General features: G+C 44.9%; 214 protein-coding genes, 1 tRNA gene, 1 other RNA gene, 1 pseudogene and 1 riboswitch (2 of these 218 cut by a window edge). Of the genes and pseudogenes, 122 read left to right on the top strand and 95 right to left on the bottom strand.

All coding sequences use genetic code 11. From position 1 onward, the window contains the following. Both WH96_RS01615 and WH96_RS01610 read left to right on the top strand, forming a co-directional pair. Positions 1 to 545, top strand: partial view of a VOC family protein gene (locus WH96_RS01615; protein WP_047762374.1) — the 3' portion only. The gene continues 328 nt to the left of window position 1, outside the view; only the last 545 of its 873 coding nucleotides appear in the window; the start codon falls outside the window, past its left edge; the stop codon is at positions 543 to 545. Positions 546 to 683: 138 nt separating this feature from the next. Next, complete coding sequence (locus WH96_RS01610) at positions 684 to 1,193, top strand: HPP family protein (protein ID WP_047762373.1); 510 nt, start codon at positions 684 to 686, stop codon at positions 1,191 to 1,193. Positions 1,194 to 1,283: 90 nt separating this feature from the next. On the opposite strand, the gene ychF is transcribed toward WH96_RS01610, so the two are convergent. The 9 genes from ychF to rfaD form a co-directional block, all read right to left on the bottom strand. After that, on the bottom strand, positions 1,284 to 2,381 hold the full coding sequence (gene ychF, locus WH96_RS01605; RefSeq protein ID WP_047762372.1) for a redox-regulated ATPase YchF: 1,098 nt from the start codon (positions 2,379 to 2,381) through the stop codon (positions 1,284 to 1,286). Between the two features lie 93 nt (positions 2,382 to 2,474). Beyond that, on the bottom strand, positions 2,475 to 3,224 hold the full coding sequence (gene pth, locus WH96_RS01600) for an aminoacyl-tRNA hydrolase (protein WP_047762371.1): 750 nt from the start codon (positions 3,222 to 3,224) through the stop codon (positions 2,475 to 2,477). Positions 3,225 to 3,264: 40 nt separating this feature from the next. Next, entirely contained in the window at positions 3,265 to 3,912 is a 648-nt protein-coding gene (locus WH96_RS01595) for a 50S ribosomal protein L25/general stress protein Ctc (protein ID WP_047762370.1), read from the bottom strand. 153 nt (positions 3,913 to 4,065) lie between these two features. Further along, positions 4,066 to 4,998 (bottom strand): ribose-phosphate pyrophosphokinase, encoded by a 933-nt coding sequence (locus WH96_RS01590; RefSeq protein ID WP_047762369.1) that lies wholly within the window; start codon positions 4,996 to 4,998, stop codon positions 4,066 to 4,068. Between the two features lie 125 nt (positions 4,999 to 5,123). Beyond that, on the bottom strand, positions 5,124 to 6,035 hold the full coding sequence (locus WH96_RS01585) for a hypothetical protein (protein ID WP_047762368.1): 912 nt from the start codon (positions 6,033 to 6,035) through the stop codon (positions 5,124 to 5,126). Positions 6,036 to 6,152: 117 nt separating this feature from the next. After that, positions 6,153 to 6,929, bottom strand: a complete 777-nt coding sequence (pgeF, locus tag WH96_RS01580) for a peptidoglycan editing factor PgeF (RefSeq protein ID WP_047762367.1) — start codon at positions 6,927 to 6,929, stop codon at positions 6,153 to 6,155. Then, the gene (locus WH96_RS01575) at positions 6,926 to 8,044 is read right to left on the bottom strand and encodes a class I SAM-dependent methyltransferase (RefSeq protein ID WP_047762366.1); all 1,119 of its coding nucleotides are present in this window, start codon (positions 8,042 to 8,044) and stop codon (positions 6,926 to 6,928) included. Before WH96_RS01575 ends, pgeF begins: the two co-directional genes overlap by 4 nt. Next, entirely contained in the window at positions 8,041 to 8,940 is a 900-nt protein-coding gene (gene lgt, locus WH96_RS01570; protein WP_047762365.1) for a prolipoprotein diacylglyceryl transferase, read from the bottom strand. Before lgt ends, WH96_RS01575 begins: the two co-directional genes overlap by 4 nt. Next, positions 8,937 to 9,920, bottom strand: a complete 984-nt coding sequence (rfaD, locus tag WH96_RS01565; protein ID WP_047762364.1) for an ADP-glyceromanno-heptose 6-epimerase — start codon at positions 9,918 to 9,920, stop codon at positions 8,937 to 8,939. The genes lgt and rfaD overlap by 4 nt, the downstream gene beginning before the upstream one ends. A 231-nt stretch (positions 9,921 to 10,151) precedes the next feature. On the opposite strand from rfaD, the gene WH96_RS01560 reads away from it, so the two are divergent. The 5 genes from WH96_RS01560 to WH96_RS01540 all read left to right on the top strand — a co-directional run bounded on the left by WH96_RS01560 (position 10,152) and on the right by WH96_RS01540 (position 13,189). Then, the gene (locus tag WH96_RS01560; protein WP_047762363.1) at positions 10,152 to 10,469 is read left to right on the top strand and encodes an accessory factor UbiK family protein; all 318 of its coding nucleotides are present in this window, start codon (positions 10,152 to 10,154) and stop codon (positions 10,467 to 10,469) included. Between the two features lie 242 nt (positions 10,470 to 10,711). Next, complete coding sequence (locus WH96_RS01555; protein ID WP_047762362.1) at positions 10,712 to 11,212, top strand: type III secretion system chaperone family protein; 501 nt, start codon at positions 10,712 to 10,714, stop codon at positions 11,210 to 11,212. A gap of 37 nt (positions 11,213 to 11,249) precedes the next feature. Then, on the top strand, positions 11,250 to 12,071 hold the full coding sequence (gene proC, locus WH96_RS01550) for a pyrroline-5-carboxylate reductase (protein ID WP_047762361.1): 822 nt from the start codon (positions 11,250 to 11,252) through the stop codon (positions 12,069 to 12,071). Between the two features lie 109 nt (positions 12,072 to 12,180). Further along, positions 12,181 to 12,783, top strand: a complete 603-nt coding sequence (locus WH96_RS01545; RefSeq protein WP_053005547.1) for a TetR family transcriptional regulator — start codon at positions 12,181 to 12,183, stop codon at positions 12,781 to 12,783. Positions 12,784 to 12,847: 64 nt separating this feature from the next. Then, complete coding sequence (locus tag WH96_RS01540; protein ID WP_047762360.1) at positions 12,848 to 13,189, top strand: tRNA-binding protein; 342 nt, start codon at positions 12,848 to 12,850, stop codon at positions 13,187 to 13,189. A gap of 20 nt (positions 13,190 to 13,209) precedes the next feature. Here the strand turns inward: WH96_RS01540 and WH96_RS01535 are convergent, their stop codons facing one another. The 3 genes from WH96_RS01535 to WH96_RS01525 form a co-directional block, all read right to left on the bottom strand. Next, positions 13,210 to 14,622, bottom strand: coding sequence for an ATP-binding protein (locus WH96_RS01535; RefSeq protein ID WP_047762359.1), 1,413 nt, complete (start codon positions 14,620 to 14,622; stop codon positions 13,210 to 13,212). Continuing rightward, a complete protein-coding gene (locus tag WH96_RS01530) occupies positions 14,622 to 15,317 on the bottom strand; it encodes a response regulator (RefSeq protein ID WP_047762358.1) in 696 nt (231 codons plus the stop codon). The genes WH96_RS01535 and WH96_RS01530 overlap by 1 nt, the downstream gene beginning before the upstream one ends. 84 nt (positions 15,318 to 15,401) lie before the next feature. Beyond that, the gene (locus WH96_RS01525; RefSeq protein ID WP_047762357.1) at positions 15,402 to 15,908 is read right to left on the bottom strand and encodes a MarR family winged helix-turn-helix transcriptional regulator; all 507 of its coding nucleotides are present in this window, start codon (positions 15,906 to 15,908) and stop codon (positions 15,402 to 15,404) included. 181 nt (positions 15,909 to 16,089) lie between these two features. Here WH96_RS01525 and WH96_RS01520 point away from each other — a divergent pair, with 181 nt between their 5' ends. Then, positions 16,090 to 16,971, top strand: a complete 882-nt coding sequence (locus tag WH96_RS01520; protein ID WP_047762356.1) for a branched-chain amino acid aminotransferase — start codon at positions 16,090 to 16,092, stop codon at positions 16,969 to 16,971. 107 nt (positions 16,972 to 17,078) lie between these two features. Here WH96_RS01520 and WH96_RS01515 read toward each other — a convergent pair whose 3' ends face one another. From WH96_RS01515 to WH96_RS01465, 11 genes are all read right to left on the bottom strand, one after another. After that, entirely contained in the window at positions 17,079 to 17,531 is a 453-nt protein-coding gene (locus WH96_RS01515; RefSeq protein WP_047762355.1) for a molybdenum cofactor biosynthesis protein MoaE, read from the bottom strand. Positions 17,532 to 17,533: 2 nt separating this feature from the next. Next, a complete protein-coding gene (moaD, locus tag WH96_RS01510; RefSeq protein ID WP_047762354.1) occupies positions 17,534 to 17,785 on the bottom strand; it encodes a molybdopterin converting factor subunit 1 in 252 nt (83 codons plus the stop codon). Then, entirely contained in the window at positions 17,782 to 19,041 is a 1,260-nt protein-coding gene (gene moeA / locus WH96_RS01505) for a molybdopterin molybdotransferase MoeA (protein WP_047762353.1), read from the bottom strand. Before moeA ends, moaD begins: the two co-directional genes overlap by 4 nt. Further along, positions 19,041 to 19,562 (bottom strand): molybdopterin-guanine dinucleotide biosynthesis protein B, encoded by a 522-nt coding sequence (mobB, locus tag WH96_RS01500; protein ID WP_047762352.1) that lies wholly within the window; start codon positions 19,560 to 19,562, stop codon positions 19,041 to 19,043. The genes moeA and mobB overlap by 1 nt, the downstream gene beginning before the upstream one ends. A 140-nt stretch (positions 19,563 to 19,702) precedes the next feature. Then, positions 19,703 to 21,661 carry an excinuclease ABC subunit UvrC gene (gene uvrC, locus WH96_RS01495; RefSeq protein ID WP_407060091.1) on the bottom strand — a complete coding sequence of 653 codons (1,959 nt, stop codon included), beginning with the start codon at positions 21,659 to 21,661 and terminating at the stop codon, positions 19,703 to 19,705. A 737-nt stretch (positions 21,662 to 22,398) separates the two neighbouring features. Continuing rightward, entirely contained in the window at positions 22,399 to 22,791 is a 393-nt protein-coding gene (locus WH96_RS01490) for a dihydroneopterin aldolase (RefSeq protein ID WP_047762351.1), read from the bottom strand. A gap of 147 nt (positions 22,792 to 22,938) precedes the next feature. Next, entirely contained in the window at positions 22,939 to 23,910 is a 972-nt protein-coding gene (locus tag WH96_RS01485) for a calcium/sodium antiporter (protein ID WP_047762350.1), read from the bottom strand. A gap of 129 nt (positions 23,911 to 24,039) precedes the next feature. Next, on the bottom strand, positions 24,040 to 24,453 hold the full coding sequence (gene msrB / locus WH96_RS01480) for a peptide-methionine (R)-S-oxide reductase MsrB (RefSeq protein WP_047762349.1): 414 nt from the start codon (positions 24,451 to 24,453) through the stop codon (positions 24,040 to 24,042). 147 nt (positions 24,454 to 24,600) lie between these two features. Then, positions 24,601 to 26,121: a PAS domain-containing sensor histidine kinase gene (locus WH96_RS21010; RefSeq protein ID WP_162200098.1), complete on the bottom strand. Its 1,521-nt coding sequence runs from the start codon at positions 26,119 to 26,121 to the stop codon at positions 24,601 to 24,603. Between the two features lie 113 nt (positions 26,122 to 26,234). Beyond that, entirely contained in the window at positions 26,235 to 28,364 is a 2,130-nt protein-coding gene (gene uvrB / locus WH96_RS01470; protein ID WP_047762348.1) for an excinuclease ABC subunit UvrB, read from the bottom strand. 40 nt (positions 28,365 to 28,404) lie between these two features. After that, entirely contained in the window at positions 28,405 to 29,658 is a 1,254-nt protein-coding gene (locus WH96_RS01465; protein ID WP_047762347.1) for a diaminopropionate ammonia-lyase, read from the bottom strand. A gap of 263 nt (positions 29,659 to 29,921) precedes the next feature. Here WH96_RS01465 and WH96_RS01460 point away from each other — a divergent pair, with 263 nt between their 5' ends. After that, a complete protein-coding gene (locus tag WH96_RS01460) occupies positions 29,922 to 30,461 on the top strand; it encodes a peroxiredoxin (RefSeq protein ID WP_047762346.1) in 540 nt (179 codons plus the stop codon). Positions 30,462 to 30,619: 158 nt separating this feature from the next. Continuing rightward, positions 30,620 to 31,150 (top strand): carboxymuconolactone decarboxylase family protein, encoded by a 531-nt coding sequence (locus tag WH96_RS01455; RefSeq protein WP_047762345.1) that lies wholly within the window; start codon positions 30,620 to 30,622, stop codon positions 31,148 to 31,150. 45 nt (positions 31,151 to 31,195) lie between these two features. Here WH96_RS01455 and WH96_RS01450 read toward each other — a convergent pair whose 3' ends face one another. Continuing rightward, entirely contained in the window at positions 31,196 to 31,399 is a 204-nt protein-coding gene (locus tag WH96_RS01450; protein ID WP_047762344.1) for a hypothetical protein, read from the bottom strand. 361 nt (positions 31,400 to 31,760) lie between these two features. Between WH96_RS01450 and WH96_RS01445 the strand changes: the two genes are divergently transcribed. The 5 genes from WH96_RS01445 to WH96_RS01425 all read left to right on the top strand — a co-directional run bounded on the left by WH96_RS01445 (position 31,761) and on the right by WH96_RS01425 (position 40,845). After that, the gene (locus WH96_RS01445; RefSeq protein ID WP_047762343.1) at positions 31,761 to 32,963 is read left to right on the top strand and encodes a pyridoxal phosphate-dependent aminotransferase; all 1,203 of its coding nucleotides are present in this window, start codon (positions 31,761 to 31,763) and stop codon (positions 32,961 to 32,963) included. 213 nt (positions 32,964 to 33,176) lie between these two features. Continuing rightward, entirely contained in the window at positions 33,177 to 34,184 is a 1,008-nt protein-coding gene (gene msrP / locus WH96_RS01440; protein WP_047762342.1) for a protein-methionine-sulfoxide reductase catalytic subunit MsrP, read from the top strand. A 404-nt stretch (positions 34,185 to 34,588) separates the two neighbouring features. After that, the gene (locus WH96_RS01435) at positions 34,589 to 36,439 is read left to right on the top strand and encodes a BCCT family transporter (protein ID WP_047762341.1); all 1,851 of its coding nucleotides are present in this window, start codon (positions 34,589 to 34,591) and stop codon (positions 36,437 to 36,439) included. 264 nt (positions 36,440 to 36,703) lie between these two features. Continuing rightward, positions 36,704 to 38,515, top strand: coding sequence for a hypothetical protein (locus WH96_RS01430; RefSeq protein ID WP_047762340.1), 1,812 nt, complete (start codon positions 36,704 to 36,706; stop codon positions 38,513 to 38,515). Further along, the gene (locus WH96_RS01425; RefSeq protein ID WP_156176660.1) at positions 38,512 to 40,845 is read left to right on the top strand and encodes a hypothetical protein; all 2,334 of its coding nucleotides are present in this window, start codon (positions 38,512 to 38,514) and stop codon (positions 40,843 to 40,845) included. The genes WH96_RS01430 and WH96_RS01425 overlap by 4 nt, the downstream gene beginning before the upstream one ends. A gap of 165 nt (positions 40,846 to 41,010) precedes the next feature. Here WH96_RS01425 and WH96_RS01420 read toward each other — a convergent pair whose 3' ends face one another. Continuing rightward, the gene (locus WH96_RS01420) at positions 41,011 to 41,928 is read right to left on the bottom strand and encodes an AraC family transcriptional regulator (RefSeq protein ID WP_204248090.1); all 918 of its coding nucleotides are present in this window, start codon (positions 41,926 to 41,928) and stop codon (positions 41,011 to 41,013) included. Between WH96_RS01420 and WH96_RS01415 the strand changes: the two genes are divergently transcribed. Then, complete coding sequence (locus tag WH96_RS01415) at positions 41,929 to 43,149, top strand: MFS transporter (protein ID WP_047762338.1); 1,221 nt, start codon at positions 41,929 to 41,931, stop codon at positions 43,147 to 43,149. Positions 43,150 to 43,180: 31 nt separating this feature from the next. On the opposite strand, the gene WH96_RS01410 is transcribed toward WH96_RS01415, so the two are convergent. From WH96_RS01410 to WH96_RS01380, 6 genes are all read right to left on the bottom strand, one after another. Then, the gene (locus WH96_RS01410; RefSeq protein ID WP_047762337.1) at positions 43,181 to 44,551 is read right to left on the bottom strand and encodes a hypothetical protein; all 1,371 of its coding nucleotides are present in this window, start codon (positions 44,549 to 44,551) and stop codon (positions 43,181 to 43,183) included. Between the two features lie 289 nt (positions 44,552 to 44,840). Then, a protein-coding gene (locus WH96_RS01405; protein WP_156176659.1) for an IS3 family transposase occupies positions 44,841 to 45,940 on the bottom strand; the annotation gives its coding sequence in 2 pieces (ribosomal slippage) (positions 44,841 to 45,688 and positions 45,688 to 45,940; 1,101 coding nt in all). A gap of 69 nt (positions 45,941 to 46,009) precedes the next feature. Further along, entirely contained in the window at positions 46,010 to 46,789 is a 780-nt protein-coding gene (locus WH96_RS01395) for an eCIS core domain-containing protein (RefSeq protein ID WP_156176658.1), read from the bottom strand. Positions 46,790 to 47,271: 482 nt separating this feature from the next. Then, positions 47,272 to 48,162, bottom strand: a complete 891-nt coding sequence (locus tag WH96_RS01390; RefSeq protein WP_047762775.1) for a LysR family transcriptional regulator — start codon at positions 48,160 to 48,162, stop codon at positions 47,272 to 47,274. 259 nt (positions 48,163 to 48,421) lie between these two features. Further along, complete coding sequence (trxB, locus tag WH96_RS01385; RefSeq protein WP_047762333.1) at positions 48,422 to 49,366, bottom strand: thioredoxin-disulfide reductase; 945 nt, start codon at positions 49,364 to 49,366, stop codon at positions 48,422 to 48,424. Positions 49,367 to 49,610: 244 nt separating this feature from the next. Then, positions 49,611 to 50,600, bottom strand: a complete 990-nt coding sequence (locus tag WH96_RS01380) for a mitochondrial fission ELM1 family protein (protein ID WP_047762332.1) — start codon at positions 50,598 to 50,600, stop codon at positions 49,611 to 49,613. A gap of 211 nt (positions 50,601 to 50,811) precedes the next feature. Here WH96_RS01380 and WH96_RS01375 point away from each other — a divergent pair, with 211 nt between their 5' ends. Next, on the top strand, positions 50,812 to 51,312 hold the full coding sequence (locus tag WH96_RS01375) for an Lrp/AsnC family transcriptional regulator (protein WP_047762331.1): 501 nt from the start codon (positions 50,812 to 50,814) through the stop codon (positions 51,310 to 51,312). A gap of 100 nt (positions 51,313 to 51,412) precedes the next feature. Here WH96_RS01375 and WH96_RS01370 read toward each other — a convergent pair whose 3' ends face one another. Further along, positions 51,413 to 52,633, bottom strand: coding sequence for a GGDEF domain-containing protein (locus WH96_RS01370; protein WP_156176657.1), 1,221 nt, complete (start codon positions 52,631 to 52,633; stop codon positions 51,413 to 51,415). Between the two features lie 104 nt (positions 52,634 to 52,737). Next, positions 52,738 to 53,892 (bottom strand): hypothetical protein, encoded by a 1,155-nt coding sequence (locus WH96_RS01365; protein ID WP_047762329.1) that lies wholly within the window; start codon positions 53,890 to 53,892, stop codon positions 52,738 to 52,740. Between the two features lie 121 nt (positions 53,893 to 54,013). Between WH96_RS01365 and WH96_RS01360 the strand changes: the two genes are divergently transcribed. After that, a complete protein-coding gene (locus WH96_RS01360; protein ID WP_047762328.1) occupies positions 54,014 to 54,436 on the top strand; it encodes a rhodanese-like domain-containing protein in 423 nt (140 codons plus the stop codon). A gap of 71 nt (positions 54,437 to 54,507) precedes the next feature. Further along, positions 54,508 to 55,710: an O-succinylhomoserine sulfhydrylase gene (gene metZ, locus WH96_RS01355; RefSeq protein ID WP_047762774.1), complete on the top strand. Its 1,203-nt coding sequence runs from the start codon at positions 54,508 to 54,510 to the stop codon at positions 55,708 to 55,710. A 56-nt stretch (positions 55,711 to 55,766) separates the two neighbouring features. On the opposite strand, the gene WH96_RS01350 is transcribed toward metZ, so the two are convergent. After that, complete coding sequence (locus WH96_RS01350) at positions 55,767 to 56,198, bottom strand: Lrp/AsnC family transcriptional regulator (RefSeq protein ID WP_047762327.1); 432 nt, start codon at positions 56,196 to 56,198, stop codon at positions 55,767 to 55,769. A gap of 118 nt (positions 56,199 to 56,316) precedes the next feature. Between WH96_RS01350 and WH96_RS01345 the strand changes: the two genes are divergently transcribed. Beyond that, positions 56,317 to 56,628: a cupin domain-containing protein gene (locus tag WH96_RS01345; protein ID WP_047762326.1), complete on the top strand. Its 312-nt coding sequence runs from the start codon at positions 56,317 to 56,319 to the stop codon at positions 56,626 to 56,628. Here the strand turns inward: WH96_RS01345 and WH96_RS01340 are convergent. Continuing rightward, positions 56,620 to 57,081, bottom strand: a complete 462-nt coding sequence (locus WH96_RS01340) for a GNAT family N-acetyltransferase (RefSeq protein ID WP_047762325.1) — start codon at positions 57,079 to 57,081, stop codon at positions 56,620 to 56,622. The two genes, WH96_RS01345 and WH96_RS01340, sit on opposite strands and share 9 nt — an antisense overlap. 62 nt (positions 57,082 to 57,143) lie before the next feature. Beyond that, complete coding sequence (pbfA, locus tag WH96_RS01335) at positions 57,144 to 58,538, bottom strand: (R)-1-hydroxy-2-aminoethylphosphonate ammonia-lyase (protein WP_047762324.1); 1,395 nt, start codon at positions 58,536 to 58,538, stop codon at positions 57,144 to 57,146. A gap of 114 nt (positions 58,539 to 58,652) precedes the next feature. Here pbfA and WH96_RS01330 point away from each other — a divergent pair, with 114 nt between their 5' ends. Next, on the top strand, positions 58,653 to 59,525 hold the full coding sequence (locus WH96_RS01330) for a LysR substrate-binding domain-containing protein (protein WP_047762773.1): 873 nt from the start codon (positions 58,653 to 58,655) through the stop codon (positions 59,523 to 59,525). A 7-nt stretch (positions 59,526 to 59,532) separates the two neighbouring features. On the opposite strand, the gene WH96_RS01325 is transcribed toward WH96_RS01330, so the two are convergent. Beyond that, positions 59,533 to 60,297 carry a PIG-L deacetylase family protein gene (locus WH96_RS01325; protein WP_047762323.1) on the bottom strand — a complete coding sequence of 255 codons (765 nt, stop codon included), beginning with the start codon at positions 60,295 to 60,297 and terminating at the stop codon, positions 59,533 to 59,535. Positions 60,298 to 60,313: 16 nt separating this feature from the next. Continuing rightward, the gene (locus tag WH96_RS01320) at positions 60,314 to 61,183 is read right to left on the bottom strand and encodes a GNAT family N-acetyltransferase (RefSeq protein WP_053005541.1); all 870 of its coding nucleotides are present in this window, start codon (positions 61,181 to 61,183) and stop codon (positions 60,314 to 60,316) included. Between the two features lie 226 nt (positions 61,184 to 61,409). On the opposite strand from WH96_RS01320, the gene WH96_RS01315 reads away from it, so the two are divergent. From WH96_RS01315 to WH96_RS01305, 3 genes are all read left to right on the top strand, one after another. Beyond that, positions 61,410 to 61,751: an EamA family transporter gene (locus WH96_RS01315; RefSeq protein ID WP_047762322.1), complete on the top strand. Its 342-nt coding sequence runs from the start codon at positions 61,410 to 61,412 to the stop codon at positions 61,749 to 61,751. Positions 61,752 to 61,774: 23 nt separating this feature from the next. After that, the gene (locus WH96_RS01310; protein WP_245629393.1) at positions 61,775 to 62,767 is read left to right on the top strand and encodes a glycosyltransferase family 2 protein; all 993 of its coding nucleotides are present in this window, start codon (positions 61,775 to 61,777) and stop codon (positions 62,765 to 62,767) included. Positions 62,768 to 62,876: 109 nt separating this feature from the next. Further along, complete coding sequence (locus tag WH96_RS01305) at positions 62,877 to 64,145, top strand: hypothetical protein (protein WP_156176656.1); 1,269 nt, start codon at positions 62,877 to 62,879, stop codon at positions 64,143 to 64,145. 1 nt (position 64,146) lies between these two features. Here WH96_RS01305 and WH96_RS01300 read toward each other — a convergent pair whose 3' ends face one another. The 3 genes from WH96_RS01300 to WH96_RS21005 all read right to left on the bottom strand — a co-directional run bounded on the left by WH96_RS01300 (position 64,147) and on the right by WH96_RS21005 (position 66,463). After that, entirely contained in the window at positions 64,147 to 64,749 is a 603-nt protein-coding gene (locus WH96_RS01300; RefSeq protein ID WP_047762319.1) for an HD domain-containing protein, read from the bottom strand. A gap of 61 nt (positions 64,750 to 64,810) precedes the next feature. Further along, entirely contained in the window at positions 64,811 to 65,674 is an 864-nt protein-coding gene (locus tag WH96_RS01295; RefSeq protein WP_047762318.1) for a type 1 glutamine amidotransferase, read from the bottom strand. Positions 65,675 to 65,704: 30 nt separating this feature from the next. Beyond that, the gene (locus WH96_RS21005; protein WP_053005539.1) at positions 65,705 to 66,463 is read right to left on the bottom strand and encodes an HAD family hydrolase; all 759 of its coding nucleotides are present in this window, start codon (positions 66,461 to 66,463) and stop codon (positions 65,705 to 65,707) included. Positions 66,464 to 66,936: 473 nt separating this feature from the next. Here WH96_RS21005 and dusA point away from each other — a divergent pair, with 473 nt between their 5' ends. The 3 genes from dusA (at position 66,937) to WH96_RS01275 (ending at position 69,439) form a co-directional block, all read left to right on the top strand. After that, a complete protein-coding gene (gene dusA, locus WH96_RS01285; protein ID WP_047762317.1) occupies positions 66,937 to 67,935 on the top strand; it encodes a tRNA dihydrouridine(20/20a) synthase DusA in 999 nt (332 codons plus the stop codon). 66 nt (positions 67,936 to 68,001) lie between these two features. Continuing rightward, positions 68,002 to 68,454: an OmpA family protein gene (locus WH96_RS01280; RefSeq protein ID WP_047762316.1), complete on the top strand. Its 453-nt coding sequence runs from the start codon at positions 68,002 to 68,004 to the stop codon at positions 68,452 to 68,454. 73 nt (positions 68,455 to 68,527) lie between these two features. Then, positions 68,528 to 69,439: a polysaccharide deacetylase family protein gene (locus tag WH96_RS01275; protein WP_047762315.1), complete on the top strand. Its 912-nt coding sequence runs from the start codon at positions 68,528 to 68,530 to the stop codon at positions 69,437 to 69,439. Positions 69,440 to 69,448: 9 nt separating this feature from the next. On the opposite strand, the gene WH96_RS01270 is transcribed toward WH96_RS01275, so the two are convergent. Both WH96_RS01270 and WH96_RS01265 read right to left on the bottom strand, forming a co-directional pair. Then, positions 69,449 to 70,747 (bottom strand): 3-deoxy-D-manno-octulosonic acid transferase, encoded by a 1,299-nt coding sequence (locus WH96_RS01270; RefSeq protein WP_047762314.1) that lies wholly within the window; start codon positions 70,745 to 70,747, stop codon positions 69,449 to 69,451. A gap of 10 nt (positions 70,748 to 70,757) precedes the next feature. Then, positions 70,758 to 71,885 carry a glycosyltransferase family 4 protein gene (locus tag WH96_RS01265; RefSeq protein WP_047762313.1) on the bottom strand — a complete coding sequence of 376 codons (1,128 nt, stop codon included), beginning with the start codon at positions 71,883 to 71,885 and terminating at the stop codon, positions 70,758 to 70,760. Between the two features lie 475 nt (positions 71,886 to 72,360). Here WH96_RS01265 and WH96_RS01260 point away from each other — a divergent pair, with 475 nt between their 5' ends. The 3 genes from WH96_RS01260 (at position 72,361) to WH96_RS01250 (ending at position 75,601) form a co-directional block, all read left to right on the top strand. Beyond that, a complete protein-coding gene (locus WH96_RS01260; RefSeq protein ID WP_156176655.1) occupies positions 72,361 to 73,128 on the top strand; it encodes a hypothetical protein in 768 nt (255 codons plus the stop codon). Positions 73,129 to 73,218: 90 nt separating this feature from the next. After that, the gene (locus tag WH96_RS01255) at positions 73,219 to 74,001 is read left to right on the top strand and encodes a response regulator transcription factor (RefSeq protein ID WP_245629391.1); all 783 of its coding nucleotides are present in this window, start codon (positions 73,219 to 73,221) and stop codon (positions 73,999 to 74,001) included. A gap of 121 nt (positions 74,002 to 74,122) precedes the next feature. Next, the gene (locus WH96_RS01250; protein ID WP_156176654.1) at positions 74,123 to 75,601 is read left to right on the top strand and encodes a sensor histidine kinase; all 1,479 of its coding nucleotides are present in this window, start codon (positions 74,123 to 74,125) and stop codon (positions 75,599 to 75,601) included. Between the two features lie 40 nt (positions 75,602 to 75,641). Here the strand turns inward: WH96_RS01250 and WH96_RS01245 are convergent, their stop codons facing one another. From WH96_RS01245 to WH96_RS01225, 5 genes are all read right to left on the bottom strand, one after another. After that, a complete protein-coding gene (locus WH96_RS01245) occupies positions 75,642 to 76,988 on the bottom strand; it encodes an MATE family efflux transporter (RefSeq protein ID WP_245629389.1) in 1,347 nt (448 codons plus the stop codon). A gap of 216 nt (positions 76,989 to 77,204) precedes the next feature. After that, positions 77,205 to 77,549: a hypothetical protein gene (locus WH96_RS01240; RefSeq protein WP_047762310.1), complete on the bottom strand. Its 345-nt coding sequence runs from the start codon at positions 77,547 to 77,549 to the stop codon at positions 77,205 to 77,207. Between the two features lie 36 nt (positions 77,550 to 77,585). Then, a riboswitch (cobalamin riboswitch) is annotated at positions 77,586 to 77,800 on the bottom strand. Between the two features lie 74 nt (positions 77,801 to 77,874). Then, complete coding sequence (locus WH96_RS01235; protein WP_053005536.1) at positions 77,875 to 78,774, bottom strand: transglycosylase SLT domain-containing protein; 900 nt, start codon at positions 78,772 to 78,774, stop codon at positions 77,875 to 77,877. A gap of 64 nt (positions 78,775 to 78,838) precedes the next feature. Next, complete coding sequence (locus WH96_RS21840) at positions 78,839 to 79,012, bottom strand: hypothetical protein (RefSeq protein ID WP_156176653.1); 174 nt, start codon at positions 79,010 to 79,012, stop codon at positions 78,839 to 78,841. Positions 79,013 to 79,482: 470 nt separating this feature from the next. Then, positions 79,483 to 80,430 carry an N-formylglutamate amidohydrolase gene (locus WH96_RS01225; protein ID WP_053005532.1) on the bottom strand — a complete coding sequence of 316 codons (948 nt, stop codon included), beginning with the start codon at positions 80,428 to 80,430 and terminating at the stop codon, positions 79,483 to 79,485. A gap of 184 nt (positions 80,431 to 80,614) precedes the next feature. On the opposite strand from WH96_RS01225, the gene WH96_RS01220 reads away from it, so the two are divergent. The 7 genes from WH96_RS01220 to WH96_RS01190 all read left to right on the top strand — a co-directional run bounded on the left by WH96_RS01220 (position 80,615) and on the right by WH96_RS01190 (position 90,091). Beyond that, a complete protein-coding gene (locus WH96_RS01220; RefSeq protein WP_047762308.1) occupies positions 80,615 to 80,971 on the top strand; it encodes a response regulator in 357 nt (118 codons plus the stop codon). Positions 80,972 to 81,070: 99 nt separating this feature from the next. Next, positions 81,071 to 81,145 (top strand) — tRNA-Val (locus tag WH96_RS01215). 426 nt (positions 81,146 to 81,571) lie between these two features. Next, entirely contained in the window at positions 81,572 to 83,161 is a 1,590-nt protein-coding gene (locus tag WH96_RS01210; RefSeq protein ID WP_047762307.1) for a type I restriction-modification system subunit M, read from the top strand. A 2-nt stretch (positions 83,162 to 83,163) separates the two neighbouring features. After that, entirely contained in the window at positions 83,164 to 84,315 is a 1,152-nt protein-coding gene (locus tag WH96_RS01205; RefSeq protein WP_053005531.1) for a restriction endonuclease subunit S, read from the top strand. Positions 84,316 to 84,317: 2 nt separating this feature from the next. After that, positions 84,318 to 87,149, top strand: coding sequence for a type I restriction endonuclease subunit R (locus WH96_RS01200; protein WP_047762305.1), 2,832 nt, complete (start codon positions 84,318 to 84,320; stop codon positions 87,147 to 87,149). 252 nt (positions 87,150 to 87,401) lie between these two features. Continuing rightward, entirely contained in the window at positions 87,402 to 88,946 is a 1,545-nt protein-coding gene (locus tag WH96_RS01195; protein ID WP_047762304.1) for a hypothetical protein, read from the top strand. A 299-nt stretch (positions 88,947 to 89,245) separates the two neighbouring features. Beyond that, complete coding sequence (locus WH96_RS01190) at positions 89,246 to 90,091, top strand: hypothetical protein (RefSeq protein WP_047762303.1); 846 nt, start codon at positions 89,246 to 89,248, stop codon at positions 90,089 to 90,091. An 843-nt stretch (positions 90,092 to 90,934) separates the two neighbouring features. On the opposite strand, the gene WH96_RS01185 is transcribed toward WH96_RS01190, so the two are convergent. The 4 genes from WH96_RS01185 to WH96_RS21835 all read right to left on the bottom strand — a co-directional run bounded on the left by WH96_RS01185 (position 90,935) and on the right by WH96_RS21835 (position 94,025). Continuing rightward, a complete protein-coding gene (locus tag WH96_RS01185) occupies positions 90,935 to 91,864 on the bottom strand; it encodes a DUF6602 domain-containing protein (RefSeq protein ID WP_047762302.1) in 930 nt (309 codons plus the stop codon). A gap of 73 nt (positions 91,865 to 91,937) precedes the next feature. Continuing rightward, entirely contained in the window at positions 91,938 to 92,750 is an 813-nt protein-coding gene (locus WH96_RS01180; protein ID WP_047762301.1) for a GIY-YIG nuclease family protein, read from the bottom strand. Positions 92,751 to 92,802: 52 nt separating this feature from the next. Next, positions 92,803 to 93,270: a hypothetical protein gene (locus tag WH96_RS21000; RefSeq protein ID WP_156176652.1), complete on the bottom strand. Its 468-nt coding sequence runs from the start codon at positions 93,268 to 93,270 to the stop codon at positions 92,803 to 92,805. 374 nt (positions 93,271 to 93,644) lie between these two features. Further along, positions 93,645 to 94,025 (bottom strand): hypothetical protein, encoded by a 381-nt coding sequence (locus WH96_RS21835; RefSeq protein ID WP_156176651.1) that lies wholly within the window; start codon positions 94,023 to 94,025, stop codon positions 93,645 to 93,647. 96 nt (positions 94,026 to 94,121) lie between these two features. On the opposite strand from WH96_RS21835, the gene WH96_RS01165 reads away from it, so the two are divergent. The 4 genes from WH96_RS01165 to WH96_RS01150 all read left to right on the top strand — a co-directional run bounded on the left by WH96_RS01165 (position 94,122) and on the right by WH96_RS01150 (position 97,928). Then, positions 94,122 to 94,361, top strand: coding sequence for a helix-turn-helix domain-containing protein (locus WH96_RS01165; protein ID WP_047762299.1), 240 nt, complete (start codon positions 94,122 to 94,124; stop codon positions 94,359 to 94,361). A gap of 153 nt (positions 94,362 to 94,514) precedes the next feature. Next, positions 94,515 to 95,282, top strand: coding sequence for a hypothetical protein (locus WH96_RS01160; RefSeq protein ID WP_047762298.1), 768 nt, complete (start codon positions 94,515 to 94,517; stop codon positions 95,280 to 95,282). Next, the gene (locus WH96_RS01155; RefSeq protein ID WP_047762297.1) at positions 95,282 to 96,256 is read left to right on the top strand and encodes a beta-ribofuranosylaminobenzene 5'-phosphate synthase family protein; all 975 of its coding nucleotides are present in this window, start codon (positions 95,282 to 95,284) and stop codon (positions 96,254 to 96,256) included. Before WH96_RS01160 ends, WH96_RS01155 begins: the two co-directional genes overlap by 1 nt. Further along, complete coding sequence (locus WH96_RS01150) at positions 96,237 to 97,928, top strand: non-canonical purine NTP pyrophosphatase (protein ID WP_053005528.1); 1,692 nt, start codon at positions 96,237 to 96,239, stop codon at positions 97,926 to 97,928. Before WH96_RS01155 ends, WH96_RS01150 begins: the two co-directional genes overlap by 20 nt. Positions 97,929 to 97,981: 53 nt before the next feature. Here WH96_RS01150 and WH96_RS01145 read toward each other — a convergent pair whose 3' ends face one another. Together WH96_RS01145 and WH96_RS01140 are read right to left on the bottom strand one after the other, a co-directional pair. Then, positions 97,982 to 98,956: a tyrosine-type recombinase/integrase gene (locus tag WH96_RS01145; protein ID WP_047762296.1), complete on the bottom strand. Its 975-nt coding sequence runs from the start codon at positions 98,954 to 98,956 to the stop codon at positions 97,982 to 97,984. A 156-nt stretch (positions 98,957 to 99,112) separates the two neighbouring features. Then, positions 99,113 to 99,904: a sulfite exporter TauE/SafE family protein gene (locus WH96_RS01140; RefSeq protein ID WP_156176650.1), complete on the bottom strand. Its 792-nt coding sequence runs from the start codon at positions 99,902 to 99,904 to the stop codon at positions 99,113 to 99,115. A gap of 281 nt (positions 99,905 to 100,185) precedes the next feature. Here WH96_RS01140 and WH96_RS01135 point away from each other — a divergent pair, with 281 nt between their 5' ends. From WH96_RS01135 to glcF, 8 genes are all read left to right on the top strand, one after another. Further along, positions 100,186 to 101,571, top strand: a complete 1,386-nt coding sequence (locus WH96_RS01135) for a pilus assembly protein TadG-related protein (RefSeq protein ID WP_047762294.1) — start codon at positions 100,186 to 100,188, stop codon at positions 101,569 to 101,571. A 47-nt stretch (positions 101,572 to 101,618) separates the two neighbouring features. Continuing rightward, positions 101,619 to 102,173: a TadE/TadG family type IV pilus assembly protein gene (locus WH96_RS01130; protein ID WP_047762293.1), complete on the top strand. Its 555-nt coding sequence runs from the start codon at positions 101,619 to 101,621 to the stop codon at positions 102,171 to 102,173. Between the two features lie 53 nt (positions 102,174 to 102,226). Continuing rightward, complete coding sequence (locus WH96_RS01125) at positions 102,227 to 102,802, top strand: TadE/TadG family type IV pilus assembly protein (protein ID WP_162200097.1); 576 nt, start codon at positions 102,227 to 102,229, stop codon at positions 102,800 to 102,802. A 207-nt stretch (positions 102,803 to 103,009) separates the two neighbouring features. Continuing rightward, the gene (locus tag WH96_RS01120; RefSeq protein ID WP_053005526.1) at positions 103,010 to 103,948 is read left to right on the top strand and encodes a class I SAM-dependent methyltransferase; all 939 of its coding nucleotides are present in this window, start codon (positions 103,010 to 103,012) and stop codon (positions 103,946 to 103,948) included. A gap of 173 nt (positions 103,949 to 104,121) precedes the next feature. Continuing rightward, complete coding sequence (gene ykgO / locus WH96_RS01115) at positions 104,122 to 104,247, top strand: type B 50S ribosomal protein L36 (protein ID WP_046503444.1); 126 nt, start codon at positions 104,122 to 104,124, stop codon at positions 104,245 to 104,247. 211 nt (positions 104,248 to 104,458) lie between these two features. Further along, positions 104,459 to 105,946, top strand: a complete 1,488-nt coding sequence (locus WH96_RS01110; RefSeq protein WP_047762291.1) for an FAD-linked oxidase C-terminal domain-containing protein — start codon at positions 104,459 to 104,461, stop codon at positions 105,944 to 105,946. Between the two features lie 80 nt (positions 105,947 to 106,026). After that, a complete protein-coding gene (gene glcE / locus WH96_RS01105) occupies positions 106,027 to 107,232 on the top strand; it encodes a glycolate oxidase subunit GlcE (protein WP_047762290.1) in 1,206 nt (401 codons plus the stop codon). Between the two features lie 9 nt (positions 107,233 to 107,241). Next, positions 107,242 to 108,546, top strand: coding sequence for a glycolate oxidase subunit GlcF (gene glcF / locus WH96_RS01100; RefSeq protein ID WP_047762289.1), 1,305 nt, complete (start codon positions 107,242 to 107,244; stop codon positions 108,544 to 108,546). A 23-nt stretch (positions 108,547 to 108,569) separates the two neighbouring features. Here the strand turns inward: glcF and WH96_RS01095 are convergent, their stop codons facing one another. Beyond that, positions 108,570 to 109,289 carry a helix-turn-helix transcriptional regulator gene (locus WH96_RS01095; RefSeq protein WP_047762288.1) on the bottom strand — a complete coding sequence of 240 codons (720 nt, stop codon included), beginning with the start codon at positions 109,287 to 109,289 and terminating at the stop codon, positions 108,570 to 108,572. Positions 109,290 to 109,427: 138 nt separating this feature from the next. Here WH96_RS01095 and WH96_RS01090 point away from each other — a divergent pair, with 138 nt between their 5' ends. Next, positions 109,428 to 110,372: an alpha/beta fold hydrolase gene (locus WH96_RS01090; RefSeq protein ID WP_047762287.1), complete on the top strand. Its 945-nt coding sequence runs from the start codon at positions 109,428 to 109,430 to the stop codon at positions 110,370 to 110,372. Positions 110,373 to 110,416: 44 nt separating this feature from the next. Here WH96_RS01090 and WH96_RS01085 read toward each other — a convergent pair whose 3' ends face one another. The 4 genes from WH96_RS01085 to WH96_RS01070 form a co-directional block, all read right to left on the bottom strand. Next, positions 110,417 to 110,845: a hypothetical protein gene (locus tag WH96_RS01085; RefSeq protein ID WP_047762286.1), complete on the bottom strand. Its 429-nt coding sequence runs from the start codon at positions 110,843 to 110,845 to the stop codon at positions 110,417 to 110,419. 84 nt (positions 110,846 to 110,929) lie between these two features. Next, positions 110,930 to 111,316: a VOC family protein gene (locus WH96_RS01080; RefSeq protein WP_053005525.1), complete on the bottom strand. Its 387-nt coding sequence runs from the start codon at positions 111,314 to 111,316 to the stop codon at positions 110,930 to 110,932. A gap of 85 nt (positions 111,317 to 111,401) precedes the next feature. Continuing rightward, positions 111,402 to 112,631, bottom strand: a complete 1,230-nt coding sequence (locus tag WH96_RS01075) for an RNA polymerase sigma factor (protein ID WP_047762285.1) — start codon at positions 112,629 to 112,631, stop codon at positions 111,402 to 111,404. 31 nt (positions 112,632 to 112,662) lie between these two features. Further along, a complete protein-coding gene (locus tag WH96_RS01070) occupies positions 112,663 to 113,043 on the bottom strand; it encodes a YciI family protein (RefSeq protein WP_047762284.1) in 381 nt (126 codons plus the stop codon). Between the two features lie 268 nt (positions 113,044 to 113,311). On the opposite strand from WH96_RS01070, the gene rarD reads away from it, so the two are divergent. Continuing rightward, a complete protein-coding gene (gene rarD / locus WH96_RS01065) occupies positions 113,312 to 114,211 on the top strand; it encodes an EamA family transporter RarD (RefSeq protein WP_047762283.1) in 900 nt (299 codons plus the stop codon). A gap of 48 nt (positions 114,212 to 114,259) precedes the next feature. Here the strand turns inward: rarD and WH96_RS01060 are convergent, their stop codons facing one another. Next, positions 114,260 to 115,546, bottom strand: a complete 1,287-nt coding sequence (locus WH96_RS01060) for a glycerate kinase type-2 family protein (RefSeq protein ID WP_047762282.1) — start codon at positions 115,544 to 115,546, stop codon at positions 114,260 to 114,262. A gap of 359 nt (positions 115,547 to 115,905) precedes the next feature. Here WH96_RS01060 and WH96_RS01055 point away from each other — a divergent pair, with 359 nt between their 5' ends. The 4 genes from WH96_RS01055 (at position 115,906) to WH96_RS01040 (ending at position 118,686) form a co-directional block, all read left to right on the top strand. Further along, a complete protein-coding gene (locus WH96_RS01055; protein WP_047762281.1) occupies positions 115,906 to 116,694 on the top strand; it encodes an N-formylglutamate amidohydrolase in 789 nt (262 codons plus the stop codon). A 44-nt stretch (positions 116,695 to 116,738) separates the two neighbouring features. Beyond that, positions 116,739 to 117,038, top strand: coding sequence for a DUF1244 domain-containing protein (locus WH96_RS01050; protein ID WP_047762280.1), 300 nt, complete (start codon positions 116,739 to 116,741; stop codon positions 117,036 to 117,038). Positions 117,039 to 117,232: 194 nt separating this feature from the next. Beyond that, positions 117,233 to 117,580 (top strand): GapR family DNA-binding domain-containing protein, encoded by a 348-nt coding sequence (locus tag WH96_RS01045; protein WP_204248089.1) that lies wholly within the window; start codon positions 117,233 to 117,235, stop codon positions 117,578 to 117,580. A 212-nt stretch (positions 117,581 to 117,792) separates the two neighbouring features. Next, a complete protein-coding gene (locus WH96_RS01040; RefSeq protein ID WP_047762279.1) occupies positions 117,793 to 118,686 on the top strand; it encodes a hypothetical protein in 894 nt (297 codons plus the stop codon). Between the two features lie 71 nt (positions 118,687 to 118,757). Here the strand turns inward: WH96_RS01040 and WH96_RS01035 are convergent, their stop codons facing one another. Further along, positions 118,758 to 122,243: an acyl-[ACP]--phospholipid O-acyltransferase gene (locus tag WH96_RS01035; RefSeq protein WP_204248088.1), complete on the bottom strand. Its 3,486-nt coding sequence runs from the start codon at positions 122,241 to 122,243 to the stop codon at positions 118,758 to 118,760. 471 nt (positions 122,244 to 122,714) lie between these two features. Between WH96_RS01035 and WH96_RS01025 the strand changes: the two genes are divergently transcribed. Then, positions 122,715 to 124,331, top strand: coding sequence for a BCCT family transporter (locus tag WH96_RS01025; RefSeq protein WP_047762277.1), 1,617 nt, complete (start codon positions 122,715 to 122,717; stop codon positions 124,329 to 124,331). Positions 124,332 to 124,394: 63 nt separating this feature from the next. Here the strand turns inward: WH96_RS01025 and WH96_RS01020 are convergent, their stop codons facing one another. Continuing rightward, positions 124,395 to 126,233: an AMP-dependent synthetase/ligase gene (locus tag WH96_RS01020; RefSeq protein WP_047762276.1), complete on the bottom strand. Its 1,839-nt coding sequence runs from the start codon at positions 126,231 to 126,233 to the stop codon at positions 124,395 to 124,397. Between the two features lie 154 nt (positions 126,234 to 126,387). On the opposite strand from WH96_RS01020, the gene WH96_RS01015 reads away from it, so the two are divergent. Together WH96_RS01015 and WH96_RS01010 are read left to right on the top strand one after the other, a co-directional pair. Continuing rightward, positions 126,388 to 128,190, top strand: a complete 1,803-nt coding sequence (locus WH96_RS01015) for a M3 family oligoendopeptidase (protein WP_047762275.1) — start codon at positions 126,388 to 126,390, stop codon at positions 128,188 to 128,190. 192 nt (positions 128,191 to 128,382) lie between these two features. Then, positions 128,383 to 129,015: an OmpW/AlkL family protein gene (locus tag WH96_RS01010; protein ID WP_047762274.1), complete on the top strand. Its 633-nt coding sequence runs from the start codon at positions 128,383 to 128,385 to the stop codon at positions 129,013 to 129,015. On the opposite strand, the gene WH96_RS01005 is transcribed toward WH96_RS01010, so the two are convergent. Then, on the bottom strand, positions 129,012 to 130,091 hold the full coding sequence (locus tag WH96_RS01005; protein WP_047762760.1) for a PLP-dependent cysteine synthase family protein: 1,080 nt from the start codon (positions 130,089 to 130,091) through the stop codon (positions 129,012 to 129,014). The genes WH96_RS01010 and WH96_RS01005 overlap by 4 nt on opposite strands. A 272-nt stretch (positions 130,092 to 130,363) precedes the next feature. Here WH96_RS01005 and WH96_RS01000 point away from each other — a divergent pair, with 272 nt between their 5' ends. From WH96_RS01000 to WH96_RS00980, 5 genes are all read left to right on the top strand, one after another. Further along, positions 130,364 to 131,752, top strand: coding sequence for an ABC1 kinase family protein (locus WH96_RS01000; protein WP_047762273.1), 1,389 nt, complete (start codon positions 130,364 to 130,366; stop codon positions 131,750 to 131,752). A 252-nt stretch (positions 131,753 to 132,004) separates the two neighbouring features. Beyond that, positions 132,005 to 133,342, top strand: coding sequence for a Re/Si-specific NAD(P)(+) transhydrogenase subunit alpha (locus WH96_RS00995; RefSeq protein WP_047762272.1), 1,338 nt, complete (start codon positions 132,005 to 132,007; stop codon positions 133,340 to 133,342). Next, the gene (locus WH96_RS00990; protein WP_047762271.1) at positions 133,342 to 133,752 is read left to right on the top strand and encodes an NAD(P) transhydrogenase subunit alpha; all 411 of its coding nucleotides are present in this window, start codon (positions 133,342 to 133,344) and stop codon (positions 133,750 to 133,752) included. The genes WH96_RS00995 and WH96_RS00990 overlap by 1 nt, the downstream gene beginning before the upstream one ends. Before the next feature lie 12 nt (positions 133,753 to 133,764). After that, positions 133,765 to 135,168, top strand: coding sequence for an NAD(P)(+) transhydrogenase (Re/Si-specific) subunit beta (locus tag WH96_RS00985; protein ID WP_047762270.1), 1,404 nt, complete (start codon positions 133,765 to 133,767; stop codon positions 135,166 to 135,168). 199 nt (positions 135,169 to 135,367) lie between these two features. After that, positions 135,368 to 136,666, top strand: coding sequence for an Hsp70 family protein (locus WH96_RS00980; RefSeq protein WP_047762269.1), 1,299 nt, complete (start codon positions 135,368 to 135,370; stop codon positions 136,664 to 136,666). A gap of 180 nt (positions 136,667 to 136,846) precedes the next feature. Here the strand turns inward: WH96_RS00980 and rpsU are convergent, their stop codons facing one another. Then, the gene (gene rpsU / locus WH96_RS00975) at positions 136,847 to 137,050 is read right to left on the bottom strand and encodes a 30S ribosomal protein S21 (RefSeq protein ID WP_046508209.1); all 204 of its coding nucleotides are present in this window, start codon (positions 137,048 to 137,050) and stop codon (positions 136,847 to 136,849) included. A gap of 289 nt (positions 137,051 to 137,339) precedes the next feature. On the opposite strand from rpsU, the gene def reads away from it, so the two are divergent. Both def and WH96_RS00965 read left to right on the top strand, forming a co-directional pair. Continuing rightward, positions 137,340 to 137,900: a peptide deformylase gene (def, locus tag WH96_RS00970; RefSeq protein ID WP_047762268.1), complete on the top strand. Its 561-nt coding sequence runs from the start codon at positions 137,340 to 137,342 to the stop codon at positions 137,898 to 137,900. Positions 137,901 to 138,008: 108 nt separating this feature from the next. Next, on the top strand, positions 138,009 to 138,647 hold the full coding sequence (locus WH96_RS00965) for a COQ9 family protein (RefSeq protein ID WP_047762267.1): 639 nt from the start codon (positions 138,009 to 138,011) through the stop codon (positions 138,645 to 138,647). Between the two features lie 28 nt (positions 138,648 to 138,675). Here WH96_RS00965 and WH96_RS00960 read toward each other — a convergent pair whose 3' ends face one another. The 3 genes from WH96_RS00960 to purE are packed head-to-tail and all read right to left on the bottom strand — an operon-like array spanning position 138,676 to position 141,197. After that, complete coding sequence (locus tag WH96_RS00960) at positions 138,676 to 139,527, bottom strand: Nmad3 family putative nucleotide modification protein (RefSeq protein WP_047762266.1); 852 nt, start codon at positions 139,525 to 139,527, stop codon at positions 138,676 to 138,678. Positions 139,528 to 139,543: 16 nt separating this feature from the next. Further along, complete coding sequence (locus WH96_RS00955; RefSeq protein WP_047762265.1) at positions 139,544 to 140,644, bottom strand: 5-(carboxyamino)imidazole ribonucleotide synthase; 1,101 nt, start codon at positions 140,642 to 140,644, stop codon at positions 139,544 to 139,546. A gap of 55 nt (positions 140,645 to 140,699) precedes the next feature. Next, the gene (gene purE / locus WH96_RS00950) at positions 140,700 to 141,197 is read right to left on the bottom strand and encodes a 5-(carboxyamino)imidazole ribonucleotide mutase (protein ID WP_047762264.1); all 498 of its coding nucleotides are present in this window, start codon (positions 141,195 to 141,197) and stop codon (positions 140,700 to 140,702) included. Positions 141,198 to 141,446: 249 nt separating this feature from the next. Here purE and WH96_RS00945 point away from each other — a divergent pair, with 249 nt between their 5' ends. Next, positions 141,447 to 142,205 carry a GGDEF domain-containing protein gene (locus WH96_RS00945; protein WP_047762263.1) on the top strand — a complete coding sequence of 253 codons (759 nt, stop codon included), beginning with the start codon at positions 141,447 to 141,449 and terminating at the stop codon, positions 142,203 to 142,205. Positions 142,206 to 142,281: 76 nt separating this feature from the next. Here WH96_RS00945 and WH96_RS00940 read toward each other — a convergent pair whose 3' ends face one another. Further along, entirely contained in the window at positions 142,282 to 142,497 is a 216-nt protein-coding gene (locus WH96_RS00940; protein WP_047762262.1) for a YdcH family protein, read from the bottom strand. A 236-nt stretch (positions 142,498 to 142,733) separates the two neighbouring features. Between WH96_RS00940 and WH96_RS00935 the strand changes: the two genes are divergently transcribed. After that, positions 142,734 to 143,279, top strand: coding sequence for a TIGR02444 family protein (locus WH96_RS00935; RefSeq protein WP_053005521.1), 546 nt, complete (start codon positions 142,734 to 142,736; stop codon positions 143,277 to 143,279). 108 nt (positions 143,280 to 143,387) lie between these two features. Here WH96_RS00935 and WH96_RS00930 read toward each other — a convergent pair whose 3' ends face one another. Then, entirely contained in the window at positions 143,388 to 143,975 is a 588-nt protein-coding gene (locus WH96_RS00930) for a UbiX family flavin prenyltransferase (RefSeq protein ID WP_047762261.1), read from the bottom strand. 390 nt (positions 143,976 to 144,365) lie between these two features. Between WH96_RS00930 and WH96_RS21680 the strand changes: the two genes are divergently transcribed. Beyond that, positions 144,366 to 144,536 (top strand): YdcH family protein, encoded by a 171-nt coding sequence (locus WH96_RS21680; protein ID WP_082130264.1) that lies wholly within the window; start codon positions 144,366 to 144,368, stop codon positions 144,534 to 144,536. Positions 144,537 to 144,776: 240 nt separating this feature from the next. Next, complete coding sequence (locus WH96_RS00925; RefSeq protein ID WP_047762758.1) at positions 144,777 to 146,678, top strand: propionyl-CoA synthetase; 1,902 nt, start codon at positions 144,777 to 144,779, stop codon at positions 146,676 to 146,678. A gap of 88 nt (positions 146,679 to 146,766) precedes the next feature. On the opposite strand, the gene WH96_RS00920 is transcribed toward WH96_RS00925, so the two are convergent. Together WH96_RS00920 and WH96_RS00915 are read right to left on the bottom strand one after the other, a co-directional pair. Then, positions 146,767 to 147,420 carry a DUF1013 domain-containing protein gene (locus WH96_RS00920; RefSeq protein WP_047762260.1) on the bottom strand — a complete coding sequence of 218 codons (654 nt, stop codon included), beginning with the start codon at positions 147,418 to 147,420 and terminating at the stop codon, positions 146,767 to 146,769. Between the two features lie 145 nt (positions 147,421 to 147,565). Beyond that, positions 147,566 to 148,549: an NAD(P)H-quinone oxidoreductase gene (locus WH96_RS00915; RefSeq protein WP_047762757.1), complete on the bottom strand. Its 984-nt coding sequence runs from the start codon at positions 148,547 to 148,549 to the stop codon at positions 147,566 to 147,568. A gap of 186 nt (positions 148,550 to 148,735) precedes the next feature. On the opposite strand from WH96_RS00915, the gene WH96_RS00910 reads away from it, so the two are divergent. The 3 genes from WH96_RS00910 to WH96_RS00900 are packed head-to-tail and all read left to right on the top strand — an operon-like array spanning position 148,736 to position 150,740. Further along, positions 148,736 to 148,918, top strand: a complete 183-nt coding sequence (locus WH96_RS00910) for a DUF1192 domain-containing protein (protein WP_047762259.1) — start codon at positions 148,736 to 148,738, stop codon at positions 148,916 to 148,918. Positions 148,919 to 148,958: 40 nt separating this feature from the next. Next, entirely contained in the window at positions 148,959 to 149,918 is a 960-nt protein-coding gene (locus WH96_RS00905) for an AEC family transporter (protein ID WP_047762258.1), read from the top strand. 33 nt (positions 149,919 to 149,951) lie between these two features. Next, complete coding sequence (locus tag WH96_RS00900) at positions 149,952 to 150,740, top strand: 3-hydroxybutyrate dehydrogenase (RefSeq protein WP_047762257.1); 789 nt, start codon at positions 149,952 to 149,954, stop codon at positions 150,738 to 150,740. Between the two features lie 561 nt (positions 150,741 to 151,301). On the opposite strand, the gene WH96_RS00890 is transcribed toward WH96_RS00900, so the two are convergent. Continuing rightward, positions 151,302 to 151,763, bottom strand: a complete 462-nt coding sequence (locus WH96_RS00890) for an Hsp20 family protein (protein WP_047762255.1) — start codon at positions 151,761 to 151,763, stop codon at positions 151,302 to 151,304. A gap of 342 nt (positions 151,764 to 152,105) precedes the next feature. On the opposite strand from WH96_RS00890, the gene WH96_RS00885 reads away from it, so the two are divergent. Further along, positions 152,106 to 152,513, top strand: a complete 408-nt coding sequence (locus WH96_RS00885) for a DUF1465 family protein (RefSeq protein WP_047762254.1) — start codon at positions 152,106 to 152,108, stop codon at positions 152,511 to 152,513. A 34-nt stretch (positions 152,514 to 152,547) separates the two neighbouring features. On the opposite strand, the gene rpmE is transcribed toward WH96_RS00885, so the two are convergent. Beyond that, positions 152,548 to 152,772, bottom strand: a complete 225-nt coding sequence (gene rpmE / locus WH96_RS00880) for a 50S ribosomal protein L31 (protein WP_046508232.1) — start codon at positions 152,770 to 152,772, stop codon at positions 152,548 to 152,550. Between the two features lie 239 nt (positions 152,773 to 153,011). Between rpmE and WH96_RS00875 the strand changes: the two genes are divergently transcribed. Next, entirely contained in the window at positions 153,012 to 154,844 is a 1,833-nt protein-coding gene (locus WH96_RS00875; RefSeq protein ID WP_047762253.1) for an ABC transporter transmembrane domain-containing protein, read from the top strand. 131 nt (positions 154,845 to 154,975) lie between these two features. Here the strand turns inward: WH96_RS00875 and WH96_RS00870 are convergent, their stop codons facing one another. The 9 genes from WH96_RS00870 to tkt all read right to left on the bottom strand — a co-directional run bounded on the left by WH96_RS00870 (position 154,976) and on the right by tkt (position 165,782). Further along, the gene (locus tag WH96_RS00870) at positions 154,976 to 156,298 is read right to left on the bottom strand and encodes a peptidoglycan -binding protein (protein WP_047762252.1); all 1,323 of its coding nucleotides are present in this window, start codon (positions 156,296 to 156,298) and stop codon (positions 154,976 to 154,978) included. A gap of 6 nt (positions 156,299 to 156,304) precedes the next feature. Next, a complete protein-coding gene (locus WH96_RS00865; protein WP_047762251.1) occupies positions 156,305 to 157,465 on the bottom strand; it encodes a hypothetical protein in 1,161 nt (386 codons plus the stop codon). A gap of 100 nt (positions 157,466 to 157,565) precedes the next feature. Continuing rightward, positions 157,566 to 159,104, bottom strand: a complete 1,539-nt coding sequence (locus tag WH96_RS20995) for an OmpA family protein (protein WP_156176647.1) — start codon at positions 159,102 to 159,104, stop codon at positions 157,566 to 157,568. A 157-nt stretch (positions 159,105 to 159,261) separates the two neighbouring features. Further along, on the bottom strand, positions 159,262 to 160,062 hold the full coding sequence (locus WH96_RS00855; RefSeq protein WP_047762250.1) for an inositol monophosphatase family protein: 801 nt from the start codon (positions 160,060 to 160,062) through the stop codon (positions 159,262 to 159,264). A 58-nt stretch (positions 160,063 to 160,120) separates the two neighbouring features. Continuing rightward, positions 160,121 to 160,687 carry an elongation factor P gene (gene efp, locus WH96_RS00850; protein WP_047762249.1) on the bottom strand — a complete coding sequence of 189 codons (567 nt, stop codon included), beginning with the start codon at positions 160,685 to 160,687 and terminating at the stop codon, positions 160,121 to 160,123. A gap of 86 nt (positions 160,688 to 160,773) precedes the next feature. Next, entirely contained in the window at positions 160,774 to 161,427 is a 654-nt protein-coding gene (locus tag WH96_RS00845) for a thiamine phosphate synthase (protein ID WP_053005517.1), read from the bottom strand. 198 nt (positions 161,428 to 161,625) lie between these two features. Further along, positions 161,626 to 162,636, bottom strand: a complete 1,011-nt coding sequence (gene gap / locus WH96_RS00840) for a type I glyceraldehyde-3-phosphate dehydrogenase (RefSeq protein WP_047762248.1) — start codon at positions 162,634 to 162,636, stop codon at positions 161,626 to 161,628. A 102-nt stretch (positions 162,637 to 162,738) separates the two neighbouring features. Next, a complete protein-coding gene (locus tag WH96_RS00835; protein WP_047762247.1) occupies positions 162,739 to 163,737 on the bottom strand; it encodes a class I fructose-bisphosphate aldolase in 999 nt (332 codons plus the stop codon). Positions 163,738 to 163,766: 29 nt separating this feature from the next. After that, positions 163,767 to 165,782, bottom strand: coding sequence for a transketolase (gene tkt, locus WH96_RS00830; protein WP_082130263.1), 2,016 nt, complete (start codon positions 165,780 to 165,782; stop codon positions 163,767 to 163,769). A gap of 290 nt (positions 165,783 to 166,072) precedes the next feature. Between tkt and WH96_RS00825 the strand changes: the two genes are divergently transcribed. The 5 genes from WH96_RS00825 to WH96_RS00810 all read left to right on the top strand — a co-directional run bounded on the left by WH96_RS00825 (position 166,073) and on the right by WH96_RS00810 (position 168,456). Further along, on the top strand, positions 166,073 to 166,297 hold the full coding sequence (locus tag WH96_RS00825) for a hypothetical protein (protein WP_047762246.1): 225 nt from the start codon (positions 166,073 to 166,075) through the stop codon (positions 166,295 to 166,297). A gap of 4 nt (positions 166,298 to 166,301) precedes the next feature. After that, positions 166,302 to 166,643, top strand: a complete 342-nt coding sequence (locus WH96_RS00820; protein WP_047762245.1) for a cell division protein ZapA — start codon at positions 166,302 to 166,304, stop codon at positions 166,641 to 166,643. A 9-nt stretch (positions 166,644 to 166,652) separates the two neighbouring features. After that, a non-coding RNA gene (ssrS, locus tag WH96_RS21675) (6S RNA) lies at positions 166,653 to 166,809 on the top strand. 61 nt (positions 166,810 to 166,870) lie between these two features. After that, positions 166,871 to 167,461, top strand: a complete 591-nt coding sequence (locus WH96_RS00815; protein WP_047762244.1) for a 5-formyltetrahydrofolate cyclo-ligase — start codon at positions 166,871 to 166,873, stop codon at positions 167,459 to 167,461. Between the two features lie 173 nt (positions 167,462 to 167,634). Next, positions 167,635 to 168,456: a TIGR00282 family metallophosphoesterase gene (locus tag WH96_RS00810; protein WP_047762243.1), complete on the top strand. Its 822-nt coding sequence runs from the start codon at positions 167,635 to 167,637 to the stop codon at positions 168,454 to 168,456. An 11-nt stretch (positions 168,457 to 168,467) separates the two neighbouring features. On the opposite strand, the gene WH96_RS00805 is transcribed toward WH96_RS00810, so the two are convergent. Continuing rightward, the gene (locus WH96_RS00805) at positions 168,468 to 168,761 is read right to left on the bottom strand and encodes a hypothetical protein (RefSeq protein ID WP_047762242.1); all 294 of its coding nucleotides are present in this window, start codon (positions 168,759 to 168,761) and stop codon (positions 168,468 to 168,470) included. A 250-nt stretch (positions 168,762 to 169,011) separates the two neighbouring features. Between WH96_RS00805 and WH96_RS00800 the strand changes: the two genes are divergently transcribed. The 16 genes from WH96_RS00800 (at position 169,012) to glmM (ending at position 184,425) form a co-directional block, all read left to right on the top strand. Then, the gene (locus WH96_RS00800; protein WP_047762241.1) at positions 169,012 to 169,764 is read left to right on the top strand and encodes a YebC/PmpR family DNA-binding transcriptional regulator; all 753 of its coding nucleotides are present in this window, start codon (positions 169,012 to 169,014) and stop codon (positions 169,762 to 169,764) included. Between the two features lie 28 nt (positions 169,765 to 169,792). Continuing rightward, positions 169,793 to 170,380: a crossover junction endodeoxyribonuclease RuvC gene (gene ruvC, locus WH96_RS00795; RefSeq protein WP_053005515.1), complete on the top strand. Its 588-nt coding sequence runs from the start codon at positions 169,793 to 169,795 to the stop codon at positions 170,378 to 170,380. Beyond that, complete coding sequence (ruvA, locus tag WH96_RS00790) at positions 170,377 to 171,003, top strand: Holliday junction branch migration protein RuvA (protein ID WP_047762239.1); 627 nt, start codon at positions 170,377 to 170,379, stop codon at positions 171,001 to 171,003. The genes ruvC and ruvA overlap by 4 nt, the downstream gene beginning before the upstream one ends. Further along, positions 171,000 to 172,076 (top strand): Holliday junction branch migration DNA helicase RuvB, encoded by a 1,077-nt coding sequence (gene ruvB, locus WH96_RS00785; RefSeq protein ID WP_047762238.1) that lies wholly within the window; start codon positions 171,000 to 171,002, stop codon positions 172,074 to 172,076. Before ruvA ends, ruvB begins: the two co-directional genes overlap by 4 nt. A gap of 12 nt (positions 172,077 to 172,088) precedes the next feature. Then, positions 172,089 to 172,535, top strand: a complete 447-nt coding sequence (gene ybgC / locus WH96_RS00780) for a tol-pal system-associated acyl-CoA thioesterase (protein WP_047762237.1) — start codon at positions 172,089 to 172,091, stop codon at positions 172,533 to 172,535. 58 nt (positions 172,536 to 172,593) lie between these two features. Further along, the gene (gene tolQ / locus WH96_RS00775; protein WP_047762236.1) at positions 172,594 to 173,364 is read left to right on the top strand and encodes a protein TolQ; all 771 of its coding nucleotides are present in this window, start codon (positions 172,594 to 172,596) and stop codon (positions 173,362 to 173,364) included. Between the two features lies 1 nt (position 173,365). Beyond that, the gene (gene tolR / locus WH96_RS00770) at positions 173,366 to 173,821 is read left to right on the top strand and encodes a protein TolR (RefSeq protein WP_047762235.1); all 456 of its coding nucleotides are present in this window, start codon (positions 173,366 to 173,368) and stop codon (positions 173,819 to 173,821) included. Positions 173,822 to 173,832: 11 nt separating this feature from the next. Next, positions 173,833 to 174,801 (top strand): hypothetical protein, encoded by a 969-nt coding sequence (locus tag WH96_RS22275; RefSeq protein ID WP_053005513.1) that lies wholly within the window; start codon positions 173,833 to 173,835, stop codon positions 174,799 to 174,801. A 169-nt stretch (positions 174,802 to 174,970) separates the two neighbouring features. After that, positions 174,971 to 175,147 (top strand): hypothetical protein, encoded by a 177-nt coding sequence (locus WH96_RS21820; protein WP_156176645.1) that lies wholly within the window; start codon positions 174,971 to 174,973, stop codon positions 175,145 to 175,147. 47 nt (positions 175,148 to 175,194) lie between these two features. Further along, positions 175,195 to 176,532, top strand: coding sequence for a Tol-Pal system beta propeller repeat protein TolB (tolB, locus tag WH96_RS00755; protein WP_218044995.1), 1,338 nt, complete (start codon positions 175,195 to 175,197; stop codon positions 176,530 to 176,532). A gap of 164 nt (positions 176,533 to 176,696) precedes the next feature. After that, positions 176,697 to 177,218, top strand: a complete 522-nt coding sequence (gene pal, locus WH96_RS00750) for a peptidoglycan-associated lipoprotein Pal (protein WP_047762232.1) — start codon at positions 176,697 to 176,699, stop codon at positions 177,216 to 177,218. A gap of 166 nt (positions 177,219 to 177,384) precedes the next feature. Continuing rightward, positions 177,385 to 178,434: a tol-pal system protein YbgF gene (ybgF, locus tag WH96_RS00745; protein WP_053005511.1), complete on the top strand. Its 1,050-nt coding sequence runs from the start codon at positions 177,385 to 177,387 to the stop codon at positions 178,432 to 178,434. A 25-nt stretch (positions 178,435 to 178,459) separates the two neighbouring features. After that, positions 178,460 to 179,833, top strand: a complete 1,374-nt coding sequence (gene tilS, locus WH96_RS00740) for a tRNA lysidine(34) synthetase TilS (RefSeq protein ID WP_047762231.1) — start codon at positions 178,460 to 178,462, stop codon at positions 179,831 to 179,833. Positions 179,834 to 179,922: 89 nt separating this feature from the next. Then, complete coding sequence (gene ftsH / locus WH96_RS00735) at positions 179,923 to 181,863, top strand: ATP-dependent zinc metalloprotease FtsH (RefSeq protein ID WP_047762230.1); 1,941 nt, start codon at positions 179,923 to 179,925, stop codon at positions 181,861 to 181,863. A gap of 89 nt (positions 181,864 to 181,952) precedes the next feature. Then, entirely contained in the window at positions 181,953 to 183,026 is a 1,074-nt protein-coding gene (gene folP / locus WH96_RS00730) for a dihydropteroate synthase (protein ID WP_047762229.1), read from the top strand. A gap of 43 nt (positions 183,027 to 183,069) precedes the next feature. Further along, the gene (glmM, locus tag WH96_RS00725) at positions 183,070 to 184,425 is read left to right on the top strand and encodes a phosphoglucosamine mutase (protein ID WP_047762228.1); all 1,356 of its coding nucleotides are present in this window, start codon (positions 183,070 to 183,072) and stop codon (positions 184,423 to 184,425) included. Positions 184,426 to 184,481: 56 nt separating this feature from the next. Here the strand turns inward: glmM and ehuR are convergent, their stop codons facing one another. Next, entirely contained in the window at positions 184,482 to 185,876 is a 1,395-nt protein-coding gene (ehuR, locus tag WH96_RS00720) for a MocR-like ectoine utilization transcription factor EhuR (protein ID WP_047762227.1), read from the bottom strand. Between the two features lie 157 nt (positions 185,877 to 186,033). Here ehuR and WH96_RS00715 point away from each other — a divergent pair, with 157 nt between their 5' ends. Genes WH96_RS00715 through WH96_RS00705 form a run of 3 tightly spaced genes read left to right on the top strand, consistent with a single transcriptional unit; the run spans position 186,034 to position 188,683 of the window. Next, a complete protein-coding gene (locus WH96_RS00715; protein WP_047762226.1) occupies positions 186,034 to 187,392 on the top strand; it encodes a pyridoxal phosphate-dependent decarboxylase family protein in 1,359 nt (452 codons plus the stop codon). Positions 187,393 to 187,408: 16 nt separating this feature from the next. Next, positions 187,409 to 188,191 (top strand): PhzF family phenazine biosynthesis protein, encoded by a 783-nt coding sequence (locus tag WH96_RS00710; RefSeq protein WP_204248086.1) that lies wholly within the window; start codon positions 187,409 to 187,411, stop codon positions 188,189 to 188,191. A gap of 33 nt (positions 188,192 to 188,224) precedes the next feature. Beyond that, complete coding sequence (locus WH96_RS00705) at positions 188,225 to 188,683, top strand: GNAT family N-acetyltransferase (protein WP_047762225.1); 459 nt, start codon at positions 188,225 to 188,227, stop codon at positions 188,681 to 188,683. 3 nt (positions 188,684 to 188,686) lie between these two features. Here WH96_RS00705 and WH96_RS00700 read toward each other — a convergent pair whose 3' ends face one another. Further along, positions 188,687 to 190,465: an SLC13 family permease gene (locus tag WH96_RS00700; protein ID WP_047762224.1), complete on the bottom strand. Its 1,779-nt coding sequence runs from the start codon at positions 190,463 to 190,465 to the stop codon at positions 188,687 to 188,689. A gap of 262 nt (positions 190,466 to 190,727) precedes the next feature. Between WH96_RS00700 and WH96_RS00695 the strand changes: the two genes are divergently transcribed. The 11 genes and pseudogenes from WH96_RS00695 to WH96_RS00645 all read left to right on the top strand — a co-directional run bounded on the left by WH96_RS00695 (position 190,728) and on the right by WH96_RS00645 (position 203,100). Continuing rightward, a complete protein-coding gene (locus WH96_RS00695) occupies positions 190,728 to 191,888 on the top strand; it encodes a phosphoserine transaminase (RefSeq protein WP_047762223.1) in 1,161 nt (386 codons plus the stop codon). A gap of 12 nt (positions 191,889 to 191,900) precedes the next feature. Further along, the gene (gene serA, locus WH96_RS00690; RefSeq protein WP_047762222.1) at positions 191,901 to 193,478 is read left to right on the top strand and encodes a phosphoglycerate dehydrogenase; all 1,578 of its coding nucleotides are present in this window, start codon (positions 191,901 to 191,903) and stop codon (positions 193,476 to 193,478) included. A gap of 275 nt (positions 193,479 to 193,753) precedes the next feature. Then, positions 193,754 to 194,911, top strand: coding sequence for an ATP phosphoribosyltransferase regulatory subunit (locus WH96_RS00685; RefSeq protein ID WP_047762221.1), 1,158 nt, complete (start codon positions 193,754 to 193,756; stop codon positions 194,909 to 194,911). 1 nt (position 194,912) lies between these two features. Beyond that, entirely contained in the window at positions 194,913 to 196,214 is a 1,302-nt protein-coding gene (locus WH96_RS00680) for an adenylosuccinate synthase (protein ID WP_047762220.1), read from the top strand. A gap of 768 nt (positions 196,215 to 196,982) precedes the next feature. Beyond that, a complete protein-coding gene (gene ilvD / locus WH96_RS00675; RefSeq protein ID WP_047762219.1) occupies positions 196,983 to 198,638 on the top strand; it encodes a dihydroxy-acid dehydratase in 1,656 nt (551 codons plus the stop codon). Between the two features lie 157 nt (positions 198,639 to 198,795). Continuing rightward, the gene (locus WH96_RS00670) at positions 198,796 to 199,803 is read left to right on the top strand and encodes a TRAP transporter substrate-binding protein (RefSeq protein ID WP_047762218.1); all 1,008 of its coding nucleotides are present in this window, start codon (positions 198,796 to 198,798) and stop codon (positions 199,801 to 199,803) included. 53 nt (positions 199,804 to 199,856) lie between these two features. Beyond that, a complete protein-coding gene (locus WH96_RS00665) occupies positions 199,857 to 200,405 on the top strand; it encodes a TRAP transporter small permease (protein WP_047762217.1) in 549 nt (182 codons plus the stop codon). A 2-nt stretch (positions 200,406 to 200,407) separates the two neighbouring features. Then, positions 200,408 to 201,748, top strand: a complete 1,341-nt coding sequence (locus WH96_RS00660; RefSeq protein ID WP_047762216.1) for a TRAP transporter large permease — start codon at positions 200,408 to 200,410, stop codon at positions 201,746 to 201,748. 14 nt (positions 201,749 to 201,762) lie between these two features. Next, positions 201,763 to 201,957: a universal stress protein gene (locus WH96_RS00655; RefSeq protein ID WP_047762215.1), complete on the top strand. Its 195-nt coding sequence runs from the start codon at positions 201,763 to 201,765 to the stop codon at positions 201,955 to 201,957. Positions 201,958 to 202,035: 78 nt separating this feature from the next. Next, positions 202,036 to 202,212, top strand: a pseudogene (locus tag WH96_RS22730) (NAD-binding protein); the annotation flags it as partial. 234 nt (positions 202,213 to 202,446) lie between these two features. Then, positions 202,447 to 203,100 carry a GntR family transcriptional regulator gene (locus WH96_RS00645; RefSeq protein ID WP_162200096.1) on the top strand — a complete coding sequence of 218 codons (654 nt, stop codon included), beginning with the start codon at positions 202,447 to 202,449 and terminating at the stop codon, positions 203,098 to 203,100. A gap of 288 nt (positions 203,101 to 203,388) precedes the next feature. Here WH96_RS00645 and WH96_RS00640 read toward each other — a convergent pair whose 3' ends face one another. Then, on the bottom strand, positions 203,389 to 203,706 hold the full coding sequence (locus WH96_RS00640) for a hypothetical protein (protein WP_047762213.1): 318 nt from the start codon (positions 203,704 to 203,706) through the stop codon (positions 203,389 to 203,391). Here WH96_RS00640 and tnpA point away from each other — a divergent pair. From tnpA to WH96_RS00625, 3 genes are all read left to right on the top strand, one after another. Beyond that, positions 203,679 to 203,942, top strand: a complete 264-nt coding sequence (gene tnpA / locus WH96_RS22725; RefSeq protein WP_455428436.1) for an IS200/IS605 family transposase — start codon at positions 203,679 to 203,681, stop codon at positions 203,940 to 203,942. The genes WH96_RS00640 and tnpA overlap by 28 nt on opposite strands. A gap of 877 nt (positions 203,943 to 204,819) precedes the next feature. After that, a complete protein-coding gene (locus WH96_RS00630; RefSeq protein ID WP_047762212.1) occupies positions 204,820 to 206,847 on the top strand; it encodes a serine/threonine protein kinase in 2,028 nt (675 codons plus the stop codon). An 8-nt stretch (positions 206,848 to 206,855) separates the two neighbouring features. Beyond that, complete coding sequence (locus WH96_RS00625; RefSeq protein ID WP_047762211.1) at positions 206,856 to 207,323, top strand: hypothetical protein; 468 nt, start codon at positions 206,856 to 206,858, stop codon at positions 207,321 to 207,323. On the opposite strand, the gene WH96_RS20990 is transcribed toward WH96_RS00625, so the two are convergent. The 3 genes from WH96_RS20990 to WH96_RS00610 form a co-directional block, all read right to left on the bottom strand. Then, positions 207,316 to 208,020, bottom strand: coding sequence for a hypothetical protein (locus WH96_RS20990; RefSeq protein ID WP_053005510.1), 705 nt, complete (start codon positions 208,018 to 208,020; stop codon positions 207,316 to 207,318). The genes WH96_RS00625 and WH96_RS20990 overlap by 8 nt on opposite strands. A 161-nt stretch (positions 208,021 to 208,181) precedes the next feature. Continuing rightward, positions 208,182 to 209,066, bottom strand: coding sequence for an RNA polymerase sigma factor RpoH (gene rpoH, locus WH96_RS00615; RefSeq protein ID WP_047762210.1), 885 nt, complete (start codon positions 209,064 to 209,066; stop codon positions 208,182 to 208,184). A 132-nt stretch (positions 209,067 to 209,198) separates the two neighbouring features. Beyond that, a complete protein-coding gene (locus WH96_RS00610; RefSeq protein WP_047762209.1) occupies positions 209,199 to 210,185 on the bottom strand; it encodes an RluA family pseudouridine synthase in 987 nt (328 codons plus the stop codon). Positions 210,186 to 210,283: 98 nt separating this feature from the next. Here WH96_RS00610 and WH96_RS00605 point away from each other — a divergent pair, with 98 nt between their 5' ends. The 7 genes from WH96_RS00605 to WH96_RS00575 all read left to right on the top strand — a co-directional run bounded on the left by WH96_RS00605 (position 210,284) and on the right by WH96_RS00575 (position 219,210). Then, entirely contained in the window at positions 210,284 to 210,664 is a 381-nt protein-coding gene (locus WH96_RS00605) for a hypothetical protein (RefSeq protein WP_156176644.1), read from the top strand. A 59-nt stretch (positions 210,665 to 210,723) separates the two neighbouring features. After that, positions 210,724 to 211,761 (top strand): threonine aldolase family protein, encoded by a 1,038-nt coding sequence (locus WH96_RS00600; protein WP_047762207.1) that lies wholly within the window; start codon positions 210,724 to 210,726, stop codon positions 211,759 to 211,761. A gap of 333 nt (positions 211,762 to 212,094) precedes the next feature. Next, entirely contained in the window at positions 212,095 to 214,038 is a 1,944-nt protein-coding gene (locus WH96_RS00595; protein ID WP_047762206.1) for a PrkA family serine protein kinase, read from the top strand. 42 nt (positions 214,039 to 214,080) lie between these two features. After that, positions 214,081 to 215,385, top strand: coding sequence for a YeaH/YhbH family protein (locus WH96_RS00590; RefSeq protein ID WP_047762205.1), 1,305 nt, complete (start codon positions 214,081 to 214,083; stop codon positions 215,383 to 215,385). A gap of 80 nt (positions 215,386 to 215,465) precedes the next feature. Further along, a complete protein-coding gene (locus WH96_RS00585) occupies positions 215,466 to 217,013 on the top strand; it encodes a SpoVR family protein (RefSeq protein ID WP_047762204.1) in 1,548 nt (515 codons plus the stop codon). A gap of 312 nt (positions 217,014 to 217,325) precedes the next feature. Beyond that, the gene (locus tag WH96_RS00580; protein WP_047762203.1) at positions 217,326 to 217,625 is read left to right on the top strand and encodes an Hpt domain-containing protein; all 300 of its coding nucleotides are present in this window, start codon (positions 217,326 to 217,328) and stop codon (positions 217,623 to 217,625) included. Positions 217,626 to 217,752: 127 nt separating this feature from the next. After that, entirely contained in the window at positions 217,753 to 219,210 is a 1,458-nt protein-coding gene (locus WH96_RS00575) for a sigma-54-dependent transcriptional regulator (protein WP_047762202.1), read from the top strand. 6 nt (positions 219,211 to 219,216) lie between these two features. Here the strand turns inward: WH96_RS00575 and WH96_RS00570 are convergent, their stop codons facing one another. Next, a complete protein-coding gene (locus WH96_RS00570) occupies positions 219,217 to 220,410 on the bottom strand; it encodes an MFS transporter (RefSeq protein ID WP_047762201.1) in 1,194 nt (397 codons plus the stop codon). After that, positions 220,403 to 220,780 carry a Rap1a/Tai family immunity protein gene (locus WH96_RS22720; RefSeq protein WP_407060088.1) on the bottom strand — a complete coding sequence of 126 codons (378 nt, stop codon included), beginning with the start codon at positions 220,778 to 220,780 and terminating at the stop codon, positions 220,403 to 220,405. The genes WH96_RS00570 and WH96_RS22720 overlap by 8 nt, the downstream gene beginning before the upstream one ends. 185 nt (positions 220,781 to 220,965) lie before the next feature. On the opposite strand from WH96_RS22720, the gene WH96_RS00560 reads away from it, so the two are divergent. Continuing rightward, the gene (locus WH96_RS00560; protein WP_047762199.1) at positions 220,966 to 224,442 is read left to right on the top strand and encodes an AsmA family protein; all 3,477 of its coding nucleotides are present in this window, start codon (positions 220,966 to 220,968) and stop codon (positions 224,440 to 224,442) included. A gap of 83 nt (positions 224,443 to 224,525) precedes the next feature. Here WH96_RS00560 and WH96_RS00555 read toward each other — a convergent pair whose 3' ends face one another. From WH96_RS00555 to WH96_RS00540, 4 genes are all read right to left on the bottom strand, one after another. After that, the gene (locus tag WH96_RS00555) at positions 224,526 to 224,801 is read right to left on the bottom strand and encodes a ribbon-helix-helix domain-containing protein (protein WP_047762198.1); all 276 of its coding nucleotides are present in this window, start codon (positions 224,799 to 224,801) and stop codon (positions 224,526 to 224,528) included. 67 nt (positions 224,802 to 224,868) lie between these two features. Continuing rightward, the gene (gene fumC / locus WH96_RS00550; protein WP_047762197.1) at positions 224,869 to 226,266 is read right to left on the bottom strand and encodes a class II fumarate hydratase; all 1,398 of its coding nucleotides are present in this window, start codon (positions 226,264 to 226,266) and stop codon (positions 224,869 to 224,871) included. A gap of 205 nt (positions 226,267 to 226,471) precedes the next feature. Beyond that, positions 226,472 to 226,834, bottom strand: a complete 363-nt coding sequence (locus tag WH96_RS00545) for a TfoX/Sxy family protein (RefSeq protein ID WP_047762196.1) — start codon at positions 226,832 to 226,834, stop codon at positions 226,472 to 226,474. Continuing rightward, positions 226,831 to 227,469 (bottom strand): alpha/beta family hydrolase, encoded by a 639-nt coding sequence (locus WH96_RS00540; RefSeq protein ID WP_047762195.1) that lies wholly within the window; start codon positions 227,467 to 227,469, stop codon positions 226,831 to 226,833. Before WH96_RS00540 ends, WH96_RS00545 begins: the two co-directional genes overlap by 4 nt. A 63-nt stretch (positions 227,470 to 227,532) precedes the next feature. On the opposite strand from WH96_RS00540, the gene WH96_RS00535 reads away from it, so the two are divergent. Together WH96_RS00535 and WH96_RS00530 are read left to right on the top strand one after the other, a co-directional pair. Continuing rightward, entirely contained in the window at positions 227,533 to 227,736 is a 204-nt protein-coding gene (locus tag WH96_RS00535) for a hypothetical protein (protein WP_047762194.1), read from the top strand. A 186-nt stretch (positions 227,737 to 227,922) separates the two neighbouring features. After that, on the top strand, positions 227,923 to 230,686 hold the 5' portion of the coding sequence (locus WH96_RS00530; RefSeq protein WP_047762193.1) for a bifunctional aconitate hydratase 2/2-methylisocitrate dehydratase. Its footprint extends 29 nt past the window's final position; 2,764 of the gene's 2,793 nt are visible here — the first part of the coding sequence; its start codon is at positions 227,923 to 227,925; its stop codon lies off the right edge, out of view.

Genomic DNA, 230,686 nt, shown 5'->3' with positions numbered 1-230,686 from the left:
AAGATTTGAAGCGAATCTTGGAACTCGAACATGGTGATGTTATGCCTGCCTTCGAGCTTCTGCGATACGACAGTCAGGTTAGCCCCAAGGTCTCTTCTTTTGTGTGCGACCACAAAACGCCTGATGTTGTATGGCAAAAGCAATGGCTTGAGCATGCCAATGGTGCTTGTGGGATCAGGCGGGTTGTCTATGCTACCGTAAATCCAAGTGATGTCATTACAAAGTACTCGGAATTTTTTGGTGAAGATGCTGTTATCGTCGCCGATGGGTGTATTGATGTTCTGGTGAGTGAGCGAAAACAGGTTCTACGCTTCATTGCCCCTGAAGATATCAGTCGTTTCTATCCGGGAATTGAACCAAAAGATTTGAGTCTTGATAGCTACATGATTGCTTTCCACTTGTGGGTAGAAGATTTAAACGCCACACAGGCTTATTTTGATCAGTACAGGGTTGGTTATCAAAAAGAAGGTGATTCACGCATCAGCGTACAGGGAAACGATGCTTGTGGTGTGATTGTGGCCTTTGATGTTCCGAACGAAAGTTAAAATGAAGCTTGAACAGTGTTCGAGCGGTTCAATCCATAAAGCTGATGATAAGATAATAATATAAAAATAGAACGATCAGTATGTTTAACTTATATCGTCTTATGGACGCAAACTGGGTTTATGCTTTGGGACTATAGGATGAAAAATTATCTCGTGAAATATTTGGGTAAAGGAACGGCTGTTCCTGTTGTCCCCAGCGTAAGCCATATCTGGTGGAGTTGGTTAGGTGCTCTGGTGGCGATTGGCGCTATTGCCTGGTTGTCAGATCAAGCGGGTGCGCCTTTCTTTATGGCACCTTTTGGAGCAAGCTGTGTACTGGTCTTTGGTGTTCCCAATAGTCCTTTGGCGCAACCACGCAGTCTGGTTCTTGGTCATTTGCTTGCTGCTTTGGTTGGGCTGGTTGTCCTGGAGTTATTTGGTGCCGACTGGTTTGCCATGGGGGTTGCTGTTGCAACGGCAATTGCTTTGATGCAGCTAACACGGACGCTTCATGCTCCGGCAGGTGCGACACCGCTTGTGGTAATGTTGGAAGGGGCGGATTGGACTTTTATCTTTACGCCTGTATTGAGCGGGGCGCTTGTTATTTTGTGCGTAGGACTGATAACCAATAACCTGTCCAGAAATCGCTCCTATCCAGAGTATTGGTAGATACGATAATATTTATTCTATAAGTCGGACATAAAAAAGGCAGTACTAAATACCGCCTTTTTTGAATCTACGCTCGGGGTAAGGTGACTTCTACACGTTGAAACGGAAGTGGAATATATCGCCATCTTTCGCGGTATACTCTTTTCCTTCAGCGCGCATTTTCCCGGCATCTTTAGCGCCTTGTTCACCATTGCATTCAATGTAATCGTCATAGGCGATTGTTTCCGCACGGATGAAGCCACGTTCAAAGTCCGTGTGAATAGCGCCCGCGGCATTGGGAGCTGTAGATCCTTCCACAACTGTCCATGCCCGTGCTTCTTTGGGGCCGACGGTGAAGAATGTTAGCAGGCCAAGGAGGCCGTAACCTGCCGCGATAATTCTTTTCAAGCCAGTTTCTTCCAAACCCAGATCCGCAAGAAATTCTGCTTTTTCTTCTGCATCGGAGAGAGAAGCAACTTCCGCTTCGATTGCTGCAGAAATAATGACGCTAACACCGCCAGATGCAGCGGCCATTTCATCAACCTTCTTGGAATAATCATTCCCGCCTGCAGCATTCTCTTCTTCAACGTTTGCAACATAAAGAACGGGCTTGGCAGTTAGCAGTTGAAGCTGATTGTACATGGAGAGCTGATCAGAAGAGATGTCGGCTGTTCTCGCTGGTTTGCCTTCCTGGAGGACTTCCACAACGATGTTTAGAACTTCAAGCTTGGCTTTGGCTTCTTTATCGCCGCCTTTTGCCCGTTTTGCATTCGAGGCGATCTGCTTTTCAACGGATTCAAGATCAGCAATCAGAAGTTCTGTCTCTACTGTCTCGGCGTCCCGCACAGGATCAACAGAGCCGTCAACATGTGTTACTTCGCCGTCAAAGCAACGTAGAACATGAACGATTGCATCAACAGAACGAATGTTGCCAAGAAACTCGTTTCCCATGCCTTCGCCTTTGGAGGCGCCACGAACAAGACCGGCGATATCGACGAACTCAAGCTGCGTTGGAATAATTTTTTGTGAGCTAGCAATGGCTGCAATCTTATCCAGACGTGGATCGGGCACAGAAACCCGGCCAACGTTTGGTTCGATGGTGCAGAAAGGATAGTTAGCCGCTTCTGCTGCTGCTGTTTCCGTCAGCGCATTGAAAAGCGTGGATTTGCCTACGTTCGGCAAGCCGACGATGCCGCAGTTGAAACCCATGGGTATTCCCTTTCACTATGGTTCTCGTAAAAGCGTGATGCGTAACGCCGAGAACAGTTGTTCATTTAATCAGCCTGTGGCTGGAAGTAATCACTAATCTTGGGGGGTTTTACTATTACTGAACCAGTTAGCCAAGGTCGATTGCCATCCGTCTTTGGAATTTTTGGCAGGATCTTTTGCTTTGGTTGTTTCTGGCTTTACTACTTTAGAAGTATTTTTGTCACTTTTGGACACTTCTGGGGATGCCTTTTGTGCCGGAGCTTTCTTTTGCTTCGGTGGCGCAACGTCCTGAGCAACCTTAGACATAAAGCCTGGAGTGTCATCCTTCACAAGAAGATCTATGTGCCGGGAAATAGCATCGATTTCTTTTCCGAGCCAATCATGATCAGTTTTTGAAAAATCACCAAGAACATGGCCTGTGACGCGTTCTTTGCTGCCTGGATGACCAATACCCATCCGCAAGCGCCAATATTCTTTCCCTATATGTGCATCAATTGACTTGATGCCATTGTGACCACCAGACCCACCCGATTTCTTGATACGAAGTTTACCAGGGGCAAGATCAAGTTCGTCATAGAAGACAAAAACATCTTCTGGATCAATTTTAAAAAAGCGGATTGCTTCACCAACGGCCCGGCCTGATTCGTTCATATAGGTTTCAGGTTTGAGGATCAGGATTTTCTCCGAACCGATTCTGCCTTCTGAGGTCTTTCCCTGAAAGCGGGAACGCCAAGGCGAAAAATTATGGCGGTGGACAATATCGTCCACCGCCATAAAACCGATGTTGTGTCGGTTATTCTCGTACTTCTGACCTGGATTACCGAGACCTACAAACAATAGCATGTCAGTTTAACCTCTCGGTTCAGATCAAAAGAGAGATATCTTATTCTTCAGCTGGTGCTGCTGCTTCTTCACCAGCGGCTTCTTCTGCGTCGCCTTCTTCATCAGCTTTCGCAGATTTAACAGAGCTTGGTACAGCAATTGTTGCGATTGTGAAGTCACGATCGGAAATTACTGGCTCTGTGCCGTCTGGAAGCTTAACGGAAGAAATGTGAACGCTGTCACCCAATTCAATACCAGCCATATCAACTTCGATATTTTCTGGAATATGGTCTGCGCGGCAAGAAAGTTCGATATCGTAACGTACAACGTTAAGAACACCACCCTGCTTAAGGCCTGGACAGTCGTCTTCGTTGATGAAGTTTACAGGAATCATAACGTTAACAGATGTCTTCGCAGAAACGCGAAGGAAGTCAACGTGTTCAACCATGTCTGTTACAGGGTGCAATTGAATGTCACGTGGAAGTGTACGCTCTTTTTTGCCATTAACTTCGATTTCCCAAAGACGGGTGCCAAAGTGGCCAGAGTTGTACTCTTTCGTGATTGGACGTGGGTCCAGGTTAATCATGACAGGGTCTTTTTTAGCACCGTAGATGACGGCAGGAACAAGGCCTGCACGACGAGCGGCACGAGCGGGCCCCTTGCCGGCTCTATCGCGAGCTTCAGCGCTCACTTTTGTGATATCACTCATTTTAGTCTCCAAAAGTAAAATGACAGCGGCAGAGCATTTGCTCCGCCGATGCAGTAACTGGCCAGCCTCCAGGGGTGCTGTGCCAGAGAATTCGCCCGTCTTGTATACGGGCGAGAACTATTCGTCAAATCAATCCGCAGTAATTAGCCGTAATCAGTCAAACAGACAGGATACGGATTGTTCGTCACTAATGCGGCGCATTGCTTCACCCATTAGCGGGGCGACCGAAATTTGACGCATGTTGTGTGCAACACGAACAGCTTCTGTCGCTTGGATTGAGTCTGTTGTTACAAGTTCTTCAAGCGGAGAAGCAGTAACACGTGCAACGGCGCCACCTGATAAAACTCCGTGGGAAATGTAAGCTGAAACAGCTGTTGCGCCAGCATCCTTCAAAGCACCAGCCGCATTGCAGAGCGTACCAGCCGAATCCACGATGTCATCGATAAGAATACACCGTTGACCTTTGACGTCGCCGATGATGTTCATAACTTCTGAAACACCTGCTTTTTCACGACGTTTGTCGATGATCGCAAGATCAGCGTCAAGACGCTTTGCAATAGCACGGGCACGCACAACACCACCAACATCAGGTGATACGATTGTCAGAGGTCCTTTGGACATGCGTTCCTGAATGTCTTTTATAAACACGGGTGCTGCAAAAAGATTATCTGTAGGAATGTCAAAGAAACCTTGAATCTGTCCTGCATGGAGATCCATGGTCAGAACGCGATCCGCCCCGGCAGTTTGGATTAGGTTTGCAACCAGTTTGGCCGAAATCGGTGTACGGGGGCTGGATTTACGATCCTGCCGCGCGTAGCCATAATACGGCATAACGGCTGTTATGCGGCTTGCAGAGCTGCGTTTTAGTGCATCTATCGTTACCAAAAGTTCCATAAGATTGTCATTGGTAGGATAGGATGTCGGTTGAATAATAAATACATCTTCACCGCGCACGTTTTCGTGGATTTCCACAAAAACTTCTTCATCAGAGAACCGTCGTACTGATGCTTTTGTCAGTGGAAGGTTCAAATATGCAGAAATGGCCTCGGCCAATGGTCGGTTGCTGTTACCCGTTAAGATCTTCACGCCAAAATCCCCGGCTAGGCTGGACAAGCCGTAACACACGACTTGTCGGCAGTTTTCATATTGGACGGGCGGAACTTAGCAATCTCAGTCTTTTCTGTAAACGCCCATAAAGATTCATTTCTTTGTTATTTCAGAACAGTTTGATTTTGAAGACTCTTTTGTTGCAGTAGATCCTTGATTCCCATGGCGGTTCCCTCTGCGATTGCCTCGGAGGCCGGAATCAGTATACGCGAAAGAGGAAGGTTGGGAATTGGATTTGTTTGGCTGATTTGGCCGATTTCTTCGCCGTTTGCACTATCCTCAAGACTCCAAAGCAGGGACAAAAAGCCTTGTTCGTTTTGTTTTGACAGGTCAATTTTTAGCTTGAGCTTGTAAACAAAGGCTTCCGTTGTCTGGCGGGTCAAATAAAGCTTTCTGATTTGAAATGATGCTCTTAACTCGTTTTCCAGAACTTTTTTGGTTCTTGTATCCAGATCGTCAGGCAGGGACGCGAGTTGGATAGAGACATAATCTGCTGTTTGGGGCTGTGGACCTGTTTCTTGATCCAGTTGTGCAATCTTATGGCTAACGTTCTGTGATGCTCTTTTTATTAACTCGGTCAGGACAGACTTCGGATTTTTTTTCAAGTGTATCCTGGGTATCTTTGTTTTTTCCTCTAATTCTATCAGAAAACGATCAGGCGCTGTTGTTTCCGTAATCCTGACTTTGAGGCTTAGTAAAATTTGATTACCTGCAACACGTTCTGTTTCAAAGCTGCTGTAAAGATGCAAACTATTTGAGGCAAAGGCATCGTTTGCTGCAGGTAGATCTTGATCTCTTAAAGCCTGGCTTAGGTTGTCCTGTGCCCAAAGCGTAAGATCTGTTGTTTCTAAATTTGTTTCTTTTAGCTGAAAGATCGGTGGCTCAACCGCAAGAGGACGCGTGTTCTCTAACTGAAGTAGTGGATTACTATCTGGTTCCTGTGCCATGAAAGGACGCGGCAGAGGACCACAGGCCGCTATCACCAAGATGAAGAGGAGAGGGAGAAACTTTATCATATGATTGAGCGATGAAGTGGAGGCATAGATATCTGGACCAAATCAGTAATCACATGAAACTGCAGGTCGCGAGAATTCCGAGAATACACATTAGAAAGAAGAGAATTAGGTGAGGCATTAGCTTGTTCTTTCAAGTGATATAATGGATATGCCTCTGCCGTAATCAGCTTCTTTTCTGTGGCATGAGCGGCGGTAGCTGAAAAAGTGGTTCTCTTCGGCATATGTGTCGTTTTTGGAAATGGACACCTGTTTTACACCTGATTTCTTCAATCGGTCTCCCACATACTGGCGAAGATCAAAAAGAAATTTTCCTTCTCTGGGGGAGGGGATGAAGTAAGCCATGTTATCATCAGTTTCCTCAAAGAAACGATGTGCAAATTCGGCACCTACTTCATAAGAGGCTTGCGCAATACAAGGGCCTATTGCGGTGTAGATATTTGATCTGGTTGCGCCAAGGCTTTCCATCGCGTCAATCGTGCTGTCGGTCACACCTTTGAAAGCACCTTGCCAGCCTGCGTGTGCTGCACCAATTATCCGTGCATCAGGGTCAGCAAAAAGCACAGGTGCACAATCTGCGGTCATAATGCCCAATGCGATCTCTGTTTGGTTGGTGACCAAGGCATCGACCTGGGGCGCATCCTCGGGACAATTCCAGGGCGTTTTGACAATCTCTACATTTGCGGAATGAATTTGATAGCCCGTCACAAGCTTTGCTTGTGAACACCCGATGCGCTCAAGCGCAATCGTTCTGTTTCTGGTTACGTTTTCATTTGCTTCATCTGCACCGTACCCGCAGTTGAGTGATGAATACAGGCCCTGGCTTACTCCATCTTGCCGGGTGAGAAAACCATGTTTGATGCCGTTGTGTTGGTCCAGCGCAGGGCTTTTAATCATGGTGTTTCCTTTTGTTCTGGGAATGCAGCTGGTGTTGGCTGATCTGGTCTCGTAAGCGCCATCACTTTAAAGAGATCCCCCATCTGGCTGGGATCAGTTAAACGATGTTCCGCTGCGGTGATATCAATGGCCTGCTTTTCATCTGCATTTAGACGTAACATCTCGGCGCGTTGTTCAATCCCAAGACTTCGTAAAAAATCCCCTTGGTTGAGGGGGCCATGAACAGAGACACCATTTGCTTTGGCTGATTTTTGCAGCGTGGGGAAATCAACAAAGGCGGAAAGGTCGGCTGTACCCGGTTCCAGCAAGACATTGTGCTTTTTGTGATTGCGGATAGCTTGTAAACTTGGCTTTGCCGTTGGCGTTCCCCAGCCATAATCTACGAAAAGGGCGACCCCGCCATATTGGGTAATATGGTTTGAAATCTGGGCTGAAACATTGGCGGCTATGGATGAAAGCTCGACGACCGCTCCCTCATGACTATCAACTAACTCTTTGGGGATAATCGTTTCAATTGCTTTTGCGGGGGGCGAAAGCGTAAAGACGAGACCTGTTTCACCTTCGTTCAAAGTAATTAACCGCTCGCACCAACCTTTGGGAGAACGTTCAAATTGCCGAATGGGCAAGGCATCAAAGAATTCATTGGCAATAAAGATGCAGGGTCCAGTAGGGAGGTCTGTTAAATCATCATACCAACTGACGTTGTATCCGTTTAGGGCTTCTTTTTGTTTTTTTCTCAGCTTTGGGCTTACTTCTATCAGGTGTATTTTCACAGCCTGGTGAAAACCGGGGACCATCGCAGCGGCCCGCATGAGGTCGCTCATGAGTGTGCCGCGGCCCGGACCCATCTCAATCAAATGGATTTCAGTCGGGCCACCCATGTTGTACCATGTATCTGCGCACCAAAAGCCAATCAGTTCGCCGAACATCTGGCTTATTTCCGGGGAGGTAATGAAATCTCCGGATACACCAAAAGGCTCATTCGACATATAATAACCATGCGTGGGGGCGATCAGAACATCAGCCATATAGTCGGCGACAGATATTGCACCTTCGAGCTTTATGCGTCGACGAAAGCTTTCAAAAAGTGATCTCTTTTTTGGCGTTGTATTCATTTCTTATTCGATGAAGCTTTCTTTTTTGCCGCTTTATCCGCTTCTTTGGGTGATATGTCTTCCGGCTTGAATTCAGGTCCGGTTGTTTGGAGTGGTTGCCGGAAAGCCAGCACAATAAGACCTATACCAACCAGTATCATGGGTGATGACAAAAGCTGCCCAATTGTTATTTCAGCAAAGAGGAAGCCGATGTGGGCGTCTGGTTCTCTGAAAAATTCAACAATTGTTCTGGACAGGCCGTACCCAACAAGAAACAAGCCAGCTGTTAGACCTCTGCGACGAAGACCCCCTGTGCGAGCAACGAGATAGAGGATTAGAAGCAAGGTCAGTCCTTCGAGACCTGCTTCGTAGAGTTGACTTGGATGGCGAGGCAGAGGTCCCCCATTCGGAAAGACCATACCAATTTCAGCTGTTGTTACGCGTCCAAATAACTCGCCGTTGATAAAGTTTGCGAGACGACCAAAGAACAGACCAATTGGTGTTGCACAGGCGATGATGTCGGCCAGGGCAAGAAAGTGTACTTTCTCTTTGCGGGCAAAGAGTACCATGGCTGTGATAACGCCCAGTAACCCTCCATGGAAGCTCATCCCACCTTGCCAGACGGCAAAAATTTCCAATGGATTATAAAGGAAATAGGTGAAGTTATAAAACAGTACGTAGCCCAGTCTGCCCCCGAGAATAATTCCGAGTGTTGCCCAGACGATAAAATCATCCATCGCTATCGGACGCAACTGCCTCGGGGCCTGAAAGCAAAGCCAGCGGCAATAGCGCCAACCCAGCATAATTCCGAAGATATAGGCTAGGGAATACCAGCGTATTGCCAAGGGGCCCAAGCTAATCGCTATGGGGTCAATTTCCGGATAGGTGAGTGCCGCGAAGACCAGTTCCTGTGTCATTTGTATGAGTCTTCCTGTGCAAGAAATTCTGTCACGTAACGCTGAACACCTTCTTCCAAAGATGTGAAGGAATGATCGTACCCAGCCTCTTTGAGCTTAGTCATACGGGCTTCGGTAAAATATTGGTATTTATCACGGATATTCTCTGGCGTTGGGACGTATTTGATATTCTCATTACGATTTATTGCCGAGAATACAGCCCGAGCCAAATCGACGAAAGATCTTGCCTGACCTGTTCCGACGTTAAACAGGCCACTAACGGTTGGATTGTCCTTTAGCCACATCATAACGCGCACGCAATCTTCAACTGCGATAAAGTCACGCAACTGTCCGCCATCAGAATAATCAGGATGGTGGGACTGAAATAATTTTGCAGCGTCACCCGACATAACCTGGTTGAAAAGGTGAAAAGCAACACTTGCCTGGCCACCTTTATGATACTCATTTGGGCCATAGACATTAAAAAATTTGAGGCCGGCCCACTGTGGCGGTTGAGGGGCGTTGTTTTCTATTCGGCGTGCTATCCAGCGATCAAAGAGTTGCTTGCTCCAGCCATAGCCATTTAGAGGCTGGAGTCTGGCGAGATGAGCAATATCTTCTTCGTCATCAAAGCCGTGCTCTCCATCACCATAGGTCGCTGCGGATGACGCATAGATATAAGGCACTTTGTGTTTGGCACAGGTATGCCAAAGGTCTTTGCTGAGTTTAAAATTGTTTTCCATAAGAGCGTCACCGTCGGTTTCGGTCGTCGACGAAATGGCCCCCATGTGGAAAACACCTTCAAGTTTATCAGCATTTTCAGCCAAAAACTCGGGAAGTGTTTCGGGCTTTATAATGTCTTCAAGTTCATGTTTTGCCAGATTACGCCATTTGTCACCATGGCCAAGCCAATCGCTGACGACAACGGATTTACCCTGTTCAACAAGGGATGCAACGAGGTTTGACCCAATAAAACCAGCGCCGCCAGTAACGAGAAACATGCTTGAAGCCTTTCGTGATATATCTTCTGATTCCCTATATATGCTTTTGAGAAGCTATAGAGAAGCTTTTGCATCGATATTTTAAGGATATTTTTTGAGAACTTTGCTTAAACGATAAGGAACAAGGTTGAAGCCGAGTGATCAAAGCGCCATATTAGGCTCAAATAAAGTCAAAAATGTGAGTCGAAATCGGATGACCCTGCGAAGACTTACAATGTGAAAGGCAAAGACATGCAAACTCAAAATCGTATCCTCGATGATCTGGCTAAAGTTGCCAGCAGTGCCATGGGTGCTGCCGCAGGCATGAGAGGAGAGGTCGAAGCTCGGATTCGTGAGCAGTTTGAACGCATTATCACACAGATGGATGTTGTTCCTCGAGAAGAGTTCGATGTTATGAAAGCAGTTGCCGTCAAAGCCCGTGAAGAAAGCGAAGACCTTGCCGAAAAAGTCACTGCGCTTGAAGCAAGACTGGCTAAGCTGGAAGGAGCAACAAAATCGCCACCTCGGGCTGCTTCAACTAAAAAAACAGGGCCCAAGAAAGCTGACTAGATTATCGTAAATATGACGCTGACAGGCTTGGCTTGAATTCTATTTCTGAGTAGATGACAGCTTTATGTATTAAGTAAAAGCCCGGGCAGTGTTCGGGCTTTTATTTTACGTTTTTTCTTGATCCCAAGATTCGTTCTGTGTCACACTACATTTGGTAGTATTCTGTCACATTGATTCAATATATGGATTGTGGCGGTAACTATTGTATCTTGCTCAACTATATTTAGTGAGGGGTTAGTGCAATGAACTCAGAAACTACGAATGAGCGACTACCTTTCAATCCTATTGATGCTATCGAAGAATGGATCCTGGACTATAACTGGGATTTCGAGCGCGAAAGTGATTTCGAGCTTCTGGCAGTGATTGAAGGACATTGGGGACCACTTCATCTTCATTTTCAATGGCAAAGCGAATTACAGGCGATGTTTTTTGCCTGCCATGGTGAGGTTGTTATTCCTCAGTTGGCCAAAAGCCGTATTTGCGAACTGTTGATTTCTGTCAACAACCAGCTCTGGCTTGGGCATTTTGATTTGGTTCCCGAAACCGGGGGGCCTGCTTATCGGCATACTGTGCCATTAAGAGGGCAAGATGGTTTCTCTCAAGATCAAACCGAAGATCTGGTCGCAACCGCAGTTGCAGAGTGGGATCGTCTTATCCCTGCGATCCAATTGGTATCCTCTGGGGGGGATTCCGAATTAAATGCTGTTGATCTTGCCTTGATGGATACGGCAGGAGAAGCGTAGAGTTCTGTTTCTTAAGGCTTAGAACAGGACGCTGAATATGCTTAACAATGGTACCTTGCTGCTTGTTGGTTGTGGCAAGATGGGCGGCGCAATGCTACAAGGATGGCTGGATCGTGGTTTGAAGGGATCACAGGTTTCTATTATTGATCCCTCTGCTCAAGCTGATTACATGCGGCCCTTTGCCGAACAGGGTGTTCGCGCAGTAGAGACCCTGACTGACCTGGGAAACTCATTTCATCCTGATTATGTTCTTTTTGCTGTTAAGCCACAGATGATTGAGGGAGCTATTGCCGATTATCAAAGCTATGCAAAACACGGGGCCGTGTTTCTTTCTGTTATTGCGGGGAAAACAATTTCATTTTTTGAAGAACATCTAGGGGCAGAGACTGCAATTGTGCGGACGATGCCAAATACTCCTGCTGCAGTGTCTCGTGGTATGACTGTTCTTTATGGAAATCAAAATGTCAGTAAAGAACAGGCTAGCGTGTGCGAGGAACTCATGGCAGCTGTTGGTGAAATTGCCTGGCTTGACAGCGAAGATCAGATTGATGCGGTTACGGGTGTTTCAGGCAGTGGACCGGCCTATATTTTTTATCTGTCCGAATGCTTGGCTCAAGCTGGCGTTGATGCGGGGTTATCGAAAGAGTTGGCTCGTAAATTGGCCGATACAACGGTATCTGGTGCTGGTGAGCTTCTCAGGCTTTCTGATGACAGCCCCAGTCAACTGCGTATAAACGTCACGAGTCCCAATGGAACGACACAAGCTGCACTGGAGGTTCTTATGGCCGATGATGGTTTACAGCCTGTTATGAGCAAGGCTGTGGCTGCTGCGGCAAGACGTAGTGAAGAGTTGTCTTAGGCTGGAAATATTTCTTTTGAGTTGGAACTCAATGAGTAAGTAAGCTGCCTTTTAATCTCTGCGTTTCACCCTATATAATAAAGATATCTTCATTGTGGGGAGAGTAGTGATGAAAAAATCAGAAATACCCCAACATATTGTTTCAACAGCCATGTCTTTGGCTGTTGAAAGGGGGTGGACAAGTTTGTCTCTTGCCGAAATTTCTGTTGCATCAAAAGTATCTTTGTCTGATTTGCATCAGATTTTTCCTTCCAAAAACTCTATTTTGTGCTTTGTATCTGGGCAAGCGGACCAAGGTGTTCTCGAAGAACATGATAATGATTACCTTGAACAGCCAGCGAAAGACAGGCTGTTTGAGCTTTGTATGAACAGGTTTGATGCACTTGCACCATATAAAGAAGGTTTGAAAGCAATCGCCAAAGATGGTCGCCGAGACCCTGTTTCGGCATTGCTGTTTCTTTGTAATTTGAAGCGATCAATGCCTTTAATGCTGGAAGCTGCAGGTCTCTCGACATCGGGACTTCGGGGTGTTTTGAGAGTAAAAGCTTTTTCATTTGCTTACCTCTCTGTACTCTATATCTGGTTGAATGATGACAGCGATGATTTGGGTAAGACCATGGCTAAGCTTGATAAGGTTTTAGGACGACTAGACACAATAGCAAGGCGTTGCTCGGGGAGTGCTAGGACACCCTGTAAATCAAAAGCAGCTTAGCTATTCTTGCCTTTTAATGTGTTACGTATAATTATTTCGCTCTGTCTATAGAGGGATAAATTTTATGAGTAACGAATTGACGTTTGATGATTTTCTTAAAGTTGATATCAGAGCTGGAACTGTTGTTGATGCGCAACCCTATCCCGAAGCTCGCCGCCCCGCGATTAAATTGTGGGTGGATTTTGGCGACGAAATAGGTGTTCGTAAATCATCTGCTCAAATTACAGAGCATTATACGCCTGAAACTCTTGTCGGAAGACAAGTCATGGCCGTTGTGAACTTTCCGCCACGCCAGATTGGTAAGTTTATGTCGGAAATTCTGATTCTTGGTGCTTCAGATGAAGAAGAGGCAATTGTTTTGTTATCCCCTGATCATAAAGTGCCAAATGGAAGTCGGATGCATTAGGCTCTGATATATACTGAGATCTAAAACGGAAGAGTAATTCTTGCGCGTAATCCACCACCAGGAGCATCTTCCAATGAGAGATCGCCGCCATGGTTACTGATAATGTCGTTGGCGATTGAAAGCCCTAATCCGACACCGCCAGTTGCTTGATTACGGGACTGCTCTAATCGAAAGAATGGCTTGAGGACATCTCTTCTGTGTTCTTCGGGGATACCTGGACCATCGTCATCGATGGTTATTTCAAGAAATTCGTCATTATCGTTTGATTTTTTTCTGACGCACATCATCACATGGCTGCCATAGCGTTGTGCGTTTGTGACCAGATTACTAATTGCGCGCTTGAAGTTTTCTTGCCGAAGCTGAATGTTAATTTCCTGCTCAATATGTAAATCAATCGGATTGTTGTTGAAGCTTAGTTGCTGCATCAATCCTTTTAACAATGTGGAAACGTTGCAAGACGCGGTTTGTTCCCGACCTTCTCCGCGGGCAAAGGCGAGATAGCCATCGATCATCTTCTCCATCTCAGAAACGTCAGTTTGCAGATTTTTAGTATCTTCTGACTGTCCTGACATGGCCAACTGAAGTTTCATCCTGGTGAGCGGTGTTCTTAGGTCGTGGCTTACACCAGCCAGCATTGCCATGCGGTGCTCCACCTGTCGTTTTATCCGTGATCTCATGCGGATAAATGCGCCGGACGCCTGCCTGACTTCTGTTGCGCCTTCGGGTTTGAACCCCTTCACATCACGGCCTTTACCAAAACTTTCTGCTGCCCGGGCAAGACGCTGGATAGGACGGACCTGATTGCGCATGAAAATAACGGCAACACCAAAGGTGATAACAGATGACCCAACCATCCAGAGAATAACGAGATAAGTTGTTGAGGTGAAAAGTCGTTTGCTGGGAACCAGGACCAGTAATACGGCATTGTCCAATTCAATTTGTATCTTTACCTGATCGGCCAAACTGGTGGTATCAATTTCGTATTGATAGTCTGCGTTAAGATTTTTGATAAGTTGATCGTTAATGGCCTGATCAAGTCGACGCTCCAGAACGGACCATCCCGGTTGCCAGTGAACGGGTGGCAACTCAATTCCGTGATGGAGTGTCAGGGACAGGTCAGCCGTTTTTTGCATGAGTTGGAAAACATTGGCTTTTTCATAAGGCGTTTGCGCATCTTCAAGAAGTAAAATTGCTGTTGCAATGTCACCAGCTATACCCTGAGCCAAACGTTTGGTGACCGTTTCATAATGTCGATCATAAAACACCCATACTGAAATAGCCTGTACCAGTAACAGAGGGGTGATAATAATAATAAGGGAACGCCCAAGAAGGGACTTGGGAAGAAATCGTTTTAGAAAGAAAGGGCGTTTTCTTTTTTGAGGAACTGCCTCTTCTTCATCAAGAAAGGTTTCTTCTGTGGGGGTGCTGTTCATTAATCAGTTTTCAGAATGTATCCGACGCCGCGGATTGTTTGAAGAAACCGTGGATATTTCGGGTCCTGTTCAATCTTACGGCGAAGACGAGTTACCTGTACATCGACACTTCGTGTATTGGAAAGTTCTGATCCATCCTCAATCAAGTCATCGCGTCCGACTGCTGTACCTGCCTGCTGAGCCAGAGTTTTCAGAAGAGCGGCCTCTACATCGGTCAGATGAATGAACTCATCATTGTTCCAGAGTTGGGATTTGCGAACGTCAAACCTGAAAGACCCAAAAACAACATTTTCTGTTGAAAATTCAGTGATGGGGGCAGTCGTTTGCATGCGTTTTAAAATAGCATTTATACGCAAGACAAGCTCTCTTGGTTCAAAGGGTTTTGATAGATAATCATCAGCCCCGACTTCCAATCCACTAATACGATCACTTGTTTCGCCCATAGCCGTTAGAAGTAGTATGGGGACATCATCCTTTTCCCGTAGAGATTTGGTGAGATCTAGTCCACTTTCTCCGGGCATCATTATGTCGAGAATCAAAAGATCGAACGATAAAGATGCCAATTTGGATCTTGCTTCTTCTGCGCTGGAAGCGGCAGTGACCATAAAGCCCTGATCAGTCAGAAATTTCTGAAGAAGCTCTCGAAGCCGGGTGTCATCATCGACGACCAGTAAGTGGGTGCAAATGTCATTCATGCTTTATAGTATAACGCGACGCTTTCGTATTCACAGATCTTAATTCTGTAACCTAACATATTGGAATTCAAGTTTTAACGATCTCTAGCGCCGGCTAGATGGGGAATGTAGCTTTTTCGTAAAGCGCGGGCGATCACTTTCTTCCATCATATTCATTAATACGGATCTAAAGCCCGCAACGGCTTCTGCACCAGACTCTTTGTAAGCCTTCACGATTCTTTGGCGCTGGACATTAAATAGCTTTTCATCCAACTCTAACCCTTTTTCTGTTAATTCCAGCAGCCGTTGGCGACGATCAATTTCGCCGGGTGTTTGCTTGATAAAGCCCTCTGTGACGAGCTGCGAAAGAACTCGGGATAATGATTGCTTTGTTATCTGCAGAATCGACAATAACTCGCTAACTGTTATGCCGGGATGACGGCCCACAAAGTGTATAACTCTGTGGTGAGCACGTCCAAAGCCGTATTCTGCCAATAACTCATCGGGTTCTCCTGTGAAATCTCTGTATGCAAAAAACAACAATTCAATTGCCTGCATGATTTCATCTGTGCGGAGGAAAAGAGGGTTCGGGCCGGATTTTATGTCAGTCATGTTGACTTATCTATCGAATTAGTATTATCTGATTTTAAATATAGTTAACTTTAAATTTTGTTTATCTATATTTATTTGCAATAAAATTGCGATGAGCCCGTTTTTTTACACAAAAGAGTTTTGAGTGAAAAAATAGAAACAACGCAAAAACGAACTTTATACCACCTTTAACACGAAAGCTATGGCTATGCTTCCATTTGATGATCGCGACGGTTTTATTTGGTACAACGGTGAAATTATCCCATGGAGAGATGCCAAGGTTCATATTCTTAGTCATGGTCTTCACTATGGAAGTAGTGTCTTTGAAGGAGAGCGTTCCTATAATGGTCGTATTTTCAAAAGACAGGAGCATCATGAACGTCTGATTAGTTCTGGAAAAATTCTAGGATTTGATGTTCCCTATTCTGTAGAGGAGTTACATCAGGCTTCACAAAAAGTCATGGATGCCAATAACATAGTTGATGGATACTTTCGACCTGTTGCATGGCGGGGGAGTGAGATGATGGCTGTGTCGGCGCAAAAATCCCGAATTCATGTCGCTATTGCCGCTTGGGACTGGCCGTCGTACTTTTCTCCTGAAGATCGCTTGAAAGGGATAAGGTTGGATTTTGCTGAATGGCGTCGTCCTGATCCGGCCACAGCACCTGTTCATTCCAAAGCTGCGGGATTGTATATGATTGCGACACTGTCCAAGCATGCTGCGGAAGCCAAAGGCTATAATGATGCTTTGATGCTCGATTATCGTGGGCAGATCGCTGAAGCGACAGGGGCGAATGTTTTCCTGGTACAAGACGGAAAAATTCATACACCAATTGCAGATTGTTTTCTCGATGGTATTACGCGACGTACAGTGATCGAGCTGGCAAAGCAAAAAGGCTATGATGTTGTTGAGCGGGCTATTATGCCAGAAGAGTTCGCAAAAACGCAGGAAGTCTTTTTGACGGGTACAGCGGTTGAAGTGACCCCTGTTTCTGAAATTGGTGAGTATAAATTTACCCCGGGAGACATTACAAAGGATCTCTTGCTTGCCTATGACCAATTGGTTCGTGAACCAGTACTATAAGGCGTCCGATGAGTAGGTCCCGTAAAATAGTTATAGCTATGTAAATCTAAGAATAGCACCGTGCTCTATGCAGACACTGTGCTATTCTTATGGATGAGGAAACAAGGCTACTTTTCTATCCAGCGAGAAGCGGCTGTGTCATCACTATCGCGAGCATCAACCCATTTGCCTCCTTCAGGTGTTTCTTCCAGCTTCCAAAAGGGGGCTTTTGTCTTTAGAAAATCCATCAGGAACTCGCAACTTTCAAAAGCTGACTTGCGGTGCTTGCTACAGGTGATGACCAACACAATTTGTTCGCCAGGCTCCATGCGTCCATAGCGATGAATAATAAGGCTGGCATCCAGTTCCCAGCGACGATTTGCTTCTGCCTCTATCTCCGTGAGCATCTTCTCAGTCATGCCAGGATAGTGCTCAAGGGTCATGGCTGATATTTCTGCGTCGCTGGCGATATCTCTGACAAGTCCTAGAAAAGAAGCAACGCCACCGATGGCGTGATTTCCATTGGTGAGATTTTTGATTTCTTGCCCGACATCAAAATCGTGTTCTTGCACCCTGATCATTTTTATCCCCCCGTTACCGGCGGGAAGAGAGCAATTTCGTCACCTTGCTTAATTTCCTGATCAAGATTGGCATATTCTTGATTAATGGCAATACGTAGCAGGTCGCTTTTTTCCTGAACTATAGAATAGTTCTCGCCAAGAGAAGGTAGCCAATCCAGAAGGTCTTTTACTGTTTTTACTGTCTCAGGAGGTGTGATTTCTTCGAGAGGTTTACCAATTGTTGTTCTTAACCAGGCAAAATAGAGAATTTTCATAGAGCAACCTCGTTAAACGGCAAATAGGAAATCATCTCTCCCGGCTTGATGGATAGTATATCTTCACTGAGGACAGCAAAGCCATCGGAATGGCAAACTGATGAGAGAATGCCCGCACCTTCTTTGGGATATTTATGTGCTTCCAAATGTCCTGCAAGGTTTTCTTTCAGGTGGACACGTACCCATTCCCGACGGTCCTTCTTTTTCTTATGAGAAAAGGCGGCAACAACAGGAAAGGTCTTGGGGGGCGTATTATCTGCACCAGAAAGCAAATTTATCAGGGGTCGGACAAAGTTCGAGAAGGTGACAATGACAGCCACCGGATTACCGGGGAGACCTACAAACGCTGTTGAACCTATTTGTCCCAGAGCAATTGGCCTACCGGGTTTGATTGCCAATCGCCAGGCATGAAGCGAGCCTAAAGATTCGACAACTTGCTTCACGTGATCTTCTTCGCCGACGGACACGCCGCCTGATGTCAATACAAGGTCGTACTGGTTGATCGTACCTTCCAGAGCTTTGTGGATCAGGTCTGGGTTGTCAGGAAGAATACCGAGATCTGTTACATTGCATCCTGAATTTTTTAATAGGCCATTAATTGTATAGCGATTTGAATCGTAAACTTGACCACTTTCAAGCTGACGGCCTGGGTTTTGGAGTTCATCGCCAGTCGAGAAAAAAGCAACGCGCAGAGATTTGCGTACCTTTATGGTTGCTATGCCGACTGCGGAAATCAGGCCCATGTCTTGTGGTCGTATTGTGCGCCCTGCTTCGAGAATGATAGAGTCTTTTTCTACATCTTCACCAGCAAACCGTCTGTTTGATCCTGATTTGATACCGACGGGGATAGAGACTTTGTCGATTTCTTCAAGCGCACAGTCTTCCTGCATTAATACGGTATCTGCACCGAGTGGCATGGGGGCGCCTGTAAAGATTCGTGCTGCGGTACCCTTGCGAAGTGTTTCCCTGACATGGCTTCCGGCGGTTATACGGTCGCTAATTGGCAGAGTGGTTGCAGATGCATCATTTAAATCTTCAAAATATACCGCATAGCCATCAACGGCGGAGTTATCATGCGGCGGTACGTTGCAAGGAGAGATAATATCGTCAGCTAATACTCTACCCAAAGCCTCAACAATGGATACCGTTTCTGTTGCCGTTATGCATTGAAGCTTTTCTTCCAACAGGGAAAGAGCTTCGGCTGTTGTCATTAACTTGCCGCCATGAGCAAAACAATCATCCGAAAGTTGAGCCATTAGTTCGCAGCCTTTCTGATTTTGTCATGAAGGTCACAAGACAGACAGATAAAATCAGCAATCGCTTCAATATCATTGAGATTAATGACAGGCAGTGAAGTATCTATTTCTTCGTCATCTGTAGCTACACCTATAACGTTAGGGTCATCTTTGTGAAGCATTCGCTTGCCAAGGGCAGGGCGAAAAACTTCCAGCTTTTTATGGCTTTCGCGTTTGAAGCCTTCGATTAAAAGAATGTCCACGGGCGTCATATGGGGAATTAACTCTTCCAGTGTGGGGTCTTTTTCATCTCGTAGTTCATGCATCAGAGCCCAGCGATTTCCCGATGAAATCATCACTTCACTGGCCCCGGCCTCGCGATGTTCGTAAGAATCTTTACCTGGCTTGTCGACGTCAAACTTGTGATGCGCATGTTTTAATGTTGAGACTTTCAAACCACGCTTGACCAAAGCCGGGATCAACTGTTTGAGAAGAGTTGTCTTGCCGCTACCACTCCAACCTGCAAGGCCAAAAACCTTCATAATAAATCCTCTGACGTATTGGTAAGTTATTACAAGCTATATAACGCCCAGATAAGGCTGTTGCTATGTTATAGATCAAATAAGGTGATGGCGACTATGGAATAGAAAGTTACGGAATAAAAAGTAGCGGAATAGGGAATTTATTCGGTGTTGAAGTGATCATAAATTGATTGTGCAACCACACGACTGATCCCCTCGACCGTTGCCAAGTCTTCCACACCTGCCCGGGCAACTGCGTCTGCTGAACCAAAGCGAAACAATAGTGCTTTTTTGCGTTTGGCCCCAATGCCGGGAATACCATCAAGAACAGACTTTAAACGCGCATTGGTTCGTCCCTTACGGTGGGTTTCAATAGCATATCGATGGGCTTCATCACGCAACCGCTGGATAAAATAGAGAACGGGATCTTTGGGATCGACAAGAAAGGAAGGGCGGTCAGGAAGGAAAATTCTTTCGCGGCCAGCGTTTCTGTCTTGTCCTTTTGCAATGGCAACGATTGGAATGTCGGTCAATCCCAACTCTTCCAGAACTTCTATGCCAACGGTTAACTGCCCTTGCCCTCCGTCGAGTATCAAGAGATCCGGCCATTGATCAGTTTGTCTGTCTGGGTCTTCCTTCAAACTTCTTGATAGTCTGCGAGTCAAAACCTCTCGCATCATTGCGTAGTCATCACCCGCTTGATAAGCCGCGGGTGCCTTGTCACCTTGATCGTCCTGTGGTTTGTCACCGCGAATTTTAAACTTCCGATAGGCTTTTTTCATAAAGCCTTCAGGGCCAGCAACGATCATACCACCATAAGCTTCGGATCCTTGTGTATGTGAGTTATCATAAACTTCAATCCGTTCTGGTGTTGCCTCTAGAGACAACATGTCCGATAAGCCTTCTAGTAGTCGGCGTTGGCTAGCACTTTCTGCCATGCGACGAGCAAGAGCTTCGCGGGCGTTGACGGTTGCATTTTCAACTAGTTTTCTTTTCGGCCCCCGGGATGGTTGTGTAACTTCCACGCGGCGTCCGGCTTTTGTGCCCAACGCTTCGGCAAGGACAGGTGCTTCGGGGAGCTTGTGGCTAACCATCACCAGCTTAGGAACAGGCTTGTTGGCATAGAACTGGGCAATAAATGATGTGAGAACCGTTTCTGCCTCAATGGTTTTATCGTGTTTGGGGAAATAGGAACGGTTTCCGTAGTTTCGGCCCGCGCGAAAGAAAAACACCTGAATACAAGATTGTCCGGCCTTCTCGAAAAGCGCGAAAACATCAGCATCATCTAGATCGGTTATATTTATTTCCTGCTTGGATTGAATAGCTGTAAGGGCGCGAATGCGATCACGATATACCGCTGCTTGTTCATAATCCTGCTCTTCAGCTGCGGTTTGCATCTTCATAGCCATCTTCTTTTGAAATTCGGATGATGAACCGCTCAGATAACTCTCGGCTTCACGCACATGGGATGCGTAATTGGATAAGGAAACACGGCCAACACAAGGAGCGGAACAACGTTTGATTTGATACATCAGACAAGGTCGTGTGCGGTTGGTGTAAACACCGTCACTGCATGAGCGAAGTAAAAATGCTTTTTCCAAAGCTGTTATGGTCTGGTTTACGGACCTTGCATCAGCAAAGGGGCCATAATATTGACCGTCTCTTTTCTGAGCACCACGGTGTTTGGTGATTTGTGGTGCCTCATGATCCCCGGTAATCAGGATATAGGGAAATGATTTATCATCCCTGAGTAGGACGTTGTAGCGCGGGGCAAGCCGTTTGATCAGGTTGCTTTCCAGCAGGAGGGCTTCGGCTTCGGTGTTGGTCTGTACGATTTCCATCGATCGGGTTTCAGAAACCATACGCTTTATTCGGTAAGGAAGTTGATCAACCCGAGTATAGGAAACAACACGTTTCTTGAGATTCTTTGCTTTGCCGACATAGAGAGGATTTCCCTCGCTATCCATCATTCTGTAAACACCGGGTGATCCGGGCAGGGTTTTAACAACATCAGCAATAATGCTGATTCCGGTTTCGATATTTTTGGTACCAGAAGGTTGTTCAGATTCTGACTGTGTGCCTGCTTCCCAACTAATGGTGTCTTCAGACAAACCTGGCATTGTATCAAGCGGGGTGCTGGAGGATGTCAGCTCCTGATCTTCACGCGCGGCCATTGCGGATCGTTTTCCGCCTTGTGAAGGGTCTTTTTTTCTTGCTTTGCGTGAAGGTATTTTTGTCATGGCCGATTTAATTGATGAACTGATCTGACTCTCTCAGGCTTAATGTAACAGTTTACCGATAACCTAAGAAGAGAATGAGTAAGAAACGATACTTTAGATGACCTTTAAAGCGGAACAGGTCAAGAACACTTTATTAACACTTGAGAGGGACTCTTTAGAACCTATAGGATTCGTATCACATACTGTTTTTTCGTAGTGAATCCGCGATAAATTATATCCACGGATCCTGTGGATAACTTTGTGGCTATCTTGTGGGCCTAAGCGTATACCCCTTGAAAACACTAGCATTGCAATAAGCTGCTTAAAAAATAGGCATATTTTGTAACTATTTGATTTTGTTGTTGAATTTAAAGTCAACGCTTCAAAGTATAAAAAAAATTCTTTTTTATGGCTTGACGGTTACAGAAAGATTTCTCCTGTGCACAAGTCAGGGATTCTCAGAATTAAATCTCTTTGATTCCTATAGGTTTTATTCAAAGTGGAAATAAATAAGAGCTGAATCAGAGGAGAAAACTATCGCATCGCGAGTCGTTGCCAAAGATTAAAGTTTCGAACAATTTCAGATATGAAAAAGGCCAGAATTTCTTCTGGCCTTGCGTGTTTTAAAGTATTTATGATCAGGATCGGCGCCGTGTAATTTCAATACCTACACCAGCGACATCAGGATAGCGATCAAGCTTTTCGATGCGCATATGAACTGCTTTAATACGGTCATCAAAGAAGCAGGTTTCAGAGATGTCGTTGGCAAGAGTTTCCAAGAGTTTCACTTTGGTTTGCAGGCATACATTTCTAACCTTCTTCACCAGAGTGCCATAGTTGATGGTCTCATCAATCTCGTCGTTCAGGACTGGCAAAGGATTTAATGTTAGCTCAAGATTAACTTTCAGCCTCTGAGGGCGAAGCCTCTCTTCTTCTGTTAGTCCAATGTTGCAGCTGAGAGTAAGGTCTCGCACAGCTAGTTTCTGCTCTGTTAACTGGCTTCCGGAAATCGCTGATTTTTCGGATGTCATCCCGACATTCCTTTTCGTTTAAAATGTCTTATTCAAGCCCGTATCAAGGGGCAATTTCTCGGACGCAATCTACGCTTTGTGCTTCTATTGGTCAAAAGCAATTCTTGCACAGATAGATAGAGTATTCATCGTTAAGTCAGAAAGACGTTAAGCAAAGAAGAGCTTGTCTTTGAATTGATAGAGAATGTAAGCCGCATAAAGGGCGATAAAGAAGATGCCTTTTGAGCGGCAGATCTTACCAGCATGGAACATGGTAGGAATAATCAACAGGCTAACACCGGCCATAACCCACATATCAAACTCTATAACCGCCTGGGATACCGTAAAAGGGGATACAATTGACAGAACACCCAGAATCAGTAGCAGGTTAAATATATTTGAACCTAGCGCATTACCCAAGGCAACATCGGTATGTCCGCGTAGGCCAGCAACAATGGCGGTTGCTAGTTCAGGAAGTGATGTTCCCAAGGCAACAAGGGTCACACCAATTACTGTTTCAGAGATACCAGCCGCCCGTGCGATGGTTTCAGCACCATCAACAAGTAAATCAGAGCCAATGATAAGGCCTGCTACACCCACGAGAAGAAGCAGGATTGAAACGGGCACTGAACCAGGGGCAGATTCCAGCTCCTCGGCAAGTTCGGGATCAGCTTCTTCCTTTGGGTTACATTTTTTTTCGCGATAGTAGCTTCGCCAGATGTAAAATGTAAGAGCGGCGAGCATAAAGACACCATGCCAAAGGGTGAAAGTGCCAAGAAAAGCAAACCCCATAAAAATCGCAGTCGCAATCAACATTGCGATTGTATCGCGCATGACATCACAGGGTTTTGTCGCCAGTGGTGATATCAGTGCACCAACCCCGAGGATCAAAAGGATATTTGCGATGTTTGATCCGATAACATTACCAACCCCGATATCGGTCGCACCATCAAGCCCAGCAACTAGCGTAACCATAAGCTCTGGCATTGAAGTTGCGCAGGCCACAATGGTCAAGCCAATAAGCATAGGTGAAATGCCAAGCTTCCGAGCAATTCCCAGAGCGCCACGGAGGAGGACTTCACCGCCTACTGCTAATAGGACGAGGCCACCGCCTGCTGCCAGAAATGCTGTTGCTGTCATATGTATTTCACTCTTTAATGTACGCGCCGGATCTCTCTCGGCCTATACAGCGAGAGAATACAGGCCATTAAATGCCCCTCATTGAGGTGTATTTCAATAGCCTATCTAAAGGATTGTCAAATTTCGGCCTTATTTATCGGGTTTTGGTTCAGCTTTCAGGTTTAGAGAGGCTGAATTGACACAGTACCTCAACCCGGTGGGTTCTGGTCCGTCAGGGAAAACGTGACCAAGGTGAGCATCGCACTTGGCACACAAAATTTCTACTCGGTGCATTCCATGCGAATGGTCTTCTTTGGCACTGACATAGCCGTCACCAATGGGCGTATAAAATGAGGGCCAGCCACTTCCAGAATCATATTTTGAACTTGAATGAAAAAGAGGTTCTGAACAGCAGATGCAGTGATAGGTTCCTGGTGTTTTGCAATCATGATATTTGTTGGCAAAAGCCTGTTCCGTTCCGCCTTGACGTGCAATCCGGTACGTTTCTTCGTCCAGTTTGCTTGCCCAAGCGTTATCTCCGTCTGATTTTGTTGTTCCACTCAAAATACGATCCTCCTTAGCTTCTCTTCTATGTGAGGTGGGCAAGGGAAAAATCAATTGCTTGTTTATTCACGAGGAAAAAAATTACTTTGTATTCGATGATCATGAATAAAGATAAAATTCTTGTGGCGACTAGGATGAGAACGCCAATTAAGTTTCTTTCAGGCGGGTATTGGGGATTAAGACTTTAACGGTTGTTCCTTGGTTTATTTGACTTGCAATGGTGAGCGTCCCGTCATGGGCATCTATTAAGCGTGATGCAATATACAAACCAAGCCCGACCCCCTTTCCTGCTGCCCAGGAAGAAGAGGCTACTTGGGTAAAAGCTTTGCAAATATCTGGAAGGCGGGCTTCTTCGATGCCAATACCAGTGTCTTTGATTTGGAAGAGAAGATTGTTGTCCGTATCATAATCTATATGTAACGAGACAGATCCACCTTCGGGAGTGTATTTAAAGGCATTGCCAAGTAGATTGATCAATATTTGGCGAAAGCGCCTGGAATCACCTTTGATCAATATGTCTTTTGCATTGTTTTCAACAATGAGAGTTTGATCTTTTTTCATTGCTTCAAGTTCAAAGGCGGCATGACAATAATCAACGATATCGTCGTGCTGAAAATATTCTTCAAATAGCTTTAGTTCTCCACTATCAATCGTAGAGGCATCAAGTAGTTCGTTTATCAATTCCAATAGATGCTGGGCACTGGAATGAATGTCTTTCAAGGCGGCTGTTTGTTTCGCGTTTACAGGGCCATAAATCTGATGCTCTAACATGTCAGAGAAGCCAATAATTGCATTCAAAGGGGTGCGGAGTTCATGGCTCATTGTCGCCAGAAAATTTCCCTTGGATTTGTTGGCATTCTCGGCTTCTTGTCTTGCGATAGTTAATTTATGTGTGCGTTCAGCAACACGTTGTTCCAGGTTCAAATTAAGTCTTCTTAGTTCTTCCTGTGCTTTAACGCGCTCTGTTATATCTTCTTCTGTCGCGACAATAACCTGTCGTCCAGAAACCGGATCAAGGCCCATTTCTGCCGTCAATGTATGCCAGCGTTCTCCGAAGGCAGTGTATACTTTTATATCTCTTTTGAAGCGCTTGGGGGTGTCGTGGCGATCCAGAATACGTTTGCGGATTTCAGGGTCGTTATAACGGTCTTCTATCGTCGTTGATTTTTCCTGAATATTATAAGTATTTGCCGCGGCAGGGTTTTGCGCCAATAAACTGCCGTCACCATCAAATGTTGTAATCATCAGAGGGGTATGTCTGACCGCTTCTAAGATTCTTTTTGTTCTGTGATCCGGTTCGTCTTTTATCTGTGGCGTGGCTTCGATAAGAAGAGCTTTTTTCCGGTTCTCGATCAAAATTGGTGTGAAGGTTAGAATAGCCATTTGTGGTTGGCCATTTGGATAGAGCGTCCAGTTTTCTTCTACTCGATCTCCTTGTGCAGACGTTTCAAACATTTCATGCAAACGTCTTCTTACCGAACTGGAGTCCGTTGAAAAATTTCTCTGAACCAGATCGTCAAGAGTATCGGCATCCCAGAATTTGAGCGCGGATTCATTCCCCCACCAGATATTATGGTCTTCTATGTCAAAGACCCAGATGGCCGTACTTAGCCTGTTAAAGGCTGATAAATCCTGCCAGAATTCGAACTCTGGAAGGCTGTCAGTCATAGACAAAGTCATATATTCTACCCAGTAGTTAATCGCAGGATATCATCGCGTGAAGAAGTTTGGAAGTTTAACCCGCACATCGGGCGGTCGATGTTTTTAGCATGGTTATGTCTTCAAGCTTTTTTACCTTTACGATACTTCTTGCTTTTGGATTTTGCTTCAGCCATTGCCATACGATCAGATAGATTGCCGCTAGAAGTGTGTGAGAGGCCAAGCTCATCATCCTGTAACTTCTTAATTTCATCGCGAATTCTGGCCGCTTCCTCAAATTCCAGATCTGCGGCAGCTTCGTGCATACGTTTCGTCAGATCGTCGATGTAGGATTTGAGATTATGCCCAACTCGATGACTATCACTTGTGTCTTTGAGATCAACAGTAACATGGTCGCTTTCGTACACAGAACCGAGTATATCGCCGATCTGTTTGCGGACAGACGCAGGTGTGATGCCGTGTTCTTCGTTATAGGCTTGCTGTTTCTCTCTGCGGCGATTTGTTTCGTCAAGGGCCTTGGTTAGCGAACGTGTCATCTTGTCAGCGTATAGGATAACTTTTCCGTCAACGTTGCGTGCGGCACGCCCGATAGTTTGCACCAAAGCTGTGGTTGAGCGCAAAAAGCCTTCCTTATCGGCATCAAGGATACAGACGAGACCACACTCTGGAATATCAAGGCCTTCACGGAGTAGGTTAATCCCAACAAGAACATCGAACACGCCTTTACGAAGGTCGCGAATGATCTCCATTCTTTCCAAGGTATCGATATCAGAGTGGATGTAGCGAACCTTAAGGTGTGCTTCGTGCAGATATTCTGTCAAATCTTCTGCCATGCGTTTTGTCAGTGTGGTGACAAGTACCCGCATGTTACGACTGACGACATCTTTACATTCCTTGATCAGATCATCGACCTGAGTTTCTGTCGGCCTGATTTCACAAACCGGATCAAGCAAGCCTGTTGGGCGAATAACCTGTTCGGCAAAAACACCACCCGTTTCATTAAGCTCCCAAGGACCCGGCGTCGCCGACACAAAAACGCTTTGCGGACGCATAGCTTCCCACTCTTGGAATTTCAGAGGTCGGTTATCTATACAGGATGGCAGACGGAAACCATATTCCGAAAGGTTAGATTTACGTGCAAAGTCACCATTATACATGCCATTGAGCTGACCTATGGTCACATGACTTTCATCGACAAATAGCAATGCATTGTCAGGGAGATACTCAAAGAGTGTGGGCGGCGGTTCGCCAGGTGCGCGCCCGGTGAGGTATCTCGAATAATTTTCAATACCTGCGCAGGCCCCTGTTGCCTCGATCATTTCAAGATCAAACATTGTACGTTGTTCCAGGCGCTGAGCCTCAAGCAGTTTATTTTCCTGATTAAACTTTTCCAACTGAACTTTGAGATCGGATTTAATCCCTTTTGCGGCCTGTAAGAGTGTGGGGCGAGGGGTCACATAGTGACTGTTGGCGTATATTCTGACGCCTTCCAAATCAGCTGTTTTTTCCCCAGTCAGCGGATCGAACTCCTGGACGGTTTCAATTTCATCACCAAAAAAGGATATCCGCCAGGCGCGATCTTCATAGTGCGCAGGGAAAACCTCTAGCGTGTCGCCACGGACTCGGAATGTACCGCGACCAAATGCAATATCGTTACGGGCGTATTGAAGCTCGACCAGAGACTTCAGGATATCGCGCATGTCGACCTCTTGCCCTGCCTTAAGGCTCAGGGTCATCTGTGCATAGGTTTCAGGGGACCCAATACCATAAATACAGGATACAGAGGCGACAATGATCACATCATCTCGTTCGAAAAGCGCGCGGGTCGCAGAGTGTCGCATGCGATCAATCTGTTCATTGATCGAACTGTCTTTTTCTATGTAAGTATCTGTGCGGGCGACATAGGCTTCGGGTTGGTAATAATCATAATAAGAGACAAAGTACTCGACGGCATTATCAGGAAAAAAACCTTTCATCTCTGTGTAAAGCTGCGCCGCGAGTGTTTTATTGTGGGCAAGAATAAGAGCAGGCCTTTGCAACTCTTGAATTGTCTGTGCCATGGTGAAGGTTTTACCAGAACCGGTCACGCCCAGTAGAACTTGACTCCGTTCGCCTTCATTTAGGCCGCTGCAGAGTTCTTTGATCGCTTGTGGTTGATCCCCTGATGGAGAGAATTCTGAATCAAGGCGAAAGGGCTTTGAGTCATCTTTAAAAAAGCTGTCCGAGATGCGTTCAATTAATGGAGACGTCATGCGTGTTCTCTGATCTGGAGATGGAGAAAGTTATGTGGGATCACTTAAGCTGATCTTCTACAACCAGTTCTTGGTACAAAGATTGATCCATAATACCCTCACTGTTAATAAGAAGAATACGTGAATCAGGCGATAAGCCAAGTACTTCACGCGTGTCTTCATGTGTTGCTGTCATAATTAATGCTGCAAGTCCGGCGATACTGGATTCACCAGCTTCTATTGCTTGATCATCAAAAGGAGAGGCCGCCGCTAGCTTCATGGTCGGACCTGTTATCGCATCGGGTATGGTCATGAAAAAATCTGCTCCATGGGATAAAATATCCCAAGCTATGGGCGATGCTTCTCCGCAATCCAGTCCAGCCATTACGGTGTGAATTTTACCTGTTTCTTTATCTCCGCTTGCTTTGGTTAATGTGCCTTCTGCAGCAGATGCGTACAAACAGGCTGCGGTTTCTGGTTCAACAATGATGATCTTTGGTCGCCTTTCGCCGAGATAAGTCCAGAAATAACCAGTTATCGCAGCGGCCAAACCGCCAACGCCAGCTTGAATGAATATATGCGATGGAGGAATCGCTTGTCGAAAACGGCGTGTGAAATATTCCTTTAGAGTTTCTTCTGCGATTATACTGTATCCCTGCATTATCTGGGCAGGAATGTCGCGATAATCATCCCAGGATGTATCTGAGATGACTTGAGCATTTTGCTTTTTAGCTTCCTTGGCACAGTGTTCGACTGTTTCATCATAATTCAGGGATGTTTGGATGACGGTTGCGCCAAATTCTTTTATGGCAGTTATCCGTGATGTGCTGCAGCTGGTAGGAACATAGATCGTGGCTTTACATCCAAAGATTTGAGCCCCCCAGGCAACCGAACGCCCATGATTGCCATCGGTCGCAGTAGTGACGGTCAATTGGGAGGTAATGTCTTCGTAAATACGATTTCTTAAATCGTCAGATCCTATTTCTATAGCAAGTTTTTGTTCAATCGTTGATTTCAAAAACCTGAAAACAGCATAGGCTCCGCCGAGTGCTTTAAAAGAGCCAAGATTAAATCTTTTACTTTCGTCCTTGAAACTGACATCGACGAGATTAAGTTCTTTAGCTAGGCCAGGTAATGAGGTTAGGGGGCTAACCTCGTATTCAGGCCAACGGGTTATTTCATCAAGTGCTAATTGGCAGTTTTCTCGGGAGAGAATTTGCTTGAGATCTTCTCCATAAATCAAAGAGCTGGACGCGTCAGGATTAGGAAGAAGGTTGAATTGAGATCTTTTCCAGATTGATAAATAACGATCCATTTGACTTAATCTAAAGTGTTTAAACGTATTTGTTGCACCTAGTTAAGCTTTTTTCCAAAGAGAGGGAAAGAGAGTAAAAATGTAAAGTTAGTTGTTAATTAGAATTATTCTAAAAACATCTTGACTTCGTGAATTTCTAGAGATTAAGTAGGCGCATGAAAATACCCTCTGCGCAGGGCCTTGCGCAATTAGATTTTGGCGAATTAAAATTTGCATTAATACCGGCGCTCACAAAGTGGGCATAATTATAAGGACGTGTAAGCATGCTTACGATTGGTGATAAGTTTCCAGAATACGCTTTGACAGCTGTTGTTTCTAATAACCCAGCGGATGGTTTTGTTGAAATCACAGACAAAAGCTACGAAGGAAAATGGAAAGTTGTTTTCTTCTGGCCAAAAGATTTCACATTTATCTGCCCAACTGAAATTGCTGCTTTTGGCGCAATGAACGAAGAATTCGAAGATCGTGATGCACAGATTCTTGGTGTTTCCACTGATAGTGATTTTGTGCACATGGCTTGGCGTAAAGATCACGAAGACCTTAACGATCTTCCTTTCCCTATGGTTTCTGACATCAAACGCGAGCTTTGTGAAGGCCTGGGTATCCTGGACGCAGAAGCTGGTGTCGCACTTCGCGCTACTTTTGTTGTAGATCCGGATGGTATTATCCAGCATGTTGGCGTAAATGGTTTGAACGTTGGTCGTAACCCACAGGAAACACTTCGTATTCTTGATGCGCTACAGACTGATGAGCTGTGCCCATGTAACTGGAACAAAGGCGACGACGTTCTTAAAGTTGCTTAAGAATCGTGTGCTTTAGAAAAGGGCGGGTCCGGGAAACCGAGCCCGCCCTTTTTAGTATGAAATTTTTGCTCACCTAATTTATTAACCTGTACTTGATGGTTGAAGATTTGGCTTGCACCAAGGAAATAACATTCCGCGATTAAAGGGAGATATGGATCGTGTCTATTAGTGATTTGAAGTCAGCAGTTCCTGATTATGCCAAGGACCTTAAACTGAATATTACCAACGTTCTGACATCGACATCTTTGAATGACCAACAGATTTGGGGAACCGCGCTTGCGTCCGCTCTTTCTAGTCGAAATGCTTTTGTCATCAAGGTAATTAATGCTGAAGCAAAAGAAAAGCTATCCGCTGAAGCTTATACAGCAGCAAAATCGGCGGCATCGATTATGGGGATGAATAATATCTATTACCGCTTTGCACACCTTAGTGGAAATGAAGATTATTTGAAACTTCCTGCCAGATTGCGCATGAACATCATTGGTCGCCCTGGCGTTGATAAAGTCGATTTTGAACTTTGGTCTTTGGCGGTATCAGCCATTAATGGCTGCGGTATGTGCATCGAATCCCACGAAAAGCAAGTTGCAGCAGGTGGAATCTCCAAAGAAGGTATTCAGGATGCTATTCGTATTGCGTCTGTAATGCATGCCCTTGCTGGCACGTTTGACGGTGAAGATGCTTTGGGCTAATAAATACAGTGCCTGCAGCGCTTAAGCAGTATCTAAGGAAAGAGGCTATTGGGCCTCTTTTTTTATTTCATTTCTTTTTTCTTCGGTCATTCGTTCCGCAAGGAAGCTTTCCGGCGACAGGATTGCAGCTAGGGAAACAGAAACGGTAGAAAGAGATATTAATAAGGCCAAAAGAGCCGACAGACTCACAAGGCCTGTTTTACGATTATTTCTTTTGTGTGTATCACGGACATAACCCATTCTATGCATCCCGCACATTCCTTATTTCGATAGAGAATTGATTTAAATAAGCTCTGCTAAGTTACCTAAATAGAGGTCAAGTGTGACAGTTGTTTAGATAAAATGAGGCAATTCGGTGTTTATACTGATCTAAGCTGACATGTCCCTGACAGATGCTGTGCTCGTAATATGTAGATCAGCTAAATTTTTTTAGCAGGGATGACTGTACTTTAATTAATGCGCGTGCAAAGTGACAATAATTCAAATTCACTGTTGCGATGTCTGTGTCGGTTATATTACGGTGCCGCTGTGCAACACCCCGTCTTGAAACTCGTAAGTCCGATCAGACCTATCTTGTCTAGATTCGGCGAAACAACAGGAGCATAAGGTCATGCCGCAACTTGCGGATCGCCTCTCGCGAATCAAACCCTCTCCGACTATTGCTGTAACTACAAAAGCCCGTGAGCTGAAAGCTGCTGGGCGTGACGTCATTGGCCTTGGCGCTGGTGAACCGGATTTTGACACGCCGGATAACATCAAAGCAGCCGCTATTACCGCCATCAATGGTGGAGACACACGCTACACAGCTGTTGACGGTACACCTGAACTCAAAGCTGCAATCTGTGAAAAATTCAAACGAGACAACGGTCTTGAGTACAAGCCAGAGCAGATTACGGTTGGTACTGGTGGTAAGCAGATTCTGTACAATGCTTTCATGGCAACACTGAACCCCGGTGACGAAGTGATCATCCCGGCACCTTTCTGGGTGTCCTACCCTGATATGGTTCTTCTAGCTGATGGTGAGCCAGTTGCTGTGCCTTGTATGCAAAGCAACGGCTTTAAACTACAAGCCGAAGATCTGGAAGAAGCAATTACTGATAAAACAAAGTGGGTATTGCTGAATAGTCCTTCAAACCCAACGGGTGCGGCTTATTCCTATGACGAAATGAAGGCTCTGACAGATGTGCTTAAACGTCATGAACACGTCATGATTCTGACGGATGATATGTATGAAAAGCTTGTTTACGACGATTTTGAGTTCGTAACACCGGCACAAGTCGAGCCATCCCTTTATGATCGTACGCTGACCATGAACGGTGTTTCCAAAGCCTATTGTATGACTGGTTGGCGTATTGGTTTTGCGGGTGGTCCCGTGCCGTTGATTAAAGCTATGGCCAAAATTCAATCTCAGAGTACATCAAATCCTTGCTCTGTGAGCCAGGCAGCGGCTGTCGAAGCTCTTCGTGGTGATCAGAGCTTTATTCCCAAGCACAACGAAGTCTTTAAAGCTCGTCGTGATATGGTTGTTGATTTACTCAACGACTGTCCGGGCATTAACTGTTCGAAGCCTGAAGGTGCTTTCTATGTGTATCCGTCTTGTGAGGGTACCATTGGCAAAACAACTCCGGATGGAAAACAGATTTCTTCCGATGGTGATTTTGTGACTTACCTTCTCGAAAGTTTTGATGTTGCTGCAGTTCAGGGTGAGGCTTTTGGTCTGTCCCCTTATTTCCGTATTTCTTATGCAACATCAACAGAAGCGTTGAAAGAAGCTTGTGAGCGTATCAAACGTGCGTGCGAAGCTCTGAGCTGAAGATGAGTTAAATATACGATCAATTCTCCGCGAAATATTTGGGCGAGAGGATCTGGTTTAAAATAAAGAAAGGGTGCATCATTCCATGCACCCTTTCTTTATGTGAGGTGATGGTTTTTTGTCACTGCAACACAGATCACTAACGCAGCAGTGATTTGTTTGTGAGAAGGACAAGTAGTATCTCTGTAACTGGAACATGACAGAGGATTTATAATGCTATTGAAATTTCGCAAATCCTGGGAGCTGAAAGAAAGTCAGTTGACCGAGGAAAGTGTATATTTGAATCGACGCAATTTTATGAAACAGGCTGCTTTAGGATCGGCTGTTTTATCTGCCGGCCTCGTCACAGGGTGTGATGAACCCTCGGCAGAGGCAACTGCGCCATCCAAAGAAACAACAGAGCAATCCAGTTTGGACCCAAGCGCCAAATACTATCCAGCAAAGAGAAACGATCGCTATAAGCTTGATCGAGATCTGAGCTTTGAAGAACTTGCAACGACCTATAACAATTTTTATGAGTTTGGGTCTTCAAAAAACATTCATGAAAAAGCTCAGGCCTTACCCTTGCGCCCATGGTCAATTGCCATTGATGGAATGGTCGAGAAAGAGATGCAGCTGGATGTGGATGACCTATTTGCCAAGATTGAGTTCGAAGAGCGCCTCTACCGACATCGCTGTGTCGAAGCTTGGTCGATGGCTGTTCCTTGGACCGGATTTCCATTAAGGAAGTTGGTTGAACTTGCACGTCCGCTATCCAGTGCGAAATATATTCGTATGGAGACTTTCAATCTACCGGATATTGCCAGCGGGCAAAAAGCGCATTGGTATCCATGGCCTTATATTGAGGGGCTGACGATTGAAGAAGCATCCCATGATCTGGCATTCATTGCGACCGGGATTTATGGTAAGCCAATGCCAAAACAGAACGGAGCACCGCTTCGTCTCGTGACACCTTGGAAGTACGGTTTTAAATCAACCAAATCGATTGTGAAATTTACTTTCACCGATAAAAGACCTGTTTCGTTCTGGGAAGAAATCCAGGGATCTGAATATGGGTTCTGGGCGAATGTGAACCCAGAAGTTGCCCACGCGCGCTGGAGCCAGGCAACGGAACAGCCACTTGGGCAGAGCGAGCGAGTGCCGACTTCGTTGTTCAATGGCTATGCTGATGAAGTTGCTGACCTTTATAAAGATATTAAGGGTGAACGCCTCTATACTTAAGTACGAAAACATCTGGTAAAGTTTGATAAGGCAGGGCGAAAATGAAAATCGCTCTGCCTTATTTTTGTTCTCATATATTCATGATTTGTAGGTCAATAATTTTTAAGTTTAATTCAATTTTACTGTAAAAAACTTAAATAATTTGAATTTGACTGAAGCTTTGTAGAGAAGTTAAAGTAATATTTATGTAACGTTATCAGAAAAAATGAAGTACTCTTGTGCCAGCTATCTGTTTGAACTCTGTGAAATCGTACTTGGGCTTTCTGCAAAGACATAAATAGATAATAAAAATACTTCGGTGTACTCGACTGCACCCGTTTTTGCCAAAAATTGTTTTGAGTAATCAGAGTTTATAATGCTGTTACAACGAAAAACGATAATAAAAAACTAAACGGGGAAACATAATGTCAATCAAACCACCATTCACTGATCTCGAGATCAAGAAGGCCGAGGGCGGCTTTTATGAGGGATACAGTGTCCCCATTGCCCTAATCAGTAAGATCAGTATGGCCTTGCTTGTTATATGGGCGTTGGTCTGGCCCGGCAATGCCAATAGCGTCCTATCTGCCCTGAACTCTAACGTCCTGAATAGCTTCAATACTTTTTACATTATCGCCGTAGGCGGTTTTGCTTTCTTCTTGTTTATTATTGCTTTGATACCAGCAACTGGCAGGAAAAGGCTGGGCGCTGAAGGTGTTAAGCCCGAATTTTCTAATTTTTCATGGTTCTCGATGATGTTTGGTGCTGGCCTTGGTGTTGGTTTGATGGTCTTCGCGACCGCGGAACCTCTTGGTCTCTGGGGTTCAAACCCGGTTATCATTGATGGTACTGTTGTTCCAAATACCGAAGAAGCAGTTCAATCCGGCTATCGCTATACCTTCCTGCACTATGGTTTCCATGCTTGGGCAATTTATGTGACCACAGGGCTTTCCTTGGCTTACTATGCCTATACGCGGGATATGCCTTTGACGATCCGTTCAGCACTTACACCGCTTTTTGGCAAGATGATCAATGGACCTTTTGGTCATATTGTTGATGTTCTAGGTGTTGTTGCGACCATTCTTGGTGTTTCTGTAACGATTGGATTTGGTGTTAGTCAGTTTGTTGATGGCGTTTACGCCGTTACTGATATGAGTTGGCTCATGAACGGTGATGCCGAAGCGCCAAAACCAAGTGTTGTTGGCTTGCTTGCGGCCCTGTTCATTATTATGGGCCTTTCAATTCTGTCTGCGGTTTCCGGTGTTGGTCGTGGTATCAAGTACCTCTCGAACCTCAATCTGGTGCTGTCAATAATCCTGCTTTTGACATTTGTTTTCTTTGGCTCCTTTGCCTTTGCCATGACAACCTTTGGATCAAGCCTGGTAGATTATATCATTCACTTCACCCAAATGTCTTTTGGTGCTTACGGTCCACTGTCTGCTGACGAGTTTGCCATGGCACTACCGGAAGTCGCCAAAGGTCTGCCAGCCGAAGATATTGCTTCTATCTTTAGTGGTGCGACCAACGCATGGGGATCTCTGGATGGTTTCAAAGAGACTTTACCTGCATCCGTAACGGCACTTGAAAATTCAGACGAACTTGCTGCGGCTCTTTATGCTGCGGGTACAGAAGGTCGTCAGTTCGGATGGCAAGCTGGTTGGACAACCTTTTATTGGGCTTGGTGGATTGCATTCTCTCCATTTGTTGGTCTCTTCCTTGCGCGTATTTCCAAAGGTCGTACCGTTCGCGAATTCATCCTCGGATGTGTAATTGCACCAGCCATTGTTTGTTTCCTTTGGATGACGATTCTTGGTGGAACAGCAATTGATCTGGAGCTAACAGGTGGTGCTGATGGCGCAATTCTTGGTGCATCCAATACTGCAAAGCTGTTTGTGACTCTTGGTCAGATGCTTTCAGGTGGCACACTATCCGGTTTAACCATTATGTGTGTTGTGCTCATTATGACCTTCCTGGTGACATCTGCTGACTCTGGTATTTTGGTGATGAATACCATTATGTCTGGTGGTGAGCAGGATACAGGCATCAAACACCGCATTATCTGGGGTGTTATTCTAACCAGTGTAATCGGTGCTTTGATTATTGCTGGTAATAGCGGTGCAGAAGCCAACCCGTTTGGGGCGCTACAGAATGCGATGATCATTGGGGCGTTGCCCTTTACCATGGTCATGGTTCTGATGGTGATCTCTCTTGCCAAAGCTCTCTATAGAGATAATCACAGAGAGAAGATCGCAGAGACGACGCAAGCAGCTGAATAAGCATTTAAGCCTAATGAAAGAAAAGTCACGCAGAAATGCGTGGCTTTTTTTATTGAACATGTGTGTTCATGCCTGGCCGTGTGAGCTTTGAATTTGTGCGTTTTGGGCCTGGAATTCAGAATACATTTCGTACTCCTCCTTTCTTTCACTATTGCGATTTATAATTTTGCTCCCAATAACCTTGGGTTGAATTTTATTGACATTAGAAGCGATTATGTATCAAGCTTTGTAGGGGCGGTGAACGTAAAAAAGGGGGGGGTGGTCATGAAAAAAAGACTATTATCCAGCTGTGCGGTTCTAATTGTTCTGAGCTTGAATGCATGCGGAACTCCAGATTTTATTCATGTGCGTAAGGGCGTTAATCCGGAAAATCAAGACACGAATGTCCGTTTCCGTACAACCTATTATTTCCGAGTATTTGATGTTTGCGGTGGCTTACAACCTGATGATTCGAAACTGATTTCAAACGGAGCCAAAACAAGCTCTCCTTTTGTTAATCCGATTGTCGGAGGAAGAATTCTTACAGATTCTCTTTATCGGTTTCGTATGACAGGTAAAGCAAACGCTTTGGCTTCAGAAGTTAAGTTTGAATCTGGTACTTTACGAAAACAAGAAATAGACCCTTTCGGTGCGACTATTCAAACACATAAAGAAACAGGTCAGCCTCAGTTTGTATCAAGGAAGCAAGCCGAGGCACGATCTTTCCGCAAAGATGCAGAGCATCGTTTGGATAAATTGCTGGCTTTATATAAAGAATTGAATGGAGAAGCTGCATATAAGAATATAGATGCAGAACCAGCTGAATCCGTAACTATAAGAAAGATAATTCAACAAGAAATAAAGAAAACAATCATAGAGATGGTTAAGCCCCCTATTGAATCAGAGACTCCTGATTTAGTAGATACTGAGAATTCGCTAGCGAGATTAGCGGATGAGAGTGTAGCTCTGGCAGCTAACGCCTCTAAAGTGCAGGGTAATCTAGGAGAAAAGGTAAAAGCGGCCAAGATGGTTGTTACCTCTGTTCCTGACGTTCCTACTGCAGAAGCGAAGAAAAAGGCAAAAACAGCGTACAGCGATGCTCTAACTCTTATTTCCCAATCTCATGGTAGTCTTGATTCTGCTAAACGATCTCTTAATAATCTTGCCTCGATCATTAATCGATCTGATAGATCTTGGTATTTGGCGGAAATGAAAAGTATCACGACACAGATAGCTAGTCTAAAGAGTAATGCAGAGGAAATCAAGAAAGAGTTAGAAAAGCTTTCTTTGAAGAAAGCAAAAATAAAATTCTCTGCTAATCCTATTCCTTCACAGGACCTTTTGTTACCAAAATTCAAAATTGATCAAATTGAATTCGAATTTATAGCTAAAGATAAAACACCGATTGGTAGGCAGGTGGTCACGGGTTCCAATCTTGATGAAACGCTTATGAAGCTGGTTGAGACAATGAATCACGATGCTGATTTCAAAAAACGTTTCGCTGCTTATACGGACCCTGACAATGAAAGTATCTGGATTATTCCATTTGAAATGCAACAGGGGGGAGCTTTCAATCTGGTGTATACTTTGCCGGAAGCATCAAGTCCTGCTCAGATGAGTCTTAATCAAGAAGGATGGCCAGACAAAGCTGTTTTGAAGGCGGTTGGTGTCCTTACGGATAAGGCTGTTACTAACATGGCTATTGGGGCAAGTTCTTCTCAGGGGCTCAGTAATCTACTTAAAAAAGAAATTACTTCTCAATTATCAAATGCCTCGGATAATGTTTGTTCGAAAGGCTTTCAACGGCGTCGGGGATTCCAGGTTTTAGGCCCTGAAGGTTGGCGTACTTTTGATCAGGATGAGCGCCTTATCATGGCAATGACGAGTAGTGCCAAGCCGCTTATTTCTTCTTTGAAAAAAGTGTCGGATCAAGTGCTGAAACAGGAAGCTACGAGCAGTGCTCAAATTTTGCCACTTGTTCAGGAGCAACTGAATATTTCAAAAGCGAAAAGAGTTGTGGACAGGACCTCAGTTGAAAAGCTCGATAGTAATACCGTGCAGATATTGATTGATCTGTTGAGGGGGGAGAAAGAATGAGGAAATTGTCAGAGAGTATAGAGCGCTTAAAGTGTTTGATTATGTCATTAATACTAGGTTTGTTTGCTATTACATTTCCCTTTATATCATTAGCGGATGGATTTTTGTCAGGTGGGGCCTCAATGCGGATTGAGGTTGAAGTTTATAAAGGCCCGCTTTCGAAAGAACCTGATGTGCAGTGGGGCGAGTTGATGGGGTTAACCAAACAGACGTCCGTTGTTTTGTCCTACCTTGACGATACTCTTTTGACGCTTGCGAATTCACAGGGATATTTACCCAGTTCAGATCCGGTCAAACCTAAATCTGTGAAGGTTAGACCGGATCTTGATCTTAATCACACTCAAGAAATAGAACGTGGCGTTATTTGGGGATCTTATGCTAGCCCAACTTCAGAAGATGAGGGGCATTGGTGTTCCTCACCCAATTTAATGAAACAAGGAGGAGGGGCGTTTAGTAAATTAGATGATATGTCTTGTCTCCATGCTGCTCAAATTCATCAAGATATTCAAAGGTTTTTGGTTTGGGTACATGCTGTTCAAAAAGCCATGAAAATTGCTGATGACGCGTTGTATGGAAATGGCGGCATTGCTCAAGTTTGTAATGATGATGCCAGTCAAAAGGCAGCCTGCGAACAGAAGATAAGAGACTTCCAAGGGAAGGCGAGAAAAACGATTGCTGCGGTTTCAGAGCTTGCGATTGCAATGAAAGCATCCTCTTTCTTTTGGGCACAAAGCCAGGTTGTGGTAATGACGAATTCAGAAGCCATAGCATCTATTTTACAGGGCTATGCAACGGGTGCTGCTGAATTGAGCAATCAGCTACAATCAAAAGCAGATGTGTTGGAAAAACAATTGTCTGTGAATCGTCGTTATCAGCCCCTGAGTGCATATTTACGCGCTTCCTCTTCAACGGACTTTATCAACTTGGCAGTCTGGAACAGGCCATTTATTGGACATCTGTATGATGCCTTCACCAATGGATCAGCAGAAAGCAGAGTCGTTGGTATCCAGCGGCTTTATGCAGATCACAATTGGTCAAAAATTAATACGGCCTATGCAAGTGGTCAGGGGGATGTTGCTATGGCCTTTATCAAAGATGATATTGGGAACTGGAATTTGAAAACTTTTTCTAATGACCCCGCTGAACTGGTTGATTCCTATGGCCAAGTAGGTAAAGCGTTTTTGAAAACGGCTGTAACTCTTGCATCTGGCGGAGGTGGAGCCGCTTTGAGTTTGTTAGAAAAAGGTGATGCTCTGGGAGCAAACGCAGTGGCAGTAGCATCAAATCGACAAGCTTTGGAAGCTGCTGAAGCAGGGCGCCGTATGGCATTTGGGAACGATGCCTTAGAGAACGATCCATCTGTGGGAAATAGGGGAGGATTGCAGAGCTTTCGTAATAATACAGTCAAGCAATTAGCGACACTTAAACAGCGGCTTACAGAAATTCATAAGGTTGCTGCAGAAACTGCGACCGGCAAAGCTTCGATGGGGCGTATTCAATTCAATGAAATGCCAACTGACGGTCAAAGCATACAAATTGGTAATGCTCGTATGGTGTTTGCTAAAAGTCTGGCGGAAAATGAAATCACCAAAGTATTGATTACAGATGGGGATAAAGCTGCAACGTTGAACAATCTTAAAGTGGCAGTTGAAAGTTTACCCTCGGATTATACATCGCACCAAGTATCTCTTAGTGTTTCTGATCAAAGAATTATGATGGTGGAACATAAAACACTGGGTGCTTCAGGAAATGATTTTCCTCTTTCCGCGTCTGTTTTTGGTAGCTGGGGAGGAAAACGTCATGTTGAATTACCATTGAAAGAGGGGAAACCTGATGAAAGTCAAAAAGCTTCAGCAACTTTTTCTCTCAATAAATTACCAGAGGATGGTGATCGTGTAATTGTTCGCGGAACTGTATACACTTTTAAGATCTCTCCATCGGTAGTAAACGAAATCCAAATAGATACTGTGGCTGGAAAGAGTAATAATGATAAAATGATTGCAACGATGAAGTCTTTTGCTGATGCACTTAAAAAAGATCATACTTTAACTTCTTTGGTCGATGTTGATGCACAAAATCAACATGATTCATCTGTTGAATTGATTGCGCACGCTTCTGGAAAGGGACCTGAAATCATAGAGGTTGGTGTTTCCGATTGGGTTCAAATTTCTAAAATGTCAGGTGGAGTTAATTCAAGCTCGACACAGCCTGATAAAGATGAACTTGTGAAAATACAGCAGGAGATCTCTCAAGTTTTGAATACTTATCAAATAAGAGTTGAGACTCTTCAATCTATGTTAGTTCCGCCACGTACAGAAGAAGTCCAATAGCTATAATAGAGGGCGATGATCGTAATCCGTTATGGCTAACATATACTAGTATTACAATCTTGGCTGATACGATCAATTTGTTGATCTAGGGTATATGTAGTTAATCGAAATGTTTTTTGAATTTGGATTGATGTTGTTTAAGTTCATCAAAGTTTTTCTGCAGATTTATTGAGCTGCAAAATAGGCGGCAGGCGGTTTTCCCAGAGTCCGTTTGAACATGGCGATGAAAGCACTGGGGCTGTCATAGCCGAGATCAATGGCGACAGAGGTCACGGGTTCACCAAGGGCCAGGCGTTCCATGGATGCCATCAGGCGGCATTGGCTGCGCCATTGGCGAAAGGTCATACCAAGCTCCTTGGAAAACAGTCTGGCAAGTGTACGGCTACTGGCCCCCACATCGCTGGCGAGATCTTCCAATCCCCGCGGATCAGAAGGACTGTGTATCAAACACTCGGTAACGCGGCGCAATCTGAGATCCTGAGGAAGGGGTAAGTGAAGGGGAACCGTTCTGGCTGCCCGGATCTGATCCATAAGGACCTGCATCATTCGTCCGTCTGCGCCTTGTTCATCATATTCGACGGGTAGAGTGGCGGCGTGAATCAACATTTCCCTTAACAGTTTAGAGACCGAAATAACGCAACAGTTATCAGGCATACCTTGGGAAAATTCTTTGTCCAAGTGCAGCGCTCGCCATTTCGAACCATGAGGTGAATAGACTTCGTGGTCTGTTTCATGTGGAATCCACACGGCCCGTTGTGGGGGCACAACCCAACTGCCTTGATCTGTGTAGATTGCAAGAACACCCTCGGCAGCATAGGCCAGCTGACACCAAGTATGACTGTGTGGCAAGACACGTCTGCCGGGGCGCATATTGGCAGCGCGAACCATAACAGGGCGTACCAGTTGCTCTGGCACATCATTTGGTTTGGATACGAGTGGTTGGTCGGTGGGCGGTTCAATTCTCATGGTATTTTGTAAATTATTGTCCGTTTGTCGATACCATATGGCATGATAGCGCAAGACAGTCTTATTCGCTATGTCTATTGTAGCGACAATAAAAAAGGTCTTGATGGAAAATAACATATGAAACCTCTCGGTCATTATCTCAAACCGGAAGTCTGGCGCACACCCGAAGGTTGCCTGATTATTCTCTCTGCTGCGATGCCTTTGGCCTTTGCAACATGGATGAGCCTTCTGAATAACTTTGTTGTGGAAAAGGCCGACTTTGGTCTGGCTGAAATCGGTATCTTGCAATCCGTGCGTGAAATCCCGGGACTCCTCGTGGTGAGTGCCCTTTTGTTCCTGCTCTTTATCAAAGAGCGCACCTTTGGTCTGATGGCTTTGATCCTGTTGGGTGTGGGTGTTGCCGTCACAGGCTTTTACCCCAGCGCCTTCGGCCTCTATGTGACCACGGTGATTATGTCGTTCGGGTTTCACTATTACGAAACGGTCCAGATGTCGCTAACCCTGCAGTGGGTTGATAAAGAAAGAGCGCCTCTTTCCATGGGACGGCAACTGTCTGCACGGTCCATCGCGTCGATCATTGCTTACGGTATGATCTGGGTGATCTTCACCTTCTTTGGTCTTGATTACAAATGGGTCTATTTGGCGGGCGGCACGATGACCATTCTGATGGTTCTGTTTGTTGTGCTTGCCTTCCCGTCCTATTCACCAAAGGAAGTGCAACACAAAAAGATGATCTTGCGTAAACGCTATTGGCTCTTTTATGCCCTGACCTTTATGGGCGGTGCGCGTCGCCAGATTTTCGTCGCCTTTGCCAGCTTTATGATGGTGGTGAAGTTTGATTTTTCCGTTGCTGAAATCACCATGCTCTACCTGGTGAACCAGGCCATTAACTTCTGGCTCGCACCCAAGATCGGGAAATTTATCTCTCGCTGGGGCGAACGCCGTGCCCTGATCTGTGAATACATCGGCCTTATTTTGGTGTTTTCCGGCTATGCCTTGGTCGCTGAAGCTTGGATAGGGGCCGTTCTCTACGTACTGGATCACTTGTTCTTTTCTTTTGCCATCGCACAGAAAAGCTATCTTCAGAAAATCGCCGATCCCAAAGATATTGCTTCAACCTCTGGCGTCAGTTTTTCCATCAACCACATCCCGGCTGTCTTTATTCCTGTCCTCTTTGGCCATGCCTTCCCCGACGAAGCCATGTGGATGGTCTTTGCTGCGGGTGCCGGCATGGCGGTGATATCCCTGATCCTCGCCTTCAATGTGCCGAGAGACCCAAGGCCGGGTAATGAGGTTGTCATAGGGGGAACAAAACCTTTGCCGCAGGCTGCGGAGTAGGGCCGCTTGGGAAGGTGATTAGAGTAAAAAATTAATAATGTTTATGCAATCGATACTCAGAAATAGCTTTTTGCATCTTATAATTACTTTCCTCAATGTTTTGTGTAATAATTTTTAATTGTGTGATGTATTTCAAATTTCTTTTTTTTATAGAAGATCTTTTTTCGATATCAGAATTGTTTTTATCATTTAAATTTTTGCTAATAAGGGCAATTTCTTTATTGTTATTATGTGTTGCTTTCAGGAAGTCATGATAGTTCTCCATTAAAGCTTTAAATGTCTTTACTGATTCTATAGTCGTTTCTGTTTTTTCGATACTGACTTCTAGACTTCTAATTAAGGTTAGCAAATCAATTTTATCGACTCTTGCGAGTGTACCGTTTTTAATTTTTATGTTGCTGGATTTAAGATGCTGCTCAAAAGTTTTCTGGTCAGGGGTATAAGGGGCCATTTTATCGTATAATGTTTTTATCTTTTTAGTGTAGAAATCTACTTCCTTGCTATTGTTGTCATTTGATGGGTTTGCTGATGAAATAATGTTTAAAGCTAGCTTAAAGCTAGAAAAGAAATTATATGTCTCATAGATCAAATCATTATCTGCAAGAGTTGTTCTTAATTGGTAATGGGTTTCAATATCATCCAAGAGAATGTTGATAAGATTTTCGATTGGTTGAGACGATATTTCTATAAATACTTGGCTTGTTACACCAATAGAGTCCAATTTAGAGGCCGAGATTACTGGTCTATTAAGTGGGTTGCGTAAAGTCAGTGCTATTGAAAGTTTGTCGAAGAAATCTATGACTAGTTGATACGTTTTTTTATCGTTACCTTGGGTGCTGAGCTTGTGTATCAAGTAATCATATTCGAGTAATATTTTGAAGGCACGTCTTTGAAATGAAATTGTTGGGTTTTCTTGCTTAGTTGTGTATTTAGGGAATGGGTCATGTTTCGTTACTTTATTCTGGTCAGTAAATTTTTCACCAACCTTATAATTGCTCTCTTGTATGAACAAGACCTCGTTTAATAACAATGTCCTTTGTGCTAGCAATCTCCTATATTCGAGTTGAGATTCTATTGAGGATTCGGTCAAAAAATAAGTTTGTTTTTGTGCGTCATTATATTCTTTAATTATTTTCTCTATATTTAATGAGTATTTGGTGGAAAGTATATCGTTAGCCTTAATTTCAAGGTATTTATCTAATCCTAACCAGCCTATTGCAGTAAAAGCTAAGGCAAATGGTATGCCTATATTCTTTACTTTGGACATTATTATTGATTGTATTTGATCAGCTAAAGCGTGGGCTCCTGATTCATTTAGCTTATTCAGGTTCACTCCACATGAGCTGCAAAAATTACTTTCAGCAGTAAGATCGGCGTGACAGATATAGCATTTATCCAGCATTATTTTCCCCTCAAATTCTAGTTCTCATTCTCTCAACGCACAATTCAAACAGTTAATTCATGCTCTTTAAAATCTCACGCTGGTATCAAGCGAACCCAATGAGATAAACAACTTTTATTAATTGAATGTATTATAATATACTACTTTTAGGGGCGTGATTGTGAGAATCTTATTAGTAATCTTTTTGTTGTTTTCGTTTTCCACAAGCGCCGAACCTGTTTGCGTTGTGACCTGCGCCCCAAGTTCCCTCCAGTTATAAATAGAGACCTTGGTTAAATAATTGTTGGCCTTATGCGGCCAGTTTGTCCACCTTGAATTTCTTTACATATTCCAATGGTGGGATGTTTCCAATTGCAGAATGAGGTCTGTGTTGATTGTAATCCTTTCTCCAATCTGCGAGCACCTCGCGGGCGTGTTTCAAAGAACTAAACAGCGTTTCATTCAGACATTCATCTCGCAATTTACCATTAAAGCTTTCAATGAATGCATTTTGTTGTGGTTTTCCAGGTGCGATATAATGCCAGTCAATCGTAGCTTCCTGTACCCATTTCAAAATGGCAGTACTCGTAAACTCCGTCCCATTATCTGAGACAATTGTCTTTGGTTTCCCTCGACTTACAATGACCTGTTTAAGTTCTCGCACGACCCGTGATCCTGATAGAGAGGTATCTGCAATCAGGGCTATATTCTCGCGTGAAAAATCATCAACAACGGTTAACATACGGAAACGTCGTCCGTCACTTAGAGCATCTGATACGAAATCCAGGCTCCAACGTTGATTAGGGGCCTTCGGTAGAACTATAGGCCTGCGTGTGCCAAGAGCGCGTTTCCTACGGCCACGACGCTTGACTTGCAGATTTTCTTCGCCGTAAATTCTGCGAAGTTTTTTGTGGTTCACTAAAACACCATCTCGTTCCAACATAATGTGAATACGACGATAGCCAAAGCGACGGCGTTCTGTGGCAGCCTTACGTATTGCTGCACGAAGATCACCATTATCGGAGCGCTTGGATTGATAGCGAACACTTGAACGATCAACTTCCAAAACATCGCACGCCCGACGCTGACTCACCCCGTGTTCGCAACAGGCATGTGTCACCGCTTTTCGCTTGGCTTCGGGCGTTACCATTTTTTTGAGTTGATGTCTTTTAGCACCGCATTATCAAGCAAGCTCTCAGCCAGAAGTTTTTTGAGCCGACTGTTCTCGTCTTCCAATACCCGTAACTTACGGGCATCGGAAACCTCCATACCACCGTACTTGGCTTTGTATTTGTAAAACGTTGCAGAACTAATCCCGTGATTGCGACAGACATCTGCTGTCCTCACTCCAGATTCCTGTTCCTTTAAAATTCCTATTATCTGTTCTTCGCTAAAACGCGATTTACGCATCGTCCGTCTCCATTGCTTGGAACGACTCTACATTAAAATGGAAGAACTTTCAGGGCTCAGGTCAACGAGCTATCTGGACCTTACAACAGGCGGAGGGGCTTGCATAATGGGGAATTCAGGAGGAGGAGGTAGATCAGTTCGAAAAACTTCACCGGGGGCCAGAGGTTGTCTGATGCCGCGACCTCCTGCAAGCATTATATCATGTGCTTCTGACAGCAAAAGCCGAGCTTTTCGAGTGGCAGCTACTTCTAGATCGATAAAGTCGTGAGGGTTAAATGTTATATGTTGAAACCCTTCTCCAATTGATTTGAATTGGTATTCACATAAAAGTGAGGCTTGAGATCCTCTCGTTGAGTATTGAACAACATGCTCCAGTTCATGGAGCATCCATTCAAGGTCTCTTTTGTTTCTCAAATCTATTCTTCTGGGAAAATATATCTCGTTAGTGAAAGTCTGTGCTGACCCATTACTTGTTCTTATTCCTTCGGCATATCGTACAGTGCGAAGGTTTTGCTCGGGAAAATGTTTTTGCATCGAATAAGCAAAGAAATCGGGTAGTTTTCTCCAGTGTCCATTTGCTCTTCTCCGTAACTGGGAAGCATAGGCACTAATTGGGGCCGCACATGCTTCATTAAATAATTTACCTGGCCTATTAATCAGATAATCGATGGGTTTTTGTCGAAATGCTTCCCCTGAATTAGCTAAGTTTTGCATGTGTTCATCTAATCGCTCACCTGTCAGATCTTTAATCGGGTCCCATGAGTAGGAGGTTGACGGATTAAGGTAAGTTAGAGTTATCAATATGATAATAAAAAGCGGATTCCTACAGATGAGCATTGCTTTATCCAATATGATTCCAATAAGAATTTATAACACTATTGCGAGAATAATGGAAGCGGCTCACACTTAATTTATCTAGGGGAGATTCAATATAACAACTCTTATTCGCTTTAATTCTATCCGTATGTACAATGCCTGCTATTGCAGATGCCCTTGACGATATAACTATCAAATCGGAGATCAATGAGAGTTTTTAAGAATCGATTAGGCGAAAAAAAACCTCCAAGCACGAAGCTTGGAGGCAAGTTGAACAGGGAGGCTTCACGTCTGGGAGACGTGGGGTCCGAAGACCCCCAGGCCGAAGCCTGGAAACAGACCGACCGGAGCAAGCTCAACAGTCAGTCAAAGTAGATATTGCAACGCAACATCTGATGACAATCAATGTAGCATTTTTTTTGAGGATGTCGATTTACATTATTACAGTGCCGATATGCATTGTGTGCATACCTATTAAGGTTCTGTAATAAAAGCGTAATATCGAATCTTTTGTCCTAGAATTTTGATTCTGCGACCTTGCGTAATAGGAAATCGCGGAAAATGGCAATTCGCTTGGAAGATCTCATTTCCTCGGCATAGGCAAAATAGGCGTCGAACTGAGGCCCTTCAACCTCTGGTAAGACCTGTACCAGATCACTGGATTCCTGTGTCATGAAGTCAGGAAGTGCGCCGAGACCTGCCCCGGAACGCACAGCCTTCATGATGGCATAGATGTTATTGATGGCCATGGATGCGCGACGCAAGCCGGTTCCTTCAGTCCCGACATGCAAGAGCCAGTTGATATCTGGAAGAGGCGGTTTCGTATCATCCCCATAGACAACGAGCCTGTGATCCGAGATCTCATTCACTGTGCGCGGCATACCATACTTTTTGATATAGCTCGCTGATGCATAGATATGCATCTGAGCGGTCAAGAGGTGCCGCTGGATCAGATCTGCTTGTCTTGGCGGGTGCAGGCGCACGGCGACATCGGCTTCGCGCATGGAAAGATCCAGCTCTTTGTCCGACAGGATAAGTTGAACTTCTACATCTGGATAGAGGTCGATAAATTCGTGTAGGCGTGGGGAAAGCCAAGTCGAACCAAAGGCAACGGTCGTTGTGATCTTAAGCGGGCCTTTGGGGCGATCTTTACTTTCAGTCAACTGTGCTTCTGTCATGGCGAGTTTGCCAAAGACATCATGAGCAGTTCTATAGAGGAGTTCGCCTTGTTCGGTCAGAATCAAACCGCGCGCGTGGCGGTGAAAAAGTGAAACCTTGAGACTGTCTTCCAAAGCAGAGATTTGACGACTGACTGCAGATTGGCTGAGGTTGAGTTGTTCCCCTGCGTGGGTAAAGCTTCCGGCTTCGGCAACGGCGTGAAAAATACGCAGTTTATCCCAGTCCATGATGGACGCTTTAAGGCCGCTCCGGCGTTTTGTGCCCTCTGACAAACCACTTCTCCCTTAGTCTGCGCGTTGAATTCGCGACAGCGATTCGTAAATTATCGTTATCTTACTGTAATTACAGCTTCTTAACAAATTGTGCCTAAGCGTATATTTTTTTGGAAGGCCAAAATCAAATAAAATTCTAACCTATATTATGTAGGCCAAATAAAAAGCGAAGCTCGTGTAAGCTCCGCTCTTTATTTTGGGGTCCGTGAACGTTCTAGTCGTTCATTTCTGTCAGATAGCGTTCGGCTTCGAGTGCGGCCATGCAGCCCATGCCCGCCGCTGTCACAGCCTGTCGGTAAATTTTATCAACACAGTCACCGGCTGCAAAAACACCGGGGACATTGGTTGTTGCGGTACCGGGTGTCGCCAGAATGTAATTTTCATTATCCAGATCAAGCTTACCCTTGAAGATAGCGGTCGCGGGATCGTGCCCGATTGCCACAAACATACCGTTGACATCAAGCTCAGAGAAAGACGCATCCTGTGTGTCTTTAAGCTTCAGACCCGTTACACCGTCTGTCGGTGTGCCTAAGACATCATCAACAACTTTATTCCACTGAATGTCGATTTTCTCGTTCTTCAATAGGCGATCTTCGAGGATCTTTTCACAGCGCAAGGCGTCTCTTCTATGAACCAATGTCACCTTGGAGCAAATATTTGCCAGATAAAGAGCTTCTTCGACCGCGGTGTTACCGCCCCCGATAACAGCAACCTCTTTGCCACGATAGAAGAAGCCATCACAGGTCGCACAGGCGGATACGCCACGACCGTTGTATGTTTCTTCACCCGGTAGGCCCAACCAGCGTGCCTGAGCACCTGTGGCGATAATCACGGTGTCTGCGACATAGCTGTTACCGCTGTCGCCTGTACAGACAAAGGGTCGTTCGTCAAAATTGACTTCGTTGATAATGTCGAAGTGCATTTTTGTGCCAACGTGCTCAGCCTGTTTTTGCATCTGTTCCATCAACCATGGGCCTTGAATGACGTCCGCAAACCCGGGATAGTTTTCGACCTCGGTGGTGATGGTCAACTGGCCGCCGGGCTGGAGGCCCTGAACCAATATCGGTTCAAGGTTTGCGCGCGCAGCATAGATGGCGGCGGTATAGCCCGCGGGGCCAGAGCCGATAATCAGTACTTTGGTACGGTGGGTTTCGGACATGCTCTTTGTATCTTTCTCGTTATATCTTTATCGTATTGGCTTCGCCCAGGACACTCCCAGAGACGTTCTCAGAGACACTCAAAGGACCCGCTACGAAAGTGGTCGTAAAAGTCTCGACAAAAGTTCGGGCGAAAATCACGATAGAATCGTCTTGTTCTTGAGTGAAAAATAGAGTGCCTTGGCGCTCTCTACAAGGGGCAGATCAATATCTTTTCAGCTTTATCCGCGGGCTTTTATTTTTCAGCTATAGACGCCCGGAATCATCCAGTTTTTTCAATATGATTTTGGCTATCCGCTGTGATTCGCAAAGCGGCGGATAATGCCATGTTTCCAGCGTGCCATCAAAGGGACGGATAATGCCATCATCCCTGAGCTTCTTGTGAAATCGGTCAAATTTTTTGGTGCCGCCTTCAAGATCAACAGTAAAGACGGGGCGACCGGTACTCGCAGCCTCTGTGACCATATTTACTGAATCGCTAGTGACAATGATAGCATCGGCTGATCCCAAAAAACCAAAGTAGGGGTTGGGGGACTGTCCATCCCATACAAAAGCGGGCAGATCTTTTAGATAGCCTAATAGTAAGGCTTCGTTTTGCTGGCCCGTACGACGTGACGTTGTTACGAGAAACCCGCACCCTGTTTCCTGATGCAGCTTTTGGAGTTTATTTCCGAGCTGATGAATGATGTCGGCTGTGAGATCATAAGCTTTGCTTTTCCCGCCGATCAAAACCGCAACCAATGGTTTGGGGAGATCTTTGATACGGGGGGCAAGGTCTTTTTTGCCTGCTTCAAGCAGATCTGGCGTGATTTTGTTAAGGGCACCACAGGTCGTGAGGACATTGGCGCCTCTTAACCTGTCGTGTTCAGGCGTTATAACGAAATTATAGAGATTGGATGATACCTTGGGATCTTGGATCTGGATGGCAAAGGTTTTGCCCTTGCTGAGCTTCCGAACCAAGGCTGTGAAAAGAGCCGCCTGACGTCCGCAACCGATAATAATATCCGGCCAGCTTTCTCTGGGCACATCTTTTGGGGGAAGGGCAGAGGTATCATAGATGCTAGAATGCAGAGGGATCAGGGCTGGTGGCAACCACTTCCAGGGGGATTTCATTTGGACATGGTGAATGACAGGGGGCAATCCCATAGCTGCTGCAAGGCCCAGACAATTGGCTTCTATACCGGCGCGTCCATCGCTAACAGCCCAGCAAACAAGGTTTTTCTTAATCTCTGTCATTGTTCTGGGAATATCGCGCGACAAGCGGATCTAGGCAAGGAAAAGACCACCATTGAGACAGTTACCTAATAGAATTTGTTTGTTGGATCTTGAAAAGATGGAGGTCACGAGTAATATTGTTACTCAAAATCACTCGATTCGCTCTAATTGTTTATCATGTGACAGCATGAAAGCTTAGGGTGTTACCGGAAACACTGTACAGGACGTTTGCATGCGCCGCGTAAAGTTAGATCGTATAGATCTTCGTATACTTCAGGATCTTCAAGAAGATGGACGTGTCACCAACGTCGAACTCGCCCGCCGAGCAGGTATTTCAGCTCCTCCTTGTCTAAGACGGGTACGGGCCTTGGAAGAAGCCGGTTTTATCAAAGGCTATCACGCAGAGCTAGAGGCAGAAGCCTTGGGCTATGAAGTGGCCTTTTATGCTTTGGTTGGTCTTACAGGTCAGTCCGAGCAGGTTTTGACTGAATTTGATAACTATATGAATGAATGGCCGGAAGTGCGCGAATGCAGCATGACCCGTGGCTCAAATGATTTTGTTTTAAAATTGGTTGCCCGGAATACCAGCCATGAAAATGAGCTAACGGAAAAGCTGACGGCTGCGCCGCATGTTGCAACCGTGCAAACCATTCAGGTCATCAGAACATCTAAAAATATTCCGGGGGTTCCAATTGATGACAATGATGCGCTTCTTTTGGGCGGGCAGGAATAAGCTCGTTAACTGACGAGTACGCGCAAGATAAATAATAAAGAGGCCCTGATTTCATTAAAAATTCAGAGCCTCTTTTGCGTTTAGGGTTGATCGCTGTCATTTACATTTCGATAACGCAGTTTCTGCCTTTGTCTTTTGCTTTGTAGAGGGCTCGATCGGCTTTTTTCATTACATCCATCGGGTCTTCATGTTTTTCTGTTCGTTCTGAAACACCAATAGATACGGTTACTTTGACCTTTTTATTTCCTGTGTTCTTTCGTGTACTTTTCTTTGATTTTGTGGGCTTTTTTGTGGGGCGATCTGATCCTCTGATAACAAAGACCGTTCCTTGAATTCGTTCGCGAACTTCTTCAAGATAATCGAAGGTTTCATCAATGGATTTCCCCGGAAAAAGTAATGTGAATTCTTCGCCGCCATACCGATAGGCGCGGCATCCCCCCCCGGTCTGGTTAAGACGGGAAGAGACCATTCTCAGGACTTGATCGCCAACATCATGTCCGTAGGTATCATTGAATTTTTTAAAGAAATCTATATCCACCATCGCCAGTGTATAGCGGCGACCGAGCTTCTTCATATCAGCAAGCAAAGCCCGTCGAGCCGGTATGCGGGTCAACTCGTCCAGAAAGGCCATACGGTGGGATTCCTGGAAAAGACTAAGAATGAGCAGAAGCGATGCGAGTGTTATAAATATGGGGGTTGCGGGTAAATCGCCGTACCGCAGGGCTGCGCCAAAAAGGGCAATGAGGCCGCCAAGATACCCTGCATCCATTGGCCTGTGCTTGATGATCAGGCGAACGGTCAATACCAGCGCGGCAAGGCTGAACGTGCCAAAGGATAGGGCAGGTAAAGGCATCCAGCTTCCCCATGCAGGACGCCATTGCATTGCGTAGTTCAAATCAATCCAAAGGTTGGAAAATATGCCCAGATCATTGGCGGGATAACCAAGTGTCGCGATCATGCCGCCCACAACGATTAGCAATAATCCCTTTGTAAAACCGGAAGGTGTTAGAAGACCCCGCTCTTCACTAAGCGCGAATCCCATCCAAGCCAATGGTATAAAAATAAAGGCCGCAGCTGACTGGGTTTCAGACATGCTGGTGCCGAAGTAAGCAAGGGCAACAGCGATGGCGAAGCAAAAAACAGGATTGGATTTTCTGAACCAAAGGCAAAGTCCTGCGCCCAAAACCGATAGGGTTGTCGGTGCAATATCAAGTAACAGGTCTACCGGTGCCGGATAGCTATACGGATAGGCGACCAGATAAATAGCCCCAGTGACAAGCAGAATAGGCGGCAGATATAATTTTAAATAGTCCGAAATCACGGGCAAGGATGCTTTTCGAAAGAGAAAGACGTAGGAACAGGGATTAAATCAAGGTGGCACCTAGGGAAAATAAAACCGATTTTTCATGTGCATGATCCTCTTCTTTACTCACCCTGTGACAGTGCCTGCTTCGAAATGCGTTCCATTATATCTTCGATTTCCGGGCTGGCTGGTTTTTCTTCTTCATCAGCGTTTTCGTCTAAGAAGCTGTCAATATCGGTATCTTCGCTCAAGGGAATTTCTTCCGCACTGATTTCGGCTTCTACTTCAGTAGGTGTTCCTATGTCAGGCGCGGTTTGTGCCACAGCTTCAGGCTCGATATCTGATTCATCTTCTGCTACGGCGGGTTCTGGCGTGGAATCCTGTGATAAAATCTGATCTTCGAGTGGATCTTCCAATCCTTCTAGTGGGCTATCGGTATCTTCAGTAGCTGGGGCTTGTTCGTGGCTATCTTCTGCAGGGAGAACCTCTTCAAGGTTGTCAGCGATTTCGGCGATAATGTCGTCTTCCGAAACATCAGCAAGTTCTGCTTCTTCAATTCCATCTTCTCCGGTTATATCGTCATCAGTTAAATCGTCTCCAGCCTCATCTTCCAGTGCGACTTCTGGAATATCTTCTAATGTTTCTGAGGCGTCTTCGGTTGAAACTTCGTCTGCTGCGGATTCTAGAGAATCGGGAACGTCTTCAGATTCGGGGGCATCGTCCATAGAAATTTCGGTTGCCCCATCATCAGTGCCTCCCTCGGAATCGTCTATTGAGAGATCGTCTTCATCCGCTGTCATACCATCATCGCTGTCAGTGGCTTCCAGATCAGCGACAAGTTCTTCAATCTCGTCGAGGTCGCTTTCATCGTCACTCTCTGAGGCGTCAGAGCTGTTTAGTTCAGCTGCGTCTTCGTTAATGTCAGAAGCTTCGCTTTCGTTTGTAACTTCTTCCTCAGGCGCGGGAAGGGATAAATCAGCGTTAGTTGATTTATCTTCAATTTCAACAGCTTCACTTGTCATTGCCGAGATGCGGACATCCATATCCTGTAGGGTATTTGTCGTATCTCCCTTTTCGATGGATTTCAAAAGAGAGAACAACATCGTGCGTAGTTGTTCGTTTTCATATTCTAGTTTGCCGATGGTCTGATCCTTTTGCTCGGTAATGTTGAGCAGGGCAATCAAGCGTTGGCTGTAGCCTTTTTGTTGATCAGCGATGAGACCAAAATGTTCTTCTGCTGCTTCTACCCGGGTACGAAGTTCTTCTAAATCAGACATGCCTGAATCCTATTTCAAAAGTATTTGAATAAAGTATTTGATGAAAAAGGTTTTAAAATCCCTAATTCTCAATATTAATAAGCGCCAATTAACCAAATGTCGGGCGCAAATGGAGATCGGAATGGAACAAAACTATGCTGGTGATGTCTCTGTAGAGTATGTATGGGATGTCTTGGAAAAAGATTCTGATGCCGTTTTGCTCGACGTACGGACCATCCCGGAGTTTCAGTTCGTAGGTGTACCGGATTTATCAGCTTTGGGAAAAGATACGCAACTTTTGCCCTGGCAAGTTTACCCACAAATGCAGGTTAATCCTGATTTTGTAGCGACAGTAAAGCAGTTGGGGATTAAGGAAGAACAACCCCTTTATATTCTGTGTCGATCGGGTGTGCGTTCTGTTTCAGCCGCAATCGCCCTGACGGCACAGGGATATAAAAATTGTTTCAATATTCTGCACGGTTTCGAAGGACCTGCGGATGAACGCGGCCATCGGGGAAAAGTTGCGGGTTGGAAAGCTGCTGGTATCCCCTGGAAGCAAAATTAATCTAAATCAACATCGTGATGCCCATGGGAATGGTTTCCAAAGGGATTGAAAAGAGTAAATGGAATAGAAAGATGACGGACAGCAATTCAAATGCTTCAGCACGCAAGCTTCGCCCCCAGACTGAACTGGTGCGCGGCGGGCTCATGCGCAGTGGCTTTGATGAGACAAGTGAAGCGCTGTACCTGAACTCTGGCTATGTTTACAGTTCAGCAGAAGAAGCCGAAGAAGCTTTTAATGGTGATCGTGAACGCTACGTCTATTCCCGCTATGCAAACCCGACGCTTTCCATGTTTGAAGAGCGTATGCGATTGCTGGAAGGTGCAGAAGTCTGCCGTGGAACGGCAAGCGGCATGGCCGCTGTTAATGCAGCGCTTCTTTCGCAGGTTAAAGCAGGTGATCGTGTTGTGGGTGCCAAAGCTCTCTTTGGTTCTTGCCTGTTTATTTTGAACGAACTGCTGCCACGCTATGGCGTCGAGACAGAGGTTGTTGATGGAACGGATTTAAGCGCTTGGGAAGCTGCGCTTGCCAAAGGTGCAAAAGCTGTTTTGTTGGAAACACCGTCTAATCCGGCACTTGATATCATTGATCTCAAGGCCGTGTGCGATATGGCACATGCAGCGGGCGCGCTTGTCATCGTGGATAATGTTTTTGCGACGCCAATGTTGCAAAAACCATTGGAATATGGTGCGGATATTGTTGTCTATTCAACAACTAAGCATATCGACGGACAAGGACGTTGCATGGGAGGTGCCATTCTCTGTTCTCAGGAATTTGATGCCGATCACCTCAAAGATTTTCTGCGCCACACTGGTCCGTCCATGAGCCCCTTCAATGCCTGGACGATGGTTAAGGGACTTGAGACACTAGCCCTACGCGTTGACCGGATGAGCGATAATGCCTTGGCGCTGGCAAGCCATATCGAAGGTCTGCCAGGACTTAAGAAGGTGATTTATCCCGGGCTGAAATCACACCCGCAATACGCCCTTGCCATGGCACAGATGTCAGGGAAGGGAAGTACGTTGATTGGTCTGGAACTAGAGGGCGGTAAAGAAGCAGCCTTTAAAGTTCTAAATCGTCTCCGTGTTGCCGATATTTCAAATAACCTTGGGGATTCTAAAACACTGATTACCCATCCATCTTCGACAACGCACCAGCGTTTGAGCGAAGAAGAGCGTCTGGCGGTGGGTATAACACAGGGTTTCTTACGCATTTCTGTCGGTCTTGAAGATGCTGATGATCTGAAAGAAGATCTGGAACAGGCAATTCGAGGATAGTGTAAAAACGATTCCTGATATGCAGTGATTAAAAGGCCATCTGAACAGGTGGCCTTTTATTTTTCAAAATGGGTTTTCAAAAGTGTCGAGGTTGTTATGTGGGCAACTTCGGGGTAACAGGATATCTCTTCTCTAATCTTGTTTGCTCTTTGCAGATGATCCGTTGATAACTGAATGATCATATCAATATCTCCACCAAGTGAATGACATGCCGTTATTTCGTGGATTTCAGCCAAGCGAGGTGCAATGAGTTCACATGATGGGTGATGCGTTTTTACCATCAGGTAAAATGTCAGAGGTGTCTCTTTTTGTGCCTTCTTTAAAGTGTATCCGGCGATGTCGCCATCTCTTTCAAGGCGCTTGACCCGTTCGATAAGGGCTGTGCGTGAAAGCCCAACACCTGCAGCCAGTTCTTTGATTGAAGCGCGCGCATTATTGCGTAACAGCGTTAATATTTTCAGATCTTTGTGATCAAGAGATCGGGACATGTTGTTAAGAATGGCATAGTTAAAATAACAGGCTGAGCCTTACATCATGCCTATATCATCAGTTTGAACAAGCTCTTACCATAAATAGAAATATAACTGTTAAGAGATGAGGTTCAAAATGAAGTTTATAGAAACAGCAAAGTTTATCGGTAATGCTGCTTGGGATGCGATGGACATTGCACAGATTGAAGGAGCAACCGTTCGGCTTCATTGGACGGACGAGCCGTATAAATGGCATAAGAATGACGGGGATGAAGTTTTTGTCGTTCTGAATGGTAAGGTAAGAATGCTCTATAAAAAATTTGGACAAGAACTGGAGCAACTGATTGATGCAGGTAATATATTTTACGCTGGCGAGGGAGACGAGCATGTTGCTCATCCCGTTGGTATTGCCCGTGTTTTGGTGATTGAAAAGGCTGGCTCAATCTAGGCTGAGTTTCATGCCTTCGTGGCTCGCCTTGAAACCAAATTTTTCGTAAAATTTGAAGGCATCAGGACGAGCTTTGTCAGTTGTCAGTTGGACCAACTCACAACCATGTTTCCGACACTCTGAAATAGCCCACTCAAACATTTGGCTGCCAAGACCTGAACCACGATGACTGGAAGCTATACGGACACTTTCAATCTGTCCCCGCCACATCCCAAGGCGAGAAAGGCCGGGAATGAATGTTAGCTGTAGACAACCAATAATCTCCTCCTCTTGCTCAACAACGGCAAGATACTGGTTCGGGTCTTTATCAATGGCTTCGAAGGCTGCACTGTACTTTGGGTTCACTGGCAGCGAAGCATCTTCACGCTTCGCGCCGAGTTTGTCATCTGCCAGCATGGAAATGATAACCGGAAGATCCAGTTCCTGTGCGGGTCTGAAAGAAATATTTGTCATCGTATGAAGATAAAGTTGATTTGGGCCTTCATCAACGTGTTCGTTACATCAAAAAGAGAAAGTTAGCGGTATCCCAGTTTTTTCTCAACTTCATCCAGGCATATATCAATGATGTTCATGGCGTATTCCATGTCTTGTTGAGTTGTGACCAGAGCTGGGGTGAAGGTGAGAACATTCCCCATAGTGGTCTTGAAGCTCAGCCCTTTGTCCAGAGCATGATAGAGCACCATATCTGCCGCGTTATTAGCTGGTTCACGCGTATCTCTATCTGTGACAAGTTCTGCGCCAAATAAGCAACCTCGTCCTCTGACATCCCCGATTAAGGGGTGACGCTGTTGCATTTCTTGCAGACGTTCCAAGGCAAAGGTCCCGACGTTCGCTGCATTTTCGACCAGACCTTCTTCTTCTACAATCTGTAATGTGGTCAGCGCAGCCCGTGTCGTTACCGGGTTCTTTTCATGTGTATAGTGACCATAGGCGTAACGGTCGGCAATATCCAGTTCAGGGCGGCAAATTGTTGCCGCGATAGGAAGAATGCCACCCCCGAGACTTTTGCCAACAACAAGAATATCCGGGATGACATCATCGTATTCGCAAGAGAACATCTTGCCGGTTTTACCCAATCCTGTAGGAATTTCATCAAAAATCAGAAGGGCACCAAAGTCGTTACAGGCTTCACGGACTTTTTTCCAAAATCCGGGCGGGGCTATATAAGGTATTGCACGGGTTGGCTCGGCAATGACTGCGGCAACGTCTCCTTCTTTTTCCAGAACATACCGGATGGTGTTTGCGCAAAGCTCAGCGGAACCTTCTTTGACGCCCCATGCGTTGCGATAGTCCCCAAACGGAGGCACATGTTCTGTGCCGGGTAGGAGAGGGCCAATGGGGCCAGAGCGGAACATTTCTTCACCACCAATAGAGCGCGCACCGAAACCTGCGCCATGGAATGAGTCCCAGAACGAAATTGTTTTGAAACGTCCTGTTTTTGCACGGGCATAGGCGAGGGCAATTTCGATGGCATCTGATCCCCCGGTTGCGAAGAGAACCTTGCTTAGATCGCCGGGGGCCAGGTCGGTTAGTTTTTCAGCCAATTCTACTGCAGGATCACAGGTAAAGCGTCGCGGCGCAAAGGGAAGATCGTCCAGTTGTTGTTTGATCGCTTGTTTTAAACGCGGGTGACCATAGCCAATATGATGCACATTGTTGCCATGAAAATCCATAAAGCGATGTCCACGATTGTCTTCAATCCAGATACCTTCGGCTTTTTTAATTACCGAAAGGCAGGGGGTGGAAACGGATTGATGCAGAAAGACCTTTTCGTCTCTGCGTAGGAGATCTTTTGCATCAGAATTAATATTTCTGTCGTGCCAGTCTTTCCGTCTAGGAGAATGATTTACGTCCCCCTCAGCACCTTGAGGGGTTCTTTGATTTGTTGGCTGTATGTTGTTGTTGTTCATCGCGCCATGACCTTTGCGGGCTTTATTGATTTGTTATGAACTATGAAATATATGATGATATAAGTCCAATTGGATGTTTTGATTTTAGATATAATTAAAAGTTATGATTACGAAATGAATCTGTCTCAGTTAAGAGCATTTAACGTTGTGGCGCGTGAAGGTAGTTTGACGAAAGCCGCAGAATATTTGTCCATTAGTCAGCCAGCAGTAACGGCACATATCCGGGCCTTGGAAGAAAGGTATGAACTTAGCCTTTTTCGCCGAAACAGCCGTGGCGTTACCTTGACCGAGGTTGGCGAGGATCTCTTGAAAATTTCAGTGCAGATTTTTGCGCTTGAAGATAAAGCTTCTGAGCTTTTGAGCGCGACAAAGGAGTTACGTAGCGGTACATGTCGGATAGCGGCTGGTAGTCCCTATTTCATTGTTCCAATTATTGCTGCCTTTCAAGAAAAATACCCTGAAGTGCATATAGGCTTGAACATTGGTAACTCGCAAAAGGTAACAGCCGACCTCTTGGCCGAGAAAGTGGATATTGCTTTACAAACCGGGTGGGAAGAAAATCCGTTGGTTGAAGCAATACCTTTCTATCGGCATCGTGTAGTTGTTTTCTGTTGTCAAAACCATCCCTGGTCACAATCCGGCAAGAGACAAATCAAGTTATCAGAGTTAAGTAGAGAGAAAATGATTTGGCGTGAACCTCAATCAATAACCCGCCAGGTTTTTGAAAAAGCTTGTCAGGCCAAATCGCTCAATATTAAACCCACCATGGAAATTGCAAGTCGGGAAAGCCTTTTTGAGGCGGTAGCAGCTGGCTTGGGTGTTGGAATTGTGTCTTCCCATGAACTACCAAAAGATCAACGTGTTCACGTGCTTAATATTGCAGATGTTGATTTGGAAACGATAGAATATCTTTTAACTCTGAAGCGCCGGAGAGAACTTAGAATTGTAAGAGCTTTTCATGATGTTGCGGAGCGATTTCGAAGGTAACTGTTTATTAACACTTGAAATGTTGTTTCAAAAATGCCGTTACGCCTGCTTTGAATTCATCATAACTCAATACCTTTCTTGCTTCGTATAGAAGTATTCCCGTATGAGGCGGGAGCTGTAAGCGATTGATATTGCACAACTGCAACTTTTGATGACCATCGAATAAATAATTGATCAGAGTAAAAGGGAGTAAGCCGATCCAAGTTTTTAATTGTGATGGGTAACGGCAGCAATAGGTGATAAATCGTATTCTGTCGCCCCATGACATCTGCGTCCTTTGAATTGGACCATTTTCTGGAATTGGCTTGAGAACATGATATAAAGCCCAAGGTAGAGTATGCCCATTATAAAGAGAAAATTGGAAAGTTTGTCCCATGCAGGCATGTTTTTGTGCCATGGCTAGGCCAAGGATATGAGCTGCGTCATGATCTTGGTGCCCGCCTTCCCAAGCATGGATGTAAAGTGTGCTTGGAGGACCTATAAGGTTAAAAAGGGTATCAAGGCTTTTCTCTGCTATATGGAGATTTTGATATAATTTTCCATCACAGAGTTTGTTTTCACATCCAATAAAGTGAATTTGTTTTTTTTCAATTCCAAACTTAGATAAAACATCGGTGCTTTCTTTGTTTCTTCGTTTAGATATTGAACCGTCAAGAGTGCCTGTTGTCAGGTAAATGATGTGAACATCTTTTTTTGAATTTGTAAGATCGCTAATTGCTTTGAATACGCCAAACTCATCATCTTGGTGTGAAAATAAAAACACGTGTGACATCGCAACATAATCCTATTTAGTAGGCATCAAAATCTAGAAAGTTAAAATAAAGGTGTCGCTTATCTATCTCTAGATTACGATTTTGCAGGTCGCGAAAAATCAGATTTAGTGGTGAAGGCTTCAGCCTTTGTGGAATGGAAATATAGCTTCCCCAGGCAGTTCCTTGGGGAATCACTCCGAGCATCAAGCGTAGCCCCACTCCAAATGAATTTGATACTATTTCTGTATTTTTATCCAAGCTGATCTCAGTAAAGGCTTTAATTGCAGGTTTATCTGTACAGGCTTCTACCTGTGAAAAAGTGTCAGATTTCCTAGTAATGAGGGCTGGGTTGTTGGGGTTGGATATCCGCCAGGAAAAAGATTGTTGTGTCCAACAGTGTCTAATCAACGATTCAGAATGATTTAGCGTATGGCGGGTTTTGCGAGGGAATGTACCGATACCTATCCGGGCGTCTAGTGGAGTGACAAGAGTAAAGTCAAGCTTTTTAATGAAGCCAGACGTTGAGTTGTTGTTTGCTACGCCGATAACAAATTCATAGCCAAGTTCAGTAGCTGTTTTATATGTCTCGTCTGCCAGTTTGGTAAAAAGCCCCTTACCACGATAATCAGGATGGGTTGCGGTATTAAGAGAGAGTAGCCCTTTTCGTTCTGTTCCCGCAAAGGACCAACGAATTGGAATTGTAGAGTAGTGCGCGGCTAAGGTGTCTTTATCCCATGCATCAAAGCCAACGACTTTACCTTCTGGATTTTTATGGTAAAGCCAGAGAAGATATTTCACGGCTTTGTTTGGGGTTGTCAGGTGAGGTGCGTTGTCAAAGCACAGCCCGAACAATTTGCTGTATTCATTAATGAGATCTAAGGATGATTCAACTGGAGTGAAATTCAAAGTTGATACTCTAATTTAAAGTGTGAGTGTGTGTTGATCTGTTTAAAATATCTATAATCAGCTCTATTTGTCTAGCGGCTTTAGAGCTAACGTATGTTATATTCTATATACTTATATGTGTTTAGTTCATATTGTTATTGCGCCTTTTAACATATATAGAATTGAGATTGTTGTAATCTAATTATTATGTTGAGTCCTTATTGTCATATAGAGAAATACTCTGTTTATGAAAATTCTTATTTTATTTCTTTTCACCTTAGTGATGTCTTCTGGCCAGCTTCTTTTTAAAAAAGCATCATTGGATATTAATTGGAATGAAGGACTTCTCGGTTTATTTAACCCATGGCTGATTACAGGTATAATTTTGTATGGAATAGCAACGTTAGTTTGGGTGTGGATCTTAAAAACAGTTCCCTTAAACTTTGCTTACCCGTTTACGGCTTTGGCATTTGTTATTGTTCCTGTTGCAGCGTCTATTCTTTTTAAGGAAAGTTTGGGGTGGCAGAATGCTGTCGGAACCATATTTATTATTGCAGGGATTGTTATTATTTCTGTGAAAGAAATTTAAGTAGCATAACGATGAGAGATGCGGTGAAAGATAAAAAGACATCCATTGTTGTTGTGATCCCTTGTTATCAAGTTAAATCTCACATTAAAGATGTGCTTGAGGCTATTCCAAATTTCGTTGATGCGATTATTTGTGTTGATGATGCTTGTCCTGAAAAGTCTGGTGACTTTATTGAAGCGAATATTCAGGACAATCGTATAACGGTTTTAAGGCATTTTGATAACCGAGGTGTCGGCGGTGCAATGATCACCGGCTTTGATGCTGCACTAAAGGCCGGTCACGATATTGCCGTTAAGATTGATGGTGATGGACAAATGGATCCAAGCTTGATCTCAGGGTTTATTGACCCGCTTCTTACGGGGGAAGCCGATTATACAAAAGGTAATCGTTTTTGGGATAGCCGTAGTCTCGTCGCCATGCCGAAAGTTCGTCTTTTCGGGAATGCTATTCTCGGGTTCATCAATAAATTTTCATCAGGCTACTGGCGAATAATGGATCCAACAAATGGGTTTCTAGCAATTCATCTTTCGGTGTTTCAGCTTTTGGATACGTCTAAAATTGCCTCTAGTTACTTTTTTGAAAGTGATATGCTATTTCGCTTAAATTTGATACGAGCAGTTGTTCTAGATATTCCTATGGAAGCCAAATATGGTGATGAAATATCAAATTTGAAAATTAGTAGGGTTATTTTACCATTTCTAGGTGGGCATGTTCGGAACTCTGTGAAACGATTAGTATATAGCTATTTTCTCAGAGATTTTAGCTTGGCATCATTGGAATTTATAATAGGGCCAATGCTTATTTGTTATGGGGCGATATTTGGGGTTTGGCATTGGTATTTGTCTGCATTTCAAGGACAACAGGCAACTCCGGGGCAGGTTATGCTTGCTGCCTTACCTATGATAGTTGGTTTGCAGCTTGTGTTATCAGCTTTGAATTTTGATATCACGAATGAACCAAAGACACCTTTGAATAAACGGTTAAAACGTAGATCTGATATTGATCGTGATAATTAAATTTTTCAGAGATGTTAAAATTGTTTGAGTGGCTATTTTTGTGACAAAAAAAATAAACTTATATTTACTTCCTTTAATACTTTGTTGTCTCATTGCTTTTGTTCAGGCAATGAAAATTGGATATCAGGAACCTGTTGCCGACGCTCTGGGGTATGTAGATCGGGCCATAAATTTTGCATTCCTTCCTCTTGCTGAAACGAGTAATGGTATAATTGTAGCACCGTTATATCCTGGTTTTCTTAGCTTTATGATGTCGATTGACCCCGGAGTAGAGCAGGCTATTCAATGTTATGCTGCTCGCGAAGGTGGGTGTGATGTTTCTGGGTTGGCTTCTGTTTATACTGTTCAGACTGTATTGATTGCCCTGGAGACTTATTTTTGCTACCTCGCCGCTCTTTTTTTGACAAAACGGTTTTGGCTATCTCTATCAGTGATGATTCTGGTTCTTATCGCTGGTCGCATGTCAGAATACACAACTTGGTTAATTACAGAAACATGGGCTTTTTTCGGCTTCATCAGTTTTATAACGTGTTTGGCCTATGCCCTTAAAGTCAAAGACCATTTTATTGTCTTTGGATTGATGGGGCTTGGGTTATGCATTGCTGTTTTGACTCGACCATCTTTTTTGTATTTGGTGTATTTTCTGATCCTAGGCATTCCTTGTTACTGGCTTTTTGTTAAAAAAGAGGGGGCAAAGGAAATCTTATTTAAGACAGGTGTTTTTCTACTTCCCTTTATCTTGTTTGTTATTCCCTGGATGTTTCGAAATTATTCATACCACGGTGTTTTCGGGGTAAGTGCAGGCTATGGCCCTTATATTCTTTCGGAACGAGTTGCTTATAATATGATGAGTTGGACGGAGTATGCTGTCAGCTTTATCTATTGGTTGCCGGATTTTGGTGATTCACTAAGTAAAAGCCTTTTCCCGGCAGAACTCTATCAGAAGCTCGATTTTGGCTATCCGGAAGGGTATTATAAATATGGTAATTCTGTTATGAGAGCTGAAATTTATGAGCAGGCTGCGACCGAGAAAGAACGTATCAGTCTTTTGCTTAACGGTTATATTTTACCGGATATTGTGAAACATATCATGGTGACTTTGTCATTGTCTCTTCGTGGAATGTGGGTGGCAAAGTATTTCGGGTTGATTGGTGTTCTTGCCCTGATCCCGGGGTTTATACAGTTGAAAAAAATTGCTGGTACTGCACCTGTGATGTTTTTTGCATTCCCGTTTTTCTTTATGGTCGGGTTTAATGCATTCGTTTCTGTCAGTATTCCCCGGTATAATGTTCCGCTGGTTATGATTTACGCTATCGCGATTGTTTTGACGGCGTGTTCAATCTGGAAATTAGTGCAGCCATTTCTCGTGCGTCGCTGACTTAGCTAAGTTCTTCAAAGCGCTTTAGAAAATTCTTTTTTGCCTCTTGTGGGGATATGCCTGTGATGCGGATATTCGGCATTGATCGCGGTTTGCCAAATATCTTGCTGGCTTCCTTGTCGCTGAAACCGGCTAGTTGGGTGGCTTCAAGGTAAGCGGCCATACGATCTGCACGTTTTATGAGTTTGTTGGTTGTGTCTGGTAAATTGGCGGGGAGACCAAAGCGAACATGGATGGCCTGCATCAATCTGTTTTCTAGATACTTGTACCCACTGCCAATCGCGTATTTAAAGGGAGTTATCAAGTCGCCGATAACATATTCGGGGGCATCATGAAGCAGGGCGGCCAGACGGATTTCTATTTTTGAATCAGGCTTCAGCAGACCAACAATTTCTTCCACTAATAGAGAGTGTTCGGCAATGGTGTAGCCCCATTCGCCAATCGTTTGTCCGTTCCAGCGGACTTCGCGTGAAAGACCGAGCGCGATATCTTCTATTTCAATGTCGAGAGGTGAAGGATCGAGAAGGTCCAGCCGTCGCCCGCTTAGCATACGCTGCCATGCACGAGGGGCGGGTGCAAATTTCTCTTTTTTGGGTGTGCTCATAAATCAGGTCTGTTTCTCAGTGCGAGCCACAGACCTGATTTTGTAAATCGTCTGCAGCGGGTTAGCGTCTGCGGGCCATCGTTGGAATGACGAGGCGTTCAATCCAGTTCTTAACTTCTGCCTGACGAATGTCGGCGTTCATGATGTCATGATCAATACCAAGTAACCACCACAGATCTTTTCTGCTTGGATCTTGATGAAGTGCTTCGAGCATGTCCACAAATTTTTGAGCATCGTCGATGTTTGTAAAGAACCCTTTGTCCACAAGCTTTTGTTTGCGGCAATAACAAAGCCTGGCCATTTCGTGGAGATCATATTCCGGGTGGTATTGTACGGACCAGAATACACCGCCCTTGTGGGTTACGGATACGGCCTGAACTGATGTCCAGTCGTTAGAAGCCAATACTTGTCCATTGGGGGGAAGATGAGTGATTTCATCATCGTGACTGATAAAGGCATCAAAGACTGACTTTTTACCTTCGAACAGGGGATGGGCACGACCTTCAGGTGTCAGGGAGATTTTGCGAGCAAAGCCCATTTCTCTGTCTTTAGGGTTAACCGCGCAGGCACCGCCGGCGGCAACGACAGAGATTTGTGCCGCCCAGCAGCTACCAAAACTTGGCACTTGCGCCTCATAAGCGGCTTTGGCAAATTCGATCTGAGGGACAACTTTTGGATCATCAGAGTGAACGGTCAGGCTTGATCCTGTCCAGGCAATACCATCATATTGCTCTAGGTCAGCGCCAAAGGGAAGGCTGGCCCCCGGATCTGCGGGGTAAACTATATCACATTTGGCGCCTGGGCTTTGTGTTTCCAGCATCTTGACATAAAGGTCGCCTGCAGTAGAGGCTCCGCCTTCTTTCAGGCCGTCTCGTCCTTCTTTGGCATAGCCATCGACAACGAGGAAACGTGGGTTTTGAGACATGTCGTCTTTCTCCGGTTTGGACTCTAAGTGTTATTTACTGATATCTGCGAGGGCATCAATTGCAGCAGGTAAATCTGCATAGCTGTTAACAATCGCATCAGCTGTCGTGTGCCCTTGGTCCGCATCGCGTGTTGCGGTAAAAAGTATGGCTTTCATACCCAATGCATGCGGACCTTTGATGTCGTTGTGGTCTCGATCCCCGATATGCAACATTTCTTCAACCTGAACACCAAGCTGTTTTGCTGCTGCATCAAACATACTGCGATGGGGTTTTGAGTGTCCGACTTCGTCAGAAAAAGCAAAGCCACTGAAGTATTGTTTTAGGTCGTAATCTTCAAGAATTTGGCGAAGACCTGTTCCTGGTGTAACAATCGCATCTGAAACAATGCAAAGTTTATAGCGGCTTGAAAGATCAGCCAGAGCTGCTTTGACACCATCAATTGCATTGGGAGGGATGTTTACTTCCATATCGCCAGTCTCTTTGACTACGCGATCAAAAAGGTCTTTTGGAAGGCTGCGATCCAGGCCGTTGAGAATAGCACGAATGCGCTGTTCAACGGTCCAGTTTATAAAGAGTTCTTTCCAGACAATATTGAAAGAGGCATCGGCGACATCGTATGCAAGAGTGACTGTTTCCATATCAATGGGTGCGATTTCGTTCAGAGCTGTCCAGACAATATGGCGACGTTCTTCTCTTTTGCTTCTCAATCCCTGAGCAACACGTTTAGGTTCGTCTGAATCGTCATCAACGATTGTATCCCATAGGTCAAAGGTGATGGCCTTGATCATTGCGGGCTTCCTCTTTCAATTCTGTGCGTGGTTTAGAACGCAGAGTTAATAAGGTGTTTGTGTCATTTTTGACTTATGGTGCCGATCATAAAATGGATTATCGGTTTGAACAAGTTTAAAGTGGGATAATAGTGGTTATTTAGTATTGTGTGTGGTTTATTTGATCTTAATTTGTCAAATATGGAGGATTGGATTGTTTTAAAAACGACTTTTGTGGTGCTGAGTGGTCTGGCTTGAGCGATGTGTGTGGCGAGTTATTTGTTTGAAAATGTGACTTTATAGATTGTTTGAAGGTGAGGGTGTTAATGCCGACTTGTCGATATAGCCTCTGAAGCATCAATCATTTGATGTTTGTGTTATTGCTGTTAAAAGGCCTGTATCTTTAAATATATTGAATATTGTGTTGTAGGGTTAACGAAGGTTACCCCTTTTCTAGGTAACACTGGTTTACGAGGCCAACACTGGGTAGTTTGATGGGAAATAAAGCGTTGAACAGAAAAGTATGCGTTGCCCCTATGCTTGATTGGACTGATCGGCATGAACGCTCTTTTTTGCGGATGATTTCGCAGCATACGGTTCTCTACACAGAAATGATAACAACAGGCGCATTGCTTCATGGTAGAGACCCTGAGCGATTTTTGAAGTTTGATAAGCAAGAGCATCCGATCGCATTACAACTTGGGGGAAGTGATCCAGAGGCGATCAAAACGTGCGCGGCTAAGGCTGCGGCTTTTGGATATGACGAAGTTAATCTTAATGTTGGATGTCCCAGTGATCGGGTTCAAAAGGGGCGGTTTGGGGCCTGTTTAATGGCTGAGCCTGATTTGGTTGCAGAATGTGTGTCTGCAATGGCTCAATCTGGACTTGCAACGACAGTCAAGACACGCATCGGAATTGACGAACAAGACTCTTATGAATTTTTGCACGAGCTTGTGACAAAGGTGAAAGATGCAGGTTGCCAAACGCTGATTGTTCACGCCCGTAAAGCTTGGCTAGAGGGCTTGAGCCCGAAACAGAACCGAGAGATCCCTCCGTTGAAATACGATGTCGTGTATCGTGTTAAACAGGATTTTCCAGATCTGGAAATCATCCTCAATGGTGGTGTGCAAACGCTTGAGCAAGTTGAAGGCCATCTCGCAAATGTGGATGGCGTGATGATTGGCCGTGAAGCTTACCAAAACCCGTATATCCTAGCAGAGGTTGATCAGAGGTTTTATGGGGAAACGAAGATCAAAGATCGTAGTGAGGTTGTTGATCAACTCTGTATCTATGCTGCAGAAAGAGTTGCCGAAGGCGTGCCTGTAAAGTCAATAACACGTCATGTACTTGGTCTTTTTAACGGTCTGCCGGGTGCCCGTGCTTGGAGAAGAAGTTTGAGCCAAAATGCCTTTAAGCCCGGTTCTGATGAAAGTGTAATTCGACAAGCCTATGAAGAGTTCCTGGACGCAGGGCAAGCGCGCGAAGTTGCTTGAGGTGGTCTTCCTGCCGTCAGTAAGTTAAACTGGTTACAGAAATCACATTTGAAGGGGGGACTTGTCATGGTTAGGTTTCTTGTTAAATATTTTGTTTCCGGGGTCTTTGTGCTGGGGGGCAGTATTTCATCTGCAGTGTCCAGCCCGGTTGATTGTTCTGTGCCTGTTGATCAAAGCCCTCTTGTGACCAAAGTGATTTATTTTGAAGTTGGACAATCCAGTCTTTCTAAGAAAGCGCAAAAGAAAATAGACGACCTTTTTAACGTTATTGATGGCCATCCTTCGCTTAAAATCTGTGCTATTGGCCAAGCTGATAAACAAGGCGATCCTGACGCAAATAAAAAACTGTCTCTTAAGCGGGCACAAAGTGCCAAGAATTACCTTATTAAAAAAGGTATTGCCAAAAAGAGAATTGAGACTGTTTTCCGTGGTGAAGCCTATGGAAGCTTTTCTCTTTGGGGGTCTGGAGAAAAAGCAGATGAAGACCGTCGTGTGGAAGTCATTGCCTATAAAGAATGAGGCACCAGTTTTTTTTATGGCTGATGTCTGCACAATAATGGCATTTGAGAAATGGCTATACTGGGAAAAATAAATGTCGGCTGAATATCTGGGTGGCCACATCCTATTATATCATGGTGTTTTTGAAAGCATTCCAACAGGCTTGGAAAGCCGGTTACATAACGTCAGCCCGGTTGATTTTCGGGAACAGATAAGGTGGTTACGGGGGCAGTTTGAAGTCGTTTCTTTGAATGATTTTATTGCTGTGCCGGACAAGCGAGGCCTCGCAACGATTACCTTTGATGATGCTTATGCAGATCTATTCACCAATGCAATACCTTGGTTAATCGAAGAAAAATTGCCATCTACGATATTCCTTAACAGTAACCTCATTGATGGAGCCATTTTCTGGCGAGATAAAGTACGACTTATTCTATCGAAAAAGCTCGAAAAGGCTTTCCTGAAATATTTTGAGCATGAAAAATGGATTCAGAGCATAAAGACCGAACGGTTTTATAAAGACAGTAAAAAAGTTGAGTTAAATAGCCAGTTTGTTGATCAGGCGTTGGATACTTTTCTTGTGGAGAACAACCTTGAGGATGAGTTAGACGCTCTTACTAAAGTTATCGCGACCGAAGACGATTTAATTGATAATCCCTTGGTGAGTTATGGGAACCATAGTGCGTCTCATTATGTTCTATCTTCTTTAACGCCAGATCAGCAACGGAAAGAGATTGTATCCGGTCAAGCTTGGTTGAACAGTAGAGAATATAGGCGAACATCTTCGTTTGCAGTTCCTTTTGGTGGCACAAAAGATATCAATCCAAATACGTTTCGCTTTGCAAAGGAAGCAGGCTGTTCTGCTGTTTTGATGAGTAGGCGGGCCGTAAATACGATGAAGCAAAAAGATCCTGTAACAGAGTTACTGATTTTGGAAAGATATATGACGCCACCGACATTGGAAGAGTTGGTGGATCTGTCACATAAATTGGATCGAATTGCTTAAGGCCGTTATTTATTCTGTTATTGGTTCTGCAGGAAGCTTTTGCAATATCTCGTTAGCCACATCGTTAATTTCTTGCCCACGGTCTTTTACATAAGCGGCTGCTTTTTGTGCTAATTTTTGTTGATGTGATTTATTGAGTAAAAGCTCTTCCATTTGTGCCGTAATATTCTCTGTCTGGGAGAGTTTTATAATCGCGTTATTCTCGACCATTTCATTACAAATCTCTTCAAAATTCTGCATATCAGGCCCACAGATAATGGCGCAATTTTGTCTAGCTGGTTCAAGAAGGTTTTGCCCCCCTTTGCGTAATAGTGAACCCCCGATAATGACGACAGGTGAGAGCGCATAAAAAAGCCCGAGTTCCCCTAATGTATCCGCGAGATAGATGGAGGTATCTTCTGTAATGGGATTACCTTCACTTCTGAGGTTAAGAGGAAGGTTTTTTCCCTGAAATTCATTGAAGATTTCAGCCCCCCGTTCCGGGTGTCTTGGGGCGATTATACACAGGAGATCAGGAATTTTTTCTCTTAATTTTTCGTGCGTTTCTGCCAAAAAAACTTCTTCGCCCCTATGCGTGGAACTAGCAAACCAGACTGGCCGTGTTCCGATGCGTGTAACAAGCTCTTCGAGATCATCTTGCTTATAAGCTAGGGGAGACGCAGCAAACTTAAGGTTGCTCTGTTTCTTGACGTGTGGTGCTCCTAATTCTGTAAAACGTCGTGCATCCGTAGAGGATTGGGCGAGAATCAGGTCGAACTGTTTGAGTAGGTCCTGGATGAAAAATGATGCTCTCGCCCAAGACTTTGCGGATTTTTGCGACATACGTCCGTTGAGGAGTACAAGAGGAATGCCTTTGGCTTTTGTCTGAAAAATCATATTGGGCCATAGCTCGGATTCAATAATCAAAGCGATATCTGGGCGCCAGCTTTTTAGAAAATTGCCAATGGCCAGAGGTAGATCAACTGGTACAAACTGATGGATAGCGTAATCAGGTAGCCGCTCTTCCATCAATCGCGCTGACGTTGCCGTACCTGTCGTGACCAGAAACTTTAAATCAGGTTGAAGGACGTGAAAAGTTTCAAGTAGAGGGAGTATTGAAAGAGATTCGCCGACAGATGCACCGTGTATCCACACTAGCTTGCCCTTGGGTCTTACTTGTGAAGTATGCCCGAGCTTTTCTGTGAACCGGGAAGGATGCTCTTTGCCGCGCTTTATACGTTTTGTTAGATGGTATTTGACGAGCGGTGTCATGATCGTCGCAACAGAGGCATATAAACCCATGGCAATTTTTGTGCGTAGTGTCGTCATGCACTTTGCCTTAGTTTAGATTCAAGATCTTGAGCTGGGTTTCGATTATCTTTTGCTCGTCATAGAGAGCTAAAGCACGTTCTCTGCTTGCTGTGCCCATGGTTTCACGTAGCTTGGGACTGTTCACAAGTTTACAAAGGGCGTCGGACAGTTTCTCGGGTTCGTTCACAGGAACCAGGATACCAGTCTTTCCGTCATCGACTTCTTCCCGGGATCCTCGGATATTTGTTGCAACAACAGGGAGGCCAGTCATCATTGCTTCGATAATTGATCTTGGCATTCCTTCTCGGTGAGAAGGAAGTGTGAAGATATCGGCTGCGCGCATTATTTGGTTTACGTTATCACGATACCCCAAAAAACGGATGCGCTTTTTTAATTTTCCATCTGTTTTGGCTTGTGCCATTGCATCGTCAATGTCGGTAGCATGATCACTTTCAAGGCGATCCCCAACAATCCACAACGTTGCATTAACCTTTTTCATGGCTTCAATAAGTTCAACATAACCTTTTTCCCTGACCAAGCGTCCAACCATCAAAATAATGGTTTCGTCATCTTTCGCACCCAATTCTGTCCTAAGAGCTTTTCGGTAGGATTTGGGAGATGCAGGATAAAATTTATTGACGTCGATGCCATTGCCTATGGCAACGATTGTTCCATTCTTGCAAAGCTTATGCTTTTTTGCTGTTTCCGCATCTTCCTGCGCTTGTGTGAACAGGGTGTCTGTAAAACGTCCTGCAAACCATTCCAGTCCGACAAAAATGTTTTTCTTTACTGTGTGCATGTTTTCGTGGAAATAAAAACCGTGGGCTGTATAGGCGATTTGGGGAATTCTGGCTACACGCGCTGCGAAGCGGGCAATTAGGGATGCTACTGGTGTGTGGGCGTGAACCAGATCAAACTTTTCATCTTTGAAAAAACGAGTTAAATTCCCAAATGATTTGGTATGAGAAAGAATATTAAAAGATCGTTCGATCTCAATGGTTTCTACCCGAAAGCCTTCAGCGCGAATTTTTTCGACCAAAGGGCCGTCGCTACATACGCCAACAACTTCATGTCCTGCATCCCGCATTCCCTTCATCAGGGGAAGAAGCATATGGTAAAGCGAGAAATCGACAGCGCAAATTTGGCAGATTTTCATTCGGTTCCTGCTGATTAATTCTAAGAAAACATACCCAGACATGGGCATCATATAGTTGTCGGGCTCATACGGAAATGTATTAGTAAAATTATTTCCAAAAATGAGTGTCTGACATACCGACTTATTTGAGGTGACGCAATGCTTGAAGCCGTTAATTCTATAGGCTTTTATTTGTTGCCCTTTCTCAAATAATTGTTATTTGGTGCAGAGCTTCCTTTAAAATGACATTTTTTCAGGTTTATAACCAAATGTGAGCGGAATCGCCTTTCCGTGGTCATCGATGCTTCTATCGTTTATGATTACAGTGACGGTTTTGTTGCCTTCAATCTTCTGACGAGATTCTTGCTGAGGTTTCTGAAGGGGGGAAGTCGCTCTACATGCTCTGATATTGGGCTGCTTTTATTGCTTATTGGATGTTTATTTGTAACACCGATTAAGCCTTGACCACAAAATGAACACAAGCCTTGGAAGGTTTGTGTCGATAAGGGATAGTCAGCGTTCGCGCTACGAAACAATTATGCTGGGATGTCATCTAGGAATGAACAGGATCGGGGGATCGCTTCGTTATCCATTTTTCTTTGTAACGATGCTTCTTTTGGCTGGATGTAGTAATTTTCCAGGTAAAGGTGGCTTCTTTGCGGACAAAAATAATGCAAGTGATGCACAGAGGCCTGCTGAACCTCAGATTGCCGCGCGCGGTAATGCAAAGCATGAACCACAAGTTGCTTCCGTGCACGAGGTGCCGAAACCAAAATGGAAACCGAAAGATATTCCAAATAGGCCGGAACCAGCAGAAGACTTGCTGGCATCGCAATCCGATCAAAGCATTTCAGAAAGATCGCTGCTGGTTACGCCAAAAATCAGCGACTTGCTTGGTATGTCTTTTCTTCAGGTTCGGGAAAAATTAGGGCAACCTGTGTGGATTAGGGATGTCTATCCCGCCCGCGTTTGGGGATATGATATTGAAAGCTGTAGCCTGCAAATTTTTTTCTATCCGAAACTGGATCAGGCCGGGGATTATCGGGTTCTGGCTTATGAAAGCGGTTTGAACGGTGATGGCGTTTCAAAAGTTACATCGCTTAAGGCTGATGATGAAAAGTTGGCCGAAAGCGCTTCTCCGTTAAAACCTGGTACAATTAGTGATGAAGATCATGCTGTCGTTCAGGCTTGTTTTCAAAAAATTATGGAAGATACCAATTCTTTAAAAAAGGATGTTCCTGACAGTTTGTCGCCTGATTCATGAGGCAAATTGATATGTACAGTGAGTTCTTCAATAAAGTTATGATGTGTGTGACCACTCGAAAGTAATGAATGTGAATGCAGGAGATAGAAAATGATGGCAGCGACGACGGTAGTTGAGACGGTAAGTCCGCGCGTTATTTTAGTTGATGATGACGACCTTTTCCGGGAATCACTTGGGCTGAACCTTTCCGAGGAAGGGTTTAATGTTATTGATTTTGATAATGGTTCTGATGTGTTGAGCTACTTATTGAACGAGCCCTCGCTTGATCCAATCCTTTTGGACTGGCGTATGCCCGGATTGGACGGTTTGGCTGTTCTTCGGCGTTTACGCGAAGCGCGGATGAACAATCCGGTTATTTTCCTGACGATGTTGAGCGATGAAATTTATGAAGAAGCTGCTCTTCGTTGGGGGGCCGTTGATTTTATAGATAAGTCGAGACGCTTGCCAATCATTCTACAGCGTTTGCGGCTGATTGCCGAAGGAACAAAAGGTAGTTCTTCTTCTCAAGCAGATGAAAGTGATTCTGGCAATCCGTTATCTTCTCGGATTGGCGATCTTGAAATCCGCGAGGACATCATGCGGGCTTATTGGAAAGGCGAACAACTCGACTTGACACTAACAGAGTTTGCAATTGTCTGCTTTCTTGCTACAGGCATTGGTAACGATGTTAGCTATCGCCAGATATATGATCTTGTTCATGGTAAAGATTTTGTCGCGGGCTATGGCACAGATGGCTACAAAGCCAATGTGCGTTCTTTCATTAAACGCATACGTAAAAAATTCCGCGAAATTGATGATGATTTTGAGCACATTGAAAACTATCCCGGATTTGGCTATCGCTGGCGGAATGATGGTCCGTCAGGCACGGCTTAACTTACCCAAAGGTTAGATCGTGAAGCACCAGAGCGTGATTATAAATAACAGTGAACAGAAGAAAGTTCGGCGGTCGCGGTTGAGCCGAGCTGTACACTCTTTGTTTGCAAAATTTGTTATTATGCTTTTAGTGTTTTTTGCTGTTCCAGCCCTTTTGTATCAAGAATTCCGCCAAGCAGATCTTGATCGTCAAAACATTGTTTTGACCGCCGTGCGTGAACAAGGACGTCTGATGGCCGAAAGTTTGCGGCCAATGCTTGAGAGTGCAGATCCATCTATTCTATTGGATTTACCAGAAGAAATTGAACGTATTGCGACCAAAGGAAATGGTATTAAAGTTCTCTTCCGTCCTGCTGGTGAAGAGGGTGTACAGGGGGTGTTTTTTGTTGCTTCCGAACCGAGGCTTTCAGCGGACGAGCTTCGTAAAGAGCGCGAAACACTGGTTGCTCAGGGTGTCTTTGATAATTTGACGGCCAGTTGTTTGATCGAGCGCCCAATGGCGATAAGGCATTTGCGCCCAAGCGGGATTGAAGAGCTTCTCACCTCTATGACTGCAATAAGAACGGACGCAGGATGTTGGGCGGTTATTGCGACACAGTCGGCGGAAGTCTTTCTTGGATCGTCCATTGGACAACCCTATTGGAAAACACTTGAAGTTCAGATCGCCGCCGCAATTTATCTCGGCATGGCGCTTATTCTTACCATTCTTGTGTTTACGGTCTGGCGCGATTTGATGCGTTTTCGGGATCTCGCCCGGGGAATCCGTGAAGGCAGCGTGGATAAAAGCAGCTTTATGATGAGTAACAAAGTTCCGGAACTTGAACCTGTTGCTCATGAATTTGATCGAATGACTCATACTCTGCGTGAGTCATCTGATTCAATCCGTCGTGCAGCGGAAGATAACGCGCATGCCTTTAAAACGCCGCTGGCAATTATCAGACAAGCGCTTGAGCCGTTAAACAAAACGGTCGAGACCGAGAACAAAAGAGGCCGCCGAGCTCTTCAGGTGGTTGAAGAAGCTCTCGATCGTTTGGAAAACCTGGTTTCGACAGCTCGCCATCTTGAGCATACCTCAGCTGAGCTCTTGAACCCGCCCAGAGAAAACATTGATCTTTCGGCTCTCTTGCTGCGAATGCTCGAGGCTTATAATGTGAGCTTCTCTCAGCAAGGTGTTATTCTGCAAAGCTCGATAGATCATGAAATCTCAATCCTTGCTGGCGAAGACATGCTGGAAACCATTCTTGAGAACATTATTGATAACGCCCTTGAAGTTTCTCCTCGTGGTACGACGGTTACCGTTGATTTAATCAATGGCAAGAAAACAGCTGAATTAGCAGTGCGTGATCGCGGGCCCGGCGTGCCGGAAAGTGAATTGGAGCGTATTTTCGAGCGATACGTTTCTTATCGCCCCAAAAAAGTCGGACATGATGCTGATGAGAGTGTCAAACAAAGTGCAGGCGTTGGATCCTCTCATCACATGGGGATCGGGTTATGGATTGTTCGCAGAAATGTTGAGGCTATTGGTGGCTATGTCCGTGCTGAAAACCGTCAGGATGGTGGCCTGTCTATTATTGTTTCACTTCCGCAAAATGGTGAATAAAAAAACGTTTACTTCGACGATCTGCGCGGTTTTCAGAGGGCTATGTTTTAACAGATTTAGCCTCTACTGATTTGGAGCCGATAGATCTTGCAAGGGCTGGGTAATATCTCAGAAGTGTTATGCCGCGTGCGGCCATATAAATGGACATTGCAAGCCAGAGTCCATGATTTTCCCACACCGGAACAAGAAGCCATGTACTGATCAAAAAGATGATCAAGGATTGTATCATGGCATTCCGTAAATCCGCGGTGCGCGTCGTGCCAATGAAAATGCCATCAAACTGAAAGCTTGCAACACTTATCAAAGGCATAATGATGGGCCAGTAAATAAAGTTTGTTGCTATTGATTTAACGCTGGGAATATCCGTGAACAAATTAACAATAAGTTGCCCGGATAGATAAAAGAGTATCACAAAGACAGCTGCCGTCAGTAACGCCATGACACTACTGGCTTGTACAGCATTTCTAAATTCTTTGTTGTCGTTTCTCCCTTTTGCATGACCGGTAGTAATCTCTGCGGCATGAGCAAAGCCGTCCAGACCGTAAGCTGAAAAATAAAGAAAATGCATTAATACCGCATTGGCAGCTAGGATTTCATCGCCCATGCCTGCCCCTAACCGAGTGAAATAGGCAAAGGCAAAAATAAGACATAAAGTACGAATAAAGATGTCCCTGTTTACTGTAAACAGAGCAAGAATATGAGAGCGGAGCCAGACATTCTGCCAATCGATTTGCTTTATGAAGAAATCAGATTTTTTCAGAATGATCCATAAACCTACAGCAAAACCAATGCTCTCTGCAATTACTGTTGCTAAAGAAACTCCCTCGACCCCCCAGTCAAATTCAAGAACAAAAATTAGATCGAGGAAAATGTTCACTGAATTTATTATGACCTGTAAAATAAAAGTAAGCTTAGGTTCGCCTTTACCAATTAACCAACCAATAATGACGTAATTGGACAGGGCAATAGGGGCACTCCATATACGTATGGTGCTGTACTGAAATGCAAGTTGCTGTACTTCTGCGCTACCGTCAATCAGCGTTACGCATAGCTGTAACAGAGGAGCTTGCAACAAGATAAGTATTAACCCAAACAAGAGGGCAAGTAACATGGGACGTAGGAAAGCTGCCTGCTGTTCAGGTAAATTCTTTGCGCCAAATGCCTGAGATGTGAAGCCCACTGTTCCCATTTTCAAAAAGCCGAAGCCCCAAAAGAGAAAACTGAAGATTGTTCCACCCACAGCGACACCCCCGATATAGGCGGGATCAGGTAAGTGCCCCATAACAGCTGTATCAACGGCCCCCAACAGAGGAACAGTTAAGTTGGATAGTATCAGCGGGGTCGCTAAAGCCAGAATGTGTTTGTAGTGAGCAGGCAACTTAATCAATAGTTCGACACTTTGAAATGATGGGGATGAAATAACGGAATTGACTTATATCCCAAGCCCCATGGTTCTCGTACCTTTATTTTTGCTTTACGTAATATGCAAAGCTTAATGCCCTGAAATATTTGAGTTCAATGAAATGGTAGAACTCGGGATATATTGGTCTTCGAGTTTCAAAACGTTAAGCCAGTTTTGAGTGTGTCAGGCAATTGGTGAATTTCAGGAATGCAGTCTGTGTCTGTATCTTGATCTCCGTCGTGATGTTGCTGCCAGACGGGATCTTGGGAATTCAGCTGTTTGTTTGAGAAACATTATGGTCTTTAAGTTGCTTTTTTTTGCCTGGTCAACGATGTTTTCATAATGAGATAATAACCGTGTGGCGGCCAAAGCGGGGTCGAGTTCATTGGGAAGGCTCAAGACCCAGGCAAGGATAATGTCTTCCGGTGGTGTATTTGTATCTTCATCCATCATAAGCATCTGGTGAATGATCGATTTGGGATCGTTAGTAGAATTGGAAGAAACAATCGCAGAAGCAAAAGATAGATTAGAGGCGTAATTCGTCATAGCATTTTCTCCTCCGGTGCACCCCGCCCGGGTTAATGGTTGATAAATGCGATGGCAGGTCTCCTGGCTCGTGGATCATAAATATCTATCCTTCCTTCCCAGCCGATTATCTGGCCAGTGGGTCACAAGATGATATCTCATCACTTACAGTTGCGGGGGCAGCTTTGGAGTTAGTCACATGGGTGTTCGCCATATAACTTCACCAAATTCCCTTTTCATCCCATAGGGGGAACCTCGCGATTTAAAATCAAGCTACTTTAGAAGATGGGGATGTGTCAATTTGTTTGAATCTGATGTTTTGATTACGTTTATTTTCAACGAAGTTTTAAGATTGCACATCAAATTTTTCAAAAAGAATTCTGGTAGCAATTGAACGCCCTGTAGCTTGAACTGAAGTCGCCTGATCTTTTGCTGGATTTGTTATGTTGGGTTTTTGCGTAATTTTAGGCGATGCCTCTGTAGTAGCAGTGATTTTTTTTCGCGAGCTAGATTGTGGAAGATTTAAGCCCAAGGTAGATGTGATTCCCTCTGTCTTTAGGTGGGTGGCAGCAACGCCGCCTGGATTGCGCGCGTGAATCTCGGCATGTTTTTTGGTTTTCGCCTGCTGTTTCGCGATCTTGTCTTGCGCTCTTTTTTCAAGAGCTGCGAGACGCATCTCTTTGTTGATACGATGTTTTTCATCGCGCCACGCGGTTAAAACTTTACGGCGATAAGGAGTGCTGTATTTTTGGTTGTAGGAATGATACCTGCCGACAGCTGATGTCCAGGATGGGGACTTGCCACGCAACTCAACAAGAAACTTGGCCGCATATGCAACGTTTTTGTGAGGGTCAAAAGCATCGTTTAATGATTTGAATGCCTTGGCGTGATGGTACAAATTGACCTGCATGCAACCGACGTCGATATTTTTGACACCTTTTGCTTTCAGTTTCTGGACTTCCGCGATTGCAGCCTGTTTTGTCGGAAGATATCGCCCTTTTCCTTCTGCCATCACTGTCCAAGGCCATGCCACCCTGCTTCCCTTTTCTTTATCCCATTTGCCAGATTCAACAAGTGAGATTGCTCTAAGAAGATGAAGAGGAATTGTTTTCTGAATTTCAGTTTCTGTAATGATATCCGCACAGATATCACTGTTCTTCTTTGCGGTAAGGGATTGAGCAAAAGCATTGGCTGATGCGAAAACACCAACAGCAAACGCAAGCGATTTTAACAGATTGCGTGGCATGATCTTTTACTCCTTTCCTTGTCGCGTCATTTGATGAAACGCTGGTTTTATGCAGCTCTTTGTTTTAATCAGTTTGAATTGGCAGCATTCGAGGCAAAATTTCCCAGCGTTCGTTCGGGAATTTGCGTGTTACGCGATTAATAAACTTGCCGACGTTTTCTTCTTTCATTGCCAAAATTTTAACCGGCTCGTGGTTCTTGCGAATTAGAAAATCCTGACGTCTTTCATGATCGAACATTTTCTCCTCCAGTTTCCAATTACTCTTGAAAATATAGTAAGCAATTTTGAGGCCAGTTTTATTGTTGGATGGCGAAAGAATTTTTTCCCAGGATCCTCGTGGAACTATGAAGTGTTCTACTTACATGGCGGGATATTTAGAGACAATGATATTTCTTTTGTTATCAATAGGATGTTGGGGATTGAATGGAAATTCTATTTGATAGTATTAATATATCGGCAACCGAATAGACTCTGATCAACTCGGACCAAGGTACTTTTAAATAAGGAATAAAGTTACGTTCGGAGGAAGGGTAAGGCGGCAAAAAATACCCGAGAAAAAATGTTGAAGAATAGAAGATGAGTTAAAGAAGAATCATTAAATATGTTTACCGAACAATCCTGCTCATAAACGATCCAAAGAGAAAAGGGTCGTTCCTGCCTTTATGTCCTGGATGTCGATTGCGGAAATACCTGGACTAAGCCCGGTTTCTAATAATCGAGTACGTTTGCTTGGATTGAACCGACTGCGAGAATGATTTCATCCATCAATGAGGCGATATCATCAAAATCAGATCTGCGTTCTATCCTATCCTCATCCATGTAGAGTGTACGGGATATTTCGATTTGAAGGCAATTTATGCCCAAGGCGGGTTCGCCGTAATGTTGGGTTATAAAACCGCCGGGGTAGGGATTGTTATTAAGAACACGATAGGAATTCTGTTCAAGAATATCTCCCACTGTTTTTGTGACGGCCCTTGAACAGGCTTTGCCAAAACGATCCCCCAAAACAAAGTGGATCGATGAAGGTCGTGAACTGATGCCGTTAGCACGTGTTGTCAATTTGGGCATGGAATGGCAGTCAATCAGAATACAATAGCCAAACTTGCGTTTTGTGGTGTCAACAAGTTGACGAAGAACTTGATGGTAAGGCCAATAAAATCGCTCTATGCGGTCCTTTGCCTCGGCAAAGGTCAGTTTATCTTTATAAATCTGCGTTTCGCTGGTGACGTTACGAGCAATAGTCCCCAGGCCAACAGCAACACGGGGCGAGTTTGTGTTTACATAGCTGGGTAGTTCATCTTCGAACATATGGGGGTCGAGTTCGAAGGGCTCTCTGTTTGCATCAACGAAAGCACGGGGAAAGAGTGCGCAGAGTAAGGGAGCACCCAACTTTGGAGCATTTTGAAATAGTTCATCTACAAAAGAGTCTTCTGATCGACGGAGGTTATGACTATCTAGTCTGGAACCTTCGATAAATGATTCTGGGTAGTTATTACCGCTGTGAGGGGAAGACAGAACAACAGGTAAGGTATGCTGATTGGGCAGGTGTAATCGATAGGATTCAGTCTCTCTGACGGTGCCCTGTTTCAAGTCTGTAGATATATTGTGTTGTGTTGTTGAAATGTTTTCACCCATCTCATTAAAATCGTAAGTCATGATGTGATCGTCAAGTGTCTTGTAAATAATATGGATTTTAATTTTTTCATGTGCGATGCGACTATCATAACGCTCTTTTGATTATGGGCAGTGATTTGTTGTATAAGCTTAAATCCATTCTTGATGCTATGATGGCGAGGTGTCGAGAGTTTTTTTGAACTTTATTTGATTGATGCACCGTTTAATGGCTGACATTCTTCTAGCAGAAGATGACGATAATTTACGATATTATCTGTGCCGTGCTCTGGAGCGGGCTGGACACAATGTGATCGCTGCTGCGGATGGTCTGGAAGCTGAAGAAACGTTATCTTTTCATCGTTTCGATTTGGTGCTTACTGATGTGGTTATGCCCGAAAAGGGTGGTGTCGAGTTGGCTAAAGTTGCCCGTTCTCATCAACCAGAGATTAAAGTTATGTTCATCACTGGTTTTTCAGGGATTTTGATGGAAGAGAGTGATTCTTCTTTCAAGAGCGATAAGGTTTTGTCAAAGCCATTTCATCTAAGAGATTTAATTACTGAAGTGAATAAAGTGCTTTTGTAGCAGAAAACTTTTGTGAAAGGGCTTGTCAAACATATAGCAGTTTGATACTTCCCTGTCTCACCGAACAAAGCGTGTTTATCGACCGGTTTTTCGGGTATAGGGCGTATAGCTCAGCGGGAGAGCACTTCGTTGACATCGAAGGGGTCACTGGTTCAATCCCAGTTACGCCCACCATGAAAACCTCAAGGGAAACCTTGGGGTTTTGTGCTTTCAAGGCCTAACCATTCCTAGTTAAAAAACAATCCTATTCACATTTGTTCACACTCGTCAATGTGAACGAAGTGGCACTTGCTGCACAAGTGCATGCTCTCCCGCTGAGCTATACGCCCTCATGGTGTGGATACGAGTCGAAAAATAGGGGAGTTTATCGATGGGGGTAGGAGGGGGGGGATACCCCTTTGTTCTATCTCTGCATTACGCCTCAATATTTTCTATCAAAAATTATGATTTTTGGGCACTGTAAAATGAGGGTGTGGGGACTGGGTTGTGAAGTTTAAGGCATCTGCCAAATCCAAAAATAAATCACGTGAATTAGCTTTTCGCACCAAGTTCAATATGACATATCTTCTTACACAATAAAGATTTGCTTGGGGGCTGAGTGTGACTAACGAACAGAAGAAAAAGCTGGAACAACAGCTCTGGAATATCGCAAATGAATTACGCGGTAAGATGAGTGCCGATGAGTTCCGCGATTACATTCTCGGTTTCATTTTCTACAAATACCTTTCAGAGAAACAATATATCTTTGCGAACAAACTTCTCGAGACGGAGAGCATCAAAGACTATGCACTAGTCCAAGATCAGGAAGATATAGAAGCAATCAAAGAAGAATCCCTTGAGAAATTGGGTTACTTTCTAACACCTGATGAATTGTTTAGTGCTATCACTGCTAAGGGCAATATCAAGATTGATGAAGACGACGAGGCAGAAGTTGGAAACTTCATCCTTGATGACCTTCAAAGCATCCTCAATGCCATTGAACAGAGCACGATGGGGCATGAAAGTGAAGATGACTTTATCGGCCTCTTTGAAGATCTTGACCTGTCCAATAGTAAGTTGGGCAAGAAGCCAAAAGACAGAAACGATTTGATCGCGAAAGTTCTGGCGCATCTTGATAAGATTGATTTTGAACTGGATAAAGTTGATGCAGATGTTTTGGGCGATGCCTACGAATACCTGATCTCTCAATTCGCATCTGGTGCTGGAAAGAAGGCTGGAGAATTTTATACTCCCCAGCAAGTTTCTCGTATCCTTGCCAAGCTTGTTACATTGGGTAAGGGGCAGGTTAAGAATGTCTATGATCCTGCTTGTGGTTCTGGGTCCTTGTTATTGCGTATTGCGAAAGAGGCGAAGGTTGGTGAGTTCTACGGACAAGAGTTAAATCGAACGACATACAACCTTTGTCGTATGAACATGATCCTCCATGACGTTCATTTTAGTCAGTTTAGTATTGAGCAAGAGGATACGCTTGAAAAGCCCCAGCATGAGGGCATGGAATTTGAAGCAGTTGTTGTTAACCCTCCCTTCTCAGCAAAATGGAAAGGCGATGATAATCCCTTAAATGAAACGGATGATCGGTTTGCTCAATATGGGAAACTGGCGCCAAAAACAAAAGCTGATTTCGCGTTCGTTCAACATGTGATTCATCAAATGGCAGATAATGGAACAGCGGCGATTGTTCTACCTCATGGTGTTTTGTTTCGTGGTGCAGCAGAGGGCGTAATTCGCGAATATATTATCAAAGAGCAAAATTATTTAGATGCAGTAATCGGTCTACCTCCTAATATCTTTTATGGAACATCTATTCCTGCTTGTATTTTGGTACTCAAAAAATGCCGTGTACATGAGGAGAATATTCTCTTCATTGACGCCTCTCGGGAGTTTGAGAAAAAAGCAAATCAGAACACTCTTACTGATTCGCATGTTGCAAAGATCATGCAGACCTATGAAGAGCGCAAGGATGTTGAAAAATACGCAACTGTTGCACCGATCAGTGAGGTGAGAGAGAACGGCTATAATCTCAACATCCCACGTTATATCGATACATTTGAGGAAGAAGAGCCTGTTGATCTAGATGCCATAACGCGAGAGCTTGTGGCATTAGAGGGTAAAATGGCTGAGGCGGACACAATAATTGCAGGGTTCTGTGAACAGCTTGGAATCGCTTCTCCCTTTGGGTCTAAGGATTAGTGATGCAAAAGCAAGAGCAAACTGTTCCTGAACTAAGATTTCCTGAATTTACTGATGAATGGCGCAAGGTAAAGCTAGGAGATAGTTTTTTTAGTCGGCGAGAAAGAGGAGAAAAGCATCTTCCAATTTATTCTGTTACTCAAGGTCAGGGATTGATTAAGCGTAGCGAGCTAGAGCGTAAAATTACCTTTAATGCATCATATGACAGCAACCTTAAGGTATACCGCCAAGATTTGGTCTATAATATGATGCGCATGTGGCAAGGAGCTGTAGGTTATGCCGATGAGGATTGCATGGTTAGTCCAGCCTACGTAGTGATTGCACCGTATAAAGATACGTGTCCTAAATTCTATGAACAGTGGTTTAAATTTGGTCATATGCTGCATCTTCTTTGGGCATTTTCTCACGGTCTAACAAATGACCGTTTAAGGCTTTATCCTAGTGACTTTTCCTCAATCCCACATCATAAGCCGGAACTGAAAGAGCAACAAAAGATCGCTGCATTTTTGGGTTCGGTGGATGAGAAGATTATGCAGCTCCGGAAAAAGAAAGATCTTCTAGAAGATTACAAAAAGGGGTGTATGCAAAAAATCTTCTCGCAAGAGATCAGGTTCACTGATGATAACGGTAAGCCTTTTCCTGATTGGGAAGAAAAAACTGTTTTGGATGCGTTTGATCCCATCCCAACTAAGAAGTTTCAAATACAAAGTAATGAAATTTTTGAGGTTGGCGCTATTCCCGTAGTCGATCAAGGGCAAGCACTAGTTGCAGGTTATACTGATCAGGAAAGTAAAGTTTTTAATATAAAAGAGATCCCTGTGGTGATTTTTGGTGATCACACGACTGCAGTTAAATTTATAGATTTTAATTTTGTTGTCGGTGCTGATGGTACAAAAATATTAAGTAGCAAAGAAGATTACATAAATTATCTGTACTACGCATTGTACTTTTTTAATTTGGAAGCAGAAGGGTATAAAAGACATTTTAGTATTCTTAAAGAAGTAACTTTACCAATTCCCCAACTGGATGAACAAAAAAAAATCGCTAATTTCCTCTCTGTGATTGATGGCAAGATAGCTTTAGTAGCTCAAGAGTTAGATAAAACTCAGATCTTCAAAAAGGGTTTGCTGCAACAAATGTTTGTACAAGGGTAGTGATGAATACTCAAACTGAACAACAGCTAGAAAATGCTCTTATCGCTCAGCTTCAAACTCTGGGCTGGGAAAAGGTTTCTATCACCGATGAAGAGGCTTTGGTTGCTAATCTCAAGGCACAACTGGAAAAGCATAACAAGGTTAGTATTTCGGATTTTGAGTTTTCACAAATCCTGAACAAGATCGCAAAAGGCAATATCTTTGAGAAGGCCAAAATCCTGCGTGATAAGATCGATTACACCAGAGATGACGGAACAACTGGGTATATTGATCTAATCAATCAAATTCATTGGTGTAAAAACGAATATCAAGTCACACATCAAATCACCATGACAGGAAAATATACCAATCGTTATGATGTGACGTTATTGGTAAATGGCTTGCCTCTTTGTCAGATAGAACTCAAGCGTCGTGGTCTTGAGATGAAAGAGGCATTTAATCAAACAAATCGATACCACAGACACAGCTTTACCAGTGGATATGGGTTATTTGGATACATACAGCTTTTCGTTATCAGTAATGGCGTGAACACCAAATATTACGCCAATAACCCAGTGAAAGATCGTGACTTTAAACAAACCTTCTTTTGGGCTGATCGTCGCAATAAACGAATTACACAGCTTAGCGAGTTTGCGGATGCTTTTTTAGAGAAGTGTCAACTCTCAAAGATGATAACTAAGTATGTAGTGCTTAACGAGAGCAATAATATGCTTATGGCATTGCGTCCCTATCAGTTCTACGCGGTGGAGGCGATTGTCGCACAGGTACTGACGACAAATAAGAACGGTTATATCTGGCACACAACGGGTTCAGGAAAGACACTAACTTCCTTTAAGGCAGCACAGATCCTTACACAGCATCCCAATGTTCATAAGGTTGTGTTTGTTGTTGATCGTAAAGATCTCGATTTCCAGACAATTAAGGAGTTCAATAGCTTCCAAGAAGGTAGCGTTGATGCAACGAATAACACTGGGAAACTGGTTGAGCAGTTTTCTGATGATACACCGTTAATCGTTACGACGCTGCAAAAGCTTAATGCTGCTATTAGTAAAGATCGTCATCTCAAGACGATGGAAGATCTTAAAGACAAAAAGATGGTCTTTATCTTTGATGAATGCCATCGTTCACAGTTTGGGGCAACGCATAAACGTATTAAAGAATATTTCGATAATGTACAGATGTTCGGATTTACGGGTACACCGATTTTCCGAGACAACGCAGCGAAAAATGCACTGGGTAAGCGAACAACAAAAGACCTCTTTGACCAGAAACTTCATAGCTATGTGATTACCGATGCCATTCGTGATGAGAATGTGCTGAAATTCTCTGTTGAATACATCCGTACCTTTAAACAGAAAGAAGAGGTTGTTGATATTGAAGTTGAGGCTATTGATACTGCCGAAGTGATGGAGGCGGATGAACGCCTTGAAAAGATAACTAATTACATTCTCGCGAACCATAATCGCAAGACTCATAACCGTGAATTTACAGCGATGTTTTGTGTCTCAAATATTAAGACACTGCTTAGCTATTATGAGCTGTTTAAGGCCAAGAAAGACGCAGGAGAACATGATTTAAAAGTAGCGACTATCTTCTCTTATCAGGCCAATGAAGAAGACACTGATGCAGATGGTATGGGAACAGGTGACGACATGCCCGAGGATGGTGCGCCTGTTAACAAGCATAGTCGTGAAAGGCTGGACGAGTGTATTGACGATTACAATGCAATGTTTGGAACGAATTACTCTACAAAGGATAGTAAGGCGTTCTACAGCTTTTATAAAGATATTGGGAAGCGAGTTAAGCGAAAAGAAATCGACATATTGCTTGTCGTGAACATGTTCTTGACTGGATTTGATAGTAAGCCGCTCAATACAATCTACGTAGACAAGAACCTCAAGTATCACGGGTTAGTTCAAGCTTATTCTCGTACTAATCGTATACAGGGGCAAAAGAAGTCACAGGGTAATGTTGTGTGCTTCAGAAATCTTAAACCTGCTACTGATCAGGCTATCGAACTCTTTGCTAACAAGGACGCACAGGAAGAGATCATTCTCGCACCCTATGAGGATTATGTTGAGAAGTTCAAAGGTGCTGTAGAGAACCTGCTGACCATCACACCGGATGTTGCCAGCGTTGATGACCTGCTTACTGAAGAAGATGAAGCAAGATTTATTCAGGCCTTCCGAGAAGTTATCAGAATTAAGAATGTTCTAGATTGCTTTACTGAGTTCAGCTTTGATGATTTGCCATTGGACGAACAGCTTTTTGCTGATTTCCGCAGTAAGTACCTTGATCTTTATGACAAGGTGCGGAGTGAAACGCAGAAAGAGAAAGTATCTATTCTTGATGACATTGATTTTGAAGTAGAGCTTATTAGCCGTGATAGAATCAATGTCAGCTACATTATAAACCTTCTGCTGAATATGAAGGGCAAGAGCGAAGAAGAACAGACCAGAACACGCAAGACAATCACGGATATTCTGGATACTGAAACGCAACTCAGAAGTAAGAAAGAACTTATTGAACGCTTTATTGCGGATCACTTCGCGGATATGTCGGCAAGTGCAAACGTTGCTGAGGAGTTTGAGACTTACTGGACTGAAGAAAAGCAGAAGGCTCTAGCTTCTCTTAGTGAAGAAGAAGGACTTGATCCTGATGGCTTGGAAGCAGTGTTGGGTAATTACCTGTTTACAGAGAAAATGCCAATGCGAGACGAGATCATTGAGATCATGGAAACACGTCCGTCCTTACGAGAACGCAGTACAGTAGCGGAACGCGTAATAGGTAAGATACGTGATTTTGTTGAAACCTTTATTGAGGGCGTTGATTAGGTTATCTGTAAATCAAGTAATATAGAATTAGAGATTATATACCTGAAAGAACATAGTTAAAGTGGATATAAGAGAGACGATGTAAGGGGTAATATGTAGCTGTTTTGTATCGTAATGTAATACAATTGAGCAGAGAATATTGTGTATTACTATTGCTGGTTTATGTGCCAATTTCTGTGTGTTTTAATTGAATTTAATTTCCTAAAGCCAATGAGCTATCTGTCTATATATAATTAAAATTAGGATTTCGGCATGCGGGATGGTGCGATACCTGCTCCCTACCGGGGTAATGATGAAGAAGATCTCTGGCCTGAAGAGATCGAAGCACTTGAGGCTAGAGCCAAAGGCGATGCATTGAAGCATTCAAGGCCACTCGATATTCACAAGTGGTCTGAGCATCCAGAAGTTAACAATTTTATTACTCCTATTTACGAAAAGTATTTCAAAGGGCGTAAAGGAAGAATACGGAAAAAACACTTAAAGGTGGTTCTTCTGGATCTTTATGTGGCCTGGAGAGATGACCCTGCTCTTAAGGTCACCTATTCACGGAATGTAAATGATTATAAAGCAGGGAGTCGTTACAATGAACTTCATATTTCACACCTTACTATTAATGTAGTTGATGCTCTCGAAGCAGCAGGGCTGGTTGAGCATGCAAAAGGTTTTTTTGATCGAGATCGTAAAGCTGGGTTGTTGTCGAGGATGTGGCCAACTGAAGCTTTGATTGCATTATTTAGGGAAGCTAAGTTTAGTAAATACGATGTCGATTATTCTGAAGATCGATTAGTTGTAGTTTTAAGGGATAAAAACCCTGAAACAGGCAAAGCGTTTGATGTTGAATATGATGAAACAGAAGAAACAAAAAGGATGTCTTCTGTCGTACATGCCTATAATTTACTTCTTAAAAAGACGTTTATTGATGTTCCTGATCTGGAGGATGTAAGAGGTATAAACCTTAGCCATCGATTTACAAGACGGGTCTTCAATAGAAAGTCCTTTGATAAAGGGGGGCGTTTCTCTGGTGGTTGGTGGCAATACTGTAAGAAAGAGATACGTAAGAAAATCCATTTAAATGATAGGCCAACAAATGAAATTGATTTTTCAGGCCTTCACTTGGTTATGCTTTATGCCTTAGAGGGCTTTAGTTATTGGGAGGAAATGAATAATGATGACCCTTATGTGCTACCTGAAATAGCATTCATCCCAGATGCTCAGAATAAGCGATCAATTGCTAAAGCATTAACTCTTATGCTGATAAATGCAAGCAGTCCTCAGGAGGCTTATAATGCTTTTAGAGATGAAGCAAATACAGGAACACCAGAGAAGAAGTTTACTAACGCACAGCTTGAGGTAATACAGAAAGCGTTAGAAGATAAACATCCTAAAGTTTCAAAGTATTTCGGTGCTGATATTGGTGTAACGCTTATGAATTATGATTCACAAATCACAGAAAAAATTATTGAAGAATTTGTTGCGCATGATGTCCCGATATTATCAATTCACGATAGTTATATTGTTCCTTGCGATTACGAAGATTGGCTTATCGAAACCATGCAAGAAGCATTTGGACATGTTATGAAACTTCCTCTCGATCGCTTTCCACCTACTCAAGTCGTCGAACAGGCAGACAGAATTGAAGATTTAGAAGGAAGCCTTATGTCTTGGATGCCTTATGATGAAGTCAAAGAATATCAGGAGGAGATGGAGAGGAAATATTTAGACAGAGTAAGGGTGCCAAGATCAGGCAGATATATTAAAGAACTTGAAGAATTTAACGAATGGATTGCGCAGCAGTAAATTAAGTAACTAACTAAGACAGTATATATTAAACCTAGTATATACAGTATTCCATTACTAATATGTATTCATGTTTGTGAGGATTTAACATGGCTAATTGGTGTTATGGGGGACTAACTTTTTCTTTCTTCAGACATGGCATTGGCGTGGTCTTACATTAAATTCTAAAGCGGGAATGTCAGGATTATAACAATCTGTTACTAGATCAGTAAAAGTAAATGAGATTTTGCTTATTACACACCAGTAATTACATCTGTAATGAGTGAACTCTTTATGGTTTTTCCTGTGGGAATATTGCTATGTGTTCTTTTAGTTTGATGACTATAACTGCGGCATGTAATTTATTAGGTGCATTCAGTTCTCATAGTGAGTTGGAAAGTTACGAGATAGAGTGGGACATCGATGGCCGATGTCGTACTAACTCAATACAAGCTCGTGTTAATGACTTGGCGAGAATAATAAGAGATGAAGATCCTATTGTTCTTACTGAGGGGGGACGAGTTAAATTAAGTAAAGTAGTCCTTTTAAAAACAATTAATTGTCCTGAACGTTATCGAAGTGGAGCAGCTTGGCTGAAACTAGTAGCAGGTCTAGAGTTTGATGGCTTTTATATTTCCGAAAATTTTGTTTCTCCAGAAGAGCAATGGTGGCATCGAGAAGTCCAATATGAATTGAGAAGGATGTATCCGAACGATATTCCTGAACTTGATTTTAGAGAAGCTGAAACCGAAATATTTAGTATTCTTAACGCGGAAAATTTTGCTACTTCTTTGGGGCACTTGAGGCAAGCGATTAATTGCTTTTCGAGGGGAGAATGGGCAGCGGCGAATAGCCAATTACGTAGCTTTTTTGAGGGATATCTAAAAGAAGTAGCCCATACGTTAGGAAGTGGGAACAATCTCCAAAATAATCAATGTTATAATTATTTAGGCAGAGAGGTTAATCCTCCATTTTTATTTGAGAGTTTGGGTGAGTGGAAACAAAGTCCAAACAGTCCACAATTTATATCAGGTCTTATGAGCCGGATGCATTCTGAGGGGAGTCACCCTGGGTTATCTGATAAAGATGATTGTACATTTCGATTACATATAACCTTAATTACTGCTAGGCTCCTTTTGAGAAGGTTTTCTGAAAGAGAGACTTGATTGTAATAAGTAATTACGGTCCTATTTGCGCTTTTTAAATCTTTTCTTGATTCTATTTATAGTTTTATCTCACACTTCTCAATGACAGCACCTATGTGCTTTGATGCTTGTTTCTGTGAGAATTTATAGCCAGCTTTAGTTTTATTCTCAACGGCTATGTATATGAAGTTTTCATCTCCACCACTCAATTCTTGAATGACAAACTTCAACCCATTGATGTCTTAGATTGCTGTGTTGATTACTGTTGGGTTTACGACTGCTTCAAAGCTCTCCATATAGCTCCCACCTATTTGTACTGATCCTGTTTCTCTTTGGGATGATACGAAATTTACTGTGTATGGTTGCTTAGCCCACTTTCTGATTTGGTTGTTTGCATATTCGCGAAATGAGATTGTTAGCACGTGAGAGCTATTATTTAAGATGCGATGTCAATTAGTCGCTAACTGTTATCACTTGTTTTTGGTCTGGTCGAGAACATGTAACTAATACTGATCCATCTGATGTAAGGAAACGAACAACTCGAACTTCGTTTGTTTCAACTATGTTGATAGGGGCGATACCCAGTTTACTTGATATATTTCGGATGGATTTTAGGCACTGATCAAAGGACATCGAATAGCTTTTGCTTTGAGCTGCAAAGCTGGGAAGAGTTACTAGGATTAAGCTGCAGGCAATAAGTGATTTCTTCAATTTTTCATTCCTTTATCTCTATGAGAGATTTGAATGCACTTTTTACGGTTGTGTCAAGATAATTACCCTTTTGACGTGTGGGCTTGTAAGGTGGGATGTGATCTATTTTATCTTAGCTATGTGAACTTTTGGAGTAGTGCGATTATATGTAAGCTAATCCTTAGGTTTGATGTTCCAGCCTAAACCGTGGGCAATTACTGTACCCCAGTTTATCGGCGTTAACTCAATCCAATTTATTGCTTCATTGATAGCTATTAAGCCTACTCCAAATGCTGTTCCGTGAGAGACTTTGTTTAAGACGTATCTCTTTCCATCTAAATAGAAGGGGCTTTGATAGTCATCTCCTTCTATAGGTAACGCTATAGCGTCGTTACCTAAAACAATGCAATCTATAGAGACAAAAATAGACTGCAACAAATCGGTCTCAAATTTTGCTCCAATACTATTGGGGACATCACCTAAAGATATTCGTCTAGTTATTTCTTCCGCTAGACTTTCGTGGGTATACTTAAGAATGTCAGTGTATTCGAGAATTGGATTTGAGCTTTTTTCAAGCTTTACCTGTCGTGCCCATATTGTTGTGAATGGCGGGTTTTTTATATTAGGCCATCCTGGTTTACTGCTAACCTCAAAGCCGTTTAATGTCGCTCCATTAAACGTATTTAATTTTAAGGGGGCTCTACTTTCGAGAAGCAATCTAACTTTATTGATTTGCTTGAGGGTATCTATTAGATTGTTTCTATTACTACCCTTAAGGTAGAGTGTGTTTTTAGCTTCTATGTATGCGTAAACAGCTTCAACGGGGATTTTCTGTTTTCTACTAAAGTTATCATGTCCCAAGTTTCTAAGTGTAGGGTGTGTACTCTTGTCGTAAATAATGATGTCATCACCAGCACATTCACCTATAGAGTTCATTATAAACCCGCGGCATACTCCTAGCTTATTTGGTAGATAGGTTTGGAGCACTTCACAAAGAGCTATTTCAAATTCTGGACCTGAATCAAAATTATGTTCAGCCTCAATTGCATTAAATTTAGATTTGAAGTCAGAAGAAATGTTTTCAAGTAATTCTTGGTAAAACATATTCTTTCCTTACATAAACAGATGTATGAGTGTTTTAGGAGCTTTGATTTAGTAGTAATGTCGATGATGGCAGCTAATTAGCGTTATATCCAAATTCTCTAGATCCAAGAACTTCTTTCCAATAGGTTTCACGATTTTTGATTTCTTTAGATGTCATGTGAGTATCAGCAATTTCTAATATGGTGTATTGGAAATTACTGGCGTAATCCGAGCCATGGTCATTTAAAATCTTTATTAGATCTGTGTTTGTGCCGTGACCATTCTTTGAATAATCAGTCCAGCGTTGCCAAATGCCTTCTTCTCCTGTTGCGCTTCCTACATAGAGTTTACCTGTTTTTAAGTCAGTTATTAAATATACTCCAGATACGTTAGATAACGAGCTATACCAGCTATTAATCTGCTGTTGGATGATGATATCTAAATGAGCTTTACTTAGTTTTGTGGTAGAATATCCGCTGAACTCTCTGACAGTCATTTTTTTGGGTAACATTTCTTTTAGACATAGACTGTCAACCCATCGCTCGGCTTTCAAATAGGATTGTCGCCCAGGACGATTGAAATCGATTTTTAATCTACCAGAGTATTCATTTAGTTGTTCAATTGGCTGTGTTTTGTAGTCAAAGTGATCAGTATTCCAAATACAGCTTACTGATCTATAAGCGCCAGCAAATAACCACGAATTCGTCTCAGTTAGTTGTATGAGAGAAACTATGTGTTCCCTGTTAAAGTTTCTCTTTGATTGCCAGCTTTGCCATTTTTCAAAACCTCCAGCTAAATAGATATCTAAAGGATCTTGCCCATAATTATCTCTTACAGCTAAGTGCAGTTTTGTTGTATCTGGTGTGGCTTGAGGGAAGGATACGGAAATGAAATCAAATAAATGCATATGTGGTGCCTATAGTTTCATGCTCTAACTGCCAGCTTAAAATTTAAATTTACTAAGTTAGGTATCTGAGGTGCTTTATGATTTCTTCATATGCCTGCGAAGCATTCATTTTCGTTGTGTTGTTTTCAATATCTTTAGTGTGGATTTTATAAATAGGATAGTCGGCAACGATTTTCCATTTGTCATGCCACGAGGATGAGTAGCTCACTAATGTAGCCGCATTGCTATCAGGGAATTGATCTGAAGTAATATCTATAATGATATCATCAACGAGTAACCAAGAGTGCTCTAGGGAATCATCTGGATAGAAGCGTTCACCTATGATTTCGCGAGGGTTTAAACCTTTTTTGTATTTTAAATAATGTCCAATTATATAAGAGCTCCAATTGCAACAGCCTTCAGGGAAGTGTGGTAATGATCCTACAGCATCCGATAAATCGGTCTCCATGAAGCTTACTCTAAAGGCTTTTGCGATTTTTCTCGCAGAGATGATATCTAGCGGTTTTTGAATCAATGTCATCAATACTACTACCATTTATAGCTTTTGCTTGGGCGGATGGAGTTTAGGTAGTTGTTATAATTGAAAGGTTTAGAAATGCTATTACAAATTTTCCTATGAAGATTAAACAGAGAAGGCAAGCCCACACTAAAAAACACTCGATAAAATATTCAACCAAAGGAGGGAGCCTTTCCAAAGCTTTTATAGATAGTTGCATGCCTATGGTAATCGACAGAAATGTAATCACTAAAGCGTAAGGAAAGCCATCAAGTCCATACCAAAGAATGGACAATATGAAGAGAGTAATTGCAATTATAATCATGAGAATTCTAGAGCTTTTAAAATTAATTTTTCCATGATGTAATCAACGATCTATTTCTAAGTTGTCGTGTGTTTCATTTTGCTACGCAATTATTCCCCTGCCAACGTGCACTTTTTATTATACCTCTGTTATCTACTTGAAATGTTGTCTGGCAATGCAGGGCTAGGTTTACAGGTGCAGAGCCACCTATTGGGGTGGTGTAGGCAGTACTGCCTATGAGTGTGGTTTGATAGCTAGGAGATGTTCCCGGCAAGTGCAAATTACGATTATTGGAATAAGTGAGGTATTTATATCCGCCGCTTTCGTATGTTGATATTGGTGGCCCCCATTCACTGATTAGGCTGCTTTCTGAGTAATCAATCCATGAGTTAACTATTTGCTTGTATTTAGCCTGTGTTGCACATCCTGTGAGCAAGGTTAAACCTGCAATAAACAAAATCGTTTTTGTTGTCATTCTAGCACCTGTGATTAATAGGGAATCAAAATATCTGATTTTAAGATAATCTAAAAAGTAGATTATTTAAAGCCCCTTCTTTGAGAGGGTGCTTGGGTGAAAACGATAAACTCAAAACGACATAGGGCATTGATTGAATTGCTTGTCGAGCAACGTAAACGAATTGGTTTGACGCAGGCAGATTTGGCAAACTTATTAAACGAACATCAATCCTTTGTTGCTCGATTAGAAAGCGGCCAAAGGCGTATTGATACAATTGAGCTGATAAATTTATGTGAGTTTATTGATCTTGATCCTCAAGAGGTCATAAAAGCTTTAAAAGTCGTAGCTGAATAATGCTCGAATCGAAAACGCAAAAAATTTTCTAGCAAAAATTGTGTTTCTTTAGCATCATAAAACTTACTTAATTAGGTTCAGTGTGCTTGGAGAATAAGGCGTGCCTGAGTGTGTAGTTTCGTTTCGAAGACTTTTCTAGTTGGGCGGAGTTTGATGGGATTTTTTAAAAGATTATTTCAATCACCTACTAGTTATATCTGGTTTAGTCTTCATACATTGATCTTTGTTGCTGGTGTAGCTTTCCTGCATATTCCTCAACTTAAAGCTTTCTTGGGGGAAGCACTAGCATCAGGGATAGGTACTTCTTTCATAGCGACTGGTGCTACTGGGGTAGTGCTATTCTTGTATATTTTTTTGAATGATGATCTTAAGAATAAATTTGAAACGCTTCGTCTATCGGGGCTTTCTCATGCATTTAATGGGCGATCTACTCGAATTCGAGAAGAGTATGATAATCGTATAAAGGAAAGCCATAAAATTGATGTAATCGGCTTTGGACTTTCTCAATTTAGACAGGATCATTTGAAAAACTTTGCTGAGTGGTCAAAGACGAAAAAAATAAGAATACTTTTGTTGGATCCAAAGATGCCCTCGTGTGATGAAGCTTATGCCAAACAAAGAGATATAGAAGAATCTAACCCGACTGACACGATTATACCTGATATTAATAAATTTGTTTCTGATTTTCAGGGGCTTAAAGGGGTTGATAAAAAAAATTTTCAGGTACGATATATGAGAGCTCTACCATCAGTGAATATTTTCAAAATGGATGATGAAGTTTTCTGGGGACCTTATCTAATTGGAGAGCAAAGCAGAAACACTATGACTTTCGTGGCCCAAAAAGGAGGCTTTGTTTATAAACAACTAGCTGATCATTTTGAGACGATATGGACGAGTAAAGATTTTTCCCGAGAAATATAATGAAAATAATAGCACCAAGTAGAGTGCATGTTTCTCTTATCGATCTTGGGGATGCAACTCAGAGAAAGTATGGTGGTATTGGCTTTGCTCTGAACTCTCCTTGTACTGAAGTTGAAATTTCTCATCGTAGAGATGGTATTTCTTTTCAGGGGTTTGAGTACTTAGACAACTTTCAAAAACAAGATCTGAATACATTGGTTGAGAAGTTTGCAATCGATCAACAGCTTGCTGGATTTAATATTAAGTTTTGTTCAGCGCCTGTCCCGCATTCAGGATTTGGCTCTTTTACATCTCTTGCTTTGTGTATTGGACTTCTGATCAACAAGTTCTTCTCATTGAATCTCGAAATTGAGGAGCTACAAAAACTGACCGGACGAGGTGGGACGTCTGGTGTAGGAATACACTCTTTCTTCTCTGGAGGGGTTGTAGTTGATGCAGGTCAGAAAAGGACAACTGATAGTACTTTTTCTCCGTCAAGTTTTTCTAAAAAAGCTCTCCCTTCATTGAAGGTTCAGACAATTTTGGCTCCATCCTCATGGCGAGTAGCACTTTTGATACCAGCGCAAGGTGAGTGTATTTATGGAGAGTATGAAAAAAATTTCTTTGAAAAGAATACACCTATCCCAAAAGGTGACGTATTAGATGTTATGGCGTCTGTATATCATGGTTTGATTCCGGCGATCATTAATCGTGATATAGATACATTTAAAGAAGCTCTTACGACGATATCAACAACAGGATTTAAGCGTAGAGAAATCGTAAATCAGCCAAATCAAGTTGGATTGTTGATCAAAAAACTAAATCAAATTGATGGTGTGGCAAGTGGCATGAGTAGTATGGGGCCATTGATTTATGCTATCTTTGAGGAGGAGAATTGGGACGCTTTTGAATGTATTAATAAGATTGCTTCTTCTCAAGATTTAAATTTTTTCCAAGTAGTTGAATTTAACAACGATGGCTTCAAAATTGCGTAATATACGTCCGACATATAATGATACATACCGCCATGAGAAGGTGTTGAAAGTATATTTTTACACGTCAAATCCTGAGAAATTTTTACAAGCGACAACTGTTTTTGGGAGAATGGGACAATCAGTCAGTCATTACTCTACACATAGAGAGCCATATGATGAGACTTATTCAGAGAACACCAAGCACCTTCTTAGAGAAGCAATCAAGCAATTAAAAGAAGAAGTTGAGTTGAAGTCTGCCTTCTTTATCGAAGATACTTCCTTGAGGATTGATGCTTTAAGCTGTGAAGATGATGTGCCTGGTATGTTAGTTAAAGAGTGGTTTAAAGATACATCCTTTTCAGAACTAGACGCAATTTTAAGAGAGCGTGGTAACAATAGAAGTGCTACGGTGAAGTCTGATATAGCATTACATATTCCAACGCTTTCAGAACCTATGTTTTTTTATGGCGAGACGAGAGGCGTGGTTGCAGATACACCCCCTAGATTTAACGTTAATGCTCAATACCCTTGGCTAACACCAGATACTTTCAATGGTTGGGTGATCCCTGATGAAGCTGATAAAAGATTGGGGGAAATGGAATTTGAAGAGTCATTAAATTACGATTTTAGAGCGAAATCTCTTCTAATGTTGGCAGAACGCATAAATGAATTTAATGCTGCTATGAACCTGAAGCCCACAAACTATTCTTTACGGAAACAACCAGAAGCTACGTTGGCTTTTGATGAAGAGCCTTCTCAATCCAGTCAACTTGAATTAGATGTCTTCAAACAACTAAATCATAATATCGTTGTTATTGGAGAGAAGTGTGCAGGTAAAACAACGTTTGGTGATTATCTTCATCGCTTTAATTCCGCAGGCTCTAACTTGATAATTCAGCATATTGAGGCATCTACAGTTCTTAGGGAAATAGCAAGTAAAGCAGAGTACGAAATAGCCGATGGACAAGATGCTTTTAACTTTTTGGAAAGTATAGGGTTTGCAGCTGTTGCTGAGGAAATTATTGAGTATCACACCAGTAGAGAGAGTGATAACTGTATAACTGTAGTGACAGGGTTAAGAACGACAGAAGAGCTCTTGGAGTATTTAAAAGTATTTCCAAATACAATAGTTGTTCATGTGACTGCTGATATGCGTACAAGGTACGGAAGAAATGTTGCTAGAGCACGCTCATCAGCTAGTAGTACTCCTAAAGATTTTCAAAACAATGATGAGCTGGAAGCTAGTTTTGGATTGTTACGTGTCGCTGAGGTCGTCGCTGATATTACAATCTCGAATGAAGGATCTATGAGGGACTATCATGAAAAAATTAGCAATATTTTTCGAAAACTTGACTTCTTAACAAGTGATCGAGACGTTTTTCATCGCGAGTTACCGAGATGTATTGTGGGGTTGGAGAGTTTAGGAAAAATCGCTACTTGTGAAGAAATATCTGATGCTATTAAAAGAATTGAATTTTCTTCATCTAAAGAGATAAAGCCCGTTCGAAAATATAATACCAACCGTGCATTGAAAAGTTTACCTGAGCATGCTGTACGTCACGATAGTACTGAGGATAAGCTTCTGAGTTATTCATTATCAAAACGTGGGTTAAAGCTATGCGAGTTATTCCAGTTGATAAATTGGATTGATCAAAAGAAGTTAAACGAAACGTTGGAGAGCCATCAAAGTTAGCTCTCCAATTGGGGTTGAAAGCTGTTTAAATCATATAAAATAAGTTAGGTATCTTATTCTATAAGTTTAATTACGTCCTTTACGCTTAAGTGAGTATAACGAGTTAAAGATCTGGCATCTCTATGGCCAGATACTAAGGCTAGCTGTCCTTGATTAAAGCCTTTTCTCGCTACTTCGGTGATTCTACTGTGTCTAAGCTGATGTGGTCTTACATGGGGGTGAAGGTTCTTTGCTTTCCTAACTCGTGCACAGGCTCGTGTAACTGCGGCTGGTGTTATATTGAAGAGTCTGTCGTTATGATTTTTGTTGGCGATACATTTCTCTAAAATTGTTACTGCTCTGGTGGTGAGAGGGACATATCGCTCAACATCAGTTTTCGTTTGTTCTAAGAAGATTGTTTGCTCAGTTAGATCTATTGCTCCAGCCGTTATAAATACGATCTCAGAGCGTCTGCAAGCCGTCTCAAAGAGCAACTCGACAATAATCTTACAATCACCCGTTAGACCGTCTAATAGCTCTCTAAGCTCTTCTCTGCTGACTATCTTTGTGCTTGGTTTTGAAGCTCTGGGAAGCTTAACTGGTTTGACAGGATTAGGGATAGTCTTCTTATCAATTAAGAGTTCTCCGTAGCCCCACCGATAGAACCTGTTGAGGAGTTGCAACTCATCTCTTACAGCTACAGACCCAACTTCTTTTAAGCGTGCAAGTCTGTAGTTATTTACATGCTCTTTCGTGATCTCAGTAAGAAGATGTGGCAGTCGTTTCCTAAATCTCTCTAGTCTTCTAACTGTTGTTTCGTATGAGCTACGGCCTTTGAGTACTTGTTCGCTGTATGCTGAACCTAGCTCAAATAATGTTAGATGATTTTCCTTGAGTTCATTGACGTTAAGTGTGTGTCGACTTTCTTGTTGTGCGACCCAATGTTCTGCTTCTTCTCTAGTGATAAAGGTGCCTGAAATCGGCTTAAGTCCCTTTAGTCTTATCTGAGCGTTAAACTTACCGCTTTTTAGCTGTCTAATGCTTGCCATTCACATCTCCATTGTGAACGGAATGGCTAAAGCTTTGACATTTAAGCACTACGTTTTCGTTGACATCGAAGGGGTCACTGGTTCAATCCCAGTTACGCCCACCATGAAAACCCCAAGGGAAACCTTGGGGTTTTCTTTTACCTACCCTTTTCACCGTCATTTAAATAGCAAGATGATCGCAGAGAAAATAAGAATTATAGACAGGCCTTGTTTGTATCTGTGGTTCTCAATTTTATAGATTAGTTTTTTTCCGATCAGAGCTGAAGCGATTGAGATGATTATTAAGGCTGTGCCAATTGGATAATGCTCTGCCCGTAATATGCTGTTATCTGAATAGCTGATTAATTTGGTGGTGTTTACGCCAAGTGCGGTTGCCGCCATTACACCGATAAAAGACTGTTTCTCAAAGCCCATGCGGTCTAGTGCTAATGCCTTGATGGGATTTCCGCTACTAAGTAATCCGGATACATATCCATATAGGGCGGCGACACCGAGAGCGATGGAGGTTCTTTGAGGGAGAGATAACTTTAATCCAAGGGTGCTAATAATAACACTGAGGATAATAAATCCTGATAATAGTGGGCGTAGCGGTTCCGGATTGATTGTGGCCAGCGTTTCAGCGCCTAACCAGGAAAAAGGTAGGCTTCCCAAAGCTATTGTTGCAGAGAGACGCCAATTTATATGCTGACGATATAGAATTGTTTTCGTGAATGTCGATGCCATAAAAAGGATTGTGGTCAGCGCGATACAATCTTTTATGGGGATGAAGAGTGATCCGAAGGATAGAACAATAAATCCGCTACCTAGGCCAAATACGGCGGAGATCAGGGAGTCTAGAAAAGCTATAATGAGAAAAATATAGGGCTCCATTCCACTGCCTTCGTCGTTTGTGGAGGTCTTATAAGATAAATAAATGAGTAAACTTACCCACGTTATTTCTGAAGTCAAAACTTCTCGTGCTTAAGCAAATTGTTTTATCGGAATTAATTTGGTCAAAATTAATTTGGCGAGGTACAGGGTTGTTATCGTTAGTTTTATTTTTGTTTGAAAATAAAGCTCAAATTTTATCTAAATTATCGTTTTGTTTTAATGGGTTAGCGTTAATCTTTTTTTAATTGCTCTTTTGGTAAAAGTGCATGATGAGTTAATTCCATGTGTCTGAATTAAGCTGAAGCATCAGAAGCGATGCATTAAATAGCCATTGGTGCTCAAATTAATAGGGCGAGCTAGTGATAAAACCTTTTTCTGTGATAGCGACAAGACTTGTCGAACGTACGATCCGCATTAATCAAGCGGCAAGGACGTTTTATGCCTGCGAGAAAGGCTCTATCTTCATTAATTTTGGTGTAATTGTTGTGCCTCTTATTGCCGTGGTTGGTTTGGGTGTCGATGTGGGGCGAGGTTATGTTGTTAAAGCACGCTTAAGCCAGGCATTGGATGCTTCTGCCTTGGCTGCAGCACCTTATGCTGACAATGTCGTTAAATTGCAGGCTGAGTTCACTAAGTATTTTGATGCTAACTTCCCTAGTAGTTTTATGGGTGTGGATATTACACTTGCGCCGCCTGTTATTAGTGACAACGGAACCAAAGTAACTGTTTCAGCTTCGGCAATTTTAGATACAACATTGATGAGTGTTCTTGGGGAAGACACAATGTCTGTTTCCGCCAGTTCAGAAGTAACTCGACTTATCACGCCACTTGATGTGGTGGTTTCTATTGATACTACAGGGTCAATGGGGAGTTCTGATGGTTCTGGTACACGCTTGAGTTCTGCCAAGGATGCTGCTGATATTCTTGTTAATAAACTTTTCGGTAATGAAACCGAGAGTGATAATTTACAAGTTGGTCTAGTGCCATGGTCTGCGGCAGTAAACGTTGCCGAGCGCGGTGTTTCTTATGACTCTGGCTTAAATACTTTTGTCGATGGACACTGGTATACAAACAATTCTCCGGTACCATTTATAACAGAGCCTGATAGTGATTGGCAGGGATGCGCCTATGCTCGTTATACCGACAATAGTAATGATGATGATGCTGACCATCTTCTGTATGATGCTGATGTCGGGGGTACGATCTGGGAAGCTTGGGAGCCAATGCCCCGTCGTGTGGTTAATCCGAGTAATGGTAATTTATATACTGTTCGTTGTCCTGAGTGGGGAATTTCGAAGCTTTCAGGTACAAAAAGTCATGCGACAGATGCTATTGAAGAACTTTCCAATCCAACTGGTACGACAACGATTGCTCAGGGATTAGTCTGGGCCTGGCGTACTCTGATGCCCGGAGAACCTTATAATCAAGCAAGTATTAAAAGCAATCTGCGTCGAGCAATCGTCATAATGACAGATGGATTAAATACCAGTTCGTATAGAGATGCCTACAAAGGTGATTTGAATGTTTCCGAGATGAATGATCGGTTATCGGCAGTTGCTGCACAGATTAAAGCAACGGGTGTAGATATATATGTTGTCGAGTATCATGTTGAAACAAACTTAATGAAGAGTGTCGCAAGTGCAACGACAGCGCCGTATTATTTTAAAGCAGATAGTGCGGCAGAGCTGGAAAAGGCATTTGAGAAGATTGGCACAGAACTATCCGAGCTTCGACTATCAAAATGACTTTGATGAAAACTCTTTTTCGAAAAAGCCGAATACAAAGGCTCCGAATGTGCAACCGAGGTTCTGTTGCATTGGAGTATGCGCTTGGTTTACCAATTTTCCTTACCTTCGTTCTGGGTATTTTTGACCTGGGGGGCGTTTATTTTGCCACAATTTTATTGGAAGGCGGATTAAGGGAAGCGGCTCGCTATGGTGTTACCGGAAATTTAGAGCCAGGCGTAACAAAAGAAGAAAAAATACTGGAGACGATCAACGCACATGGGGCAGGTTTTGTTCAGGTTCAAGCTGATGAATTGTCAACGTTGGTTTATAAGGATTTTGATTCCATTGGAGACCCTGAACCTTATGTCGATGCTGATGGAAATAATGCCTATGACGTTGGTGAAGTTTTTACCGATCTGAATTGTAACGGTTCTTGGGATGAGGATGCCGGTTTTGATGGTGCCGGGAATGGCTCAGAAGTTGTGCTCTATTCTGTTGAGCACGAGACACAACTCATTACGGGGTATATTGCTCATATAGTTGGGCAGAATGGTAAGGTTAAACTCCGGGCAAGTGTTGCCGTTAGAAATGAACCCTATGGCGGGGGTGCTTCTTGTTGAAAAATATATTTTCAATACAGCGTTTTATTTTTCTGTATGTATCCAGGTGCGGTTTGTTCTTACGACGCCTTCTAAAGTGCGATGGTGGTGTTGCACTTGTCGAATTGGCGCTTATTCTCCCTATTCTGTTGATCATATTGTCTGGTGCCATTGAAATGAGCAGGTATATATGGATACAACATAAGATATTGAGGCTAACTGCAGAAATTAGTGACCTTGTGACGCAATCCAGAAATATGTCCGCAACAGAGATGAATGTCCTCTTTAATGCAGCGGATTATATTATTCATCCATTTGACTTAAGGGCGAACGGGATTATCATTGTTTCATCGGTAAGTGGAACCGGCGAAGATCCTCCACAGGTGAATTGGAAACAGTGTGGAGCAGGTAATTTAGCTGTGGCAGGTACTGTTGGTCTCGCGGGAACGACAGCAACAATTCCGAATGCTTTAGATGTTGACCCGTTGGACAATATTATTATTGCAGAGGTTTATTACGATTATAAACCTTTGATATTTGATAATATTGTTGAAGATACTCAGATTTCACGTGCGGCAATCTATAGTCCACGTATATCAGCCTTAATATCAATTCAGCGTGATCCCGGACAAACGGATGGTTGCCCCTGACAGCGAAGTGCTGTTATTATCATCTCTGTAAATATTCGATGTGATTGTGTTATTATACCAAAAATCATTATATTTTAAATGACTGACGCTATAAGTACCTGGGGGGGTAACCACTACGTCAGTGGTTAGTGTAGGAGATGAGTTTGTTCGCGTTTGTGGTTTGCATATCAGTACGGTAGCCTTCTGGGCATGAGGAGCACTGCTTAGATGGCAAAATCAGCCAATACACAAGTCATGAAAGGCCAGATATCGTTCTTCGATCGATTGAAGGCCTGGTGGTTCGGCTATGAGTTACGCATCGTTCCAAAAGCGCCGCCGATGCCTGTTATAAAAGAACACAACGTTCGGGCGGATAGTCATGAGTGGGAAAATCTTCGTATTCAACTTATTCAAGATGTATGGGGGGCGGGGAACGGAAGCCCTGGCGACGAAGAGTACATTGAAGAGCTGATTAAGCCGTTTGGGTTAGATCCTTCCAAAAATGTGCTTGATATTGGCGCAGGCCTTGGTGGCGTGGGTCGGACGATGTCCGATAAGTTTGGTGTTTGGGTGACTTGTATGGAGCGCGAACACGAAATGGTTGAGGCTGGAATGGAAATATCGACCATGGCAGGGATGGCTAAAAAAGCACCTGTTCTGACTTTCGATCCCGAAAAATTTGAGTTCAAGCCTAAATCATTTGATTGCATTTTTTCGAAAGAATCTCTCTACACAATTCAAAATAAAGAGCAGTTTTTCAAAGATAGCTGTCGTGCCTTGAAAGACGGCGGCCAGTTTCTTTTCACGGACTTCATTGTTGATGGTGAACCTGACGAAGAGATCTTGAAATCGTGGAAAGAAGGTGAAGGGGGGAACCTTCAAGTTTGGACAAAGCTTGAATACGAAAAAGGCTTTACGGAAGGTAACGTTCAAAGTCGAATTTTTGAAGATATGACAGATCGCTATCTAGAGATGGTCAAAAGAGGTTGGGCAAATTATTTGAGCCAAATGAAAGAAAATGGTGCCGACAAGAAGATGGAAGAAGTTTTGGTCAGCGAGATGGAATTGTGGGCGCGTCGGACGCATGCCCTTGAATCGGGAACGATAAGACTCTATCGTTTCCTCGCAATCAGGCAATCTCAGACCCAAATGCTGTCTGATTGGTAAAGAATCCAAAAAAAGAGTCTCTTTTCCCTTTTGTTTCTCAGAAAAGTTGCGTATAGAAGCGCTCAGTTTTCACACTGCTTGATCAGGCGGTTGACATCTTAGAGGTCCTTACATATTGTCCGGGCTTCTCGACAGCCCGATCAGCGGGCACATTTTTTGCCAAAGGTAGGACCATGAAAGTTGTAAACTCTCTGAAGACTGCCAAGCTGCGCGATAAGAACTGCCGTGTTGTTCGTCGTCGCGGCCGGGTTTATGTCATCAACAAGAAGAACCCTCGCTTTAAAGCGCGTCAGGGCTAATCTTGTTCAGTCTGGCCGCTTGGTCAGAATGAAGTTTAAGAAAAAAACCGCCTCTCGTTAGAGAGAGCGGTTTTTTTCTTTTTTAATCAGATAAATCTTAGATATGCCTATCTGTCTCAAATACTGTGACAGAAACTCTTTATCTTCAGGCTTGTTCTTATTGAAAAGTTAAGCGAGGCTAAGCCAGAACGAAAAATCCGGGAGAAACCTGATGAAGATGCCTGATCCTGATCGGTCGATCATGGCTCGAAGAGATGAGATTGCTGAAACCCTGAGGGAGATTGTTCCCGGTGAAGGCGTGATATTAAGTGATCGGGAATTACAGGTATACGAATCAGATGGCCTAACAGCCTATCGTCAACCTCCTTTGATGGCTGTCCTTCCTCAAACAGTTGAACAGGTGAGCCAGGTTTTGGCCTATTGCCATGCCGAGGGGGTTAAAGTTGTTCCTCGTGGGTCAGGAACTTCTCTGTCGGGTGGAGCTTTGCCACTGGCAGATGCTATTTTGCTGTGTATGGGCAAGTTTAATCAGGTTATTGAAGTTGATTATGATAACCGTTGTGCCGTTGTCCAGCCCGGTGTCACTAACTTGGGGATTACAAAAGCTGTAGAGAGCAAAGGGTTCTATTATGCCCCTGATCCTTCCAGCCAGATTGCGTGCTCTATTGGCGGTAATGTTGCCGAGAATGCTGGTGGCGTACATTGTCTTAAGTACGGTCTGACTACCAACAATCTTCTGGGTATTGAAATGGTCCTTATTGACGGGACGGTTTTAAGGTTTGGGGGTAAACATCTGGATAGTCCCGGATATGATCTTTTGGGATTAATGACTGGCTCGGAAGGACTTCTCGGGGTTGTCACTGAGGTAACCGTTCGTATCTTGCCGCAACCGGAAACAGCAAGAGCACTCTTGCTCGGTTTTTCCAGCTCGGAAAGCGCGGGGGATTGTGTCGCCGCAATCATATCCGAAGGTATTGTGCCTGGCGGTATGGAAATGATGGATAAGCCCGCCATTGAGGCTGCGGAAGCGTTTGTGAATGCAGGATATCCTCTGGATGTCGAGGCGCTTCTGATTGTTGAGCTAGATGGCCCTCAGGCCGAAGTTGATTACCTTATTGCTCAGGTCTCTCGGATTTCTAAAAAATGTGGGGCTGTTACCAGTCGTATTAGCCAGAATGAAGACGAACGACAGCTATTTTGGGCTGGCCGTAAGGCTGCTTTTCCGGCTGTAGGTCGATTGACGCCGGATTATTATTGTATGGACGGCACAATCCCTCGTAACAAGCTTCCCCTTGTTCTCAAACGTATGAGAGAGATGAGCGAACACTACGGTCTACGTGTTGCCAATGTTTTTCATGCTGGTGATGGCAATCTGCATCCCTTGATTATGTACGATGCGAATAATCCAGGAGAGTTGGAAAAGGCCGAAGATTTTGGATCGGATATTCTAAAGCTTTGTGTTGAAGTTGGTGGCGTCCTTACCGGAGAGCACGGTGTTGGTGTTGAAAAACGGGATCTGATGCCGGAAATGTTTAACGAGATTGACCTCAAGCAGCAGTTACGGGTGAAATGTGCGTTTGATAGCAAGGCACTTTTAAATCCGGGTAAGGTGTTTCCAGAACTACACCGTTGTGCCGAACTGGGACGCATGCACATTCATAAAGGGAAATTACCCTTTCCTGATATCCCTCGTTTCTAGATTTGCTCTGAAGCTATCTAGTGAAGAATACAAAATCAGACCATTAAAAAAGAATAATAAGAAACGTCACGAGAGTTTTTATGAGTCATATCAAGCCAGAAAATGCAGCTCAATTGGAAGAGGCCATTCAATGGGTTTTGTCTCAAGAAGAGACTATGGAGATTATCGGTTCTGGAAGTAAGCGAAAGCTTGGAAGATCTGTGAAGGCTGATCACCAACTGGATGTATCTGCGTTAACTGGTATCACCCTGTACGAACCTGAAGAGTTGGTGTTATCTGCTAGGGCAGGCACATCGCTTATGGAAATCCAGGAAGAGCTTGCCAAGCATAACCAGTACATGGCGTTTGAGCCTATGGATTATGGCCCGCTTTTAAAGGGAAAAGCTGATGCTGGCACGATTGGCGGTATGATCGCTTGTAACCTATCGGGCCCACGTCGATTAAAGGCTGGTGCTGCCAGAGATCATTTCCTCGGCTTTTCCGGTGTTTCCGGGCGAGGAGAAACATTCAAATCCGGTGGTCGAGTGGTCAAGAATGTGACCGGCTATGATCTTATGAAGCTTATGGCGGGATCTTATGGAACTCTTGCTGTAATGAGTGACATTACCATCAAGGTTCTGCCTGCTCCTCCAGAAGAAAAAAGTTATGTTCTCTATGAGCTTTCAGATGAAGAGGCAAATAGGGCTATGTCAGTCGCCTTGAACTCTTCGTGCGAAGTTTCTTCGGCTGCGCATATACCGCAAATAATTTCCAATAAGCTTACTCAGGAAGCTGAAGAGCGGGCGATGACACTGTTCAGGTTAGAGGGGCATGGTCCGTCAATTGCGTACAGGGTAGACAAACTGGCATCGATTTTGGTCGATTTTGGACAAGGGAGTTTGGTTGCCGATCCGGAAAGTCGATCTTTATGGCAAAAGCTTCGTGATGCAGAGGTTCTATCAAAGTCAGAGGAAAGATCTATTTGGCGTATATCACTACCGCCAGCACAAGGAAATGCTTTTATGGGCTGTTTGAAGTTCAACGAGCAGGCTGAGTATTATTATGACTGGGCAGGGGGACTTATCTGGCTGTCACTTACAGGAGATCATAATGCTTCTCTTCTTCGGGATAAGCTAAAGAGTGTTGGTGGACATGCGACGTTAGTGAGGTCGGCTATAGGTGTTGAAGACGCTGAAAACCCCCAACAGCCTCTTGAACCGGGAGAGCATGCTCTGATGAAGCGGATAAAGGATAACTTTGACCCCAAGGCGATCCTGAACCCCGGTCGCTTATACGCAGATCTATAGGAGAGACAAATGCAAACCAATTTTTCTCTCGCGCAGTTGGCGGACCCTAACATTGAAGAAGCAGAGAACATATTGCGAAAATGTGTGCACTGCGGGTTTTGCACGGCAACCTGTCCGACTTATGTGTTGTTGGGGGATGAACTGGATAGTCCTCGCGGGCGGATCTATTTGATCAAGGGGATGTTGGAAAAAGGAGAAGCAGCAACAGCAGAGGTGACAAAGCACCTCGACCGCTGTTTGTCTTGTCTGTCCTGTATGACGACCTGTCCGTCGGGGGTGAACTATATGCATCTGGTGGACCATGCCCGAAACCATGTGGAACATACCTATAAGCGCCCTTTGTTCGAGCGGATATTGCGCAATCTTTTGAGTTATCTTATCCCTCGACCCTTTTGGTTTCGCGGCGCATTGAACATTGCCTCTTTGACAAAACCGTTGGTGAAGAACTTTGTCTCTGGAAGGATAAAGGCGCTGGTTGATCTTGCGCCAAAGGAACTCCCCGCTGCAAGTGTTGTTGATCAGCCTCAAACCTTCAAAGCTGTCGGAGAAAAGAAAGGACGTGTGGCATTGTTATCGGGATGCGCTCAAACTGTTCTTGCGCCTTCTATAAATGAAGCAACGATCAGGCTTTTAACCAGGCATGGTATCGAAGTCGTTGTTGCTAAAGGTGTGGGGTGCTGCGGATCGCTTGTTCACCATATGGGCAAAGAGACAATGGCAGAGCCGCAGATGAAAGCTGCTATTCAAGGTTGGATGGCCGAAGTCGAGGGTGCGGGACTGGATGCCATTATTACCAATGCGTCCGGGTGCGGGACGACTATCAAAGACTATGGCTTTATGCTTCGCAATGACCCTGAATGGGCAGAACGTGCGGCGAAGATCTCTGGCCTAGCAAAAGATATCACAGAATACCTTGCCGAGCTTGAACCTTTGACACTGGTAGATAAAGAGGAGGAGCATCAACCTGCAAAGATTGTTGCCTACCACGCCCCCTGTTCAATTCAGCATGGTCAGAAAATTACCAAGCAGCCAAAAGAACTTTTAACGGGTGCTGGCTTTGTCGTGCGCGATGTACCCGAGGGGCATCTGTGCTGTGGTTCAGCAGGAACCTACAACATTATGCAGCCTGAGTTAGCTGAGAAGCTCCGTGATCGCAAAGTTAAAAACATTGAAACACTGACACCGGATATCATTGCTACTGGTAATATCGGCTGTCAGTGTCAGATATCTTCAGGAACAGATATCCCCGTTGTTCATAACGTCGAACTGCTCGACTGGGCCACAGGTGGACCGAAGCCGGAGGTTTTGGAGTGATAAACGAATAAGTCTTCTGAAAGTTAGCGAGATAAATCACGAATTGGGGAGACATGATTTTCGAAGGGGACATGTCGTCGTCGAAATGTTGTATTTGGAAGGTATTCTGGTTTGCTGATGCGATCCATTCGGAAGTGACGAAAATCTTCACGCTCAGGATCCCAGGCGACCAAATACCACAGCGGCGGTAAGATCAGCATAGCTTGTGGTTCAACAATTCGTGCTGTTACAGCCCCTTTTGCGTCACTGTATTGGAAACTTAAGTGCAGGCGTTGGAGAAAAGCTGTTTCGAATGCCGGCAATAGTTCAGGATCTATAGCTTTCATATCTGATATATCGACCAGCGGTGAAAGTTTTCCGATGTACAGACAATCCAAAAACTGCCGCAAGTCGCGTATTTTGTCTGATGGCAGGGCCTTTTCTATTTTGGCGAGCCCGGCATCTGCGAGGGCCGAAAAGGGTAAAATTCCGGCTGCACGCATGGATGCGACGCTGATGAGAAGTGCAAAAATTTCATCAACAGAAAGCCGTGCAGTGGTCTGAACTGATTGCGGATCAAGTTGCAAGCCGCCCCCACGGCCAGGCTCGGAATGAATGACAAAGCCCTCGTCGCGCAGTGCACTAATGTCACGCAGTATTGTTCGTCTTGATGCCCCAACCTCTTCTGCTAAGTCTGCGATTGTCGAGGTCCCGTTGCGGCGAAGACTGCGCACAATAGTGTCATGTCGAAGGCGTACATTCATTCTGTGAGATTACCAATAAATAGTGCCATTATCTGGCACCATTTTCTTTTAATCAATGTGTGCAGAGGTCGATAAGGAAGTTTTGTGGTTACCCCACACGTCCGTAAGACTCTGGAACAAAAGCTAAAAGGAAATACAATGTCTATTGCAACCGACTTTCCAAAACCCACCTTTGTTTCTGTTAACGGCGTGGAGTTGGAAGTCTTTGAAGCTGGTCAGCAGAATGCAGGAAACCCGATCATTCTCTGTCACGGGTGGCCAGAACACGCCTTTTCATGGCGCCATCAGATCCCTGTACTTGCCGAGGCCGGTTATCACGTCATCGTCCCCAATCAGCGAGGGTATGGTAATTCATCCTGCCCGGTCGAAGTATCTGACTATGACATTGAACACTTGTCCGGTGATCTTGTTGGACTTCTTGATCATTATGGATACGAAGATGCCATTTTCGTCGGGCATGATTGGGGGGCAATGGTCGTTTGGGGCCTGACCTTGTTACACCCGGATCGGGTAAATAAAGTCATAAACCTGTCTTTGCCTTATCAGGAGCGTGGAGAGAAGCCCTGGATCGAATTGATGGAAGAGATCTTTGGCAGGGATTTCTATTTTGTGCACTTTAATCGACAGCCAGGTGTCGCAGACGCTGTATTGGATAAAAATACATCCCGGTTTCTTCGTAATATATTTCGCAAAAATGTACCTCCAGCCCCACCTCAACCGGGTATGATGATGATCAATCTGGCTAGAACAGAAACACTGCAGGGTGACGCAATCATGAGTGACAACGATCTTGCTGTTTTTGTCTCTGCATTTGAGGCATCAGGGTTCACGGGTAGTATCAACTGGTACAGGAACCTTGACCGCAACTGGTATCTATTGGCGAATATAAGCCCTATCATTCAGCAACCTGCTCTTATGATATACGGTGACAGGGATGTGGTTGCGAAGTCAGAAAAGCTATCAGAGTTCGTGCCAAATGTTGACGTGGTTAATCTGGATTGCGGACATTGGATCCAGCAGGAAAAGCCGGAAGAGGCCAATCAAGCAATTCTAAAGTGGTTGAAACAGCAGGAAGCCAACTAGCTCTGTATCGCACAACTTACCCTCTGCAAAAGGATTAACGAAATTCAAAGTGCCTGCTTAAGTTCTGATCTCGTTTTAGCTTTGAAAAGTGAGTGAATGAAACCAAGGACTATGCCAAAAGTAGTGAACTGGATGGCACTGACCGACAACTCGACGGTGATCCATTCCCAGATTAAGGGCACGGCATATTTCGCGGGCGAAGCAAAGCTTATATAGGACGAGAGGAATAGGCCGAAACCGAGGGAAACAATCAGTCCCAATCTGATCGTTGCGCCCTCGGGGGCCAAAAGGTGGAGACACCCGGTCATGATCGCCCCTTGGATAAGCATGGCAATAAAACCCAGCAGAAAGATCGGTTCAGCTCGCAGGAAACCCAAAGCTTCATAATGTTCGATATTGATCAACATATGTGATGTGCCTTGAGTTGCGAAGGTGATGATCACAAAGGCAAGCAGGGATAGAAAGTGTTTCATCTTAAAATCCTTAGAAACAATATAGGAGTAAAAGCTGCCAACATTTCTGCCCGCAGCTTTGCGAATGGAGCAGATTGCTGAGAACTATTTCTGCATGCTTTCGTATGTGACCATGGCAATCCGAGCGCCACAGGGATCATTGATGACGGCAATACGACCAACGCCGGGCACGTCAGTGGGTTCACTGAGGATTCTAGCTCCTGCAGCACGGGCTTTATCCGTGGCACCGTCGACATCTATGACGGTGATGTAAACTGTCCATACTCCTTGATCGGCAGGTTCTGGTGAAAAGCCGCCAATCAGTTCATCTTCGACAAGAATACCAGGGACACTTGATCCGTCTTTCATAGGTAGATCAGTTAAGGTCCATTCCATAACATCGCGGTAGAATTTTACAGCTTCGTCTCTGTTAGGACCTGAATAGCCAATCCATCCAGCTGCGCCGGGTGTTGTCATTGCTGTTTGTGACATAGTTTCATCCTTTGATTTATGCTTTCTGCCTGATGCAGATAAACCAAGGACGGATGACAGAGGTGAATACCGACAAGAGGAGTAATTATTTTTCACACTCGAGAATTTTTTCCCGAAGAATGGCCTGTTCCGGTTCTGTAGGCGTTAATGTCAAAGCTGTTTGATAGGCAGTTTTGGCTCTTTCTTTTTGTCCAGATTCAAATAAAAAAGCAGCACGGGTTGAATGAAACCAGCGGTAGTTCTGGAGTTCTTCGCCAAGATCATCGAGTATTGCTAGGGCTATTCCCACTCCCTTGGTTTTAGCAATGGCGACAGCGTGATTTAGCCTAACAATCGGGGTGGGTTCAAATTCATAGAGCACGGCATAAAGGCGTTCAATTTCGAACCAGTCTGTCACCCCATATGCCTTTGCGTTTGAATGAACACCTGCGATAGCCGCCTGAATTTGGAAGGACCCCGGGGTGCCATGCCGAAGTGCTTTTTCCAACAGTACGTGGGCCTCGGCGATCATGGACTGGTTCCAAAGTTTTCTATTCTGATGCTCTAGAAGGATAAGCTTGTCATTATCAGTGCGAGCCGGATATCTGGCGTGTTGAAATAACATAAGGGCCAGTAAGCCCATAGTCTCTGTTTGAGAAGGGAAGAGGCTTAAAAGAAGTCTGGTGAGATAAATTGCTTCTTCACACAACAGAACCTTTATCTGTACTTCGCCGGAACTGGCGGACCAACCTTCGTTAAAAAGCAGATAAAGCATCAGGGATACGGTTTTGAGGCGTTCTGCACGTTCGATCAAATCCGGACTTTGAAAAGGAATGTTATCTTTTGCGATTGTTTTTTTCGCCCGGGTAATCCGCTGTTCCATCGTTTTGGGTTTTACAAGAAATGCACAGGCAATTTCTTCGACGGACAAGCCGATGACGATTTTCAGGGCGAGTGCTGATTGATCCTGAATGGATAGCTTTGGATGACAACAAATAAAAAGCAGACGTAAAACATCGTCGCGGAATTCATTTTCTTGGGGAACATCGTCGAAAGCGTCGTGATTTGTGCTTTCTTGAGCTTGGAGCGTTTTGTGATTGTCACGAGTATTATTCTTGCGAATGATATCCCGCCCGGCATTGCGACCAACTGTTAAAATCCAGGCAAAGGGATCATCGGGTAATCCTTGCTTTTGCCATACATCCAGCGCTTTAACACAGGCGAGAGAAAAGCTTTCTTCGGCAAGATCAATATCCCGGAAATAACGGGCCAGTGCGGCAATGGCCTTGGGACGGATATCTGCAAATCTGGCCTGAAGCCAAGGATGATGAGGCATGTTGGATTATTCCGGTTGGTTGACCGCGAGATTAATCATCTTTTAAGTTTGATAGCATACCGCGTGACCATGAAACCGGTCTGACTTCTATACTGTGATAGGGGGTAGAGATCATGTCCGCCATGTTGATGGCTTCGTCGAGATTTGAAAACTCTGCCACATAGAAGCCAACGAACTGTTCTTTGGTATCGGCAAAGGGACCATCTGTTACCAATGTTTTCTGGTCCTGATCTACTGTGGGTTTCAGGGTGACTGCGTTGCTGACGGGCATAAGCCTCGCTGATGCAAAAGTCCCTCTTTCATCGAGTTTCTCTTGTAGTAGGCGATGCCGTTTGAAAGCCAGCTTTTGTTCTTCGGGGGAAAGGCGTCCGTGAATACCCTCGGCAGAATAAATTAGGAATGAATAGAGCATTATGTTTCCTCTTCATTGAGTGTCATTAAGCGAAGGACGTTTGGGAAAGCCTGAAACCGACAAGAAGCTATTAAATTAAGAATAAAATAACCTGAAACTGTGTTCAAAAGCTATAAGGGGAGGTCTTGCCCACCAATAATGAAGCATCTGATAATGTTGAAAAACCTCTTATAGCATATTTTATAAAATAATGATCTTAAGGTGCAATCTGACTAGCAAAGTTTATAGACCCAGAGTAGTCTGAAATTCTCTGGTAAGGATTTCCAAAATGACACGTGATACTCTTCAGGGTGTATTTCTCGCCCTGACAGCATTTTTATGGTGGGGGCTGACGCCGCTTTATTTTAAGCAGGTAGAAGCTGCAGGACCTATGGAAGTCTTGAGTCATCGCGTGATCTGGTCTTTGGTTCTTCTGACTCTCCTGCTATTAGCAAGGAAAAGATGGTCCGAGATTAAAGAGACGTTCAGTTCGCCAAAAATCTGGGGATGGCTGTTATTGAGTGCCGTACTTGTGGCGGTGAATTGGTTGGTTTTTATCTGGTCAATTTCCAATGGACACTTGGTTGAAGCAAGTTTGGGTTATTATATCAACCCCTTGGTCAACGTAGTTCTTGGCGTTGTCATACTTGGTGAGCGGTTGAAGTTGCTACAGGGGATTGCGGTGGGATTAGCCGCCGTGGCTGTGGGATATTTGACTTACATCGGGGGCGAATTTCCCTGGATTTCTTTGATCTTGGCAATGTCATTCGGGTTTTATGGGCTAATCAGAAAGCGTTTGCCCGTGGGGGCACAGGTCGGGCTTTTTGCGGAAACGGCAATGGTAACACCGATCGCTTTGGGCTATCTGATCTGGATTGGTGCTCAGAACGAGATGACTTATATAGCTGGTGGTGCTGAGATCAGTTTGATGTTGATGCTGGCTGGTGTCGTGACAACCGTACCGCTGGTTTGTTTTGCTGCGGCTGCCAGACGTTTGAACTATTCAACAATTGGTATGATTCAATACGTGGGACCAACGGTTAATCTGTTGTTGGCAACGTTGCTTTTTGGTGAAGCCTTTACCGAAGTACACGCGATTTCTTTTGGGTTGATCTGGTTCGCGGTTTTTCTGTTTTCTGCACAGTCATTTGTGGATATGAAACGCGCAAAAAAACAGGTTGCTCTTTAGGCAACCTGTCTTAGGTCGTGTAATTAGCGTAACTTTATTTCGCAGTCATTAACTCTTGGGCATAATCGCAATAGCGCGGAAATCGTTGACGTTTGTACGTGTTGGCCCAGTGATGATGAGGTCGTCAAGAGCTTCAAAGAAGCTATAACCGTCATTATTAGCAAGATGTTCTTTGGCACTGATACCAAGTTTTTCTGCACGTTCAAGCGTATCGGGACCTAAAATCGCACCAGCGTTGTCTTCACTGCCGTCGATGCCGTCGGTATCACAGGCAAGGGCATAGATATCCGCGGCACCATCCAATTCAACAGCAAGAGCGAGCAGGAACTCTGCGTTTCTGCCCCCGCGACCATTTCCTTTGACCGTTACAGTTGTCTCGCCACCGGATAACAGAACACAAGGGGCTTGCGCAGGCTGATCGTGGTTGGTGACCTGTCTTGCAATGGCGGCCATAACCTTGGCGACTTCACGGGCTTCCCCTTCGATTGAATCGCCTAGGACCACAGGTGTAAAACCATGCTTCTCAGCAACAAGCTTGGCCGCATCAAGGGAATCTTGCGGACGGGAAATCATATGCATTGAGCAGTTGGCAAAAACTGGATCGTTTGGTTTTGGCGTTTCTTTCTCGGCTTTTTCAAGATGGGCGACAACCGATGCTGGTGGCGTAATATCGTACTTGGTCAGAATGGCGCGGGTATCTGCAAAGGTGCTGGGGTCCGGAACTGTTGGGCCGGATGCGATGACATCAGGGTCATCGCCGGGAACGTCAGAAATCAATAGACTGACCATCTGTGCCGGGGCCGCAGCGGCGGCAAGCTGTCCGCCTTTAATGGCTGACAGGTGCTTGCGCACCGTGTTCATTTCGATGATGTTTGCACCGGATTTCAACAAGGCCTTGTTGATCGTCTGTTTGTCTTCAAGGGACAGGCCATCGGCGGGCAGGGCCAGCAGAGACGAACCGCCGCCGGAAATAAGACAAAGAACAAGGTCATCGGGACTGAGACCCTGAACCATTTCATGGATCCGCTTTGCAGCCTCACGACCGGCTGCATCGGGTACGGGATGGGCGGCTTCGACAACTTCAATGCGAGTACATTTTTCGCCTTCTGGCATATCGTGGTCATAACGGGTGACGACAAGACCTTCGATGGGGCCTTCCCAGTTTTCCTCGACCGCTTTGGCCATGGCCGCAGCGGCTTTTCCGGCACCAATCACCACGGTTTTTCCCTTGGGAGGTTTTGGTAAATAATCCGGGACAGCCAATCGGGGATTTGCTGCATCCAGACCAGCCTGGAAGAGATCTCGTAGGAACTTTTGAGGGGATATCGCGTTCATCTACAGGGCCTTCGCTTATCAAGTGTCATAACCAAGATGCCTTTATGGAAATGAACAGGGCCTTTCGTCAAGAGAAGCCTGTGCAAAAGAGGTGATTCCCGTCTTTCTTTGACGTTGTGATGAAAAATCTGGTCGGTTTTTGCCTTTGATGGTAGATAGCTTGTCGGGCTTTACATGAAATGGCTTTCAGTTGTCATGGAAAAAGCTCCTATGGAAATCACACCAAGCCATTACAATATTGAGAGAGGCCCAAAGTCTTGCGCTCTAATGTAGTGGTCAATAAATATTGTGCAAAGTTAAAGCCTCGAGTTGAGACACCTTGCTCTGGGCTGTGTTAAGTTAAAAGTAATAGGAAGATAATGGATATCCAAATTCTGGCTTCGGATGAACCAAGCCCGGTGAACGTTATTAATGAAGATGCTGACACCCCTTTTGTTTTTCTGTGCGATCACGCGACATCCTTTATTCCTAAATCCCGCAACAGCCTTGGTGTTGAAGATCACCATCTGACGCGCCACGTGGCCTATGATATTGGCATCAAGGGCGTGACAGAGGGCCTTGCCGAACACTTTAAATCCCGTGCGATCTTCAGTAACTTTTCGCGCCTGTTGGTTGATCCAAACCGCAAGTTGGATAACGAGGGTCTGATGCCTGTGGTCAGCGACGGGTGCCATGTGCCAGCCAATCTGGATATGCCCGAGGCTGAACGTGAAGCCCGCCTGAACGCTTTTTACTGGCCCTATCACAACCAAATTCAGATGACGCTGGATCGCATGATTGAACAGGGACAGGTGCCGATTGTCGTGTCCATGCACAGCATGACTCATGAAATGGCGGGTGTTGAACGCCCGTGGCCTGTCTGTGTGCTATGGAACCAGGATCCGCGCATTCCGGTACCATTGATTGAAACTTTTAAGCGCCAGGGGTTTAATTGCGGGGATAATGTCCCTTACTCTGGACGGGATGATCATGGACATACAATGGAAATCCATGCGGATCGGCGAGGCCTGCCCAATGTTTTGATCGAAATTCGTCAGGACCTGATTTCTGATCAGGCAGGGATAGATCAATGGACGACACATATGATCAATGCCTTTGAAGAGGTATTGCATTGCCCGTCACTCAAAGAAATAAAGTGCTACCTGTAAGGATAAGCACATAAAGAGATACCTTGTTTTGGGAGAAGAAAATTATGAACGAACAAACCAAACTGGAACTGGAAGCTGCCGCCTTCAGACGCCTTGTTTCACATCTGCAAGATCGCACGGATGTTCAGAATATTGATATGATGAACCTCGCCGGATTTTGCCGGAACTGCCTATCTAAATGGTATATGGCCGCTGCCGAAGAAAAAGGCGAGACAATGGATTATGGACAGGCACGCGAGACTGTCTATGGTATGCCTTATGACGAGTGGAAAGCGAAACACCAGCTGGAAGCAACCGCAGAACAAAAAGCTGCCTTTGAGAAAAGCAAACCTGCGCACAACTAGTTTGCCAATCAATTAATCCTTTGCTTGTCAATTAAGCCAGCCATTAAGCAGACTGTGGTAAGCGAGAGACATTTGATAAAAAAGTTTCCCTACCTAATGCAGGGCATTGCCAAAGCAGAAGCAGGGCGTTAATTTCCGCTCAGACAATTTATGAGACAACTCATTACACGTGATTTTATAAAAGGGCCCCGGGCATGAGCGATTTCGAATCAGGCTATGAAGAAAATACTTCTGACGAAAGCCAGACAGATGATATGGCAACAGAAACAACAAGTTCCTCTAGCGCAGAGCCCGTGCCAGGTGAAATCGCTGGCATAACGGCGGACCGTCTGCGTGGTTTTATCGAGCGCGTTGAGCGCCTGGAAGAAGAGAAAAAAGGCATCGCCGACGATATCAAGGAAGTCTATGCCGAATCTAAAGCGCTTGGTTTCGATACAAAAATCATGCGCAAGATCGTCTCTCTTCGCAAACTGGAACAACAAGAACGCATGGAGCAGGAAGAGCTTATCGACGTCTATAAGCATGCTCTTGGTATGGTGTAATTCCACATTGCACATTGTTGAAGAAAAAGCCCGCCAATCGGCGGGCTTTTTTGTGATTACTGATTTGTTTAAGATTTTGATTGTATTTGAGTAAAACTAAGGGTGTCGTGTTGTGATCATTACGTTATCTTTGGAGGTGGTAATATAAAGCCACATAGTGAGAATTAAAAAATCAACATCACAATAGTTTATTTGAAAAGAAAAAGAATTATATGCTTTGGTTAATGCACTCTATTAATTCTATTTTGTTATTTGTTTGCTTTGGGCTTGTCATTGTGGGCGGAGTCGGGAAAGCGGCAGCTAATGAAATTATCATTGAGTATGCTGAAAATGCTGAAGAACATGCTGCAAGATTTCAACGTCAAATCCTTTCTTTAGATCCAAACTCTACAGTTACGATTTGCCAAGGCTCTGATTGCAAGGAAAGAACAGATAACGCAAACAACTATGTTAAATATATCGTGCGAATTAAGGGTGATATTTTTGAAACACGTTTTGAAACTAGTGCTGAAAACCTCGAGAATGAGAGTTTACTTCTTCCTGAGAACTATATTCCTTTTGAAAAAAGTTTAATCAAAAATTCAGTTAGTTCTGCGGAAAGAATTGTTCATTTAAGTGCTTTGATCCAAACTAGACCGAAACAAAACAATAATGCACTCTTTAAATCGCTTGGCGATGCATATTTTGAATCTAGTGGTTGTTCGTATACTAAAGTTTACACCATAGAAATTATTGCATTCCCAGAAGTAATATCAAAAGGATGCAGGTTAAGCTTGTTGAACGGAAGCCTGTTTGCATACTCTATATCGGATATATGCATTTCTTCACTAGAATGCCTTCCTGTTATAACAAGAGTCACCGTTTTATTGTCTTATCTCTCTCCTGAGGAATTTAAACTTTTTTTTCAAAGCCTTTTAAAAGTTAAAAATCAACTAGAAAGGCTAGACGATAGAGTGCTTCTCAGGAAAAGGGCTATGGAGCTGGATTTAATTGATCAAGATTTTAAATCTTTGTGCCCTGATATTAAAAAAATCTTTTCTAATTATAGAGGTGAAAAAGAAGGGCGAGAGCTTATTAAACAGTCGTTATATTGTTTTAAAGGCTAGTGCAGAAATTAGTTATTTTTAAACAACAAATTTTAGACTTGTAAAAGCTCTCCAGTGTTGCAACTTCTAGCTCAAGCCTCCTCAGGCACTAGCTCCTTCTGGAGTGTCTGGTAATCGGTTTTCCCTGTGCCGAGGACAGGGATTTTATCCATAATTTCGATTTCGCGGGGGATCATCAGTTCGCTGATGCCTTGCTCCTGAGCTTCTTTTAACAAAGTTGCACGGGTGGCTTCGGGGCATTCTGTGGCGAGGATGAGTTGCTCGCCTTTTTTGACGTCCGGGCGTGCGATGACGGCGTGCATAAATCCGGGCCAGATTTTACTGGCGAGATCTTCTGCGGCGGTCAGGGAAACCATTTCACCTGCAATCTTGGCAAAGCGTTTGGCGCGGCCCTGAATAGAGATAAAACCATCAATGTCCATAACAACAATGTCCCCGGTATCGTACCAGCCGTCTTCGGGTGGTTGAAGCTGTCCGGGGGCCTCGGCGCGTAGGTATCCCTTCATGACATTGGGGCCTTTGACAAAGAGGCGTCCGCCTGTGGGGATTCCGGGTACAGGTTCCAGCCTGCTTTCAATGCCGGGCAGGAAGCGTCCGACCGTACCCGCTTTGTATTGAAGCGGGGTATTGGTGGACAGGACTGGCGAGGTTTCTGTCGCGCCGTAGCCTTCCAGAATTCTAAGGCCGAATTTCTCTGACCATGTTTTTCGGGTGCTGTCCTTGACCTTTTCTGCCCCGGCAAAGATATGTCGGACTGAATAGAAGTCGTAAGGGTGGGCAACACGGGCGTAGCCTGTCAGGAAGGTGTCTGTGCCAAAGACAATAGTTGCATTGGTATCGTACACAAGGGCGGGAACGATACGGTAGTGAAGGGGCGACGGATAGAGGAAGGTTTTAATGCCTGAAAGAATGGGCAGGAGAAGGCCGCCCGTTAAGCCAAATGAGTGGAAGATGGGCAGGGCATTGAAAACGGTATCTGTCGAGTTGAAATCGACCACGGCAGCAAGCTGGTTTCTGTTGGACAGAAGGTTGTTATGACTGAGCATGACACCCTTTGGCACCCCTTCTGATCCTGATGTGAACAGTACGACAGCTGCATCGTTACTCTCTGGTGCAGTTTTATTGTGGAATGATCTGGCAAAGTGGTTTTTGACCCAGCCGCATAGCTTGTTACCGAGAGAGATTTCTTCTTTGAGGTCTTCAAGATAGACAATCTTGTGATTACGGCCTAGCGCATCAGCGAGTTCATCAAGGCGTCCCAGTTCAATAAACTTGCGGGATGTGATGATGGTCTTGATCTCGGCTGTTTTACAACAGGACAACAGGTTCTTTTCGCCCATGGTAAAGTTGAGCATGGCACCGACGCGTCCGATGGCCTGTATGGCAAAGAAGGACACCGCTGCTGCCGAAGAGTTGGGGAGTAAGAGGCCAACAATCTCTTGCGGTTTTGTAAAGCTGGCAAACTTGTCGCTGAGAACAAAACTGGATGTTATCAGTTTGTCGTAGGAAAGCGGCGCACGTTGAATGTCTTCGACGACGACGGCGTCACCACTGTGAATATCACGGGCATCCAACAGGTTCTTGAACAGGCCGCCCTCGGGCGGGCATGAGCTAAAAGCTGTCTCACTCATTAGATCGTGGAGACCGACACTGATGGCTGAACGACGTTCTCTGCCACGAATATCTTCACTGAGGCGAAGCTTCTTGGGCGGATGAATAGTGATAATAACCTTGGGGAACCAGCGCTGGTGTATTTTACCCTTCAGACGTGAGAAGGGGGTATATTGCGCCCCTTCAATATTAACAGGTAGCAAAGGCGCATTTGCGTGATCTGCAATCATGCCGGGGCCTTCGAATATCTTCATCATGCCTCCGGTGACGGTAATGCGGCCTTCGGGAAAGATCACACAGCGCTTGCCGGACTTGACCACATTAATCATGGTCTTGGTTGCCATGGGGTTGGTCGGATCAATCGGGTAGAAATCAACGACAGAGAGGAAAGGTTTTACCCACCAACGCTGGGCAACATAGGTGTCTATTGCAAAAGTGGGGCGACCGGGTAAAAAAGCTGCAAGGAGGACGCCATCAAGGAAGGAAACATGGTTGATGACGATAACGGCTTTTGGCCCCAGTTCGTCAAGGTTTTCTTCGCCTCTGACTTCCACGCGAAAGCAGATCTTTAGCAGGAGTCTGAAGAAAAGTTTTGTCGGAACTTCGGGCAGAAGTTTGCAGACATAGAGAGCAACACCCAGATTGAGTACCCCAACGATCAGGAATACTTCGGGGATGGTAAAGCCAAGTATGAACAGGCCTGTTGCCCCGATGGCAGAGACAACCATGAACAGGGAATTGACGATATTGTTGCTGGCAATATTTCTTGCCCGATGGCTATCGCTACTTTCATGTTGAAGGATGGCATAAAGCGGTACGATGTAAAGGCCACCGCTGATGGAGATTAGCAGCAGATCGACCAAAATACGGATAAGTTCGGGGCGTAGGAAGTATTCTACTAGGCCAATTAACGAGGATGACGCGGGTGTTATTGTGTTAGATGCGAGATACAGGTCAAAGCTGAAAAGCGATAAACCCAGAGCGCCAAAGGGAACGTAACGTGCTGTAATTTCGCCCTTGAGTAATTTGTTACATATCAGCGAGCCGAGAGCGATTCCGACAGAAAACATGGTGAGGAAGAGAACACTGATCAACTCGTTTCCGCCAATGATTTGCTTTGCCAATGGCGTGAATAGAGAAAGAAACGTTGCGCCAAAAAACCAGAACCAGGAAATACCCATGATGGAGAGAAACACAGGGCGGTTGCCCGCGCTGTGTTTAACCAGATTATAGGTTTCTGCCAGAAAGTTAGGGTTGATTTTTATCGTAGGATCTGACGCTTCGGCTCTGGGAATGAAGTAACTTGTGGCAAGGCCGATAAGGGATAACGCTATGATGAGGAGGGAGACAGTCATCAAGCCATCCTCTGTCATAATGACAATGCCGCCGATGATTGTGCCGATAAGGATGGACAAGAATGTTCCTGCTTCGACCAGCCCGTTTGCCCCGATAAGCTCTTCATCGCGCATGTGATCAGGAAGAATACTGTATTTAAGAGGACCAAAGAAGGCTGACTGTGTTCCCATCAGGAACAATACAACCATCAGATAGACGGGGGAGTTCGTCAGAAAGCCATAGCTGGCAAGCCCCATAATGATGATTTCGAGATACTTTGTCAGTCGGATCAACCGTGATTTTTCAAATTTATCCGAAATTTGACCTGCGATCGCAGAGAAGAGAAAGAAGGGAAGAATAAAGATGCCCGCAGCCTGAGTGACCATTGCCTTGGCTTCATCCGGGGACAGGTGGAGCATCTTGTAAGTAATCAAGAGAACAAGGGCATTTTTAAAGACGTTATCGTTTAAAGCGCCCAGTGCCTGAGTGAGAAAAAGAGGCAGAAAGCGTTTGCTTTGCAGCAGATGCAAAAGGTTTTCGCCACCAGCTTGTTTCTCAGGATCTTGGTTTCCCAAAGTTTTGTCTTCCCTGATCTGATCTTCTGATGACATTCTTGGTACTCCGCATCGTTGTCGTCTTTTGTTGTATAGTGCCGAATTGTTTCGTTGATATAAACTAACTTTGTGATTTTACTAATTTATATAGTAAGTGAGTGATCACTTATTATTAGAAATATTTTTGATAAAAGTCAAGCAGGTGACATGAAAGTGAGTATAGAAGGAATGAAAAATTACAATTATTAGATAAAAATAGTCGTTAATAGAAATGTCATAAATAAACTGTTTCTCAGTCGGGTAAAACTTGACGGTGCTAACTTTTAATTTGCGGCTGCGGTTGTTTTTATTGAGTTTTTTCGAGGGGAAAGAAAGTTTTTGGGGAAACGCGAGTTCATGTTCACATGAGCTAATTGGTATTTTTGTTCCCGAACCTTTCGAGAAAAGGTCGTTTATAACCATGAAAAGGATTTCCGCATTCCCATTATATCCTCGGCCCAATTCGGGTTCATTCAGGGAGGATTAAATATGAGAGCAAAATCAGGCTTTCTGAAAGGCTTGAATCCGACCATGGCAATATGGTCGAAGTTTCTTGTCTTCGCTTTGGTGGTTATGGCGTTCGTTGCCACCGAAGGGGTAGGTGACTTTTTTACAGGAATTAATAATTTCCTGGTTGGCACCATGAAATGGTACTACTTGGGAATTGTTGCATCGTTCTTGTTTTTTGTTATTTGGTTGCTGTTTAGTCGATACGGTAATCTACGTTTAGGTAAAGACAGCGACAGACCGGAATTCAGTTATTTTTCTTGGTTTGCAATGCTGTTCGGCGCTGGTATGGGGATCGGTCTGGTCTTCTGGTCCATTGCCGAACCGATTTACCACTTCCAGTCAAACCCCTTTATAACAGAAGATGCGTCGCAAACAGCAGAAGCGGCACAAGTCGCCATGCGCATCACACTGTTTCACTGGGGATTACATCCTTGGGCAATCTACGTAATTGTTGCCTTGGCACTGGCTTATTTCGCTTACCGCAAAGATTTGCCTTTGACCATTCGTTCATCGCTCTATCCGCTTATTGGTGACCGGATTTATGGTCCGATTGGGCATCTTGCTGATCTATTGGCTGTGTATGGTACAGTCTTTGGTGTCGCAACGTCCCTTGGTCTTGGTGTTCAGCAAATGGCAACCGGCTTGTACGAGATTACAGGATGGGGTTTTTGGATCACAGAAACTGTCACAGACGGGGTAACTAAAACTGAACCAGCCTTGGTAGCCATGATGGTTTTGATTGCCATTATTTCTGGCTTGGCAACAATCTCGGTTGTGTCAGGTGTTGGCAAAGGGGTTAAGATCCTTTCCGAAGTGAACCTGTGGTTGTCCATTGCGATTCTGGCATTCTTTATTGCTTTTGGCCCAACACGCTATCTTCTTGGCTCATTCCTGCAGAACATTGGTGATTACATGGGGCAGGTTATTCCTTTGAGCCTCTGGACCAATGCAAATGACGAAGCTAGCCAATGGCAAGGTTGGTGGACAGCTTTCTATTGGGGCTGGTGGATGTCATGGGCGCCTTTCGTCGGTATGTTTATCGCCCGAATTTCACGGGGTAGAACAATTCGGGAATTCATTCTCGGTGTTCTTTTGGTGCCAACATTGCTTGGTGCTGTTTGGTTGACTGCGTTTGGTGGAACGGCGTTGCATATCGAACTATTTGGTGATGGTGGTATTGTCGAAGCCGTTCAGGCTGACCTTACCTCTGCTCTTTATGTGACGATTGCAAAAATGAATGCAGGCTTTATGGGATCAATCGCAGCAATTGTTGCGACAATTTTGATTGCGACCTATTTCATTACGTCATCTGATTCCGGGACTTTGGTGGTTAATACGCTTTTATCCATGGGCGATGAAAACCCGCCAACTGTACACCGTGTTATCTGGGGACTCGGTGAAGGCTTTGTTGCTGCTGCACTATTAATGGCAGGTGGTTTGAAAGCGCTTCAGGCGGCGGCAATTGCGGCGGCATTGCCGTTCTCAATTATCATGATTTTTATGATGATTGGTTTGGTTAAATCCCTTCGTCAGGAAGATTTGGGGATTGCCTACGCACAAAGGGGTGACCGTGTTAGCGGTAGCTTGATCGATTAGACATACAGCACTAAATGAAACGGCCCCTGCCTATGTGTTAGGGGCCGTTTTTTGTTGGGGATTTTATTTAGAGATTTTTGGATAGAGGGCTTCTATTTCGGTTTTATATACCTCTAACACTTTATGACGCCTGACCTTCAGGGTTGGTGTCATCATTTCGTTATCGATTGTGAATGGTTCCCTGGCGATCACAAATTTTCGCACTTTCTCTAACGGAGAGAGCTGCTTGTTGATTTGATCAACAGCCTTTGCGATAGAGATTTTTAAAGAGGCATTGTCGTGTACCGAGGCAAGAACAGCGGCAACTCCGTTGGCTTCGCCCCAACGGTCAAGAAATTCATCATCCGGCACGATAACAGCCGTTAGATGAGGGTGTTTGTTGCCATACACCATGGCCTGATGAATTGCGGGGTGTAGAGATAATTCGCCTTCGACCCGCGCCGGGGAAACATTATCTCCCCCCGATAGAACAATAATATCCTTTTTCCGATCGGTGATTTTCAAGCGTCCGCGGTGATCGATTTCACCAATGTCCCCGGTATGAAGCCAGCCGTCTTTGATGGTTTCATCGGTGTATTTCTGGTCATTCCAGTAGCCGGACATCAAAAGCTCACCGGACGCCAGAATCTCTCCGTCGTCAGCAATCTTGATTTCAACCCCCCGAAGCTGAGGGCCTACGGTCGACATGTCTATCTTATCGTGACGGTTAACGGCGATAACAGGAGCCGCCTCGGTCTGTCCATAACCCTGTAAAATTGGCAAGCCAAGTGCGTGAAAGAAAAGGCCGATGTCTTCATTAAGGGCTGCGCCGCCGGAAACCATGGCTTTTAGTCGCCCGCCAAAACGCTGACGAAGCTTGTTACGGACCAATTTTTCCAGAAGGTGATCCTGGAGTTTTTCGATCAGCCCCAGATTGTCAGATTGGTAGTATTTTTTGCGCCCAAGAGCTTCGGCTTTGTAAAACAGATTACGTTTGAGAGGTTTTTCCTTTTCAAGGCCACGGGTGATACGGCTGTGCATGGATTCAAACAGTCTGGGAACGGCAGTCATGATGGTTGGGCGCGCTTCTGCCATATTGCGTAATAGATGCTCTGCCCCTTCGCCGTAATAGATCTGTGCCCCTAATAACAAAGGAAAAAATTGTCCCGCCGTATGTTCGTAGGCATGGGAAAGGGGAAGGAAGGACAGGAAGACGTCATCCCCCAACCCAAGATGATAAAGAACATCCCAGGCACCCTCGCAATTACATAGAATTGCACCGTGGCTAAGCATCACTCCTTTGGGAAGTCCCCCGGTTCCAGAGGTATAAATGAGGCAGGCAATATCTTTTCTGGTGAGTTCTTGCGCCTCGGTTTCGATGTTTCCTGGTAGGCTATCACCTTCGGCGATTAAGTGTTCCCAATCATGTAGGGGCAAATTAATGTCACCCCCACCAATATCTCTGGTGTCTATATCTTCTTTGTTGATCGTATCCATCGTAATAGCCCACTGACAGCCAGATGCTTCCTGTGCTGCGGGCAGGGATTTTTTGCAAAGTGCCGCAGTGGAAACAATAATTCCTATGGCGCCTGAATGATCCAGTACGTGCTTGTGGTTGGCGTGGGTGTTTGTTGTGTAGGCGGGAACAGATATTCCCCCGGCAGCCATAATGGCGAGATCAGCAATAAACCATTCGGGCCTGTTCTCGGCAACAAGAACAACTCGATCACCTTTTTCGAGACCCAGCTTTTTAAGACTACGGGCCATTGCGGTGATGCGTCGAGATGTTTCTTCCCAGCTAATGGGCCAGTATTGCTTGTTTTCCTTAAACCAGAGAAAAGGTTGTTCTTTCTTCTCTTTTGCGTGCGTGTAAAAGAGACTGACAAGGTTCTTGTAGTGCGGGGGAGAAATAGTTTGTTCCATGTTCCTTGTTAGGCCTTTACCTGTTCTTGTGATTTCTTATCATTATGCATTGTAATATTTGGCGATTCACGCCTTGTTTTCAATTTCTAGATCCTAACTTATAGAGACAACGCTTGTATTTGAAGACCGCGTGTGCGGAATGAGAGGAATTTTTATGACCGAAGCTGCTCACCCTAAAGACATTATTGATGAAAAGCTTGGTACTTTACCTGCCTGGGATTTGACCGATCTTTATCCTGCACCAGATTCTACCGAGTTGGAAGCTGATCTGGTTGCTGTCGAAAAGTCAGCGATTGCTTTCAATGGCAAATATGCAGGCAAGTTAGCTGATCTTAATGGAGATGCTCTTTGCGCTGCGATCGAATCATATGAGGATTCTCAAGAGATCATGGGCAAGGTAATGAGTTATGCCTATCTGGTCTATGCAGGAAACATGAGCGATCCTGAAGTTGGAAAGTTCTTCCAATCTATGCAAGAACGTAGCACGGGGATTTCGTCGCACCTCTTATTCTTTACTCTTGAATTGAATCAGCTGGATGATAAGGAACTGCAATCGAAGATCGGTGGTAGCTCTCTTGCCAAATATGCGCCGTGGTTGAGAGATTTACGCGCACAGAAAGATTATCAGCTGTCTGATGATGTCGAAAAAATACTCCATGAAAAGCGCGTTTCCGGCCGCTCTGCCTGGGTACGCTTGTTTGATGAAACCATGGCGAGCCTTCGTTTTCCTTATATGGGGGAAGAGTTCAGTTCTGCACAGATCCTGAATAAACTCAGTGATCGCGACCCGAAAGCACGTAAGGAAGCTGCTCAATCTTTGGGTAAAGTACTTGGCGAAAATCAACGACTTTTCGCCCATATCACCAATACTCTGGCCAAAGATAAAGAAGTCGAAGATCAGTGGCGTGGTTTCGCTCGACCAGTTTCTTCTCGAAACTTGGCGAACGTTGTCGAAGACGAAGTTGTCGATGCATTGGTGAGTTCTGTTTCTGATTCTTATCAGGACCTTGCGCACCGTTATTACAAACTAAAAGCAAGGTGGTTTGGAGTAGAACAGCTTCCTTACTGGGATCGAAATGCACCACTGCCAGATGATGATGATGATGTTATTAGCTGGGATGATGCGACAGAGACTGTATTAACGGCTTACGCCGGATTTTCACCGAGGCTCGCCGAAGTGGGGCAAAAGTTTTTTGATAACCCTTGGATTGATGCACCTGTACGTCCGGGGAAGGCTCCTGGTGCTTTTGCTCATCCGACCGTTCCTTGTGCCCACCCTTATTTACTTGTTAATTATCAAGGACGTACAAGGGATGTAATGACGCTGGCCCACGAGCTTGGGCACGGTGTGCATCAGGTTTTGGCCGGTGTTCAAGGCCCGCTCATGGCGGATACGCCGCTAACCCTTGCTGAAACGGCCTCTGTTTTTGGTGAGATGTTGACCTTCCAGTCTGTCTTGAAAAAGAAGGTGGATGCCAAGGCTCGCAGGATTATGTTGGCTTCCAAGGTCGAAGATATGTTGAACACTGTGGTGCGACAGGTTGCCATGCATCAGTTCGAGACACGGGTTCATGACGAACGTCGCAAGGGGGAACTTTTGCCCGAGCAACTCGGTGAAATCTGGATGGAGACACAAAAAGCAAGCTTGGGGCCTGCCATTCGTTTTGAAAATGAATACGCTGCCTATTGGTCTTATGTACCACACTTTATCCACGCGCCGTTCTATGTTTATGCCTATGCGTTTGGTGATTGTCTGGTCAATTCTCTCTATGCTGTTTATCAGCAAAGTGAAGATGGATTTGCGGAAAAGTATCTGGATATGCTTTCTGCCGGCGGTTCAAAACGCCACAAAGAATTGCTTGCTCCTTTTGGTCTGAATGCAAGCGACCCGGATTTTTGGAAACAGGGACTCAAAGTTGTGTCTGGCTTTATTGATCAGCTCGAAGATATGGAATAAGAACTGCACAAGTAGATTTATCTATAAGGCCTTCCTTTTTAGGGAGGTCTTTTTTTTACAATAATATTATCTTTTGATCTGTCTCAATGCTCTGATCTTAATCTAGGAATAATAGTACTTCATAAAGTTAAGTATTTGAAACCATGACGAGATATTCCGTGTCTCTATGTTGTGGAAATGGAGCTATTTGCCATGCGTAAAATTTTAAGATCTCTAGCAATATTGGCCGTGAGTGCAGGTTCAATATTGTCTTATGTTCCTGCTCAGGCCAGTGAAGCGGGGGACATCCTTATTCGTCTACGTGGTATTGGTGTTATCCCGGATGACGGTGGGAATACGACGATTGGTGGCAAGCCTAATTTAAGCAATTCCTATGTTCCTGAATTGGACATCAGTTATTTCTTTACCAAAAATATTGCCGTGGAATTGATTCTTGCAACAACAAAACATAACGCGAAGGTTGAAAATATTAATGGTGGTGGAACTGCTGATCTTGGTGATGTTATGTTACTGCCGCCGACTCTAACGCTTCAATACCATTTCACGAATTTTGGTAAATTTAAGCCCTATATTGGTGCAGGGGTTAATTATACTATTTTCTATAACGCTGATGGCGCAAACGGTCTTGATGTTGACTATGATAACAATTTTGGTGCCGCAGCACAGGTCGGCGTTGATTATGAGCTTAATGATGCGTGGTCTCTCAACCTAGATGTAAAGCGTCTTTGGTTAAATACTGATGCGTCAATTAATGGTGGCGCAATCAAGGGTGACGTTGATGTCGACCCCTGGATTGTCGGTGTAGGCCTTGGATATCGGTTCTAATCCGCTAAAGACAGTGAGCCTGTCTCAAGAAACGATTCCAGTTGTTTAATGTAAGGTGCAGTATCAATGTTGTGACGGTCAAGCCATTCCTGGCTGTAATAGGTATCGAGGTACCTATCTCCAGAATCGCAGATTAGCGTAACGATACTGCCCTTTTCTTTGCGGGCTTTCATTTCCGACATGAGAAGAAAGGCGCCATAAAGATTGGTCCCTGTGGATGCGCCGCATTTTCGCCCCAGTAATTTCTCCAAAACATGGATTGTGGCAATAGATGCTGCATCAGGAATTTGGATCATCCGATCAACCAGGCTTGGGACAAAAGAAAGCTCGACCCTTGGTCGCCCAATACCTTCAATCCTTGAACCTTTAGGGCTTGTCAGGTTTTCATCGCCTGTTTTGTAAAAGTCATAGAAGACTGAATTTTCTGGATCAACCACACATAGCTTCGTTTCGTGTGTACAGGATTTATCATATCTGATGTAGCGACCGAGTGTCGCTGATGTACCACCGGTACCTGCGCTTGCAACAATCCATTCCGGGCAGGAATGAGGTTCCAGAGCCATTTGAGAGAACAGAGATTGGGCAATATTGTTGTTGCCCCGCCAGTCTGTTGCACGCTCTGCATAAGTGAATTGATCCATGTAGTGACCATTTAATTCTCGCGCCAGACGTTCCGATTCCGTATAGATGTCCTTGGCATCGACCAGATGGCATTCACCGCCATAAAATTCGATTTGCGCAAGCTTTCTGCGGGCTGTGGTTTTGGGGACAACAGCAATAAATCTAAGATTAAGTAATCTTGAAAAGTACGCTTCTGATATTGCCGTGCTTCCGGATGAAGCTTCAATAATGGTTGTATCTGGTCCGATCCATCCATTACAGAGGCCGTAAAGAAAGAGTGATCTTGCCAGGCGGTGTTTCAGACTACCCGTCGGGTGGGTACTTTCGTCTTTAAAATATAAGTCCACACCGAGACAGCTTGGTAAGTCCAGCTTAATAAGGTGCGTGTCGGAAGATCGGTTATAGTCCGCTTCTATTTTGTTGAGAGCTTGCTTAACCCAAAGTTTTTTATTCATTACGTGTTCCGAAAAATCTTTGTTCTTTAAAATATCAGGATAACACAAACTTTGATCCTGATGATGTCTTTATTAGGGGAAAGTATATGAACAAAGGCGTTATATTTTCTCAAATATGAGCTTAATTTCAATTTTATTGGGATAATTTCTCAAATTTTAATCGTGATCTGTTGAGGAAAGATTGAGTTGGTACTTTTGGTGTTGAACCACCATATAAAGGTTTGAAGTTATCAGATAAGCCGGTTGCAAAAATTGTATGAGAGATCCGCAGGATGCAGGATGACGAAGATCTTAAGGATATAAGCGATTCAGGGTCACGTTTGTCCGGACGTTTGAAGCGTTATGCAAAAGTTGGAAGTTCTGTCGGCGGACTTGCTGCACAGGTTGTCGGAAACCGTGTTTTGGGAACAGGTCTTAATTCGACCAAACACTCTGCTGAGTTAAAAAAGGCTTTGGGAGGGCTTAAAGGCCCCTTGATGAAAGCTGCGCAGATTCTTGCAACAATTCCAGACGCACTGCCAAAAGAGTATGCCGAAGAACTCCGACAGCTCCAATCAAATGCACCGTCTATGGGGTGGCTGTTTGTGAAGCGCCGGATGAAGACCGAACTTGGAACGGTATGGCAGAAAAAATTTCAATCTTTTGAGCAGGTGGCAACTGCAGCTGCGTCACTTGGGCAGGTCCATCGTGCGATTGATCTGAATGGGCAAGAGCTTGCCTGCAAATTGCAATATCCGGATATGATTTCAGCAGTCGAGGCTGATTTAAAACAACTTGCTTTACTGTTTGGTATCTACCGGCGTTATGACAAGGCAATCGATCCTTCAAATATTTTACAGGAATTGACCGACCGTCTGCGCGAAGAGTTAGACTATGAACGTGAAGCTCGAAATATGGGGCTTTATGAACAGATGCTTGGCGATGAAAAGCATGTGTGTGTGCCGAGGGCTGTTCCTGAGTTGACGACAAATCGTTTGATTACCATGAACTGGCTCGATGGTGTGACACTTCTGGATTACATCAAATCTCATGAAGGTGATCTGGAAATCAGAAATCAGGTCGCTATGAATATGTTTCGAGCCTGGTATGTTCCCTTTTATAAATATGGCGTTATTCACGGTGATCCACATCTAGGTAATTACTCGATACGTGAAAATGGTGATGTCAATTTATTGGATTTTGGCTGTATTCGTGTTTTTGATGCTTCTTTTGTTAAAGGCGTTATTGATCTCTATTTCGGGCTTGAAAGGGATGACGAAGACCTCGCCGTGCAGGCCTATGAAAGCTGGGGCTTTAAAATTCAAAACCGCGAGATGTTGGATACCCTGAATATCTGGGCGCATTTTCTTTATGGTCCTTTGCTTCAGGATCGAAAGCGAACCATTGTTGATGATTATGAGGGAGGCGCCTATGGTGCTGAAGTTGCTAACAAAGTTCATCAGAAACTACGTCGTTTAGGCGGCGTGAAGCCACCGAGAGAATTCGTTCTGATGGACCGGGCTGCCGTCGGCTTAGGATCCGTTTTCATGCATTTGAAAGCAGAAATCAACTGGCATCAACTGTTCCATGATCTGATTTCAGATTTTGATCACCTCGCTTTACTCGAAAGACAAACATCAGCTTTGAATAAGTTTGATGTTCCAATTCCGACGGCTATCTAGAAAATTTCAATCAAAGTGCTTTTAGCACCTGTCTATACAGACGAATCGATCTTTTGCATATAGTACAGCAATAAAATGTAATTCTTCATAGGTATTATTTCCCCATTGGCACAGGTGTTTTCTTCTTTTTATGGCGGTTTTAGAACATTTTTGTGCAGTGCACACTTGCAGCTTTGATTTTAATCCCGCTTTAATAACAGTGATAATTTGTTGGGCGTTCTGATCCAACGACCATTCTTGTGGGGAGATAATATGAAAATTGCTATTCCCAAGGAGCGTCGCCCGAATGAAACACGGGTCGCTGCTTCTCCAGAGACAGTGAAAAAACTTGTTGCTTTGGGGTGTGATGTCTTTGTTGAAAAAGGGGCAGGTGTAGCTGCCAGTTTTACGGATACAGCTTTTAAAGATGCTGGTGCAACTATTGGGAAAGATGCGGCGGCGACCTACAAGGATGCGAAAGCTGTTCTCAAGGTTCAAAAACCCATTGCGGGCAGCAAAGATGACGAACTAAAAGTCTTATCCAAAGGCACCGTGGTTATCTCTATTGCAGATCCCTATCGTTCCGAGAAAGAACTGGACGCCTATGCAAAGGCAGAATTAACAGCTTTTGCGATGGATTTTGTGCCACGTATTACTCGCGCACAGTCGATGGACGTTCTGTCCAGTCAGTCAAACCTAGCGGGATATAAATCTGTTCTGGATGGTGCCGGAGTATTCAATCGGGCGTTTCCAATGATGATGACGGCTGCTGGAACCGTTGCTCCAGCCAAGGTTTTTGTCATGGGCGCTGGTGTTGCTGGATTGCAAGCTATTGCAACGGCACGGCGTCTTGGGGCTGTTGTGTCGGCGACTGATGTCCGTCCGGCTTCGAAAGAGCAGGTTGAATCGCTTGGGGCAAAGTTTGTTGCTGTTGAAGATGATGAATTTAAACAGGCTGAAACTGCTGGCGGTTATGCAAAAGAAATGTCGGATGCCTATAAGGCAAAACAGGCAACCCTGATTGCGGAGACCATTGCCAAGGTTGATATGGTTATTACCACGGCATTGATACCGGGACGCCCTGCGCCGGTTCTGGTCACAGCAGAAATGGTCAAATCAATGAAACCGGGATCTGTTATTGTTGATCTTGCGGTTGAAACCGGTGGTAACTGTGAACTGTCTGTTGCCGGAAAAGTCGTAGAGAAAGACGGTGTTTTTATTGTTGGCTATAACAATGTTCCCGGACGTCTAGCGACGGATGCATCTTCGCTCTATGCCAAAAACGTCTTTAATTTCTTTGAGCTTCTGTTCGATAAAGAAGCCAAGGATTTAAAAATCGACTGGAATGATGAAATTATAAAAGGAACCTGCGTAACTCACGAAGGTTCAATCGTTCATCCTGCCTTGGCGCATGCTGAAAAGAAGCCGGTTTCTAAATCAGAAACAAAGGCACTAGCTGAAAGTACTTCTTCATCGACGAAATCCACAACCGCAAAAAGAACACCTGCCAAGAAGGCACCAGCAAAGAAAACAACGACGAAAGCTGTACCGAAAAAAGCGGCAACCAAGTCCGGTACGAAAACCGAACCTAAAGATGAGGGGAATGCCTGATGTCTAGTGAGGAATTTATAAACAAGGCCACTGATGTTGCTAATTCAGCGCGGGCCTTATCTGACGAGGTTGCATCCCTTGCATCAGAGGCCAGCCGCCTTGCTGTGGATACGGCCGGGCAGAGTGCTGGATCCCCGTTTATCATGGGGCTTACTGTGTTGGTATTAGCTGTGTTCGTTGGTTATTACGTTGTCTGGAATGTGACACCTGCTCTGCATTCGCCTTTGATGGCGGTAACTAATGCGATTTCATCGGTGATTATTGTCGGTGCATTGATCGCGGCGGGTCCAGCTGATGTTGGGTTTAGCGAAATCATGGGTTTCATTGCCATTGTATTGGCCGCAGTGAATATCTTTGGTGGCTTTATCGTTGCGCAGCGTATGCTGCAAATGTTCAAGAAAAAGCAATAGGGGGCGCTTACTATGTCATCAGATCTTTCTGCTCTGTTATATCTGGCTGCTTCAGTCTGCTTTATTATGGCACTGCGCGGGCTTTCACATCCAACGACAAGTCGTCAGGGAAATATTTTTGGTATCGTCGGGATGGTTCTGGCAATCGGAACAACCCTGATGGCCCCTGGAGTGGTGAGTTTTGGAACCATTCTTCTGGGGCTGCTTGTCGGCGGTGCAATTGGTACCGTTATCGCCCTTCGCATCCAAATGACGGCTTTGCCTCAGCTTGTAGCTGCCTTTCATAGCCTTGTTGGTCTGGCCGCTGTTTGTGTTGCTTTGGCAACCTTCTATAAGCCAGAAGCCTATGGTATCGGGCGGGTTGGCGATATTCAGATTTCAAGCCTGGTCGAGCTGACAATCGGTACAGCTGTTGGTGCTATTACCTTTACGGGGTCAGTGGTCGCGTTTGCCAAGCTACAAGGGCTTGTTTCAGGGGCACCTCTGGTTTTCAAAATGCAGCATATGCTTAATGCTGCTCTAGGGGCTTTGGTTGTTGTTCTGATTGTCCTGCTTTGTACAACACAGGAACCTGTTTATCTCTGGATATTAATCGCAGTTACGTTGCTGCTTGGTTTCCTGCTGATTTTACCAATTGGCGGTGCCGATATGCCTGTTGTGGTGTCCATGCTGAACTCCTATTCAGGGTGGGCCGCATGTGGCATTGGTTTTACTCTGCAAAACAACCTGTTGATTATTACAGGTGCTTTGGTTGGGTCTTCAGGAGCAATTCTCAGTTACATCATGTGTAAAGCTATGAACCGCTCTTTCATCAGCGTTATCCTTGGTGGTTTTGGTGCCGTGGACGATGATGGCCCCGCCGGAAGCAGTGGTGATGATGACCGTATGGTCAAATCCGGCTCTGGTGATGATGCTGCCTTCTTGATGAAAAATGCAGGATCAGTGGTTATTGTTCCGGGATACGGTATGGCTGTTGCACAGGCCCAACATACGTTGCGTGAAATGGTTGATTTGCTGAAAGCTGACGGTGTGAACGTGCGTTATGCTATTCACCCTGTTGCGGGCCGTATGCCCGGGCATATGAACGTGCTCTTAGCTGAGGCATCTGTGCCCTATGACGAAGTGCTGGAGATGGACGAGATCAATCGTGATTTCAAATCAACGGACGTTGTTTTTGTTATTGGGGCGAATGATATTACAAATCCGGCGGCGAAGACTGATCCAAAATCGCCAATTTATGGAATGCCTATTCTGGAAGTTGATCAGGCTCAGACCGTTCTCTTTGTGAAACGTGGTATGTCTGCTGGATATGCTGGTGTTCAGAACGAGCTTTTCTTCCGTGACAACACCATGATGCTGTTCGGTGATGCAAAGCAAATGTGCGAGAAGATTGTGAAATCTTTGGAGCAGCTCTAAGAGCCTATTATTGCTGACGTTTTAGAAAGGGGCATCTTCGGGTGCCCTTTTTGTTTGTTTGTTTGAAGGGAGAGGAGCGAATTCCGCACAAAAGAAGCAATAGATAGTAGTGTTTTTACAAATTATTGCTTGATACTTGGCTTGAAAGGGATCATGTATCGCGTCCCTTTTTCCAACCTATATAGACGAGGATGAAGCCATGAGTGATATCTCAATTGGTATTGATTTCGGTACGACGAATACTGTGATTGCTTTGGCTGACCCAAAGGGAGTGGTAAAATCCGTAAAATTCAAACATGATGATATTCTGCATGATGTCTATCGTAGTTTACTTTGTTACGAAAAGCATAGCCCGGCTAAAAATTCCCGAGTAGATGTGGCCGGTGGTCCTTGGGCGCTGGAGCAGTATCTTACCGCACGTGGCGAGGTCCGTTTTTTACAATCTTTTAAAAGTCATATCGCCAGTAAGTTGTTTCAGGAAACGCAAATCTTTTCCAAGCGCTATACGCTGCAAGATATCATGGCTGATTTCTTTACGCAGTTTGTCTCTGACGCTGGGGACCAGATCCCTGACGATAAGACCAAGGTCATAGCAGGACGCCCGATTATCTATGCAGGACATTCCCCGGATGAAGACTTGGCACGCGAGAGATATGATGCGGCTTATAAAAGCGTTGGTTTTTCTGATGTAAATTATGTCTATGAACCTGTAGGGGCAGCGTACTACTACGCAAAAAATATTGAGAAGGAAGCAACTATTCTCGTTGCTGATTTCGGCGGAGGGACGAGCGATTTCTCTCTTATCAAGTTTGAAAGATCCGGTTCATCATTAAGATCTACGCCGTTGGGGTATGCTGGTGTTGGTATTGCGGGGGATACTTTTGACAGTCGGTTGATTGACCATGTGGTTTCGCCGTCTCTTGGAAAGGGCAGTGGATATTATTCTTTAGATCGTAAGGTCCTGGACATGCCCAATAGCTTTTATAATCGTTTTTCCAAATGGCATGAACTTGGAGTGCTGAAAAGCCCGACAACGCTACGCGAACTCCGTGAACTAAAGTCGGTAGCAGTTTACCCGGAAATGATCGAAGCCTTTATTGATGTGGTCGATAATGACTGGAGTATGGACATTTATGACGCGATTTCCAAAGCAAAAATGGCCTTGACCAACTCTAACGAAACCGATTTTTCAGTCCGTTTTAGTGATAAGAAAATTGAGAAAACGATTAAGCGGGAAGATTTTGAAAGTTGGATTGCCAAGGATCTGGTTGTTATCGAAAAAAAGGTCGATGGCTTGTTGCAGGAAAGTAAGATTCCTCTGTCCCAGATTGATAAGGTTTTTATGACGGGTGGTACATCATATGTTCCTGCTGTGCAGGCTCTTTTTGCCAAGCTGTTTGGCCGAGATAAGCTGGCAAGCGGGAAACAACTTGAATCCGTTGCTTACGGACTTGCCTTAGTCGGACAGGATCCTGATGCCCAAAACTGGGCTGTCTAGCTGGTCGTCGTTTATCTGAATAACGAGGTTCTTAAAGAGGATACTCACTCAATAGAAAATTCTAGTTAAATTTGTTTTAGACGCAAAACGGGCCGCCGTCTGAGTTAGAGGGCAGCCCATTCTTCTTCCTAGAGGAAGATATCTCGCCTTAAGCGACGTTCACAGAACGTCGATCAGACTTTAATAGCCTTCACGTTCCATACGCTTACGAAGAAGTTTGCGATAGCGACGAACTGCTTCGGCACCCTCGCGCTTTCTGCGCTCACATGGTTTTTCGAAGTGACGACGCAACTTCATTTCACGGAAGACACCTTCGCGTTGCAGCTTTTTCTTAAGCGCGCGAAGAGCCTGATCAACATTATTATCACGAACGTGTACTTGCACGGGCGATCAGCTCCTTTCTAACGTCAGTCCATGATTGGTCTGACAGAGTTTTCTCGGTTACCCGAGTTGAACACATAAAGAACATCCGCTGAGCCAATGGCACAACAGGTTCATGGCAGTACCTATCACAGCCTTTTATGAATGTGAAGGAAAGAATATGGCGTACCTGATATTCTTTGGAGATTCGTTTTTCCCTTATTTCTGCGCTTTAGAGCAATAGTGTGATAGTTTCTATCAAAATGCGGCGTTTTATTTTGACCCTGTGTAACCCGAGTTCCATAGTATAAACATGACCTTACTAAAGATATCAAAGATGGGGCATCCTGTTTTACGACAAGTTGCCGAGACTGTTTCAGATCCGTCAGCACCGGAAATTCGCGAGTTGGTTGAAAATATGGTTGAGACCATGACAGAGGTTGGTGGCACAGGTATAGCGGCCCCGCAGGTTTTCGAGTCGAAACGCATTTTTGTCTTCTTTGTTTCCGAAGAACGTGCCAAAGCGGAAGCCAAAAGATTGGGGCTTTCACAGGAAGCAGAGGCTGGGGTGCCTTTGACGGTTCTCGTGAACCCGGAAATTGAGTTTATTGGTAATGAAATTGATGAAGGCTGGGAAGGGTGTCTGTCTATTCCCGGGTTGATGGGAAAAATTCCTCGCCACCGATCAATCCTCTATCGCGGTTTGGGGCTTGATGGTAAGCTTATTGAGCGTGAAGCCACGGGATTTCATGCACGTGTTGTTCAGCATGAATATGATCATCTAGACGGTGTTCTCTATCCTGAACGAATATCGGACATTAAATCACTTATTTTTTCATCGGAAGTCGGGTATCAAAAAACTGATGCAGGATAGATGAATATGTTTCTGGTTTATTTGGGATGTTCTCTTAGCACCAATTCGCCAGAGTAAATTAAGCAGAATGAATTTGGACGTGAGCCAGGAATTTTAAAGGATTGTGATATGAGCGAAGTAAAAAAAGCCCAACTGTTGAAAGCTCTGTTATCCATTGTTCCTTTTGAAGGGTGGTGTGAGGCGGCTCTTGCTGAAGCAGGAGGCAAATGTGACCTTTCATCCCAAGAGGTTTCTATTCTGTTTCCAAGGGGCATAACCGATGTGTTGCGATTTTATAATCAGCAGCTTGATCATCAAGTTATGGAAACTTTGGAAAATAACGGCCTTGTTGATATGAAGGTGCGCGATCGGATCACCTTGGCGGTGCGAACCAAGCTGGAACTCATGACGCCAGATCGTGAAGCTATTCGCAAAGGTGTCAGTTTTTTCACAATGCCGCTTAAGGCAACCGAAGGTATGCATAACGTTTATGATACTGTCGATGCAATGTGGTTAGCTGCGGGCGATAAATCTACCGATTATAATTTCTATAGCAAACGGTTCTTGCTTGCGGGTGTCTATAGTTTCACCCTTCTATTCTGGTTGGACGATAGTTCTGAAGATTTCGAAAAAACCTGGACTTTTCTTGACCGACGTATTGCTGAAGTGCTCAAAATCGGTGGTACCCTTGGAAAGACAGTCGGCAAGATAAGTGCGTTGGCGAACAAGTTTCATGTCTGCTCTCCTTTTGCTAAAAAGAGCACTTAAGAACAAATTTGAACCTCTTTGTTCTTTATCAGAAAATTTGATCGCTAAATAATCTTTTGAGCCAGTGATTGGCTTGTCGATTACGAGCACGAGTATTAATGACAAACTCCTGCCCTTTAGGCGCTGATTTCAATCTCCACCCTTTGGATGTGGCCGTCCATTTTTCTGACTTCAGATGATAAGATAGCGCGGGCGTTGGATGAGCAAACCATTTTGGTAAATTCCAGACAGAGCGTGTTGCACCTGCTGTAGTTAATACTCTGTCTTGATTTATGTGAGAAAAGATACCTCCACCGGGAATGTCGAGTTCTTGTCGCCCGATTTGTAATGTGTCTTTGGCAATATAGAGAGTGTTGTTTGCACCAAAGGAATGTGTCAGATGGGGGTGGTTGGCATAGGCGGGATACTGTTTCGCAGCGGCGTCAATTTCTGTGCCAATATTGAGTGTTTTTTGAACCTGTAACCAACCATAGATTACATGCAAATCAGGCTGCTTTGGTAAAGGCTGAAGGTTCTCATCGACATACCTGAACCAACCAAAGAACAGAAAGAGGTCTCCACCAGTAACACCTTGATTGGCAAGGTGTTGTTGAGCTGCTCCATACTGTCCAAAGCAACAATTCCAATCGTGGTGGCGGGGAAGGCTTTCGGGGTAAATATCCGGGTCCAGATGCGCTCTATCTTGCGGGGAAGCAGCTTTGGGCTTTAGCTGCTCGATAACCGTTCCAAGATTTCCTATAGGGGATGCTATATCCTGATAGGTCTTTGGGCCCATTGGATGAGGAATGGGAAGAGAAAACATTTTTCCATTCGGCATAATGGGACTTGGGCCGCCCCCATATTGGGCATCAAATCCTTTCCGGCTCAGGATAACACGCATCGTGTTATGATGTTGATTAGTTCCGGGGAATGATGCGGGTAAAGTGTCCCATTTTTCGCCCGGGTTTTGCTGCATCTTTGCCGTAGAGGTGTAGCTTGCTTGCGGGGTCAGAGAGTATCTCTTCCCACTTTTCAACATCATCACCCAATAGATTTGTCATAACAGCATCTGAATGGCGGAAAACTGATCCCAGGTTTAACCCGGCAACGGAGCGAATGAATTGCTCGAACTGGGATGTAACACAAGCATCCATGGACCAATGGCCCGAGTTGTGGGGGCGTGGTGCCATTTCGTTGATCAGGATTTCATCATCAGTGGTGACAAACATCTCCACCGCCATCATGCCAACAAGTTCCATTTCTTCGGCCATGTGTCGTGCCAAAGCTTCTGCGCGATCACTAATTTTTTGCGAGATACGTGCAGGAACGATCGTTTGGTCAAGGATATGATTTTTGTGGCGATTTTCTACAGGAATGTAAGCTTGGCAGTCACCTTGAATACTCCGGGCGACAATAACCGAAATTTCCATGCGGAAATCGACAAGAGCTTCTACAACCAGTTCAGCCTGATCCAGGTTTGGTGCAACAGCATTCCATGCGTCGGTTAAATTCGTGTCTGCAGCAATGAAGATTTGCCCCTTGCCATCATATCCCATTTCAGTGGTTTTCAAAATGCAAGGGCGTCCCATGTCCCTGACCACACGATCAAGTGATTTAGGGCTTGTGACTTCCATATAGCGTGTCGTTGGAACATTTATGGAATTACAAAAATCTTTTTCCCGTAAGCGATTCTGGCAAATGTGCAGAACATTTGGTCCGGGATTGACAGGGATACGATCAATTAGAAACGCGGCTGTTTTTGCTGGAACATTTTCAAATTCATAAGTAACAACATCAACGTGTTCGGCAAAGGCAGCAAGAGCCTTTTCATCATCATAGGCAGCCGTTGTTGCGTATTTGGAAACTTCACTGGCAGGACTATCAGCGTCGGGGCAATAGATGTGGCAATGATACCCCAACTCTGCGGCTGCAGACGCAGCCATTCTTCCGAGTTGTCCGCCGCCAAGAATACCAATGATGGAACCTGGTGCGAGTGGGGCTGAAAGCGATTTGCTCATAATCGTTGTCTCCACGGATGTCCGTAAAACGTTGCCTTAATAATAGGCGTCTTAACTAAAGGGTATCAATTGGTTCGACAGCAACAGCATCAGTTTGTTTTTGTCGCCAGTTATCCAAAGCCTTTGCAATGTTTTTATCTTGCAGCGCGAGTACAGAACCGGACAAGAGCGCGGCATTAATTGCGCCTGCTTTACCAATTGCAAGTGTTCCAACAGGTACGCCACCGGGCATCTGAACAATAGAGAGCAGACTATCTTGTCCTTTTAGGCTTTTACTCTCAATTGGTACGCCAAATACAGGCAATGGAGTCATCGCGGCTGCCATTCCGGGTAAATGCGCGGCACCACCAGCACCTGCGATTATAATGTTCAGGCCTCTATCCCGTGCTGTCGTGGCATATTCGACAAGGCGTTGCGGTGTTCTATGAGCAGATACAATACGCTTTTCGTAAGATATACCCAAGGCTTCGAGGGTTTCGGCCGCATGTTTCATCGTGGGCCAATCGGATTGGCTACCCATGATTATACCAACTTGCGGAGACTTCTCGGACATTGCTTAATCCTGATTTAGCTGTGTATTGGAGCGCATTATTAAGACGTGTGAGAAAAGAAGGCAAGTAAAGAGAACACTAAGTTTTGACCGTGAATTACCGTTTTTTAGTAACTTTATGTAAAATGATTCTATATAAAGTCCGTAAAGTACTTATTTTTGTGCCTTCTCGTTTTGTGAGATCGCCTTAAAATAACAGATGTTCTGGCAGGAAGCCGGAATGAGAAATAAAGCAAAGGGATTGCTTGTGGAATGAAGGTCCAAAGACCAACTGGTGGAACCGGCTCTGTTAGCAGTGTCGGGCGTGTTTCAGCCGCACCGAGTGTAAAGCCTGCACAAAGAGTTGACGGAGTGTCCGATGCGACAGCTCCTGTAGATGTTGCCTCAATTGGCGGTATCCCCGAAGCCGAGTTTACGCCAAAAGTTCGTGCTGCGATTGAGAAGCTTATGAAAGAAGTTCAAGACGTCCGGCAGGAATTGGATCAGGCAAAAAAGCGGGTTGATTACCTTGAGAAACTTGCGGATCAGGATGTTCTGACTCCTGTTTTAAATCGCCGTGCCTTTGTACGCGAGCTTGATCGAATGATGGCCTACAGCGAACGTTATGAAGTCCCTGGTAGTGTCATTTATATTGATGTTAATGGCATGAAAGAAATTAACGACGGATTAGGACATGAAGCGGGTGATGAAGCAATTAAACATGTCGCATCAACACTGGTTAGGAATGTACGTTCATCAGATATTGTTGGCCGATTGGGTGGGGATGAATTCGGTGTGATTTTGCTCCAGGCCTCACCGGATATAGCTGCTGAAAAGGCTCAATTTTTATCGGGTGAAGTTGCCAAAATTCCTTTTGATTACGAGGGAAATTCCGTGAATGTTCACGTTTCCCACGGCGTCCACAACTTTCAGGGCGGGGATGCTGATTCTGCTCTTAAGGCGGCAGATATGGCAATGTATGAGCAGAAAAAAGCCAAGCAACAGGCTTCAGAAGAAACAGATGTTTCTTAGCGCAAATTTGAGTCGGTTATGTTTTAAAAAATGTTCTGGCAATAATGTCTCAGCCGTAATTTTCGGCTATAATGCCTTAGGCAATAATATCTGGTAGCAGCTGGCTTTCAATTCTATTCATGCTGTCTTTCATATTAAGCTTTTTCTTTTTCAGTCTTACGAGCTGTAATTGGTCAAAAGGCGCGTGTTCTTGCAGGCGGGCAATGACATCATCCATGTCTCGATGTTCCTGTTTGAGCCTTTCGAGTTCTTCGATTAGCTCTTTTCTACTGCTGCCTGTTGTATTTGCCACGTGCGGGATCTCTTAAACTCACATTAACTGAAGGAGTTACTTATACGCTGACTTTAAAAATAAACATAGTTTTTGTGTAAGTTTTATTTCGGAATTCCCGAATTCACAGAGGAGAGATCAATATTGATCGGCCAAAGTGGTTCTTTTTTGTGCCACTAAATGACGTTTTAGAATGCAAATAGAAGCGATTCGATAGTTTGTTCTTTATTCACAGTACGCTATAAGCTGGTGTGAAAATGTTTGATCAAAACCAGTTGCCAATAAACCCTTTTTGGAATTTTTCGCTTGATGTCTATGGGCAACAAGGGGTTGCACCTGCCTGTTTGGTTTTGCAAGAAAAGTATGATCTGGATGTGAATTTACTGCTGTTTTGTTGTTGGGCCGGCTTTTGCGGTAAACAGCTGAGCACAAAAGAAATGTCCAGATTGATTTCTGGTATAGAAAAATGGCGAGATCACGTGATCCAGCCTTTACGGGATATTAGGACCTGGATGAAATCGGAAACCATTAACGGTTTCCGTCATACCGAAGGTTTGCGCAATTTGGTCAAAGATTCCGAATTGTGGGCCGAAGCACTACAACAAAACTTCATGCATCTTCATATGACTCTTCGGCCAGCTCTTTTACCGTCATCGGAAATGGCTGCAAAAAATATGGTTCTGTATCTTGAGCTCTGTGAAGTTGATGCTATTGGCACAGTCGATTGCGCTGATCTGGCCGCAATTGTTCGCGGCGGATTTCCTGAATTACCACCCTTGGAAGCTGTATGGCTTTTTCAGTAAAATCAATCCTGTAAATTTTGCGCGATTTCTTTCGGTCGCGCCCTACAGAATTGGATTTATGAGACAGGCTTTTTGCTGTGAAGTCTGGTCACAATGAAGCTTCTTAATTTAAGACGTTGGGCGTTTTTTACTATTTTCATCCCATCGGTTCATACCCGGAAGTTCGATATTGAATAGATCAAGAATGCGACCCAAACTATAATCTACCATCTCGCCTAGACTTTCGGGTTTGGCGTAAAAAGCGGGCACGGGTGGTGCGATGATAGCTCCAAGCTCGGAGAGGTTGACCATGGTACGAAGATGCCCGGTATGAAGTGGTGTTTCCCGAACCATAAGTACAAGTTTTCTGCGTTCTTTTAAGATAACATCCGCCGAACGGGTCAAGAGACTCGAGGTCACACCACTTGATATTTCAGACATGGTCCTGACAGAGCAGGGCGCTATGACCATACCAAGCGTTCTGTAGGAACCACTTGAAAGACAAGCAGCAATGTCTTTGACGTTATGGGAAACATCCGCAAGGTTTTTGACATCTGTTACTTTGAGATTGCTTTCGTAAGTTAGTGTAATTTCAGCAGAATTGCTCATGATTAGATGAGTTTCAATGTCAGTAGATTTTAAAAGCTCCAAGAGCCGAATGCCATAGGTGACACCGCTTGCACCACTTATTCCGACAATAATTCTCTTCTTGGTCATGGGTAATTATCTTTCACATTTGTGATGGAAAAATGAAATATATGTTGGCTGGCCCTTGGCAAGTTCACCTGACAGGTCTACCATATACATACGCTGTCTTCTCAACAATGTTGTGGGTTTGGGTTGGTACGAAATATACAAGATAACTGCGGTTGGGACGCTTTGGAAATATCCCATACACGAAAGCCGAACAAACGGCCAGCGGTCTTGGTTACGCCATCTCAAACACGATCAGTACTTCCCAAAAATTTTCTTAAGTATTGTAATGGAGATTTTTCATTAAAATTTCTGGTGCAATAACGATTCTTGAGAAAATTAATTGAAGTCAATATTCACGACATTAAGTGTGATTGGTAGCAATTGAAACTTTGGTATTAGAGGGAGACGAATATGGCCACTGCCGAACGCATCGAGTCCTTGCGTACAAAACACGTTACTTTAGAGAGCGCTATTGATCAGGAGAGTACGCGCCCGCATCCCGATGAATCCCTATTGATGTCACTTAAAAAGCAAAAGCTTCGCGTTAAAGACGAAATGCAAATGTTGAGTGACCCTCACTGATAAATGCTAAGGTATTTGCGTACCTAATGCTTGCACTTGAATAAAAGAAAGCACCCGTCTTGATTATATTTTGGCGGGTGTTTTTTTTGTTATCTTGCCTGTAAAAAATTTGTAAAATAATTATCTAATAGCGGTTTCGGTCTGTAGGGAAAATTGATCCGCTATTCAATATACAGCAAGCTATTCGAACCGGTCAGGGAGGCTGGAGAAAAAAATTATATAATCATGTTGGGACACATCATGGGTTCATTTGATGACGTGCAAGCGCGTTCTTTGGCAAAGCCAGAAGCTTTCTGGGCTGAAGCCGCATCCGAAATTGACTGGTATAAACCATATAGGAAAGTGTTGGATGATACTGACGCACCTTTTTATCGATGGTTTAGCGGGGGAGAACTAAATACCTGTTATAATGCACTTGATCGACATGTCGAGCAGGGCCGCGGCACGCAAACGGCATTGATTTATGATAGCCCGGTTACAGATACGAAAGAAAATATTACCTATTCTGACCTTCTTACGCGGGTTTCGAAATTTGCAGGTTCTCTTGCCGAACTTGGCGTATCAAAAGGTGATCGCGTAATTATTTATATGCCAATGATCCCGGAAGCTGCGGTTGCAATGTTGGCCTGTGCGCGGCTTGGTGCAGTTCATTCAGTCGTTTTCGGTGGATTTGCGGCCAATGAACTCGCGACGCGGATTGATGATTGTAGCCCGAAAGTTATTGTCTCGGCTTCTTGTGGTATCGAAGTTAGCAAAGTCATTTCCTACAAGCCTTTGCTTGATGAGGCGATTGATCTCTCAACCCATAAGCCTGATCACTGTGTTATCTGGCAACGCTCGCAAGCTGAAGCATCTATGGTGGCGAACCGGGATGTTGATTGGAAGAGTGCTGAAGCAAGTGCATCTGGTGTTGATTGCGTTCCTGTAGCCGCGACTGATCCGCTTTATATTCTCTACACCTCTGGGACGACGGGGCAGCCCAAAGGTATTGTCCGTGATAATGGTGGGCATGCTGTTGCTCTGCATTGGTCAATGAAGAATATATACAATGTTGAACCCGGTGAAGTCTTCTGGGGTGCATCGGATGTGGGGTGGGTTGTTGGGCATTCCTATATAGTGTACGGGCCTCTGATCTATGGGGCGACCTCTGTCATGTACGAGGGCAAACCTGTGGGAACGCCTGATCCCGGTGCTTTTTGGCGCGTTATATCGGAACACAATGTTTCTGTTCTCTTTACGGCGCCTACGGCTTTTCGGGCAATCCGGCAGCAAGATCCGGATGCAACTTATCTGGATAAATACGATTTATCCCACTTCAAGACCTTGTTCTTGGCTGGCGAAAGGTGTGACCCGGATACATTGAACTGGGCGCTGGAAAAGCTAAAGGTTCCCGTTATTGATCACTGGTGGCAAACGGAAACCGGATGGCCTATCGCGTCTAACTGTCTTGGAATCGAAGAATTACCCATTGTTGCTGGATCTCCGGCCCGCTCTGTTCCGGGATGGGATGTTCGCATTCTTGATGCAGAAGACCATAGCGAAATGTCTGCAGGGGATATTGGAGCGATTGTTTGTACGCTTCCCTTGCCTCCAGGGACCTTTTCCACTCTTTGGAACGCTAAAGAGCGCCATCGAGAGGCATATTTATCAGGCTTCCCTGGGTTTTATGAGACAGGGGATGCTGGGTATAAGGATGAAAATGGCTATATCTACGTCATGTCCCGGACAGATGATATTATCAATGTCGCAGGACATCGCTTATCTACAGGGGCGATGGAAGAAGTCTTGGCGGCTCATGAAGATGTTGCTGAGTGCGCGGTAATTGGCGTGGCTGATAAACTCAAAGGCCAGCTACCGCTGGGTTTTATGGTTCTAAAAGCCGGAGCGGAAAAATCTCATAGTAATGTTGTCACTGAAGTTGTGCAAAAGGTCAGGCATGATATTGGGCCTGTTGCTGCCTTCAAGCTCGCGGTGGTTGTCGGACGTTTGCCCAAGACGAGGTCAGGTAAAATTCTGCGTGCGACGATGCGTAAAATTGCAGATAATGAAGATTATAAAGTGCCTGCGACCATTGATGACCCGGCTATTCTTGATGAGATTAGAACCGCACTTCAAACGATTGGTTATGGCGTGAAGGCGTAATGCCGTCTTTATAGACTCGGATATTTTGTTCAATAAAAAAGGCCTCTTAAGCAAGAGGCCTTTTTCAATTAGTAGTGATATACGAATACTAATCAGTCTTTTTGAAAGCTCGTGTGAAGGCTTCGTACGGATCTTCTGGTAGCTCTTCTTTAACTGGTGCTGCAACAACTTCCTCTTCCATTGGTTCTGGTTTTGGAATGATGCGGCCAGCTTTTTCAGCTTCTTTGATCGCTTTGTCGATTGTCGCGTTCAGATCTACCTGCTTACAAAGGCCAAGCAATACCGGGTCACGAGGACGAATATTGCTGATGTTCCAGTGAGATCTGTCTCTTATTGCCTGAATGGTTTTCTTTGTTGTACCAATCAGTTTTGAAACATGGTTGTCTGTGAGCTCAGGGTGGTGACGAACCAGCCATGCAATCCCGTCTGGTTTATCCTGACGTTTTGCAATTGGTGTGTAGCGTGGTCCTTTTGTTCGCTTGGAAGGTTGCGGCAAGTCATCTTGTTGATAAAAACGCAGAGCCTTTGACGAATCCTTTTCGCAGCGTTCTAGTTCCGCGCGCGTGATCTGGGAATTCGCAATGGGGTCCATACCCCGAATACCTACAGCGACTTCACCATCGGCAATTCCTTGCACTTCGAGTGTGTGAAGTTGGCAGAATTCAGCAATCTGCTCAAAGGTTAGCGATGTGTTCTCGACCAACCAAACGGCGGTCGCTTTTGGCATTAGTGGTTGAGACATTGGTTCTCCTAATCGTGCCGTCGGCTAATGGTCCTTCGGCTACGGTAATACGTATCCAACGGGTGGCTTACCCCGAATATACCGCGAGGCCAAGCAGTAAATAAAGGATTGAGGTGTTTTTTTTGTTAATTAGCCGACTTCAGGGCTATTTTTCAAGTTTTAAAACAATTTTGCCAATGTGTTTGGATGATTCCATTAATTTATGAGCTTCTGCTGCTTCTTCCAATGGCAGGATCTTGTAAATAAGAGGGCCAAGTTTTCCATCTTCAATTAATGGCCAGACTTTTTCTGTCAGGTTGTTACCTATCTCGGCTTTAAATGTTCTGGAACGCGCACGCAGCGTCGAGCCTGTGATCTTTAATCGTTTGAGCATAACAGGCATGAAATTCACATCTGCCTGGGACCCGGAAAGGAAAGCAATAAAGCAGAGGCGGCCATCTGTTCCCAGGCTGGAGATATCGCGTTGTATATAATCTCCACCGACCATATCGAGAACGACATCAACGCCCTTTTTTGCGGTAAATTTTTTAGATTCTTCCACAAAGTCGTGTGTTTTATAATTAATCGCCAGGTCGGCACCGAGATCCCGGCAAGCTTGGCACTTTTCATCGCTTCCGGCTGTGGTAATAACTTTGGCACCAAAAGCTTTGGCCAGTTGAATGGCCGTTGTGCCTATACCCGAAGTTCCGCCGTGGATAAGAATTGTTTCATCAGATTTAAGTTGGCAACGGTCAAAGATATTGCTCCAGACGGTGAAATAGGTTTCTGGTAAAGCTGCGGCCTGTTCCAACGAAAGGCCTTTAGGCACCGGCAGGCATTGTCCTGCTGGTGCCGTGCAATATTCCGCATAACCTCCGCCGCCAACCAGTGCGAGTACCTGATCGCCAATTGTATATTGAGTTACTTGCGCGCCCAAGCTCACGACTGTTCCTGAAACCTCGAGACCGGGAATATCGGATTCTCCAGGTGGCGGTGGGTAGAGGCCTTTACGCTGAATAACATCAGGCCGATTTACGCCTGCATAGCTGACTTGGATAAGGATTTCGCCTTCACCTGGAGTCGGAACGGTGCGATGTGTTGGCGACAGTTGGTCTGCGTCGCCGTACTCTTTTATTTCGATTGCGGTCATTTGTTCGGGAATTTGCCCGATAGTATTTTGTGCCACGCGCTTGCCCTGTCAGTTATTAATCGACTGTTTTTCTTTTTGATATTCAGTCTAGTATGTTGGCTAGACTATTGCCAATGGCAACAATGGAATTGCCCGAAATTGAAACGGGGAATTAATAGTGAAAAATGATGTAACGAGGGTAATGATATGGACCTAGATGATCTAGAGCCCAGAAAGGGTAAGCCTCAGCTAAAAAATCTGGAGCCGATGGGGTTGGAAGAATTACAGGAATATATTTCGATATTGGAAGGCGAGATTCTTCGAACCCGTGCTGAAATTGACAGAAAAGAAAAACATCGTCAGGGATTGGATGGTCTGTTTAAAGTCTGAATTCAATCAGTAGGTATCTTTTAGGGGCAAGGGGGCTTTTTTGTTTGGCAGTTTAGAAATCGTCATACCTGTATTTGCGGTTATTTTATCGGGATATGCGGTTGGCAAAAAGCAGTGGGTCTCGCCTTCTGCTTTGAAAGGATTGTCATTCTTTGTTTACTACTTGGCTATTCCTGCTCTTTTGTTCCGCACAATGGCTCAGGGTAATTTATCTGCAGATATCAATTTTTCTCTTATCATTACGTTCTATAGCGTTTCCCTGACAATCTTCATTTGCAGTGCTTTTCTGGGGCGTTTTTTATATGGCCACGGACTTAAAGAGGCGGCTGTTATGGCAATGGGGGCGACGTATGGAAATCTATTGTTACTTGGTTTTCCTTTGGTCTATTCAGCTTTTGGCGACGAGGGTATGGTTCCTTTGACCATGCTGATCGCTTTTCAGGCACCGATCCTTATGGCTCTGACCTCAATGCTCACGGAATATGATCTCTCAAGAGAGGGGGATGGAGGGCAGGGCGTTAAAGCCATTATTCTTTCGCTGGCAAAAGCAATTTGGAGTAACCCAATTATTCTCGGGTTGATTGCGGGGGGGCTCTTTCAGCTCTCTAACCTTGAATTTATATCCGTTCTGGATCGTTTTACATCCATATTAAGTGGCGCGGTTGTTCCTTGCGCTCTTTTTTCATTAGGGGTTTCTCTGACTGAATTCAAATTGGCGGGTGACTTAAAACAAAGTTTTTTAATTGTGGTATTGAAGACAATTATCTACCCAAGCATTGTTGCGTTTCTTGTTTTTAATGTTATTGACGTGCCGCCTTTGTGGGCTGCTGTTGCCGTCATCCTGGCCGCCCAACCGACAGGCGTGAATGTTTTTATCCTTGCCCAGCAATATGGGGTTTTCACAGCCAGAGCAGCATCTGTGGTCTTGTCTTCTACGATTCTATCTGTTGTCACCGTAACCTTGTTGATCGCATACTATGTGAACGTCTTACCTAAGTAATATTCCTCAACGTTTGTTTTACAGGAGAAATAAATGCCCGGCCTCAAAGGGAAAGTGGCGGTTATTACAGGATCGACCAGTGGTATTGGCAAAGGAATTGCTGAATGCCTTGCTGCTGAAGGTGCTGATATCATGTTGAACGGTTTTGGCGATCGATCTGAAATTGCAGATCTGGAGAAAAAAATTGCTCATGCTCATGGTGTTAAAGTGGCTTACTCATCTGCAGATATGAGCAAGCCTGATGATATCAGAGACATGATTGCCGAGGCTCAGAAAACACTTGGTGGTGTTGATATTCTTGTAAACAACGCAGGTATTCAAAATGTGTCGCCTGTGGATGAGTTTCCCGAAGATCGTTGGGATGCGGTTATTGCGATTAATCTCTCGTCGGCCTTTCACAGTATTAAGGCTGCATTGCCTGAGATGAAAAAAAAGGGGTGGGGGCGTATTATCAATGTCGCTTCTGCGCATGGTTTAACGGCTTCGCCAAACAAATCAGCTTATGTTGCGGCGAAACACGGTGTTGTTGGGTTGACGAAGGCTGTTGCCCTGGAAGTTGCAACACAGGGCGTTACTGTGAATGCGATATGCCCCGGTTGGGTTTTAACTGATCTGGTTCGTGCGCAGATTGAAGCGCGTGCAAAGGAGAGCGGCAAGACTTTTGATGATGAAAAACGGGCTTTAGTTTCAGAGAAAACGCCTACTCAGGATTTTTCTACACCAGAGCAAATCGGAAAACTTGCAGCTTTTTTGTGTAGTGATGCTGCGGATCAAATGACGGGTGCGCCTTATTCGGTTGATGGCGGTTGGATGGCACAATAGCTTTGCAAGCTATTATTATTGTTATTTATTCCTGTTTGGATAAATCAAGAAGAACAGGGGAAGTTTTTTATTATGCTTCCCTTTGTTTTTGCCTCTTGAAAATGAGAAATCAGACCTTAAATCTTTAAGAGTAGAAGCAAGCATTATGCTGTTAACTCTTTTTTAGTTGATTTGTTATAATCTTGTAATGTCAAAAAGGGTTTTTTAGTTCCTTTATTACTATTTATCTTTTTTTTGATGCCTCCCTGTTGACTTGCCGCCGGTTTTTTACCGGCGGATTTTTTTTGTTTAATACTTTGATATTATTTGATTATGCTTAAATTGGAACAAAGAAAAGCGCCTGAAAAAAGGCGAAATTTGTCGTAAAAATGTCAAAAAACAAAACAAGTCCTTGACGAGAGGCTCGAGTCTTCATAACCTCTTGCGTAACAAAGGCAAGTTGACAGGGTGGACGAACAGACCAAACGACATAGATCGTAATGTCTGTTAGATATATTGCCAAAAATAATAAGGGCCGAGCTTATTTTGTAAGCTCGGCCCTTGGCGTTTCTACTGAGTAGATTATTGCTGATCTATCAGCTCTGGCTCGTTTGGTGTGCCATTTGAAATGGGGATATTACGCGGTTTCTTTGATTCAGGAATCTCGCGTGCCAGCTCAATGATTAGAAGTCCGTTTTCAAGGTTTGCGCCCGTAACTTTGATATGATCTGCAAGATCAAAACTTCTTTCAAAAGACCTGTTTGCAATCCCTCTGTGGAGATAAGTTACCTTATCTTCCTTATCACGTTCTTTCTTCCCCGCAATGTGAAGAGAGTTTTCTTTGATTGTAATCTCAAGCTCTTCCTGAGCAAATCCCGCAACAGCCATTGTGATACGATAATCGTGTTCGGCTGTTTTTTCTATATTATAAGGGGGATAGCTGGATGACGCTGTGTCTGGTCGAGTCGATGCATCAAGCATGTTCATCATGCGATCAAAGCCGACGGTTGCGCGTAGTAATGGTGTTAGGTCACGATGGTGCATTGCGTGTTCTCCCTTTGAGCAACAAGCTTAACAGTTAGCCTACCTTCATGGTCAGGCCAGTGAATACAGAGAAGCCCGATTGGCACTTCTTGTACTGATTGAGTTAAGAGAGGCTGTCTTTGTTTTCAAGATATGTCCGCAAAAAAATAATTCATTGAAAACGAATTCTCGAAAAAATTTGAGGGAAGAGTGATCATTTAGAATCTCCTGATCAACAGGATGTGAATGATTATGAGCTTTGTTGCTTGGCCAAGAATTTGTTAAGGCCCTTATGATAGACTGGTGAAAACTTTGCACGAATCTGTGTTTTAAGTGCAAAGAACAAAGACTATCAGGCGGCTTATGGTTACGTATCTGGATTCGACTTATCAGGAAGCTTTGTCTCTGACAAAAGAGGCAAGAGACTATCTGGCGGATAGAACCCGTAACCGTCACCCATGGCTAAAGCCAGAGGATCGACTACAAATCTGTTGTGAGAGTATGCGTCTTACAACGCGCCTGACACAGGTTATGGCTTGGCTATTGGTGCAGAGAGCTGTTCTTAATGGTGAAATCAGCGTAGATGAAGCCAGAGGCCCTGATAACCGAATATCCGGCCAGAATGTGTGTGAACCGCCGGATGAGCTACCGGATGGTGCCGATCCCAGGATGGCTGATCTGATGGGGCGTAGTCATCAGCTTTATATGCGTGTGACTCGATTGGATTCTCAGTTGGACAGGGTGGATCGAGCAAAAAAAAAGGCTCCGTAAAACGGAACCTTTTTTAACATTTACACAGTTTGGCTTAGTTCTTAATGCCAAAAGCTGCAAAACGCTTGTTGAACTTAGCAACCTGACCACCGGTATCAACCAAGCGGTGTTCGCCAGTCCAAGCTGGATGACTCTTAGGGTCAATATCAAGACGCATTACATCGCCTTCTTTGCCCCATGTAGAGCGTGTTTCGAATTCACTACCATCTGTCATTACAACTTTGATGGTGTGGTATTCTGGATGAATATCTTTTTTCATAGTCCGTATCCCCTTAGGAAGCGGGGGCTATTTAACCGAACCTGCGCCAAGAGGCAAGTTAATTCCACGAATCGCAAAAATTTACCTGAAATTTACCTGTCAGAGGCATAGGGTCGCATTGAAGCCGTTAATAAATTGTGGTTTCTCACACTGGAGTGGAAAGGTCAATTCCGTTATTAGGTTAAGTAATTATTTTTTATGGGACCCAGAAATGGAGTCCCCTTTCAGGAAAGTCTGGTATGAGCCGCAACGGTGAAAAGAATTTAGCTGTCGCATCAAAAGAAGATGCACCTAAAAGCAAAGAGTTAAAACACCTGTTGCTGCTGTGGCAATTTGTGCGCCCCTATAAACTTCAGATTTGTGGTGCGATGATTGCGCTTGTTATCGCTGCGGGTACAGTTCTTGGTCTTGGAAGAGGGCTTAGAGCCTTGATTGATCAGGGATTTTCTAGTGGTAATAGCGCATTACTTGATCAGGCTGTTTTTGTTTTGTTTGGTGTGACGGTGCTTTTAGCCTTGGCCAGTTATTCGCGATATTTCCTGGTTTCGTGGATTGGGGAACGGGTTGTTGCTGATATTCGTTCAGCCGTGTTCGGGCATATAATCAAAATGTCACCTGCCTTTTTCGAAGTCACCAGGAGCGGAGAGGTCCTTTCGAGACTGACAACGGATACAACACTTCTACAGGTGGTTGTCGGATCATCCTTCTCGATTGCTCTTCGTAATTTATTGATGTTTTTTGGTGGCTTAGTTCTTCTCATTATCACATCGCCGAAATTAACAGGGTTTGTTGCGCTTGTTATTCCTTTTGTTTTAATACCGATTCTATTTTTTGGGCGCAAAGTGCGGACATTGAGTAAAGACAGTCAGGATCGGATTGCGGATGTCGGTGTCTATGCAGATGAGACAATCGGAGCGATTCGAACGGTTCAGGCATTTAGTCACGAGGACCTTGATCGCCAATATTTTTCTAGCCGGGTTGAAGATGCTTTTACAACAGCTGTAACGCGAATCCGTTTTCGTGCTCTTTTGACGGCCATTGTGATTGTTTTGGTTTTTGGCTCTATCAGCGCGATTCTTTGGGTTGGTGGACGCGACGTTTTGGAGGGACGTATAACTGCGGGTGAGCTGTCATCCTTTGTCTTCTATGCAATTGTTGTTGCTGGATCTCTCGGGGCCTTTAGCGAGGTTATTGGTGATTTGCAACGTGCTGCAGGGGCAACAGAGAGATTGTTAAGCTTATTGGCTCTTGAAACAGATATTGCGGCACCAGAAGTGCCAACGCCGTTGCCGGCAAAGATCAAAGGTGCTGTTTCTTTTTCTGATGTGAGTTTCAATTATCCATCGCGGCCCACGCAATCGGCGATGATCGGTTTTTCTGCGGATATTAAGGCGGGTGAGAAGGTCGCGATTGTCGGCCCTTCAGGAGCTGGCAAGACCACTGTTTTCCAATTGTTGCTCCGCTACTATGATGTGCAAAAGGGGGGGGTGAAGATTGATGGTGTGGATATTCCTAACTTTGATCCTGTGGAAATGCGCAAACATATCGGTCTGGTTTCTCAGGAGCCTGTGGTTTTCTCGGTCACTGCTTACGAAAATATTCGTTATGGCCGTCCAGATGCCAGTCGCGATGAGATTGTCAATGCAGCTAAAGCGGCTTCTGCGCATGAGTTTTTGGAAAAGCTTCCTGACGGGTATGACACCTATCTTGGCGAAAAGGGCGTACGCCTTTCTGGTGGGCAGAGACAGCGCCTTGCTATTGCCCGGGCGATCTTGAGAGATCCTGAGATTTTACTACTGGATGAGGCTACTTCAGCTTTAGATTCTCAAAGTGAAGTGGCGGTTCAGAAGGCTTTGGATAACCTTCTGGATGGTCGAACAACACTGATGATTGCTCACCGTTTGGCGACAGTCTTAAAAGCGGATCGTATTCTCGTTATGGACGAAGGGCGTATTGTCGCAAGTGGAACGCATGCTGAATTGGTTAAGCAGGACGGCCTCTATGCACGATTGGCAGAGTTACAGTTCGGTCCGGATATGGAAGCTGAACTAACGGTTCAAGCTGCAAGCTGAGATATTGTTGTAATCTTTTAATTTCGTCTTCTGGGGAAAAGAGGACATTGATAAGATTATTTTAATAAACACAGGTTTTGAAAAATTAAAAAAGGCTGCTGAGAATGTCTAATTCATCTCAGGAGCCTTTTTTATCGCTGTGTCAGCTTAAGTTCGATTCGGCGATTACGTCTGAAGGCTATTTCATCACGACTGCTATCCAGGGGCTGGAATTGACCAAAGCCAGTGGCCGCTAGTCTTGATGCTGGTATGCCCTGAGTTATAAGGTACTTGACCACCGATATAGCCCTTGCTGTTGAAAGTTCCCAGTTAGAGGGAAATTCGGCAGTGGAGATTGGTTGAACATCAGTGTGCCCGTCAACACGTAGAATCCAATCAATATCATCAGGGATGTTGCCAGACAGCTCTCGGAGCGTTTTTGCAAGTTGCCCCAGTTGTTCTTGACCGCCAGCTTCTAATGTTGCTTTTCCACTGGAAAAGAGAACTTCTGACTGAAAGACGAAGCGATCGCCAACAATACGTATGTCTTGTCGGTTTCCAAGGACCTCGCGTAGCTTGCCAAAGAATTCTGATCTGTATTTAGCAAGCTGCTGAACTTTGGTCGCGAGAGCAACGTTCAAACGCTTGCCGAGGTCAATAATCTGGGTTTCCTGTGCGGCATTGATGGCTTCGGTTATTTCCAAGGTCGCCGAGATATCTGAAAGCTGTTTGCGAAGTGCAGCAATCTGTTGATTTAGAAGTACGACTTCGGTTTGGGCCTCTTCTGTAAGTGCCTTTTGGCCGGAAATATCAGTCTCTGCTGTCGCTAGCTTTTCGGTTAGATTATCGCGGAGTTCTTTTAATAAGGCTATTTCTGCAAGCTGAGTTTCGACTTTCTCTTTGTCGGCTTCAATAACCTTGTATGCATCTTCCAGTTCTGCATTCACGAGTGCAGATTCCGCCGATAATTTTGCTGCAGCGAGTTCCAGTGCTGAAAGCTGATCTTGAATAGTTTTTTGCTCATTTAGAAGCTTTTGTTTCTCTGCTTCAAGCTGGTCATTATTTTCCTGTAGTAAGGACTGTGCGCTGATAATATCTTTTAATTCTTTACTGACGGAAAGTAACTCACCTTCCAGGTTTTCCTTGTCTTCTGAAAGAGCGGCCAGTTGGTTTGCTAAACTGTCACGTGAAGATATTGAACTCTGTAGCTCTGTCGTAAGCTGGGTAACGCTGGAACGCAGTCTGGTATTTGCAGATTTTTCGAGTGAGAGTAATTCGGCAAGTTCGCTTATTTCCCTGTTCAGGTTCGATAGCGCTTTATCTTTACCGCTTAGCGCATTGCTTAGGGTAAATTGTGCAACCATAAAGACCATGAGTACGAAAATGATTACAAGGAGCAGCGTTGCCAAGGCGTCAACGAAACCAGGCCAGATGTTGATTGATCTTTTGCTGCTTCTACGACTTGCCGAAAACATGCGGGGTTATTCCCCTTCTGCCATGGCTGCCAATGTGCGTGTTAATAGACGGATTTCGCTTCTTATTTCCTGAACAGAGCTTTCCCTGCCATTGGCAATCTCCCCTGAAAGCTGTTCCAGTCGAAGATCCATGTTTCTCAGGTGGCCTTTGGAGGCTTCGTCGATACCTGCGTTTACAGGAGCGATCTGTTTTTGCGCCAATTGCCCGAGGATTGGCTTTAACTGTGACTGTGTCTCTGCAATGCTGAGCATAACGCTTTGTTCTGCGCGCATATGATCGGTCAGTGTGGACATGCGCTCTGTTAGCGTAATCAAAGACTGATTTGCCCGAACGCGCTCTTCTTCATCACGAGCCATGGTTCTTTCAAGCTTTTCCAAGCTTTCAGCCGTTTGCTCCAGCAATGCGGATATATAGGCCGGAACAGACTGATCTCCCTCAGCGCCAGGGCCGCCGCTGGAAAGTTTGGTAATGCCTGACAGCCATTCTTCCAGATAATTGAGGAAACGGTTGTGTGCTTGCCCAGCCTGGAGTTCTAGAAAACCGAGTACGAGTGAACCTGCTAATCCAAATAACGATGAACTAAAAGCTGTTCCCATGCCGGATAGTGGCGTCGCCAAGCCCGATTTAAGTTCATCGAACATAGCAGAAGGATCATCTGCTGTCGTACTTAATCCGGCGATGGTATCGCCGACGGCATTGACGGTTTCCAACAGGCCCCAAAAAGTTCCAAGTAACCCAAGGAAAATTAGTAGGCCTATCAAGTATCTGGAAATATCGTGGCTTTCTTCTATACGGCTTTGAATACCATCAAGAAGTGTTCGCATGGACAGAGTAGAGAGGCTTAATTTTCCTTTTTTCTCTCCAATCATCGTTGCCATGGGGCCAAGAAGTCTTGGTTCTCTGATCTCGTTCATTGAGCCAGCGAAGACCAAACCACCTTCTGTTTCTCTTTTTAGATGTTCTAGCCAGGCAAGCTCAGGATTAAGGGATAATACCTGTCGGAATATATAAATAATTCCTAGGAAAAGAACGCCCAGAATCATGCCATTCATAACTGCATTGGCTATGAATGCTTCATGAAGGCTTGGTGCCAGTGCTGCAACAGCGAGACTAACTATTCCTAAGAAAATCCCCATCCGGATTAGGTAGCGTGTTGGCCGTTTCATGCGTTAAGCGCCTTCTGGTGTTTAGAAACTCTCCGCAGGCTACAGCTTTTATTAGGCAAAACTAAGACAGCTATTTCCCACCGGAGAGTAGGTCGAAGAATTAGTTCTGTACTGGAATAATCTCTACCCGATCTGGGTTGCCGTTTTTAGCTTTATTGCCCAAGGCACGGACGTGCATTCGCGTACTTGGAATACCGCGTTCCATCAACACACCACGAACAGCAAGTGCTCTGGAAAGAGAGATACGACGCGCCTGAGCATTGCTCTCGTTGTCCCCAGCGTAGGCTAAAAGTTGAACAATCTTGCTTTGATCCGCCAAAAGTTGATCTGCAAGCGTGTTTAACTGTGCTTTTGCTTCTGAACTCAAATCTGCTTCACTTGGCTCAAACAATAACTGAATAGGACCAAGCTCACCCGAAGGTGTAATCGCGGCTGTTTCTTCTGTTGCAGGTCGAATTTCAACAGGGACGGTCTCGGCTTGTGGGATCTCCGCAACAGGTGGAGGCGGTGGTGGTGCAAGTGCCTCTGTGCTTTCTGTTAATGCTGTCCCTGCAATTGTTGGCGCTGTTGGAATGTCTGTTTCTGCGATAGGCGCTTCTGGTTCAGGCACTGGTGGTGGGGTTAATACGGGCTCTGCCGTCACGGTTTCAATCTTTGGAGCCGGAGCTGTAACAGAGGGGGCAGTGACAGTTGGTGCCGGAGCAGAGAAGGTTGTGCCCTCTGCCGCTGCTGTTGTTGCCTTTACAGTCTCTTCTACCTTTGGCGTTTTGGGGGCAACAGCTTGTGGTGTTGCAACGGGTTCAATTTTGGTTGGCAGTGTTTCTTCGACAGTTGGGGCCGGCGGAATAATCGAACTTGGTGCTTGTGTCTGACTGACAGGTTCAGCCTTTTTTGCTGTCACTTTAGGGGGAACAGGCGGTGTTATAGAAGCTGTCTGTGCTACAGGTGCTTGCGCTGATGGGGCGGATCTTTTTACGTCTGGTGCGTTTTGTACAACACGGTTTCCGCCACTAGGTGGAGGAACCAGTAGCTGTGATTGCGGCGAAAACGCTGGTACTTGTGATGGATACTGTGGTTGTTGCCCGGTACTTGCTACGTGTGTGCTGGATACTTGAGACAAGGGAACAAGTGGCTGTCCGTAGGGGTTATAGAGACTTGATCCTGTCGCCTGTCCGGGTTGTTGCAGGTAGCCACTTTGAGCATAGGAATTTTGCCCGTAGCGTTGTTGCCAAGAATTATAAGACTGTGGATTATCCTGTGCTGAATAGGTTGTCTGGTTATATCCAGAGCCTTGAAAATCAGCGAAATTGTTTATCGTAACTTGGCTATGGGGAAAGCTTGCTGGTGGAAAAAGCAGGTTGCCAGGCCTACTGAGGTACTGATTGTTTCCAGCACCGGGATAACCAGAGGGTGTTGCTTGCGCGCCATAGGAGTACCCATTGGAATAGGCTGGAACTGAACCAATCAGTTGCTCATTAATGTAAACACCAGAACTTCCGGACCCGCCAATGATTGTTGTGTTCTGTGCAGCTGCGGCTGATGCACTGCATAGTAGTGCTAGTGTGGCGCAGCTTGCCTGTAGCATTGTTGAGCGATTTTGGTGTCTATTTTTATGCATATAGCTCATAGGCTTGAACAATTTCCATCCCCCAGGATGATTCCCAAATGTGAATCTTTGTCCGTAGCTTAATGCTCATAGAGGGATACGACAATAGGGAAGGCTAAAAGAAACAAAGGCTCATACAAGATGAGCCTTTGTGCTATAGTCTAAATTGAAGTTCTCAGAGAGCAGAAAACTAGTATTTACCGGACTCTTTGAACAATTTTACCATCTTAGGGTGCAAGTCAATATTTGCACAAAGAATACTCTGACTTTTCAGCTTGAATGCGCGTCCGTCAATTTCTGTGACAGATCCACCAGCTTCTTTCACAAGAAGCAAGCCCGCAGCGACATCCCAAGACGACAGATCTCTTTCCCAGAAAGCGTCATAACGTCCGGCAGCGACATAAGCGAGATCCAAGGCTGCCGCGCCCCATCTGCGAACACCCGCAGTTTGAGCCATTACAGCGTTAATTTCACGAAGGAATGGACCTCTGTCTCCACGGCCCAGGAACGGGGTTCCTGTCGCAATGATCGTGCTGTCTAGGCTAACACGGCCAGAAACACGCAGGCGGCGATCATTGAGATATGCACCGTTGCCTTTTTCGGCAGTGTACATCTCATCTTTGATTGGATCATATACAAGTGCAGCAACAATTTCGCCACGTACTTCCAGTGCAATGGAAATAGCGAAGTGTGGCAAACCGTGGAGGAAGTTTGTTGTGCCATCCAGAGGATCAATGATCCATCTCTCGTCTTTGCTCTCGCCTTTTTCTTCCCCGGCTTCTTCTGTCAGAAAGCCAAATTCAGGACGTGCTCTTTTCAGCTCTTCTATGAGGATTTTTTCAGCTTTAAGATCGGCTGTCGAAACGAAGTCGGCAGGTCCCTTTTTTGAAACCTGTAGATTTTCAACTTCACCAAAATCGCGTTTCAGGCTACGGGCAGCTTTTTCAGCAGCGCGGATCATAACCGTTATACGGGGAGAGCGATATACCATCGAAATTACTTTCCGTGTTTTAAGAGGGGGCTAATAAAGCCTCTCTGTGATAAACGAGTTAGTCTTTGGCGCGTTCCACATAACTGCCGTCCGCAGTATTAACAACAATGCGTGTGCCAGCTGCGATGTGTGGTGGAACCAAAATACGTGCGCCATTGTCCAGAACGCCAGGTTTGTAAGAAGATGAAGCTGTTTGCCCTTTGACAACGGCATCCGCTTCGACGACTTCACAGATGACAGTATCGGGCAGAACAACAGAGATTGGTTCTTCTTCATAAAGTTCAATGGAAACGGTCATGCCGTCCTGAAGGAAGATAACAGGTTCACCAACCATGTCTTCGTGCAAAGCGATTTGCTCGTAACTTTCATTGTTCATAAAAGTAAGCATGTCGTCTTCACGGAACAGGAACTGATATTCGATTTGGTCAAGGCGGACACGATCAACATCTTCACTGGCGCGAAAACGCTCGTTCATTTTTGTACCGTCGCGGATATCTTTTAGTTCTACCTGCAGGTACGCTCCACCTTTGCCCGGTTGCGTGTGTTGAGTTTTCATGGCGCGCATCAGGCGGCCTTTATGCTCAATAATATTGCCAGGGCGAATGGCATTACCGTTAATTTTCATGATCTGTGCCCGTCTTCAGTTGTCAAATAACATTAATTAGTGTGTGTACTTTTATTTCGCTGGGGAAACTATCAGTTCCTTGGCGTTCAGGCAATCGCCTCGTTTACTTCTGTGATTGCCGCTGTCGAATTATCCGAGTGGTTCCATATCGCCGCTTGTACCGCGATAAAATCGGCCCCGGCATCTGCGTGTGATTTTACAGCTTCAATCGGGATGTCGTCCATAGAGACACAAGGCGGTGTCATCATCGTCTGCCACCAGGTCAAAAGTTCCAAGCCTTTAGGACCACCTTCTTCAAATTCACGAACGTCAGGATCTTCGATTTCCGGTAAAGGACGTCTATTATTAAAAGCAACGTAGTCGGCTCCGGCTTCTCCAACCAGAATTGCATCATGTCGCGATATACCACAGTCAACGCCGACAATATAATCTGCCCCAAGATACTCGCGCGCTTCTTTGTAGCTAGCTGCATCGTTCAGGTGCACACCGTCGCATCCCAATGCTTTGGCGGTTTGATAATCGTCTTCTATGAGGAAAGCGATATCACGTTGTTGCGTTAAAGGTTGAAGTGCCTCAACTGCTTTCTTCAACGCTTCAGTACTGTTAGCTGTCCCACTAAGCAGGACACAGGAAATTCCACCTCCATCCAAAGCCTGAATATATAAGGCTTTGAACTGTTCGACGTCTTTGTCATCAGACAACAAGTCCGTGGGGGTAAGGAGATAAATTTCAGAATTCATGTCTTTTCATACCTAAGCGGATGGTGGCTGGCAATGGATAGAAAAGAATAGCTCATATCACAAAAGCGAATAGGTCGTGCCAGAAAAAGGACAAATCCCAGCAAAATGATGAATCCCAGTAAAATGATGAATCAAAGAAGTGGAAAAGAGAATGGGATTCAAAAGAACCCCATTCAAAACAGAAGTAAGATCTGCCGCTTATAAATGTTTGCCCATCGCAACAGCTGTATCCAGCATACGGAGGCTGAAGCCCCATTCGTTGTCATACCAAGCAAGAACGCGAACAAAGTTGCCGCCGATAATCTGGGTTTGTGTGGTATCAAAAACAGATGATGAAGGGTTGTGATTGAAATCACAGGAAACCAGCGGCAAGGCATTAATACCAAGAACACCTTTTAGGTACCCTTTGGAGGCATCAATCATAGCGTTGTTGATTTCTTCGACTGTCGTATCTCGTTCAGCAGTGAAGGTCAGATCGATACAGCTTACATTGGCAGTAGGAACGCGGATCGCATTTCCTTCCAGCTTGCCTTCCAGTTCTGGTAGAACTTCGCCGATTGCCCGGGCGGCACCAGTTGATGTCGGGATCATTGAAACAGCAGCAGCACGCGCACGACGAAGGTCTTTGTGTTTTGAATCAACCGTTGTCTGGTCACCTGTGTAGGCATGTGTGGTTGTCATGAAGCCGTTTTTGATACCAATTTGGTTCTGAAGAACATCAACAACCGGGGCCAGACAGTTTGTTGTGCAAGAAGCGTTGGAAACAATCTTGTGGCCTGTTTGAAGTTGCTTGTGATTAACGCCGTACACGACGGTTAAATCACAACCTTTTTTGGCCGGGGCTGAAATCAAAACTTTCTTTGCACCACCAACCATGTGCAGAGAAGATCCCTCTACATTGTTAAAGGCACCGGTACATTCCAGCACGATATCGACGTCATAATCGCTCCACGGCAACTTAGCCGGGTCACGATCATGCAGCATTCTGATTTTTTTGCCGTTGATAATGATGTTTTCTTCATCCGCATCGACCTCTGCATTGAGGGTACCGTGAACGGAATCAAATTTAAGCATATGGGCATGAATAGCGGGATCGCCAGATGCGTTAATAGCAACGATTTCGATGTCGTCACGATTGGTTTCTATTGCTCCACGAAGTGTGAGGCGACCAATGCGACCAAAACCATTGATTCCAACTTTGACTGTCATGATTTGGAACCTATTTTCTTTATTTAGTTACACGTGTTCGAGGCTTTTGCCTCTTAGTACAACACCCCAACCTTTCGGATGGGGTGCTTATTAAGGTGAAGATTAATCGAGGGTGCCTGTCGACGCCCTGCTGTTATCTTCGGCTCTTTTCAAAAATGCCTGTTGCATCGCATCAGCATTTTCTTTTTTACCAGCCCAGGCTTTGAGGGGGGCTGCTTGTAGCGCACGGCCATAAGAAAAGCTGAGCTTCCATGGCAGATTACTACTTATTTTGTTCATGGCATTGAGATGATTTGTTGCCAACTCGTCACTTTGACCACCGGAAAGGAAAACAATGCCAGGAACAGCGGCAGGTACACAGCGCAAGAGGGTTGCAACTGTGCGTTCTGCGACTTCTTCAGCAGAATTCTGTTCGGGGCAATCCTGTCCGGCAATCACCATGTTTGGTTTTAGAAGAATCCCTTCCAGCTCGACTTCCTGATTGGCCAGTTCAGCAAAAACAGAACGCAGAACTTCTTCGCTAATGGCCTGACAAACGTTGATGTCGTGATCACCGTCCATGAGGATTTCAGGTTCTACGATTGGAACCATTCCTGCTTCTTGCGCAAGTGCTGCATAACGGGCCAAAGCATGGGCATTGGCGCTAACAGCTGCAAAGCTTGGCGTTTCTTCGGTAATTTTGTAAACACCACGCCACTTGGTGAATTTAGCACCAAGATTTGCATAGTCTTTCAAACGATCCCGCAGACCATCAAGGCCTTCGGTAATCGTTTCAATGTCATGTCCGGCGAGTGGCTTGGCGCCAAGATCAACTTTAATGCCGGGAATGATGCCCTGATCCTGAAGCACTTTGCTTAAAGGTGTGCCATCAGCAGCATTCTGACGCAGGGTTTCATCATAAAGAATGACACCACTGATAAAATCATTCCCGCCTTTTGCTTTGAACAAAAGCTCGCGGTAATCGCGGCGAGAGTCTTCGGTTGATTCTGCATTTATAGAATCAAAGCGTTTTTTTATGGTGCCCGTACTCTCATCAGCGGCAAGAATACCCTTGCCGCTGGTTACAAGAGCTTGTGCAATATCTGCAAGTGATTCAGTCATATTTAAAATCCTTTAACAGATCCCAAGTTTTATAGACGCGCTTTAACTGCGTCTACGATTGCTTCGGGTGTAATTTTAAATTTCTTGTAGAGTTGATCAATTGGGGCTGAAGCGCCGAAATCGGTCATCCCGACAAATGCACCCTGTGATCCAATCCACTCGTGCCATCCAAATGGAAGTGCAGCTTCAACGGCAACTGTTAGTGTGCCGGGGGAGAGGACTTCATCACGGTAATGCTGTGGCTGTTGTTTGAACAGTTCCCAGCATGGCATGGAAACAACCGCTGTACCAATGCCCATTTCTTCAAGAAGTTTCTGACCAGCAATTGCTATCTCTACTTCTGATCCGGTTGCTAACAATGTGACCTGACGATCCAATACTGAAGGATTAAGGATATAAGCACCGTAACTGGAATAGTTAACAGATATATCCTTACGCTGTGCAGGAAGGCCTTGACGAGTTAAAGCGATTACAGACGGTGTCTCTTCGCTTTCAAGCGCCAGTTCCCAGCACTCAGCAGCTTCAATGGCATCAGCCGGGCGGAAGACATTGAGGTTCGGAATAGCACGAAGAGAGGCGACGTGTTCTACAGGTTGGTGTGTTGGTCCATCTTCGCCCAGGCCGATAGAATCGTGCGTCATAACGTATATAACGCGTTGTTTCATTAGGGCTGAAAGGCGAATAGAGGGCCGGCAATAGTCTGTGAAGACCAGGAACGTTCCACCGTAAGGAATAAAACCGCCGTGAAGAGCTAGGCCATTCATAGCTGCTGCCATACCGTGTTCACGCACACCGTAATAAATGTAGCTGCCGCCGTAGTTGTCTGCACTGACAGGCCCCTGAATACCGGATTTGGTGTTGTTCGAACCTGTGAGATCAGCAGAACCGCCAATCATTTGCGGGATTAGTGCTGTAAGTTCTTCAAGTGCATTTTGAGAAGACTGACGCGTTGCCAGTTTTGGTGCTTCTTCGCTGACTTTGGTTTTGTAAGCTCGGAAGGTTTCTTTCCAACCGTCGGGTAACTTACCTGCCATTTGATCTTCGAAAAGCTTACGCTTGTCCGCTGGAATTTTTGCGAGTTCAGCATCCCATGCAGTAGAGAATTCTGCACCACGTTCACCCGCGGATCTCCAAGCTTTGAGAATGTTCTCAGGAATTTCGAACGGGGCGTGCGGCCAGCCAATTTTCTCTCTGGTGCCCGCAATCTCATCGTCGCCGAGGGGCGCGCCGTGAGTTTTAGATGTTCCCGCTTTTGTCGGAGCACCAAAGCCGATGACTGTTTTGCAGGCAATCAAAGACGGCTTGTTACTGTTGCGCGCAGCTTCGATTGCCGCAGCGATTGCTTCGGGATCATGACCATCAATTGCGACGGCATCCCAACCACACGCTTCAAAGCGTTTGATCTGGTTATCAGAAACAGATAGATCCGTTGAGCCATCAATGGTGATGCCGTTGTCATCAAAAAGAACAATCAGCTTGTTGAGCTTCAGGTGACCGGCCATTGAAATTGCTTCGTGGCTGATGCCTTCCATCAGGCAACCATCACCGGCAATTGCATAGGTGTAGTGATCAACAATTTCATCGCCATAACGGGCATTCATCATACGCTCGCCCAAGGCCATGCCGACTGCCGTTGCAATACCCTGACCAAGAGGGCCTGTGGTTGTTTCAATGCCGGGTGCGTGACCAAATTCAGGGTGACCAGCTGTGATGCTGTCCAACTGACGGAAGTTTTTGATCTGATCCATTGTCATGTCTGGATAACCAGTGAGATGAAGCAAGGAATAGATCAGCATTGATCCATGACCAGCAGACAAAACAAAACGGTCGCGGTCTGCCCAGTCAGGGCGTAATGGATCAAATTTAAGAAAACGGCTGTAAAGTACGGTAGCTACATCAGCCATGCCCATTGGCATTCCTGGATGTCCAGAGTTCGCGCGTTGAACGGCATCCATGGAAAGAGCACGAATGGCATTTGCCATATCAGTGTGGTTGCTACCTGGCGCGGCGTCCGCAGCAGATACGGGAAGGCGCAGTGCAGTCATATTCAAGGTCCCCAGTTGGGTTCAGATTATCCTGTCTGTAATACTTAAGACAGGGGGCCATTAACGGCGGCAAAATGCCCCTTTGCACCGCCAAGGTCAACAGTGATCTGAGGAATGCCTGTCATGTTTGGAAAAATGATCCTATAAAGGACACAATGAAAAGACTTGTAAGACAGGCGGTTGACCTATGTAAGATGGACATCTTATTCTGGTGAATATCTATATTACCCTGTAATTGAACTGGGTTACTGATCTGGGGATAAAATTTCAGCAAATGGCTGTTTCTTGATATGACGAGATTACTGAAAGCTGTGGAGCGTCTTGCCCTTGCAGTGGATACAATTGAGAAAAACATTGAAGCAACATCAAACGAATCCGATGGAGCGCTTCAAGAGTTGCAAAAAAATCTCGATCAGAGTTTGAAAGAGAATGCCGAGCTTCAAAATACGAAACAGGAAGTTGGTGATCGCTTGGATAAAGTGATCGGGCAGCTTTCAGCCTCACTGGAGAACTAAGAGTATGGCGCAAGTAACTCTGAATGTGAACGGACGCCGCTATTCAGTTGGTTGTCAGGATGGACAGGAAGATCACCTTTTAGGTTTGGGCAAGTATATCAATCAAAAGATTGATGAGCTTAAAGGGTCAATGGGACAGGTAAGTGAAGCTCATTTAATGCTTATGGCAAGTTTACTTCTTGCGGATGAGTTGCACGAAGCCTATATCCAAATCGATGATGGTAAATCCGGAAACGGCAAAAAAGATATCGCTGCTGACGAAGTTGAAGCAGAGAAAGTCGCAAGCGCGCTGGAAAGTTGTGCGGATCGCTTGGAATCTATTGCCGCCCGATTGGAAAATCAGTAAAAGATCTCACTGGTGCTGCGGGGCGCGTTAGGCTGGTAAAATCCCTGGGGCCAATAATCTTCTTTAGGGAGCTGTCCCTGTCGGGATCGTGGTCTCGGCATATGGCGCCCACCTGCTTATGCAGGCCGCAAGAGGACTTTGAGCCGACGGTTACCGCGGCACCACGTTTTCCTCTCTGGTTTATTGAGCCCTAATCGGGGTGAATAGATATGGATTTGGAGGGGATAATGAATACATCGAATATTGATGAGATAGACCAGCGCAAGAAATTGCTTCGTAAAGAAGCCAAGAAGAATCGTGCCGAAGCCTATAAACACAATCCTGACGCTGCTGAGCAACTCTGTAAACGTTTGTTTGAAACGGTTCCTTTGCCTGGTCAGGTTGTTGTTTCTGCCTATTGGCCCTTGGGTGATGAACTTGACCCGATGCCTTTGTTACAAACGTTACATCTTAAAGGTTTCAAGCCTGTACTGCCTGTTATGCTCGGGACTGGAAAACCATTGATCTTTCGAAGCTGGGCACCGGATGATACCCTTGATGATGCCGGTTTTGGCACCAAAGAGCCGGGGGGTGACAAGGAAGAACTGGAACCTGATGTTCTTTTTGTTCCGCTCCTTGCTTTTGATCGCGCAGGCTACCGCCTCGGCTATGGCGGGGGTTTTTATGATCGGACACTGGATAAACTACGGGTTAAAAAATCGGTCATAGCGATTGGTATTGCCTATGCAGGACAGGAAATGCCAGCTGTTATTCGTGGGCCTTATGATCAGCCGTTGGATTATATTGTAACTGAACAGGAAGTCATTGATCTCTCTTGATTCAAGCTCTCATTAATCCCTTTGTTTTAAATCTGGTTTTTAAGCCGTGATGTTATCGAGAATGGGTCTCGTCCGGGTAAACTCTTTGCCAATCTGCTCTGCACAGGGTAGTAGGACGATGTATTGAAAGAAGGCTGCTTTTCCATAGTGGCCCCATTTATGAAGAGACTGTTATGAGATTATTATTCTGTGGTGATGTTGTCGGGCGTTCCGGTCGAGATGCAATTGCTGCGCACCTGCCAGGGCTTCGCCGGGACTTGAAGCTGGATTTCGTGATTGTTAATGGCGAGAATGCGGCATCGGGTTTTGGAATCACAGAAAAAATCTGTAAGCAGTTTTTTGATAATGGTGCGGATGTTGTCTCTGGCGGTAATCACAGTTGGGATCAGCGGGATTGCATGGTTTATATCAACAACGAAAATCGTCTGTTGCGTCCTTTGAATTATCCGGAAGGTGCACCAGGTCGTGGGGCTGCACTCTATGAAGTGCAGGGTGGACGCAAGATCATGGTGATGAATGCCATGGGGCGGGTCTTTATGGATCCGCTGGATGATCCTTTTGCCGCGATCTTCAAAATACTGGATCGTTATAAAATGGGGCAGCAAGGGCTTTCTGCTGTCGTGGTTGATTTTCACGGGGAAGCGACCAGCGAGAAAATGGCTATGGGACATTTCCTGGATGGCAAGGTTAGCCTTGTTGTTGGTACTCATACTCACGTACCAACCGCTGATCATACAGTATTACCGAATGGAACAGCCTATCAGAGCGATGTCGGTATGACCGGAGATTATGATTCGGTTATTGGCATGAAAAAAGAAGTGCCCGTGGCCCGCTTCACAAAAAAGCTGCCGACAGAACGAATGAGCCCAGCGGTTGGCGAGGCGACTTTGTGCGCGTTGTACATAGAGACCGATGATGCCACAGGCTTGGCTACTCGGGTAGAGCCTGTTCGTGTCGGTGGGCGATTATCCCAGACTATTCCACAGATTGATTAACGTTTTTTGCGTTAAGAGTGTTTAGCGATTTTTTCTGATAAAGTTTTAAAGCGGCCAACCTCGTCAATCATCATGCTGGTTTGTTGAAGCGTATCTTTGGCGATAGACGTTGCCTGTGACGTGGCTTCTAATCCTTGATTCGATGAAGGTTTCGCTGTTTCGATAAGTGTACTCAAGGCGTCCAGATTTGAATAGAACGCGTAGTCCTCTGTCAGATCAGCAGCTTGTTCTGCAAGCTTTGAAAACTCTTTTGCGTCAAGTTGATTGTCCTCGGGGAAATCGAGGATATGAAACTTCTCTGCCATGATGTGTACCCGATCCAGATATCACGTTCTTCTGTTGACGATAGTCTATTCTAGGCATTTTAACTTAAACTTTAGTTAATGATTTTGGCAAAATTTTCCAAATTTCAAGATGATAAAATCGGCTGATCATTTGGTGTGAGTGTGATTGAAAAAAGAAAACAATTCTATTAGGGCTTCTTCTGCCCGCGAAATCCTGCTAGAAGGCAATTAAAAATACTGTTTAATAATACGAGAGCTAGGAATTCTGCTCATGGCAGGCCATTCACAATTTAAGAACATTATGCACCGTAAAGGTGCTCAGGATAAAAAACGTGCGAAAATCTTTGCACGCCACACACGCGAAATTATGGTTGCAGCCCGTTCTGGACTACCGGATCCAGAACAAAACTCGACCTTACGTAATGCTATTATGGCTGCACGTGCTGCAAACATGCCGAAAGACAATATTGATCGCGCTGTTAAACGTGTTGCTGGTGGGGAAGATGTCGCGAATTACGAAGATGTTCGTTACGAAGGTTATGGTCCGGCTGGCGTAGCTGTGATTGTTGATGCATCAACGGATAACCGTAACAGAACAGCATCGGAAGTTCGAACAGCCTTTTCCAAGCTTGGTGGCAATTTGGGGGAAACAGGAAGCGTTTCTTTCATGTTTGACCGTGTTGGGTCATTGACCTATCCGGCCTCAGTTGCTGATGCTGATACGATGTTCGAGGCCGCAGTTGAAGCGGGCGCAGATAACGTCGAGAGCACGGATGATGATCACGAAATTATTTGTGATCCCGGTGATTTTGCGGATGTTCGTGATGCTTTGATTGAAAAATTTGGTCCGCCAACAGAACTTGGTTTGCAGTGGAAACCACAAAATACCATCAGCTTGAATGAAGATCAGGCCTCAACAATGTTGAAGTTGATCGATACGCTTGATGATAACGACGATGTTCAGAACGTGAGTGCGAATTTTGAAATCGACGATGAAATTATGGCCAAGCTTACGGCTGGTTAAGTTCTAAAGGAGGCCGGGTCCTGGAATAATGCGGATCATTGGAATCGATCCCGGCCTTCGTTTTACCGGGTGGGGAATCATCGAATCAGAAGGCAGTCGGCTGCACCATATCGCTAACGGTGTTGTGAAAACGCTTTCGACGAACGAATTACCCAAACGTCTTGTGGAAATCCACGACGGTATTCAAACTGTTCTTGCTGATTATCAACCCGACGAAGCGGCTGTCGAAATAACGCTGGCTAATAAAAACCCAAGTTCAACGCTCAAGCTTGGGATGGCGCGTGGCATTGCTCTTATTACCCCGGCATTGGTTGGCCTGCCCGTTGGTGAATACCTGCCGATGATTGTTAAAAAATCAGTGGTTGGGACTGGTCACGCAACGAAAGATCAGGTTCAGATGATGGTTGAACGCCTGTTACCGGGGTGTAAAATTACCTCTTCAGATGCAGCGGATGCCTTGGCTATTGCAATCTGTCATGCTCATAATGTTACAACAGGCAGAAAATGGGCAGAAGGAACAGAAGATCCAATCAGTGCTGCTTTGAAAAAAGCAGGCATAGAAGATCCAAGAACAGTGAAGAAGACAGGCAAAGCGTGGGGGAAGAAATTTAGATGATCGGAAAGCTGACCGGAAAGGTTGATTCCACTGGGGATGACTGGGTTATGCTCGATGTCGGTGGCGTTGGATATATTGTTTTTTGTTCCAGCCGCACGCTCTCTGTTCTTCCCGGCGAAGGTGAAGTAACGAGCCTGTTGATCGAAACTCATGTCAGAGAAGATCATATTCACCTGTTTGGCTTTGCAACGGCGGCTGAAAAAGAATGGTATCTCTTGCTTGGAACAGTTCAGGGGGTCGGTGCAAAAGTTGGCCTTGCGATCCTGTCGGCCATATCGCCTGATGAACTTTCAGTTGCCATTGCTGCTCAGGATAAAACCACGTTGACCCGGGCGAATGGTGTCGGACCCAAGCTGGCTATCCGTATTATGAATGAGCTCAAAGACAAGATTGCCAAGCTTTCGCTGGGGACATCAGGTGAGATTGTTGATAGCTCTGCGGCTGCGGGAAAACCTGCGACAACGCCGATGGCAATCTCAGAAGATGCTATTTCTGCGCTGGTTAATCTAGGATATCGACGATCTGAAGCCTATAGTGCCGTTGCCAAAATATCTAGTGAGCAAGGGGCTGATACGCCGCTTGAAGAACTTATTCGTGGCGGTCTTGCGGAGTTAATGCGGTGAGTGACGATAGATTAGTATCCAATGAGTTTTCCGAAGGTGACGGTGCAGAAAAATCGCTACGTCCTTTAAGCCTTGGGGAATTTATAGGACAGCGCCAGTTACGCGAAAATCTACATATTTTTATTGAGGCCACGAAACAGCGTGGTGATGCACTGGATCATGTGTTGTTCTTTGGACCTCCAGGTCTTGGGAAAACGACACTGGCTCAGGTTGTCGCCCGTGAACTCGGCGTTGGTTTTCGGGCAACATCGGGCCCTGTTATTGCCAAGGCCGGTGATTTAGCCGCGATTTTAACGAACCTGCAGCCATACGATGTTCTTTTTATTGATGAAATTCATCGCCTTTCACCTGTGGTCGAAGAGATTCTCTATCCGGCGATGGAAGATTTTAAGCTTGATCTGATTATTGGTGAAGGGCCAGCCGCAAGATCGGTACAGATCGATCTGCCGCCCTTTACCTTAATCGGTGCGACCACACGTTCAGGGTTGATTTCAACGCCTTTACGAGAAAGATTTGGAATTCCGCTAAGGCTTCAGTTTTATGAGCCAGAGGAACTACAGCAAATTGTGGCTCGTGGGGCCAAAATTCTTGAAGCACCGATGAGTGACGATGGCGCTTATGAAATCGCGCGCCGGGCAAGGGGAACACCAAGAGTATCTGGCCGGTTGTTACGTCGAGTTCGAGATTTTGCTGCTGTCGCGGGGGTTGAATTGATCGAAGCCGCTGATGCCGATGTCGCCTTGCGCCGTCTGGATGTTGATGAGAAGGGCCTTGATGCCATGGACCGTCGATACCTGCGTGTTATCGCGGAAAATTATGGCGGTGGTCCGGTCGGGGCCGAAACTCTTGCGGCTGCTTTATCCGAACAACGGGATGTCATCGAAGATGTCATTGAGCCTTATTTGATTCAACAAGGCTTTTTACAGCGAACGCCCCGTGGCCGGTTGCTCAGTTCAACGGGGTATAAATATTTAGGTTTGAATGAACCCGTTGAGATTAAAGCAAGAAGGTCGTCACAAATGGATCTTCTCTCTGGTGCTGGAGCGTCAGATGGTAGTAGTGAAACCGGGTGATCAGAGGGTGAGATGAAACAAATTTGTGACCTTCCCCTTACCGGGGTCTTTGAAAAGGGCAATCATTACTATCCCGTTCGTGTTTATTATGAAGACACTGATAATGCTAAAATTGTCTATCACGCCAATTACTTGAAGTTTGCCGAGCGAGCGCGGACCGAGATTTTGAGGCTCCTTGATTTTGAACAGACAGATCTAAGTAGGCGTTTTGGCCTTTTTTTTGCCGTAAAAGATTGCTTTCTTAAGTTCGCGCAGCCAGCGTATCTTGATGATTTGTTGGTTGTTCAGTCCAGAATTACCCAAATGAAGGGTGCAAGCTTTTCGTTTGAACAGATTATTTATCGGGACGATGTTCCATTGGTTCACTGCGATATTCGTATTGCTTGTGTGAATGAAAAGGGGGGACCCGCAAGGATCCCATCAGAAATAAGTCAGACTTTAAGTAAGTTCGGGGTGTAAGCCTGGAACGTAAGTTTGGGGAATGAGTTTAGGGTGCTAAAAGGAGCTGTCAAAGCGGATGGCAAATGAAGTTGTAGAAACAGTCGAGACAGTTGGTCTTGGTGGAGAAGTTGTTGATTCTGTCGCATTGAGTGGGGCGTCAGCCGTCCACGATCTCAGTGTATGGGGATTATTTCTTCAAGCCGATCTGATTGTAAAAATCGTTATCTTTATTCTCATTATTGCCTCGATCTGGTCTTGGGCAATCATGATTGATAAAATCGTGAAATTGCGCAGCTTGCGCCGCCGTGCGGATCAGTTTGACGAAGCCTTCTGGTCTGGTGGATCTTTGGATGATCTGTATGACCGCATTGAAAAACGGCCTTCTGATCCTGTTTCCAGTATCTTTATTTCTGCTATGCGTGAATGGCGCCGTGCCAGTAGCCGTGGCAATGGTAGTCGTAGTGATCATGCCCGTGTCAGTTTGCAACAACGTATTGATCGAGTGATGGATATCAGCCTTAACCGAGAGATGGATATTCTGGAAAGAGGCATGGTGTTCTTGGCTTCTGTCGGATCTTCCGCCCCTTTCATCGGTCTTTTCGGGACGGTATGGGGAATTATGAACGCTTTTACCTCTATTGCTGCTTCTAAAAACACAAGTCTTGCGGTTGTTGCCCCAGGGATTGCAGAAGCTCTTTTTGCAACAGCTCTTGGTCTTGTCGCTGCTATTCCGGCTGTGCTTGCCTATAACAAACTATCCAGTGATATCGGTCGTTATGGTGCGCGACTTGAAGTTTTTGCCGGTGAATTCAGCGCGATTCTCTCTCGTCAGTTAGAGGAGCACTAGAATGGCAGCACCGACACTTGGTGGTGGGGCATCCAAAGGCAGCGGCCGCTGGAAACGTTCCAGCCGCAAACCGATGAGTGATATCAACGTAACGCCTTTTGTGGATGTTATGCTTGTGCTTCTGATTGTCTTTATGGTCACAGCACCTCTGTTGACTGTCGGTGTGCCTGTTGATCTGCCAAAAGCGCAAGCCAAAACGCTGAATGCTTCTGAAGAACCTCTGGTTATTTCTGTAAACGCCACAGGTGAGCTTTTTCTACAAGAAACGAAGGTTACAGAAGAACAGCTGGTTCCTCGTCTGAATGCAATTACAGAGAATAAACCGGATACGCGGGTTTATGTGCGTGGCGATAAAGCTATCGATTACGGGCGGGTCATGCAGGTGATGAGCCTTGTTAACAGTGCGGGTTATGACAGGGTCGCTTTGATTGCTGAATTACCCAAAGAAAAGAAGTAGTCGCTAAGAATATGCGTACAGGCATTGCTGTTTCTTTATTAATGCACATGGCGTTGTTGGCGTTTGTAATTTTTGGATTACCACGCTTTAACAAGCCTTTTCTTGCTGAGCAGGTCGTGCCTGTTGAGTTTGTCGTACTTGCAGAGCTTGATCTGGAAAAACCGCCGGCACCGGAACAGGATATTCCTGAACCTGAGCCAGAAGAACTTCCCAAACCAGAACCCAAACCAGAACCAGAACCTCAACCAGAGCCAACTCCTGAGCCGGAACCACAGCCAGAACCTGAACCCATTCCTGAATCAGAGCCTCAGCCCCAGCCAGAACCGATCCCTGAGCCCGAACCTGCTCCTGAACCAATTCCGGAACCGGAACCAGTTCCCGAGCCTGAACCTTTAAAGGTCGAAGCACCGGAACCGGAGATTATCGAAAATATTGAGCCTGAACCTGAAGAGGTGAAAAAGGTTGTGCCGCCTAAGCCAAAGGCGCGACCAAAGCCACCTAAGCGCCCTGAGCCTAAACCGGAAGTCGTGAAAAAAGAAGAGCCAAAGCCAAAAGTTGATGCGCTTACGTCTATCTTGAAAAATGTGGATAAGCTGAAGTCGGCACAGAAGAAAACGACGACGAAGGGCAAGGCTCCAACAACGCCGACCCGACAACGGGCTTCTGCAGCGCAGATCAATGATATTCAACGATCGCTCCAGCAACAGATGAAACGTTGCTGGCGTGTCGATGCGGGTGCATTGCAAGCTGACGAAATGATCGTCGAAATTTCTATGCAAATGCGTCAAGATGGCAGTATTAACAGTGTAAAAATTGTTGATCAGAACAGATTTAACAAAGACGCTTATTTTAGAACCGCTGCTGAAAATGCAAGGCGTGCTGTAATAAGTTGTGCACCCTATAAACTTCCAACCGATCTGTATAGCGATTGGCAAACGTTAAATTTGAAATTTGATCCGTCAAAGATGTTTGGACAATGATCTCGAAGTTTCATGCAGATCTAGCTTGCCATATTTTTTCGTAGGAGTTTGTTTGTTTTCACTAAGTTTGACAGTCGCTCAACCAGCTATGTTTATGGAAACTGTTGGTGAATGCTGGAAAACAAATTTTAGCCCTAATTCTTCGTTAGATACTATTGTTGAGTTAACAATGAAGTTGTCTAGGGATGGTCGAATTGAAGAGGTTATCGTTGTTGATCGTGAGAGATTCGATCATGATGATGTCTCTAATTCTGTATCTAGCGAACTGAGTAAAGCACTCGTTGAGTGTGAACCTTACAAATTACCAGTCGAACTTTATGACGATTGGAAAGTGATTAATATTTGATTTGATCCGTCAAAAATGGTCGGGCAATGAACGGGAGAAGAACAGTGATGTTAATAAAGGCAACGCGCGGATTGCTGATTGCCGCGGTCAGTATGTTGGGAATCGCGATTGGCAGTTTTCCTGCTCAGGCTGAAATCAATGTAAATATTACCGAAGGTTTTGTGGAACCTCTACCCGTTGCTGTTGCAGACTTTAATGGCGGACAGCCTGAAGCACAGTTAATTGGTCGTGATATTGCCGAGGTGATTTCAGCTAATCTTGAACGTACAGGTTTGTTTAAACCAATTGACGACAAAGCGTTTATTCAAGACCAGAATTCACTTCAGGTTGGTGTTCGTTTTGGTGACTGGCGTTTGATTAATGCACAAGCTTTGGTGACTGGATCTGCGCAAGTTCAGGGGGATGGTAAAGTCCGTGTTGAATTTCGTTTATGGGATGTTTATGCGGAAAACATGATGACTGGTTTTTCCTATACATCGACACGAACCAACTGGAGACGCATCGCTCACCGGATCTCTGATGCGATTTATAAGCGTTTAACGGGGGAGCAGGGGTATTTTGATACCCGCGTTGTATATGTGTCTGAAACGGGACCTCAGAATCGACGCCAAAGACGTTTGGCGATTATGGATCAGGATGGATTCAATCATAAATTCCTGACGAATGGTAGATTTGATGTATTCACACCGCGTTTTTCACCAACATCGCAAGAGATCACATATTTGTCATTTGAGGGAAATGTTCCAAAGGTAAAGCTTCTGGATCTGCAAACAGGGCGCGAAGAAACCCTTGGGAACTTCAAGGGAATGAGCTTTGCGCCACGATTCTCACCGGATGGCAACTCTGTGGTGATGAGTCTTGCTGATCGTGGAAATACTGAAATCTATACTATGGATCTTCGGACCAGAAAGTTTTCTCGTCTGACAAATCATCCAGCTATTGATACATCGCCTTCTTATTCACCGGATGGATCTAAGGTTGTATTCAACTCTGATCGAGGTGGTAGCCAGCAACTCTATGTGATGGATGTTAACGGTGGCAACGTGAAGAGAATCTCTTTTAATAAAGGACGTTACGCGACACCTGTGTGGTCTCCTCGTGGTGATTTGATCGCCTTCACGCGTCTTTCCGGTAGAAAGTTCTTTATCGGTGTGATGAAGCCGGATGGATCAGGAGAACGTATGTTGGCTGAAGGTTATCATGCTGAAGGTCCAACGTGGTCCCCTAATGGGCGAGTTCTGTCCTATTACAAACAGGGTAAGTCCGATAGTCGCGGTAAGGTGAAAAGCAAAGTTTATACAGTAGATCTGTCTGGATATAACGAAAGAGAGGTCGTCACGCCTCTTGATGGAGTTGATCCGGCTTGGTCTCCACTATTGCAATAAGCTGTATGCTTGATAAATAACAGCTATATCGTTATAGTCGGGGACGTTTCCCGATTTAATCGGTGTAACTGGGGGTTTATTGAGTTTCTTCGTTGATCTGTTGTTTCAGATGGGTCACCTAACAATTTTAGTATTCGGGTATTACTCGAGAGGGCGAAAAAATTATGCGCTTTAAGTTGCTCACAATGTTTGCAGCCGCACTGTTCCTAAGTGCTTGTGCCAGCAATTCTGATAACAATGCAGACGGATCTAACGATGGTTCATCTGCAACAACTGGTACAACTGACCAGTCCTCGTCTGTAAGTTCTTCTTCTATTCAGGGGCCACAGCCTGGTACTCTGGAGCACCTCGTTGTTAACGTTGGTGACCGTGTTTTCTATGGTTATGACCAAAGTGACCTTCAAGCTGAAGGTCAGAAAACAACTGAAGCTCTTGCAGTATGGATGAACAGCTATCCAGCTGTGACACTGACTGTTGAAGGTCATGCTGATGAGCGTGGAACACGTGAATACAACTTGGCTCTTGGTGAGCGTCGTGCAAACTCTGTACGTGATTACCTTGTTGCTCTTGGTGTAAATCCAAACCGCGTTCAGGTCGTAAGCTACGGTAAAGAACGTCCAGCAGTTCTCGGTTCTACCGAAGAAGCATGGGCTCAGAACCGTCGTGCAGTCTTCGTTGTAAACTAAGCGCATAGACTGACCTTATTAAAAATCCCGTTTGGTTGTGTAAACCAAGCGGGATTTTTTTGTTAAATTACTGCTTCTGTAGGCTGGTTAATTGGTGTGCCATATTCTCACCAATATAAGGCTATATAAAATCAGGACCTATTACCGTTTAAGGGTGCAAGAAAAAATGTCATTGATGGCTGTAAGTTTGAAAACGCTTCGTTTAGGCGCCGGTGCCGCGTTTGTTGTTATGGCAATGCAAGCAAGTGCTTGGGCGCAAAATTCACAGGTACAGGGGTTGGTTAATAAAATTGATCGCCTACAACGTGAGCTGGTGACGCTACAACAACACGTTTATCAAGGCAAAACGCCATCTGCCGAAGATCTCGCCGCTGTTGGAACCAATACAGGCGGTGCCAATGCTGGACGATTGGAACTTCGTCTTTCCCAAGTCGAAAACCAGATGAGAGGCTTAACCGGACAGTTTGAAGAGGTGAATTTTCGTCTCGATCAGCTTGGTAAAAGACTGGACAAGCTTGTTGCTGATACCGATTTGCGATTGCAGAATTTGGAAAATGGCACTCAAATTGGTGTCCAACCTAGAGCAGGACAGCAGGGAACATCTCTTTCAAGTAATAGAGTGACGCAGGCTCAGCAAACAACAGGACAACCGCCTATATCCGGGCAACCTGGTGTGTTGGGAACGATTCCTGCTGAAGACCTCAATAATTTTAATACACAGCAACAGGCCGCAACGGCACCAAACACGGCTGTTGATAGTACATCACCACAGAGCCTGATTCAGGGTGGGTTACGTTCTGACGAAGTCGCAAGTTATACGCTTCCTGGTGATACGCCAAAGGAACAGTACGACTATGCGTTTGGTTTACTTCGCCAAGCCCGTTATGACGAAGCTGAACAGGCTTTTTCTACATTTGTTGAGAGCCACCCTGAAGATTCTCTTGCAGGTAATGCCACCTATTGGTTGGGTGAGACCCATTATGTCCGTGGTGATTATCAACAAGCTGCAATAACCTTTGCTGATTCTTTCCAACGCTATCCTAATTCTTCGAAAGCACCCGATAATCTTTTGAAGCTTGGTCTTTCCCTGTCTTCTCTGGGTAATACATCTGATGCCTGTGGTACTTTTGGTGAGCTGATCAACCGCTATCCAAATGCAAGTGCGATTGTTAAGCAACGTGCAGGGCAGGAATCTCAGCGTTTGAACTGCCCATAGTCCTGCCATAAGCAAAGGGTTTCCTGTGAGTGACCTGTCGCCTGAAAAGGTGCTTCAACCAAAGCCTGGTAACAAATCTAGACCTATTGCAGAGGAAGAGTTTGCGCAGTTGATGTCTGTGATAGCTCTTCCCCGCAATCCTTTTCGGATCGGTGTTGCGGTATCTGGCGGTGCGGACAGTATGGCACTGTGTTTGTTGCTTAGGGATTGGGTGAAAACAAAGGGCGGCGAACTTTTTGCCGTGACTGTAGACCATGGTCTACGCCCTGAATCCGGTATTGAAGCCCAATGGGTACATGCACGCCTTGTGGCTGAGGGAATTGAACATGACATTCTCACACGCACCTTTGTTGGTGATGACGAGGAAAAAGGAAGCTCACAAGTTCGGGCGCGAAAAGCACGACATGATCTCGTTGCCCAGTGGTGCAAGAGGAGGGAAATTTTCTTTCTTGCCCTTGGGCATCATCTCGATGACCAGATTGAAACTTTTTTAATGCGACTTGTCCGGCAGAGTAGATCTGATGGCTTGGCTGGTATCTCCATGCAACGGCAAGACGGTGCTATGACTCTTATTCGTCCTTTGCTTCGTTTCCCAAAAGAACGTTTGGTGGGAACACTTAGGCATTGTGGCTGGGGCTGGATCGAAGAGCCGAGTAATCAACGGGCAGATTATCTAAGAAACCGGATAAGACAGCAGCTTCCCAGTTTGGATCGGCAAGGAATAAGAAAGAGTAGTTTAGAACGCATTACCCATAGCTTGGGTCGTATTCGCCGCTCACTACAAAAAAGGGCTGATGCGTTTATTGATCAGAGAGTGCGGCTGAATCCAGTCGGATATGCTGAGATTGATTTTCGCGAATCGGAAAAAATTCAAATTGAAATATTCCAACGGGTTCTTCAGCGTACGCTTTTGACGATTGGCGGAGGAAATTATTCTCCTAAAACCAAGAAGCTTGACCGTTTGGTTCAATCGTTGATGAGTCAAAATCTGGTTAAGGTGACACTTGCTGGCTGTGAGATTATAAAAAAAGACGATGTTATCTTTATTGTTCGCGAGAACAGACTGGTACCAAAGCTGTTGTTAACCCCTGGACAGGAATGCCTTTGGGATAATAGATTTTTTGTACAGGTTAATGACGAAATGAATGATGATAGCCTAATGCTACAAACATTAGGTGAAAGAGGTTGGCAGAATCTGTGTGTATTGCATCCGTCAGTGAAAAATGTCGGAGTTTCACGTTTCGTTCGATATAGTCTGCCAGCGGTTTATCTTGGGGATAAAATCATAACCGTTCCCCATTTGGAGTACCTGAATCCGGAGTGGATCGACAAAATTCATATGAAAATGCGATTCGAACCAAAAAATATGCTGATTCAGTTGCCCTTTACGGTTGCTTAGGCGCGTAAGCGCATTATCTTCTAAGAAGAAGTGATTCATTTCGCTGTACCTGTTTTGGTACAGCACAGATTTTTTGGAAGGTCGTTACCTTGAATTTCAGCCGTAATGCAGCCCTATGGATTGTAGTGGCCCTGCTTTTGTTTGCCCTGTTCAATTTGTTTCAGGGGCCGTCGTCTCAAAGCGGACAACAACAGGTAGCTTATTCTGAGTTTCTAACTCAGGTCGAATCTGGACAAGTTACCTCTGTCACTATCCAGGGCCGCGAGATCAAAGGTGTTTCCAGCGATGGTCGTCAGTTCTCCAGCTATGCGCCGGATGATCCCAGATTGGTTGAAAAACTGCAAGATGCGGGCGTCGTCGTGAAGGCTGTTCCATTGGAAGAAGGATCAACTTTGATACAGATTCTGATTTCATGGTTCCCTATGATTCTTTTGATTGGTGTCTGGATTTTCCTTTTCCGTCAAATGCAAGGTAATAGCGGTAAAGCAATGGGTTTTGGTAAGTCCAAGGCGAAATTGCTCACTGAGAAACAAGGTCGTGTAACCTTTGACGATGTAGCCGGTATTGATGAAGCTAAAGAAGAGCTTCAGGAAATCGTTGAGTTCTTGAAGGACCCTCAGAAATTCCAGCGTTTGGGTGGCAAAATTCCAAAAGGCTGTCTGCTTGTTGGTCCTCCTGGTACAGGTAAAACGTTACTGGCACGGGCGATTGCCGGTGAAGCGAATGTTCCTTTCTTTACCATTTCCGGTTCTGATTTTGTTGAAATGTTCGTGGGTGTTGGTGCCAGCCGTGTCCGCGATATGTTTGAACAGGGTAAAAAGAATGCGCCGTGTATTCTGTTCATCGATGAGATTGATGCTGTTGGCCGTCACCGTGGAGCAGGCATGGGCGGCGGTAATGATGAACGCGAACAGACTCTCAACCAGCTACTGGTCGAGATGGATGGTTTTGAATCAAACGAAGGCGTGATTATTATTGCGGCGACAAACCGTCCTGATGTGTTGGATGCTGCCCTGTTGCGTCCAGGACGTTTTGATCGACAGGTAACGGTAACAAATCCTGATATTCTTGGGCGCGAAAAGATCCTTAAGGTTCATCTACGAAAAGTGCCTCTGGCTCCTGATGTTGATGCACGTGTTGTTGCGCGGGGAACACCTGGTTTCTCTGGTGCTGCTTTGGCGAACTTGGTTAATGAAGCAGCCTTGCTTGCTGCGAGATCCGGTAAGCGTGTGGTTACTATGTCTGACTTTGAAGATGCAAAAGACAAGGTCATGATGGGGGCAGAACGTCGGTCCATGGTGATGACGGATGAAGAAAGAGAAATGACTGCCTATCATGAAGCTGGGCATGCTCTTGTCGGAATTCATATCAAAGGCAATGATCCTCTTCACAAGGTGACAATTATTCCTCGTGGTCAGTCGTTGGGTGTTACCATGAACCTGCCAGAGCGGGATCGCCTTGGGTATAAGGTTATGGAGTTGAAAGCGCGCCTTGCTATGATGTTTGGTGGTCGCGAAGCTGAACAACTTATCTATGGCCCTGATAATGTTACCACTGGTGCTGGGAATGATATTCAGCAGGCGACAAATATGGCCCGTGCCATGGTGATGGAATATGGTATGAGCGAAAAGCTAGGCCGCTTGCGCTATGTATCTCGTCAAGATGATCCATTTAGCTATGGCGGTGGAGGCGATAACGGCCTGAATGTTTCAGGTGCTACCCAGAAAATGATTGATGATGAAGTTCGCAGCATTGTAGAGACGGCTGAACAGCAGGCTCGTGATGTGTTGACAAACCACCGTGATCAACTGGAGCTTATTACCAAAGCGTTGTTGGAATACGAATCTTTGTCAGGTGATGACGTTGATCAACTTCTGAAAAATGGCAAGATAGATCGTAGTGATGATAGTAGTTCTGGCCATGGTTCTGATGTGCCACGTGCATCTGTTCCTAAGAGTGGCAAAGTTCATCGCGATGATGAGAAAGGTGACGAGGGCGGTGCAACGCCCGAGCCTCAGCCAGAGAGCTGATCGGTTTCATCTGTTCTTACTAATTAATCAAACCAAGGCCTCGCATTCTGTGAGGCCTTGATGGTTTCACAGATATCCACAGGTATCTCATGTCAGATAAACTCTATATTCGCCCGGTTGGAATATCGCCTAGCCATAACTCAGTTGGCAAGGCTCTACCCTTTATGGGGATTGGAAGCAGCTTTGCTGCTGCCGAGGTTACAATTAGGTCTTCGTCTGGTGATATTCGGGAGCGTCACGTTCTGCCAACTACGGAAATTCTACCGTGGTTGACGGATAATAAGCATGTGAATTTAACCTCTTTGGCATCTGATCTTTTGGCGACTTTAGGGAAATCAAGGCCGTCGTTTGCAGGACTGGATATGTCACGTCCGCATGTCATGGCGGTTATTAACGTAACACCTGATTCTTTCTCTGATGGTGGTGATCGTTATGCCGCACGTACCGCAGTTGAAGATGGTTTGCATATGATTGAGAAGGGCGCAACCATTCTTGATATCGGCGGGGAATCAACCCGTCCGGGTGCCGATCCTGTTACGTTGGACGAAGAACTAAGACGTGTTATTCCGGTTGTTGAGAAACTTACCGAGGCTGGTGCTTTGGTTTCTATCGACACCAGACATGCAAAAGTGATGACCGAGGCTGTTCAGGCGGGCGCAGCCATTATCAATGATGTCACGGCCTTGGAAGGTGACGCAGAAAGCCTTGAGGCCGCTGCAAAGGCAAGAGTGCCTGTTATCTTGATGCATATGCAGGGCACACCCGAAACCATGCAGGCGAACCCTCAATATCAAGATGTCGCACTGGACATATATGACTATTTACAATCGCGCGTTCAGGCTTGCCTGGATGTCGGTATTCCAAAAGATATGATTGCAGTAGATCCGGGTATTGGCTTTGGCAAAACTGTGGATCATAATCTTAGGTTATTAGATACTTTGTCTCTTTTACATGGCATTGGATGTCCAGTCTTGCTTGGTGTAAGTCGAAAGAATTTCATCGGAAAGCTGTCACAAGGCGAAGAACCCAAAGATCGTGTGGCTGGTTCGCTTGCCTGTGCGTTGGCGGGGCTGGATCGTGGAGTGCAGATGTACCGAGTTCACGATGTGGCTGAAACAAGTCAGGCCTTTGCAATTGGGCAGGCAATAAAGCAGGCTGTGTAAAAAACAAAAAATAATATTGTTGGTGTTGGAGTTATAAAAATAGATGAGCCGTAAATACTTTGGAACAGATGGTATCCGTGGCAAGGCCAATGAAGAACCGGTAACAGCAGAAATTGCTCTGGCTGTTGCAAAGGCTGCGGGGGCACACTTCCTTCGCGGTAACCATCGTCATACCGTTGTAATCGGCAAAGATACACGCTTGTCAGGTTATCTTTTGGAGCCTGCCTTAACGGCTGGCTTCATCTCGGTTGGTATGGATGTGGTCCTTCTCGGGCCTGTACCAACACCGGCTGTGGGTATGTTGACCCGTTCCATGCGGGCGGATATGGGCGTGATGATTTCTGCATCACATAATCCCTTTGAAGATAACGGGATTAAGTTGTTTGGCCCGGATGGTTTTAAATTGTCAGATGATGTCGAAGCCAAAATCGAATCACGGCTTCAAGACAATAAATCTATTCCACTTGCTTCCAGTACAAAATTAGGCCGAGCACGACGTCTTGATGATGCATCGGGACGCTATATTGAGTTCGTGAAAAACACCTTCCCGAAAGATTTACGCCTGGATGGAATGAAGGTTGTTATAGACTGTGCCAATGGGGCTGCTTACAAGGTTGCCCCGACAGTTCTTTATGAGCTGGGCGCTGAAGTTATTCCTGTGGCGGTTACACCAGATGGTTTTAATATTAACCGGGATTGTGGCGCGACAGCGACCAGTTTGATGCAGGAAGCTGTTGTTGCACATGGTGCTGATATAGGTATTGCGCTTGATGGAGATGCAGATCGCTTGATCTTGGCTGATGAGCATGGTCAGATCGTGGATGGTGATCAGGTGATGGCTATTATTGCCAAGACACTTCATGCCCGTGAACTTCTCAAAGGTGGCGGGGTTGTTGCTACGGTTATGTCCAATATGGGATTGGAAACTTATCTGAAGGATCTTGGGTTAGAGCTTATTCGTACACCTGTTGGTGATCGCTATGTGGTTCAGACAATGCGTGAACAGGGCTATAACCTAGGCGGTGAGCAATCCGGCCATATGGTGATTAGTGATCATACAACAACCGGGGATGGCTTGATTGCGGCCCTACAGGTATTGGCTGCGGTTATTAGGGCTGATCGTCCGGCCAGTGAGGTTGTTCGCGGTTTTACGCCATTACCACAGTTACTAAAAAACGTTCGGATCACAAGTGGTGTACCGTTGGATGATGTTTTGGGGATGGGCAAGGTACAAGATGCCATAAAGGCAGGAGAAGCTCGGCTTGACGGGACCGGCCGGGTCTTAATCCGGAAATCTGGTACTGAACCTCTAATTCGGGTCATGGCCGAAGGTGAAGATTCTGATCTTGTCAGCACTGTTGTGTCAGAGATTTCTGATACTATCGCTAATATTTCGTGAGTTGCTCTAATATTATGTAACGCCAATGTTTTAGGTAGGTAGTCTTTGTTGCTTACCTAAAACACAGATGTGCCAACATCAGGCCCTTTTTGAAGAATTTCTACAAGAATTTCCAAACCTCTGATTAGTTTCTCTTCTGAATCCGGTTGTCCTAAGCATATTCTTACGGCATGGGGGGGGGCTTTTCGGCCCACAATGAAAGCTTCCGAGGCAGAAATAGTGACACCAGCCCTGTTTGCGGCATGGGTGAATTGACTGGATCTCCATGGTGCTGGTAGGTAGAGCCAGACATAGATCCCCAATGTTTCGCTTTCCATTTCGTAGTCGGCAAAGATCTTTCTGGTTATTTCTACACGGCGACGTGCGCTTTTCTTTCTGCCCTCCAAGATCTTATCGGCAGAGCCACTCATAATCCATCGGGTAGCAATTTCTGCTGTGATAGGCGAAGCCATCCAACATGTGGCACGTACGGCGGCGATCAAACTGGCAATGCTGTGTTGAGGCCCTGTCAGATAGCCAACACGTAAGCCCGGTGCAATGGTTTTTGCTAATGAGCTGATGTAGTAGCAACGTTCTGGTGCCAGATTGGTAATGGGTGGGAGTGCATTTTCCGCGACAAGTCCAAAGACGTCATCTTCAATAATTGATACTCTGTGGCGGCGAGCAATGTCTGCAACGGCTTGCCGTCGATCCATAGGAAGCAGGCGCGTCGTCGGGTTCTGGAAATTGGGGACACAGTATAAAAATTTCACATCACCTGCTTTACAGGATTCTTCAAAGGCCTCTGGCAAAATGCCATGGGCATCCATTTCAAGACCGTCAAGACGCAGACCAAGCATTCTGCATACGGACTGTATACCGGGATAGGTCATCTCTTCACACAGAACACGATCCCCTGGACGTGCCAATGCTGCCATGGTTACAGCTATGGCATGGTGGGCACCCGCTGTGAGAATAACATTATCCGGTTCGACGGTTAAGCCGTTCATATCAAACCATTTGGCCCCGGCTTCACGATGATGGGGCAGTCCGGAGTGAGGTTGATAGCTTAGAAGAGTGGATACTTCTGGGTCTGTAGCGATGCTTTGAAGAGTTGATGTCATCTCTTTTTCTTCAACGTCACCTGGTGGCGGATAGGCAAAATCCATCTGGATCAGGTTGTGATCTTTAAATCTGGTTTGATTTAGCATGTGGCGTTCGGCTGCGGACGGACCATGAACAAAAGTACCGCGGCCGACTTCGCCAAATGTAAGTCCCCGGCGTTCTGCCTCGGCATAGGCGCGGCTGACCGTACCAACCGTGACGCCAAGATGCCATGAAAGATCACGGTGTGTCGGAAGACGATCACCCTGTTGCAGAAAGCCATTTCGAATATCTTCGGAAAGGGCGTCAGCGATTGCCATATAGCGAGGACCTGCCCCGAATTTTACTTTTGGAAGCCAATTTGTCATGGTGACAATGTAATCATTGACCCCCTTATGAATCAAGTTTTAACTGTGACAATCATGTGGATTTAAAGAATTGTTTCTTTTGATTTGAGTGTAATTATTTGATTTCAAGTGCTTAGGTGATAGTTCGCCAGCATGTTCAGGGGAAAAGGTCAGTACAATGTCGAATGAATTGTTACGTGATGCTTATGAGAGAAGCGAAAGATATCTTTCAGGAGTTGATCGCCAAAGGGTCTTTCCTGCAGCCTCTGAGCTTACGGCTCTCACTGGATTTGAAGAACCATTTCCTGAAACAGGTCAGAATGCCCAGGATATCCTGGGACAACTGGACGAGTTAGGGGCGTCCGCGACGGTTGCGTCAGCAGGAAGTCGTTATTTTGGTTTTGTTGTCGGGGGCAGCTTGCCTGTTACAGTCGGCGCGAACTGGATGGCCACAGCTTGGGATCAGGTTGCGTCTTCGTCTGTCACGTCACCAGTTGCAGATAAAATTGAAAAGGTAACATCGCAGTGGCTTTTAGACGTGTTGGATTTGCCGCGACAAGCTGCTGTTGGTTTTGTAACCGGGGCGACAATGGCCACTTTCACAGCTCTGGCAGCGGCGCGTCATAAAATTTTGAAAAAGCAAGGCTGGAATGTTGAAGAAGATGGCCTGTTTGGTGCACCCGAGATCAAAGTCATCGTGAGTGATGAAGTACATGTAACCGTCTTGAAAGCACTGTCCATGCTCGGCCTTGGAAAAAGCAGAGTTATAAAAATTCCAACGGATGCAAATGGAGCGATGGATGTTGGTAAATTGCCCGAATTGAATGATCAAACGATTGTTTGTACGCAGGCAGGGAACGTGAACAGCGGTGCTTTCGATCCCATCAGTGAGATTTGTGACCGTGCACAAGCTGTTGGTGCCTGGGTGCATGTCGATGGTGCGTTTGGCCTTTGGGCGCGATCGTCGTCGTCTAAAGCTTATTTAGCTCAAGGGATGGAGAAGGCTGATTCCTGGGCCACAGATGGGCATAAATGGTTGAATACGCCCTATGACGGTGGGGTGGTCGTGTGCCGCGATGATGAGGCTCTTTATGGTGCAATGTCTGTATCTGCTGCTTATTTAAAAGGTCGAGAGGGGGCATCTCAGAGTTACATTCCGGAGTTTTCCAAACGTGCCCGCGGGATTGATATATGGGCTGCGCTTAAGTTTCTTGGTCGTGATGGTGTCGATGATTTGATTTCTGGATGTTGTGAGTTGGCTGAATATTTTGCCAAAGGATTGGAAGCTTTAGGATTAAACATTTTGAATGATGTTGTTCTTAATCAAATCGTGGTGTCTTGGGATAGTGCTGAGAGAACAGAAGCATTAATTCAAGGCGTTCAACAAGAAGGCACTTGTTGGTTTGGCCCAACGATCTGGAAAGGACACAATGCTTTTAGGCTCTCAGTTTCTTCCTGGAAAATAACACACCAAGATATTGATCTATCATTGAAAGCAATTGAAGATGCCATGAGAAAAATCGAGGCACAAAAATAGAAAAGAAATCCGTGTTATGATGGAAATTCCTTTATACCAAGTCGATGCATTTACCGATGAGGTTTTTAATGGAAACCCGGCAGCAGTATGTCCTTTGGCCGAGTGGCTACCGGATGACTTGCTGTATAAAATCGCTGCAGAAAACAATCTTTCTGAAACGGCCTTTTTTGTGCCGGCACGACAAGGATATCATTTGCGGTGGTTTACCCCAACGACAGAGGTGGATTTGTGCGGTCATGCGACCTTGGCAACAGCCCACGTAATTGCGACAGAGTTGGATAAAGCAGCAAAAGAGATTTTGTTTGAATCTAAAAGTGGCGTGCTAAAGGTGATGTGCGGTGATGGGCGATATACGCTTGATTTCCCGGCTCGGCCGCCTTCACCTTTTGATGGCGTGTGCATGGTTGAGGAGGCTATCGGAGTACGCCCACTGGCAACCTATAAATCAAGCAAACTTATGGCTGTACTTGAGGATGAAGCAAGCGTACTTGCCATTGAACCGGATTTTGACAAGGTTGCGGTGTTGCCAGGGGATGGCTTGATTATTACTTCAACCAGCCGTGATTATGATTATGTTGCCAGATATTTTGGGCCGCATTGCGGTATTCCAGAAGATCCTGTGACGGGGTCTGCACATGTTGTTTGTGCGCCTTATTGGAAAGAACAGTTGGGCAAGACAAAGATGATTGCAAAGCAGGTATCTAAACGAGGGGGTGTGCTTGAACTAGAAGATAGGGGAGATCGAATTCTTTTAACTGGTACGGCAGTGCTTTATCTTAAGGGAAGAATTTATCTATAGTGCATCGAGCGTACACATAAAGAGATGATGACGATGAATATTGAAACAGCGACTTCTTCTGAGGATTTTTCCTCTGCTGTGAAGCTTTTCAAAAATTATGAGAAGTGGGCACAGGCATGCCCCTGTTTTGAAGGATTTGAGAGAGAACTCGATGAAATCGAGAATCGTTATGTTCTTCCTTATGGTCGTTTATGGCTTGTAAAATCGTCTGATGGTGAGGCCGTTGGTGTTGTCGGGGTTCAGTTTAAAGAGGATGAATGCTGCGAGTTGAAACGCCTGTGGATTGAACCATTGGGGCGTGGCCATAATACCGGGCAAGCTTTGATTACGACGGTTCTGCACTTTGCCAAAGACCAGAAGGCACGTACAATTTTACTCGAAACGGTCCGTGGGCAAATGGATCATGCGATCAAGTTGTACGAAAATTTGGGCTTTCGGGAGACTGATTTTAATGAAGACAGTAATGTCCTGAAAATGGCCTATACTCTCTAAATTTTAAAGTGGCCATATCCAGAGAATAAGAGGCACGGACACGACGAGGATGATGATGTCGAGTGGCAGTCCCATACGCCAGTAATCACCAAATTTATATCCACCGGGACCCATAACAAGTAAATTGGATTGATGTCCTATAGGGGTCAGGTAAGTTGATGAACTGCCGATTGCAATTGCAATCAGGAAGGTATCAATATTAACGCCGAGACTATTGGCAATGGAAATACCAATAGGAGCCATAAGAACAGCTGTGGCGGCATTATTCATGACGTCTGATAAAACCATGGTTATGAAAATCAATAATCCCATTATGGCCCAGACGGGAAAATGTTCGCTCAAGGATACAAGTGGGTAAGCGATCATTGCCGTACCGCCGGTTGTTTCCAAGGCCATTCCTACCGGAATCATTGCCGCCAAAAGCACAATAATTGACCAATCCACAGATTCGTAAAGTTCCTTGAGGTTAAGTTCCCCAAGCAAAACCATTGTGCCGACGGCACCGAGAAAAGAAATCTGTGGTGGAAGAATGCCGAAAACCACCAGAAGAATTGCGAGTGCAAAGAGAAGCGGAGCAATAATTGATCCGCGTTTAGGTGTCAAAGAAAGTTCTCTTTCCGCAAGTGGCAAAAGCCCCAGAGATGCTAGTGTTTCTGGCATTTCTTCTCTGATACCCTGGATGAGGAGCACATCCCCCGGCATAAAACGCACCCGCCCAATCCGTTCGTTGACGGGTTGGCCCTGTCTGGCAACGCCAAGGGTATTGATTCCGTGATGTGTGTGTAACTGCATGTTATGTGCCGTCCGGCCTTCAAGCCTTGACCCAGGCGTAACCACAGCTTCCAATATACCAACACGATCAGACTGAAGCTCTTGAGAGCTTTCATCTGCAGAACCAACAAGCTCAAGATTGGCTTCATCAACAACCCGTTGAAGTGTATCAGTATCCGATTCTAGGGTAAGAATGTCTTCAGCTTTCAGGCGCATATAGCCAGATGGGGCCAGCATACGGTCTTCACGGCGAACCAAGGCAACGACAGCGACGTTACCCTGAGCTAATGTTTCCAAATCAACAAGACGATGCCCGACATAAGGAGAATTTTCCGGGATTCGAACTTCGGCGATATAGTCTTCAATCTGGAAAAGGTTTTCATGCTCGCTGTTGTTTACAGCCCGTTTAGGCAACAAACGCCATCCAACAACAGAGATGAAAAGGATACCTGTTAACGCGACACCAAGTCCAACAGGTAAAAAGTCGAACATGGCAAAGTTTTGCCCGGTTTCAGCTTGCCGAAAGCTTGAGATAATAATGTTTGGTGGCGTACCTATAAGAGTAGTAAGACCACCAAGCAATGAGCCAAAACTAAGTGGCATAAGGACTTCGCTTGTGGGTCTTTTGCTATTGTAGGCACTACCAATAGCGATTGGCAGCATCAGGGCAAGCGCGCCTACGTTGTTCATAAATGCAGAGCAAACCGCAACGACAGCGGTCAGGGCCAGAATGTGAAGTGTGGGGTGTCCCGCAGCAGGTTCTAAAAAACGAGTCGCCAACTCAACGATACCTGAGTTACGCAAAGCCTGTGAGATAATCAAAACGGCAGCAACGGTTATAACCGCAGGATGACCAAAACCCTCAAAGGCAGTGTCAGCGGGGACGACACCAAGGATCACTGATCCAATAAGCGCCATCATTGCGACAACATCATATCTTATGCGACCCCATATAAATAAAATTAATGCGAGGCCTATAATGGCAAAAACGATAAATTGATCGGTATTCATTCCCACCCTGCTTTGGCTCACCTAATTTTGCGAAGTCAATTCCTCTAAGTATATAGAAAATATTCTGGAATAGCACTGACTAGAATGCTGTGCTTATGCAAAAATTTCATTTCTGTTAAAATCAGGCAAATAAAAGGGAGCATTTTGCGGTGCAATATGTTTATGATGCGTCCGCGACCTGAAAAAGTCGGTTTGCGACCCTGAATTCAGGGTGGTTTGTGTCGTGCAGTCAAAAAACTGCCATACTGGAGTTAAATGTCCAATGAAAGAAAAACCTAGTGAACGTCCCTTAAATCCAAGATTCTCTTCCGGGCCTTGTTCGAAGCGCCCTGGCTGGTCTCTGGATTCACTAGGCTCTTGCTGGCATGGTCGATCTCATCGCGCAAAAGGCGGAAAAGCTAAACTCGCGGAAGTGATTGAACTGTCTCGCAAAATCCTTGGTATCCCCGAAGATTATCGTGTCGGAATCGTCCCAGCTTCTGACACTGGCGCCGTAGAAATGGCGTTGTGGTCTCTTCTTGGGCCGCGGGGTGTTGATATGCTGTCGTGGGAGAGTTTCGGTAAAGGTTGGGTTACAGATGTGATCAAACAACTGAAACTCGATGACGTACGTACTTTTGAAGCTGATTACGGGAAACTACCTGATTTATCAAAGGTTTCCTGGGATCGTGACGTGGTCTTTACCTGGAACGGTACGACCTCTGGTGTTCGTGTGCCTAATGGAGAGTGGATCAGTTCTGATCGTGCGGGACTTTCTATTTGCGATGCAACATCAGCCGCGTTTGCGATGCGGTTACCTTGGCATAAGCTGGATGTCACAACGTGGTCCTGGCAAAAGGTGCTGGGGGGCGAAGGTGCCCACGGTATGATTGCGCTAAGTCCACATGCCGTCGAGCGTTTGGAGAGCCATGAATCTGCTTGGCCAATGCCGAAAATTTTTCGCTTAACAAAAGGCGGAAAACTTAACGAATCGATCTTTACCGGTGCCACCATTAATACGCCTTCGATGCTCTGTGTCGAAGATGCGCTGGATTCTCTTAAATGGGCTGAAAGTGTTGGCGGTTTGGAAGGGCTAGTGGGGCGTTGTAATGCCAACTTTTCTGTAATTGCAGATTGGGTGGCTAAAAGTGATTGGGCTGCCTTTCTTGCAGAAGATGCATCAACGAGCTCGACAACATCCGTTTGTTTGAAAGTAACAGCAGACTGGTTCACAGCTCTTTCCGATGATGCGCAGGCTAAAGCTGCAAAAAGACTTGCTGCGTTGTTGGAAGACGAAAATGCCGCGCTTGATATTGGTGCTTATCGCGATGCACCTGCGGGATTACGTATTTGGGGCGGGGCCACAGTTGAAACCTCAGACATCGAGCTTCTTTTGCCCTGGTTGGACTGGGCGATAGAACAAGTACGTACAGAATTCAAATAGAGTGTTGGAAAAATGGTAAAAGTACTCATAAGTGATAAGTTAAGTCCGAAAGCAGCGGATATTTTTCGTGATCGTGGTGTCAAGGTGGATACCAAAGTCGGTCTTTCCGAAGAAGAATTGATCGCCATTATCGGTGACTATGACGGTCTGGCGATCCGGTCTGCAACGAAAGTAACACCACAGGTGTTGGAAGCTGCGACGAAGCTGAAAGTTGTTGGTCGCGCCGGTATCGGCGTTGATAATGTGAATATAGACGCAGCATCCGGCAAAGGTGTTGTCGTTATGAACACACCACATGGTAATTCTATTACCACTGCAGAGCACGCAATCGCGATGATGTTTGCAACTGCGCGACAAATTCCCGAAGCAAACGAATCAACTCAGGCTGGTAAGTGGGAAAAATCTCGTTTTATGGGATCTGAACTTACGGCGAAAACCTTGGGTGTGATTGGCTGCGGCAACATCGGCTCTATTGTTGTGGATCGTGCACAGGGACTGAAGATGAAAGTAATTTCTTTTGATCCCTTCCTGTCCCCCGAACGCGCTAAAGATTTGGGCGTTGAAAAGGTTGAACTGGATGAATTGCTAGCGCGGGCAGATTTTATCACATTGCATGTTCCTCTGACTGATCAGACCAAAGGGATTATTGATGCCAAGGCGCTGGCCAAAACGAAAAAGGGTGTCCGTATTATTAACTGTGCCCGTGGTGGTCTTGTTGTTGAAGCAGATCTAAAATTTGCTTTAGAAAGTGGTCATGTTGCTGGTGCAGCTAGCGATGTGTTCGAAGTTGAGCCGGCAAAAGATTCTGTTTTGTTCGGAGCACCTAACTTTGTCGCGACACCTCATTTAGGAGCATCAACTGCTGAGGCGCAGGAAAACGTTGCCTTGCAGGTTGCCGAGCAACTTTCAGATTATCTTCTGACTGGTGCTGTGACCAATGCGTTGAACATGCCGTCTCTGACTGCAGAAGAGTTCAACAAGTTGGAACCTTATATGGCTTTGTCGCAACAGTTGGGTAGCTTTGCTGGTCAGCTTACACGCACTGGCCTGAAGGCAATCAAGATCGATTACGAAGGTTCTGTTGCTTCCCTTAATTGTCGTCCATTGACGCAGACGATTGTTGCTAGTCTTTTGGCCCCAATTATGGATTCTGTGAACGTTGTAAGTGCACCTGTGATTGCACGGGAACGTAATATTGATGTGAGCGAAGCCAAGCACGAACGTGATTGTGACTTCCAGACATTAATCCGTTTGACGGTTACAACCGAAAAAGGTGAACGTTCCGTTGCCGGAACTCTTTTTGGTGGCAAGCGTCCTCGACTGGTCAATATCAAAGGAATCGAAATCGAGGCTGAGCTTGGCAAACATATGCTTTATCTGACCAACGAAGATTCTCCGGGATATATAGGGGCTCTTGGCATGCAGTTGGGCGAAGCAGGTGTGAACATTGCGACCTTCCATTTGGGCCGCACAGCACCGGGGCAAGATGCGATTGCTCTTATTGAACTGGATAGCCCGTTGGATGCTATACAGCTGGACAAAGTTAAACAGCTTCCGCAGACAAAACAGGTTGTACAACTTGATTTCTAGAGAGCGCTCTTTTTAATGAAGGCTAGTATGCTTTCATCAGATTTTATCGACAGAAGGCTGTGAGTATTTTTCGCAGCCTTCTTTTTGAATTCACTACATATTTTAGCTCTCCCTTCAGAAAAGTGTAATTTTTCAGCCTTGAATCAGGGAATCAGGTTGCTCTTGAAGGGTAAAACCTGTAGTCAATCACCGAAAGAGCCCAAGGTTAGACCTTTTCCGGTCACGGCAGGTTTTTTCGCATCGTATGAGCTTAAAAACGACCCGGAACGCAGACCATGAAAAAAAATGGGAACCAGGCTTTATTGCCAGCTGGCTTACAGGATTTGCTGATGCCTGCAGCCGCGCATGAAGCCGAAGTAGTGCGCCGTCTTATAGATAGTTTTTCATCCGAAGGTTATGATCGCATAAAGCCTCCGTTGCTTGAGTTTGAAAATGCACTGCTTTCAGGTGCAGGCGAAACTCTTTCCGATCAAATTTTCCGTCTTATGGATCCATCCAGCCATCGTATGATGGGGGTTCGTGCAGATATCACCCCACAGATTGCGCGTATTGCGGCCTCGCGTCTTCAGAACGCACCGAGACCTTTGCGCCTTTGTTATGGTGGTGATGTTCTTCAGGTGACGGGCAGTCAACTTCGCCCGGAAAGACAATTTACTCAGGTAGGTGGTGAATTGATCGGTATTACCGAGAATGCTGCTGATGCTGAGGTTATTTTGGCTGCTGTTACGGCGCTTGAAGCGGTCGGTGTCAAGGATCTGAGTGTTGATATTAACCTTCCAACGCTTGTTCCGGCGATTGCAAAAGAGTTTGGTTATGATGCTGAACAGGCTTTGGAGCTTCGAGTTGCTTTGGACCGTAAGGATGCAGCCGAAGTTGAAAAGATTGCCGGGGAACACGCAACTTTCTTCTTAAAGCTTCTCAATGCTGCGGGTTCAGCTCAGCATGTTATTGATTATGCGAAGGATCTTGAATTTTCAGGCGTTGCAGCTAAAGAATTTGCTAAGCTCATTAATGTCGTCGAGCTAGTCACAGAAGCCGCCCCAAAATTAACGGTAACGCTGGATCTGGTCGAACATCGCGGTTTTGAATATCACACAGGTACAAGTTTTATCTTTTTTGCCAAAGGTGTACGGGGGGAACTTGGACGTGGCGGACGATATGATTCTGTAAGTGTAGATAATGTTACTGAGCCAGCCACTGGTTTTACCCTCTTTATGGATACTGTTTTACGAGCCCTTCCAAAACCGAAGGTCGCACGCCGTATTTTCCTTCCGCATGGAACACGACGTGACGAGGGTGCTGCATTGCGCGCACAGGGGTGGATAACAATTTCAGGTCTTAAACCTGTTGAGAATGATCGCGCGGAAGCGCTGCGTTTGTCCTGTAGTCATCTCTTAGAGAATGACCACATACATGAGTTAGGAAATAACTGACATGTCTAATGTTGCTGTTGTTGGCTCCCAGTGGGGAGACGAAGGTAAAGGTAAAATCGTTGACTGGCTGTCTGAAAGAGCAGACGTCGTTGTCCGCTTTCAGGGCGGTCATAATGCCGGTCACACACTGGTTATTGATGGTGAAGTTTATAAGCTTTCGCTTTTGCCTTCCGGTATCGTCCGCAAGGGAAAAATGTCCATTATCGGTAATGGTGTTGTCGTTGATCCCTGGGCTTTGTTGTCTGAAATGGATCGCTTGCGCGACCAGGGTGTAGAACTTACGCCTGAGAACCTGAAAATTTCAGAAAATGCATCCCTTATTTTGCCATTGCATGGTGAAGTAGATCGCGCGCGTGAAGCTGCTGCGAAAGGCGATGCCAAGATTGGCACGACGGGTCGTGGTATTGGCCCTGCCTATGAGGACAAAGTTGGGCGTCGCGCAATTCGCATTTGTGATCTGGAAGATGCTGATTTTCTAAAAGAACGTGTTGATGCACTGTTGCTTCACCATAATGCTTTACTCAGAGGTCTGAACCAGCCAGAGATTGATGGTGCTGGTGTTGTTGAAAAGCTTTTGGAAGTCGCTCCAAAGATCCTTCCCTTTGTTGATGTCGTCTGGCAACGCCTTGAAGAGTGCCGCAAAACTGATAAGCGGGTTCTGTTCGAAGGTGCTCAAGGAGCCATGTTGGACGTTGATCACGGAACTTATCCGTTTGTGACATCATCCAATACGATTTCAGGTCAGGCATCTGCTGGATCGGGTGTTGGTCCTAGCTCTGTTGGTTATGTCCTCGGCATTACAAAAGCTTACACAACGCGCGTAGGTTCTGGCCCTTTCCCGACAGAATTGTTTGATGACGTTGGGCAGCGCTTGGGCGAACGTGGACACGAGTTCGGTACGGTAACAGGTCGTCAACGCCGTTGCGGTTGGTTTGATGCTGTAATGGTGCGTCAGGCATGTAAAGTTGGTGGGATCACTGGTATCGCTTTGACGAAACTTGATGTTCTGGATGGTTTCAAAGAGCTTAAAGTTTGTGTCGGCTACCGTATTGATGGTGAAGAGTACGATCATCTGCCTTCTTTGCCGAGTAAACAGGCCAAAGTAGAGCCTATCTACGAAACGCTCGAAGGTTGGGATGACAGCACCTACGGTGCACGCTCTTGGGCGGATTTGCCAGCAACGGCAATTAAGTATATTCGTCGTATCGAAGAACTTATTGAAATACCGGTTGCATTGCTGTCAACAAGCCCGGAGCGGGATGATACAATCCTTGTTCAGGACCCGTTTCACCCGAAGGCATAAGATCTGTTAGAAAAGACGATTTTTAATAATAAAAAGCGCTTTCAAAATTGGAAGCGCTTTTTATTTAATAGACTTGTTGCAAAAGTATCGGGATATTACATCGGGTACAATTTCCCGCTTCCATCTTTTTTTAGAATTTTACGATGACGTTTGTAATACCTGCGATAGCTGAAAATGTCATGCTGCGTCGGTCGCCAGAATAGTAGTATGTATCGGCAAGGATACGGAAGCATTTCATCCGCCCAGGAGTTCGGCTGATCGTCGCTTTGTCTACGCCATATAAGAGCACTAAAAAAAACCTGCGTGATATGGCAGCGGTACAAAATCAGTATCACAAGAAGGTGCTCTTCCAAACCGCCCACACCAAAAGGACGACCCTAACAGTTCTTACGGCGGCAAACTCGTTCCCACGTAGGCCGCAGCTGATCAACCTCTCCCCTGAAAATATCCGGCGTAGCTCCTGTTAAATAACGGAATTGGCGCTTGTGTAAAAGATGCCCGGCGTTAAGCATCGGCATAATGAAAGAGCCTCCAACTTTTTTATCACTGAATCACAATTCCAGACCTTTGTGAAGCCATTACACTTTTGCAACAAGTCTAATCACATCTGCCGGGTTCGTACATAAATTACAAATGTTCAACAATTAATTGTTAACAATTTTTTGTTGACTAATTTACTATCCAGCATGCAATATACTTTTCGACTCGATGATATCAAGACCAAAGCGAGTCCTCAGTTACAGACAGGTTAAGAAGGGAAGTTAAGAAATGCGTAGCAACAAGCAGTACACCGGATTGGAACGCTCTTTGCAGCGGGCCTGGGCCAAGGGCGCCGGGCTGATCGACGAAGAATTTGAACAGCCGATGATCGCGGTTGTGAACACCTATCAGGACTTTTCGCCGGAGAATGCCCATTTGAAGCAAGTGGCCGAAGCCGTTAAGGCAGGTATCCGGATGGGGGGCGGAACCCCTTGCGAGTTCAACACATTCCACGTCACTGATAGTGAGACTTTTGCATCAGTAGGCATGCGCTATGTTCTGCCTTCACGTGATGTAGTGGCTGACATGATCGAATTGATGGTCGAAGGCCACCGATTTGACGCTATGGTGCTGATCGGATCCGGCGACAAGGTCATGCCGGGGATGGTGATGGCAGCCGCTCGGCTCGACCTGCCCGCGCTCATGATCTACGGTGGGCCGACAGAGGCAGGAATATACAAAGGTCGTAAGGTTTTCCTGGAAACCGTCTATGACGGTGTAGGCGAGCATCTCCTCGGTAAGCTAAGTCGAGAAGACCTGAAAGGTCTTGAAGACAATCACTTCCCCTTCTCCGGAGCTTGCGACACCGCAACATCAGGCAACACTGCAGGCATCTACACAGAGGCATTGGGGCTAGCGCTTCCAAACTCAGGTACGCTGCCGGCCGGATCCAATTATCAGTTGCGCGCAGCAAAATACACTGGCATGCGCATCATGGAAATGCTCGAAGAAGATCTGCGGCCTTCAAAAATCTTGACCCAAGAGGCCTTCGAAAACGCGATGCGCGTCGGGATGTCCGTTGGCGGTTCAACCAATATGGTTCTCCATATGATCGCTATGGCGAAAGAGGCTGGCGTTAACGTCGATTTCGATACGTTCGACCGCCTCAGCCGCGACACTCCTACCCTGGTAAAGCTCGCTCCATCCGGCCCGTGGGGAGTAACTGAGCTGGGCACTTCTGGCGGCGTTCCCGCAGTTCTGCAAGCGCTTGGCGGTCGTATCCACGGTGACGCGCTGACGGTTTCGGGAAAAAAAGTCAGTGAAATTGTTGCCGGAGCCGAGAACAAAAACCTTGAGTGCATTCATTCCTCTCAAAGCCCGGTTGAAGAAGAAGGATCACTTTACATCCTGCGTGGGAGTCTTGCCCCCGACGGCGCAGTGGTGAAGGCTTCCGGCGTGGCCAAGGCCATGTGGGATGTCACGCTCACCGCCCGTGTTTTTGAAGATGAGGAAAGCGCGATCGACGCAGTACGCGCCAATGACATCGATCACGGCACCTGCATTATCATCCGCAACGAAGGCACCAAAGGCGGTCCCGGCATGCGCGAAATGCTGGGCGCTACGTCCGCAGTCATGGGTGCCGGGCTGGGCCAGACTTGCGCACTTGTCACCGATGGACGGTTCTCCGGCGCAACTCACGGACCTGCCATCGGCTATGTCACGCCAGAAGCAGCACGCGGAGGTCCGATTGGTATCGTCAAGGATGGCGATGAAATCATTATCAACCTGACTGAGCGCAAGATGGACCTAAATGTCTCTGCAGAAGAGATTGAGGAACGCTTTACGACCTATGTAGCACCTGAGCCTCGCGTGAAAAGAGGTTACCTGAAGCACTACGCTGATCACGTTGCACCTGCATCTGAAGGTGCAGTGATGCCTCGCTAATAGTTCTTTGACGGTCATCTAACGAGGCCGTGCCATCCACGTATTGGAGGGTGCGGCCAAAACCCGGCGCCTATTCTTCAGCGGGGGAAAACGGGCGCATAGAAGCGAATATATGCGCTTCATCAATACTCCCCCGTTATATCAAGGAGGAACAGGAATGTTTTCAAAATTTGTTAAAACTCTTCTGGCAGTTACCGCGGTTATCAGTCTCATGTCGACACCAACGTTTGCCAAAACCTTTAAACTGGCAGCTGGTGATGGTCCTGGCAGCTCCCAAGAAGCAACTGCTCTGGCCTTCAAGTCGGCGCTCGAAAAGCTGTCCGGTGGAAAGCACAGCGTTACACTGTTTCTGAACAGTCAGCTTGGTTCAGAACAAGACACTGTTAATGACGCCGCAATCGGTGTTCTGGACATGACCACAATCGCGGCACCAAACCTGGTCCCATTCTCGCCGACCGCGGGCATTCTGACCCTGCCTTACGTCATTCAGTCTTTGGAAGAAGCCGAAACGCTTACCCAGGGTGACTTCGGCAATGAACTCCGGGACACCACAATCAACGACGCCGGAGTACGCGTTCTGACGTGGGGCTATGGCGGTTTCCGCCGACTGACCAACTCCAAACAGCCTGTCACTTCCGTTGCCGATCTTGAAGGTCTCGTCATTCGCGTTCCGAAAAACGAGATCCTGCTGGAAACCTACAAGTCCTGGGGGCTGAGCCCAACCCCGATGGCTTGGTCAGAAGTCTTCGCCGCTCTGCAGACCAAAGTGGTTGATGGTCAGGAGAACCCCTACTCAACCATCTACTCGATGAAGTTCAATGAAGTGCAAAAGTATGTGACGAACCTGCGCTACAACTTCTCGGTTGAACCAATCCTTGTCTCCGAATCCGTGTTCCAGAGCCTGTCCGAAGCGGACCAGAAAATTCTGCTTGAAGCAGGCCGCAAGGCAACCGCTGCTTCCGCAGCTTTCCTGCGTGAATCTGAGGAACGGATACAGGCTAACCTAGAGAAACTGGGTATGGAAATTCATGAACCGGAAAACAATGAAGCGGAATTCATTGAACGCGCTACAAAGGTTGTTTGGCCTCAGTTTTACGACAGCATCGGTGGTGTTGAAAAATTGAACGCCACTCTCGAAATTTTGGGTCGTGATCCCGTCAAGTGATCTGTTGTGGGGGACGTCTTTGGCGTCCCCCATTTTCAGGAAGGGAGGGGGAAATGCTTCTGAAGTTATTGAATAATATTGAAAGTTATATCTGTCGTACGTTGCTGGCCACTTTTGTCTGCCTACTGTTTATGCAGATTGTTGCCCGCGAGATCTTCGGCTTCTCAATTTCGTGGATTGAAGAACTTTCTGTCTATATGTTTGTCTGGTTCGTTTTCTTCGGCGCCAGCTATGCCGCGAAGATGAACGCGCATAACCGGGTGACGTTTCAGTTCAAATTTCTTCCATCCTACTGGATCAAATTCGTCGAAGGGTTCGCAGATCTCTTCTGGATCTTTTTTAACGTTTATTTCATTTATCTCGCTTGTGATTTTGTCTTCTTCAAGATGAACAAATTCTGGTCCTCTCAAACGCTTGGGGTCCAGATGAAGTGGATCTATATGGTCCTGCCTGTCGCCTTTACGCTGATGACCATCCGAATCTTGCAGGTCAATTACCTGAAACTCATCGTGCGGCAGGAAATCAATGATCCCGACAAGATTGATCTCGAAGATTTTCATCCTAAAAAGAGCGCAACAATAAACGGTTCCAAGGAGACATAAGTATGGAATCTTCAGTCATCCTGATCCTCTTTGGTACCTTCCTTCTGCTCCTGTTTTTGGGTTCGCCGATTACAGTGGCCTTGGGTGTCGCGTCACTCATATCTTTTCTGTATCTGGACGAGAACCCAATCAAGTTCGTCCAGATCGCCTTTACATCCGTTGGTTCCTTTCCTCTGATGGCGCTTCCTGCCTTCATTCTGGCGGGGGCTCTCATGGAAGCAAGTGGAATTTCCAGGCGGCTGATTGATGTCGCAGAAGGTTTCGCAGGCCCGTTTGCGGGCGGTATTTCGGCGGCAACAGTTCTGTCCTGTCTTTTCTTTGGCGCTATCTCGGGCTCGGGTCCTGCGACCACAGCTGCCGTAGGGATGCTGATGATCCCTGCCATGGTACAGCGCGGTTATGACAAGGGTTATGCCTCAGCAATCACAGCCTCTTCCGGCGGCCTTGGCATTGTGATTCCGCCGTCAATTCCGATGGTGATTTTTGGCATCGCCGGTATTGGTATGATCCCTCCCGCAGCAGCTATCGAAAAATTCGGCATCTTCCAGACGGTCTCGATCTCCAAGCTATTCATCGCTGGCTTCATACCTGCATTCGTCATTGCAGGCAGTCTCATGCTGCTGAATTATTTCCTGTGCCGCAAGCACGGCTACCGTGGTACTTCTGAAGGCTGGTCCTTCGCCAATATCGCAGACAACATCTACAAGGGCTTTTGGTCCTTGATGGCTCCGATAGTCATCCTGGGCGGTATTTATTCTGGCTTTTTTACCCCGACCGAAGCAGCAATCGTCGCAATCTTCTACACCTTTGTTATCGGCTTGTTTGTCTATAGAGAGCTCACTTGGAGCAAGATAATGTCGTCGCTTGAGGTGACAACCTGGTTGACCGGGCGGGTTCTGCTGATCCTGTTCACCGCCACTGTGTTCGGCCGCTTGCTGGTTGAGCACCAGATCCCGGCTCAGATCGCCGAATCGATGCTCAGCTTCTCGGAAAACGTCTATGTGATCTGGACGCTGATCATTCTGTTTCTGCTTTTTGTAGGGATGTTCATGGAAACTCTGGCCACCATCCTTATCCTTGTTCCGGTGATGCTACCTGTAGCTTACAGTGTTGGTATCGACCCTGTACACTTTGGTGTGGTCATGGTTTGTACTCTTGGAGTTGGCTTCCAGACACCTCCGTTGGGCGAGAATCTCTTCATTGCGTCGGGTATCTCCAAAATCTCAATCGAAGAAATTTCCCTTCGTGCACTGCCCTTCGCAGCTGTAAATACCGCAGCAATCTTCGTGATCGCGTTCTTTCCGGAGCTATCGCTGTGGCTGCCGCGCTTCTTTGGCTACTGAAAGGAAAATCCAGCATGGAACCAGCTATAACTGATATTCTGTTCGCATCTGACCTTTCGCAAAATGCAAAAGTTGCGATGGAGAAGGCAGTACAATTCTCGCAAATGTCCGGAGCTAAGCTTCACATACTTCACGTCGTTGAGAGGATTTCAAGTGATGCTGAAATAACCATGCGGCTGTATTTTCCGGATCCGGTGTTGCGGATTTAGGTGGCAGAGCAGATGAAAAGCCGCAACCGGATTCCTCATAGCTGGACTTGTTCAAGTGCTATCTGAGGCCTTGCATTTTCTGAGGAAGCCGGTCTTGATAGCGATACCGTCGTGGGAGCAATCAGCCAGAGTGCTGCAGGAAGCGGGAAAATGATGAATCGGTACAAATTTATGATGGAGGGTGACTTCGACCATGGTTTTGCAGTTGATCTAATGCGAAAGGACTTGGCTATTTGCTTTGATGAAACTGAGTAGCTGGGGGCGGCCTTCCAGACACTGAAATCGTCGACGAGTACTGTGAAGAAGTACAAGTCATGGGAGGCCGGCGATGAGCACACCTAGTCTCATAAAGTGGCTGCGATCCGGTTAAATCATATCTCGTTAGTGCGTACTGGAATGGCTTGAAGTTGCTAAACGCGTCAGCTATATTGTTATCAATTAACTAAGCAGGGTATAAATTTGATGGAAGAGCAGCTTGAAAGAAGAACTTTGGACACTCAGACTGCAGATCTCCTTCGAAATCAGATCATTTCCGGCAAGCTTGGTGCGGGTGAACGTCTCACTGAAGTTCAGATAGCTGACCAGTTTCAGTTATCCCGTGGAACTATTCGCTCAGCTCTTCAGGAACTCAAGAAGGAGGGCTTGGTCGATCAGCTCCCATATCGCGGTTGGGCAGTCAGTGAGTTGACGATCCGTGATGCCTTCGAATTGCAATCCCTACGTTCTGCTCTGGAGGCGTTAGCAGCGAAGTTGGTGGCACAAACAATTGACGACACCAAAAAAAAGCGATTGAACGCAGCATTTTCTCAGCTCTGCCTTAAGGCAAAAAGTTCCAATGCACGAGAAGCCGCTGTAGCCGATTATGATCTTCATTTCTGCACAGTGCAGCTTTCGGGCCACAAGCATCTATTCGATATGTACAAGTTAATGGGTGGGCAAGTTCAACGCTACATCTACGAAGCAAATATGCTAGTCGAAAATGGGGACGAGTTGATCGCGCAACATGCTCCGATTATCGACGCCATTGCCTCGGGAGATGCCAAAAAATCAGAGCAGCTCGCGTATGAGCACAACGAGAAAGAAGGGCACAAGCTGGTAGATTGTCTTGAAGGTGCGCTCATAAAGAGAGCTACGAAGCGGTAATTTGGAGCAAGGTTTTTTATTGTTTCGTGCTTCTAGACAAAACCTTCACTATATGTCCGCTGTCGGAACATTTCTCTCAGCTTGAGCGTTTTATGATGTGAGTGTCTGCCGCCTTATTCTCCTGAGCTAAAGCACTTTGTCTTTGATTTGAGTCGAATATGGATTCCCGTTCAGGGTTATATATGATTCACTATCTTCCGGAGATGATTCATGGGTAAAGCTTGTTCAGCAGATCAGAACTATTCCTGATATTACCCTGAAGGAATTGGCTCAATTACCTGAGGAAACTCATGGCATGCACTGTTTCGGGTGTTGGTTTTGACACGGAGACAATCCGTCCATTTTCAGTTGTAATGATCCCGTTTTTAATGCTGTGGCGCTTTTTCTTTTGGAACCATGATGCTGGGTTTGATGTCTAAAGCTTAACCCGAACGCCTTTTGCGGCGGCAAACTCGTTCCCGCGAAGGCCTCAGGCTGATCAATCATTCTCCTGAAAATATCCGGCTTAACTCCTGTTAATTTCCAAGCTTTAGGTTTAAAGTCACCGACTTTTAGCCGGTCAGCTTCAGCTAGATTTTTTGGATGTCCTATTGTACAGGCAGTCATACCACTTTTACCACCGTTTTCATGTAGTGTGGGTTACCAAGTATCGTTTCAAGATTTTACGCGGAGAGATGCGCGAACTCTTACGTGATATTATACGGCAAAGCTGTGAGGAAATGGGAGTGAGTATAGTTAAGGGTGTTCTCTCTACGGATCATGTTCATATGTTTTTGTCGGTCCTTCCGCATCTGTCCCTGTCAAATGTTATGCAGCGGATCAAGGGGGCGTTCATCGCGTAAAATTCAGATGGAATATCCTGAACTCGGAAAACGATATTGGGGGACGACGTTTCTGGGGGCGGGGATATTTCTCTACAACAAGCGGAAACGTAACCGATGAGGTAATACTAAAGTACTTGGAGTTACACTCCTTAAGTAAACCTACCGACATCAGTCGGTAAGTGGTTTAATTCCCTAAGAAACCAGTTTGATGTCAAATCTAACATAGTTATGATGTTTACTTCGTCGGAAAGAGAAGAAGATAAACAAAAAGCATCTTCATTCGAATTTGTTAAAGGTTACCTAGTAAAGGGAAAGTTTTCTTCTGAAGATCTTAAGTTAGAAATGGAAAAATACCTCTAGAACGCGTTGTTGATGTATAGATGCAGAAGACACAACTTGATCTGACATTTTCTCTTCAGTGTCGTTTAGATGACATCCACTGCTTGTACAGAGAGTATTGACCTTATAGTTGTCGCTTCTGGCTTAGGGTAGTTTATGCGGTGATCCTGTTTTTCTGGGCCACCTCAAACCTCTGGATTTTATCATTACCACCGGACAACGCCATGACGCACCGCTGGCCGTACCTTTACTGAAAATCTTTCGGCTCGAAATCTGCTAGCTGATAAAGGATATGACAGCGATGATATTCGTGCTTTTGCATGGCCAAGCGTGATAAAATCGCATATACCGCCGCATAATAACTGCCTTCCTTCACTTTATCGCTGCATTACAATGGATAAAATAAAATCTCAACAGACCCTAAATACAGGTCTGAATAAGCGAAAAGAAAAACTTTGTTAACTATCTTTTTTACCTTTCTCTGTTATAGCTCTAGAACTGTATTTATCTTTTGTGTTGTGAAGGCCGGGGGGCCTGTTCTCGGGTTGAGGAAGTAATGCCTGCTCATATCAAGGAAATTGCCAATGAATTGGCGCATCTACAGCAACCTGTAGAGTTCGAGGACAAGTTTCGGCTTTTGCCTGCGGAACGTCTGCCCGAGTTGCAATCACCAGGAACGATGGCGATTGCTGCAGCAAGTCTTAAGGGAAATAATCCACTTTTTGCTCTGATTTGCCAAAAAGAAGCTGCGCCGCGATTTTCAATGATCAGGTTAATGAGCCGTGTTGCCTGTCCGGTGATGATGACGCCTGTCGGATCCGGTACGGTTGTTTTTCCAGATGATAATATTCGCCGTTTTGTTCTTGTATATGAACGCCCTTCGGGGAAACGGTTAATTCCACAAGCCGGACATCCGGTTCCAAAAATGGATGAAGAATCAATTATCAACGGGATTATATATAACCTTTTACCTGCGCTTAGTGAACTTTCTGCGCGAACACTTATGCATCGTGCCATTCGCGCTGAAAATATTTTTATCACTTCAGATGGTAGGGCAACACTTGGAGAATGTTTATCTACACCACCTGCTTATGCTCAACCCGTTTTATATGAGCCAATTGACTCCGGGATGGCGTCACCTTCCGGACGCGGAGATGGTGGTGTTCTGGATGATTTCTATTCTTTTGGTGTTTTTTTAGCTGAAATTTCCATGGGGGGGACTCTGCTTCAAGGGCGGTCGGATGAACAGATCATCGAAGCCAAAATCAAACTGGGGTCTTATGGAGCATTGGTTGGGCAAACACGTGTTCCTCTGAAATTAATGGAACCGTTGCGCGGATTGTTAAGTGACGATCCTTATGAGAGATGGACAATTCAAGATCTTGAAATGTGGGCCAATGGGCGGCATCTTAGCCCTAAACAGGTTCCGCTCCCTCCTAAAGCAGTAAGATCTATATCGTTCGCTGGTAAAGACTATTTAACGGCGCCAATGTTGGCGAATGCGATGCGATTAAATTGGTCGGAAAGTAAAGTATTAATCCAATCTGATCATTTGGATTCCTGGGTTCGACGGGCGCTTTCCAATGATGATATGGGAGACCTCGTCGTCCTTGCCGAGCGAACATCGCATGCCCTGGCTGCAACGGGAAGTGGCGAAGATAGAGCCGTGTCTGCTTCTATCATGGCGTTAGATCCTTCTGCGCCGATTATCTATAAAGACGTAGCGGTTCGTGTCGATGCCATTGCGCAAGCTGCTGCTTTGGAGTTTTTTGAGCCTGGCAAGGTTGAACAGCTTCTTGATATTATTCGTATGAAACTATCCCAAGCTTGGGTTACATCGCAAACACGAACGAAGCCAGAGTTTATTGCGATCATTAAGCAAATTGAACATTTGGCGCAGAATGTAAAAAGCATGGTGCCTGGTTATGGGATGGAACGTGCTGTTTATGCAGGTAATGAAGGCTGGCCCTGCATGTCTCCGTTGGTTGGTGATCATTATGTTGACGACGTTAAAAACTTGTTACCCGCTTTGGAAAGTATGGTTGCCGAAGGCCGTATAGAGGGCGCACCCGTGGATAGGCATGTCCTTGCCTTTGCCATGAATCACATGCGTGGTAATTTTGATGCTTTGTTAAAGCGCTTTGAAGATCCATTTAATCGGGATGTTTATAATAGTGCTTCATTGAGGATTTTGTCGGACATGCAAAAACAGTTTGGGCCGCCAAATTTACCCGCTCTATCTGCGCATATGGCCAATTTACTTATAGATTCTGTTGAGAATTTTCATAATACAGCTTTTCGAAAACAACTTCGTGAGGCTGTTGAAAATGCAACAGGTGAAGGTAAATTAACAACTTTACAATCGATTTTGGATAATTCTCAGATCAAGGATCAAGATCAAGTTGGGTTCGATCAGGCACAAGTTATTTTCTCTAATCTGGAAGCTCAAGCCACATGGCTGGAGCAAGGTGGACTTGTTTCGAATGAAAATGTTCGACATGTCAGTGATAAAACATCTGCGGTTATTTCCGGCGTATGTTCAAGTTTGGCACTGGTGCTTATGACAATTGCTTGGGTTTTTTAGAGGATAATATGGGACGCTTACCTCTTCTTCTCGTTATTCTTGTGCTGGCAGCGGTATTAATGCCCTCAGCCATCCTTATGGCTGTTTTGATGGTTCCCAGTCTTGTTGTATATGTCATTGATCGTAATCCACATCGATATTTTACAGTGACGATAGGCTTGCCAAATTTTTGTGGCGTGCTCCCTCCATTGATGGATTTATGGGAACGAGGCCAAACCTTTGACGGTGCCTTTAACGCTATCGCTGATCCATGGAATATGATGATAGCTTACGGTGCTGCTGGATTAGGGTGGGTTCTTTATCTGGGAACACCAATTTTTGTTTCTAGCTATCTTAATATTTCAACAGATGGAAAAATTAAGTCTATCCGACGCTATCAAGACGATTTGATTGACGCTTGGGGCAATGGGGTCAAACAATCTACTAATATTGCCCCTGTTGAAGAGATGGAGGCCCATGAACAAGATGTCAGTTAAGTTTCTTCACTCTTTTTAAGATAATGATCAGATAATAAAGAACAAAAAGAGCAAAAAACAATTCCTGCACTTCACTGGTTCTTTGGAAAAAGCGAAAAGGAACGTCCAAAGCTGCGAATAGACGCTCTGTCATCCGGGTGGTTTCTGCAATGATTGCTGTTGGTAACAGGACTAATGTTGGGACTATAATAGCGTAAGGATGATTTCTTAGATGTGGTTTGTTGCGCAAAACAAGCGGTAAAATGATACCACCTAAAATGATACCAATTTCCAGAACTGTACGGGGCTTTTGATCGAGCCAAGAGCTTGTGTTGTGAAAGTTGGTCTCTCCTTGGTCATTAATTTGGGACCATTCAGCGGATGTATCCCACTGGAACCAATGTTGTCCCCAACTGGCCTCTTCCCCTGACATGTAAAAACTTCCCAAGGCGGCAAGTAATACCCAAAACCATAGGAAAGAAAAAGTAGGGACATTTGGGTGAAGAATAATACGGAGTGCGAGTATGAAAGATATCGCAGGAATAATGGCATGAGATGTCTCAAGTATTCCTGTCCGCTCATTTCCAATCCAATGACTGTAAGTTTCTTCTGATAGCAAAAGACCTGTAACAAGTAAGCTGGCAGCTATGATAATAGGTAGCCACAACCATAACCATTTGGGAAGGTCGTCTTCGAAGACATTATTAGAAGAGGTCATGATTTACCTAGCTGATGTTTTGAAGTTTTGTTTTAGGAAACTAGCTTTTCAATCGACTGTTTTCCAGAAAATTTTCATACTTCTATTTTGTTGAGTGTCAAAAATAAAAAAGCCAGCTAGAGAAGTATCTAACTGGCTTTTAATTTGATTTATTCTACTCGTTACGAAATTGCTAACTTTTGTTCGATAGCAGCGTTCTTGATCGCTTTTTGCAGTTTTTCAAAAGCCCGAACCTCAATCTGTCTGACGCGTTCCCGACTAATGTCATAGATGTGAGAAAGATCTTCCAATGTCGTTGGATTGTCTTTCAAGCGGCGTTCTTGAAGGATGTGCCTTTCGCGCTCATTCAGGGTGAGCAGAGCATCTTCTAGTAGTGCGCGACGTTTCGTTAACTCTTCTGTTTCTGCAAACTGAACTTCTTGACTTTCAGTTTCATCGACCAACCAGTCCTGCCACTCACCGTCACCATCAATGCGTAACGGGGCATTTAGGGAATTATCTGGTCCAGCCAAACGACGGTTCATTTGGACGACGTCATTTTCAGACACTTTAAGCGTATCGGCGATGTGGGTTACCTGTTCAGGAGAAAGGTCACCTTCGTCGATTGCGGACATCTGTCCTTTTAGTTTACGCAGGTTGAAGAAGAGTTTCTTTTGTGCGGCTGTTGTTCCCATTTTGACGAGGGACCAGGAGTGCAGGATATATTCTTGGATAGAAGCTCTGATCCACCACATGGCATAGGTCGCCAGACGGAAACCTTTTTCCGGGTCAAAACGTTTTACAGCCTGCATCATGCCAACGTTACCTTCGGAAATCAGTTCCGAAACGGGCAGCCCGTAACCGCGATAGCCCATCGCAATTTTTGCGACAAGACGCAGATGACTGGTGACAAGCGTATGAGCCGCATCTGTATCGTCATGCTCGCGCCAGCGCTTGGCAAGCATATATTCCTGGTTTTGTTCTAGCATAGGAAACTTGCGAATATCCTGAAGATATCGCGACAGGTTTCCCTCTGGTGTCAGGGCTGGAATTTTTGATGATACCATTTTACGTTCCCCTTTTAATAGCTAGTTATGATGCAATGCTCACAACGGCAAATTCTCTGCGTGATGCTACATATGGTATGCTATGCCGCGGTGCACAAGAGGCAACTTAATTCTAAATGCGATTTTTAATTATTATAAACTAATAATCAAATCTTTCAAATCTCTTGATAGTTCGCTTGAAAAGGAGAGATTTTCTCTTGTTATGGGATGAGAAAATCCAAGCGTTTTTGCGTGTAAGGCTTGCCTTTGAAAATCTTTCATGAGGCTTTGAGCTTCTGCAGGAAGATTTTTGATCCGGCCCTGACTTTGGCTGCCATAGAGTGGATCTCCCAAAAGAGGGTGGCCTATGTGGGTCATGTGGACACGAATTTGATGTGTGCGCCCGGTTTCCAGACGACATTCGATTAAGCTAGCTGCTCCGTCTGAAAAAATTTCAAGAGTCTTATAATGCGTGACAGCTCTTTTGCCGCCCGCAGGCACAACAGCCATTTTTTTTCTGTTTTTAGGGCTACGACCTATATTGCCCTGAATTTGGCTTGCAGAAGGTTTTGGAAAGCCCCAAACAATTGCGTTGTAACTTCGTTCTATATCGTGTGTAGCAAAAAGTTTTACCAACCCCTGATGACATTCGTCTGTCTTGGCTACAACCATTAAGCCGCTGGTGTCCTTATCAATACGGTGCACAATACCGGGACGCTTTACGCCCCCAATACCCTTGAAATCATCCCCGCAATGATAAAGCAACGCATTAACCAAGGTTCCATCACTATTGCCCGGGGCAGGGTGAACAACCATGCCTGATGGCTTGTTGACGATCAGAAGATAAGGGTCTTCATAAACGATATCGAGAGGTATGTCCTGTGCAATAGGTTCAGGATCAACTGCAGAGGGAACTGTTAAGCTAACTTGTTGTCCGGGTTTTAAGCGGTAGTTTGGCGTTTCAATTACTGCTTTGTCGATTGTCAGGCACTTTTCGATAATAAGGGCCTGCAAACGGCTTCTTGAAAGATCTGGAAGATGTTGCACGAGAAAGCGATCAAGGCGTTGTTTTTTTTCTGCGTCAATAACGATCAAATTATATATTTGTGTGTCATTACTCTTATTGCCGCTATCTGGCATCTCTTCCTCGTATAGGCTTCTTTTTAAATTGCTCTGGCTTGCCGAACTGATCTTGCTCGCTTATTACATGACTTCCTTTTACTCGCGGGTTGAATAAGATGAAAGCTATTAAGATAGCCGTCGCCATAATGACTATTCTACTGGTCGTAGGTTTTGCCGTTGTGGTTTACACGATTTCGACAAGGTTAAGCGATGGTACTCTTTCAAAAAAAGCAGATGAAGAAGTGGGCATGCTTTCTGAAGTGGCCATCGAAGGTAAATCGTCTGATCGCTTAAGTCATAGATCTGGTGAACCATTTGATACTGTGCCGATTAAAATTCCTGCTGGTTGTCGCTTGGCGGATACGCAATTACTAGGTGACCGTGTTCTCTTTCGATTTGATGGCGAACTTACACGTGACTGTCAGCGAGTGGATATTTATGACAGTCACAATGGAACTAAAGTTGGCGGTTGGCAGATTGATGATTCCCCGGATTGATGTTTACCCAGATCGATACTTACTAAAATGATGTCGAAAAAACCTATGGGACAAGTTATATGACGAATTTTGCCTCTGATAATGTGACAGGTGTGTCGCCAGAAATTATGGATGCATTGGTGAGTGCAAATAACGATCACGCTACAATGAGTTATGGTGCAGATCGGTGGACTGATAGTTTATCAAGTAAAGTGGCCGAAATTTTTGAAACTGATGTCACAGTCTTTCCGGTTATTAGTGGGACAGCTGCAAACGTTTTACCAATTTCTTCACTAACCCCTGCGTATGGCAGCATATACTGTCATAAAGAGGCGCATATCAATGTTGATGAATGTGGTGCCTCTGAATTTTATACAGGTGGAGCGAAGCTTGTTCCGTTAGCAGGAGATCATGGAAAGTTTTCTGTCACCGCGCTGGAAAACGCGATTTTTGGCCGTGGCGTTCCTCGTCACGCTCAACCTGCCTTGGTTAGTTTGACTCAAACTACAGAAGCCGGAACGCTTTACCAGCCCGAAGAAATTGCGGCGATAACAGAAGTTGCCAGAAAGAACGATCTCAAGGTTCACATGGATGGCGCCCGTTTTGCGAATGCTGTTGTTGGAACAGGCTGTTCAGCAGCTGATCTTACGTGGCGCTCTGGTGTTGATGTGCTTTCATTTGGCGCGACAAAGAATGGAGCGATGGGGGCTGAGCTTGTTGTTTTTTTCGGAACACCGAATGTGAAAGAACTTGAAAACAGACGTGTACGCGGCGGACATTTCATTTCTAAAATGCGGTTTCTATCTGCTCAGTTAGCCGCTTATCTAGACAATGATTTATGGCGAAGAAATGCTCAGCAAGCCAACGATATGGCTCAGCGTATGACGAATTTTTTGTCAAATATCCCAAAGATTGAATTTATTCATCCTGTTGAAGCTAATATTTTATTCATGACTATGCCAAAAGGTATGGTGGTTGCCCTAAAAGAGGCGGGCTTTGAGTTTTACGAAATGTTACCAGGGGAAGAAAGGTCATTGGTTCGTTTAGTGATGTCCTTTAATTCCAAGCAATCTGATGTAGATCGGTTTGCGGAAATAGCGAAACAATATAGGGCATAAAGCAGCTTTTGTTTTGAGACGTAACCTCGGTTTTATTCCATGATTTTACCGCACGATTTTACTCTGTGATTTTACGGTTTTTTTTTATGAATTCATTTTTTACAAAATAAAAAGAAAAATAGTTAATCCAGCTTCTTGAGTGAAACGTAAAAAATATAAGAGCAGTTTCAATCGATTAGTGTTTTGTAAAATTCCGAGTACGCTTTTTGAGATCGATTTTGATGGATTTTAGTTTCAGCCTTCTAAACGTCCATTGTTTTTAACAAATGACACAGGCTGATTTTATGAAGGAAAGTATCACAGGTTAAGCCAATACATACAGAGGAGGTCATAATGCCCAAGACCGATATTTTCGACGCTTATTCAGAGCTATATGATAGCCGGCAAGAAAGCGAAATGTCGTTGAGGGATTACTTGTCCGGTTGTCGAGAAGACAAGGTTATGTACGCCTCAACCGCAGAACGAATGCTGGATGCTATTGGTACACCAGAACTTTTCGACACAAGTCAGGACGAGCGGATGGGCCGGATCTTTATGAACCGGACGATCAAACGCTATCCGAGTTTCAGTGAGTTCTATGGAATGGAAGAAACCGTGGAACGCATTGTTGGTTTCTTCAAGCATGCTTCTCAAGGTCTCGAAGAGAGAAAACAAATTCTTTATTTGTTGGGTCCCGTCGGTGGCGGTAAATCTTCGATCGCGGAACGATTGAAGATTTTGATGGAGAGCTGTCCCGTTTATGTCCTGAAAGCAGGAGATCATATCAGTCCTATTTTCGAATCTCCGCTTGGCTTGTTTAACCCAGAGACAATGGGCGATCTGCTAGAAGATAAGTACCAAATTCCCAAACACCGTTTGACGGGGCTGATATCTCCATGGGCATTGAAGCGTTTGGAGGAGTTTGAAGGCGATATTTCCAAATTCACCGTGGTGAAGATGTTCCCTTCAAAACTACGTCAAATCTGTATCTCCAAAACCGAGCCCGGGGATGAAAATAACCAGGATATTTCGACACTGGTGGGAAAAGTTGATATCCGAAAACTTGAATATTATAGCCAGAATGATTCTGACGCCTATTCCTATAGCGGCGGTCTGAACATGGCGACACAGGGACTTCTTGAATTTGTCGAGATGTTCAAGGCGCCGATCAAAATGCTGCACCCTTTACTGACGGCAACCCAAGAAGGCAACTATGTGGGTACAGAAAATCTGGGGGCGATTCCTTTTCAGGGAGTCATTCTGGCACATTCAAATGAATCTGAATGGCAAAACTTTAAGAACAACAAGAATAATGAAGCCTTTATTGACCGTGTTTGTATGGTCAAAGTTCCATATAGCTTACGTGCAAATGAAGAAGCCGAGATCTATCACAAACTTTTAAGAGACAGTGACCTCAGTGCGACCCATTGTGCACCTGCAACCTTGGAAATGATGTCACAGTTCAGTGTGATGACACGCTTGAAAGAGCATGAAAATTCCAACATTTTTGCAAAAATGCGTGTTTATAACGGCGATAATCTCAAAGATGTCGATCCAAATGCTAAGCCGATCCAGGAATACAAGGAAACAGCGGGGCAAAACGAAGGAATGAATGGTGTTTCGACCCGTTTTGCGTTCAAAGTTTTGGCTGAAACTTTTAACTATGATCCGAATGAAGTGACTGCTGATCCTGTTCATCTGATGTATGTATTGGAACAGGCGATCCAGCGGGAACAGTTCCCGGATGAAATTGAGAAACGGTACCTTGAATTTATCAAAGGTTATCTATCTGTTCGTTATGCCGAATTTATCGGAAATGAAATTCAAAAAGCTTATCTGGAATCCTATTCTGACTTTGGTCAAAATCTCTTTGACCGTTATATTTCCTATGCTGACGCGTGGATCGAAGGTCATGATTTCAAAGATCCAGACACCGGACAATTGCTGGATCCGCGTATCCTTGACCAGGAATTGTCCAAGATAGAAAAACCGGCAGGAATTTCAAATCCCAAGGACTTTAGAAATGAAGTTGTGAAATTTACCCTGCGTGCCCGGGCAAATAATAAAGGGCACAACCCCCGCTGGACATCTTATGAAAAATTACGGGAAGTGATTGAAAAGCGGATGTTTAGTCAAGTGGAAGATCTATTACCTGTTATTTCTTTCGGTTCTAAAAAAGATAAGAAGACTGAATCCAAGCACAATGAATTCGTCGATCGGATGGTTGACCGTGGTTATAGCAAACGGCAAGTCCACCGATTGGTTGATTGGTACATGCGTGTAAACAAAGCAGGTTAATTTGGTGTTTTTGAGGGGCAGTGAATAGGTGGGTTGAACAGCATGATGCATTTTATTGACAGGCGATTAAATCCAAAGGGTAAGAGTTTACCCAATCGGCAGAGGTTTATTCGTCGTGCTCAAAATCAAATACGTAAAGCTGTGAAAGAGGCTGTAAATGGCGGTAAAGTCACCGACATTGGCCATAATGGCCGGATAACTATTCCCTCTAAGGGGTTAAACGAACCGCGCTTTAAGTATGATTACAGCAAAGGTAAGCATGATCGCGTCCTTCCGGGGAACAAAGAATTTTCCACAGGCGATCAGATAAAGCGTCCACCAAAAGGCGGAGAAGGGCAGGGTGGTAAAAAAGCCAGTGAAGATGGCGATGGGGAAGATAGCTTTCAGTTCTCTCTTTCCAGAGAAGAGTTTTTGGATGTCTTCTTTGAAGATCTGGAGTTGCCAGATCTTGTAAAGACGTCGTTGAAAGAAGAAGTTGAATTTGAGAACCAGCGTGCTGGATATGTACGTGTTGGATCGCCAAGCAATATGGACTTGAAGCGAACAATGCGTCATAGCCTCGCTCGGCGAATTTCAATGAAACGGCCTGGTAGCGAGGAACTCAATACCCTTCGAGAAGAAATACTGGATCTGGAAGCGAGAGGACGTAAAACTAAAAAGCTAAAAGAGTTACATGAAAGACTTGAGCAGTTAGAACATCGTCGCCGGTTTGTTCCCTATATTGATCCTTTGGATGTTCGGTATAAATCTTTTACAAAAATTCCAAAACCGAACACCCGTGCCGTTATGTTTTGTTTGATGGATGTTTCCGGGTCCATGAGTGAAAGCATGAAAGATCTGGCCAAAAGATTTTTCATGCTTCTGCATCTGTTTCTTTCTACCCAATATGAACGGGTTGAGTTGGTTTTTATTCGCCATACACACATGGCCAAAGAGGTTGATGAAGAAACGTTTTTCTATTCCAGAGAAACGGGGGGAACCATTGTTTCCTCTGCCTTGGAAGAAATGGAGAAAGTTCTGAAAGATCGATATCCGCTTGGTGATTGGAATGTTTATGCGGCGCAGGCATCTGATGGTGACAACTTTGCCAGTGACCGGGAAAAATGCTTAGCCATTATGGGGGATGTGATCCTGCCGGCCTGTCAGTATTTCGCTTATATCGAAGTAATGGATGAACAGGAACTCGAGATATTTAAAGACGAACAAAACATGACGGATCTTTGGCGGATCTATGCACAACTTACGGCAGGTTTTGAACAATTTGCCATGCGAAGAGTTGTTAAACCCAATGACATCTTCCCTGTTTTTCAAGATTTGTTTTCCAAAGAGAATGCCGGAGATGGCTAGGTATTCTAATGGCTAAGAATTAGTAAGTATTTGCTATCTCGATAAGCTGTTGATTCGCAAAGCTATAAAAAGGAATTCCTATGGCAAAAGCGCAAAAGATACAAGAACCCCTGTATGAAGGTGCAGAATGGAGCTTTGAAAAGCTTGATTGTGTCTATGATGCCATAGAAGAAATCGCAAATACCGAATTGGGCTTGAGTGTTTATCCAAATCAAATAGAGGTTATAACCTCTGAACAGATGCTTGATGCTTATTCAGGTATTGGAATGCCTTTGATGTATAATCATTGGTCGTTTGGGAAAAGCTTTGTTCAGGACGAATTCTATTACCGTAAAGGAATGCGCGGGCTTGCTTATGAAATTGTTATAAATTCCAGCCCTTGTATTAGCTATATCATGGAAGAGAACACCATGACGATGCAGGCGCTGGTCGTGGCCCATGCTGCCTTTGGGCATAATCATTTTTTCAAAAATAATCATCTCTTCAAGCAATGGACAGATGCCGAGGCTATTCTGGATTACATGCATTTTGCCCGTGAATATATCAATAAATGTGAAGAGCGACACGGTGTTGAAGCTGTGGAAGAACTGCTGGATGCGGCACATGCACTTCGCGAGAACGCTGTAGATCATTATTCAAGACCGGTTCCTATGTCCCGGGAAATGGCACAACAGCGCATTGATGATCGTGAAGAACATAAACGCGGTGATTACAGAGATATTTGGCGTACTTTGCCTCTTAAAGAAGTAGAGATTGAGGATGAAGAGGTGAAGAGCCAACGTCAGGAAGCTATCATGGCCAAGTTTGGGTTACCGGAAGCCAACCTTCTTTATTTTTTTGAGAAACACAGCCCGATATTAGAGGATTGGCAGCGAGAAATTTTGCGGATTGTTCGGAATATCGCCCAGTATTTTTATCCGCAAAAGCAAACCAAAGTGATGAACGAAGGCTGCGCATGTTTTTGTCATTATTTCATTATGAACAGGCTTTTTGATAAGGGCTTAATTACCGAAGGCGCAATGCTGGAATTCATTGATTATCATACCCGGGTGGTCGCGCAACCCGATTTTGATGATCAGCGATGGAGTGGCATCAATCCGTACGCTTTGGGGTTTGCGATGATGCAGGATATTTACCGCATATGTCATGAGCCAACGGACGAAGATAAGTTATGGTTTCCCGATATCGCAGGGTCTAATAATGGAATTGAAGTTCTTAAAGATGCTTGGGCTAATTACCGGGATGAAAGCTTTATTTTGCAGTTTTTGAGTCCGAAACTTATTCGAGAATTTAGGCTGTTTCAAATCCACGATAATTCGGCACTGCCCCATTTAAAGGTTGATGCTATTCATGATAGCCGCGGGTACAAAAAAGTTCGCAGTGCTTTGGCAAAATCTTACACTGTTTCGGCTATGACACTGGATATACAGGTTGCCGATGTCGAGTTTGAGGGGGATCGAGCTATTACATTACGTCATATGGTCCATGATGATGTTCCTATCGATGGCAAAGAGGCAGAGCAGGTGATGCGGCGAATAGCGCAACTGTGGGGGTATGACGTTAGCCTTTATTGTGAAGATGCGCTCACGGGCAAAATCCTCGCGACTTACGATGTTACAGCCCCCTGATACTGGTCCACTGATAAGTGGTGGGATATGTATAATCCCTAACTTTTATCGTGAGTAAATATTTTATAGCTGTTATTCTGTAATAGTCGTTACTGTCCGAAACCAAACGCTGTTCAGTTGCCTTTATGTGTGAACGGATTTCTTTCGGATAGGTGTTCAGAGAGTTAAATAACAGGATTAATCATCCTGGAATGTCGGTATTGCCGTACCGATTTAAGAGGGGAGCACAGGACAATTAGCTCGTTTAGTGACTTAAATACACAAGAAACAGATAAAACCTATCCTGTTCGGGATGAGTTAGTCATTCAGGCTTTGTCAAATGAAGTCGGGGAAGAGACTATTCCTTTTCTGGTCGAACAGTTTTGTGCTGATCTGAGAACACATTTGACTGGTGTTTTAAATGCGGCCCGAATGCATAATGCCGAAGAATTACAACGGGAAAGCCATACTTTAAAAAGTGTGAGCGGAACCTTTGGTGCACTTCGGTTGCAAGAACAGATGCGCCTTATCAATGAATCCTGTCGGTGCGGGGATCATAAACATGCCATTGAACTTGCTGTAAGTGCAGATGAGATTGGTGCCTTGACTATGGAAGCTTACCAAGGCAGTTAGGTTTTTCAGAGTTTTATTAAAAAGTGTGCTTTGTCTTGAACCGCTTGGCAAGGCGCATGATCCTTCGTATTATCAATAACAAGCTTGTTCAGCTCAGTATTCTATCCTGATTTTGGTAATATAATTAATGGCAGAGACACCCTCCATTTTACTTGTTGAAGACACAGCATCTTTGGCTGCTGTGTATACAAGTTATTTGAAGCGTTCTGGCTATGAATCAACACAAGTAATGTCGGGAAAAGAGGCTCTTCATGAGTTAGGTGAGGGGGGATACAGAGTTATCCTTCTCGATCTGCAATTGCCGGATATGGATGGCATTGAAATCCTTAGGATGGTGCAGGAACAGAAGCTACCTGTTGCTGTTGTTATCATCACATCTAACGCATCGGTGAATGTCGCTGTCGAATCAATGCGTTTGGGGGCATATGACTTTCTTGAAAAACCTTTTTCTGCTGATCGATTAATTGTCACGGTGCGCAATGCCTTGAAGCATATGCAGTTATCCGAGATGGTCGAGGCCATCAAAGAACGAACGCATTTTTACGGCTTTATTGGTTCTTCCTTTGCGATGCAATCTATTTACCGGACGATTGATTCTGCGGCGACATCCAAAGCTACAGTTTTTATTACTGGGGAGAGTGGCACAGGTAAGGAAGTTTGTGCTGAAGCCATTCATAAATGCAGTCCTCGTGCAGAGAAACCTTTTGTGCCACTCAATTGCGGTGCCATCCCAAAAGATTTGATGGAATCTGAAATATTCGGTCATGTCAAAGGCGCTTTTACAGGGGCGATTGGTAATCGAGACGGGGCAGCTACGCAGGCTGATGGGGGGACGTTGTTCCTGGATGAAATCTGTGAAATGGACCTTGATCTGCAAACCAAGCTACTGCGGTTTATTCAAAGTGGTACTTTTAATAAAGTTGGTAGTACCAGACTTGAAAAGGTAAATATTCGAATTGTTTGCGCCACTAATCGTAGTCCCTTGCAGGAAGTTCAAGCCGGAAGGTTTCGTGAAGATCTTTATTATCGACTTCACGTCATTCCCATTCACCTTCCTCCATTAAGGGATAGGGATGAAGATATTCTGGAAATTGCAAAATCGTTTCTGATTGATTATGCGAAGGAAGAAGGAAAAGAGTTTAAAAGTTTTTCTGCGGAAGCAATTGAACTGATTAATAACTACAGTTGGCCGGGTAATATTCGTCAACTTCAAAATGTTATCAGAAATTCGATTGTTTTGAATGAAGGACAGGTTTTAACAGCGGACATGTTGCCTTCATTGAGGGGGGTGAACACTGGTTTTTCAGAATACAAAGGTAATGTTCCCGGGCGGAATGTTGATGGTAATCGTGATCGTAGTAAGCTTGACGCTGTCGAATTGTTACCCTCAGGAAATCACTTTGCAGAAATATCGCAATCAACTGAAATTACGCCGCTTTGGATGGTTGAAAAAGAGGCGATTGAAACCGCGATTAAGACTTGCGATGGAAATATCGTAAAAGCTGCTAGCTTGTTGGACATAAATCCCTCGACCATATATCGCAAAAAAGTTCAGTGGAAAGAACTGGAAAAGAAAACCAGCTAGTTCCAGTTAATTATAGTTCTTTTTCCTCGTCTTGGCTTTTGTCAGTGAGCCAATCATAAGCACAACAAAAAGTAGTGTCAGAGCCAGAGACACGTACATCAAGGCTTCTTCTTGAAATGCTTGTGTTGCTTGTCCTCCAATGAGTGGCATTAAGCCTCCGACGCCCCATAAAAAACCGAATGACGCATTTGCCGCAATTAAATCAGCACCCTTGTATTCGTGCCCGACGGCAGTGAGAACCGTATTGTAGATTGATGTTAAAATGCCGCCCCAACAAAATAACAGAAACTTAAACAACAAGATTATATGTGCAAATTGGAAGGTAAGGATGATGCAGAGTATGCAGACTAAGCCTAAAATAAGAAGCAGCCGGGGGATGTTCATATGATCTGCTAACCATCCGATAGGATATTGGAATATAAGTCCGCCAAGGAAAAACAAGGTTAGCATGATATGCATATCAGATTGGGCATACCCTATTCTGGAACCATAGTAGTGAAAGAATGTTCCCATTAGGGTTTCTGTTCCCGATGCGAGTACAACAGCAGCACAATAAGCGGGCGCAATGAGAATAAATGAAAATTGATTAAAGCTACTTGGACTTTCTAAATCCATGTCCGGATCTTGCACGAGTAGCAAGGGTATCGTTGCTACAAAACAAATGCATGCCCCGGTTATAAAGGGAAGCCAACTGTCTGTTCCGGTGATAATGAGAAGTAGAGGTCCAGATGCAAAGCCTAGGCCTAATGAAATATTAAACAGGGCGAGTATTCTGCCTCGGTGCGATGAGATGGCTAGGTGATTGATCCAACTTTCGCTGGCGATGAATATTCCGGCAACGGCCATTCCCATAACAAAACGTATGAGAACCCAGGCAACAGGTTCGGGAAAGAGAAACAGGCAAACAAACATCAGTGTTTCGCCCAGCATGCAAATAATAACAAATTTTCTCATGCCAAGAGAGGAAATGCAGGCCGGGACGAAAGGGGAAAAAAGAACAATAGCAATTCCTAACATTGAGCCGATAAGGCCAATGAAAGAACCAGTGCTCCCGTCACGATCTAATGAAATCGTCATCAGAGGAAGGGTAAACCCCATACTGATGCCCGCAATTGATACACAGGAGATAACCGCGATCAAATCCTTGATATTACTGGGGCGTATCGAAAGATTTTGACTTTCCTCTGAGATTTTACTCACACGGATATTTTTCCCTTAATGTTAATACGATGCTTTCAAAGGCGGGTTGGATATCTATTTTTTTTGCAAGAGACTGTCTTATGACATCAATGAACTGGCCGCGTTCCATTTTTTGAGGGAAGCAAAATGCTTCTGCAATCAACCCTTGTTCTCGCATTTCCAGCAAGCTTTCAACTGTGCCTGTAATATAGCCGTTACATAGGCCGCCATACCATCGATCTTTGGAATTACATAATTGGGCAAGCTCTTTGTTTGAGAGCTGGTTTGCTGCAAAGCTAAGGCTGGGTGTTATCAGAAATAAACAAACAAATAGTATTCTAAACAAAATTTCGTATCCGGTTTTAAATATGTTGAACGAAGAGTTTATCATGTAATTGCACGTAATGGTTTATTTTTAACGATAATACGTAAAGGTTACTGGATTTTATGGATTTTAAATAGTGTTATCTCTTGCAAATGATTGATTAAGCACAAGCTTATGAGTAGGTTAGTTCTTAACAATTATAGGGTGTGTTTTTTCACACTAAACCATAAAACATCATAAAAGGTTGGATCGTGCGTAAATTTACGATTTCAATATCGATAATACTGCTGCTTGTTATTGCTGGTGTGCTGTTCGGGCCAGGATTTGTTAATTGGAACAAATATAAAAGCGATATAACAGAACGGGTTTACGCCTACACAGGGCGAACATTGGATATTGAGGGAGATCTTAATCTTAGGATATTACCTGTACCAAGTTTTTCTGCGACGAATGTAAGTTTTGCAAATGATCCTATGTCCCCTAATTCATCAATGATTTCTCTTGATGAATTAGGGGTGAAGGTTGCAGTGCTCCCTCTTTTGAGTGGGCGTTTGCGCGTTGATGAGGTGATTCTAAGAAAACCCATAATCAGAATTGAGAAATTTGCTGATGGTTCGGGGAATTGGTTGTTCTCTCCCGAAGAGGTTAACAATAAAGTGGCTGCGGATATAGCCACTGAAATCACTGATAACTCATCAGTCCAAGACCTTGATCAAGGTAAAGAAGACAGTACTTTTTTCTCGGGCGTTGTTCTTGACCGTTTTCGGATTATTGACGGTACAATTCATTATGACGATGCCGAGGGAAATACCCATGAAACACTTGAAGGTATTAATGTTGAGGTCGCCGCTAAAAGCCTTTCTGGGCCTTTTTCATTAGGTGGTGATCTCCTTTTGCGAGGACAACGTACGGAAGTTGAGTTGGATCTAGGCCAGTTTGCTGAAGAAGGGGCAACTGCGATTAATACAGGTATTCGCCTGCCTGATTCTCAAGCAAAGTTAAAATTTAACGGCTCGGTTTCTCGTCACGTAAACAGCACCTCTTATCGCGGTAAATTTGAAGGCGATGGAAGTGATCTTGGATCCTTGATTTCCGAATTGTTTAAAGTTGATCTTGAAACAAGTGCTGATAGCGATTTTGAATTATCTGCCGAACTTGAAGGTAATCTGAACCGGCTTGCTGTAAGTGATATTGTTGTTCGGGTTGGTGCACAAAAAGTAACTGGTGATGTTGACGTCGATCTTAAGGATGGTGTCGAAATTTCTATGAATCTGGCAAGCCCGAGGATTAATTTGGACGATATTCTTGCTGTTCAAGACGCTGTGCTAAAAGAGAAGAGTACGAAACGAGAGAACGCTACCAGGCAAAGCAGTACGACAACAGGAGATGTAAAGTCGGATGTCGTATCTAAACAGCCTTCATTAACGTCATGGCCAAATTTTTCCCCGGAAATTTCTCTTCAGGCGCAATTAAGTGTTGATGATATTATTTACAATCAACGTATTGTGCGCGGTTTGGTGCTGCAATCGCGCCTTCAAAACGGTTTACTTGAGGTACAAAATTTAAGTGCTCAGCTTCCTAGCGGGAGTCAAATCGTCCTTGCTGCAAATTACCAAAACCAAGTGATAAATGGACAATTGAGCGCGCGGACAGAGGATCTGCGGGGACTTCTGACGTGGCTTGAAATTGCCGTACCTGATGTGCCTAATGATAGATTACGACGCCTGGATGGTAAGGTCCGGTTTAGTGTGAAACCTGATCAGGTGATTCTGAATCCGGTTTCCGTAACGTTGGACGTCACCCATTTAGATGGTGCTGCAACAATTGCTCTTCGGGATCGTCCGGGAATTGGCGCACGCGTTGTCATTGATCGAATTGATTTGGATGCCTATGGCATTGGGCAGGTAGCAAGCACTTCTACCGATGTAAATGAAAGTGCAGGCGTATCTGCCAATGCTTCTGTAACCAAAAATGCTGATACCCAAGAACGAAAAGAGGCACCAGAAACTGTTAAGACGGAATCGATATTAACACGCGCTGATGCCAACTTGGATATCACTCTTGGTGAAGCTGTTTATCAGGGGATTCCACTTCGTGGAGTCAAGTTGGATGCCACAGTTCAGCAAGGGAATTTGCAAGTAAGAAATGCTTCCTTGGATGACATTGAAGGATCATCCATAGCCCTGTCTGGCACCATAAGGGGTTTTGAGGCGAAGACGCCTACTTTCGATACGACTATTATAGCCAAGATTGTTGATTTACCAAAGCTCGTGACGCTTGCAGGACAGAAGGAAAAGGTTGATGGATTGCCTCAGCTTGGATCCGTGGAAATCAGTGGGAATATTAAAGGAACCAAGGAAAATTTGTCTTTAGATCTTCTTGGGGCGGCAATGGGGGGATCTTATCAAGCTAAAGGAGTGCTTAAGCCCGGATCAACATCTCTCTATCAAGGTTTGGTGGCTATCGATCACCCGGATGCAGCACAACTTGTTAAACGCATTAATCCCGAAGCTTCAACAAATCCACGGTGGGGGCGTGTTTCTGTTAAATCGATGGTAAAGGCAGGATTTGCCGAAGTAGAACTTTCGGAGCTTGATGGAACGATTGCTAAGACACGTATTCAAGGGAGTGTCGTTGCAAACGTAGCGGATATAAAGCCGAGACTGACCGCTAATTTGATGACAGGGAAGTTGAATCTGAACAATCTTTTACCTCAATCAGTTCAGGGCGGGGCCTCTGGTGACGCAAGCGGCGGGGGGAGCTCGGTTTCCGCGGGGCTGAATAGGCGTTGGTCTCAAGAAAATATTGACTTGTCTGCTTTGTCTTCCCTGAATGCAGAAATATCATTGATATCGGATGCTGTGCAAAATGATGCTGTAAATATCGCGGATGTACAGGCAAAAGTGACTTTGCAGGATGCGGTATTAACCCTCTCACAGTTCTCTGGCATCGCTTATGGTGGTGACGTAACGGCAAAAGGGACTATTGATGGACAGGATCAAATCCTCGTGGATATGGACATCAGTGGTCAGAACATTGATAGCAGATCACTACTTCGGGACATGGCTGATTTCAAAAGAGTATCTGGTCCTATTTCAGTACAAGGTAAAATCAAAACCAAAGGTAGCTCGGAAGCCGATCTTGTTCAGGGCCTAAATGGTAACGGTCAAATTAGTGGTGTCTTAACCGCAAAGGTTAAAACCAAAGAAGTTGTCGGGGGAGCTTTACTTGGCGTTCTTGGATCCAAGCTAAAAGGAATTCAAGGTGTCGGGGATGCGACAACGACATTGCTACAATCCTTTGCCGGACACCCTGCCCAGTTAAAGGGAACCTATACGATTCACAACGGTGTACTGGTTACCAAAGACCTTCGTGTTGATGGCAACAGAACATCAGTCTTTACGGCAGCAACAGTCGATTTACCTGCGTGGTTGATTGAAAGTCAAAGTGATTTGTTTAGAGAGGGCGAAGATCCAACAAAACCTTATTTGACGGTTCACCTGAAAGGTGATTTGGGTAAGCCAAACCCACGGGTGAAGGGACAATTCCTCCAATCGAACAAGTCTAATACAATCAATCAACTTCTTGGTGGGGAAGCTCCTGCAGAAGATACTTCTGACCCTCAGCCAGAAGTAGAGCAAGGCGAACCTGTTGTTGAAGAGAAAAAGTCCAAAAAGAAAAAAGCAAAAGAATTGCTAAAAGGTCTCTTCAAGGAGCTTGGTGGTTAAAACGTCGTTTTTTGAGTTGAAGAGACGAAAGCATCGGAAGATGAATAAATATAGATAGAGCGCTTTCCAGTTTGGAAAGCGCTCTAGGTTTCTGATTTTGTCTCCAAAACAGTATCGTCGTTGCAGTTTTCAAGTTGTTCTTTTAGATGGTTTAAAACTAAAATCCGAAGCGCGCTTGAAAGGTTACTTGTTCTTGCTTCGTCGACTTTTTCAACAAATTGATTGAGTGATAAGCCTTCGCGCTTGGCGAGAATTTTTATCTCCTGCCAAAAGCCTTCTTCCAAGCTAAAGCTGGTTCGATGCCCGGATATGGTTACGGAGCGTTTTTTAATCTCTTCCGATTTAAAGTCCAGAACCATTTTATTCTCGTGTTATGGCAAAGAAAAAGGCGGGTAGATTAGGTTTAATCGCCCGCCTTTGATCATCTTAGGCTTTACGTGGGCCGACCATGTTTTCAGGTCGAACCTTTTCATCAAACTCTTCTGGAGTAAGAAGGCCAAGTGCTACAGCGGCTTCTTTGAGCGTGCTGTTTTCCACATAAGCTTTCTTGGCAACCTTCGCTGCGTTGTCGTAGCCAATATGCGGGTTAAGGGCCGTGACCAGCATCAGAGATTGTTGCATCAGGGTTGTGATGCGTTCTTCGTTTGCTTCGATACCATCAACACAATTTTCACGGAATGAATCACAGGCATCACCAATTAACTTGGCGGATTGCAACAGGTTATAAATCATAACTGGCTTGAAGACATTCAGCTCAAAGTGTCCGTTTGATCCGGATATAGTTATTGTTGTGTGATTACCCATAACCTGCGCACAGATCATTGTCATGGCTTCTGCTTGAGTCGGATTTACCTTGCCGGGCATGATGGATGAGCCTGGCTCATTCGCAGGCAAGAGAAGCTCACCCAATCCACAACGCGGACCGGAACCAAGCATGCGGATGTCGTTGGCTATTTTCATCAAGGAGGCAGCCAGAACATTCAACGCACCTGACGCCTCTATAATGGCGTCGTGTGCCGCAAGTGCTTCAAACTTATTAGGGGCTGTTGTAAATGGTAGCTTTGTAATGTCTGAAACCTGTGCGGCAAATTTTTCGGCAAAGCCTTCGACAGAGTTCAAGCCAGTACCGACAGCGGTGCCGCCCTGAGCAAGCTCAGCCAGACGCGGGAGTGTGTTTTTAATACGGGCAATCCCGTATTCGATCTGTTTGGCATAGCCGGAAAATTCTTGGCCGAGGGTCAGTGGCGTTGCGTCCATCAAGTGAGTACGGCCAATCTTGATGATTTTTTCGTAGGCTTTTGCCTTGGCATCTAGGGATGCGTGCAATTTCTCTAGCGCAGGGATGGTTTCTTCGCTTAGTTGCCTAACGCCTGCGATAGACATTGCCGATGGGAAGGTGTCGTTTGATGATTGCCCCATGTTGCAATGGTCATTTGGATGGATAGGTGACTTTCCACCGCGTTCACCAGTTAGCAGTTCGTTTGCACGCCCAGCAATGACTTCGTTTGTGTTCATGTTGCTTTGGGTACCAGAACCTGTCTGCCAAACAACGAGAGGAAAGTGATCCGTTAGCTTGCCGTCGATAACTTCTTGTGCGGCCTGACAAATCGTTTCGCCTAGTTTTTTATCCAGTACACCCAATTCAATGTTTGTACGGGCTGCGGCAAGCTTTTGTGTGCCCAGTGCCTTAATTAAAGCAGGTGGCATTTTTTCACCACCAATTTTGAAGTTTTGTAATGAACGCTGAGTCTGCGCACCCCAATAACGGTCTGCAGCGACTTCAATTTCGCCCATGGAATCTGTTTCAATACGGATGTCGGACATGCTGGTGGCTCCCTAACTTTCTCTGGCAGCTGGTATGATAATTTGATCAGGTTACAAAGTTACCTGTTCAGTTGTAATGTTGCGCCGCAGTATACACAGAATGCGTCATGGAAAAACAGGCTATCTGCACTATTTATTCTCATGAGCGGTTATTCTTTAATTGAAATTTGTTTCTTGTTTATAAGACAAGGCTGCATGCGGCTGCTCATAGTGTTCTTTTCTTCGATTTCTTTTTGGCGTGGGCGCGCTTCGATGCTGCGATTGCCAGTTCAGCCCAATGAATAAACTCTTCTGGGTCTTCCTGGGCAGCTTCAGGAACAAGCCAATATGACATTTTAATAGGCTTGTTTTTACCCTCATAAGTGAAGGGCTCACTACCGGCTTCGATAAAGAGGTTCTCGCTTTTTTTGTCCGTTTTTAGATAGATACTGCCAAATGCTTCCAGGGCGAACATGATGTCTTCAAAGTAGAGACCGTGTCCGCCAAACATGGGTTTTACTCTGACTTCACCTAATGGAAGGCAGAGGCTTATTGTTTCTTCGACACAGCTAGGCAAAGTTTTGTTCATGGATTTGTCTCGTCGATAAATGCGTTAATAGCGTCTATAGCCTCTGACCAATTCTGCTCACTTGTTCTTCCTGATCTTTTCCGTGGAGTTAAGTTATGATCCCCATCTTCTGACCAATAGAGCTTTATTTTATCCGATAATAAATAATGCTCAACTTCGTCTGGTTTTCCGAAAGGATCCCGTGTTCCTTGTACAATAAGACAGGGCGTTTTTTTATTTTCCAGATGTGCTGTCCTGGTTTTCTCTGGTTTGCCAGGTGGGTGAAAAGGATAGCCGAGGCAGATGGTACCTGTAACGGTTGTCTCATCCGCAATCATGCTGGCCATACGTCCCCCGAGTGATTTTCCCATAATGTAAAGAGGGCGCTGGGGATGTTGAACAATAATCTCGCGCCAAGATTCCAACAACTTAGGCGCTCTGTCTGGAGGGCGTTTTTTTCCGGTTTTTCTGCGGTCTGCCATAAAGGGGAATTCAAATCTGATAACATGGTGACCGCTATTCCCCAGCTTCTCAGCAAAGTGATTCATGAAATCCGTGTCCATGGGGGCGCCAGATCCATGGGCAAAAAGGATTGTCGCTTTGTCTGTATTGAGGGCTTTTTCTGGACCGTTATGTAAAAAATGGATGCTTGTCATGATGCTTTCGTGTATATTTAGAACAGGTTATGACTTTTTATGCACAAATCTACGGTATAGAGCATGAGTGATATTCGCCAGAAAGATTTATCTGACAAGTCTGTTCAGGACATGGATTCTGAAGAGAAGAAAGAAATGCGTCGGCGTTTCGAAGAGTTTGCCAGCCAGGTCGGACAGAATAATGACTCTATTCTTGCAACGCCTGAAAAGCCCAAAAAAGTAGTAAAATGGGACCCTAAGACCATGGGGCGTGCAGCTAAAAAATAAGTTACTAAAAGATACTGTATTGGTGCGATAGAGGATTGGTCGGACGTGTCACGCCGCCGTAGAACATATTGCAACTCAGCCTGAATTTGATATACCACGACAACTAAAAAGTATTTCGGGTTATCTAAGTCCCTTTAAAAAACCTGATGCTTAATAATTTATCTAACGTCAAACGTCGGGATAACCATGAGCCTGTATACAGCCTACCTAAAAGAGATTGAAGCGCGAAAAGAACAGGGATTAAACCCTAAGCCTGTAGAAGATGATGCGCTTACAAGAAAAATCATATCTCAAATCAAAGATGTCAAAAGCGTACATAGAGAAGATTCTCTCAAATACTTCATCTACAACACCTTGCCTGGTACAACCAGCGCGGCTGGTGAAAAAGCGAAGTTTCTGAAAGATATCATTCTTGGTGACGCGGTTGTTGAAGAAATTTCCTGCGCCTTTGCTTTTGAGCTCCTTTCTCATATGAAAGGCGGTCCTTCGATTGAGGTTCTTCTTGATCTTGCTCTTGGTGATGAGCAATCAATTGCAAAACAAGCCGCTGATGTCCTGAAAACTCAAATTTTCCTCTATGACGCTGATATGGCACGTCTCAAAGCTGCTTATGATGCTGGAAACACCGTTGCCCGTGAAGTTCTTGAAAGTTATGCCAAAGCAGAATTTTTTACCAAGCTTCCTGACGTAGAAGAAGAAATTAAGGTTGTTACCTATATCGCAGCAGAAGGCGATATCTCTACTGATTTGCTCTCTCCGGGTAATCAGGCGCACTCACGTTCTGACCGCGAGTTACACGGCAAGTGTTTTATCTCTGAAGAAGCGCAAGCCGAAATTCAGGATTTGCAAACTCAACACCCAGACAAACGTGTGATGCTTATTGCCGAAAAAGGGACCATGGGGGTTGGATCTTCTCGTATGTCGGGTGTGAACAACGTCGCTCTGTGGACAGGCAAACAGGCAAGCCCGTATGTGCCATTTGTAAATGTTGCGCCGATTGTTGCGGGAACAAACGGAATTTCCCCCATCTTTCTGACGACAGTTGGTGTGACGGGTGGTATCGGCATTGATCTGAAAAACTGGGTCAAAAAGCTGGACTCAGAAGGCAAGCCAATTCTGAATAACGACGATAATCCGATCCTTGAGCAGAAATACTCTGTTGAGACGGGAACTGTTCTTACCATTAACACAAAAGACAAGAAGCTCTTTAACGATGCGGGTGATGAAGAATTTGCTGATGTGACTTCGTCTTTTAGTCCGCAAAAAGTTGAGTTTATGAAAGCTGGTGGTTCTTATGCCATCGTGTTTGGTAAAAAACTTCAAACCTTTGCAGCCGAAACTCTCGGTATCGAGTTGAAGTCAGCTTTTGCTCCTTCGAAAGAGATTTTTCATGAAGGCCAGGGCCTTACCGCTGTTGAGAAGATCTTCAATGCAAATGCTGTTGGTGTAAGCCCGGATGCGGTTCTGCACGCTGGTTCCGATGTTCGTGTGAAAGTTAATATTGTTGGTTCTCAGGACACAACAGGCCTGATGACGTCGCAAGAGCTTGAAGCTATGGCTGCGACAGTTTTATCTCCGACAATCGATGGTGCCTACCAGTCAGGTTGCCACACCGCATCTGTCTGGGATTTTAACGCTCAGGAAAACACACCCAAGCTGATGGCCTTTATGCACAAGTTCGGTCTGATTACCGCGCGTGATCCAAAGGATGTTTATCATTCTATGACTGACGTGATCCATAAAGTCTTGAATGATATCACTGTGGATGACTGGGCCATTATTATTGGTGGTGACTCTCATACGCGTATGTCAAAGGGTGTCGCCTTTGGTGCTGACTCAGGTACTGTCGCACTGGCTTTGGCAACGGGTGAAGCAACGATGCCGATCCCTGAATCTGTAAAGGTGACCTTTAAAGGTCGCATGGCTGATCACATGGATTTCCGTGATGTGGTCCATGCGACGCAGGCACAGATGCTCAAGCAGTTCGGCGATAATGTTTTCCAAGGACGCATTATCGAAGTTCATATTGGCACTCTGCTGGCTGATCAGGCTTTCACGTTCACAGATTGGACTGCTGAGATGAAAGCAAAAGCGTCGATCTGTATTTCTGAAAATGAAACTTTGGTTGAATCGCTTGAGATCGCGAAATCACGTATTCAGATCATGATCGACAAGGGCATGGAAAATGATAACAAAATGCTCCATGGCCTAATCGCGATTGCTGAAAAACGTATTGCCGAGATCAGATCGGGTGAAAAACCTGCGCTGACACCAGATGATAACGCCAAGTATTTTGCAGAAGTCGTTGTTGATCTGGATGAAATTGATGAGCCGATGATCGCGGATCCAGATGTAAATAATGCAGATGTGTCCAAGCGTTACACCCACGATACAATCAGACCGATTTCCTATTATCGGGCAGAGAAAAAGGTTGATCTTGGCTTTGTTGGTTCCTGTATGGTCCACAAAGGTGATGTGAAGATCGTGGCTCAGATGCTTCGTAATCTTGAAAAAACAAATGGTAGCGTTGAGTTCAAGGCGCCTCTTGTTGTTGCTGCCCCAACCTACAACATCATTGATGAGTTGAAGGAAGAAGGCGACTGGACTGTCTTGCAGAAGTATTCTGGTTTTGAATTCAATGATGCGACCCCGAAAGTTGAGGCCCGCACAGAATACGAGAACATTCTCTACCTTGAGAGACCTGGTTGTAGTCTTTGTATGGGGAACCAGGAAAAGGCTGCCAAAGGGGATACTGTTCTGGCGACTTCCACGCGCCTGTTCGAAGGACGGGTTGTTGAGGATTCCAAAGAAAAGAAAGGCGAGTCACTATTGGCTTCTACCCCGGTCGTCGTCCTTTCCGCTATCCTTGGAAGAACGCCGACAATGGAAGAGTATAAAGCCTCCGTCGAAGGAATTGATCTCACCAAGTTTGCGCCGCCATTACAAAAGC

Origin of the sequence: Kiloniella spongiae, assembly GCF_001026905.1 — a bacterium.
GTDB classification, from domain to species: domain Bacteria; phylum Pseudomonadota; class Alphaproteobacteria; order Kiloniellales; family Kiloniellaceae; genus Kiloniella; species Kiloniella spongiae.
This window is presented reverse-complemented; position numbering and strand designations above follow the sequence as displayed.

What these genes read in the sequence shown, in the direction of transcription:
- rpmE (WP_046508232.1), bottom strand. Translation starts at nt 152,772, where the DNA reads ATGAAAAAAGATATTCATCCAGAATACCACACCATCAAAGTTGTAATG.
- WH96_RS01305 (WP_156176656.1), top strand. Translation starts at nt 62,877, where the DNA reads ATGAAAATTGGATATCAGGAACCTGTTGCCGACGCTCTGGGGTATGTA.
- WH96_RS01485 (WP_047762350.1), bottom strand. Translation starts at nt 23,910, where the DNA reads ATGACAGCAACAGCATTTCTGGCAGCAGGCGGTGGCCTCGTCCTATTA.
- WH96_RS21820 (WP_156176645.1), top strand. Translation starts at nt 174,971, where the DNA reads ATGAAGTTGTCTAGGGATGGTCGAATTGAAGAGGTTATCGTTGTTGAT.
- WH96_RS21680 (WP_082130264.1), top strand. Translation starts at nt 144,366, where the DNA reads ATGGCCACTGCCGAACGCATCGAGTCCTTGCGTACAAAACACGTTACT.
- WH96_RS00920 (WP_047762260.1), bottom strand. Translation starts at nt 147,420, where the DNA reads ATGTCTCAACCACTAATGCCAAAAGCGACCGCCGTTTGGTTGGTCGAG.
- WH96_RS00535 (WP_047762194.1), top strand. Translation starts at nt 227,533, where the DNA reads ATGAGTGATATTCGCCAGAAAGATTTATCTGACAAGTCTGTTCAGGAC.
- WH96_RS01425 (WP_156176660.1), top strand. Translation starts at nt 38,512, where the DNA reads ATGAGGAAATTGTCAGAGAGTATAGAGCGCTTAAAGTGTTTGATTATG.
- WH96_RS00955 (WP_047762265.1), bottom strand. Translation starts at nt 140,644, where the DNA reads ATGAGCAAATCGCTTTCAGCCCCACTCGCACCAGGTTCCATCATTGGT.
- WH96_RS00595 (WP_047762206.1), top strand. Translation starts at nt 212,095, where the DNA reads ATGCCCAAGACCGATATTTTCGACGCTTATTCAGAGCTATATGATAGC.
- WH96_RS01110 (WP_047762291.1), top strand. Translation starts at nt 104,459, where the DNA reads ATGAAGATGCCTGATCCTGATCGGTCGATCATGGCTCGAAGAGATGAG.
- WH96_RS00610 (WP_047762209.1), bottom strand. Translation starts at nt 210,185, where the DNA reads ATGCCAGATAGCGGCAATAAGAGTAATGACACACAAATATATAATTTG.
- WH96_RS01610 (WP_047762373.1), top strand. Translation starts at nt 684, where the DNA reads ATGAAAAATTATCTCGTGAAATATTTGGGTAAAGGAACGGCTGTTCCT.
- WH96_RS00835 (WP_047762247.1), bottom strand. Translation starts at nt 163,737, where the DNA reads ATGACTGAATCACTTGCAGATATTGCACAAGCTCTTGTAACCAGCGGC.
- WH96_RS01205 (WP_053005531.1), top strand. Translation starts at nt 83,164, where the DNA reads ATGCAAAAGCAAGAGCAAACTGTTCCTGAACTAAGATTTCCTGAATTT.
- WH96_RS01295 (WP_047762318.1), bottom strand. Translation starts at nt 65,674, where the DNA reads ATGTCTCAAAACCCACGTTTCCTCGTTGTCGATGGCTATGCCAAAGAA.
- tolR (WP_047762235.1), top strand. Translation starts at nt 173,366, where the DNA reads ATGGCAGCACCGACACTTGGTGGTGGGGCATCCAAAGGCAGCGGCCGC.
- WH96_RS21835 (WP_156176651.1), bottom strand. Translation starts at nt 94,025, where the DNA reads ATGACAACAAAAACGATTTTGTTTATTGCAGGTTTAACCTTGCTCACA.
- WH96_RS01195 (WP_047762304.1), top strand. Translation starts at nt 87,402, where the DNA reads ATGCGGGATGGTGCGATACCTGCTCCCTACCGGGGTAATGATGAAGAA.
- WH96_RS21005 (WP_053005539.1), bottom strand. Translation starts at nt 66,463, where the DNA reads ATGATCAAGGCCATCACCTTTGACCTATGGGATACAATCGTTGATGAC.
- WH96_RS00590 (WP_047762205.1), top strand. Translation starts at nt 214,081, where the DNA reads ATGATGCATTTTATTGACAGGCGATTAAATCCAAAGGGTAAGAGTTTA.
- WH96_RS01150 (WP_053005528.1), top strand. Translation starts at nt 96,237, where the DNA reads ATGGCTTCAAAATTGCGTAATATACGTCCGACATATAATGATACATAC.
- WH96_RS01375 (WP_047762331.1), top strand. Translation starts at nt 50,812, where the DNA reads ATGCGCCGCGTAAAGTTAGATCGTATAGATCTTCGTATACTTCAGGAT.
- WH96_RS01275 (WP_047762315.1), top strand. Translation starts at nt 68,528, where the DNA reads ATGTCGGCTGAATATCTGGGTGGCCACATCCTATTATATCATGGTGTT.
- WH96_RS01445 (WP_047762343.1), top strand. Translation starts at nt 31,761, where the DNA reads ATGCCGCAACTTGCGGATCGCCTCTCGCGAATCAAACCCTCTCCGACT.
- WH96_RS01490 (WP_047762351.1), bottom strand. Translation starts at nt 22,791, where the DNA reads ATGACATCCGAAAAATCAGCGATTTCCGGAAGCCAGTTAACAGAGCAG.
- WH96_RS01520 (WP_047762356.1), top strand. Translation starts at nt 16,090, where the DNA reads ATGGCTATGCTTCCATTTGATGATCGCGACGGTTTTATTTGGTACAAC.
- WH96_RS01325 (WP_047762323.1), bottom strand. Translation starts at nt 60,297, where the DNA reads ATGTCACACGTGTTTTTATTTTCACACCAAGATGATGAGTTTGGCGTA.
- WH96_RS00980 (WP_047762269.1), top strand. Translation starts at nt 135,368, where the DNA reads ATGAGTGATATCTCAATTGGTATTGATTTCGGTACGACGAATACTGTG.
- WH96_RS00705 (WP_047762225.1), top strand. Translation starts at nt 188,225, where the DNA reads ATGAATATTGAAACAGCGACTTCTTCTGAGGATTTTTCCTCTGCTGTG.
- WH96_RS01085 (WP_047762286.1), bottom strand. Translation starts at nt 110,845, where the DNA reads ATGAAACACTTTCTATCCCTGCTTGCCTTTGTGATCATCACCTTCGCA.
- WH96_RS00680 (WP_047762220.1), top strand. Translation starts at nt 194,913, where the DNA reads ATGTCTAATGTTGCTGTTGTTGGCTCCCAGTGGGGAGACGAAGGTAAA.
- msrP (WP_047762342.1), top strand. Translation starts at nt 33,177, where the DNA reads ATGCTATTGAAATTTCGCAAATCCTGGGAGCTGAAAGAAAGTCAGTTG.
- trxB (WP_047762333.1), bottom strand. Translation starts at nt 49,366, where the DNA reads ATGTCCGAAACCCACCGTACCAAAGTACTGATTATCGGCTCTGGCCCC.
- tolB (WP_218044995.1), top strand. Translation starts at nt 175,195, where the DNA reads ATGTTAATAAAGGCAACGCGCGGATTGCTGATTGCCGCGGTCAGTATG.
- WH96_RS20990 (WP_053005510.1), bottom strand. Translation starts at nt 208,020, where the DNA reads ATGACCTCTTCTAATAATGTCTTCGAAGACGACCTTCCCAAATGGTTA.
- WH96_RS01595 (WP_047762370.1), bottom strand. Translation starts at nt 3,912, where the DNA reads ATGAGTGATATCACAAAAGTGAGCGCTGAAGCTCGCGATAGAGCCGGC.
- WH96_RS21010 (WP_162200098.1), bottom strand. Translation starts at nt 26,121, where the DNA reads ATGACTGACAGCCTTCCAGAGTTCGAATTCTGGCAGGATTTATCAGCC.
- WH96_RS00605 (WP_156176644.1), top strand. Translation starts at nt 210,284, where the DNA reads ATGAAAGCTATTAAGATAGCCGTCGCCATAATGACTATTCTACTGGTC.
- WH96_RS01410 (WP_047762337.1), bottom strand. Translation starts at nt 44,551, where the DNA reads ATGCTGGATAAATGCTATATCTGTCACGCCGATCTTACTGCTGAAAGT.
- WH96_RS01035 (WP_204248088.1), bottom strand. Translation starts at nt 122,243, where the DNA reads ATGTCATCAGAAGATCAGATCAGGGAAGACAAAACTTTGGGAAACCAA.
- pgeF (WP_047762367.1), bottom strand. Translation starts at nt 6,929, where the DNA reads ATGATTAAAAGCCCTGCGCTGGACCAACACAACGGCATCAAACATGGT.
- WH96_RS01390 (WP_047762775.1), bottom strand. Translation starts at nt 48,162, where the DNA reads ATGGACTGGGATAAACTGCGTATTTTTCACGCCGTTGCCGAAGCCGGA.
- WH96_RS00935 (WP_053005521.1), top strand. Translation starts at nt 142,734, where the DNA reads ATGTTTGATCAAAACCAGTTGCCAATAAACCCTTTTTGGAATTTTTCG.
- folP (WP_047762229.1), top strand. Translation starts at nt 181,953, where the DNA reads ATGTCAGATAAACTCTATATTCGCCCGGTTGGAATATCGCCTAGCCAT.
- WH96_RS00825 (WP_047762246.1), top strand. Translation starts at nt 166,073, where the DNA reads ATGACGAGATTACTGAAAGCTGTGGAGCGTCTTGCCCTTGCAGTGGAT.
- rpoH (WP_047762210.1), bottom strand. Translation starts at nt 209,066, where the DNA reads ATGGTATCATCAAAAATTCCAGCCCTGACACCAGAGGGAAACCTGTCG.
- glmM (WP_047762228.1), top strand. Translation starts at nt 183,070, where the DNA reads ATGAGCCGTAAATACTTTGGAACAGATGGTATCCGTGGCAAGGCCAAT.
- WH96_RS01435 (WP_047762341.1), top strand. Translation starts at nt 34,589, where the DNA reads ATGTCAATCAAACCACCATTCACTGATCTCGAGATCAAGAAGGCCGAG.
- ykgO (WP_046503444.1), top strand. Translation starts at nt 104,122, where the DNA reads ATGAAAGTTGTAAACTCTCTGAAGACTGCCAAGCTGCGCGATAAGAAC.
- WH96_RS01460 (WP_047762346.1), top strand. Translation starts at nt 29,922, where the DNA reads ATGCTTACGATTGGTGATAAGTTTCCAGAATACGCTTTGACAGCTGTT.
- lgt (WP_047762365.1), bottom strand. Translation starts at nt 8,940, where the DNA reads ATGACACAGGAACTGGTCTTCGCGGCACTCACCTATCCGGAAATTGAC.
- WH96_RS00540 (WP_047762195.1), bottom strand. Translation starts at nt 227,469, where the DNA reads ATGACAAGCATCCATTTTTTACATAACGGTCCAGAAAAAGCCCTCAAT.
- WH96_RS01300 (WP_047762319.1), bottom strand. Translation starts at nt 64,749, where the DNA reads ATGAGCACACCCAAAAAAGAGAAATTTGCACCCGCCCCTCGTGCATGG.
- WH96_RS01350 (WP_047762327.1), bottom strand. Translation starts at nt 56,198, where the DNA reads ATGTCCCGATCTCTTGATCACAAAGATCTGAAAATATTAACGCTGTTA.
- WH96_RS00700 (WP_047762224.1), bottom strand. Translation starts at nt 190,465, where the DNA reads ATGAATACCGATCAATTTATCGTTTTTGCCATTATAGGCCTCGCATTA.
- ehuR (WP_047762227.1), bottom strand. Translation starts at nt 185,876, where the DNA reads ATGACAAATTGGCTTCCAAAAGTAAAATTCGGGGCAGGTCCTCGCTAT.
- serA (WP_047762222.1), top strand. Translation starts at nt 191,901, where the DNA reads ATGGTAAAAGTACTCATAAGTGATAAGTTAAGTCCGAAAGCAGCGGAT.
- WH96_RS01450 (WP_047762344.1), bottom strand. Translation starts at nt 31,399, where the DNA reads ATGCATAGAATGGGTTATGTCCGTGATACACACAAAAGAAATAATCGT.
- WH96_RS01415 (WP_047762338.1), top strand. Translation starts at nt 41,929, where the DNA reads ATGAAACCTCTCGGTCATTATCTCAAACCGGAAGTCTGGCGCACACCC.
- WH96_RS01525 (WP_047762357.1), bottom strand. Translation starts at nt 15,908, where the DNA reads ATGACTGACATAAAATCCGGCCCGAACCCTCTTTTCCTCCGCACAGAT.
- WH96_RS01005 (WP_047762760.1), bottom strand. Translation starts at nt 130,091, where the DNA reads ATGAATAAAAAACTTTGGGTTAAGCAAGCTCTCAACAAAATAGAAGCG.
- fumC (WP_047762197.1), bottom strand. Translation starts at nt 226,266, where the DNA reads ATGTCCGACATCCGTATTGAAACAGATTCCATGGGCGAAATTGAAGTC.
- WH96_RS01535 (WP_047762359.1), bottom strand. Translation starts at nt 14,622, where the DNA reads ATGAACAGCACCCCCACAGAAGAAACCTTTCTTGATGAAGAAGAGGCA.
- WH96_RS00655 (WP_047762215.1), top strand. Translation starts at nt 201,763, where the DNA reads ATGGAACCAGCTATAACTGATATTCTGTTCGCATCTGACCTTTCGCAA.
- WH96_RS01575 (WP_047762366.1), bottom strand. Translation starts at nt 8,044, where the DNA reads ATGAATACAACGCCAAAAAAGAGATCACTTTTTGAAAGCTTTCGTCGA.
- uvrC (WP_407060091.1), bottom strand. Translation starts at nt 21,661, where the DNA reads ATGCCAGGTTTGTCTGAAGACACCATTAGTTGGGAAGCAGGCACACAG.
- WH96_RS00545 (WP_047762196.1), bottom strand. Translation starts at nt 226,834, where the DNA reads ATGAACAAAACTTTGCCTAGCTGTGTCGAAGAAACAATAAGCCTCTGC.
- WH96_RS01430 (WP_047762340.1), top strand. Translation starts at nt 36,704, where the DNA reads ATGAAAAAAAGACTATTATCCAGCTGTGCGGTTCTAATTGTTCTGAGC.
- WH96_RS01130 (WP_047762293.1), top strand. Translation starts at nt 101,619, where the DNA reads ATGTGCAACCGAGGTTCTGTTGCATTGGAGTATGCGCTTGGTTTACCA.
- WH96_RS00670 (WP_047762218.1), top strand. Translation starts at nt 198,796, where the DNA reads ATGTTTTCAAAATTTGTTAAAACTCTTCTGGCAGTTACCGCGGTTATC.
- WH96_RS01340 (WP_047762325.1), bottom strand. Translation starts at nt 57,081, where the DNA reads ATGACAAATATTTCTTTCAGACCCGCACAGGAACTGGATCTTCCGGTT.
- pbfA (WP_047762324.1), bottom strand. Translation starts at nt 58,538, where the DNA reads ATGAACAACAACAACATACAGCCAACAAATCAAAGAACCCCTCAAGGT.
- WH96_RS01220 (WP_047762308.1), top strand. Translation starts at nt 80,615, where the DNA reads ATGGCTGACATTCTTCTAGCAGAAGATGACGATAATTTACGATATTAT.
- WH96_RS01365 (WP_047762329.1), bottom strand. Translation starts at nt 53,892, where the DNA reads ATGTCTGATTTAGAAGAACTTCGTACCCGGGTAGAAGCAGCAGAAGAA.
- WH96_RS01015 (WP_047762275.1), top strand. Translation starts at nt 126,388, where the DNA reads ATGACCGAAGCTGCTCACCCTAAAGACATTATTGATGAAAAGCTTGGT.
- purE (WP_047762264.1), bottom strand. Translation starts at nt 141,197, where the DNA reads ATGTCCGAGAAGTCTCCGCAAGTTGGTATAATCATGGGTAGCCAATCC.
- WH96_RS00990 (WP_047762271.1), top strand. Translation starts at nt 133,342, where the DNA reads ATGTCTAGTGAGGAATTTATAAACAAGGCCACTGATGTTGCTAATTCA.
- WH96_RS01095 (WP_047762288.1), bottom strand. Translation starts at nt 109,289, where the DNA reads ATGAATGTACGCCTTCGACATGACACTATTGTGCGCAGTCTTCGCCGC.
- WH96_RS21000 (WP_156176652.1), bottom strand. Translation starts at nt 93,270, where the DNA reads ATGACATTGATTCAAAAACCGCTAGATATCATCTCTGCGAGAAAAATC.
- dusA (WP_047762317.1), top strand. Translation starts at nt 66,937, where the DNA reads ATGGGAAATAAAGCGTTGAACAGAAAAGTATGCGTTGCCCCTATGCTT.
- WH96_RS00585 (WP_047762204.1), top strand. Translation starts at nt 215,466, where the DNA reads ATGGCAAAAGCGCAAAAGATACAAGAACCCCTGTATGAAGGTGCAGAA.
- WH96_RS01515 (WP_047762355.1), bottom strand. Translation starts at nt 17,531, where the DNA reads ATGATCAGGGTGCAAGAACACGATTTTGATGTCGGGCAAGAAATCAAA.
- WH96_RS00575 (WP_047762202.1), top strand. Translation starts at nt 217,753, where the DNA reads ATGGCAGAGACACCCTCCATTTTACTTGTTGAAGACACAGCATCTTTG.
- WH96_RS00875 (WP_047762253.1), top strand. Translation starts at nt 153,012, where the DNA reads ATGAGCCGCAACGGTGAAAAGAATTTAGCTGTCGCATCAAAAGAAGAT.
- WH96_RS01200 (WP_047762305.1), top strand. Translation starts at nt 84,318, where the DNA reads ATGAATACTCAAACTGAACAACAGCTAGAAAATGCTCTTATCGCTCAG.
- pth (WP_047762371.1), bottom strand. Translation starts at nt 3,224, where the DNA reads ATGCTATTGTTTGTAGGTCTCGGTAATCCAGGTCAGAAGTACGAGAAT.
- WH96_RS00810 (WP_047762243.1), top strand. Translation starts at nt 167,635, where the DNA reads ATGAGATTATTATTCTGTGGTGATGTTGTCGGGCGTTCCGGTCGAGAT.
- WH96_RS01075 (WP_047762285.1), bottom strand. Translation starts at nt 112,631, where the DNA reads ATGCCTCATCATCCTTGGCTTCAGGCCAGATTTGCAGATATCCGTCCC.
- WH96_RS01145 (WP_047762296.1), bottom strand. Translation starts at nt 98,956, where the DNA reads ATGGCAAGCATTAGACAGCTAAAAAGCGGTAAGTTTAACGCTCAGATA.
- WH96_RS00815 (WP_047762244.1), top strand. Translation starts at nt 166,871, where the DNA reads ATGAATACATCGAATATTGATGAGATAGACCAGCGCAAGAAATTGCTT.
- ybgC (WP_047762237.1), top strand. Translation starts at nt 172,089, where the DNA reads ATGAAACAAATTTGTGACCTTCCCCTTACCGGGGTCTTTGAAAAGGGC.
- WH96_RS00900 (WP_047762257.1), top strand. Translation starts at nt 149,952, where the DNA reads ATGCCCGGCCTCAAAGGGAAAGTGGCGGTTATTACAGGATCGACCAGT.
- WH96_RS01270 (WP_047762314.1), bottom strand. Translation starts at nt 70,747, where the DNA reads ATGACGACACTACGCACAAAAATTGCCATGGGTTTATATGCCTCTGTT.
- rfaD (WP_047762364.1), bottom strand. Translation starts at nt 9,920, where the DNA reads ATGTTTCTCGTTACTGGCGGCGCTGGTTTTATTGGGTCAAACCTCGTT.
- ruvA (WP_047762239.1), top strand. Translation starts at nt 170,377, where the DNA reads ATGATCGGAAAGCTGACCGGAAAGGTTGATTCCACTGGGGATGACTGG.
- WH96_RS00800 (WP_047762241.1), top strand. Translation starts at nt 169,012, where the DNA reads ATGGCAGGCCATTCACAATTTAAGAACATTATGCACCGTAAAGGTGCT.
- WH96_RS01040 (WP_047762279.1), top strand. Translation starts at nt 117,793, where the DNA reads ATGCTTTGGTTAATGCACTCTATTAATTCTATTTTGTTATTTGTTTGC.
- WH96_RS01250 (WP_156176654.1), top strand. Translation starts at nt 74,123, where the DNA reads ATGCTTTTAGTGTTTTTTGCTGTTCCAGCCCTTTTGTATCAAGAATTC.
- WH96_RS22275 (WP_053005513.1), top strand. Translation starts at nt 173,833, where the DNA reads ATGCGTACAGGCATTGCTGTTTCTTTATTAATGCACATGGCGTTGTTG.
- WH96_RS00885 (WP_047762254.1), top strand. Translation starts at nt 152,106, where the DNA reads ATGGTTACGTATCTGGATTCGACTTATCAGGAAGCTTTGTCTCTGACA.
- WH96_RS01530 (WP_047762358.1), bottom strand. Translation starts at nt 15,317, where the DNA reads ATGAATGACATTTGCACCCACTTACTGGTCGTCGATGATGACACCCGG.
- WH96_RS01380 (WP_047762332.1), bottom strand. Translation starts at nt 50,600, where the DNA reads ATGACAGAGATTAAGAAAAACCTTGTTTGCTGGGCTGTTAGCGATGGA.
- WH96_RS01190 (WP_047762303.1), top strand. Translation starts at nt 89,246, where the DNA reads ATGTGTTCTTTTAGTTTGATGACTATAACTGCGGCATGTAATTTATTA.
- WH96_RS00845 (WP_053005517.1), bottom strand. Translation starts at nt 161,427, where the DNA reads ATGAATTCTGAAATTTATCTCCTTACCCCCACGGACTTGTTGTCTGAT.
- rarD (WP_047762283.1), top strand. Translation starts at nt 113,312, where the DNA reads ATGACACGTGATACTCTTCAGGGTGTATTTCTCGCCCTGACAGCATTT.
- WH96_RS01315 (WP_047762322.1), top strand. Translation starts at nt 61,410, where the DNA reads ATGAAAATTCTTATTTTATTTCTTTTCACCTTAGTGATGTCTTCTGGC.
- WH96_RS01070 (WP_047762284.1), bottom strand. Translation starts at nt 113,043, where the DNA reads ATGCTCTATTCATTCCTAATTTATTCTGCCGAGGGTATTCACGGACGC.
- WH96_RS01465 (WP_047762347.1), bottom strand. Translation starts at nt 29,658, where the DNA reads ATGGATCGTTATTTATCAATCTGGAAAAGATCTCAATTCAACCTTCTT.
- moaD (WP_047762354.1), bottom strand. Translation starts at nt 17,785, where the DNA reads ATGAAAATTCTCTATTTTGCCTGGTTAAGAACAACAATTGGTAAACCT.
- tkt (WP_082130263.1), bottom strand. Translation starts at nt 165,782, where the DNA reads ATGACTGCACTGCGCCTTCCCGTATCTGCTGCGGACGCCGCGCCAGGT.
- WH96_RS01235 (WP_053005536.1), bottom strand. Translation starts at nt 78,774, where the DNA reads ATGCCACGCAATCTGTTAAAATCGCTTGCGTTTGCTGTTGGTGTTTTC.
- WH96_RS01155 (WP_047762297.1), top strand. Translation starts at nt 95,282, where the DNA reads ATGAAAATAATAGCACCAAGTAGAGTGCATGTTTCTCTTATCGATCTT.
- WH96_RS00960 (WP_047762266.1), bottom strand. Translation starts at nt 139,527, where the DNA reads ATGCGTGTTATCCTGAGCCGGAAAGGATTTGATGCCCAATATGGGGGC.
- WH96_RS01255 (WP_245629391.1), top strand. Translation starts at nt 73,219, where the DNA reads ATGATGGCAGCGACGACGGTAGTTGAGACGGTAAGTCCGCGCGTTATT.
- moeA (WP_047762353.1), bottom strand. Translation starts at nt 19,041, where the DNA reads ATGGCTCAACTTTCGGATGATTGTTTTGCTCATGGCGGCAAGTTAATG.
- proC (WP_047762361.1), top strand. Translation starts at nt 11,250, where the DNA reads ATGCTTAACAATGGTACCTTGCTGCTTGTTGGTTGTGGCAAGATGGGC.
- pal (WP_047762232.1), top strand. Translation starts at nt 176,697, where the DNA reads ATGCGCTTTAAGTTGCTCACAATGTTTGCAGCCGCACTGTTCCTAAGT.
- def (WP_047762268.1), top strand. Translation starts at nt 137,340, where the DNA reads ATGACCTTACTAAAGATATCAAAGATGGGGCATCCTGTTTTACGACAA.
- WH96_RS01120 (WP_053005526.1), top strand. Translation starts at nt 103,010, where the DNA reads ATGGCAAAATCAGCCAATACACAAGTCATGAAAGGCCAGATATCGTTC.
- WH96_RS01360 (WP_047762328.1), top strand. Translation starts at nt 54,014, where the DNA reads ATGGAACAAAACTATGCTGGTGATGTCTCTGTAGAGTATGTATGGGAT.
- efp (WP_047762249.1), bottom strand. Translation starts at nt 160,687, where the DNA reads ATGAAAATTAACGGTAATGCCATTCGCCCTGGCAATATTATTGAGCAT.
- ruvC (WP_053005515.1), top strand. Translation starts at nt 169,793, where the DNA reads ATGCGGATCATTGGAATCGATCCCGGCCTTCGTTTTACCGGGTGGGGA.
- WH96_RS01080 (WP_053005525.1), bottom strand. Translation starts at nt 111,316, where the DNA reads ATGTCACAAACAGCAATGACAACACCCGGCGCAGCTGGATGGATTGGC.
- WH96_RS00715 (WP_047762226.1), top strand. Translation starts at nt 186,034, where the DNA reads ATGTCGAATGAATTGTTACGTGATGCTTATGAGAGAAGCGAAAGATAT.
- WH96_RS01060 (WP_047762282.1), bottom strand. Translation starts at nt 115,546, where the DNA reads ATGAACGCGATATCCCCTCAAAAGTTCCTACGAGATCTCTTCCAGGCT.
- WH96_RS00945 (WP_047762263.1), top strand. Translation starts at nt 141,447, where the DNA reads ATGAAGGTCCAAAGACCAACTGGTGGAACCGGCTCTGTTAGCAGTGTC.
- WH96_RS01160 (WP_047762298.1), top strand. Translation starts at nt 94,515, where the DNA reads ATGGGATTTTTTAAAAGATTATTTCAATCACCTACTAGTTATATCTGG.
- WH96_RS01000 (WP_047762273.1), top strand. Translation starts at nt 130,364, where the DNA reads ATGCAGGATGACGAAGATCTTAAGGATATAAGCGATTCAGGGTCACGT.
- glcF (WP_047762289.1), top strand. Translation starts at nt 107,242, where the DNA reads ATGCAAACCAATTTTTCTCTCGCGCAGTTGGCGGACCCTAACATTGAA.
- WH96_RS01045 (WP_204248089.1), top strand. Translation starts at nt 117,233, where the DNA reads ATGAGCGATTTCGAATCAGGCTATGAAGAAAATACTTCTGACGAAAGC.
- WH96_RS01185 (WP_047762302.1), bottom strand. Translation starts at nt 91,864, where the DNA reads ATGTTTTACCAAGAATTACTTGAAAACATTTCTTCTGACTTCAAATCT.
- WH96_RS00995 (WP_047762272.1), top strand. Translation starts at nt 132,005, where the DNA reads ATGAAAATTGCTATTCCCAAGGAGCGTCGCCCGAATGAAACACGGGTC.
- mobB (WP_047762352.1), bottom strand. Translation starts at nt 19,562, where the DNA reads ATGAAGGTTTTTGGCCTTGCAGGTTGGAGTGGTAGCGGCAAGACAACT.
- WH96_RS00695 (WP_047762223.1), top strand. Translation starts at nt 190,728, where the DNA reads ATGAAAGAAAAACCTAGTGAACGTCCCTTAAATCCAAGATTCTCTTCC.
- WH96_RS01025 (WP_047762277.1), top strand. Translation starts at nt 122,715, where the DNA reads ATGAGAGCAAAATCAGGCTTTCTGAAAGGCTTGAATCCGACCATGGCA.
- WH96_RS01050 (WP_047762280.1), top strand. Translation starts at nt 116,739, where the DNA reads ATGAACGAACAAACCAAACTGGAACTGGAAGCTGCCGCCTTCAGACGC.
- WH96_RS01055 (WP_047762281.1), top strand. Translation starts at nt 115,906, where the DNA reads ATGGATATCCAAATTCTGGCTTCGGATGAACCAAGCCCGGTGAACGTT.
- WH96_RS00600 (WP_047762207.1), top strand. Translation starts at nt 210,724, where the DNA reads ATGACGAATTTTGCCTCTGATAATGTGACAGGTGTGTCGCCAGAAATT.
- WH96_RS00630 (WP_047762212.1), top strand. Translation starts at nt 204,820, where the DNA reads ATGCCTGCTCATATCAAGGAAATTGCCAATGAATTGGCGCATCTACAG.
- WH96_RS00805 (WP_047762242.1), bottom strand. Translation starts at nt 168,761, where the DNA reads ATGGCAGAGAAGTTTCATATCCTCGATTTCCCCGAGGACAATCAACTT.
- WH96_RS00625 (WP_047762211.1), top strand. Translation starts at nt 206,856, where the DNA reads ATGGGACGCTTACCTCTTCTTCTCGTTATTCTTGTGCTGGCAGCGGTA.
- WH96_RS01020 (WP_047762276.1), bottom strand. Translation starts at nt 126,233, where the DNA reads ATGGAACAAACTATTTCTCCCCCGCACTACAAGAACCTTGTCAGTCTC.
- ilvD (WP_047762219.1), top strand. Translation starts at nt 196,983, where the DNA reads ATGCGTAGCAACAAGCAGTACACCGGATTGGAACGCTCTTTGCAGCGG.
- WH96_RS00915 (WP_047762757.1), bottom strand. Translation starts at nt 148,549, where the DNA reads ATGACCGCAATCGAAATAAAAGAGTACGGCGACGCAGACCAACTGTCG.
- WH96_RS00910 (WP_047762259.1), top strand. Translation starts at nt 148,736, where the DNA reads ATGGACCTAGATGATCTAGAGCCCAGAAAGGGTAAGCCTCAGCTAAAA.
- WH96_RS00870 (WP_047762252.1), bottom strand. Translation starts at nt 156,298, where the DNA reads ATGTTTTCGGCAAGTCGTAGAAGCAGCAAAAGATCAATCAACATCTGG.
- WH96_RS00665 (WP_047762217.1), top strand. Translation starts at nt 199,857, where the DNA reads ATGCTTCTGAAGTTATTGAATAATATTGAAAGTTATATCTGTCGTACG.
- WH96_RS00930 (WP_047762261.1), bottom strand. Translation starts at nt 143,975, where the DNA reads ATGACCAAGAAGAGAATTATTGTCGGAATAAGTGGTGCAAGCGGTGTC.
- WH96_RS01240 (WP_047762310.1), bottom strand. Translation starts at nt 77,549, where the DNA reads ATGACGAATTACGCCTCTAATCTATCTTTTGCTTCTGCGATTGTTTCT.
- WH96_RS00925 (WP_047762758.1), top strand. Translation starts at nt 144,777, where the DNA reads ATGGGTTCATTTGATGACGTGCAAGCGCGTTCTTTGGCAAAGCCAGAA.
- WH96_RS01545 (WP_053005547.1), top strand. Translation starts at nt 12,181, where the DNA reads ATGAAAAAATCAGAAATACCCCAACATATTGTTTCAACAGCCATGTCT.
- WH96_RS00890 (WP_047762255.1), bottom strand. Translation starts at nt 151,763, where the DNA reads ATGCACCATCGTGACCTAACACCATTACTACGCGCAACCGTCGGCTTT.
- WH96_RS00640 (WP_047762213.1), bottom strand. Translation starts at nt 203,706, where the DNA reads ATGACTGCCTGTACAATAGGACATCCAAAAAATCTAGCTGAAGCTGAC.
- WH96_RS00985 (WP_047762270.1), top strand. Translation starts at nt 133,765, where the DNA reads ATGTCATCAGATCTTTCTGCTCTGTTATATCTGGCTGCTTCAGTCTGC.
- WH96_RS01225 (WP_053005532.1), bottom strand. Translation starts at nt 80,430, where the DNA reads ATGACTTACGATTTTAATGAGATGGGTGAAAACATTTCAACAACACAA.
- WH96_RS01010 (WP_047762274.1), top strand. Translation starts at nt 128,383, where the DNA reads ATGCGTAAAATTTTAAGATCTCTAGCAATATTGGCCGTGAGTGCAGGT.
- glcE (WP_047762290.1), top strand. Translation starts at nt 106,027, where the DNA reads ATGAGTCATATCAAGCCAGAAAATGCAGCTCAATTGGAAGAGGCCATT.
- tolQ (WP_047762236.1), top strand. Translation starts at nt 172,594, where the DNA reads ATGGCAAATGAAGTTGTAGAAACAGTCGAGACAGTTGGTCTTGGTGGA.
- WH96_RS01555 (WP_047762362.1), top strand. Translation starts at nt 10,712, where the DNA reads ATGAACTCAGAAACTACGAATGAGCGACTACCTTTCAATCCTATTGAT.
- WH96_RS01345 (WP_047762326.1), top strand. Translation starts at nt 56,317, where the DNA reads ATGAAGTTTATAGAAACAGCAAAGTTTATCGGTAATGCTGCTTGGGAT.
- WH96_RS01585 (WP_047762368.1), bottom strand. Translation starts at nt 6,035, where the DNA reads ATGATAAAGTTTCTCCCTCTCCTCTTCATCTTGGTGATAGCGGCCTGT.
- WH96_RS00710 (WP_204248086.1), top strand. Translation starts at nt 187,409, where the DNA reads ATGATGGAAATTCCTTTATACCAAGTCGATGCATTTACCGATGAGGTT.
- WH96_RS00865 (WP_047762251.1), bottom strand. Translation starts at nt 157,465, where the DNA reads ATGAAACGGCCAACACGCTACCTAATCCGGATGGGGATTTTCTTAGGA.
- WH96_RS00660 (WP_047762216.1), top strand. Translation starts at nt 200,408, where the DNA reads ATGGAATCTTCAGTCATCCTGATCCTCTTTGGTACCTTCCTTCTGCTC.
- WH96_RS01265 (WP_047762313.1), bottom strand. Translation starts at nt 71,885, where the DNA reads ATGAAAATCTGCCAAATTTGCGCTGTCGATTTCTCGCTTTACCATATG.
- WH96_RS21840 (WP_156176653.1), bottom strand. Translation starts at nt 79,012, where the DNA reads ATGTTCGATCATGAAAGACGTCAGGATTTTCTAATTCGCAAGAACCAC.
- WH96_RS01330 (WP_047762773.1), top strand. Translation starts at nt 58,653, where the DNA reads ATGAATCTGTCTCAGTTAAGAGCATTTAACGTTGTGGCGCGTGAAGGT.
- WH96_RS01280 (WP_047762316.1), top strand. Translation starts at nt 68,002, where the DNA reads ATGGTTAGGTTTCTTGTTAAATATTTTGTTTCCGGGGTCTTTGTGCTG.
- WH96_RS22720 (WP_407060088.1), bottom strand. Translation starts at nt 220,780, where the DNA reads ATGATAAACTCTTCGTTCAACATATTTAAAACCGGATACGAAATTTTG.
- WH96_RS00855 (WP_047762250.1), bottom strand. Translation starts at nt 160,062, where the DNA reads ATGGTATATCGCTCTCCCCGTATAACGGTTATGATCCGCGCTGCTGAA.
- WH96_RS01560 (WP_047762363.1), top strand. Translation starts at nt 10,152, where the DNA reads ATGCAAACTCAAAATCGTATCCTCGATGATCTGGCTAAAGTTGCCAGC.
- WH96_RS00555 (WP_047762198.1), bottom strand. Translation starts at nt 224,801, where the DNA reads ATGGTTCTGGACTTTAAATCGGAAGAGATTAAAAAACGCTCCGTAACC.
- WH96_RS00685 (WP_047762221.1), top strand. Translation starts at nt 193,754, where the DNA reads ATGAAAAAAAATGGGAACCAGGCTTTATTGCCAGCTGGCTTACAGGAT.
- WH96_RS00820 (WP_047762245.1), top strand. Translation starts at nt 166,302, where the DNA reads ATGGCGCAAGTAACTCTGAATGTGAACGGACGCCGCTATTCAGTTGGT.
- WH96_RS01090 (WP_047762287.1), top strand. Translation starts at nt 109,428, where the DNA reads ATGTCTATTGCAACCGACTTTCCAAAACCCACCTTTGTTTCTGTTAAC.
- WH96_RS01180 (WP_047762301.1), bottom strand. Translation starts at nt 92,750, where the DNA reads ATGCATTTATTTGATTTCATTTCCGTATCCTTCCCTCAAGCCACACCA.
- ybgF (WP_053005511.1), top strand. Translation starts at nt 177,385, where the DNA reads ATGTCATTGATGGCTGTAAGTTTGAAAACGCTTCGTTTAGGCGCCGGT.
- WH96_RS00965 (WP_047762267.1), top strand. Translation starts at nt 138,009, where the DNA reads ATGAGCGAAGTAAAAAAAGCCCAACTGTTGAAAGCTCTGTTATCCATT.
- WH96_RS01420 (WP_204248090.1), bottom strand. Translation starts at nt 41,928, where the DNA reads ATGTTATTTTCCATCAAGACCTTTTTTATTGTCGCTACAATAGACATA.
- uvrB (WP_047762348.1), bottom strand. Translation starts at nt 28,364, where the DNA reads ATGACGTCTCCATTAATTGAACGCATCTCGGACAGCTTTTTTAAAGAT.
- WH96_RS01540 (WP_047762360.1), top strand. Translation starts at nt 12,848, where the DNA reads ATGAGTAACGAATTGACGTTTGATGATTTTCTTAAAGTTGATATCAGA.
- ychF (WP_047762372.1), bottom strand. Translation starts at nt 2,381, where the DNA reads ATGGGTTTCAACTGCGGCATCGTCGGCTTGCCGAACGTAGGCAAATCC.
- gap (WP_047762248.1), bottom strand. Translation starts at nt 162,636, where the DNA reads ATGACAGTCAAAGTTGGAATCAATGGTTTTGGTCGCATTGGTCGCCTC.
- metZ (WP_047762774.1), top strand. Translation starts at nt 54,508, where the DNA reads ATGACGGACAGCAATTCAAATGCTTCAGCACGCAAGCTTCGCCCCCAG.